The 165,755-nt window shown below is 62.1% G+C and carries 176 protein-coding genes and 1 pseudogene (1 of these 177 only partly in view); 96 read left to right on the forward strand and 81 right to left on the reverse strand.

What is annotated here, in order from left to right:
* Both M1L53_RS19530 and M1L53_RS19535 read left to right on the forward strand, forming a co-directional pair.
* On the forward strand, positions 1-235 hold the final stretch of the coding sequence (locus tag M1L53_RS19530) for an ABC transporter ATP-binding protein (protein WP_054187729.1). 851 nt of this gene lie to the left of the window's left edge; only the last 235 of its 1,086 coding nucleotides appear in the window; its start codon lies off the left edge, out of view; it ends in the stop codon at positions 233-235.
* 16 nt (positions 236-251) lie between these two features.
* Entirely contained in the window at positions 252-578 is a 327-nt protein-coding gene (locus M1L53_RS19535; protein ID WP_003940244.1) for a YnfA family protein, read from the forward strand.
* A gap of 67 nt (positions 579-645) precedes the next feature.
* On the opposite strand, the gene M1L53_RS19540 is transcribed toward M1L53_RS19535, so the two are convergent.
* Positions 646-2,604: a M13 family metallopeptidase gene (locus M1L53_RS19540; protein WP_007731407.1), complete on the reverse strand. Its 1,959-nt coding sequence runs from the start codon at positions 2,602-2,604 to the stop codon at positions 646-648.
* Positions 2,605-2,716: 112 nt separating this feature from the next.
* Between M1L53_RS19540 and M1L53_RS19545 the strand changes: the two genes are divergently transcribed.
* The 3 genes from M1L53_RS19545 to M1L53_RS19555 are packed head-to-tail and all read left to right on the forward strand — an operon-like array spanning position 2,717 to position 5,995.
* On the forward strand, positions 2,717-3,166 hold the full coding sequence (locus M1L53_RS19545; protein WP_030535180.1) for a helix-turn-helix transcriptional regulator: 450 nt from the start codon (positions 2,717-2,719) through the stop codon (positions 3,164-3,166).
* 5 nt (positions 3,167-3,171) lie between these two features.
* Positions 3,172-3,582, forward strand: a complete 411-nt coding sequence (locus M1L53_RS19550) for a VOC family protein (protein WP_003940539.1) — start codon at positions 3,172-3,174, stop codon at positions 3,580-3,582.
* A gap of 52 nt (positions 3,583-3,634) precedes the next feature.
* Positions 3,635-5,995: an excinuclease ABC subunit UvrA gene (locus M1L53_RS19555; protein WP_050654823.1), complete on the forward strand. Its 2,361-nt coding sequence runs from the start codon at positions 3,635-3,637 to the stop codon at positions 5,993-5,995.
* 13 nt (positions 5,996-6,008) lie between these two features.
* Here the strand turns inward: M1L53_RS19555 and M1L53_RS19560 are convergent, their stop codons facing one another.
* The 6 genes from M1L53_RS19560 to M1L53_RS19585 all read right to left on the reverse strand — a co-directional run bounded on the left by M1L53_RS19560 (position 6,009) and on the right by M1L53_RS19585 (position 11,465).
* Positions 6,009-6,962, reverse strand: coding sequence for an intradiol ring-cleavage dioxygenase (locus tag M1L53_RS19560; RefSeq protein ID WP_050654822.1), 954 nt, complete (start codon positions 6,960-6,962; stop codon positions 6,009-6,011).
* Between the two features lie 66 nt (positions 6,963-7,028).
* Positions 7,029-7,955 carry a PaaI family thioesterase gene (locus tag M1L53_RS19565; RefSeq protein WP_050654821.1) on the reverse strand — a complete coding sequence of 309 codons (927 nt, stop codon included), beginning with the start codon at positions 7,953-7,955 and terminating at the stop codon, positions 7,029-7,031.
* A 44-nt stretch (positions 7,956-7,999) separates the two neighbouring features.
* Complete coding sequence (locus tag M1L53_RS19570) at positions 8,000-8,782, reverse strand: pirin-like bicupin family protein (RefSeq protein ID WP_003940511.1); 783 nt, start codon at positions 8,780-8,782, stop codon at positions 8,000-8,002.
* 115 nt (positions 8,783-8,897) lie between these two features.
* Entirely contained in the window at positions 8,898-9,644 is a 747-nt protein-coding gene (locus M1L53_RS19575; RefSeq protein ID WP_003939960.1) for a pirin family protein, read from the reverse strand.
* Between the two features lies 1 nt (position 9,645).
* Positions 9,646-10,611, reverse strand: a complete 966-nt coding sequence (locus tag M1L53_RS19580) for a pirin family protein (RefSeq protein WP_050654820.1) — start codon at positions 10,609-10,611, stop codon at positions 9,646-9,648.
* Between the two features lie 131 nt (positions 10,612-10,742).
* On the reverse strand, positions 10,743-11,465 hold the full coding sequence (locus tag M1L53_RS19585; RefSeq protein ID WP_003939719.1) for an IclR family transcriptional regulator: 723 nt from the start codon (positions 11,463-11,465) through the stop codon (positions 10,743-10,745).
* Positions 11,466-11,603: 138 nt separating this feature from the next.
* On the opposite strand from M1L53_RS19585, the gene M1L53_RS19590 reads away from it, so the two are divergent.
* From M1L53_RS19590 to M1L53_RS19615, 6 genes are all read left to right on the forward strand, one after another.
* The gene (locus M1L53_RS19590) at positions 11,604-12,053 is read left to right on the forward strand and encodes a nuclear transport factor 2 family protein (protein ID WP_003940054.1); all 450 of its coding nucleotides are present in this window, start codon (positions 11,604-11,606) and stop codon (positions 12,051-12,053) included.
* Positions 12,054-12,102: 49 nt separating this feature from the next.
* Positions 12,103-12,939, forward strand: a complete 837-nt coding sequence (locus M1L53_RS19595) for an SDR family NAD(P)-dependent oxidoreductase (protein ID WP_003939904.1) — start codon at positions 12,103-12,105, stop codon at positions 12,937-12,939.
* Positions 12,932-13,714 (forward strand): SDR family NAD(P)-dependent oxidoreductase, encoded by a 783-nt coding sequence (locus M1L53_RS19600; protein ID WP_037128614.1) that lies wholly within the window; start codon positions 12,932-12,934, stop codon positions 13,712-13,714. The genes M1L53_RS19595 and M1L53_RS19600 overlap by 8 nt, the downstream gene beginning before the upstream one ends.
* A complete protein-coding gene (locus M1L53_RS19605; RefSeq protein WP_050654819.1) occupies positions 13,711-15,168 on the forward strand; it encodes an FAD-dependent oxidoreductase in 1,458 nt (485 codons plus the stop codon). Before M1L53_RS19600 ends, M1L53_RS19605 begins: the two co-directional genes overlap by 4 nt.
* A gap of 76 nt (positions 15,169-15,244) precedes the next feature.
* The gene (locus tag M1L53_RS19610; RefSeq protein WP_007731424.1) at positions 15,245-16,558 is read left to right on the forward strand and encodes an MFS transporter; all 1,314 of its coding nucleotides are present in this window, start codon (positions 15,245-15,247) and stop codon (positions 16,556-16,558) included.
* Positions 16,559-16,584: 26 nt separating this feature from the next.
* On the forward strand, positions 16,585-17,073 hold the full coding sequence (locus M1L53_RS19615; RefSeq protein WP_030535188.1) for a nuclear transport factor 2 family protein: 489 nt from the start codon (positions 16,585-16,587) through the stop codon (positions 17,071-17,073).
* A gap of 68 nt (positions 17,074-17,141) precedes the next feature.
* On the opposite strand, the gene M1L53_RS19620 is transcribed toward M1L53_RS19615, so the two are convergent.
* On the reverse strand, positions 17,142-18,782 hold the full coding sequence (locus tag M1L53_RS19620) for an ABC-F family ATP-binding cassette domain-containing protein (RefSeq protein ID WP_050654818.1): 1,641 nt from the start codon (positions 18,780-18,782) through the stop codon (positions 17,142-17,144).
* A 208-nt stretch (positions 18,783-18,990) separates the two neighbouring features.
* The gene (locus tag M1L53_RS19625; protein WP_050654817.1) at positions 18,991-19,548 is read right to left on the reverse strand and encodes a TetR/AcrR family transcriptional regulator; all 558 of its coding nucleotides are present in this window, start codon (positions 19,546-19,548) and stop codon (positions 18,991-18,993) included.
* Between the two features lie 51 nt (positions 19,549-19,599).
* Between M1L53_RS19625 and M1L53_RS19630 the strand changes: the two genes are divergently transcribed.
* The 8 genes from M1L53_RS19630 (at position 19,600) to M1L53_RS19665 (ending at position 27,341) form a co-directional block, all read left to right on the forward strand.
* Positions 19,600-20,559, forward strand: a complete 960-nt coding sequence (locus M1L53_RS19630; RefSeq protein ID WP_030535190.1) for a DMT family transporter — start codon at positions 19,600-19,602, stop codon at positions 20,557-20,559.
* The gene (locus tag M1L53_RS19635; protein WP_050654816.1) at positions 20,556-22,151 is read left to right on the forward strand and encodes an amidohydrolase; all 1,596 of its coding nucleotides are present in this window, start codon (positions 20,556-20,558) and stop codon (positions 22,149-22,151) included. Before M1L53_RS19630 ends, M1L53_RS19635 begins: the two co-directional genes overlap by 4 nt.
* Positions 22,152-22,667: 516 nt before the next feature.
* Entirely contained in the window at positions 22,668-23,204 is a 537-nt protein-coding gene (locus M1L53_RS19640; protein ID WP_050654815.1) for an alternate-type signal peptide domain-containing protein, read from the forward strand.
* A 3-nt stretch (positions 23,205-23,207) separates the two neighbouring features.
* Entirely contained in the window at positions 23,208-23,762 is a 555-nt protein-coding gene (locus M1L53_RS19645; RefSeq protein ID WP_050654814.1) for a hypothetical protein, read from the forward strand.
* Complete coding sequence (locus M1L53_RS19650) at positions 23,759-24,394, forward strand: signal peptidase I (RefSeq protein WP_024488237.1); 636 nt, start codon at positions 23,759-23,761, stop codon at positions 24,392-24,394. Before M1L53_RS19645 ends, M1L53_RS19650 begins: the two co-directional genes overlap by 4 nt.
* On the forward strand, positions 24,387-24,983 hold the full coding sequence (locus M1L53_RS19655; protein WP_030535194.1) for a SipW-dependent-type signal peptide-containing protein: 597 nt from the start codon (positions 24,387-24,389) through the stop codon (positions 24,981-24,983). The genes M1L53_RS19650 and M1L53_RS19655 overlap by 8 nt, the downstream gene beginning before the upstream one ends.
* An 82-nt stretch (positions 24,984-25,065) precedes the next feature.
* Positions 25,066-26,682, forward strand: coding sequence for a signal peptidase I (locus M1L53_RS19660; protein WP_256670297.1), 1,617 nt, complete (start codon positions 25,066-25,068; stop codon positions 26,680-26,682).
* A 41-nt stretch (positions 26,683-26,723) separates the two neighbouring features.
* Complete coding sequence (locus M1L53_RS19665) at positions 26,724-27,341, forward strand: alternate-type signal peptide domain-containing protein (RefSeq protein WP_158170642.1); 618 nt, start codon at positions 26,724-26,726, stop codon at positions 27,339-27,341.
* A gap of 98 nt (positions 27,342-27,439) precedes the next feature.
* On the opposite strand, the gene M1L53_RS19670 is transcribed toward M1L53_RS19665, so the two are convergent.
* Positions 27,440-28,147 (reverse strand): hypothetical protein, encoded by a 708-nt coding sequence (locus tag M1L53_RS19670; protein WP_125051942.1) that lies wholly within the window; start codon positions 28,145-28,147, stop codon positions 27,440-27,442.
* A gap of 354 nt (positions 28,148-28,501) precedes the next feature.
* Here M1L53_RS19670 and M1L53_RS19675 point away from each other — a divergent pair, with 354 nt between their 5' ends.
* Positions 28,502-29,785, forward strand: coding sequence for a hypothetical protein (locus tag M1L53_RS19675; protein ID WP_082238960.1), 1,284 nt, complete (start codon positions 28,502-28,504; stop codon positions 29,783-29,785).
* Entirely contained in the window at positions 29,785-31,170 is a 1,386-nt protein-coding gene (locus M1L53_RS19680) for a lipase family protein (RefSeq protein ID WP_371683547.1), read from the forward strand. Before M1L53_RS19675 ends, M1L53_RS19680 begins: the two co-directional genes overlap by 1 nt.
* 6 nt (positions 31,171-31,176) lie before the next feature.
* Here M1L53_RS19680 and M1L53_RS19685 read toward each other — a convergent pair whose 3' ends face one another.
* Complete coding sequence (locus M1L53_RS19685) at positions 31,177-32,400, reverse strand: cytochrome P450 (RefSeq protein WP_050654810.1); 1,224 nt, start codon at positions 32,398-32,400, stop codon at positions 31,177-31,179.
* Between the two features lie 185 nt (positions 32,401-32,585).
* Between M1L53_RS19685 and M1L53_RS19690 the strand changes: the two genes are divergently transcribed.
* The 4 genes from M1L53_RS19690 to M1L53_RS19705 all read left to right on the forward strand — a co-directional run bounded on the left by M1L53_RS19690 (position 32,586) and on the right by M1L53_RS19705 (position 36,658).
* Positions 32,586-33,140, forward strand: a complete 555-nt coding sequence (locus tag M1L53_RS19690; protein ID WP_021332060.1) for a TetR/AcrR family transcriptional regulator — start codon at positions 32,586-32,588, stop codon at positions 33,138-33,140.
* A gap of 122 nt (positions 33,141-33,262) precedes the next feature.
* Entirely contained in the window at positions 33,263-34,411 is a 1,149-nt protein-coding gene (locus M1L53_RS19695; RefSeq protein ID WP_179090766.1) for a TetR/AcrR family transcriptional regulator, read from the forward strand.
* 58 nt (positions 34,412-34,469) lie between these two features.
* Positions 34,470-35,597: an acyl-CoA dehydrogenase family protein gene (locus M1L53_RS19700; RefSeq protein ID WP_050654809.1), complete on the forward strand. Its 1,128-nt coding sequence runs from the start codon at positions 34,470-34,472 to the stop codon at positions 35,595-35,597.
* Positions 35,594-36,658 carry an acyl-CoA dehydrogenase family protein gene (locus M1L53_RS19705; RefSeq protein WP_050654808.1) on the forward strand — a complete coding sequence of 355 codons (1,065 nt, stop codon included), beginning with the start codon at positions 35,594-35,596 and terminating at the stop codon, positions 36,656-36,658. The genes M1L53_RS19700 and M1L53_RS19705 overlap by 4 nt, the downstream gene beginning before the upstream one ends.
* A gap of 19 nt (positions 36,659-36,677) precedes the next feature.
* Here the strand turns inward: M1L53_RS19705 and M1L53_RS19710 are convergent, their stop codons facing one another.
* A complete protein-coding gene (locus M1L53_RS19710) occupies positions 36,678-38,216 on the reverse strand; it encodes a long-chain fatty acid--CoA ligase (RefSeq protein ID WP_054187728.1) in 1,539 nt (512 codons plus the stop codon).
* Between the two features lie 189 nt (positions 38,217-38,405).
* Here M1L53_RS19710 and M1L53_RS19715 point away from each other — a divergent pair, with 189 nt between their 5' ends.
* Together M1L53_RS19715 and M1L53_RS19720 are read left to right on the forward strand one after the other, a co-directional pair.
* Positions 38,406-39,443: a phosphatidylinositol-specific phospholipase C domain-containing protein gene (locus tag M1L53_RS19715; protein WP_037128603.1), complete on the forward strand. Its 1,038-nt coding sequence runs from the start codon at positions 38,406-38,408 to the stop codon at positions 39,441-39,443.
* A 75-nt stretch (positions 39,444-39,518) separates the two neighbouring features.
* The gene (locus tag M1L53_RS19720) at positions 39,519-40,295 is read left to right on the forward strand and encodes a trans-aconitate 2-methyltransferase (RefSeq protein ID WP_030535206.1); all 777 of its coding nucleotides are present in this window, start codon (positions 39,519-39,521) and stop codon (positions 40,293-40,295) included.
* Positions 40,296-40,322: 27 nt separating this feature from the next.
* Here M1L53_RS19720 and M1L53_RS19725 read toward each other — a convergent pair whose 3' ends face one another.
* From M1L53_RS19725 to M1L53_RS19745, 5 genes are all read right to left on the reverse strand, one after another.
* A complete protein-coding gene (locus tag M1L53_RS19725) occupies positions 40,323-41,318 on the reverse strand; it encodes a glycine betaine ABC transporter substrate-binding protein (RefSeq protein ID WP_054187727.1) in 996 nt (331 codons plus the stop codon).
* On the reverse strand, positions 41,315-42,133 hold the full coding sequence (locus M1L53_RS19730) for an ABC transporter permease (RefSeq protein ID WP_003939758.1): 819 nt from the start codon (positions 42,131-42,133) through the stop codon (positions 41,315-41,317). Before M1L53_RS19730 ends, M1L53_RS19725 begins: the two co-directional genes overlap by 4 nt.
* Before the next feature lie 2 nt (positions 42,134-42,135).
* Complete coding sequence (locus tag M1L53_RS19735) at positions 42,136-43,347, reverse strand: ATP-binding cassette domain-containing protein (RefSeq protein ID WP_007731456.1); 1,212 nt, start codon at positions 43,345-43,347, stop codon at positions 42,136-42,138.
* Complete coding sequence (locus tag M1L53_RS19740; protein WP_054187726.1) at positions 43,344-43,991, reverse strand: ABC transporter permease; 648 nt, start codon at positions 43,989-43,991, stop codon at positions 43,344-43,346. The genes M1L53_RS19735 and M1L53_RS19740 overlap by 4 nt, the downstream gene beginning before the upstream one ends.
* 300 nt (positions 43,992-44,291) lie before the next feature.
* A complete protein-coding gene (locus M1L53_RS19745) occupies positions 44,292-44,912 on the reverse strand; it encodes a malonic semialdehyde reductase (protein WP_007731458.1) in 621 nt (206 codons plus the stop codon).
* 109 nt (positions 44,913-45,021) lie between these two features.
* On the opposite strand from M1L53_RS19745, the gene M1L53_RS19750 reads away from it, so the two are divergent.
* From M1L53_RS19750 to M1L53_RS19760, 3 genes are all read left to right on the forward strand, one after another.
* On the forward strand, positions 45,022-45,375 hold the full coding sequence (locus M1L53_RS19750) for a helix-turn-helix domain-containing protein (protein ID WP_007731459.1): 354 nt from the start codon (positions 45,022-45,024) through the stop codon (positions 45,373-45,375).
* Between the two features lie 294 nt (positions 45,376-45,669).
* A complete protein-coding gene (locus tag M1L53_RS19755) occupies positions 45,670-46,518 on the forward strand; it encodes an alpha/beta fold hydrolase (protein ID WP_054187725.1) in 849 nt (282 codons plus the stop codon).
* Positions 46,519-46,708: 190 nt separating this feature from the next.
* Entirely contained in the window at positions 46,709-46,912 is a 204-nt protein-coding gene (locus M1L53_RS19760; RefSeq protein ID WP_003939828.1) for a PspC domain-containing protein, read from the forward strand.
* Between the two features lie 9 nt (positions 46,913-46,921).
* Here the strand turns inward: M1L53_RS19760 and M1L53_RS19765 are convergent, their stop codons facing one another.
* A complete protein-coding gene (locus M1L53_RS19765) occupies positions 46,922-47,581 on the reverse strand; it encodes a TetR/AcrR family transcriptional regulator (protein ID WP_080712681.1) in 660 nt (219 codons plus the stop codon).
* Positions 47,582-47,680: 99 nt separating this feature from the next.
* Between M1L53_RS19765 and M1L53_RS19770 the strand changes: the two genes are divergently transcribed.
* Positions 47,681-49,177: an MFS transporter gene (locus M1L53_RS19770; protein WP_003940566.1), complete on the forward strand. Its 1,497-nt coding sequence runs from the start codon at positions 47,681-47,683 to the stop codon at positions 49,175-49,177.
* Positions 49,178-49,226: 49 nt separating this feature from the next.
* On the opposite strand, the gene M1L53_RS19775 is transcribed toward M1L53_RS19770, so the two are convergent.
* Positions 49,227-49,934 (reverse strand): TetR/AcrR family transcriptional regulator, encoded by a 708-nt coding sequence (locus M1L53_RS19775; protein WP_007731468.1) that lies wholly within the window; start codon positions 49,932-49,934, stop codon positions 49,227-49,229.
* 141 nt (positions 49,935-50,075) lie between these two features.
* On the opposite strand from M1L53_RS19775, the gene M1L53_RS19780 reads away from it, so the two are divergent.
* A complete protein-coding gene (locus tag M1L53_RS19780) occupies positions 50,076-50,513 on the forward strand; it encodes a GtrA family protein (protein WP_020908979.1) in 438 nt (145 codons plus the stop codon).
* Between the two features lie 50 nt (positions 50,514-50,563).
* Positions 50,564-51,334 carry an ABC transporter permease gene (locus tag M1L53_RS19785; protein ID WP_054187724.1) on the forward strand — a complete coding sequence of 257 codons (771 nt, stop codon included), beginning with the start codon at positions 50,564-50,566 and terminating at the stop codon, positions 51,332-51,334.
* Between the two features lie 523 nt (positions 51,335-51,857).
* On the opposite strand, the gene M1L53_RS19790 is transcribed toward M1L53_RS19785, so the two are convergent.
* Positions 51,858-53,339: an NAD(P)/FAD-dependent oxidoreductase gene (locus tag M1L53_RS19790; protein ID WP_047271111.1), complete on the reverse strand. Its 1,482-nt coding sequence runs from the start codon at positions 53,337-53,339 to the stop codon at positions 51,858-51,860.
* A 76-nt stretch (positions 53,340-53,415) separates the two neighbouring features.
* Positions 53,416-53,874 carry a DUF5990 family protein gene (locus M1L53_RS19795; protein WP_042452701.1) on the reverse strand — a complete coding sequence of 153 codons (459 nt, stop codon included), beginning with the start codon at positions 53,872-53,874 and terminating at the stop codon, positions 53,416-53,418.
* A 38-nt stretch (positions 53,875-53,912) separates the two neighbouring features.
* Between M1L53_RS19795 and M1L53_RS19800 the strand changes: the two genes are divergently transcribed.
* A complete protein-coding gene (locus tag M1L53_RS19800) occupies positions 53,913-55,067 on the forward strand; it encodes a lipase family protein (protein ID WP_054187723.1) in 1,155 nt (384 codons plus the stop codon).
* Between the two features lie 33 nt (positions 55,068-55,100).
* Here the strand turns inward: M1L53_RS19800 and M1L53_RS19805 are convergent, their stop codons facing one another.
* The 4 genes from M1L53_RS19805 to M1L53_RS19820 all read right to left on the reverse strand — a co-directional run bounded on the left by M1L53_RS19805 (position 55,101) and on the right by M1L53_RS19820 (position 57,761).
* Positions 55,101-55,433: a CD225/dispanin family protein gene (locus tag M1L53_RS19805; RefSeq protein WP_007731480.1), complete on the reverse strand. Its 333-nt coding sequence runs from the start codon at positions 55,431-55,433 to the stop codon at positions 55,101-55,103.
* 179 nt (positions 55,434-55,612) lie between these two features.
* Entirely contained in the window at positions 55,613-56,179 is a 567-nt protein-coding gene (msuE, locus tag M1L53_RS19810; protein WP_007731485.1) for an FMN reductase, read from the reverse strand.
* Positions 56,180-56,187: 8 nt separating this feature from the next.
* Complete coding sequence (locus tag M1L53_RS19815) at positions 56,188-57,246, reverse strand: LLM class flavin-dependent oxidoreductase (RefSeq protein ID WP_047271106.1); 1,059 nt, start codon at positions 57,244-57,246, stop codon at positions 56,188-56,190.
* Between the two features lie 11 nt (positions 57,247-57,257).
* Positions 57,258-57,761: a MarR family winged helix-turn-helix transcriptional regulator gene (locus M1L53_RS19820; protein WP_007731489.1), complete on the reverse strand. Its 504-nt coding sequence runs from the start codon at positions 57,759-57,761 to the stop codon at positions 57,258-57,260.
* A gap of 158 nt (positions 57,762-57,919) precedes the next feature.
* Here M1L53_RS19820 and M1L53_RS19825 point away from each other — a divergent pair, with 158 nt between their 5' ends.
* Positions 57,920-59,230, forward strand: a complete 1,311-nt coding sequence (locus M1L53_RS19825; RefSeq protein ID WP_142006245.1) for an HNH endonuclease signature motif containing protein — start codon at positions 57,920-57,922, stop codon at positions 59,228-59,230.
* Between the two features lie 95 nt (positions 59,231-59,325).
* Here M1L53_RS19825 and M1L53_RS19830 read toward each other — a convergent pair whose 3' ends face one another.
* Entirely contained in the window at positions 59,326-60,288 is a 963-nt protein-coding gene (locus M1L53_RS19830; protein ID WP_054187720.1) for a sensor domain-containing diguanylate cyclase, read from the reverse strand.
* Positions 60,289-60,461: 173 nt separating this feature from the next.
* Between M1L53_RS19830 and M1L53_RS19835 the strand changes: the two are divergent.
* Positions 60,462-61,729: pseudogene (locus M1L53_RS19835) on the forward strand (VWA domain-containing protein).
* 1 nt (position 61,730) lies between these two features.
* Here the strand turns inward: M1L53_RS19835 and M1L53_RS19840 are convergent.
* The 4 genes from M1L53_RS19840 to M1L53_RS19855 all read right to left on the reverse strand — a co-directional run bounded on the left by M1L53_RS19840 (position 61,731) and on the right by M1L53_RS19855 (position 65,135).
* A complete protein-coding gene (locus M1L53_RS19840) occupies positions 61,731-62,822 on the reverse strand; it encodes an alpha/beta fold hydrolase (protein WP_054187719.1) in 1,092 nt (363 codons plus the stop codon).
* A gap of 170 nt (positions 62,823-62,992) precedes the next feature.
* Complete coding sequence (locus M1L53_RS19845; protein ID WP_003940303.1) at positions 62,993-63,619, reverse strand: superoxide dismutase; 627 nt, start codon at positions 63,617-63,619, stop codon at positions 62,993-62,995.
* A complete protein-coding gene (locus tag M1L53_RS19850) occupies positions 63,612-64,184 on the reverse strand; it encodes a flavin reductase family protein (RefSeq protein ID WP_042451450.1) in 573 nt (190 codons plus the stop codon). The genes M1L53_RS19845 and M1L53_RS19850 overlap by 8 nt, the downstream gene beginning before the upstream one ends.
* 105 nt (positions 64,185-64,289) lie before the next feature.
* The gene (locus M1L53_RS19855) at positions 64,290-65,135 is read right to left on the reverse strand and encodes an LLM class F420-dependent oxidoreductase (protein ID WP_007733781.1); all 846 of its coding nucleotides are present in this window, start codon (positions 65,133-65,135) and stop codon (positions 64,290-64,292) included.
* Positions 65,136-65,223: 88 nt separating this feature from the next.
* Between M1L53_RS19855 and M1L53_RS19860 the strand changes: the two genes are divergently transcribed.
* From M1L53_RS19860 to M1L53_RS19880, 5 genes are all read left to right on the forward strand, one after another.
* Complete coding sequence (locus tag M1L53_RS19860; RefSeq protein WP_054187718.1) at positions 65,224-66,150, forward strand: bifunctional 2-polyprenyl-6-hydroxyphenol methylase/3-demethylubiquinol 3-O-methyltransferase UbiG; 927 nt, start codon at positions 65,224-65,226, stop codon at positions 66,148-66,150.
* A gap of 244 nt (positions 66,151-66,394) precedes the next feature.
* Positions 66,395-67,252, forward strand: coding sequence for an ABC transporter permease (locus M1L53_RS19865; protein WP_003939782.1), 858 nt, complete (start codon positions 66,395-66,397; stop codon positions 67,250-67,252).
* On the forward strand, positions 67,249-68,349 hold the full coding sequence (locus M1L53_RS19870; RefSeq protein ID WP_054187717.1) for an aliphatic sulfonate ABC transporter substrate-binding protein: 1,101 nt from the start codon (positions 67,249-67,251) through the stop codon (positions 68,347-68,349). Before M1L53_RS19865 ends, M1L53_RS19870 begins: the two co-directional genes overlap by 4 nt.
* On the forward strand, positions 68,333-69,160 hold the full coding sequence (locus M1L53_RS19875) for an ABC transporter ATP-binding protein (protein ID WP_007733784.1): 828 nt from the start codon (positions 68,333-68,335) through the stop codon (positions 69,158-69,160). The genes M1L53_RS19870 and M1L53_RS19875 overlap by 17 nt, the downstream gene beginning before the upstream one ends.
* An 81-nt stretch (positions 69,161-69,241) precedes the next feature.
* Positions 69,242-69,469: a hypothetical protein gene (locus M1L53_RS19880; protein ID WP_007733785.1), complete on the forward strand. Its 228-nt coding sequence runs from the start codon at positions 69,242-69,244 to the stop codon at positions 69,467-69,469.
* A gap of 57 nt (positions 69,470-69,526) precedes the next feature.
* On the opposite strand, the gene M1L53_RS19885 is transcribed toward M1L53_RS19880, so the two are convergent.
* The 6 genes from M1L53_RS19885 to M1L53_RS19910 all read right to left on the reverse strand — a co-directional run bounded on the left by M1L53_RS19885 (position 69,527) and on the right by M1L53_RS19910 (position 74,188).
* Positions 69,527-69,715, reverse strand: coding sequence for a helix-turn-helix transcriptional regulator (locus tag M1L53_RS19885; protein ID WP_003940277.1), 189 nt, complete (start codon positions 69,713-69,715; stop codon positions 69,527-69,529).
* Positions 69,715-70,134: a hypothetical protein gene (locus M1L53_RS19890; RefSeq protein WP_054187716.1), complete on the reverse strand. Its 420-nt coding sequence runs from the start codon at positions 70,132-70,134 to the stop codon at positions 69,715-69,717. Before M1L53_RS19890 ends, M1L53_RS19885 begins: the two co-directional genes overlap by 1 nt.
* Before the next feature lie 90 nt (positions 70,135-70,224).
* The gene (locus M1L53_RS19895) at positions 70,225-70,743 is read right to left on the reverse strand and encodes a GNAT family N-acetyltransferase (protein ID WP_050654796.1); all 519 of its coding nucleotides are present in this window, start codon (positions 70,741-70,743) and stop codon (positions 70,225-70,227) included.
* 19 nt (positions 70,744-70,762) lie between these two features.
* Entirely contained in the window at positions 70,763-71,641 is an 879-nt protein-coding gene (locus tag M1L53_RS19900) for an SDR family oxidoreductase (RefSeq protein WP_007733788.1), read from the reverse strand.
* A complete protein-coding gene (locus tag M1L53_RS19905) occupies positions 71,638-73,170 on the reverse strand; it encodes an NAD(P)/FAD-dependent oxidoreductase (protein ID WP_054187715.1) in 1,533 nt (510 codons plus the stop codon). Before M1L53_RS19905 ends, M1L53_RS19900 begins: the two co-directional genes overlap by 4 nt.
* Before the next feature lie 13 nt (positions 73,171-73,183).
* The gene (locus M1L53_RS19910; protein WP_042451435.1) at positions 73,184-74,188 is read right to left on the reverse strand and encodes a patatin-like phospholipase family protein; all 1,005 of its coding nucleotides are present in this window, start codon (positions 74,186-74,188) and stop codon (positions 73,184-73,186) included.
* 130 nt (positions 74,189-74,318) lie between these two features.
* On the opposite strand from M1L53_RS19910, the gene M1L53_RS19915 reads away from it, so the two are divergent.
* The gene (locus M1L53_RS19915; protein ID WP_030535226.1) at positions 74,319-74,909 is read left to right on the forward strand and encodes a TetR/AcrR family transcriptional regulator; all 591 of its coding nucleotides are present in this window, start codon (positions 74,319-74,321) and stop codon (positions 74,907-74,909) included.
* Here the strand turns inward: M1L53_RS19915 and M1L53_RS19920 are convergent.
* Positions 74,845-75,969, reverse strand: a complete 1,125-nt coding sequence (locus M1L53_RS19920) for an alpha/beta hydrolase (protein ID WP_232319035.1) — start codon at positions 75,967-75,969, stop codon at positions 74,845-74,847. The genes M1L53_RS19915 and M1L53_RS19920 overlap by 65 nt on opposite strands.
* A 19-nt stretch (positions 75,970-75,988) precedes the next feature.
* On the opposite strand from M1L53_RS19920, the gene M1L53_RS19925 reads away from it, so the two are divergent.
* Genes M1L53_RS19925 through M1L53_RS19935 form a run of 3 tightly spaced genes read left to right on the forward strand, consistent with a single transcriptional unit; the run spans position 75,989 to position 78,011 of the window.
* Positions 75,989-76,753, forward strand: a complete 765-nt coding sequence (locus tag M1L53_RS19925) for an MBL fold metallo-hydrolase (RefSeq protein WP_054187713.1) — start codon at positions 75,989-75,991, stop codon at positions 76,751-76,753.
* Positions 76,750-77,409 (forward strand): alpha/beta fold hydrolase, encoded by a 660-nt coding sequence (locus M1L53_RS19930; protein ID WP_054187712.1) that lies wholly within the window; start codon positions 76,750-76,752, stop codon positions 77,407-77,409. The genes M1L53_RS19925 and M1L53_RS19930 overlap by 4 nt, the downstream gene beginning before the upstream one ends.
* 50 nt (positions 77,410-77,459) lie before the next feature.
* A complete protein-coding gene (locus M1L53_RS19935; protein ID WP_003940599.1) occupies positions 77,460-78,011 on the forward strand; it encodes an SRPBCC family protein in 552 nt (183 codons plus the stop codon).
* A 4-nt stretch (positions 78,012-78,015) separates the two neighbouring features.
* On the opposite strand, the gene M1L53_RS19940 is transcribed toward M1L53_RS19935, so the two are convergent.
* Complete coding sequence (locus M1L53_RS19940) at positions 78,016-79,086, reverse strand: LacI family DNA-binding transcriptional regulator (RefSeq protein ID WP_054187711.1); 1,071 nt, start codon at positions 79,084-79,086, stop codon at positions 78,016-78,018.
* A gap of 159 nt (positions 79,087-79,245) precedes the next feature.
* On the opposite strand from M1L53_RS19940, the gene M1L53_RS19945 reads away from it, so the two are divergent.
* Both M1L53_RS19945 and M1L53_RS19950 read left to right on the forward strand, forming a co-directional pair.
* Positions 79,246-80,418 (forward strand): acyl-CoA dehydrogenase family protein, encoded by a 1,173-nt coding sequence (locus tag M1L53_RS19945; protein ID WP_003939770.1) that lies wholly within the window; start codon positions 79,246-79,248, stop codon positions 80,416-80,418.
* Positions 80,415-81,563, forward strand: coding sequence for a CaiB/BaiF CoA-transferase family protein (locus tag M1L53_RS19950; protein ID WP_003939934.1), 1,149 nt, complete (start codon positions 80,415-80,417; stop codon positions 81,561-81,563). The genes M1L53_RS19945 and M1L53_RS19950 overlap by 4 nt, the downstream gene beginning before the upstream one ends.
* A 54-nt stretch (positions 81,564-81,617) precedes the next feature.
* On the opposite strand, the gene M1L53_RS19955 is transcribed toward M1L53_RS19950, so the two are convergent.
* Positions 81,618-82,619: an NADP-dependent oxidoreductase gene (locus tag M1L53_RS19955; protein ID WP_003939765.1), complete on the reverse strand. Its 1,002-nt coding sequence runs from the start codon at positions 82,617-82,619 to the stop codon at positions 81,618-81,620.
* A gap of 111 nt (positions 82,620-82,730) precedes the next feature.
* Here M1L53_RS19955 and M1L53_RS19960 point away from each other — a divergent pair, with 111 nt between their 5' ends.
* Together M1L53_RS19960 and M1L53_RS19965 are read left to right on the forward strand one after the other, a co-directional pair.
* Positions 82,731-83,654 carry an alpha/beta fold hydrolase gene (locus M1L53_RS19960; RefSeq protein WP_054187710.1) on the forward strand — a complete coding sequence of 308 codons (924 nt, stop codon included), beginning with the start codon at positions 82,731-82,733 and terminating at the stop codon, positions 83,652-83,654.
* Positions 83,651-84,082: a nuclear transport factor 2 family protein gene (locus M1L53_RS19965; protein WP_003940510.1), complete on the forward strand. Its 432-nt coding sequence runs from the start codon at positions 83,651-83,653 to the stop codon at positions 84,080-84,082. The genes M1L53_RS19960 and M1L53_RS19965 overlap by 4 nt, the downstream gene beginning before the upstream one ends.
* Positions 84,083-84,100: 18 nt before the next feature.
* Here the strand turns inward: M1L53_RS19965 and M1L53_RS19970 are convergent, their stop codons facing one another.
* Positions 84,101-84,874, reverse strand: a complete 774-nt coding sequence (locus tag M1L53_RS19970; protein ID WP_003940420.1) for an SDR family oxidoreductase — start codon at positions 84,872-84,874, stop codon at positions 84,101-84,103.
* 209 nt (positions 84,875-85,083) lie between these two features.
* Between M1L53_RS19970 and M1L53_RS19975 the strand changes: the two genes are divergently transcribed.
* Positions 85,084-86,010, forward strand: coding sequence for a hypothetical protein (locus M1L53_RS19975; RefSeq protein WP_054187709.1), 927 nt, complete (start codon positions 85,084-85,086; stop codon positions 86,008-86,010).
* Here M1L53_RS19975 and M1L53_RS19980 read toward each other — a convergent pair.
* Positions 85,998-86,609 carry a phosphoribosylanthranilate isomerase gene (locus M1L53_RS19980; RefSeq protein ID WP_042451422.1) on the reverse strand — a complete coding sequence of 204 codons (612 nt, stop codon included), beginning with the start codon at positions 86,607-86,609 and terminating at the stop codon, positions 85,998-86,000. The two genes, M1L53_RS19975 and M1L53_RS19980, sit on opposite strands and share 13 nt — an antisense overlap.
* A gap of 69 nt (positions 86,610-86,678) precedes the next feature.
* On the opposite strand from M1L53_RS19980, the gene M1L53_RS19985 reads away from it, so the two are divergent.
* From M1L53_RS19985 to M1L53_RS19995, 3 genes are all read left to right on the forward strand, one after another.
* On the forward strand, positions 86,679-87,980 hold the full coding sequence (locus tag M1L53_RS19985) for an esterase family protein (RefSeq protein ID WP_054187708.1): 1,302 nt from the start codon (positions 86,679-86,681) through the stop codon (positions 87,978-87,980).
* Positions 87,981-88,071: 91 nt separating this feature from the next.
* Positions 88,072-89,301: an acyl-CoA dehydrogenase family protein gene (locus M1L53_RS19990; protein WP_054187741.1), complete on the forward strand. Its 1,230-nt coding sequence runs from the start codon at positions 88,072-88,074 to the stop codon at positions 89,299-89,301.
* Between the two features lie 156 nt (positions 89,302-89,457).
* Complete coding sequence (locus M1L53_RS19995) at positions 89,458-90,054, forward strand: CatB-related O-acetyltransferase (protein ID WP_037125853.1); 597 nt, start codon at positions 89,458-89,460, stop codon at positions 90,052-90,054.
* A gap of 12 nt (positions 90,055-90,066) precedes the next feature.
* Here the strand turns inward: M1L53_RS19995 and M1L53_RS20000 are convergent, their stop codons facing one another.
* Entirely contained in the window at positions 90,067-90,672 is a 606-nt protein-coding gene (locus M1L53_RS20000; protein WP_054187707.1) for a hypothetical protein, read from the reverse strand.
* Between the two features lie 67 nt (positions 90,673-90,739).
* Here M1L53_RS20000 and M1L53_RS20005 point away from each other — a divergent pair, with 67 nt between their 5' ends.
* The gene (locus tag M1L53_RS20005; RefSeq protein ID WP_020970627.1) at positions 90,740-91,093 is read left to right on the forward strand and encodes a VOC family protein; all 354 of its coding nucleotides are present in this window, start codon (positions 90,740-90,742) and stop codon (positions 91,091-91,093) included.
* A gap of 102 nt (positions 91,094-91,195) precedes the next feature.
* Positions 91,196-92,488, forward strand: a complete 1,293-nt coding sequence (locus tag M1L53_RS20010) for a M18 family aminopeptidase (protein ID WP_054187740.1) — start codon at positions 91,196-91,198, stop codon at positions 92,486-92,488.
* 25 nt (positions 92,489-92,513) lie between these two features.
* On the opposite strand, the gene M1L53_RS20015 is transcribed toward M1L53_RS20010, so the two are convergent.
* Positions 92,514-93,491, reverse strand: coding sequence for a Dyp-type peroxidase (locus M1L53_RS20015; RefSeq protein WP_054187706.1), 978 nt, complete (start codon positions 93,489-93,491; stop codon positions 92,514-92,516).
* A 250-nt stretch (positions 93,492-93,741) separates the two neighbouring features.
* Here M1L53_RS20015 and purL point away from each other — a divergent pair, with 250 nt between their 5' ends.
* The 9 genes from purL (at position 93,742) to purM (ending at position 104,089) form a co-directional block, all read left to right on the forward strand.
* The gene (gene purL, locus M1L53_RS20020) at positions 93,742-96,030 is read left to right on the forward strand and encodes a phosphoribosylformylglycinamidine synthase subunit PurL (RefSeq protein ID WP_003940379.1); all 2,289 of its coding nucleotides are present in this window, start codon (positions 93,742-93,744) and stop codon (positions 96,028-96,030) included.
* A 3-nt stretch (positions 96,031-96,033) separates the two neighbouring features.
* Entirely contained in the window at positions 96,034-97,818 is a 1,785-nt protein-coding gene (locus tag M1L53_RS20025; RefSeq protein WP_054187705.1) for an alpha/beta-hydrolase family protein, read from the forward strand.
* Positions 97,815-98,471 carry a CPBP family intramembrane glutamic endopeptidase gene (locus M1L53_RS20030; protein ID WP_042922288.1) on the forward strand — a complete coding sequence of 219 codons (657 nt, stop codon included), beginning with the start codon at positions 97,815-97,817 and terminating at the stop codon, positions 98,469-98,471. Before M1L53_RS20025 ends, M1L53_RS20030 begins: the two co-directional genes overlap by 4 nt.
* Entirely contained in the window at positions 98,471-98,860 is a 390-nt protein-coding gene (locus M1L53_RS20035) for a sterol carrier family protein (protein WP_007733822.1), read from the forward strand. The genes M1L53_RS20030 and M1L53_RS20035 overlap by 1 nt, the downstream gene beginning before the upstream one ends.
* A gap of 170 nt (positions 98,861-99,030) precedes the next feature.
* Entirely contained in the window at positions 99,031-100,608 is a 1,578-nt protein-coding gene (gene purF, locus M1L53_RS20040; RefSeq protein WP_003940541.1) for an amidophosphoribosyltransferase, read from the forward strand.
* Between the two features lie 144 nt (positions 100,609-100,752).
* Complete coding sequence (locus tag M1L53_RS20045) at positions 100,753-101,361, forward strand: AIM24 family protein (RefSeq protein WP_003940441.1); 609 nt, start codon at positions 100,753-100,755, stop codon at positions 101,359-101,361.
* Between the two features lie 3 nt (positions 101,362-101,364).
* The gene (locus M1L53_RS20050) at positions 101,365-102,042 is read left to right on the forward strand and encodes an AIM24 family protein (RefSeq protein WP_003939918.1); all 678 of its coding nucleotides are present in this window, start codon (positions 101,365-101,367) and stop codon (positions 102,040-102,042) included.
* Between the two features lie 13 nt (positions 102,043-102,055).
* Positions 102,056-102,802 (forward strand): AIM24 family protein, encoded by a 747-nt coding sequence (locus tag M1L53_RS20055; protein WP_003939813.1) that lies wholly within the window; start codon positions 102,056-102,058, stop codon positions 102,800-102,802.
* A 207-nt stretch (positions 102,803-103,009) separates the two neighbouring features.
* Positions 103,010-104,089, forward strand: coding sequence for a phosphoribosylformylglycinamidine cyclo-ligase (purM, locus tag M1L53_RS20060; RefSeq protein ID WP_003940225.1), 1,080 nt, complete (start codon positions 103,010-103,012; stop codon positions 104,087-104,089).
* Between the two features lie 150 nt (positions 104,090-104,239).
* Here purM and M1L53_RS20065 read toward each other — a convergent pair whose 3' ends face one another.
* The 4 genes from M1L53_RS20065 to M1L53_RS20080 all read right to left on the reverse strand — a co-directional run bounded on the left by M1L53_RS20065 (position 104,240) and on the right by M1L53_RS20080 (position 107,382).
* Positions 104,240-104,443 (reverse strand): DUF3073 domain-containing protein, encoded by a 204-nt coding sequence (locus M1L53_RS20065; protein ID WP_003940337.1) that lies wholly within the window; start codon positions 104,441-104,443, stop codon positions 104,240-104,242.
* A gap of 202 nt (positions 104,444-104,645) precedes the next feature.
* The gene (locus M1L53_RS20070) at positions 104,646-105,599 is read right to left on the reverse strand and encodes an asparaginase (protein WP_054187704.1); all 954 of its coding nucleotides are present in this window, start codon (positions 105,597-105,599) and stop codon (positions 104,646-104,648) included.
* Positions 105,596-106,264 (reverse strand): MOSC domain-containing protein, encoded by a 669-nt coding sequence (locus M1L53_RS20075; RefSeq protein ID WP_042451408.1) that lies wholly within the window; start codon positions 106,262-106,264, stop codon positions 105,596-105,598. Before M1L53_RS20075 ends, M1L53_RS20070 begins: the two co-directional genes overlap by 4 nt.
* On the reverse strand, positions 106,261-107,382 hold the full coding sequence (locus tag M1L53_RS20080; protein WP_007733828.1) for a folate-binding protein YgfZ: 1,122 nt from the start codon (positions 107,380-107,382) through the stop codon (positions 106,261-106,263). The genes M1L53_RS20075 and M1L53_RS20080 overlap by 4 nt, the downstream gene beginning before the upstream one ends.
* A 79-nt stretch (positions 107,383-107,461) precedes the next feature.
* Between M1L53_RS20080 and M1L53_RS20085 the strand changes: the two genes are divergently transcribed.
* The 5 genes from M1L53_RS20085 (at position 107,462) to cydC (ending at position 114,457) form a co-directional block, all read left to right on the forward strand.
* Positions 107,462-108,325: an aminodeoxychorismate lyase gene (locus M1L53_RS20085; protein WP_007733829.1), complete on the forward strand. Its 864-nt coding sequence runs from the start codon at positions 107,462-107,464 to the stop codon at positions 108,323-108,325.
* Between the two features lie 154 nt (positions 108,326-108,479).
* Positions 108,480-109,979 carry a cytochrome ubiquinol oxidase subunit I gene (locus M1L53_RS20090; RefSeq protein ID WP_007733830.1) on the forward strand — a complete coding sequence of 500 codons (1,500 nt, stop codon included), beginning with the start codon at positions 108,480-108,482 and terminating at the stop codon, positions 109,977-109,979.
* A gap of 9 nt (positions 109,980-109,988) precedes the next feature.
* Positions 109,989-111,032: a cytochrome d ubiquinol oxidase subunit II gene (gene cydB / locus M1L53_RS20095; RefSeq protein WP_003939727.1), complete on the forward strand. Its 1,044-nt coding sequence runs from the start codon at positions 109,989-109,991 to the stop codon at positions 111,030-111,032.
* A gap of 58 nt (positions 111,033-111,090) precedes the next feature.
* Entirely contained in the window at positions 111,091-112,779 is a 1,689-nt protein-coding gene (gene cydD / locus M1L53_RS20100; RefSeq protein ID WP_054187703.1) for a thiol reductant ABC exporter subunit CydD, read from the forward strand.
* Positions 112,769-114,457, forward strand: coding sequence for a thiol reductant ABC exporter subunit CydC (cydC, locus tag M1L53_RS20105; protein WP_054187702.1), 1,689 nt, complete (start codon positions 112,769-112,771; stop codon positions 114,455-114,457). The genes cydD and cydC overlap by 11 nt, the downstream gene beginning before the upstream one ends.
* Positions 114,458-114,690: 233 nt before the next feature.
* On the opposite strand, the gene M1L53_RS20110 is transcribed toward cydC, so the two are convergent.
* The 8 genes from M1L53_RS20110 to M1L53_RS20140 form a co-directional block, all read right to left on the reverse strand.
* On the reverse strand, positions 114,691-115,731 hold the full coding sequence (locus M1L53_RS20110; RefSeq protein WP_054187701.1) for a type IV toxin-antitoxin system AbiEi family antitoxin domain-containing protein: 1,041 nt from the start codon (positions 115,729-115,731) through the stop codon (positions 114,691-114,693).
* 144 nt (positions 115,732-115,875) lie between these two features.
* Positions 115,876-116,514 carry an FABP family protein gene (locus tag M1L53_RS20115; protein WP_039973378.1) on the reverse strand — a complete coding sequence of 213 codons (639 nt, stop codon included), beginning with the start codon at positions 116,512-116,514 and terminating at the stop codon, positions 115,876-115,878.
* Positions 116,515-116,772: 258 nt separating this feature from the next.
* Positions 116,773-117,078 carry a DUF1416 domain-containing protein gene (locus tag M1L53_RS20120; RefSeq protein WP_003939797.1) on the reverse strand — a complete coding sequence of 102 codons (306 nt, stop codon included), beginning with the start codon at positions 117,076-117,078 and terminating at the stop codon, positions 116,773-116,775.
* A gap of 2 nt (positions 117,079-117,080) precedes the next feature.
* On the reverse strand, positions 117,081-117,914 hold the full coding sequence (locus M1L53_RS20125) for a sulfurtransferase (RefSeq protein WP_003939859.1): 834 nt from the start codon (positions 117,912-117,914) through the stop codon (positions 117,081-117,083).
* Positions 117,915-117,988: 74 nt separating this feature from the next.
* Complete coding sequence (locus tag M1L53_RS20130; protein WP_003940408.1) at positions 117,989-118,459, reverse strand: DUF4395 domain-containing protein; 471 nt, start codon at positions 118,457-118,459, stop codon at positions 117,989-117,991.
* Positions 118,460-118,590: 131 nt separating this feature from the next.
* Positions 118,591-118,677 carry a putative leader peptide gene (locus M1L53_RS34885; protein ID WP_350318872.1) on the reverse strand — a complete coding sequence of 29 codons (87 nt, stop codon included), beginning with the start codon at positions 118,675-118,677 and terminating at the stop codon, positions 118,591-118,593.
* Positions 118,678-118,687: 10 nt separating this feature from the next.
* Positions 118,688-119,164 (reverse strand): co-chaperone YbbN, encoded by a 477-nt coding sequence (locus tag M1L53_RS20135; RefSeq protein ID WP_050654782.1) that lies wholly within the window; start codon positions 119,162-119,164, stop codon positions 118,688-118,690.
* Positions 119,161-119,940 carry an LmeA family phospholipid-binding protein gene (locus M1L53_RS20140; RefSeq protein ID WP_003939847.1) on the reverse strand — a complete coding sequence of 260 codons (780 nt, stop codon included), beginning with the start codon at positions 119,938-119,940 and terminating at the stop codon, positions 119,161-119,163. The genes M1L53_RS20135 and M1L53_RS20140 overlap by 4 nt, the downstream gene beginning before the upstream one ends.
* Before the next feature lie 141 nt (positions 119,941-120,081).
* Between M1L53_RS20140 and M1L53_RS20145 the strand changes: the two genes are divergently transcribed.
* From M1L53_RS20145 to M1L53_RS20205, 13 genes are all read left to right on the forward strand, one after another.
* Positions 120,082-120,834, forward strand: a complete 753-nt coding sequence (locus tag M1L53_RS20145; RefSeq protein WP_054187700.1) for a response regulator transcription factor — start codon at positions 120,082-120,084, stop codon at positions 120,832-120,834.
* A 1-nt stretch (position 120,835) separates the two neighbouring features.
* A complete protein-coding gene (mshD, locus tag M1L53_RS20150) occupies positions 120,836-121,735 on the forward strand; it encodes a mycothiol synthase (protein ID WP_054187699.1) in 900 nt (299 codons plus the stop codon).
* Between the two features lie 193 nt (positions 121,736-121,928).
* Positions 121,929-123,047: a phosphate ABC transporter substrate-binding protein PstS gene (pstS, locus tag M1L53_RS20155; RefSeq protein ID WP_003940482.1), complete on the forward strand. Its 1,119-nt coding sequence runs from the start codon at positions 121,929-121,931 to the stop codon at positions 123,045-123,047.
* 62 nt (positions 123,048-123,109) lie between these two features.
* Positions 123,110-124,201, forward strand: a complete 1,092-nt coding sequence (gene pstC / locus M1L53_RS20160; RefSeq protein ID WP_007733846.1) for a phosphate ABC transporter permease subunit PstC — start codon at positions 123,110-123,112, stop codon at positions 124,199-124,201.
* A gap of 3 nt (positions 124,202-124,204) precedes the next feature.
* The gene (gene pstA / locus M1L53_RS20165; protein WP_003940100.1) at positions 124,205-125,113 is read left to right on the forward strand and encodes a phosphate ABC transporter permease PstA; all 909 of its coding nucleotides are present in this window, start codon (positions 124,205-124,207) and stop codon (positions 125,111-125,113) included.
* Positions 125,114-125,171: 58 nt separating this feature from the next.
* Entirely contained in the window at positions 125,172-125,948 is a 777-nt protein-coding gene (gene pstB, locus M1L53_RS20170; RefSeq protein ID WP_003939968.1) for a phosphate ABC transporter ATP-binding protein PstB, read from the forward strand.
* Positions 125,949-126,228: 280 nt separating this feature from the next.
* Positions 126,229-126,531, forward strand: coding sequence for an urease subunit gamma (ureA, locus tag M1L53_RS20175; RefSeq protein WP_003939800.1), 303 nt, complete (start codon positions 126,229-126,231; stop codon positions 126,529-126,531).
* Entirely contained in the window at positions 126,528-126,998 is a 471-nt protein-coding gene (gene ureB / locus M1L53_RS34810) for an urease subunit beta (RefSeq protein ID WP_007733849.1), read from the forward strand. Before ureA ends, ureB begins: the two co-directional genes overlap by 4 nt.
* A complete protein-coding gene (locus tag M1L53_RS20185) occupies positions 126,995-128,704 on the forward strand; it encodes an urease subunit alpha (protein ID WP_030535249.1) in 1,710 nt (569 codons plus the stop codon). The genes ureB and M1L53_RS20185 overlap by 4 nt, the downstream gene beginning before the upstream one ends.
* Before the next feature lie 4 nt (positions 128,705-128,708).
* A complete protein-coding gene (locus M1L53_RS20190) occupies positions 128,709-129,398 on the forward strand; it encodes an urease accessory protein UreF (RefSeq protein ID WP_007733855.1) in 690 nt (229 codons plus the stop codon).
* The gene (gene ureG, locus M1L53_RS20195; RefSeq protein WP_003939705.1) at positions 129,391-130,134 is read left to right on the forward strand and encodes an urease accessory protein UreG; all 744 of its coding nucleotides are present in this window, start codon (positions 129,391-129,393) and stop codon (positions 130,132-130,134) included. The genes M1L53_RS20190 and ureG overlap by 8 nt, the downstream gene beginning before the upstream one ends.
* Entirely contained in the window at positions 130,134-130,871 is a 738-nt protein-coding gene (locus M1L53_RS20200; RefSeq protein ID WP_047271073.1) for an urease accessory protein UreD, read from the forward strand. Before ureG ends, M1L53_RS20200 begins: the two co-directional genes overlap by 1 nt.
* 90 nt (positions 130,872-130,961) lie before the next feature.
* Positions 130,962-131,708 carry an SDR family oxidoreductase gene (locus M1L53_RS20205; protein ID WP_003940029.1) on the forward strand — a complete coding sequence of 249 codons (747 nt, stop codon included), beginning with the start codon at positions 130,962-130,964 and terminating at the stop codon, positions 131,706-131,708.
* 58 nt (positions 131,709-131,766) lie between these two features.
* Here M1L53_RS20205 and phoU read toward each other — a convergent pair whose 3' ends face one another.
* The 5 genes from phoU to M1L53_RS20230 form a co-directional block, all read right to left on the reverse strand.
* Positions 131,767-132,462 (reverse strand): phosphate signaling complex protein PhoU, encoded by a 696-nt coding sequence (phoU, locus tag M1L53_RS20210; protein ID WP_003940130.1) that lies wholly within the window; start codon positions 132,460-132,462, stop codon positions 131,767-131,769.
* A 72-nt stretch (positions 132,463-132,534) separates the two neighbouring features.
* Positions 132,535-134,565, reverse strand: a complete 2,031-nt coding sequence (locus M1L53_RS20215) for an LCP family protein (protein ID WP_050654779.1) — start codon at positions 134,563-134,565, stop codon at positions 132,535-132,537.
* Positions 134,566-134,715: 150 nt separating this feature from the next.
* On the reverse strand, positions 134,716-135,858 hold the full coding sequence (gene dusB / locus M1L53_RS20220; RefSeq protein WP_003939756.1) for a tRNA dihydrouridine synthase DusB: 1,143 nt from the start codon (positions 135,856-135,858) through the stop codon (positions 134,716-134,718).
* 81 nt (positions 135,859-135,939) lie between these two features.
* A complete protein-coding gene (locus M1L53_RS20225; protein ID WP_054188946.1) occupies positions 135,940-136,899 on the reverse strand; it encodes an acyl-ACP desaturase in 960 nt (319 codons plus the stop codon).
* Between the two features lie 131 nt (positions 136,900-137,030).
* Positions 137,031-137,906 (reverse strand): LysR family transcriptional regulator, encoded by an 876-nt coding sequence (locus M1L53_RS20230; protein WP_082238957.1) that lies wholly within the window; start codon positions 137,904-137,906, stop codon positions 137,031-137,033.
* Between the two features lie 147 nt (positions 137,907-138,053).
* On the opposite strand from M1L53_RS20230, the gene M1L53_RS20235 reads away from it, so the two are divergent.
* The gene (locus M1L53_RS20235) at positions 138,054-139,238 is read left to right on the forward strand and encodes an MFS transporter (protein WP_167349871.1); all 1,185 of its coding nucleotides are present in this window, start codon (positions 138,054-138,056) and stop codon (positions 139,236-139,238) included.
* 57 nt (positions 139,239-139,295) lie between these two features.
* Here M1L53_RS20235 and M1L53_RS20240 read toward each other — a convergent pair whose 3' ends face one another.
* Together M1L53_RS20240 and M1L53_RS20245 are read right to left on the reverse strand one after the other, a co-directional pair.
* Positions 139,296-139,886 (reverse strand): DUF937 domain-containing protein, encoded by a 591-nt coding sequence (locus M1L53_RS20240; protein WP_003940105.1) that lies wholly within the window; start codon positions 139,884-139,886, stop codon positions 139,296-139,298.
* Positions 139,887-139,985: 99 nt separating this feature from the next.
* Complete coding sequence (locus M1L53_RS20245; RefSeq protein ID WP_003939955.1) at positions 139,986-140,432, reverse strand: hypothetical protein; 447 nt, start codon at positions 140,430-140,432, stop codon at positions 139,986-139,988.
* Positions 140,433-140,531: 99 nt separating this feature from the next.
* Between M1L53_RS20245 and M1L53_RS20250 the strand changes: the two genes are divergently transcribed.
* Together M1L53_RS20250 and M1L53_RS20255 are read left to right on the forward strand one after the other, a co-directional pair.
* Positions 140,532-140,909, forward strand: a complete 378-nt coding sequence (locus M1L53_RS20250; RefSeq protein ID WP_007733864.1) for an MmcQ/YjbR family DNA-binding protein — start codon at positions 140,532-140,534, stop codon at positions 140,907-140,909.
* Positions 140,910-140,954: 45 nt separating this feature from the next.
* Entirely contained in the window at positions 140,955-141,539 is a 585-nt protein-coding gene (locus M1L53_RS20255) for a hypothetical protein (protein ID WP_003940111.1), read from the forward strand.
* Position 141,540: 1 nt separating this feature from the next.
* Here M1L53_RS20255 and M1L53_RS20260 read toward each other — a convergent pair whose 3' ends face one another.
* The 3 genes from M1L53_RS20260 to M1L53_RS20270 all read right to left on the reverse strand — a co-directional run bounded on the left by M1L53_RS20260 (position 141,541) and on the right by M1L53_RS20270 (position 144,416).
* Entirely contained in the window at positions 141,541-142,740 is a 1,200-nt protein-coding gene (locus tag M1L53_RS20260) for a low temperature requirement protein A (RefSeq protein WP_007733865.1), read from the reverse strand.
* An 84-nt stretch (positions 142,741-142,824) separates the two neighbouring features.
* Complete coding sequence (locus M1L53_RS20265) at positions 142,825-143,913, reverse strand: NAD(P)-dependent alcohol dehydrogenase (protein WP_054188965.1); 1,089 nt, start codon at positions 143,911-143,913, stop codon at positions 142,825-142,827.
* Positions 143,914-143,942: 29 nt separating this feature from the next.
* A complete protein-coding gene (locus M1L53_RS20270; protein ID WP_054188945.1) occupies positions 143,943-144,416 on the reverse strand; it encodes a DUF4334 domain-containing protein in 474 nt (157 codons plus the stop codon).
* A 121-nt stretch (positions 144,417-144,537) separates the two neighbouring features.
* On the opposite strand from M1L53_RS20270, the gene M1L53_RS20275 reads away from it, so the two are divergent.
* From M1L53_RS20275 to M1L53_RS20290, 4 genes are all read left to right on the forward strand, one after another.
* Complete coding sequence (locus M1L53_RS20275) at positions 144,538-145,080, forward strand: TetR/AcrR family transcriptional regulator (RefSeq protein ID WP_042451377.1); 543 nt, start codon at positions 144,538-144,540, stop codon at positions 145,078-145,080.
* 219 nt (positions 145,081-145,299) lie between these two features.
* Complete coding sequence (locus M1L53_RS20280; protein WP_136470805.1) at positions 145,300-145,608, forward strand: hypothetical protein; 309 nt, start codon at positions 145,300-145,302, stop codon at positions 145,606-145,608.
* Between the two features lie 62 nt (positions 145,609-145,670).
* Positions 145,671-146,522 (forward strand): alpha/beta fold hydrolase, encoded by an 852-nt coding sequence (locus M1L53_RS20285; RefSeq protein ID WP_054188944.1) that lies wholly within the window; start codon positions 145,671-145,673, stop codon positions 146,520-146,522.
* 753 nt (positions 146,523-147,275) lie between these two features.
* The gene (locus M1L53_RS20290; protein ID WP_261949256.1) at positions 147,276-147,410 is read left to right on the forward strand and encodes a hypothetical protein; all 135 of its coding nucleotides are present in this window, start codon (positions 147,276-147,278) and stop codon (positions 147,408-147,410) included.
* Between the two features lie 89 nt (positions 147,411-147,499).
* On the opposite strand, the gene M1L53_RS20295 is transcribed toward M1L53_RS20290, so the two are convergent.
* The 14 genes from M1L53_RS20295 to M1L53_RS20360 all read right to left on the reverse strand — a co-directional run bounded on the left by M1L53_RS20295 (position 147,500) and on the right by M1L53_RS20360 (position 158,341).
* Positions 147,500-147,964, reverse strand: coding sequence for a hypothetical protein (locus M1L53_RS20295; RefSeq protein WP_054188943.1), 465 nt, complete (start codon positions 147,962-147,964; stop codon positions 147,500-147,502).
* Positions 147,965-148,089: 125 nt separating this feature from the next.
* Positions 148,090-148,419: a hypothetical protein gene (locus M1L53_RS20300; RefSeq protein ID WP_054188942.1), complete on the reverse strand. Its 330-nt coding sequence runs from the start codon at positions 148,417-148,419 to the stop codon at positions 148,090-148,092.
* Between the two features lie 49 nt (positions 148,420-148,468).
* Positions 148,469-148,750: a hypothetical protein gene (locus M1L53_RS20305; protein WP_054188941.1), complete on the reverse strand. Its 282-nt coding sequence runs from the start codon at positions 148,748-148,750 to the stop codon at positions 148,469-148,471.
* A gap of 19 nt (positions 148,751-148,769) precedes the next feature.
* Positions 148,770-148,958, reverse strand: a complete 189-nt coding sequence (locus M1L53_RS20310) for a hypothetical protein (protein ID WP_054188940.1) — start codon at positions 148,956-148,958, stop codon at positions 148,770-148,772.
* A 9-nt stretch (positions 148,959-148,967) separates the two neighbouring features.
* Positions 148,968-149,489 carry a hypothetical protein gene (locus M1L53_RS20315; RefSeq protein WP_054188939.1) on the reverse strand — a complete coding sequence of 174 codons (522 nt, stop codon included), beginning with the start codon at positions 149,487-149,489 and terminating at the stop codon, positions 148,968-148,970.
* Positions 149,490-149,616: 127 nt separating this feature from the next.
* Positions 149,617-153,966: a phage tail tape measure protein gene (locus M1L53_RS20320; protein WP_054188938.1), complete on the reverse strand. Its 4,350-nt coding sequence runs from the start codon at positions 153,964-153,966 to the stop codon at positions 149,617-149,619.
* The gene (locus tag M1L53_RS20325; RefSeq protein ID WP_054188937.1) at positions 153,966-154,415 is read right to left on the reverse strand and encodes a hypothetical protein; all 450 of its coding nucleotides are present in this window, start codon (positions 154,413-154,415) and stop codon (positions 153,966-153,968) included. Before M1L53_RS20325 ends, M1L53_RS20320 begins: the two co-directional genes overlap by 1 nt.
* Position 154,416: 1 nt before the next feature.
* Complete coding sequence (locus M1L53_RS20330; RefSeq protein WP_054188936.1) at positions 154,417-154,677, reverse strand: hypothetical protein; 261 nt, start codon at positions 154,675-154,677, stop codon at positions 154,417-154,419.
* 141 nt (positions 154,678-154,818) lie between these two features.
* Positions 154,819-155,244 (reverse strand): WhiB family transcriptional regulator, encoded by a 426-nt coding sequence (locus tag M1L53_RS20335; protein WP_185744474.1) that lies wholly within the window; start codon positions 155,242-155,244, stop codon positions 154,819-154,821.
* A 768-nt stretch (positions 155,245-156,012) separates the two neighbouring features.
* On the reverse strand, positions 156,013-156,219 hold the full coding sequence (locus M1L53_RS20340; protein WP_142006243.1) for a hypothetical protein: 207 nt from the start codon (positions 156,217-156,219) through the stop codon (positions 156,013-156,015).
* Between the two features lie 700 nt (positions 156,220-156,919).
* Positions 156,920-157,333 carry a hypothetical protein gene (locus M1L53_RS20345; protein ID WP_054188933.1) on the reverse strand — a complete coding sequence of 138 codons (414 nt, stop codon included), beginning with the start codon at positions 157,331-157,333 and terminating at the stop codon, positions 156,920-156,922.
* Positions 157,333-157,500 (reverse strand): hypothetical protein, encoded by a 168-nt coding sequence (locus tag M1L53_RS20350; protein ID WP_185744472.1) that lies wholly within the window; start codon positions 157,498-157,500, stop codon positions 157,333-157,335. The genes M1L53_RS20345 and M1L53_RS20350 overlap by 1 nt, the downstream gene beginning before the upstream one ends.
* A gap of 34 nt (positions 157,501-157,534) precedes the next feature.
* Positions 157,535-157,741 (reverse strand): hypothetical protein, encoded by a 207-nt coding sequence (locus M1L53_RS20355; protein ID WP_054188931.1) that lies wholly within the window; start codon positions 157,739-157,741, stop codon positions 157,535-157,537.
* Positions 157,742-158,194: 453 nt separating this feature from the next.
* A complete protein-coding gene (locus M1L53_RS20360; protein WP_261949257.1) occupies positions 158,195-158,341 on the reverse strand; it encodes a hypothetical protein in 147 nt (48 codons plus the stop codon).
* Positions 158,342-158,472: 131 nt separating this feature from the next.
* Between M1L53_RS20360 and M1L53_RS20365 the strand changes: the two genes are divergently transcribed.
* The gene (locus M1L53_RS20365; protein ID WP_054188930.1) at positions 158,473-159,123 is read left to right on the forward strand and encodes a helix-turn-helix domain-containing protein; all 651 of its coding nucleotides are present in this window, start codon (positions 158,473-158,475) and stop codon (positions 159,121-159,123) included.
* Positions 159,120-160,556 (forward strand): site-specific integrase, encoded by a 1,437-nt coding sequence (locus M1L53_RS20370; protein WP_261949258.1) that lies wholly within the window; start codon positions 159,120-159,122, stop codon positions 160,554-160,556. Before M1L53_RS20365 ends, M1L53_RS20370 begins: the two co-directional genes overlap by 4 nt.
* Before the next feature lie 95 nt (positions 160,557-160,651).
* On the opposite strand, the gene M1L53_RS20375 is transcribed toward M1L53_RS20370, so the two are convergent.
* Positions 160,652-161,539: a site-specific integrase gene (locus tag M1L53_RS20375; RefSeq protein ID WP_261949259.1), complete on the reverse strand. Its 888-nt coding sequence runs from the start codon at positions 161,537-161,539 to the stop codon at positions 160,652-160,654.
* A gap of 284 nt (positions 161,540-161,823) precedes the next feature.
* Positions 161,824-162,261: a helix-turn-helix transcriptional regulator gene (locus M1L53_RS20380; RefSeq protein WP_261949260.1), complete on the reverse strand. Its 438-nt coding sequence runs from the start codon at positions 162,259-162,261 to the stop codon at positions 161,824-161,826.
* Positions 162,262-162,455: 194 nt separating this feature from the next.
* Here M1L53_RS20380 and M1L53_RS20385 point away from each other — a divergent pair, with 194 nt between their 5' ends.
* The 5 genes from M1L53_RS20385 (at position 162,456) to M1L53_RS20405 (ending at position 165,504) form a co-directional block, all read left to right on the forward strand.
* Positions 162,456-162,854 (forward strand): hypothetical protein, encoded by a 399-nt coding sequence (locus M1L53_RS20385; protein WP_261949261.1) that lies wholly within the window; start codon positions 162,456-162,458, stop codon positions 162,852-162,854.
* 650 nt (positions 162,855-163,504) lie between these two features.
* Complete coding sequence (locus M1L53_RS20390; RefSeq protein WP_261949262.1) at positions 163,505-163,756, forward strand: hypothetical protein; 252 nt, start codon at positions 163,505-163,507, stop codon at positions 163,754-163,756.
* Entirely contained in the window at positions 163,753-164,508 is a 756-nt protein-coding gene (locus M1L53_RS20395) for a GIY-YIG nuclease family protein (RefSeq protein WP_261949263.1), read from the forward strand. The genes M1L53_RS20390 and M1L53_RS20395 overlap by 4 nt, the downstream gene beginning before the upstream one ends.
* Before the next feature lie 49 nt (positions 164,509-164,557).
* Positions 164,558-165,301, forward strand: a complete 744-nt coding sequence (locus tag M1L53_RS20400) for a phage antirepressor KilAC domain-containing protein (RefSeq protein WP_261949264.1) — start codon at positions 164,558-164,560, stop codon at positions 165,299-165,301.
* Positions 165,298-165,504, forward strand: a complete 207-nt coding sequence (locus M1L53_RS20405; protein ID WP_080909521.1) for a helix-turn-helix domain-containing protein — start codon at positions 165,298-165,300, stop codon at positions 165,502-165,504. The genes M1L53_RS20400 and M1L53_RS20405 overlap by 4 nt, the downstream gene beginning before the upstream one ends.
* Positions 165,505-165,755 lie beyond the last annotated feature (251 nt).

A 165,755-nucleotide genomic window follows, 5' to 3' on the forward strand; every position in this document is an offset into this window, starting at 1 on the left:
GGGAGCGTGGCGAAAGGGCTCGCTGGCCGTGGATGCCGATCTGCTCGAAGAGTTGGGAGCCGAATCGTTCGTCTATGCAAAGGGTGCCCCGGATTCGCAGTGGCAGAGCCGATCCGGTCGAATCGTCATTCGCGTCGACCGGAAGATGTCGGTGGCACCGGGGGAGTCGCTTCATCTGCTGCCCAAGGCCGGCGAGGTGTACTTCTTTTCCGCGGAGACCGGAGTACGTCTGTAGCGATACTGTGTGCGGCATGACCGTCGCACGTTCGCTGTTGCTGTTCGTACTCGCCGCGCTGCTCGAAATCGGGGGCGCGTGGTTGGTGTGGCAGGGAATTCGCGAGCACAAGGGATGGATCTGGGTGGGGCTCGGCGTCATCTCGCTCGGCCTCTACGGTCTGGTGGCCACCATGCAACCCGATGCGAACTTCGGGCGCATCCTCGCCGCGTACGGCGGGATCTTCGTCGCAGGTTCACTGCTGTGGGCGGTGGTGATGGACGGATTCCGCCCGGATCGTTTCGACATCGCCGGTGCGCTGATCTGTCTGGTCGGCGTCGGGGTGATCATGTACGCCCGGTAGGCCTTCGGCCCCGTGCGCGCTCAGGGAGTCCAGGGGGTCCCTAAGCGCGCACAGGGGCTTGCCCCTGCTACCAGATCTTCACACGCTTCTCCGGCTCCAAATACAGTGCGTCACCGGGCTTGACGTCGAACTCCTCGTGGAACGTGTCGAGGTTGCGGACGACGCCGTTGCACCGGAACTCCGGCGGCGAGTGCGGGTCGACGGCCAGACGGCGAAGCGCTTCGGCCTCACGGGCCTTCGTGCGCCATACCTGCGCCCACCCGAAGAACACGCGCTGCAAGCCGGTGAGTCCGTCGATGACCGGAGGTTCGGTACCTTCGGTCGCGATCTTGTACGCCGCGATCGCGATCGACAGCCCGCCGAGGTCGCCGATGTTCTCGCCGATCGTGAACTCGCCGTTGACGTGGTGGCCCGGCAGTTCCTTGGGCTCGAACTCGTTGTACTGCTCGATGAGAGCCTTTGTGCGCTTGCCGAATTCGCTGCGGTCCTCGTCGGTCCACCAGTCGACCATGTTGCCGTCGCCGTCGTACTTGGCGCCCTGATCGTCGAATCCGTGACCGATCTCGTGGCCGATGACGGCGCCGATGCCGCCGTAGTTGGCAGCGTCGTCGGCTGCCGCGTCGAAGAACGGCGGCTGGAGAATGGCTGCGGGGAAGACGATTTCGTTCATGCCCGGGTTGTAGTAGGCGTTGACGGTCTGCGGTGTCATGAACCACTCGTCACGGTCGACGGGGCCGCCCAGCTTGGCCAGGTCACGGTCGTACTCGGCGGCGTATCCGCGACGGTAGTTGCCCACCAGGTCGGTTGCCGAGATCTCGAGTCCGGCGTAGTCGCGCCACTTGTCGGGGTAACCGATCTTCGGGGTGAACTTCTCGAGCTTGGCCAATGCAGCCTCACGAGTCTGCGGGCTCATCCACTCGAGGTCGGAGATGTTGCGGCGGTACGCCTCCTGCAGGTTTGCGACCAGTTCCAGCATGCGGGTCTTCGCCTCTGCGGGGAAGTGTCGATCGACGTAGAGCTTGCCGACTGCCTCGCCGAGCAGATCCTGGACCAGGCTTACCCCGCGCTTCCAGCGCTCACGGTTCTCTTCGGTCCCGGACAGTGTGGTGCCGTAGAAAGCGAAAGTCTCGTCGACCAGGGCCGAATGCAGGTAAGGGGAGCGGGCATGAAGCACCTTCCACGCCGCCCATGCCTTCCAGTCGTCCAGTGACTCCGACGCCCAGAGTGCGGTGAAGGTGTGCAGGAATTCGGGCTGGCGGACCACGATCTCGGCGAACTTCTCCGAATCGGCGCCGAGACCGGACAGCCATGCCGCCCAGTCCAAACCGGGGTTCTGCTCGGTCAGTTCCTCGAAGCCCACCAGGTTGTAACTCAAATCTGCGTCACGACGCTTGACGACGTCCCAATGCCCGGCCGCGATCTTCTTCTCGAGCTCGAACACACGCTGGGCGTCGTAGCCGACGCCGGCGAGGGTGAACATCTTGTCGATGTGCGCGACGTACTTCTCGCGGATCTCCGCGTAGTTGTCCTCGCGGTAGTACGACTCGTCGGGGAGGCTGATTCCCGACTGGCTGAAGTGGATCAGGTACCGCTCGGAGTTCTTGGCATCGGTGTCGACGTAATGCGAGATGGCACCGCCGACGCCGACGCGCTGGTGGCGTCCGATCACGGTGGCCAGCGACGACCGGTCCGGCGCATCGGCGACGGCGTCGAGCTCGTCGTCGATGGGGCCGAGGCCTGCGGCCTCCACGGCGTCGGCGTCCATGAAGCTCGAGTACAGGTCGCCGATGCGCTGTGCATCGGTACCGGCGGCCGAGTTGGACTCCGCGGCTTCAGTGATGATGGTCTGTACGTCTTCTTCGGCCTTGTCGTAGAGCGTCCGGAAGGCCCCGTCGACTGCGCGGTCTGCCGGAATCTCGTATTCGGCGAGCCATTTTCCGTTGACGTGGACGAACAGATCGTCCTGCGCCCGTGTGTCGCCGTCGAGGTGGGTGAGGTCGATGCCTGAGCGATGAGCCGTGGTCATTTCTCCATCCTTACACGATCATGACGAACTGCTCGGTGTGTGCGCGATCGCTCCACGCCGAGTTCATCTCTTGTGCTGGGCAACGTCGGTATGGCATGGCACGATCGAATACGTGACCAGCAGACCTGCCGCAGATCCGCACCTGCAGGACCTCGCGCGACTACGACGTGTGCGAGACCGTATCGACCGGGAGTACGCGCGGCCTCTGGACGTGGAGGCGCTCGCGCGGGGAGTGAACATGTCTGCGGGGCATCTCAGTCGCCAATTCCGTCAGGCATACGGAGAACCGCCGTACGCCTACCTGATGACCAGGCGAATCGAGCGAGCGATGGCGTTACTGCGGCGCGGAGATCTCAGTGTCACGGACGTCTGCTTCGAGGTCGGTTGCAGCTCTCTCGGCACTTTCAGCAGCAAGTTCACCGAATTGGTGGGGGTTCCGCCCAGTGTCTATCGGCGCGAGGCCGAGCAGTCGACGGCAGGAATGCCGTCCTGCGTGTCCAAACAAGTCACCAGACCGATCAGGAATCGAGAAGCGCAGACCGCGCAGCCGCAATTAACGTGATCGCCATGGACATCACCATTCACTCGAGTTTCCTTCCGCAGGACGACCCTGAAGCCGCCCTGAACTTCTATCGCGACACGCTCGGCTTCGAGGTTCGCAACGACGTCGGCTACGACGGGATGCGTTGGATCACGGTGGGGCCGCCCGGCCAGCCCGGCACCTCCATCGTGCTGCATCCGCCGGCCGTCGATCCCGGAATCACCGACGAGGAGCGCCGCACCATCATCGAGATGATGGCCAAGGGCACTTACGGCGGACTTCTCCTGGCCACCAAAGATCTGGACGACACGTTCGAGCGGCTTCAGGCCGGCGACATCGACGTCGTCCAGGAACCGACCGAGCAGCCGTACGGCGTTCGCGATTGCGCCGTCCGGGACCCAGCGGGAAACCTGATCCGTATTCAAGAACTGCGCTGAGCCCGTCAACTGCGCTGAGACCGTCGGCGATCGACTGACAGATGGAGACACGATGACTGCCTTGCACACCGCAGACAGCCACGATTTGATCCGCGTGCAAGGCGCGCGGGTGAACAACCTCGAAGACATCAGTGTCGAGATCCCGAAGCGGAGGCTGACGGTATTCACCGGCGTCTCCGGTTCGGGGAAGAGTTCGCTGGTGTTCAGTACGATCGCCGCGGAATCGCAGCGGATGATCAACGAGACCTACAGCGCTTTCGTTCAAGGATTCATGCCGACGCTCGCGCGGCCGGACGTCGATGTTCTCGACGGCCTGACCACCGCGATCATCGTCGATCAGCAGCGGATGGGAGTCGACCCGCGCTCGACCGTCGGAACCGCCACCGACGCCAACGCGATGCTCCGCATCCTGTTCAGCCGTCTCGGAAAGCCTCACATCGGTTCGCCTCAGGCGTTTTCGTTCAACGTGGCCTCGATCTCCGGAGCAGGCGCGGTCACGATGGAACGCGGCGGACGTCAGACGAAAGAGCGTCGCAGCTTCAAGATCACCGGCGGCATGTGTCCGCGGTGTGAGGGACGAGCGGCGGTCAACGATTTCGATCTGACCGCGTTGTACGACGACACCAAGTCGCTCAACGAGAGTGCGATCACGGTCCCCGGCTACAGCATGGAGGGTTGGTACGGCCGGATCTACCGCGGCTGCGGTTTCTTCGATCCCGACAAGCCGATCAAGAAGTACACCAAGAAGGAACTGAACGATCTGCTCTACAAAGAGCCGACCAAGATCAAGGTCGAAGGCATCAACCTGACGTACACGGGTCTGATTCCGCAGATTCAGAAGTCGTTCCTGGCCAAGGACGTCGACGCGATGCAGCCCCACATCCGGGCTTTCGTCGAGCGGGCGATCACGTTCACCACCTGCCCCGAGTGCGACGGGACGCGACTGAGCGAGGGGGCGCGGTCGTCGAAGATCAAGGGCGTCAACATCGCCGACGCCTGCTCGATGCAGATCAGCGATCTCGCGGAATGGGTCAGCGGACTGAAGGAGCCTTCGGTCGCGCCGTTGCTCACGACGCTCGGTGAAACGCTCGACTCGTTCGTGGAGATCGGACTCGGCTACCTCAGTCTCGATCGGCCGTCGGGAACCCTCTCCGGCGGTGAAGCTCAGCGCACCAAGATGATTCGTCACCTGGGTTCCTCGCTCACCGACATCACGTATGTTTTCGACGAGCCCACTACCGGCCTGCATCCGCACGACATCGCGAGGATGAACGACCTACTGCTGCGCCTGCGCGACAAGGGCAACACCGTGCTCGTGGTCGAGCACAAGCCGGAGACGATCGTGATCGCCGACCACATCGTCGACCTCGGTCCGGGTGCGGGTAGCGCCGGCGGAAACGTCTGCTTCGAGGGCACCGTCGACGGTTTGCGTGCCAGCGACACCGTCACCGGCCGTCACTTCGACGACCGGGCCGCAATCAAGGAGACCGTTCGCGAGTCCACCGGGGCAATCGAGATTCGTGGAGCGAACGCACACAACCTGCAGGACGTCGACGTCGACGTACCGCTCGGCGTCCTGGTCGTGGTCACCGGTGTCGCCGGGTCGGGCAAGAGTTCGCTGATCCACGGCTCGCTCGCGAAACGCGAAGACGTGGTGTCGGTCGATCAGAGTGCGATCCGTGGCTCGCGCCGGAGCAACCCGGCAACGTACACCGGGCTGCTCGACCCGATCCGCAAGGCATTCGCGAAGGCCAACGGCGTGAAGCCGGCGCTGTTCAGTGCCAACTCCGAGGGTGCCTGCCCGACGTGCAACGGCAACGGCGTCATCTACAGCGACCTGGCGATGATGGCCGGCGTTGCCACTCTCTGCGAGGAGTGCGAGGGCAAGCGCTTCCAAGCCGAGGTACTCGAATACAAATTCGGTGGCAAGGACATCAACGAGGTTCTCACGATGTCGGTGGCCGAGGCCGAGGAGTTCTTCGGCGAGGGTGAGGCCAAGACCCTCGCTGCGCACAAGATCCTCGTCCGACTGGTCGACGTGGGGCTCGGATACCTCACGATCGGCCAGCCATTGACGACGCTGTCGGGCGGTGAGCGTCAGCGCATCAAGCTGGCAACCCACCTGGGTGAGAAGGGCGGCGTGTACGTCCTCGACGAGCCGACCACCGGACTGCACCTGGCCGACGTCGAGCAGTTGCTCGGCCTGCTCGATCGACTGGTCGATTCCGGTAAGTCAGTCATCGTGATCGAGCACCACCAAGCGGTGATGGCACACGCAGACTGGATCATCGACCTCGGCCCTGGTGCCGGTCACGACGGCGGTCGGATCGTCTTCGAGGGCACTCCCGAGGAGCTCGTCGCCGACGGCTCCACACTCACCGGAAAGCACCTCGCGGTATACGTCGGCAGCTGACCGGGCTCCTACCTCAGGCGTCGATACCCAGGTTGATGACGGCGAGGTAGGACCCGTCCGACTGCTTTTCGACGGTCATGAGGCCGGTGTCGTCGTAGATGCCGTCACTGGCGTTGTTCGTGTTGTTCTCACGACCGGTGTGCTCGCTGTACGGGGACTGCGAGTACACCTCGTCGAGAAGGGTCTCGTCGAAGAAGGTCTGCGACGTGAGGACCGTCTTCTTGTCGATGTGAACCTTGACGTGGATGTGGGTGGTGCGGCCCATGTACCAGCCGGGGAAGATCGTGGTGAAGTGTGCGATGCCGTTTGCATCGGTGGTCTGCGCCCCGCGCAGATAGGTGCCGTCGTCGGTGGTGGTGGCTTCGGTGTCGCCGACGCTGTACGAACCGTCGGAGGTCTCACCGGACCCTCCCATGCCGCCGCCCATTCCGCCTCCGGGTGCACCTGACGGAGGTTCACCCATCCCGCCGGCCGGGGGAGTTCCGCCGCCACCGCCGCCGCCGTTGGCGCTCAGCGAACCGGATTCGAAGCCGGAGTACACGCCGCCGGCGTCGCAGTGCCAGATCTCGACTACGGCGTTGGAGACCGCGCCGATGCTGCCGTCGACGTTGCACTGGCTGTTGTCCTGCACGCGCATTGCCACCTGCAGTGTGGTGCCCGGACGGTCTTCGCGGATGTCGCCGCGAATGGAGTCGACGTCGAACCAGTAGGGGCCCTGTGTCTCTTCCTTGCTCATGACGCACTGCGGTGCTTTGGCCAGAAGTGCGGTGACGGCATCGCCGGACGTGGCCGCTGCGGAAGCGCCGGAAGTGGTTGTCGTCGATGCAGCCGCGGCCGAAGTCGTCGTGGCGGTGCCACTGTTACCGGAACAGGCTGCGATGAGCCCGCCGAGACTGATGGTTCCGCCGAGAGCGAGGGCCCGTCGACGGCTCACGCGCAGCCTGCTCGCTTCGATGTCTTTGTTCACGCCGCTGTACCTCCATTGTGTGGGCTGTTGTCTCAATGGTGGACGGGCGACCTGGTGCGGAACTGGTTATCCGCTGTGAACTTGCTGGGAGAGCATCTGAATGCTCGAAGTGGCCCGCACATAGACCTGTCCGCCGGCGTCGACGATGCGAGTTTCGATCAGCGCGAGCCTGCGCCCGGCACGAATCACGGAGGCCTCGGCGCGCAAGACCGGCCCGCCGATGTCGGGTGAGCGCAGGAAGTCGATCTTGTGGTCGAGGACGCGATAGTCCTGGTCGACGCTGGTCAGGGTCTGGGCAGACAGGCCAGTGATGGCGTCGACTGCCGAGATGAGGACACCGCCCTGAACGGCGCCCAACGGGTTGGCCATCCAGTCCACGGGTGTGAACTCGCCGACGACGGAACCCGGGGTCACGTCGACGACAGCAAGATCGAGGAGTCCGGCGAGTGGACCGCGTTCGAGTCTGCCGTCGCGGATTCCTTCGACGACGTCGGACCCGGACAACCCGCTCAGGTTGCTTGTCTTCTCCGGCGTCGGGACGGGCAGCGGCTCGCCCTCCACGTAGTCGTCGATTCCCACGACGGGGGGACGCGAGACCACCATGGCGCGACCGGCCATCACTGCCAGAAGGGTGCCGTTCTCGTCGCGAAGTTGCCCGGATGCGAGTCCGACGCCGTCGTCGAGATGCACGAGTGTTCCGGTGGCACCGACGTCCGCGACGTCGGGGATGTCGGCGCCCGCACTGACCGTGACCTGCGCGAGCACGGACTGATGGCCCGAGGTCAGTCCCGAGTACACCGCGCCACCCATGGCACCGTCGATCATGACGCCGATGGAACCGAGCACGGTCTTGCCACGGTGATCGTGGAATCGCTCGCCGACGGCCTGCGCGAAGGCCAGGTCCCCGGGCTCGACCGAAACGGCGCGCACACCCATCAATGTGTTGAGTGGGTCAAGCTTCTTGACGGGCGCGGCGGAGTTGTCGATGCTCATCCGTCGAGTATCTCCAGCGCGCCGAGTCCTGCCGAGACCGGGTCTCAACCACCGATGCGTGAATGCATCTCCCAGACGAGGACTTCGGCCCCGGCGTCGGAGGTCAGCTGCTGGCCACCCGAATCGCTCAACCGGACAGCATCGCCCTCGTACAGTGTGCCGACGCCCTCCATCTCGGCAGTGCCCTGCGCGACGAAGACGTGCAGGAACCGTGCGCCCGGAAGATTCACGGAGGTGCCGGGCAGAATGCGTGCGACATGCATGGCGGCGTTCTTGTTGTTGATGCGAATCGCCGAATGATCCTTGTAGCGCTCCATTCCGGAGGCAACCGGGATCAGACCGCCGCGCAGCAGTTCGTCGTCGATCTCGAGCTGTTCGTAACCGGGGGTCAGTCCACCTTCGTCCGGTACCACCCACATCTGGATGAAATGCACGGGGTCGGAATGCTGTTCGCCGCCGATACGCCACGAATCGTTCTTCTCACTGTGCATGATTCCGGTACCGGCGCTCATGCGCTGGGCGAGTCCCGGATAGATGACGCCGGTGTGGCCGATGGAATCCTGGTGCACGAGCGAACCGCGAAGCACCCAGGTCACGATTTCCATGTCCTTGTGCGGATGGGTGTCGAAACCGGTTCCCGCCAGTACGGTGTCGTCGTTGTTGACGAGCAGCAATCCGTGATGAGTGTTGTCCGGATCGTAGTGCTGTCCGAACGAGAACGAATGTTTCGAATCCAGCCAGGAGACGCGGGATTTCAAGCGATCGCCGGAGCGGTGCACATCGATGTGCGGTGTCGTCCGTGGGGCCTGTGCTCGACCAGATGCCATGGCTCCTCCTTCTGTACCACCGGGATCCACCACAATCGGGATCCGCCACTACCGGCATCCACCCTACGACGAACCTGCTGTGTAGTCCGAACATTGGGCGTACTCGGTGGTGTCGTCAGTTCGTCGACGCGTGCATCTCCCACACGAGTATCTCCGCATCGCCGATTCCCTCGACTCGTTGACCGCCAGTATCCTTGAGTCGCAACGAATCTCCCGGACCGAGCAATCCGACTCCCTCGACGTCGACAGTGCCACCGGCGATGAAGCCGTGCACGTACGGCGCATCCGGGAGAGATACCGACCCACCGGTCTCGAGGCGAGCAACATGCAGTGCCGCATGTTTGTTGTGCAAGCTGATCGCGCTGTGGTCGCGATGCGCGGGCATCCCCGACGCCAGGGTGATCAGGCCACCGCCGTCGAGTTCGGAGTTGATGTCGAGTTCCTGATAGCTCGGAGTCACTCCGGATTCGTCCGGGGGTATCCACATCTGGACGAGGTGAACGGGCTCGGTGACACGTGAGCCGTCGGCCCGGAAGCGATCGTTGCGCTCGGAGTGCAGGATTCCGGTACCGGCGCTCATTCTCTGCGCGAGTCCGCGATGGATGACCCCGGAGTGCCCAGCGGAATCCTGGTGAACCAGAGATCCGCTGAGCACCCACGTCACGATCTCGGTGTCGCGGTGCTGATGAGTGTCGAAACCGTAGTCGGCTTCGATGATGTCGTCGTTGTTCACCAACAGAAGTCCGTGCGCGTACGCGGCGTGATCGAAGTTTCCGGCGAAGGGGAAACTGTGACGCGCCGTGAGCCAGCCGTAGTTGAGATGCGCACGTTCGTCAGCTCGTTGGACGACTACCGACGACATGTCAGTTCAGCGTCTCGTGTGCCGCCGGGATGGATCCCAGGCGTCCGGCCTGGAAGTCCTCGAAGGCCTGCATGACCTCGGACTTGGTGTTCATGACGAACGGCCCGGCCATCGCGATGGGTTCGCGGATCGGCTTGCCGCCGAGGATGAAGACCTCGAGGGATTCGGTCCGTGAATCCTGGCGATCGGAAGCGGCGACGGTGATGGAGTCACCACGTCCGAAGACAGCTGTCTGTCCGGCACGAATGGGCCGACGCTCGGCCCCGACGGTGCCTTCGCCGGCGAGGACGTAGACGATCGCGTTGAACTCGGGATTCCACGGAAGTGTCAGGCTCGCACCCGGGGCCACAGTCGTGTGGGAGAGCGCGATGGGTGTGTACGTCGAACCGGGTCCGGCGTGGCCGGCGATGTCTCCGGCGATGACGCGTACCAAGGCTCCGCCGTCGGGGGAGGAGAGCAGCGCCACCTTGTTACCGGTGATGTCCTGGTACCGCGGCGCTGCCATCTTGTTGTCGCGAGGCAGGTTGACCCACAGCTGGACACCGTGGAACAGGCCGCCACTGACGACGAGGTGTTCCGGCGGAGTTTCGATGTGGAGGATGCCGCCACCCGCCGTCATCCACTGGGTGTCGCCGCCGCCGATAATGCCGCCGCCGCCGTTGGAGTCCTGGTGCTCCATGATGCCGTCGATCATGTAGGTCACGGTTTCGAAGCCGCGGTGGGGGTGCCACGGTGTGCCCTTGGGTTCGCCGGGTGCGTAGTTGACCTCACCCATCTGGTCCATGTGGATGAAGGGGTCGAGGGCGGAGAGGTCGATGCCGGCGAAGGCGCGGTGAACGGGGAAGCCTTCACCTTCGTATCCGACCGGTGCGGTGGTGATGCTCTTGACCGGGCGGTCGACTGCCGACGCTGCCGGCTCGTCGAGGCGGGGCAGGGCCAAGATGTTCTCGACTGTCACAGCAGGCATGTCGTACTCCTCGTGTCCGTGAAGCTGAAGTCAGGTAGTTGATTGTTCAACTATCTCATCAGGAGTCAACAAAGTCGAGCCCCGGGTATTCCCGGGGCCCGACTGGTGTTCGGATCAGCCTGTCGTCTGGATCAGCGCAACATGCTGCCTAGGGTCTTTGCAGCTGCCATGACCTCGGCGCCCAGCGCTGCTTGGTCCTCGGAGTCGAAGACGGAAATTCCGAGGCTGGAGATGGCGTCGCGGCGTCTGCCGGGAATCACTGCCGATATCCCCAGGACGGACGGGATGACTTCGCCGACGGTCACTGCGTAGCCGCGTGCGCGTGCAGCCGTCACTTCCTCTCGTTCCCCACTCGTCGGCGGGAGTGAGGCAAGGATGGAAAGCCCGGCGGAGCCGCGGTCGATCGGATCAACCTGCCCTGGGTGGAACGCGACGTGGACTTTGGCGCTGCGCGGTTCGACCACCATCAGGGCGCGCACTTCGGTGTCGCTCTCGCGGACCACCAGGTGTGCGGTCGCCTCGGTGGCCTCGGCGAGTTCTTGAAGAATCGGGCGAGCGAGGGTGCGCAAATCTTGTTCCACCGGTTCGGCGAGGGTGACCAGCCCGGCGCCGAGAGTGACGCGCTTGAAGGAGTCCTTGCGGCACAGGTGATGAGCCTCGAGTGTGCGGATCAATCGATGTGCGACGGTTCGGTGGACTCCCACGCCGTCGGCGATGTCGGTGACCGACAAGCCGTGCGGATAGGACGTCAGGAGTTCCAGGATCTCGAGTCCGTGGTGCAGCGTTTTCGACATGCTCGAGTCCACTTGAACTGCACTTTTGCGCGGTCGGTGTTCCTCGCTCAGCTCTGACATCAAATCCCTTTCTTGACGTTTGTGAGGTATGCCACCTACGCTTTGAACATATCGCACAGTGTGTGCGATTATCGCACACTTTACGAAGCTGCACAACCTTCGGGTGGATGCAGCGCAGCGTGTTCGGAGAGAACCTTCATGAGCAACTACCGCGTCGTGGCAACGGAGGACGTTGTCGCAATCCATCAGCTGTACGGCTACCAGAGTCATTGCATAGACTCTGGGCGCCAGCAGGATTGGGCGCAGACATTCACCGAAGGCGGTGAGTTTCATTCCCCCAGTTATCCGGAACCCGTGGTCGGTTTCGACGACCTTGCGGCTTTTGCTGCTCGCTTCTACGCTGCGGCGGAAGCTGCCGACGAGGTGCATCGTCACGTTCTGACCAATGTCGTCGTCGAGGCGGTGGACGAGAGTGCTCTGGCAGTGCGCGGGTACCTGCAGATCTTTGCCACCGCTCGCGGCGGCGAGTCGCGACTGGTGCGGATGACGACTGTCGCTGATCGTGTGGTTCGGGTCGGTGAGGAGTGGAAGATCGCCCGCCGCACCGTCTCCCGTGACGACGCGCCCCGAGCGTCCGAACACGCGTGAAGTACCGAAATGTTTCTTGCACAACAATATTCAGTAGGAGAAGTTCATCATGACCGAAAGCTCTGACCAGACGAACCCGGGCCGCACCGTAGTGACGCAGATGTCGGCGGTATACCCGGAGTTGGCAGGCAAGGTCGCAGTGGTGACCGGTGCGGCCCAGGGAATGGGTGCGACGTTCGCCGAAGGACTGGCAACACGTGGCGTACATGTCGTCGGCGCCGACATCAACGAAGAGCAGATGCTCGCCACGGCCACGCGAATCAACACGGACCTGGAGTCGAATGCACTGGCGGACAAGCCGGGTCGCGTCGTCGGAGCTCGGGTCGACGTCACCAAGCCCGACGAGCATGAATTGCTTGCGCAGTTGGCGTTGAAGGAGTTCGGCCGGGTCGATTTCTGGATCAACAATGCGGGTATCTTCCCGTTTGCGCTGGCCGAGGAGATCACCCCGGAGCAGATCGGCGCAACGCTGAGTGTCAATGTCGAAGGAGTGCTCTACGGTGCTCAGGCGGCGGCACGTCACCTCGGTCCCGGCGGCGCCATCGTCAACATGTCTTCGGTGTCTGCGCTGCGTGTGCGGAAGGGGAGAGGCGCATACTGCACGTCGAAAGCTGCCGTTGCGCACCTCACGGAGTCTCTCGCAGTGGAGTTCGGCGACAAGGGTATTCGGGTCAACTCCATTGCACCCGGCTACATCGACACGGCGATGACGAAGTGGGTCCAGGAAGATCCGATCGCGCTCGCGAACGCACTCGACGCGGTACCACTGCATCGTCTGGGCTCGCCCGAAGAGGTCTTCGGCCCGCTGCTGTTCCTGCTCTCGGACAGCGCGCGTTACGTCACCGGGCACAGCATTGCGGTGGACGGTGGTTCGCGGCATGTCTGAGTCCACGACATATCCCGGCGTCGTTCTCGTTACCGGCGGTGCTGCCGGGATGGGAGCGCATCACGCGCGCACTCTCGCCGCGCGCGGTTCGCATGTCTGCATTGCCGATGTTTCGGATTCATCCGGCGTGGTCGACGACATCGTCGCCGCAGGCGGATCGGCATCCGCTCATCTTCTCGACGTCACCGATGCCGATGCCTGGGACCGGGTTGTCGACGAAATTCGCACCACCCGTGGGGAACTCGGCGGACTGGTCAACAATGCCGGTATCTCGCGTCGGCTCGAATTCATGGACACCCCGAACGACATCTGGGAGCTGACCATGAAGATCAACCTCTTCGGCCCGTTCTACGGTATGAAGGCGGTGGCGCCGCTGATGCGCGAGAGTGGTGGCGGATCGATCGTCAACATCTCGTCCATCGCCGGTCAGATCGGATACTTCTCTCCGGCTTACTCGTCGAGCAAGTGGGGTCTGACCGGTCTGTCGAAGTCGGCCGCAGGCAACTTCGCGCAGTGGGGGATTCGCGTCAACTCGGTGCACCCGGGACTGGTCGGTACGGCGCTGCTCGGCGGCGCGAACGACTTCGTCGCCGCGTCACTGAAGTCGGTTCCCTTCGGACGCATGGGAACTCTCGACGAGATCACCGAAGCAGTGCTGTTCCTGCTCTCGAACAGTTCGACCTACACCACCGGTACGGAACTCACTGTCGACGGCGGGTTGGTGTCGAACGGTCTTTACCACCGCATCATCGCGGAGACTGGAGAACTTTCATGACCGAACACTGGGACGTCGTTGTCATCGGTGGCGGCGGAGCAGGTCTCGCCGCTGCGGTGTCGGCAGCTGAAGAAGGCGCATCCGTTCTGCTGTTCGAATCCGAAACCGAACTCGGTGGATCCACCGCGCTGTCGGCCGGCATCTTCACGGCCGCCGGAACGAGCGTGCAGGCCGGCCTCGGAGTCGACGACTCGGCAGAGAAGTTCTTCCAGCACTACATGGACCTCAACCAGTGGATGCTCTCACCCGGATTGATTCGTGCGTTCTGCGAAAACGCCGGTCCGACACTGGAATGGCTCATCGGACTCGGCGTCGAGATTCCCGCGACGATCTCGGGTAACGCTCACCAGCCGGGACTCGCCCAAGCCGGCGTCGAGGACGTCTGGCGCGGCCACGTGCCCAAGGATCAGGGATACGGACTGATTCAGGTGCTGGACAAGGCTCGTCGTAAGCACGGGATCGAGGTCATCTTCGGAACTCGGGTGCAGAAGCTGATCGAGGAAGACGGTCGGGTTGTCGGTGTTGTCGCCGACGACATCGAGGTGCCTGCGGGCGCCGTCGTTGTTGCTTCCGGTGGATTCGCGCAAGATCCGGGTTTGGTGGAACGCCACTTCCCGGACGCGAACAAGGCCGGAGAGGCCTTGTTCGTCGTCGCAGCCGAGGGGAGCCGCGGAGACCATCTTCGTTTTGCCGAAGACCTCGGTGCTTCCCTGGCGGGCGACGGCTGGGGTCTGATGCTGCCCACCGTCTACTTCCAGCGATTCCACCACTGGCAGGCCGGCTTTCCGCCGAAGTCGCGGATCTACGTCAACCAGGACGGCCGTCGTTTCATGGACGAGGACAGCTCGTACGCGGTCTCGACCGGCATCATCGACCATCAGGGTGGATACGGTTGGATGATCTTCGACGAGAACGCTCGCGTGAATCTGGCTCCAGGATATGCGGATTGGAATCCCGAACGCATCGAGGAAGAAGTTGCCGCCGGTGGCACGATTCGTGCGGACACGATCGAAGACCTCGCAGTGGCTACGGGTGTTCCGGTTGCGACGTTGGCGCAAACCCTGCGTCGATGGAACGACCAACTGCCCAGCGGTCACGACGACGACTTCCTCCGCCATCGCACGTTGCGGAACAAGGGTGCCGTCGGCAATCCGGATCCTATTGCGACAGCTCCGTTCTATGCCGCGAAAATCCTTCCGGCAGAGCTCGTCTGTACGCATGCGGGAATGGAGATCAACACCGATGCGGCCGTGCTCGGCAGCACCGGAGTACCTATCGAGGGTCTGTACGCCGCAGGTGAGGCCGGCGCCGGAATCCTCGGACTGAGATACGTGGGCGGCGGCAATGCGGTTGCCAACGCTTTGACCATGGGCCGCGTAGCGGGACGTAATGCGGCGAATTACACCAGGACCAGCGCTGAGAGCGCACCGGTCCATTCCATCGCGCACTCCTGACGTCCGACGTCTGCGCGGCACCGAATCCAGTCAGTATCCAATCCAGGCAGGGAACAACATGTCAGAGAATGAGACCATGGCGAGAGCCGAATCCACCGAGGGCAGCAGCGTGGCAACCGAACGACAGTCGACGACGAAGGTAATTCGCGCGGCCATCGTCGGTACCGTCGTCGAGTACTACGACTTCGGTATCTACGGATACATGGCCACGACGATCGCCGCGCTGTTCTTCGTTTCCCATGACCCGAACGCAGCACTGCTCGGTACCTTTGCAGCATTCGCCGTGGCCTTCTTCCTACGCGTGCCCGGCGGCATCTTCTTCGGCCACATCGGCGACAAGTACGGCCGCAAGAACGCGCTGTCCTGGACCATCCTCCTGATGGTTCTCGCGACAGCCGGAATGGGCCTGCTGCCGACTTACGCCACGTTGGGTGTGTGGGCGACGTCCATCCTGGTTCTGGCTCGTTGCCTGCAGGGCTTCGCGGCCGGCGGTGAACTCGGCGGCGCCAACGCGTTCGTCTCCGAGTCCGCTCCCAAACGGTGGCGTGCGACGCAGACCTCGATGGTCAATACCGGCACCTACCTGGGTTCGCTGGCAGCTTCGCTCATGGCCCTCGGCCTGACGTCGGTGTTCTCGCAAGAGCAGATCCTCGAATGGGCTTGGCGTATCCCGTTCCTGCTCAGCCTACTGATCGGTGGCATCGGTATCTGGATCCGCAGCCAGATGGAAGACACTCCTCAGTTCGAAGAACTGCAGGACAAGGGTGAGACCAAGAAGCTTCCCATCCGTGAGTTGCTCAGCACCTCCGGTGGCAGCGTCGTCAAGATCATCCTGCTGGGCGCACTCATCACCGGCGGTTACTACATCGCCTCGGTGTATGCCGCGACGTACCTGCAGACCACCGGCGGTCATTCGTCGCGCGTTGCTTTCCTTTCCACCTCTCTTGCACTGGTTCTCGGCGTCATCACGTTGCCGATCTCGGGATACATGGCAGACAAGTACGGGCGTCGGCCGGTGCTGTTCGCCGGTAGTGCCGCCGCAGTGGTTCTCGGAATCCCGATGTTCATGATGATGGCCGGTTCTGGCATCTGGCAGGCGGTTGTCGGTCAGTCAGTGCTCTTCATCTGCGTTTCCGTTGTCAACGGTGCTTCGTACGTGACCTATGTCGAAATGCTGAAAGCATCTGTGCGGTACAGCGGTCTGGCATTGGGTAACAACGTCACCAACATGTTCCTCGGTGGCACCGCGCCTTTCATCGCCACCTATCTCATCAGCTTGACCGGTAACTCTCTCGCTCCGGCTGGATACTTCGTCTTCTGTGCGGTGATCACCCTCGTCACGGTCTTCTTCATCAAGGAGACCAAGGGTGTTGAACTGCAGGTTGATTGATCATCGGGTAGAACAGGAGCCTGACCGTGTCCCTCGCTGACAAGCAAGAAATCACCGAAGTTCTGTATCGCTACGCTCGGGCCGTCGATCGGAAAGATTTCGACAGCGTGGCCCTCTGCTACTTCGACGACGCGATAGACAACCACGGCGGTTACATCGGAACCGTCGACGGGCTGATCGAAGACATGAAGCTCAGACACAAGACGATCGACTCGTCGATTCACTGCATTTCCAACATACTGATCGACGTCAACGGCGATGTCGCTCAGTGTGAGTCGTACTGTTTGTGCTTTCTGCGGCAAGAGCGTTCCGGTACGGATACGGTGCAGACGCTTGCGACGATCAAATGCCGTTACGTCGACAGGTTCGAAAGGCGCCATGGTGAATGGCGAATCGCCGATCGGATTGTCGTGTTCGACGAATCCCGTGAAGACGTGATCGAGAACATCCTGTCCACGGACTGGGTGACGCAACGTCGATCCTTCGACGATCCGGTGTACACCAGGACGCCTTGACCAGTAGTGCAGACGAAGGCCTTCACACACATCGTGTGTGAAGGCCTTTCGCCTGTTCACTTCTCGTGTCAGCCCAATGCGCCTGGTGCGGCGACCTCGGTCAAACGGCCGTCCGAGAGCCTGAGCCAGCGTTCGACCTTGACCTCGGCCAGGAATCTCTCGTCGTGGCTGACCACCACGAACGCCCCCTGATATGCATTCAGGGCACTTTCGAGTTGAGCAACGCTCACCAAGTCGAGGTTGTTGGTCGGCTCGTCGAGAAGAAGCAGCTGCGGGGCCGGATCGGCGAAGAGAACGCACGCCAATGTAGCCCGCAGTCGTTCACCGCCCGAGAGTGCAGCGACGGGAAGATGAGCACCCGCACCCCGAAAGAGGAAGCGCGCCAGGATGTTCATGCGTTCCGGTGCCGGTAGGCCTGGAGCAGACAAGGCAAAGTTCTCTGCGACGGTGCGTGCGGGGTCGAGTAGGTCGAGCCTCTGCGACAGGTATGCCACTCGACCGTCGGCTCGCGTGATCTCACCGGAAGTCGGCGCCACATCCCCGTTGACGATGCGTAGCAACGTCGACTTTCCGACGCCGTTCGGCCCGGTCAACGCGATACGCTCCGGTCCTCGAATGGCCAGGTCGATTCCGGAGTCGGCGAAGATCGCATGATCGCCGAACGCGATTTGCATTCGCTCACCGAGGAACACCGTCCGGCCGGCGGGTACATGTGTGCCAGGCAATTCGAGTGAAATCGTCTGGTCGTCTCGAAGAGCGCGGCCCGCTTTGTCGAGTCGGTCCTTCGCCGCGTCGACCCGGGCGAGGTGTGTCTCGTTGGCCTTGCCTGCCGACTCCTGAGCATTGCGCTTCATGGTCCCCGCAAAGATCTTGGGCAAGCCCGCGTTCCCGAGATTGCGGGCAGCGTTACTTGCGCGTCGCGAAGCACGTTCTCGGGCCTGCTGCAGTTCGCGCTTCTCGCGCTTGACCTCTTGCTCGGCGTTGCGGATGTTCTTCTCCGCCACTTCGCGAGCCGAGCGTGCCGCGGCTTCGTAGTCGGTGAAATTGCCACCGTAGAAGCTGATCTCGCCGCTGTGAAGTTCGGCGATGCGGTCCACGCGGTCGAGTAGTCCTCGATCGTGACTGACCACCAACAGACAACCACTCCAGTCGTCGAGAACGTCGTAAAGCCTGCGGCGCGCGTCCAGGTCGAGGTTGTTGGTGGGTTCGTCGAGGAGAAGGACATCGGGGCGTCGCAGGAGTTGCGCCGCCAGTCCGAGCGAGACGACCTGCCCGCCGCTCAGAGTGTCGAGGCGACGATCGAACGTCATGTCGGCCAAACCGAGTCGACCGAGTTGGGCTCGCGTTCGTTCCTCGATATCCCAGTCGGACCCGATTGTCGTGAAGTGTTCTTCTCGTGTGTCCCCGGATTCGACTGCGTCCAACGCAGCGAGCGTCGGGGCGATGCCCAAGACCTCGGCAATGGTCAGATCGCCCGTCAGTGGCAGGTCCTGCGGAAGGTATCCGAGAACGCCGTCGACGGACACACTGCCGGCGCGCGGCCGCAACTGGCCGGCGATCAATCTGAGCAGAGTGCTTTTCCCGACGCCGTTCTGGGCCACCAGCCCGGTTCGGCCGCCGGGCACGGTGAATGACAATTCGTCGAAGACCGGAGTGTCGTCCGGCCAGGCAAAAGACAGATTCGAGCAAACGATGTAGGTATCGGACATGAATAGACCTCAGGTGTCGTGCGGGCGCGGCAACGCTGCTCCGCGAAGAGTCGGGTAAGTGAACGACAACATGGCCACGACGGCAGCGCTCCGAGGCGTCTGCCGGTGGCCGTCATGCCCGGTTTTATCCGGAGATGTCGAGTTCACCAACCATGTCTGATCCTTTTTGGTCTGTGTTGTTTCATCCGACGATAACAGGAGCCGGTATCTACATACGAGCAATACCGGCGCAGAGAAGTTCGACCAGTCGTCGATACACCCGATCCGGGTCGGTGCCGGCCGGTTGTCCCTCTACCGATTCGAGGATGCAGAAGCCGTGCAGCGCACTGCGAAGAGACCACGCCGCCTGCTCCGAATCATCCGGGCTCAGACCGTATCCCGCGATCACCCGGTTGATGACCTCGACCACCTCGCCGACGGCGGAGACCAGATCGGGATGCGGAGCAGTGGGGTAGCGGTCGGTGATGGCGTAGAGCCCGGGGTGTACTCGGACGAACGCACGCCATGCGTCCGCGAGCGCCATGACGGCGTCGTCGCGCGAGAGACCGACCGCGGCGGCACGCAGTTGTTCGGCGAGAAGGTTGCGTGCGAGGAGGCTGAGTTGATGGTGGACGTCGTCGACCCCGTCGACGTGTTTGTACAGCGCTGACTGCCGGACGTCGAGGGTCTCGGCGAGTTGACTCAGTACCAGAGCGTCGGCGCCTTTGCTGTCGACGAGATCGGCTGCGGCAGCGATCACGCGTTCACGGGTAACCGGAGTTCTCATGCACGCATCTTCCCTGTATGACAGGCTTCGCGTCGGTGATACATTATCACCATGAGTGATGAAGTATCGCCACGCGAGCCGTCCGGCGATCAACTACGCCGTCGTGACCTGCGCGTAGTCGTCACCGGTGCATGCATCCTCGGGTTGACCTCGGTGCTCTACGAACTCTCAGGAGTGTCTCCGTCGACGGGTGCATTCTTTCGGTGTCTCTATGCGCTCATCCCTCTCGGCATGCTCGTGCTCGTTCAGCGTCGTCGGTCACCCCGGCCTTCGGTCTCGGCGCCCTGGATCGTGAAGTCTCTACTTGCCGGCGCGTTCCTCGGAATCGATCTGGTGCTCTGGCACGAGTCGATTCATTCGATCGGGGCAGGTCTTTCGACTGTGATCCTGAATTTGCAGGTGCTGTTCGTCGCAATCCTCGGCTACGTTGTCCTGCGCCAACGGATCGGCCGGGAACTGGTCGCCAGCCTTCCGTTGCTCTTTGTCGGAGTTGCTCTGGTAGCCGGGACGAGCACAACGCTCACCGGGTCGAATCCTGCTGTCGGAGTGTCGTTTGCCGTGATCGCCGCAGGCGCGTACGCGGTCTACATCTTCCTCATGGGTCTGGCTACTCGGGCGGCGGGCAGAACGGCGTTGCCGATGTTCGTCTCGACGGGAGCCACTGCCCTCACGGCAGGTGCATACGGCCTCGTGAGTGGAACTTTGGATCTGACCCCTTCGCTCGTAGCTCAAGGCTGGCTTGTGCTGCTCGCGTTGGTATCTCAGGTGATCGGGTGGCTGCTGGTAGCCAGCGCCAGTCAGCGTCTGCCTGCAAGTGCAGTCGCCGCCAGCCTCGTGTTGCAATCGGCGTCAGCACTGTTGTTCGGCGCAGTGCTGCTTGCACAGACCCCAACTCTTGTCCAACTTGCGGGTGCCGGAATGATTTTGGCCGGAGTGGTTGTGGCGACGCGGATACCCGCGAAGAAATCCTCGACGACTGTTGTCGGAAAACGAATGGAGACAAGCGTATGACCACGGCGGCTGACCACATCTACATCAACGGCGACATCAGGGCCATGGACGGTGCGGTCGGCGATAACGCCACCGCTGTGGCAGTCAAGGACGGCAGATTTGTCGCCCTCGGAACTGACGCCGAGATCTCGGCGCTGACCGATTCCGAAACCTCCGTTGTCGATCTCGCCGGAGCGGTGGTTGTGCCGGGGTTCATCGAGACGCACCTTCATCCGATGATGTGGGGTTTGATGCTCAGTGGGGTCGACGCAACGACGAATACGTGCCCGACCATCGAGAAGTTGATCACGGCGTTGGCCGCGCGGGCCGCGATCACACCAGTTGGCGAGCCCATCGAAGCGTGGGGCTTCGACGACAGCCTCGTGGCGGAAGATCGAGGCCTGACCGTAGCTGATCTGGACAAGGCTTCCACCGATCATCCGATTCTGGTGCGGCACTTGTCTGCTCACGGAATCTATGTCAACTCGGTCGCACTGGAGAAGGCCGGGATCGATGCCACCACGGTCGATCCGGAGGGTGGTGTCATCGTTCGGGACAGCGACGGTGTACCCACCGGTGAACTGTGCGAGGTTCCGGCAATGTCTCTGGTGCACGGACTTGTTCCGGATATGAACCCGGATGCGTCCAAGATCGCGATGCTGCGGGCGCAGGAAGTCATGGCGTCGGTGGGCGTGACGAGTTTCCACGACATGTACGTCACGGCCGAGATGTACGAGGCGTACCGGCAACTCGACGCCGATGGTGACTTGAGGCTGCGTGCGCGCCTCTATCTCGGCCACGGGGTTCACGATCAGTTGGGTGAACTCGCCGATCCGACCGAGCGAGTTCGTGTGGGCGGCGTCAAACTCATTTCGGACGGGTCGATTCAGTTGCACACCGCTGCGCTGACCGCGCCGTACCACGATCTGGGCGGATGCCACTGCGGCGGAATGGCAATCCCGGCAGGTGCGCTCGGGGCACTCGTCGAGGAACATCACGCCGCCGGCCGACAGGTTGCGATTCATACCAACGGTGATCAGGCCATCGATTTTGCATTGGACGCAATTGCAGCGGCACGGACGGCGCACCCGGACATCGAAGTTTCGCATCGCCTCGAGCACGTTCAGACGTTGCGGGAAGATCAGATCGCGCGGATGGTCGAACTCGGGGTGGTGGCGTCGATCTTCGTGAACCACGTCTACTACTGGGGTGACCGGCACCGCGATCGTTTTCTCGGACCGGGTCGCGGCGAGCGGATCAGCCCCGTGGCGTCGGTCGTGGCGGCGGGGCTTGCCTACGCGCTGCATTGCGACTGCCCTGTCACTCCAGTGAACCCGCTCTTCACGATGAACACCGCCGTACATCGTGTGACGCGAGAAGGTCATGTTCTGGGTGCGGAGCAACGGGTTTCCGCGTCCGAGGCGCTGGCCGGCTACACAAGCGCAGCCGCCCGTCTCACCGGTGAGTCATCGGACAAAGGTCGGATAGCGGTGGGACTTTTGGCGGATTTTGTTGTGCTCGACGGAGATCCGCTGCGCAGCGATTCGACAGACTTGAATGAACTGTCGGTCCTGCGCACGGTTGTCGGAGGTGAGACCGTCTTCGAGGTGTAGGGCCTCCGCCTTAGTTTGTTGCTCGATTGTCGCTGCTTTCAAAGCGGAGGCAATCGAACGATCCCCAAAACAAACCAAAAGTTTGTAGAACTTGTTTCAGGTGAATTTCCGACTGTATGGACCATCCGGGCGAAGGTTACTTCAGCAAACGGGTTGCAACAAAGTGCTGCGTCTTTTAAATGATCCAGGTGAGAGGCGATTCTGTAGTCAAGTTCAGGTTTCAACAAGCTTCTGGACATTCGACCAGCTTTTCGCCAAAAATTCCTGATACGTGTGGTAAAAATCTAAACGACGCAAGCGGACGTCGACAGCACGAGAGAGGAATGACCCGTTCGCGAGAACGGCTCGCAATCTTTCCGCAACACGCTCTCGCTCTGCACTTACCGCTACGACCCCTCACTGACCACGGATGAACGAAACCCTCTGCCCGTACCAGGGCGCACATGACTGGATCCGACCAGCTTTCTCACCCTGCAAGCTCCCCGCCACGGGGACCAGACGAAAAGAGTGTTCTCCATGAACAAGGCAACCAAGGGCGCAGTCGCGGCCGGTGCAGCAGCACTTCTCCTCGCCGGTGGCGCGGGAACCATGGCGGCGTGGAACGCAAACGCACCGATGACCGGCGGAACGATCAACTCAGGTCATTTGACGCTGACAGCGTCGGGAACTCCCACCTGGTCAGTGAATGGCACGGCCCTCGCGCCTGGCGCAATCGACACCTACAAGGTAGTTCCAGGCGACAAGGTTGTGTACTCGGGCAAGGTCACCATCGGCGCTGTGGGTAACAACCTGAGCGCGACGTTGAAGGCCGACCTGTCCTCAATCGGAGGAACCTCCACCTTGCCGACCGAGATGGCGCCTGTTGTGACCGCCAGCGTCGGTGCCGCCACCCTCCCGACCAACGGAACCGGTGTTGCGATCACGTCCGCTAACAACGGTGATCTCGTCGATGTGAATGTCTCGTTCGACTTCACCAAGGCTGCTGCAACCAATGGTTCGCAGGATGGTTCGATCAGCTTGGCGAACTTCAACGTCACTCTCGATCAGGCATAAGTCTTGCGTAAGCACTACCGTTGGTGGGCAACCGCCGCCGCGCTGGTCATCGGACTGATCTTCGTATCGGTGCAGCAGACCAGCGCGCGGTGGACGGCCGCTGAAACACTGTCCGGTGGCACGATCCAGTCCGGGATCCTCGACCTGACGGTGGGCAGTGCCGGGAGCGGCCAGAGCAGTTACGACTTCACTGCTCTGGGCGCCACCGGTATGTTCCCCAACGCATATGCACAGGCTCCGTTGACAGTTCACAACTCCGGTAGCGTTCCACTCAATTACCGGATCCAGAACGTCACGCAGTCTTCCGCTGATGTTCCGCTCGCGTTGGTAGTGACGCCAGTGGCTACCGAAGCCGGTTGCCCTGCCCAGGGCGCAGCTGCCGGCACCGCGATCTACGACGGTCCTATGGTCGGCGCTCAGGTACCGACAGCTTCGGGATGGCGCACGGTTGCTGCCGGCAGTACCGACATCTTGTGCCTGCGTGGCACTGTCGGTCCTGACGTCGCATCGGGTGTTTCCACGAGCGTGCATTTCTCGTTCGAAGCGGAGTCGGTATGACGCACGCAGTGAAGGGTTCTGATCAGAGAACCGGCGCCTGGTGGTGGATCCGCAATATTGTCTCGTGGGCTCTGCTGCTGGGTGTTCTGGCGATTCTGTTGTCGACGGTCGTTGTTCCACGTTTGACGGGGTCGACGCCCTTCACTGTGTTGACCGGTTCGATGCAGCCCACCTATCCACCCGGCACCCTTATCGTGGTGAAACCGCAGGACGCTGCCCAATTGCAGGCAGGTGATGCGATCACCTACCAGATCGAGTCGGGGAAGCCCGATGTGGTTACGCACCGAATCACGATGGTGCGACTCAACTCCGCCGGTGATCTCACCTTCGTCACACAAGGCGATGCAAATCCGATAGCGGATCAGAATCCCGTTGTACCGGAGCAGATTCGCGGCAAGGTGTGGTACAGCGTGCCGTACATCGGGTACGTATACAACGCCATCACTGGGCAGATGCGCTCGGTGATGCTGACGGTTGTCGTCGGCGCACTGTCGATCTATGCCGTGTTCATGTTCGTCGGATCGGTCCGTGACCGTACCCGGCGACGTTCTGCGTCTGCAGACCCCCAACCTTCCGAACCGAGTGCGCCGGCGCCTCGAGTTGAGCAGCAAGAAAGGCACAGCCATGTCTAAGCACGAGGAGCAGCAGGCGCCCGCCTCGCTCGGTACACGTCTGGTCGGGGGCGCAACCAGCGGCCGCGCACGCGCGATCATGTCGGTGGGAATTGTTCTGGGCCTCGGTGCCGTTGGCACTCTTGCTGCGTGGACTGACAACGCTACAGCGACTTCCGGCGTATTCAGCACCGGTTCGATCGAGATGAAGCTCAACGGTGACCCGGGAGATCCGACTGCTTACGGCTTCACCGCGTTGACCAAGACGGGCATGATGCCCGGCGACAGTGTCACGGCAACTCTGCCTGTACAGAACACTGGCGCGGCACAGTTCAAATACACCATGGCAGCAACCGCAACAGGCGAGGCCGCGCTTGCCCCGTTTATGAAGGTGACTGTTCTCGATCAGAGTTGCACAACCCCGATTGCCGGCCCGGTCGGCTTGTCGACGACTGCCGCGACTCCGATCATCACAACAGGACGTCAGTTGGCTGCGAATACAGGTTCTGAGACGCTGTGCTTCAAGGTTGCGCTCGATACGGGAGTGCTTTCGGCACAACAGAACAAGTCGATCAATGTTTCATTCCAGTTCGCGGCGACGACAGCCTGAGGTGACCATGTCTGATCACACAACTCCCGGCAGTTCGAGATCGGCACGTGCCGGTCGCGAACTCGCGCTGACAATAGGGGCGGTGGCTGGACTCATCTGTGTTCTCGCCGCCGCGGCATCGATGCTGTTCGGCATCAAGCCGCTCGTCTTTCGCTCGGGTTCGATGTCTCCCGAAATCACCACTGGCTCCCTGGCATTGGCCCGAACCGTGCCCGCCACCGACCTCTCAGTGGGCGACATCGTAAGCGTCGTCAACGGACAGGGCACGCGCATCACACACCGCGTGTACGAACTTGACCAGCAGGCTGGTAACTCCGTCACGGTGACTCTCAAGGGTGACGCAAATGCCAAGCCAGACGTGGAGCCCTACTTCGTCACCGAAGCCGACCGCATTTTCTTCAGCGTCGGGGGCCTGGGCTACGCAATTGCTTGGCTCTCCAGCCCACTCGCGATCTTCCTCGGCGGAGCGTTGGTCGGCGGATTGGTGATCATTGCCTTCCGGCCCAACTCTCGCCGCAAGGATTCGGATGACGGTCCGAGTGGAGGAGTTGGCAGTGTGGACACGGAAGCCGCTGCAACGATGGAGTTTCCGATGGTTTCTTCGAACAGCGGGACAGGCGGACATCGCTCGGCGTTCTCGCTCCGAAAGCTTGCGGTTCTCGGTGTTTCGGCATTTGCACTGATCGGTGTTACGCAGGTGAGCGGCACCGCAGCGGCCTTCACAGACACTGCCGTCGCAACGAGTGGTGCCATTACCGTGAGCGGGAAGATCAATCCCGCAACGAGCAGCGTCAGTTGCACGACAAACGGCATAGGTGGCTCTCAATCGTCCACTGTTAAGTGGAGTCACATAGGTCCCCAATATCGCTACGAGGCGCGGTACTACAACGGAAACTCGTTGATGAAAACATGGGGATACGATCCCGGTGTTGGTGCCGCAGTAGGAACCCAGGTCTCATCCACTATCTACTACACAGATGCTGGTTACAGCGTTTTCAACTCATACACGTACACGCTTCGCATCTACACGATCAACCGAATCACGGGCGAATCGTCAACGGACTGGCGAGGGTGGAACCTACGCCAACCTGCGTCTCAGACAAGCATCTATTGCCAAGGTGAGGCAGGCTCGATCGCCGGCGCGGCTGTCGCTGAAACTGAGCAGCTTGCTCGCGGAGTTGCTCCAACAACCGCGACGGCTGCCGAGACCACCACGTCCAGTACACCGACAACGACAGGCACGTCGACGACGACTCCCACTACGGCTGACGTGACAACCACGACCGGTCCCACCACAACAACGGAGACCTCGACCAGCACTACGACTCAGTCGACAACTCCGGCAACGACAACGGATGCAACGACGACAACGGATGCAACCACGACAACCAGCACGACCACGAGGGAAGCGCCGGTGGCATTGGGTGCGGCCGAGACGTCGCTGACTGGCTACGACGCAACGTTGATGCAGGACGGTGCCAGCGTCGCGGTGGTGGTCACCGACAGTTCGGGTGCAGAAGTGTCGAGCATACCGGTGAGCGCCACTGCAACCGTGATGTGGCAGTCCGATGCAGACGAGCTGTGGATCGTGGACGGCGCCAACGTCTATCGCGTCAACGCCGAAACAGGGGTCTCGGAAAAGAACCCCTCCGGCGAAGCTCCCGCAGAGATCGCTGCCTGGATCGACGGGCAGAAGTGATGAATATAGAAGAGACGGAATTCGGGAACGGGAGAGTTCGAATGAATAATCGCATCGTTCCCGCAAGTCGATGGAATACGCGACGTACCAAAATGATCGGCACATCGCTGGTCATGCTCGGAGGGGCGGCATTCCTGACTGGCTGTGCTGATACCGGCTCATTGGGTTCGTCCGGCGGCGGTAAGCCCACCACGACCACGTCCGTTCCGGCCACAACTACGCCTGTGGTGACTACTCCGGTCGAATCCGGTTCGTTGGCGCTGAAAACCGTCACCGCACCTACCTGGACGGATCAGAACGGTCCGATCGATCTGTCGACGATGGTTGTCGTGCCGGGCGACGTTCTGACCTACCACGCCAGTTTCGCGTTGGAGATCAAGGGAACTGGAATGAAGGCAAAGCTGTCGACCAGTGATCTGGGTGTCTCCGGTGGAGCTGCGCTGGTTGCCCAGCTGAAGCCGGTCACCGAAGTCAAGCTCGACGGGGTGCCAGTGCCTGTCGGTGCCGACGGAACTGTGGTCAGTACGGCGAAGGACGGCAAGATAGTCGACGTGGCAATACGTTTCACCTTCGACAAGGATTCCGCGACAGCGTTGTCGATGGATCAGTCGTTGAACTTGGCGCGATTCGACGTGAATCTGGTGCAGATTCCCGCATGATGTCGGTGCGGACAACACGAGCGCTGTAGCTGTTCAGAAGTGAGGCCGGGTAGCAAATCTGCTATCCGGCCTCACTTTGTGAATTGTTGTAGGGGAGGTTATCCGATGAATGTGACCGGCTTGCCGAGCGATCCGACATCAAGCGATCCGGAGCTGGTAGATCCGGTCTTCACTGATCCGGTGTCGAGTGAACCGAAGCTCGCCGACCCCAAATTCAGGGAACCGAAATCGAGTGATCCGGTTCCGCCGGGCGTGACGGGTGTATCGGTGGAATCGAGTGTGAGGTCCACACTCCAGTTCGGCGTAATACTGCCGTTCTGCGAAGAATTCCCTGCCTCGACGGGCATTCCGATCACGAAGGCAACCTTGGCACTTTGGCCCGGTGCGAGGCGGACCGAGTTCAACTGGGTCCCTGGTGTGGCGGCATTGCCGGTGGCGGTGAGCGGATTGCCGGTGACGCCGTTTACGTCGACACGAAGGAAGGCTTCCATGCCGTCGCTGATTTCGTAGTCTCCGACGTAGAAGTGTGCCTCACCTGCGCGGTCCGATGCGTTTCGGACGTAGAATGTGGTTGTGTTGGTCCCACCCGGGATGAGTATGTCTGTGCTCCAGACGATTTTGGAAGTATCTCCCCAGGTCGAGTTGTCTGCGGAGTACTCGATGATTCCACTCTCACCGTCCGCTGCGTGAGCGAGCGACGGCATCAGTGCTCCGCCCACCAGTGCAAGTACGAGGGCCGTGAGTATCCCTATGACTGTGCTCCATAGCGCGCCAGGCTTTCGAGATGAGTAACTGGTAGTTTTCATAACCCGAATTCTAGTCGGACAAACGTCCAAGCGTGAGGAGTTGTGAGAGTTAACTGTCTGTTGTGCAACCGTTTTCGGAAGTTTGATCAATAATCTGCGAGGGAGCTGAAAATGAACTGTAATCGGAGTGGATGCGACACGTAGATTGGGGCGCGGATAGCTGGACGATCGCTTGTCGAGTGGGTTTCGATGCCGACTATTCGGGGTAAAAGATTCTCATCTGCAATGGCTTCAGTCGCTGCAGAGATGTTGATTCGGAATTTGGATTTTCTCCCAGATTCAGTTATCTTACTGCAAAGTAGGTAGGATTCGGCAATCGATCGGGGCGGTGCCGACCTGAGTACAGGGATCGATATGCGGATGAACCTGGGGGCAGGTGTTCGGCGACGTCGTTGGGCGCGCGACGTATTGGCAGCCGCGACGGCATGTGCGCTGGCGATGTCCGCGTTGCTCTCGGTACAGATTTCAGCGTCGGCGTCCGAGCTGGACGAGTACGTGAATTTGCCTTTGGTGAATCGGAATGCCGAACACGGTCCGGGCGGTGTCCATCCCGCGTTGCCGACTGATCTCGGCACCTTGCAAGCCCTTGTGAAAGAAGCCCGCGCCAGTGGTCGCAGTCCGGAATCCTATGCGGCCTTGCTGTTTCAGTATCGATTGGTCGCTGCCACGGAAGCCGCCGGAATCGATCTCTCATCGTGGAATCCGCGCGCCGGAGTGTCGGCTAATCGCACGAACCTGGTGAAGTCGTACCGCTACTACGAGGATCTGCAACTCGGTCACCCGGAATTGCAGTGGGCGGGCATGGGCGGACAGGTTGGTGCGGACTTCGGCGGGGGACTGATCGACTTCGAACTGATGGCGGACATGTACTCGTTTCCGAATCTGCAATATGTTGCCAATTCGATAGTTTCTCAGGTCACGGATCAGGTTGGCGTGCAAGCGCTGAACCAATTGCCGGCAGGGCTGCGCGCACTCGCCGCGGTGGGCAGGAACGTCACAGCGGACGACTTGGATTATGTGCTGGGGATGATCCTGGTGATGCAGAAGAACATCTTCTCGGATCTGATGCCGATGCATCAGGCATACGTGGATGAAGGACTTCCCGCGCTGGAAGAAATGCAGAGTGCCGGAATGTTCGGTCAGGATGTCATGGACGCCTGGCGTGATGTAGCTTCCGGCGATTCGAATCGGATTGCACGTGGGAACGTAGCACTGCTCCAACGTGAGCAAGGGGTGATCATCCGCGACCAGTGGGATACCGTGCGCGCATACAAAGGTGATGTGGGAGAAGCGATCACCTACGCATCGACCGTTGCCGGCTCGCCCTCGGTCGCCGGCGTGGTCCCGCCTCGCTCGTTCCGGCCCCTCGAGTTCACGACGACACTTGCCGACGGACGCACCGCGACAGTGACACTGCCCCTCCCGGATTGGAACTGGTCGGTGTACGAGGAACGGTGGGACTACATCACCTCACAGCTCTTGCCGAAGTACCGAGCGATGGTCGAAGAAGATTGGCCACGGCTCGTAGCCACATTGAGTGTTCCCTACGAAATTCAATTGGAGAGTCACCGCCCGATGGTGACCCTCCCACAAACTCTCGAATCGGCCCTCTCCAGTTTGAAAGTGACGGTTCAGTGATGTCGTCGGCGACATTCCGAAGGTTGGCGCCGCTGGTAGCGCTGACCGTTGCGCTGGTCCTGCCAGCAACGGCTGGAGCTGAGGTGCCGGACAGTGATGCCCCGAAAGACGTGCAAACTCCTGTATCCGAGGAGTTTCGAACCGACACCCCAACTCTGGGAGAGGTGTTCAACGGGTTCACCGTCGGTGCTCTCAGTTCGGGGGAGTTCGCATCCGAAGAGGAGATCTTCACTGCACTCACGCCCGATGATCCGTTTTACGACGAGCCGGTGTTGACCGGCGCCGAGCGTCCCGGTGATCTCCTGAAGTCGAAGAAGGTGGATGTACTGTTCACGGGATACAAACCGGGACAGCTCGACGCCTACAAGATCATGTACGTCACAACCGGAATCGACGGTTCGACGCCGGTGGTGAGCACCGGGATCATGATGATCCCGATCGACGGAACACCGGCATCGGAGAAGAAGATCATCAGCTACCAGGAGGCCAACGACAGCGTTGGCGGCTACTGTCATCCGAGTTCGCACTGGACGGGCGGCGATCCGCTGGACGGCGCCTCCTGGTCGGCGCTGGGTCCGCTGGCACTGATGTTCGGAAAAGGCTATGCCGTAGTGATATCCGACGTCGGGAACAACGGAGACCGCCATCCTCACGGCGTCTTCGCGGGCAAGTTCGCGGGGCATGCGCAGTTGGATGCTGTGCGTGCAGCATTTCAGGTGCAGGATTCCGAGCTGAATCCTGAGGCGGAGATTGCGTTGTTCGGAATCGCTGGTGGTGGAGTCGGTTCTGCATTCGCCGCCGAATCTGGGCAGTCCTACGCACCGGAACTCGACATCGTCTCGACAGTCCTCGAGGGAATGGTGATCAAGCCCCGAACATTCATGGAGACAACAGATTCCTCGGTCGGGGCCGGCTTCGGATTTGCGACGCTCCTTGGCCTCGAACCCTGGTACCCCGAGATGAAGTTGAACGACAAGCTCAATCCCGTGGGCCGAGCGATTGCCGACGTGTACCGGGGTGAGTGCCAGATGCCGGCGTACTTCACGCTGCCGTTCGTGCCGTTGGCAAGCCTTTTCGAGCCGGGAATCGATCCGACCACAGAACCCAGCTTCCAGCGCGCGTACGACGACAACGTATTGGGTCACGGTGCTCCGGCGTCGAAGGTATTGATAACGTCGTGTGCAAAGGACGACTCCCCGATGTCACTTGTACCGGCAGCTGATGCGCGAGAACTGGCGGACACGTACAGGAGTGGAGGGACCGACGTGAGCTACCAGCCCACCGACTGCAGTATGGACCGCGCATTCACGGATCCATACGGTTGGGGAACTGATCTGTTCGGAATGCAGACGATCGACTGGATAGCCCACAATTTCGACAACTGAGTGAAACTATCCGGTGACAGCGAGACGCAAACTCTGATGGCGGCGTACGAACATGCTGGGGACCCAACGGGGTGGGGATTCGGAATCGATTGTGAAGTGCGCACTGTTTTCGAGAAGGACTGCGATCGCGATCTTTGCTTCCAGACGAGCCAGCGCGGCCCCGACACAGAAATGTGCTCCTTTACCGAAGGCGAAATGCGCTCGGGGATTGACCCTGTCGAGGTTCATCACCTGTGGTTCGGTGAATGACTCAGGATCGCGGTTCGCCGAGCCCCACAGCAGTATGAGGTGACTGCCGGCAGGTAGCGCCACGTCGCCGAGTGTTGTGTCCGCGTTGACATGTCGGTGATGTCCGCGAAAGGGTGACTCGAGCCTGAGCGTTTCTTCCAGGAACGCACCCACGAGTAGAGGGTCCTCGCGCAGCTGCGTCTGCATCTCAGGGCGCTCGGCGAGCAACCGTGCAGAGTTGGCGATCAGTCCGGCGGTCGATTCGCCACCCGCACCGACGAGTTGCACCAACATCAGCACGGCCACGTCTTCGCTGAGTTCGCCTGCGTCACAGCAACGGACGAGGTCTCCGAGTAGATCATCCACCGGGTGAGCCCGTGCCTCACGAAACTTGCTGTAGAGGTACCCGGTGAGTTCGGCCGCCGAGGTGACGACGCCTGTCAACCGTTCTGCGGTCACGATGCCGCTGAGAAGTTCGGTGCTGTCGTACGACCACGCCAGCAATTGGGGGACGTCGTGTGCCGGCAGGCCGATCAGCGTGGCAACCATCTGCAGCGGCAGCGTGTCCGCTACCGACGTGACCCATTCGATCCGTCGACCGTCGAAGCCGTTGTCCCACAACTGCTGCGTGTACTCGGTCATCACCGGCTCGAGTGCTCGTATACGTTTGGCGACCAGTGTCGGCAAGACAAGTTTGCGCTGGTGTTGATGGTCGGGCTCGTCGGCAGTCGCGAGAACGTGAACAGCTTGGCCGCCGCCGTTCATGTCGAAGGTCACGGCCGAACCGTCCGGTGTACGAACCAGCACGCCGGTGAGGTTGTTGGAGAAGTCGTCGGTACGGGAAACGGCTTCGGTGACCAATTCCCACGTGGACACCAGATAGAAGTCGGTATCAGGAATGCGGTACACGGGGTGCCGGCGCCGGAGTACGTCGTATAGCGGGTACGGGTCGTCGATGTTCGACGGCAGGAAAGGGTTGATGTCGAGCGTCGATAGTGTCACGAAGGGAAGATTTCACGGCCGTCGAGGAGAAGTCAACAGGTGGAAAATGCCTCTGAACTGGCATTTTGAGAAAATCTCACGCACTTCAACCCCCTCGTACTTCTCCCAGTTCAGAGGCTCGCGGCCTTCCGTAGCCTTGAGATTTCTGATTGAATCTGTCTCAGAGTGAGACGAGGTGACGGAGAGTGACCGGTGCAAACGAGCGCCGCGCCGCCGACTGGTTGGCCGGCGGTAACCGCCGTGAACTCGCAACCGAGCGCATCTTCGCGGCTGCGGCAGAGCTGATTCGAGAACAGGGATTCGATCGGTTCAACGCCGACGACGTCGCTGCCCGCGCAGGCTGTTCGAGGGCAACGCTCTACCGCTACGTAGGTGGCAAGTCCGCGATCCGCGAGGGGTTGTTGTCACGAGGCGCGGCATCCGTGGCGAGCAAGGTCGCGACTGCCGTCGAATCACTGCACGGCGACGAGCGCATCGTGGAGTCGATCCTCGTCGCCGTCGACGCGATCAGATCCGACGCTGCCATGAGCCACGGCCTTGCGGCAGCGCGGGCCAACGGAATCGACGAGTATCTCGTGTCCTCGCCGTTGCTCCCGCGTACTGCACTGGAACTTGCAGGATTGGATCCTGAAGGTCAAGAGTCGCAGTGGGTGGTTCGGATCGTGTTGATGCTGTTGGCGTGGCCTCTTGCAGACAGGGCCGCCGAACGAGGGATGGTCGAGTCGTTCATCTACTCCTGAGCGGGATTCCGTGTTCGTGAACGGTGCATCGGATCGTCGCTGCTGTAGACGGTTCGGTTCATTGCTTCATTCCTCGGCTCGGTACTCTGAGCTTGTCCGCTGCCGCGAAGGAGAGAGTCACGATGGTCGTACGCAGGCCCCGCGACCGTAAGCAGCAGATTCTTGCGGCTGCAGGTGAGCTTTTCCGTGAGCACGGTTATCACAACGTGTCTGTCGCTCAGGTGGCTGCTGCAGTTGGAATCACGGCACCTGCGCTCTATCGGCACTTCAAGAACAAGCCGGATCTCCTCTACGCCGCGGTCAACGCAGGCATCGAATCGCTCTACGATCGGGTCGCAGGTGCCGAGGATCTGAAAACACTGATCACCGAACTTGCGGCATCGGTGTCCAAACGTCGGGGTCTGTCGCTCCTGTGGCAGCGAGAGGCACGCTATCTGCCTGACGAGCAACGTGAGGAAATGCGTTCGACCCTCAAGAGTGCAGCTTCGCGCGATGCATCGCTGATCCGAATTGAGCGTCCCGACCTCGACGAAGAAGACAGCTATCTGCTCGCCTGGGCTGTCATCGCAGTCTTCAACAGTGTGTCTTCGCATCGAGTGTCCTTGCCGAGGCGTCAGATGGAACTGCTGCTTGTCGAGTTGGCAGACCGCGCTGCATACGCGGAACTGGGTCGCTCAGAAGTGAAAGTCGTGGCGGCAACGGGTCACCTGCCCGTTGTGATACCCAGACGTGAACTCTTGTTGACCGAAGCAATTCGGCTGTTCGACGAGCGTGGATATCAAGCAGTCAATACCGAGGACATCGGTGAGGCTGCAGGAACGACAGGCCCGAATGTGTACAACCACTTCGATGCCAAGATCGACCTGCTGATCTCCGCGGTCTCGAGGGGCGGCGAGCGTCGCCGGCTCGGCGTTGCACAGGCTCTCGGCGCCGCAACCGGCCCGGAGGACGCGCTGTCCGGATTGCTTGCCGCACATATCGATTTCGCGATCAACGAGCGTCATTTGATCGGGTTGTTGATCAGCGAACTCGACCAATTACCGGACAAGTTCCGCCGCACGTGTGAACAGAATCAACGTGAGTACGTCGCGCTATGGGTCAAGATGCTCGAAGAAGTCCGTCCGGGCCTCGAGTCCGCCACCGCCAGGATCACCGTCAATGCCACTTTGACAGTTGTGGAGAACGCCGTCCGAATCGGCCGGCTTCGCCGTCGCGACGACCTGTCGGACAGACTCTTCGAGATCGGCTGCGCCCTGCTGCTGGGCGCATGAAAAATTCGGGTAAGCGCCACGGGCGGCGGATCGACTCACGAAACTGATCGGAGACGTCATGCGTTTCGACGCAACAGAACTGACGATCGAGGAGCTTGCTCTTCAGGCTGACGTGCGGGAGTACCTCGACAAGCGACTCACCCCCGGTACCTACTCGCTCGGACTCGGGATGGCCGGGGCGGTGGATCCGGTGTTCTCGCGAGATCTGGGTCGACGTGGGTGGCTCGGCATGTCGCTGCCGAAGGAATACGGCGGGGGCGGACGGTCAGCAGTGGATCGATTGGTCGTCGTCGAAGAACTTCTCGCGCGGGGAGCGCCGGTCGGCTATCACTGGATCGGAGACAGACAGTCGGGTCCGAGCATCGCCGCCAACGGCACGGAAGAACAGAAGCGGTACTTCCTTCCCGGTATCGCGAGCGGTGAGTTCTCGTTCTCGATCGGGATGAGTGAGCCCGACTCGGGTTCGGACCTGGCATCGGTGCGCACTCGCGCCGAACGTGTCGATGGTGGCTGGAAAGTCAACGGCACCAAGATCTGGACCACCGGCGCCTTCCATGCCACACACATACTCGCCCTGCTTCGAACCTCGGCAGACAAGCACAACGGTCTCACTCAGCTGATCGTCGATCGCGACAGCGAGGGTCTGACCGTCTCACCCATTCCGTTCATCGACGGTAGTGAGGACTTCTGCGAGGTGTCGTTCCAGGATGTTTTCGTGCCGGATTCGCGTCGCCTCGGAGACGTCGGAGCGGGCTGGGGACAAAACACCGGTGAACTCGCACTCGAGCGAGGTGGCGTCGACCGTTGGATGTCGCTGATGCCGGTCCTCGAGAACTTCGCGGCCAACCAAGCAGCGCAATGCGGTCCAGCTGCCCTCGCCGATCTGGGCTCGATTACCGCACGCTGCTGGGCTTTTCGCGGGATGTCGCTGTCCATCGCACGGATGGTCGACGCCGGTCGCTCGCCGGTCACGGAGGCCGCGCTGATCAAGGAGATGGCAACACGCTTCGAACAGGACTGTGTTGCGACCGTCGCGCGGCACCTCGGCCGGGCTCCGGACCTTGCATCCGACGATCCGTACGAGTCGCTGCTCGCCCGGGCCGTGCTGGTGGCGCCGTCGTGGTCGATTCGCGGCGGTACCAACGAAATTCTCCGCACCGTGATCATGAAAGGGTTGGACCGATGAATTCGGGGTCACAGATCAACGCGTACACATTCGACGCCGACCTCGAATCGATGGTCGAGCAATTTTTCGCCGAGAAGTCCGGCACCGAGGTGGTAGCGCAGGCGGAGATCGGCGGTCTGCCCGCCGGATTATGGAGCGCGGCAGTCGAACTAGGGTTACCTCTGGTCGGTCTTCCCGAATCGGTTGGTGGTTCCGGTGGCTCGCTCCTCGACGCCGTGACTGTCCAGCGCGCGGCGGCGAGGCACGCTGCGCCGCTGCCGCTCGCCGAGACGTACCTCGCGGGCAGGCTGGCAACAGCGGGCGGGTTACCCGTGCCCTCCGGAATCGCAACGGTCGCCCCGGGTTCGCCGCGCGACGATGTGCGCCGGACCAACGACGGTGTTCTCTCGGGAACCTTTCACGACGTGCCGTGGGGTAGCGCTGCATCAGTGCTGGCAGCAGTTCTCGGTGATCGCGTCGTACTCCTTGACATCTCCGACGCCGAGATCGGTGGCGGGACGGATCTTGCGGGGCAACCGCGTGAGAGCCTGACGTTCTCCGAAGCGCGGACCATTGACGGCGACAACCCGGTCGATGCCCGGATTCTCAGCAAGCTCGGCGCGTTCTTGCGCTCGGTGCAGATGTCGGGAGCGATGGAGTCGGCGTCGACGTTGACCCGGCGCTATGTGTCCGACCGGGTGCAATTCGGTAGGCCCGTCGCGCAGTTTCAAGCAGTCCAGCAGCATATCGTGACGCTTGCTCAGATGGCTTCGATGTCCACGCTGGCCGTCGATCGCACTGCACATGCACTCATCAGAGGCGACGCCGACTTCGAAGTGAGCGCAACCAAATTGGTGGTTTCGCAGAATGCGCTCGTGAGCGTCCGCGCCGCCCACCAGGCACACGGTGCAATCGGCATGACCCGCGAATACCGATTGCAACAACTGACGCGTCGACTGCACGCCTGGCGATCGGAGTTCGGCGACGAAATCGCGAGTGCGACGCAACTAGGAGAGGCCGTAGCGGCGTCGCCGTCACTGCACCGCTTGATCACCGACCCAGAACCGACATTGAAGCTGTAATCCTGACCGTCGTAAAGGATTACGTTGCGTTGCAACGAAGATCGCGCTTCAGCACCTTGCCTGCTGCCGACAGCGGCAATGCATCGACGAATTGGAAAGTGCGCGGAGATTTGTATCCGGCTATCAGCGTTTTCACGTGAGCGCGCAGTTCGTCGGCGTCGGCGTCGAAACCATGCCGAAGGACGACCACGGCATGGACACGCTCGCCCCACTGGGCATCGGGCAGACCGATCACGGAACAGGCCGCGACGGATTCGTGTTGTGCCAGAGCGTTTTCGACCTCGGTGGAGTAGACGTTCTCGCCACCGGTGACGATCATGTCCTTGATGCGATCGACGATGAACAGGTAACCGCGGGCGTCGAGGTACCCCGCGTCGCCGGTATGCATCCACCCGCTGCGGAGCACTTCAGCGGTCTCCTTCGGTTTGTTCCAGTATCCGAGCATGATGTGGCTGCCGAACGTGACGATTTCGCCCACCTCGCCGGGTGGGAGTTCCGAGCCGGCCGGGTCGACGATTTTCAGTTCGCAGTGAGGGAGTGCGCGACCAGCGCTGCGGAGGAGATCACCACCTTCGAGGTGATCGGCTGGACTCAGCATGCTGATGTGCGCGGTTTCAGTCATCCCGTAGCCCTGAGCGAAGGAACTGTTGGGGAACATTTGCATGACCTGCCCGAGAAGCGTCGGAGATATGGGCGAAGCGCCGTATCTCAGGATCCTGACGCTGGACAGATCGTAGGTGGTTGCGTCTTCGCCCGTTTCGTTTTTGTGGGCGACCAACATCTGGAGCATTGTCGGCACCAGACCCACGGTTGTCGGGCGATAGCGGTCCACGGCCTCGAGGAACGTCCGTGGGCTGAAGTTCGGTACGAAGACCTGAGTTCCACCCATCAGCGACTGAGCCAACCATCCGACTATCCCGGCAATGTGAAACAGAGGGTTCACCGCGAGGTTCGTTCCGTTGCTGATTGCCACGCCGCCTGCCGCGAGAGTGCCCAGCGCCGAGGTCATCAGCGCTTGATGGCTGATCATCACGCCCTTCGGCACTCCGGTGGTCCCGCCGGTGTAGAGGAGTAGTGCAAGCGTGTCGCCGCCGACGCGCAGATCGTCGACCGGAATCGCCTCCGCGATCACCTGTTCGTAGTCGAGCATTCCGTCCGGAACTCGGTCGTTGCCGCAGTAGACGACAGTGGTCAGGCCTGGACACGCCTCGCGAAGGGTAGATCCGACGGAAGCAAAATTCTCGTCCACGAGTAATACCGTCGACCCTGAATCTTCCAGGGCGTATGTGATTTCCGCCGTGCTCCAGCGAGAATTGACCGGACTGGCCACTGCTCCGAACCACCAGCAGGCCAGGAGCGCCTCGTGGTAGTAGTCGGAGTTCGATGCCAAGATTGCGACTCTGTCACCGGTGCGCAGGCCTAACGTCTGCAGCCCGCCCGCGAGCCTCTTGATCCGGTCGACCGATTCGCGAGACGTGCGCACTCGGCCATCGGAGATCGTCATCACCGCTTCGGGCGACGCTCGTAGGGATCGGTGAACGAATTGAGTCAGCTGCATGCGATTCCTCCTGCGAGTGTGCGGCGAGTGCTCTGACTCGGATCAGTTCGGCACTGATGCTATTGGCCTGACAATTGCCCTCACTCACCGCCTGAAATCATGCCCCACTCCGGTGCAATCTAGACGATTGTCCAGTTAACTCTGACGATTCCATCCTGCCGTGGGGTGATTTCTGCGAGAGTGTCGAACATGCGAGCAATCCTGGTAGCCGGTATGAGTGCGTTCGTGGCGGTCGTCTCGGCGCCCTCTGCCGGCGCCGAAACGACTACGAACCAAGTGCGCTCGTTTTCCGAGACCACGTCAGTCGGGGTCCACAATTCCTACGAGAAGGCGACGTTTCCGTACTTCGCCGACGCTTTGGATTCCGGGGCGTCGTTGCTCGAGCTGGACCTGTGGACCAACGGGGGCGGTCCGGACTGGCGTGTGTCGCACATGAATCCGGTGGTGAGCGACAGCAACTGCGTCGGCGCTCAGGACGCATCCGGGTTGCGAAGCGGTTTACGAGATCAGGGATTCCGTGGATGCCTGGCAGATATGCGGGCGTGGCACGAGGCCAATCCCGAGCATCCACCGGTGATGATCAAGTTGGAAATCAAGGACGGGTTCACTGCCGGGTACGGACGTGGGCCCGCGGATCTCGACGCCCTGATTCTCGGGACTCTCGGAGACGCGGTTTTCACGCCGGCCGATCTGATGGGGGAGTCCTACTCCACCCCGGATGCCGCCGTCACCGAGCGTGGATGGCCGAGCAATTCCGAAATGACCGGGAAATTTCTGTTCGAGCTGATACCGGGAACGATCGAGGAGGGAAACCCTCTCGATACGGAGTGGACGGACCGGCAGTATGCGACGCACCTGCGAGATCTGTCCTCCGCCGGGCTCGTCGAACTCGGCGCCGCCTTTCCCGCTGTTCACCGTGCATCACCGGGAGACCCACGTCTCGACCGCTATACCGACCCGGGGATCCGTCCGTGGTTCGTGATCTTCGACGGTGACGCTCTCGACTACACCGCCGGAGTCGTGGATCCGAGTTGGTACCACGATCGCGGCTACCTGCTCGTCATGACCGACGCGCACAAGGTCGCTCCGCAGATCGACGGAACCCATGCCACCGAAACCGAGGCGAGCGAGCGTCTCGACCTGTTGGCCGGGCAGCACGCAAGTTACATCACCGCGGACTGGTCGAGGTTGCCGAACGTACTGTCCACCGTGGTGCCGCGTCGGTGATTTTCGAATGGCCGGATCGTGAAGAGCGAGATCTGACGGGCGGCAATTCTCAGGAACAGGGTGCAGGATGGGTTCATGCGCACTGTCACGTGGAATCCCGAAGTCTACGGCCGCTATTCGGGTGAGCGGTCACGCCCGTTCGTGGACCTGGTGTCACGGGTGGCCACCGAAGACCCGACGCGGGTAGCCGACCTCGGCTGCGGATCAGGCACCCTGACCGCGATGCTCGGGGAAAGATGGCCGGACGCCTCGGTATCCGGATTCGACTCGTCTCCCGAAATGGTCGCGCAGGCCCCTACAGACCTACCGGGAAACGTCACCGTCGAGTTGGGGGACATCATGTCCTTCGACGCCACCGGTTACGACGTGGTCGTCAGTAACGCTGCATTGCAGTGGGTTCCGAGCCATCGCGAGCTGATCGACCAGTGGGCGGACACCCTGGAATCCGGATCGTGGCTGGCGTGGCAGGTGCCGGGTAACTTCGATGCTCCGTCCCATGCGCTCATGCGAGATCTCGCGGAATCAGCGGAATGGAGTGAGCGACTGGGTGGCGTCCTACGCGGCCCGGAAGGCGTCGACAGTCCAGTTCAGTACGCGCAGCGTCTCCAAGAACACGGATTCGACGTCGACGCCTGGGAGACGACGTACGTACACGTGCTGGCAGGTGCCGACCCGGTGCTCGGATGGGTACGGGGGACGGGGTTACGACCCGTGCTCGACGTTCTCGGCGAAGCTGACGCTCCGGAGTTCGAGCGTCAGTATTCCGATCTGCTGAGGGAGGCCTACCCCGCAACAGCCGCCGGAACGCTCTTTCCGTTCCGGCGGGTGTTCTGCGTCGGACGCAAGCGGTAACTACTCGGCTGGGTTGCGGTCAGCCGATCACTGCGCCGTGACAAAGCCTTCCGAGACCAGCCAGTCGCGGGCCACGTCCGCCGGCTCCTTGCCGTCGACGTCGACCTGCCGGTTGAGTTCGGTCATCACCTCGTTGGTCAGTCGCTCCGAGATCGGTGCCATGACTTCTGCTACCTGCGGATGTGCTTCCGCGAAGTCCTTTTTCATTACCAGTGCCGGATTGTATTTCGGGAAGAACTGGAGATCGTCGTCGAGCAGAACGAGATCGAGTGCGATGATGCGACCGTCGGTGGTGAACACCTCGCCGAACTTGCACTGATCGCCATCGGCTGTCGCCTGGTAGATGATGCCGGTCTGCAGGATCTGGCGTTGGGCACGAGAGGCGTCGAAACCGTATTTCGCTGCCAGGCCGGGATATCCGTCCTGGCGGACGTTGAACTCGGTCTCGACGCACGTCACCGCAGCTCCGGGATCGGATTCGACCAACTTCGCGTAGTCGGAAACGGTCTTGACACCGGTCTTCTCAGCGGTCTCCTTGCTCATCGCCAATGCATACGTATTGTTCATCGGCGCCGGATCGGTCCACACCATGTCGTTCGCAGCAAGGTCCGCATCGCGGACGGCCTCGAACTGCGCCTGCGAATCGGGAAGCGGTGTCTCGTTGCCGAGGTAGTTGATCCAGCCGGTTCCGGTGTATTCGTACGCAAGATCGATCTGGCCGTTCAACTGTGCGTCACGGGTGCTGTTCGAGCCCTGGATGTTCGTGAGGTCTCGAACATCCGCGCCCGCAGCGGCCATCGCGAATTCGATGACGTACCCGAGCACGATCTGCTCGGTGAAGTCCTTGGAGCCGACGGTAATCTTCACACCCTCGAGCTCCGGAACCGGCTCGATGCTGCCGGGGCCGACGGCCAGGGGCAGTGCGCCACCGGACTCGAGACCACACGAAGCGACAAGTGTGAGGCCGATCGTGGCAACCGCGAGTTTCCAGCCCCACGTTCTGGTGATCGAAGTCTTGGTCATCGCAATCCCTTGGGCCCGAGATAAGTTTCGGCGAGCGCGCCGAGCCAGTCGATCAGCAAGGCCAACGACACCGCCAGTACGGCACCGACCACGAGGGTGACGTTGTCGCGGAGCTTGTATCCGGTGTCGATCAGAATGCCGAGTCCGCCGGCACTGACCAGGAAGCACAGCGTCGCAGTACCGACGGCCAGAACGAGCGAAGTACGCAGTCCTGCAAGGATGTACGGGACGGCCATCGGGAACTCGAGTTGACGTAGGACCGTGAGCGAAGACATTCCCTGCCCGCGCCCCGCATCGATCAAGGTCTTGTCCACTTGCTGGTAGCCGAGGATGGTGTTGCGCAGCACCGGAAGCAACGAATAGAACGCAATGGGAAACACGCCGATCCAGAAGCCGGTCGTTCTTGTCGCGAGATAGAACAGCACGAGCAGGCCGATGGCAGGCGCTGCGGCTCCGATGTTGGCTATTCCCACGAAGAACGGTGCCAGGCGGGTGAATTTCGGCCTGGTCAGCAGGGTTCCGAGTGGAACCGCGATGGCGACGACGATGATGACCACGGCGGCGGTGATCAGTACGTGCTGCCAGGTCAGAGTGACGATGTTGTCGAGGTTGATGCTCGCCTTCTGCGTCGCGTTGAGATCTCGGCTGAATGCCCAGATCAACACGCCCGCAACCAGGATCAGGACGATGACCGGCTGCACATACAGTCGCATCCGTTCCGCACGGCGCGTGGCGGCGTTCTCGGCCGCACCCAGATCGGGGGCGTCCGGTTCCATCTCAGGCGCGGAGACGCGCTCCTCTGTCGTGGCAGTCATGTTCAACCCTCGACGTTCTCGGTGTCTGGCTCTTCGTCGTGGTCGTGCGCGTGCTCCTCGCGCATTTCGGAAAGATGGCTGACCAGTGTGTCGATGGTGATGAGACCGACGTACTCGCCACGCCGTCCGGTGACCACGGTGGACGCATTGCTCTCTGCGAGAAGAGCTTCCAACGCATCCTGCAGGGTGGACTGGATGGACACGGCTTCGCCGATCTCGTTACCGACACCTCGAAGAGTCGACGCATGGGCGAGGTGGCCGGGCGAGACCCAGCGCAGCGGCCGTCCGCGCTGATCGAGAATCAGGGCCCACTTCCACTTACGCGCTGCGAGTGCGGTTCTCAAATCATCGACCGAATCGGTTTCGCGGGCGGTGAGGCACTGCTTGAGTTTGATCTGGCGCACGCGTGTCAGGGTCAGCTGCTTGAGCGAGGCGTCCGCCCCGACAAATCCGGCGACCATGTCGTTTGCGGGATTGGCGAGAATCGCTTCCGGAGTGTCGTACTGCATGATGCTGGACTGATTGCCCAGCACGGCAATACGGTCACCGAGTTTGACTGCCTCGTTGAAATCGTGGGTGACGAAGACGATGGTCTTACCCAACTCCGACTGCAGACGCATCAGTTCGTCCTGGAGCAGGCCGCGGGTGATCGGATCGACGGCACCGAAAGGTTCGTCCATCAACAGCACCGGAGGATCGGCAGCCAGCGCCCGTGCCACGCCCACACGCTGTTGCTGCCCGCCGGACAATTGGCGAGGGTAGCGGTCGCGATAGGTATCGGGATCGAGGCCTACGAGGTCGAGCATCTCGTCGGTGCGCGCTGCGATACGTTTCTTGTCCCAACCGATCAGACCCGGGACAGTCGCGACGTTCTTCGCAATCGTGAAGTGCGGGAACAAGCCTGCCTGCTGGATCGAGTACCCGATGCCACGGCGGAGCTTGTCCGGGTCGATCGACAGCGCGTCCTTGCCGTCGATGGTGATCTTGCCGGAGGTAGGTTCGATCAGGCGGTTGATCATGCGCATCGTCGTCGTCTTGCCGCAACCCGAAGGTCCGACGAAGACCACGATTTCACCGGCCGGAACAGTCAGCGAAACATTGTCCACCGCTGCAGCTTTCTGGCCCGGGTACCGCTTGGTGACGGACTCCAGGACGATCTCGACCCCGGATACCTTCTGATCTGTGGATACGTCAGACGGAATGGTTTCAGTCATTGCAGCCCCTTCGAAGTAGTGAGACGACCGATGACGACGTAGATTCCGTCGAGAATCAGAGCGAGAATGACGATCAGTACGGTGCCGACCAGCGCTTGCGGAACAGCATTCGGGCTACCGACACGCGAGAGTCCGGAGAAGATCAGGTTTCCCAGACCAGGACCTTTGGCGTACGCCGCGATGGCGAGGATGCCCATGAGCATCTGTGTACTGACCCGCATGCCGGTGAGGATCGACGGCCACGCGATCGGTAGCTCGATTCGACTCAGTACGTGCATGCGATTCATTCCGACACCGCGGGCTGCGTCCGTGATCGCCGGGTTGACTGCATCCAGACCGATGATCGTGTTCCGAATGATCGGGAGCAGGGCATACAAGATCAACGCGGTGATCGTGGGAGCGACGCCGAGACCGAGAATCGGAATGAGCAGTCCGAGGAGGGCGAATGAAGGAACCGTCAGGATCGTGCTGGCCAACGCCGTAGCGATGGAGGATCCCGCCGGGCTCCGGTAGACGAGAATGCCGATGATCACGGCGGCGATCGTCGCGATGATCACGGACTGGATAACTGCTGAAACATGAAGGTACGAGTCGGTCAACAACTGTTGTCGTCGTGCAACGACAAAATCCCATAGCGCGCCCATATTTCCGAACCCACTTTCTTCGGACTTCTGCTCGCTCGAACGTCTTCCCTCGACACCGACCGGCGCACAAGGGCTTTCCCCACAGCCTCCGTAGGCCGAGGGGTTTCCCTCGACTGTCGTCCAAAAACTGAGATACTGCAACTAATTCCGATTGCAGCGTGTCGGATGTTGTTCTGGACGTGAGATTTTGCGAGACGCGGGTATGTACCCACTGCGAGCAGAGTTGAAACGCGCTGGAGATGGCAAAGCGGGAGAGTTCCGCAGAACTCTCCCGCATTGCTTGATTTGTCCGAATTGGCCTCAGGCCCAGCTGAGCGCATCCTCATCGGAGAGGCGCGGCAGACGATCGAACCAGGGGTTCTCACCGGGATGGCCGATGTTCACCACGAGGATCGTCTTGAAACGTCCGTCTGCGAAGAATTCGCCGTCGATGCCGTCGGCGTCGAACCCGGCCATCGGGCCGGCGACCAGACCCTGTGCGCGAATCGCGAGGATCACATAGCCGGCCTGAAGTGCGGCATTGAACCGACTCGTCGAACTGGCGGCAGCCTCGTCGGATTCGAAGTAGTCCTTCATCTCCGGGCGAATGGGGAACAGGTTGGGGATGTGCTTGTAGAACTCGGTGTCCACCGCCAGTACGGCAACTGCAGGAGCGGCCTCGGTCTTGGCTTTGTTGCCGTCTGCCATGTGCTCGACGAGGCGTGCTTTGCCTTCCTCGGTACGGACGAACAGCACACGTAGCGGATTGGTGTTGGCCGCGGTCGGTGCCCACTTCGCGAGCTCCCAGATCGCAGTCAGTTCGTCGTCGGTCACAGGTTCGTTCGAGAAGGAGTTGGCGGTGCGAGCCGCAGTGAAGAGGAGCTCGCGGCCGGCTTCGTCGAGTTGCTGGGCGGTGAATGGGGTGGCTGCGTCGAGAGACATCGGGGGTTTCCGTTCCGTGGTAGCTCGACCGAGCGTCACCCGGTAAAGCTAGTTGCTAGTAAAAAAATAGTGCCTACGGATACGTTAGCACTGTGGCTAGGATGGTGGGGTGGCAAGCAAGAGCGAAGCGGGACACGAGCCCCGCGCATGTGACGGGGCTCTGGCCCGCGCGTTCGGCTTCCTGGGCAAACGGTGGAACGGCGTCATTCTCGGCACGCTGCTGAACGGGCCGGCGGGATTCTCCGAACTCAAGCGCGCGGTGGGCGGGATCAGTGATTCGGTGCTCTCGGAACGCCTGACGGAGTTGGCAGGGGCAGGCCTGGTGACGAGGAGCGTCGATGCAGGTCCGCCCATCGCCGTGGAGTACGAACTCACAGCGTCGGGGCAGGCGCTGCTCCCCGCTCTCAGTGAACTGACAACGTGGGCCGCCGAAAATCTGCCACCCGAGAGTTGCTCGAACTGAGCGCTCGCTAGGACGCCGGCGCCGCGACCGCGTGGGTCGCGCTTCTGTGGGACGAAATCTCGTAGGAAGCGACGAAACATCTACGCAACGTAGATGCAACGTAGCCAAAACTAGTGTTCTGGATCACACAGTGTTCGTGTGGTCGAGAGGCCTTTGGTCACGAATCTGTGGGCAGAACGGGTCCTGGTTCGCTACCGGTGGTGGATGAGGACAAGGTTCCGCGGGTTGAGCACACAGCTCGCGGAACCGCCCCACCACACGCCCCGACGAGGGCACCGGCCGACAGGAGTTCAGGTGTCCGTAGTTGCGGAAGTCTCGGCGATCGATTTCGCGGAGACCGAATTCGATTGGGCGCGGCGATCGACGCTGATTCGTGAAGTCGACCCACTCGTTCCGGGGCCACCATCCTTGGCGATGTGTCTGAGCGAGCCGACGCGCGGACTGGTCGACATCGCTTCACTGCTTCTCGCGGCTCCGTGGTTGCTTCGATCGCCGCGTGGGGACGGGCATCCGGTCCTCGTTCTCCCCGGATTGCTGACTTCGGACGTTTCGACTCTCGCCTTGAGGACATACTTGAGCTTTCTCGGCTACCGGGTTCACGGTTGGAATCTGGGTCTGAACACCGGTCCGACGGCGACGGTGGTCGACGGACTGCCTGCCGCATTGGCCGAGGTAGCAGATCGATACGAGCAGAAGGTGTCGGTGATCGGCTGGAGTCTGGGCGGTATCTACGCTCGAAAGCTGGCGAGGGACCTGCCGGATTCGGTGCGTCAAGTAGTGACACTCGGAAGTCCTTTCGGTCTCACCAGTCTGGAGCAGACGAGAGTCGGATCTCTCTACGCTCGTTTGTCCGGCAATCACGCGATACTGCCTCCGGTCGACGGCATCGAATCCGAACAGGGATCGCCTATTTCCGTTCCCGCCACGTCGGTCTACTCCAGGCACGACGGTATCGTTCCATGGCAAGCGTGCTGTGAAACCTCGGCAGGCCTGTCGGAAAGCATTGCGGTGCAAGGCAGTCACATGGGGTTGACCCACAACCCGTCGGCGTTGTGGACCGTTGCCGATCGTCTGGCGCAGGACGTCGACAACTGGCAACCTTTTGCGGCTCCGAAACGGCTTCGACGCATGTTTCCCTGCTGAGGTGCGAGGCTGAGGTCCGAGGCCGGGGTGTGGGGGAGAACCCTGAGTCCGACGCGGGGACGGACTCGTACCTGAGGACACACCGCGTCGGAAAAGATGGGTCCATGGCCTGATGCGCACAGGTGGATCGGCAGCGGATAGTGGAGGTCGACGCGGATGAACCGCGAGTTCCGTTGAGAGGAAACAACACATGACCTCCCCGATGAATACCCGCAAGCTCACCCGCGCCCGCTCGGGAGCAATGTTCGGTGGGGTGTGCGCCGGAATCGCTCGGTACTTCGGTTGGAAGTCGTCGACTGTCCGCTTGCTGTTCGTACTCTCGTGCCTGCTGCCCGGCCCGCAGTTTCTGATCTACATCGTGATGTGGATTTTCATTCCTCGTGAGCAGATCTGACCGAACCGCTCAACGGCGGCGGTCTTTCAGGCATTGCTTGGCCTCGTGCAATTCCTCCGAACTCAGTGGAGGAAGGGGCAGTGCGTCACGGTGCAAGCCCTCCGTGCGTAGGCCGTCGAGCATTACCGAGAGGTATCGACGCCACACGGTCGGGTTGACGGGCTGAGCAAATTCGGTGACTGCGCCCACCATGAAGATGAGGCCGAACAGGTCCGTCGGTACGGCGTCGGTGCGCAGCATCCCGGCCTCCTGGGCCCGGTAGAAGATCCTCTCGACCGACGGTTCGATGATGGATCGTTGGCATGCGACTTGCTCGCATCCCTCGTCGGTTCCGTTCAGGACGTCTTTGAGTCCGCGGTTGACCGACATACGGCTGCAGGCGAATTCGGCAAAGGTGACAAGTCCGTCCCACGGATCCGGATTGGCAAGTGACGCGTCCGCGGCCGCTGCCATGTCGGCGAAGTTCTGCTGGAAGACTCCGTCGATCAATTCTTCTTTGCTGGCGAACCGCCGATAGACCGTTCCGACGCCGACCCCCGCGCGCCGGGCGACGTCGTCGAGTGTGACGTCGATCCCTTCTTCGGCGAACAATTCACGTGCGGCGTCGATGATCAACTGCCGATTACGTGCAGCATCGGCGCGAAGGGGGCGCTCCATTGCGGTACTCATGTCCCCACTCTACCCGCCAAGTGGAGACAGCCTCTCCGTTTTGGTGTAGCGTTTTTGCTAACCGGAGAAGCCATCTCCGCATAGGTTGGGCGAGGGACTATGTCAGACATTGCTGAACGGACTGAATTCGAGCAGTCCTCAGCGCCTTCAGGGGACAACCACGCAAAGCGGTGGCTGGTTCTCGCGGTTCTGGGAATTGCGCAGCTGATGGTGGTCTTGGATGCCACCATCGTCAACATCGCGCTGCCTGCTGCGCAGCGCTCACTGGAGTTCGGTGATTCGGACCGCCAGTGGATCATCACGGCATACGCATTGGCGTTCGGCAGTTTGCTGCTACTCGGCGGTCGATTGAGCGACTTGTTCGGGCGCAGGCGAACTTTCATCGTCGGCCTGATCGGCTTCGCAGTCGCTTCCGCCATCGGTGGCGCAGCCGTAAACTTCGAAATGCTTGTTGCCGCTCGTGCCGGCCAAGGCGTATTCGGTGCGCTCCTTGCCCCGGCAGCCCTGTCGCTGCTGTCCGTGACATTCACGGATCCAGGTGAGCGTGCCAAGGCGTTCGGTATCTTCGGTGCCGTTGCCGGCGGTGGTGGCGCCATCGGACTGCTGCTCGGCGGCGCACTCACCGAGTGGGTCGACTGGCGCTGGTGCCTCTTCGTGAATCTCTTCTTCGCGGCGATCGCTCTGGTCGGAGCAGTCCTGTTGCTCGCGCCGCACACCAGTGACTCGCGACCCAAGCTCGACATCCCCGGAACGATCCTGGTGTCGATCAGCTTGTTCAGCATCGTCTTCGGATTCTCGAAGGCCGAGTCGGACGGGTGGAGTGCAACTCCCACTATCTCGTGGCTCGTTGCCGGCGTCGTGTTCATGGCGGCGTTCATCTACTGGCAGACCAAGTCCGAGCACCCACTTCTTCCGCTGCGGGTGGTCCTCGACCGAATCCGGGCGGGCTCGTACCTGGCGATCTTCCTTTCCGGCGCAGGCATGTTCGCAGTCTTCCTGTTCCTGACGTACTACATGCAGCTGATCCTCGGGTACAGCCCGATCATGACCGGCCTCGCATTCATGCCGATGGTGTTCGGAATCGTGACAGCGGCAACGCTTTCGACAGCGGTTTTGCTGCCGCGCGTCGGTCCGCGAGTGCTGATCGTGAGCGGAATGGTCATCGCGGCGATCGGAATGACTCTGCTGGCCCAGATCTCGGTGGACAGCACCTATGCAGTCCACATTCTGCCGGGGCTCGTCGTCACCGGACTCGGCATGGGCAGCATTTTCGCCCCGTCGATGCAGGGAGCAACTTCAGGCGTGCATCACGAAGATGCCGGCGTCGCATCTGCCACGGTCAACACGATGCAGCAGGTGGGCGGCTCGATCGGAACTGCACTGCTCAGCACGATTGCCGCCTCGGCTTCCACCAACTACCTGGTGGGCCGCGAGATGAATCCGCTGACTCAGGCGCAGGCCGCCGTCGAGAGTTACACCACGACGTTCTATTGGGCCGCAGGCATATTCGCGGTCGGTGCGGTCTTGACCGGACTGGTTCTTCGGAGTGGACTGCTTCCGGATTCGCCGGAAGGTGAACCGGTAATCGCCCACTGACAGCAAATTTCGGGGTCGACGCCGCAATGGCGTCGACCCCGAAATCGACTCAGCAGTTCTTCCCGGGCGTTGCCTGAAACCGATGAAGGACGTGATCGAGTTGCTCGGAGGACAGCGCCGGCACGGGCAGTTCCCGATGGTCGGTGCGCGACGCGCAGAGTCCGTCGATCATGAACCCGAGTGCGCGGCGGTAAGCCTGAGGGGCCTCGTCGCCACCGAACTTCTGGGCCATCTTGACGACCTGCATGAGAAGTGGAATGTCGTTGACTTCGAAGTCGCTGCGCAGGGTGCCCTGTTCCTTGGCGCGATTGACAAGTACCGCAGTGTGTCGAGCGATCCCGGCGCGCGCGCGAGCGAAGGTGTCGGACGTGAAGCGTCCGTCCATCAGGAGATCGCCGAATCCGCGGTTGTCTGCCATGCGCAGAGAGATCACGTCGAGAAAGTAGACAAGACCTTCCCAGGCGTCGGGCATCTCTCGGGCGGTGGCGGCGATCGTTTCGATCTCGGAACACCGCGTGTCGAACAGTGCCTGGATCAGTTCGTCCTTGCTGGCGAAGCGGCGATAGACGGTGCCGACGCCGACGCCGGCGTGCTTCGCGACGTCTGCCAGCGTGGCGTCGAGTCCTTGGGCAGCGAACACCTCGCGAGCGGAGTTGAGGATGCGCTCGAGGTTGGCCTTGGCGTCGGACCGAAGGCGCGGCTGTGAGCAGTCGGCCGAGGTCCCCGCATGAGAAGCGTCGGGGTGTGTTGTCGGCATCCTCACAGTCTACGGCACTAAGCGGAATGATCGATTCCGTTAGTGCTATATTACTAAGCGGAACGTGTGGTTCCGATTGTCCGTATGAGAGAAGCCGATATGAGCACGTCTGACATCTGGGTCGGGAGCAATCCGATCTCGATGGTGGGTACGCGGAGTGCAGGTTTCGCGGCAACGAGGCTTCGCGCTCTTGCCGGCGACGGCGCCTTTGCCCAGCTCGTTCGTTTTGCCCTCGTCGGCGGAGCCAGCAACATCTTGTACTTTGCCGCTTTTCTGGCGCTGCGCGGTGACGGAGCGCTGGTCGCCAACGCAGTTGGTGCAGTCTTGAGCACCATTCTGGCCAACGAACTGCATCGCCGGCTCACCTTCCATGCCGCGGATCGCGTCAACTGGTTCACCGCGCAGTGGGAAGGCGGTGGACTCGCACTGGTCGGGTTGATCGCCAGTTCTGCCGCCATCAGTGCGCTCGGCTTCCTTCTCCCGGGCGCCGACGGGCTTCTTCAAGCCGGGCTTGTGATCGCCGTGAGCGGAATTGTCGGTGGCCTGCGATTCGTCGCCCTTCGCGGTTGGGTGTTCTGAGCGGTTCTCGAATTCGGATCGGACTCGGCTCGTAGGGAACACTGAGACCCATGAGCCTTTCGATAGCCGACTCCGGCATCCGTCTGGCTGTGCTCTGCATCGTCATGGCACTTGTCGCCACGCTCGTCTACCGATTCACCTATCTCGGTAGCGTTCGGGTGGTCCCCGGTGCCCTCGCTCGTGGCGCTCTTCAGCTGGCTGCGATTTCGTTGATCCTTGCCGCCGCCTTGGCCCACATCTGGTCGGCGCTCCTCGTGCTCGCCGGCGTGTTCGTTGCGGCGTCTTTCACCGCGGCACGACGCTCGAACGCGGGGACGTCCGGAGTTTGGCTGACCATCGCGTTGGCGTCGGGAATCGGTGTGGTTCTGCCACTGATGCTGCTGTCCGGAGTGGTTCCGCTGCAAGGCGTCGCTCTGGTGCCGATCGGCGGCATTGTTCTGGGTGGCGCGATGACTGCAACATCGATGGCAGCCAAACGCGGACTCGACGCCGTCGACGACCGGTACGGGGAAGTGGAAGCAGCACTGAGCCTTGGATTTTCCCAACGCGATGCGCGGTGGGAGGTAGCCCGCACCGCTGCCTCCGATGCTCTGCTGCCTGGAGTCGACCAGACACGCACCGTCGGCCTCGTGACATTGCCCGGAGCCTTTGTCGGTGTGTTGCTCGCGACGGGATCGGCCGTTCAGGCCGGTGCTGTGCAAATTCTTGTATTGGCAGGGTTGTTGTTGGCACAAACCTGCTCGGTGGCCGTGGCGTTGGAACTCGTCGCCCGCGGTTTCGTCTTTCGAGGTCAAGCTGTCAGGCCTGCGCGAGTTCGTTGATCTTGTCGCTGCGAAGGACGCGGCCGGGAAGATCGGGGGTGTTTGCCGCGAGGGTGATCATTGCCCTGCCGATGTTTTCACTGGTGGTCACGCTGCTGGGCCACACCCTGCGTAAGAGTGGGTGGAGAGGCACGGAGATTTGATACGACCGTGTCGATTCGTGAATCGTCCATGTATTCGACCAGCACTCGGTTGCCGACCATCACAACGGAACGGACTGGAGATCATCCGGCCGGAATGGCCAACTGAACGCTTGACCTGCAATTATGAGTCCATTTTGATCCGACTCGCGACTAAAGTCCCTACAAACCGGCTGGACGGTTGGCTGAAAATAGTTTTATGGACGAAGGAGTTGATGAAATACACGTTCTCGGATCGGAGTCCGCCGGTCGAATGGTAGAGGCGTCGGCGATCATCGTTCTCGGTGCGCTCTGTGCAGTAGTCGCAGGTTCGGGTGTGTTCTTTGTCGTCGGATCGATTGGTGGCTTCGCCCGATTGCTCTACCTGGTTGTTCGTGGTCCGCTCAACTCTTGCTCGGTACCGGTGTCGAATGTCGAGCTGGCGCCTTCGAGAACGTCATGTGGTCGTTGATGCTCCCGAACGTCGAGTGAAGACGATCAAGGATGTAGTTCTGACGCATGTTCCACGGTGACTTCGATCCCTGCTTCGGGAACTGTTCCACAGCGCGCATGACGTACCCCGACGCCAGGTCCAGGATCGGCCGCTGGTCCATCTCTTCGCTCGCGTGCGGCACGCACTTCGAATAGCCGCGCTTGTCCATCTCCGTCAGCAGTCGGCAGACGTACATCGACGTGAGATCTGCTCGCAGAGTCCACGAGGCGTTGGTGTAGCCGACGCACATCGCGAAGTTCGGTACGTCGCTGATCATCATGCCCTTGTAGACGTAACGATCACCGAGGGTGACGGGTTCGCCGTCCACTTCGATCGACATCCCGCCGCACGCTTCCATCTTCAATCCTGTTGCAGTGACGATGATGTCAGCTTCGAGTTCGCGACCTGACGCGAGACGAATTCCAGTCTCGGTGAAAGTGTCGATGCGATCGGTCTCGATCGAGGCCTTGCCGGATCGGAGGGCTTTGAACAAATCGCCGTCCGGTACGACGCACAAGCGTTGATCCCAGGGATCGTAGGTGGGTGTGAAGTGAGGATCGAGTGGGATCTCTTCCGGGAGTTGGCGACTGATCGCGAGGTTCAGCAACCGCTTTGCACGCGCTGGACTGCGCCGGCACAGTTGATAGAAACTCAGGTTCACTACGATGCTCTTCCATCGAGCGATGCTGTGCGCGAGTTGATTCGGCAATACTGCGCGGATGGTGTCCGATACCTTGTCGCTGGACGGCAGAGCCAGAATGTATGTCGGTGATCGCTGGAGCATGGTGACATGGCTCGCGTCGCGCGACATCGTGGGGACCAAAGTGACTGCGGTGGCGCCGCTTCCGATCACAACGATCTTCTTGTCGGAGTAATCGAGATCCTCGGGCCAGAACTGCGGGTGCACTACGTCGCCGCTGAATGATTCACGTCCAGGGAAGTCGGGGGTGTATCCGCCTTCGTAGCTGTAGTAACCACTGCACAGATAGAGGAAGTTGCAGGTCAGGGTTTCATCTTCGTCACCGGTCGTGACAGTGACCGTCCACGTCGAGTCCGCTGACGACCATGATGCGGCCGTCACCTTCCGGTTGTACCGAATCTTCTTGTCGATCCCGTTCTCTCGCGCGGTGTCGCGCACGTACCGGAGGATCGAATCACCGTCGGCGATTGCTTTGGCATCTGTCCACGGCCGAAACGGGTAGCCGAGCGTGAACATGTCGGAATCCGATCGGATGCCAGGGTATTTGAAGAGGTCCCAGGTTCCGCCACTGTTCGCACGGGCCTCGAGGATTGCGTACGACTTGCCGGGAAGCTCGGTCTGGAGTCGATACGCAGCACCGATGCCGGACAAGCCGGCGCCGACGATCAGGACATCGAGGTGTTCGGTGCTCATCAGTTCGGACTCCGTATCGATCGTGTGGCGCCACCGGGCAGACTAAGTGTTCGATCTCCACACTACTGAACGATGCTCAGTAAGGCGAGGATGACCATGTGATCGTCGGCGGTCGGATAGCCGCACACAGTGGTTTACCTGCGGCGTCGGTGAGGCCGAGGTCTCCGTGGAGCATGCCGGAAGCGTCGGCCTCCTCGGCGATGTGCTCGGGGATCGCGTCGAGCATCAGCTTTGCGCGCCGAAACATCTCGAACGTCTGGTCATCGGATACCGTCACCCAGGACAGGTAGATGAAGCGTCCGCGAGGTGGACCCTGGATGTATGGACCGAGTAAGTCCCAGGCACCGGACTTTCGCTCCAGACTCGCTGTCAGTTCCCATCGCACTGTCTCGGTATCTCCCGGTACGAGGTCGAGGATTTCGTGTGGCTTGCCTCGGCGCTGAACGCCGACGTGGATGTTGCTGCGCTCTTCGAAGGTTGCGGTTTCGGAACACTCACGTCCGGGCAGGCTGTGACCGGTGATGATGATCTGCATATCGACATCATGCTCTGCATAGGTCGGGAGGGGTTGGCGTGGTGAGTCGTTCGGGTAGAACCTTTGTTGCGGCCGTGGTGGCGAGCATTCTGTTGTCGGGTCTCGGGTGGGGGTCAGGTGTTGCAGTGGCGACGGCGGACGAACCGGAAGTCGCGGGCGCGCTGGAGTCCTATGGCGAACTCTCGGCCGCAGTGTTTCCGGTCGGCGCCGGTGAGACGCAGCGGGTCGTCTATCGAACTCTGCGTACCGCTGACAGATGGGGAGAGTCGTCAGGGTCCGTGTTTCTGCCGGAAGGCGCCCCACCGGCGGGCGGTTGGCCCGTCATCTCCTATGCCCACGGAACTTTGGGCAGTGCGGATCAGTGTGCACCCTCGTCGACCGGATTCGGTCCGGGCGAGATCGAACCGATCGAACGCTGGTTGGAGCAGGGGTACGCGGTGGTCGCTACCGACTACTCGGGAGTTGGTACCGACGGGGTGCTGGCCTATCTCGACGGACATGCCGCCGGGGCGAATGCCGTCGACATCGTGCGGGCCGCGCACGAGTTGTACGGCAATGTGCTGAGTCCGCGGTGGATGGTCGCGGGTTTGTCCGAAGGTGGTCATGCGGCGTACTTCGCGGGACACGATGCCGCCACTCGTGCACCGGAATTGGATTTCCGTGGCTCGGTTGTCGTCGCAGGCCCCACACACATGGAAGGGCTGTTTCCGTTGGGCGGCCCGCTGTTTCCCGACATCGGTATCACCGGGCTGGTGGGATATGCGCTGTACGTCCTGGCTGGGATCGACGATCAACGACCCGAAGAGAACATTCGCGAGGTTCTCTCGCCGCAGGGGATCGAGTGGATGGAAAAGGCTCGGACACTGTGCGCTGGAGATCTCGGCCGACACATTCGAGCCGAACGAATCCAGTTGAGCTCGTTGTTTTCTCGGTCGGTATGGACGCCGCGCATGTACGACCTGTTCCGCGAGATGATGCAGGTGCCGGTCGACGGCTACGACCGTCCACTGCGCGTGGTGCAGAGCGTGTCGGACACAACGGTTCCTGTCGCCCTTACCTGGGCGCAACTGGTCGACATGCGTTCGCGGGGAACGCAGTTCGAGTATCAAGAACTCGCCGGAATCAGCCACGGTCAAACGACGGTCGCTTCGATGGACCAGACCATGGAGTTCGTCGATCGATTGATGAGGTGATGTCCTGGTGGTGTGGTTGTCCAGGGTGGCTGTTCAGCGCATACGCCGCGGACCGTAATCGTGGCCACCGTTGGCGAACCACACGATTGCCGCAATCGCGTACAGGATGCAGACCAGGAGTAGTAGGCCGCCTGCGATCCACAGCGAGATCTGACCGAGCCGTTTCACTCGATCGGACGCATACCGCGACCCGGCCACATCGCCGTCAGCCCACAGCGGATACACGTTGAAGGCGTGCGTGAAAGCGGAGAAGGAAAGCGGCCAGAAGAACAGCAGCGAGACCACTGCCCAGCCCGCATTGACGGGTGGTCGAATCGGGTGCTGAGGAACGGATTGCTGGACAGTGGGTTGATCCGGGGTGGTCATGGGGGCTCCTGACATGAGGTGGCCCTTTCGACGCTACTGCGATGGAGCTGAAGAATCACTGAAAAACGGTGTTCGGTGATGCGATGTGGATCAGCGGCGTAAGTGTGCTGGATCAGCCGCATTGCCAGTCGTGACCGCTGGTGGTGGTTCCGGGTCATTGCTGTGCAGACGAGGGGCGTTCACGTCAGCGCAACTCGATGCCGCTCCGCGAGCATCCTCGCTACCGGCAGGACGTCCTTTGCTGCCATCTCGATACGTTCGAATACCTCGGGATTGAGGATGGTCGTTCCGTCGAAATCACCTGAGCTGAGATAGATTCCGACCGGAGCGGTCAGCGCTTGGAAGAAAGCGAACAGTGGCCGCAGGGCATGATCCAACACGAGAGCATGGCGGTCGCTACCACCTGTAGCGGCAAGAATCACCGGAGTGTTGGCAAGCGCGTACTGGTCGACGAGATCGAAAAAATGCTTGAACATTCCCGTGTACGAACCGCGGAACACCGGTGACGCCGCGATGACGATATCGGCGGACTCGACTGCTGCCAGCGCTTCGGCGGTCACTGAGTCGACGTGATCGCGATCCAGAGCAGATGCAAGACCTGGAATCAGATCCACGATCTCGAAAACTCGTGTGTCGATCTGCTCGAAGTCTCCCAAGGTTTCGACGATCAGGTCGACGAGGGCACGAGTCTTGGAGGGTTTTTGGAGATTGCCGACAACGGCAACAATTTTGAGCGGTGTGCTCATCGAAACTCCTATTCTTGGGACGACTTCAGTGATTCGATTTCCTTACGCACAACGGGGGCTACTTCGGTGCCGAGGATCTCGATCGCACGCAGCATGTCCTTCTGTGGCACGTTGCCGAACCCCATCTGGATCATGATGCGGTCATGATGGAACAGTTCGTACTGCGCCATCGTCTTGTCGATGATTTCCTGCGGGCCGCCGAGGAAGAACGCACCCGCGGTGGTTGCCTGCGCTTCATATGCCCTGCGGGGCATGGGAACTCCGTTTCCGCGCTGATGATGATTCTGCATCCACCCGGCCTGGAAGTACGGGTACGACGTGTCGAGTGCTGTTTGCTTCGAGGTATCGACAAATCCTGGCGAAGCAATCGAGACAGCCAGTTTCTTCGGATCGTGTCCGAACTCCGCTGCAGCCCTGCGGTATAGATCGACGAACGGTTCGAACTGTTGGTAACTTCCACCGATGATGGCCAGTGAGAGGGGCAGGCCCAGTTTCGCGGCACGGACGACAGAGGCCGGAGTACCTCCGACTGCGATCCACACCGGAATCTGACGGTCCGGGCGGGGCGTCACGTCACCGTCGATCAGTGGTGGGCGAAGTTGTCCTTCCCAGTTGATCGGGTTTTCGTCGCGCAGTTTCAGTAGTAGATCAAGCTTTTCGGCGAAGAGTTCGTTGTACTGGGACAAGTCGTACCCGAAGAGCGGAAATGACTCCGTGTACGAACCTCGGCCGGCAATGATCTCGGCACGGCCTTCGGAAAGCAGGTCGACTGTCGCGAACTGTTGGAACACACGTACGGGATCGTCGGAACTGAGTACGGTTACGGCGCTGGACAGCTTGATGTTGTCGGTAGCCTGAGCCATTGCCGCGAGCACAACGGCAGGGGCTGAGACTGCGAAGTCGGTGCGATGGTGCTCGCCGACGCCGAAGACATCGAGTCCAACCTGATCGGCAACGGTTGCCTGCTCCACCAAATGACGAAGGTGGACACCGGGATTCATCATCGCGCCGGTGGTGGGATCTGGGGTGAGTTCACCGAAATGGTAGACGCCCAATTCGAAAGCCATGTTGTTTCTCGCTATCTGTTCGTGGGGGTGATGGAAAGCTGTTCTACGTGCGCATCGCATGCGCCGCCTTGATTCGTGTGATGTGTGGCAAGTCGGGAGAAGAAGCGTTCGAGCACCGGAAGCTCCTCGGTTTCAATGAGATCGGAGAAGTATTCGGCGATCCCTCGCGTGTGTATGGCGGACGCTTTTCGAAGCGTCTTCTTGCCCGCAGGCGTCATCGATACCGTCACGACGCGTCGATCGTTGTCCGGTCTAACGCGCTCCACTAATCCGGCCTCGACCAATCGATCGACGACGCGCGTCACGCCACTGGTGGTGACCAGGACCAGTTCGGCCAGATCGCCCATTCGGATCGTGTTTCCCGGAGCTTCGTGCAGTCGGAGCAGAACGTCGTACTGGCCAAGGGTGAGCCCGGTGGTGGTTCGAAGATCCGCCTCCATCTTGCCGAGGATGACGCTGTGGGAGACGACGAGGTCGCGCCACACACGACCACGTACGTGTTCATCCGTTGTCATCGGTGACGCCCTCCATTTATTTGCGACCGCAAGTATTGCTTACTCAAATAATACGCGTGCGACCGTCGAACTATTCCCTGCTCTTATTTGCGCTGGTAGCGAGGTATTGACTCGAACGCATGTTCGAGTATTGTTTGGGGAGGGGATCGGGGGATTCAATGAGTGTCTTGTTGTCGGACGTGGTGTCGGGTTCTGCGGTGGGGTTACGCGGACGCCTGTGGCGGTTGACTGCTGCCGAGTTGCGTGCTGCTGCTGTCGAGGCGAGTGCGGAGATTCTGCGCCTGGAAGCCGTTCGAGTGGCTGTGGTGGACGAGTTGTCGTTGCGCCCGGATGATCAGGTGATTGCGAGCCGCGGGGTGGGTGCGTGGTTGGCGGCGAACACGATGCTGCAGGTTCGGGACGGGAAGAAGATCGCCGCGTTGGGTGCGGCGTTGCGGCCGTTTCCTGCGGTGGCGGCTCGGTTCGATGGCGGGGATTGTTCGTTCGATCATGCCGTGTTGATCGTGGCGTTCTGTGAATCACCACCGAAGGGCATGCCGGAGGAAGCGCTCCCTCGCTGTATCGATTTGTTGTTGGCTGCCGCGTCCGGAGTGGAAGCGACAACCACGAAAGTGCGGAACGTGATCGCGACGTTAGAGCGCATTTTCGAATCGGATGAGATTCCGCCCGCCGAGGATGTGGATCGGAATGAGTTGCGGATCGCGTCGACGTTGAACGGTCGGGTGGTGGTGCGTGGGGATTTCGATGCCCTCACCGGTGAAATGTTGTTGTCGGCGTTGTCGAATCTGACGATGCCGACCCCGGCACCGGATGGGACGCCGGATTCTCGGTCGGCGGCGAAACGGACGGCGGACGGGTTCACGGAACTGATCCGCCGGTATCTCGATTGCGCTAAGACCGGTACCGATGGTGGGCAGCGTCCGCATGTGAACGTTCACATCAATGCTCGGGATCTGGCGGAGCATCGGGATTGTGCCGCACAGTCTTCGGATTCGGGTGATGACGACTCTCTGGACCTGGCCGATCTTGATGTCGGGCACATGCCCTGGCTCGGACCACTGTCCGTATCGCAGACCAGGCTTCTCGGGTGTGATTGTTTCCTGTCGACCGTTCTGCTCGACGATCACGGCGCGCCCTTGGATGCGAAACCAGGAAAGAGGTTGGTCACCGCCGAACAGCGAGTGGCGTTGATCGCCCGGGACAGAGGCTGCGCGTTCCCGGGCTGCACGTGCGTACCCGCGTGGACCGATGCGCACCACATTAAGCACTGGGCGAACGGTGGCCCGACGGTGATGAACAACCTGGTCCTGCTGTGCCGTTCACATCACCGGTTGATGCACCGAAAATCCGGGTTCGTCGGGAAATGGGAAATCCGGATCGGTGTCGACAACAAGCCGTGGTTCATCCCGCCGCCCTCGATCGACCCCGGACAGCAACCCAGGCCGGCGAACACCACCTTCAAAACCTGAGAGGTCAAACCTCTTTGGCGACAACAGAACACGGACCGAGCACCGCATCGAAGGGATCCTCCGATGCGGTGCCAACCGGCCGTGGAGGAGTCGAATCAGTGCTTCGAGCGCTTGTGGCGGTACATCTCCGCATCGGCCGTATCCCAAGTCTCGGAAAGGCTTTGGGTCATGGAAAAGTCGGCTCGACCGATCGAACAACAGACGTCGGCATTCCGGAACGCCTTCTCCAAACACTCGAGCAGGTAGTCGACGGCGTGCGGCTGTGTATCGGGCAGAGCGATTCCGAACTCGTCTCCGCCCAACCGTGAAACCACCGCACCAGGGTGCGCGCACGCTGCCAAGATCTTGCCGGCCCTTTGAACGTATTCGTCGCCCGCGGCGTGGCCGAGTTCGTCGTTGATGGTCTTCATGCCGTCCAGATCGACGATGATGATAGCTCCCGGATCGGCGAATTGGCGGTACCGAGTTTGCTCGGCCTCGAGGATGCGATTCCACCCGCGCCGATTGAGAAGACCTGTCAACGGGTCGGTCTCGGCATCGAGTTGCGCAGTTTCGGCCAGTCGGACTGACTGCGCGCGCTGATAGTCGACATCGAGAATGGTTCCGAGAAGTCGGCACAGGAGATTGAGGAGGGCTAGGTTGTCCTCGAGTGCGGAGTCGCCCGCACTCGGGTCGGCGCCACACAGAGTGCCGAAGAGACTGCCGTCGTTGTGGAGGATTGGGATGCTGACGTATGCGCCAATGCCTTCCCACCTGCCATCACGGGACAGTGCGCGCACGAGCGCGCGATTCGATGAGACTGGCGGCGCATTTCCGAGTACCACCTCGCTGCACATGGTGTTTGGCCAAGCCCGGGTCTCGCCGACTTCGATGTGAAGTGGGTTGGGTGAGACGGTGAGAAAGATTTGATTGGACCCGTCGAACCGCGTGATCGACCACAGTGCCAGCGGAAGATATTCGTCGAGGTAGGACACGACCGAGCGACTTGCGTCGTCGAAATTCGTCAGAGGTGGCAAGAGTGGCAACATCGGGATGGTGCGCGTCTGGCCGTGCGGCATTTTGACCTCCTGATCGACCCTAGGATTCTGTCGATGTTCAGGCTCTTGGTTCCGCGTGCGACAAATCGTCCACGAACAGTCTGCCTCGAGAATCCTCGCGATTGCTGAAAGTGTGCTGTGATTCTTCCGACCGCGGGGCCGTGGATTCTTTGGTGGCCAGCTAATCTTCCGGTATGGAGCTGGCGCGTGGAGCGAACACAGTCGTTGAGGGAACTTCGCTGAAGGTGGCGGTGAACGGTAGCGCCCCGGGCACGGTAGACCTGATGGTGTTCCAGCTCGACGAACGGAACAAAGTACGGGACGACGCAGATTTGTCTTCTTCAATCAGCCGGTCTCACCCGAAGGCGCGGTGCGCTTGGAGTCCGGCGGCGTCATCGAAATCGACATTGCGAGGTTGCCCGCTGACATCCATCAGCTGAGTGTTGCCGTGGCACTTGATGCGGCGGCAAACGGAACCCTGTCTGCTGTCGGGGGCCTTGGGGTCGTGGTGGAGCAGGTTGGTTCCACCGCCATCGTGGCTCAGGCTTTGGGGTTGACGAGTGAGAGGGCAGCGGTTCTCGTCGAGATCTATCGCCGCGGCACGGGCTGGAAGCTGCGAAACGTGTCAGCTGGCTGGGACAGCGGATTGGCGGACCTGGTAACAGCATTCGGCGTTTCGGTCGACGAGGAACCGCCGGCTCGACCCGCCGGCTCTGCTGAATCGACAGGCGGTATCCGGACCGTGCCCGACGAAGCCAAACTCTCCATGGTGAAGCGGGAGAAGCTGGACCTCCGAAAGCGCGAAGTGGCCAAGGTCCTGCTGACCAAGGGTGGCAACGGAATTCGGGCACGGGTGGTCCTGGTGATCGACAAAACCGGAAGTATGGCCAAGCAGTACCGCACCAGAGTGGTGCATCGTGTTGTCGAACGCATGATTCCCGTTGCGATCCAACTCGATGACGACGGCAAGCTGGAGCCGTACTTGTATGCAGTCAGCTTCGTCAAACTTCCCGAGATCTCTGTCCATGACGCGGAAGAGTGGTCGGATACCTACCTGCACTTGCGCGGCTCGCACGGCGGATTCAACTACGACAAGATCGGCGCCGCAAATCGTGAAGTGCCGATCATGACTGAGATTCTTTCCGGACTGACACGTGGTTCCGCGCCGACGCTCGTCCTGTTCTTCACCGACGGAGGCTTCAGCGAGCGCAAGGAAATCACGAAATTGATGCGCGAAGCGTCTGGGCTCCCGGCCTTTTGGCAGTTCGTCGGAATCGGCAAGGCCAACTACGGAGTGCTGGAGAAGCTCGACGACCTCGACGGCAGGGTGGTCGACAATGCCGGATTCTTCGCGCTGGACGACATCGACACCGTCGACGACGCCCAGTTGTACACCCGTTTGCTGAGTGAATTCCCGGATTGGCACAAGGCAGCTGTAGCCGCGGGCATCACAACGCCGTGATTTAGCTGGTCGAAACCAACTGCGGTGCATTCTCTTTCAAGAATTCGTCGATGTGCGCCCAGGTGGAGTCTCTCGCGGTGGGGCCGGCAACGAGCCCGAGGTGACTTCCCGGCGCCTTCTCGAACCGGACCGACGGCGCGCCGGTGAGGACCGACGTGATTGCTTCCACCGAAGCGATGGGTGCAATCACGTCAGTGGTGCCGCCGATCGCGAGAACGGGAACGCTCAGAGCTGACAGTTTGATCTCGCGTCCGGCAAGCGTGACGGCGTCGTTGTAGAGATTGTTGCCGAGCATGAGTTGTTCGCAGATCTGCTGAAAAGCCTTGCCAGGGTATCCAGGCATGGCTGCCATGAACTTGTCTATCGATTCCATGCGAGCCAGTGTCTCGGTGTTGTGGAGGTTGCGCATGATGAACCATGGCTTGAGAACTTCGCGCTGCAACGCCGTCACCTTGTAACTCGCCTGAACGAGTGGAGCAGGTAGTCCGCCGACAAGATTGGTCGCGGACGTGAGTGGGGTGTCGCCCGTGTATTTGCCGATCAGCCTCAAGGGGCTGATAGCGGGAATCTTCGTGTAATCGATTGGCGTTCCGATTGCCGTGATCGATGCGATCGGCAGGTCGGAGTGAGCGGAGCCCGTGAGCAGAGACATGGTCCCGCCGAGGCTCCACCCGATCAGCGAAACCGGTGCGCCGTCATGTAGGTCCGAGATCGTACGGATCGCTTCCGGGATGATGTCGTCGACCCAGGCCTCGAAACCCATCCCGCGGTCGGAGTACCGCATGGTCCCGTAGTCGAGGAGGTAGGGCGTGTTCGCCCCATCCAGTAGGTGCGCGGCGAGGCTTTGGCCCGCACGAAGGTCGTAACAGTCGGCTGAAACCGCGAGGGGCGGTACGAGGAGAACCGGATTACCTCTTGGCCTCCACAATGCGCCGACGCGATACAGATCGCGGTGTGGACCTTCGCTGATCAGTACGGACGGGGTGCGTTCGGTCTTCTCGACACCGTCGCCGAACGAGAGTCCCCATGCATTGCGCGCTGCGGTGTCCAGCGTCGGACGCCATGTCGCGATCAAACCACTGATATCGAGCACTGGTTCCCCTCGGAGTCGAATCGGCGGACGGCCGAGTCAGCCGCGCTCGGTGTATGTTACCTGCCTTCACATACATCGATCTCGGGGGTGTAAAAACCCAGCTCGGCAACGGAGCCACCGTGCCGAGCTGGGGTGATCGGGGTGAAGCGGCAGTGATCAGGTAGGGACGATCAGGCGGGGACGATCAAGCCGGTCGAGGCTGTGGCCGTCGCGTATCGCTGTGCAACGTCTTCCCAGTTGATGACGTTCCAGTAGGCCTTAACGTAGTCGGCCTTGACGTTCTTGTACTGCAGGTAGAAAGCGTGCTCCCACATGTCGAGCATGAGCAACGGAACGATACCGATGCTGATGTTGCCTTGCTGGTCGGTGAGCTGCTCGATGACCAGGCGCTGCCCGACCGTGTCGTAGGCCAGTACCGCCCAGCCGGACCCCTGCAAAGTGGTTGCTACAGCGGAGAAGTGGTTGACGAATGCGTCGAAGGTGCCGAAGTGCTCGTCGATTGCGGCTGCCAACTCGCCCTCTGGCCGCTCACCGCCGTTGGGGGAGAGGTTCTTCCAGAAGATGGAGTGATTGGTGTGGCCGCCGAGGTGGAAGGCGAGGTTCTTGCTGAGCAGCGGCGCCTTCGCGGTGATCGTGCCGTCTTCGCGCGCAGCAGCCAACTGCTCGATTGCGCTGTTGGCGCCCGCCACGTACGTGGCGTGGTGCTTGCTGTGGTGCAGTTCCATGATCTCGCCGGAGATGTGCGGTTCGAGAGCGGCGTAGTCGTAATCCAGTTCGGGGAGAACGTATTCAGTCATGTGACATGCCTTCCTTTGAGGAAATGTTGTGAGTCGAGAGATTTCGATAGGTTCGATTGTGATAGACGAGCGGCGCTGACATGTGCTGCGGATCGATGACGTCGACGACGCGTGCAGTGACGATCACTGCGGCGCCACATGTAGTGGCATTCAAGGGAACCGCACGCAGGGCGTGGCCTGTCCCATGCAGGAACGGTTCACCCGTCGAGAGAAACGACCAGGGCATATCGTCTCCGAAGCGCACAGCGCCGCGGGTTGCGAACGTGGAAGCCAGTCGTTCGTTCGCCGAATTTGCCAGGTGAACAACAAAACTGCGGGCGGAAGCGATGACGCTCGCAGAGCCTCGCAACGACTGCAGTGAAAACGCCAGAACTGCAGGATCGGCGCTGATCGAGATCACCGACGATGACGTGATGCCGGCCGGGCCGTCATCGCCCGTTGCGGTGATGATCGAGACGCCGGCGGGATGGTTCCGGAACGCCTCGACGAAGGAGTTTCGGATGGACGGCTCCGCATCAACAGAGTCGTCCGAAACAGATTGGGTGCCAACCAGTTTTGTGGTCACTCCTCGCCCCTCTTCTGTCTCGGGTTTTGCTGCCGTTGCACTGTCTTGTGCAATACCGACGTTAAAACCTCGAGTGCAGTTGAGGTCAAGATGCTGTGGCGGACCTCACCGTCCGAGCTTGGCTGCCAGGCGTTCCATGTATCCGACAACCTCTTCGGGGCTCTTGTCCGGAGTGCCGAACATTGCTTCGGTGACACCGATGTCTTCCCAGTGGGCGAGCTTCTCCGAATCGGGTTTGCCTGCCAGGACGGTTATTTCAGGCTCGCCGACTCTACCTGCTTCGGCCCAGATCTTTCGGAGCAGTTCCACGTTTCCGTCGATCTCCTGCTCGATGGGTGTGGTGATCCACCCGTCGGCAGACTTTGCGATCCACTTGAAAGTCTTCTCGTTGCCGCCGCCGCCCAAGAGGATGGGAGGACGGGGCTTCTGAACTGGTTTGGGCCACGCCCAGCTGGGTCCGTACTTCACGAATTGGCCGTCGTACGACGCTTCTTCCTTCGACCACAGTTCGCCCATGGCTTCGAGATACTCGCGGAGTGCGGTCCGGCGTTTGTTGGGCGGTACGCCGTGGTCGGCGAGTTCCTCTGCATTCCAGCCGAATCCGACGCCGAAGACCACGCGTCCGCCGGAAAGATGGTCCAGCGATGCGATGGTTTTCGCGAGAGTGATCGGATCGTGTTCGAGGGGGAGGGCCACGGAGGTGCCCAATCGGATGGTGTTCGTGACCGACGCGGCGGTGCCGAGGGCAACCCAGGGGTCGAGTGTGCGCATGTAACGGTCGTCGGGCAATTCGGCCGACTGGGTTCCGGGGTGATCGGAATCCCTCGAGACGGGGATGTGAGTGTGCTCCGGAACGTAAAAGGCGTCGAATCCATTCGCCTCCGCAGCCTTTGCTGCATCGGCAGGGCGGATGCCGCGATCACTGGTGAACAGGCTGAGTCCGTAGCGCACTGGTTCTCCTTCGATGGTCCGTCGAAAAACTGTAACCTGTTGCATCTTCGTTCGGATAGGTTTCCAGCCCAGTAAATCGATTGCCGACGTGACCGGGGACGTGGTGAACTCGGGCGGACTTGTTGTGGGTCGAGAAGTGGATGCAGTAGAGGTGGATGCAGTAGTGATGGATGCAGCGGAGATGAATCGGTTGTCGTGGAATGCGGCGACCGTCGCTCACAACAGTCACAAAGGAGACCAGGCACAGTTCTTTCGCAACGGCGGGTCGACCTTGTATCCGGAAGAACTGGCGCTGCTCGGCGAGATCGACGGCTCCTCGATTCTTCATCTGCAGTGCAATTCCGGTCAGGATTCGTTGAGTTTGGCCGCTCTCGGTGCCGCGGTGACCGGCGTCGACATCGCGGATTCCGCGATCGACTTCGCCCGAACCTTGTCCGCGGAATCCGGAATTGCCGCCGATTTCGAGCGTGCCGATGTATCTGCGTGGCTCCGCGCTGCTGCCGCTGGCCAGAGAAAGTTCGACCGAGTCTTTTCTTCGTACGGAACGGTGATCTGGTTACCCGATCTCGACGAGTGGGCCGAGGGGATTGCCGGTGTTCTGGCGCCGAACGGTCGATTCGTTCTGGTGGAGTTTCATCCGTTTGCCATGTGTTTCGACGAGAGGTGGTCGCTGACATACCCGTACGGAGGCGGGACTCCCGTGACCGAACCCCGTGGCGTGGGCGACTACGTGGCAGATTCGGCCGATCTCGTCTTGCCAGGCGCTGAGGGAAAAGGAGTCGAGAACTTCGAAAATCCTTTCCCCTCATGTGAATTCAACTGGTCCATTTCCGAGGTGCTAGGAACTTTGCGGCGCGCCGGATTGACGCTCGAGTCTTTCGACGAGTACCCGTACGCCAACGGTTGGCAAGGATTCGAGGAGATGGCTGAACTCGGCGGCAAGCGTTGGGGAGTCCCGGCCGGACGACCCGAGATCCCGCTCATGTATTCGCTGTCGGTTCGCTTGGCCGACTGACGCCTATTTCCCCCGCATTTGCGGGTAATTGCAGACACAGGTAGTAATTACCCCCATGCCCTCGACGCCACTGACACGACGCATCGCCGTCGACCTGTGCCGTCTTGGTGCCAATTGCTGTTGCTGTTGATTCCTTCCGACTCTCCTGAGTGAGAATGGCGCCGCTCTGTGCGCCTTCGCCCCTGCATATGCGCCCGTTGCTGCATGTGTGCCGGAATTTTCCGTACGTCGAGGAAGAACAGCGATGTCGACTCCTGTCGAAGCAATAGAACCAACATCAGTCACGGAACCGAACCGTGAGCCGCGTCGGCCGTGGACTTCGAGTGCGACCACTGTCGGACTGCCGGTGCTTTCCGTGATCGCATTCTTGGCCCTGTGGCAGGTCGCTGCCGCGAGCGGCACCTGGAGTGAGACCTTCGTGCCGTTCCCGAGCACGGTCTGGCATGCCTTCGTCAACACGATGACCACGCACGACGGAGTGCGCGGCTACCAGGGCTACCTGCTCTGGGAGCACCTCTACATGACGCTGCGACGGGTGCTGGTCGGTGTGATCATCGGCGTCGGATTGGGCGTGATCCTCGGTTTGGCCATGGGATCGGTGACATGGCTGCGGAGCCTGCTCGAACCGTGGTTGACGTTCCTGCGCGCACTGCCGCCCCTGGCGTATTTCTTCCTGCTGGTGATCTGGCTGGGAATCGACGAGGCGCCGAAGATTACATTGCTGGCGCTCGCTGCTCTTCCGCCGGCAGCGGTGGCCACCACAGCTGCTGTGGTCGCGGCGCCGGTCGGACTGGTCGAAGCGGCCAGGGCCCTGGGAGCCTCACGGGCGCAAGTGATCCGGGACGTCGTCGTCCCGTCGGCCTTACCGGAAACTTTCACGGGCATTCGGCTGTCGGTAGGTATGGCGTACTCGTCGGTGGTCGCGGCCGAACTGTTCAACGGCATCCCCGGAATCGGCGGAATGGTCAAGGATGCAAGCAATTACAACAACACACCGGTCGTGCTGGTGGGGATCTTTGCCATCGGATTCTCCGGCCTGATCATCGACGGACTGCTGCGGGCTGCAGAGCGCCGCGCCGTTCCCTGGAGGGGAAAAGTATGACTGACAATCAGAAACACGCCAGCAGCAATCTGAAGCGCAGCAGTAATTCGACGCCCAATGAAGGAAGGGCTGCCCGGACGGCGTTCACGGTGCTGATCGGCGTCCTTGCCCTTGTTCTCGGTGCGTGCTCGGTGGATCATTCGGGCCAGGATTCGTCCAAGGAAACAATCCGTATCGCTTACCAGTCGTTCCCGAGCGGCGACTTGATAGTCAAGAACAATCGCTGGCTCGAAGACGCACTGCCCGAGTACAACGTGAAGTGGACGAAGTTCGATTCGGGAGCCGACATCAACACCGCCTTCATCGCCGGTGAAATCGATTTCGGCGCAATCGGTTCGAGTCCGGTTGCTCGTGGCCTCTCGGCACCGCTGAACATTCCGTATCAGGTCGCGTTTGTTCTGGACGTGGCCGGCGACAACGAAGCCCTGGTGGCGCGCAACGCAACCGGAATCAAGACCGTCGCAGATCTGCGCGGCAAGAAAGTGGCCACGGCATTCGCCTCGACCGCGCACTACAGTCTGCTGGCAGCGCTGAACCAGGCCGGACTCAGTGCCGACGACGTCCAATTGGTGGATCTCCAGCCGCAAGCATCCCTCGCAGCCTGGCAGCGCGGTGACATCGATGCCGTCTACACCTGGCTGCCCACGCTCGACGAACTCCGTAAGGACGGAACACAGTTGATCGCCAGCCGTGAGCTCGCGACAGCAGGAAAGCCGACACTCGATCTTGGTGTGGTGTCGACTGCGTTTGCCAAGGATCACCCCGAGATCGTCGACACCTGGCGCCAGGTTCAGGCCCGCGCGCTCACGACGATCGCCACTGATCCGAACGCGGCAGCGGAAGCTGTTGCCGCACAATTAGGCGCCTCGAAGGAAGACGCGGCAGCGCAGTTGAAACAGGGTGTGTTCCTCACTCCGGAGCAGATCTCCTCGCCGGAATGGTTGGGCACCGAGGGCGCTCCCGGGAATCTGGCAGTGAACCTGCAGAGTGCAGCGCAATTCCTGGCCGAGCAGAAGCAGATCGACAGTGTGCCTGACCTGACGGTCTTTCAGAGTGCTCTCTATGTGAAGGGGCTTCCCGATGTCCTTGACCAGTAGCGTGACCGCGCAGCAGGCCTCGGGTGGATTCGCCCCCGACCGCCCGGGCGCGATCCGAATCGACACCGTCTCGCACAGGTACGGCCACGGTCGAGAGTCCGTCACGGCACTCGGGCCCGTATCGATCGACGTCACACCTGGTGAGTTTCTGGTTCTCGTCGGAGCGTCGGGTTGCGGCAAGAGCACATTGCTGCGGCTGATCGCGGGTTTCGAAAGTCCTTCCAGTGGAACGGTTCAGGTCTCCGGATCCGACCCGATTCCCGGGTCGAGTGCGGGAGTGGTGTTTCAGCAGCCACGGCTCTTTCCGTGGAAATCGGTGGGCGGCAACATCGATCTGGCACTCAAATACGCCGGCGTTGCGAAGAGCGAACGCGGGCAAAGGCGTGACGAGCTTCTCGACCGCGTCGGTCTGGTCGGCACTGCGGACCGGCGTATCTGGGAAATCTCCGGCGGGCAGCAGCAGCGGGTGGCAATTGCTCGTGCCTTGGCGGCCGAAACGTCGTTGCTCCTGTTGGACGAACCCTTTGCCGCGCTGGACGCCCTCACTCGCGAGCGTCTGCAGGAGGACCTGCGCAGTGTCAGTGCCGAATCGGGGCGAACAAGTGTCTTCGTCACTCACAGTGCCGACGAGGCGGCCTTTCTCGGCTCCCGCGTCGTAGTTCTGACAAGCCGACCGGGCAAGGTCGCGCTCGACCTGAAAATCGATCTGCCACGAACCGGCGTCGATCCCGACGATCTCCGAGGCTCACCCGAATACGCGGCATTCCGAGCCGAAGTCGGCCATGCGGTCAAGGTTGCAGCTGCAGCGTAGGTACCCTGCGCGTCGACTACCAGGTGGCCGCGTCGATAATAGGAAGGAGAACGTGCAGGACACGACGAACAAGGAGTGGTCATGGCAACTGAGGTGGAGTCCGGTGACCTCGTGCAGGCAGCCGGCCATGCGGGTCCGTGGACGGTGGTCGAAGTTCGCCAGGGGATGGCGCTGCTCGAACACAGTGACGGGCACAGGTTGTCGCGTCGAACGACGACGTTGACCGTCGTCCGCAAGGGCTCGGGCAAGAAGGCAACGGCCGTCGAAGACGGGAACGACGAAAACGGATCGCCAACTCTGTTCGACTGAAACCGCAGCTCGACTGAAACCGCAGCTCGACTGATCTTCCGTCAGTTCGAGACGGCGTCAGCTGGAGAAAATGTCGTCTACGCGTTTGTCGAAGTATTCGGCGATTCGGAACGCCAGTGACAGACGCGGGTCGAAGTGTCCCTTCTCGATCGAGATGACGGTCTGGCGTGTGATGCCGAGCGCGTCGGCGCACGCTTGCTGTGACAATCCGGCTGCCGTACGAAGTTCTTGAAGGTTGTTGCGCATCAGATCTCGTCAGATCTCGATTGTGGGGTGCGGTCCCTCGACACTGCCCAGTACCGGATTCCGAAGTCGGCCAGCCCGAGGGCTGTAAACATTACGAGCGGCAGTTCGGGAGCGCCGAAGACATTGTGCGCGATCAGCGCGATCCCCATGGCAGTGATCAAGTCGGTGAACGCGCCGAAGCCGGCCTTGCGACTCCATTCTGTTTCGACGGTGTCCTCGGGGTAGGCGGGGGCCTTGTCGTTCTCCGATGGAAAAAGGGCCCACGCCGACCCGATACAAGCCGGTGCCATGACGATTGCGAAGACGATGAAGGCCAACGTCTTCCGATCATCGGCGGTCGATGCTGCAAAAAAGCTGAAGGCTAGCGTTGCTGCGACGCCGATACCGATGATCAGGCTCCACCGTGCCGTGGTGCTCATGAAGCCTCCCAGGTGTAAGAGTTCTTTGACATGCCTGAGCGTAGGTCTACGTGCGCTGGATGTCAAAGAACTCTTACATCGCGCTGAGGGTCAAGCGACCCCGAAAGGCGCTGCGTATGAAAACTTCCCCGTCTGATCGGGGCGGTGCGTGGTGAGGGTCCTGATCTGAAAGTGCTCGCCCCACTCGGCTTCCGGAGAATCGATCCCGGCGTCCGTGCTGGTGACGAACCCGAACTGCGGGTAGTACTCGGTGCTGCCCAGGAGGGCGAGCAGTGGCACGTCCAGAGCGTCGGACGCACCGATCACCGCGTGCATCAACGCCGAACCGACGCCGCTGCGTTGGTTGTCCGGTGTGACTGCCAACGGGCCGAGGCCAACCGCCTCAACGGGACCGACCCATCCGCGTGTTCCGATCACGAAACCAACGATCTCATCACCGGCGACGGCGACAAGGGACAACTTCGGTAAGTAGTCGTTCGAGGCGAAGAGCTGACGTGTCAGTTCGATCTCGTAGGGAGACTCGCCGGGCGGCGCTTGGTCGGCAAACGCCGCCCCGAGCAGTGAATAGATTGCGTCACGGTCGGAAGAAGTTTCGCGGCGGATGTACATGGCCACGAAACTACCCGCTTCATCTCCGATCGTGCTCCTCGTTTTCGGCCTGACGTGCCACTCGCTTTTCGTAATCCGCACGCCCGTTCGGATCTACCGATGTCAGCGCGCGGCGATCGTCGATCACCCGGCGTCCGATGTTGATCATCCATTCGGGTACTACAGCGTCGATGAGGTCCCAGCCCGCAAGGTAACGCGGAACAGTAGTTTCGGCTCGCCGGTGCGCGACCGTGTCGACGACAGCTTTGGCCACGACCTCGGGTTCAACCGTCGGCATGCCCTTTCCGAGTGGCACACCGGAGGAGAGCCCGGTGCGCACCGCGCTGGGCAGGATGGCGCTGACGCTGACGCCGGAATCTGCGAATTCGACACGAGCAGAGGCGGAAAGGCCCACCGCACCGAACTTGCTTGCGTTGTACACGGCCATTCCTGGCACCGGTAGCTTGCCTGCCATGGATGCGATGTTGACGACGTGGCCGCGTCGCCGATCCACCATGCCGGGCAGCACGGTGCGCATCCCGTGAATCGGGCCCCAGACATTGACGTCGAGGGTTACTCGACTGGTGGCGTCGGACTCGTCGAGGAAGCTGCCGAGCGGCATCACGCCCGCATTGTTGACCAGAATGTCGATGTGACCGAATTCGCCGATCACTGTGGAGACGAACACATCCCAGGATTCGCGTGAGGTGACGTCCAGAGCGTACCCGCGGGCCCGTGCGCCGATGGATGCGGCGGTGTCGACGGCCGTCTCCTCGTCGAGGTCGCCGACGCAGACGAGTGCGCCGCGAGCTGCGAACAACTCCGCTGTGGCCCGGCCGATTCCGCGGCCACCTCCGGAGATGACGACGACTGCTCCGTCGAGATCGATCGGCGGGTAGGTGGTGCCGAAAAGGCTCATGTGGTGTACTCCGGTTCGGGGGTGGTGGTGGGCTCAGCGGGGGTGTCGTCTGACGCAGGGTTGTCGGACAGCGTGTGGTTGTAGGCGTATGGATCGAAGGCCCGTAGCCGTCGACGCATGGCTCCTGACGACCACGGCCAGTTGAAGCTGTTGCGGCCGTTGACGTCGAAGAAATAGCTTTCGCAACCACCGGCGTTGTAGACCGTGGTACCCAATGCCTCCTGAACTTGAGAGTTGAAGGCTGCCTGTACTTCCGGGCGCACGTCGATGGTTTTCCAGCCGTGCCGACGAGCGTGGCCGATCGCCTGTGCCACATAGTTCAGTTGGGCTTCCAGAATCATGAAGGCCGACGTGTGTCCGGTGCCGAGGCTCGGGCCCAGCAGAATGAACGCGTTGGGGAATCCGCTGACGGCGGAACCGAAGTACGCCCGCGGGCTTCCCTGCCAATGATCGTCGAGTGATCGACCTTCTCCGTCGAATACCTTTGATGCAATGGGCATGTCGAGGATGTGGAAGCCCGTTCCGAAGATGATCGCGTCCACTTCCGATTCCACTCCGTCGGCTCCGATCACGGTGTTGCCGTGGATCTCTTCGACTGCGTTGGCATGGACGGTCACGTTGGGTCTGCCGAGGGCCGGGTAGTACGAGTTCGACATGAGTAGTCGCTTGCAACCGAGGGTGTAGTCGGGAGTCAGCGCCTTGCGTAGCTTCGGATCGCGCACCTGCAAGCGCAATTGGGCCGACCCGAGTTTCTGCACGATACGCAGGATCCACGGATTGCGGAACCCCAATCCAAGCGCTTCCATGATTCCGTATTCGATGCTGCGTAGAGCCTTGTGCGCTCCCGGTACGAATCGCATGACGGACCTTTCGATCCGCGGTACGTAGTGATCGGGTTTGGGAAGGACCCATTGAGCGGTGCGTTGGTAAAGGTGAAGGGCGGACACGTCGGAGACGATGCGCGGCACGAATTGGACTGCGGAAGCGCCGGTACCTACGACGGCGACGCGCTTTCCGGTCAAGTCGTAGTCGTGATTCCACTGCGAGGAATGAAACACCTCGCCCTCGAACGTTTCCAGCCCGGGGATCGCCGGCGTCAAGGGTTCGTTCCACGGGCCGGCGGCGGCTATCACGAAACGAGCAGTGAGTTCACCGCTGGAAGTTGTGATCTTCCAGAGTGATTGCGATGCGTCCCACTGTGCGGAGAGCATTTCGACCCCGAAGCGAACGTGCTTGTCGACGCCGTGGCGGACGGCCGTGTCCTCGATGTACTCGCGGATCTCCGGCTGCTCCGCGAACAGTCGGGTCCAATCCGGATTGGCGGCAAAGGAATACGAGTACAGGCCGGACGGGACGTCGCAGGCACAACCGGGATAGGTGTTGGCGCGCCAGGTGCCGCCGAGGGAGTCAGCTTTCTCGAGCAGGACAAAATTGTCGATCCCGAGGCGCTGCAGGTGAATTGCGGCACCGATCCCGGAGATCCCGCCACCGATGATCACGACCTCGAAGTGGTCAGTTCTGTTGTTCACTGAGTCTGCGCTTTCACTGGTGGGACGGGGTGGAGTGGAACGGGCGCGCATCGAGTTCGCGTTTCACGCTCGCACGTGTTGTACGTAGGGATGATTCGAAGGTGGCGAGCCGCCGTCGGCCGTCCATGAAGTTGGCGCCCATGACGGCGAGATCGTCGTCGGTGGCGTCTATGCGCAAGACCCTGGTTCCCGCAGCGCGGACCAGTTCGATTTCCCGGTCGAGGCCCTTGGACATGGAGTTCCGCAGGGCGCCGCGTTCGATACGGGCGGCGCCGCGCGCCGGCTTCAGTGTTCGAGATGCCATGGGCGCCAGTACAACCAGCTCGTCGAGTTCGAGGGGGAGCAGGAGGTCTACCGATGCCGTGGACGCCGCGCCGCCGTCGATGTACCTGACGCCGTCGATGGTGACAGGTGGGAACCAGCCGGGAATCGCCCAAGACGCTCGAAGCGCTTCACCGACTGTCGCTTTCGGAGCCCCCTGTGCCCCGAACGCGACCCGTCGCCCGGTTCTGTAGTCCATGGATACCATGTACGCGCACGGATGTGGGAGCCACGAATCGCCAGGGGCAAGAGATTCGGCGAGCGTGGTGAGCCAGGACGGGTCGCCGCCACCACGCGGTGCGATACCGCTCATCCGGCTCAGAACGGGAAGATCTCGACGCGTCACCAGTCGTGGATTGCCGATCCCCAAACTCGGAAGTGGCGGGATTCTTCCGGGCGCCGATGCTGTGTGGGCGAGGAGTTCGGGACGTGCGGCGGGCTCTCCGAGTTGCATGGCTACCAACTCGTCGACGCCGACTCCGCTGCCGAGCATTGTCACGAACTCGGCTCCGGCGGACGTGCCGATGATGGCGGTGGCTTCGCGGGGATCCCAGTCGAGGGCGTCCCGAACCGAGGCGAGGGCAGCAACGGTCCAGGCGAAGCCGAGGGTGCCGCCGCATCCGATTGCCAATCCCCGTCTAGGCGCGCTGTGTCGTCCGGACCCGGGCGCGGTGGTGCCGGTCACTTCTGAAGTCATATTTCGGAGACTATCAGTATCTGAATAACGTGGGTACCCCAAATTTGGGTTTCGGGAGTGCGCCTGCGGTGCGCTTCCGGTATTCGGCTACCGTTGGAATCTCGATACTCAGAACCGCGAGGAGGTTCCGATGGCGCGATTGACCAGGCAGGAAGCGCAGGCGATGACCCGCGAGACCTTGTTGGCGACGGCCGTCGAACATTTCCTCGATCGCGGGTACGCCGCCGCGTCGCTCGATCAGATCGCTGAGGATGCCGGTTATTCCAAAGGTGCGGTGTACTCGAACTTCAAGAACAAGGACGAGTTGTGCGCCGAGGTGCTCGGCCGAATCAGGTTGACCAAGGTCGGCGAGATCACCTCACAGCTCGGAGCCAATTCGACGCTCGACGACGCGGTGGCCGAGTTCGCGCGATGGGCCGAGCGAACCATCGGGGACAAGAGATGGACGTTGCTCGAAGTCGAGTTCTCGGTGCGATCGCGGCACAGCGAAGAGATCCGCGAAAAGATCGCGACGGGTGCCGATCAGGTGCGCGGATTGATTGCCGGAGTGGTGCAACATCTTGCCGAGTCCAACGGCGTGACGCCGGCACTGGACCCGAACGCCGCGGCACTGCGCATACTCAGCGTCGGAATCGGTTTGGGGCTACAGCGTGCGATCAGCCCTGAGCTGCCGGTTGATCCGCTGGTGGATACGTTGCGGGAGATTTTGCTGGGTGGGTGAGTAGAACGCGGAGCATTCCGCCGATCTCGGCGACGGCGGTGCGCGAACCCACGCTCGGTCCCAGAACGTTGACGAAGCCGTGGATGAACCCGCGATAGCGTCGATCGGTCACGTGAACACCGTTGTCGCGCAATCGAGCTGCGTAGGCTTCGCCTTCGTCCCGGAGTGGATCGAATCCCGCCGTGATCACGATGGCCGGCGGCAGTCTGGTCGCGTCGGGGGCGCGTAGCGGCGACACCATCGGATCGAGTCGATCGGCATTGCTGCCGAGGAAGCTGGACTCGTAGAAGTTCATGTTGGCCTCGGTCAGGAAGAAACCTTCACCGAACGTCGTTCGCGAGGGGGCCTTCTCGTGAAAGTCGGTCGCGGGGTAGATCAACAGCTGCGCCGCCGGTGGGGTCTTGCCGTCGTCGCGGGCACGCAGCGCGACCGTTGCGGAAAGATGCCCGCCCGCGCTGTCGCCCCCGACAGCGATGCGCGTCGGGTCTGCGCAGAACTCGTCGGCGCGGTCGACGATATCGAGGTAGGCGGCGTAGGCATCGTGTACCGGTGTGGGGAAAGCGAATTCGGGTGAGAGCCGGTAGTCGACCGAGATGACCCGTGCGCCGGAGGTTTCGGCCAACAGGCGGCACGGGGCATCGTGGGATTCGATGCTGCCCTGTACCCACCCGCCGCCGTGGAAGTAGACGAGCAGAGCGCCGGTGTCGGCTGTCGGGACGTAGAGCCGGGCGCGAAGCGGGCCGTCGGCACCCGAAACGGAGATCTCCTCGGTGTGGACGGGCGTGGGCCTGCCGCCCATCATGATCGCGGTTCGGGTGAGATTGGCGCGAGCAGCGGCGAGTGACTGGGGATCGGTTGAATGCGAGGGGAGTGGCCGCGTCTTCGCGAGCGTGAGCAGAAGGTGTGCGTCGGCGTCGAGCGTGTTGCCCTCGATGACGACGGGTGGTCCGGTGATTCGACGTTTCACCGCGCTGGGCAGTGCGAATGCGGCTGCCACCAAGGATGCTTCGGCGCGATCTCGAATGCTGCGGCTGCTGGCCTGCTTCACGGATTCCGACACGTGGCGCAGACTACCAAGCATGACTACTGCGGCACTGTCGATCACGCAGATCGAGAACACACATCTGGTTCGGTGCGGTCACGCCAATTGGGTCCTGGTCGAAGAGGGGTCCGATCTGACCTTGATCGACGGCGGATATCCGGCCAACGGCACCGACGTCGAACGCTCGATCGAACAGATCGGTCACCAGCTCGGGGATGTTCGGGCAATTCTCGTCACTCACGCGCACATCGATCACATCGGTGGGATCGCGGACATCGTGACTCGGCTCGAGGTTCCGGTCCTGATGGATCCGTTGGAAGTGCCGCATGCGAAGAGGGAGTATCTGCAACAGTTGTCGCCGGCCGGAGTTCCGTTGCTGTTGTGGCGGCGAGGTGCTCCGAAATGGCTTCGCGACGTGATCGGAGTCGGCGCGTTGAAAGGTGCGGAACTGCTTCGGGCACAGTCCTTTGCGTCCGGTGGTGCGCTGGACGTTCCCGGTCGGATCGTGCCGATTCCCACTCATGGGCATACCGACGGCCACAGCGCTTACCTTGTTCCCGACGCAGGAGTGATCGCGTCGGGTGACGCTCTGGTGACCGGACATGGGACGTCGACCGTCGCCGGACCACAATTTCTGGTGTGCCCCTTCAATCATGACCGTGAAGCGACGGACCAGGCGTTGGACAATATCGCCGCTGTACCTGCCGGCGTGCTGTTTCCCGGACACGGTCCGGTTTACGAGGGCAGCATGACTGCCGCGGTCGAACAGGCCCGAGCGGGCCGGACAAGGATGCGTCCATGACTACTGTCGAAACGGTCGACGAAGGTGCGGTGCACGGTTTCCTTCATCGACCTGCATCTGTGTCCTTCGCGTCGCCCGTCGCCACGCTTGCACTGACTCACGGCGCGGGAAGTAACTGCGACACCGTGCTGTTGCGTGCTGTTGCCGACGGCTTTGCTGCGGCAGGAGTGCAAGTTCTGCGCTTCGATCTCGCGTTTCGGGTGCGTCGAGCTTCGGGGCCTCCGCATCCGTCGCGTGCTGCAGAGGATCGCGCGGGCATTGCCGAGGTGATTGCTGCTGTTCGCAAGGACTACTCGGTGCCCGGACCCGTTCTGCTCGGCGGACATTCGTACGGCGGTCGGCAGGCGTCGATGCTTGCGGTGGAGAACCCGGGACTTGCCGACGGCCTGGTCCTACTCTCCTATCCACTGCATCCACCGAAGAAGCCCGAGAAGCTCAGAACCGAACACCTGCCCGACCTGAACACACCGACCGTTGTCGTCCACGGATCGAAGGACGAGTTCGCGACAACGGAGGAGATGCGGGCAGCACTCGCCTTGATTCCCGCCGCGACGCGTCTGGTGGAGTTCGAAGGAGCTCGACACGACTTGTCCGTGGTGAAATTTCCGGTGGTGGAGGAGACAATCGCGGCCGCATCGGCGGTGTTTGCGTTCTGAACGCCGAGCGGGCGGTTGCCCGTGTCGGTGGTTCCTGGTGAGATCGAACCATGAGTGCCCAGCCGTATCAGCCCAGTGCCCTGTCCGACGTCACGGTGAGCGTCGACGGTGACGACACAGTCGTCAGCTTTCCTCGGGTGCTGCCGTATTCCGTCGAGAAGGTGTGGGAGGCGATCACCGACCCGGAGATGTTGGCGCAATGGACGCCGTACACCGCCGATCGGAATCTGAGCCGTACCGGTGATGCGGTGATCACCATGCTCACCGAGGACGGCGCCCCCGAAATGTCGCTGCCGGTCACCGTTCACGTCGTGGAGACCACTCGGCGGCTCGAACACGAGTGGGGCCCGGACGAATTGGTGTGGGACCTGACCCCGATCGAAGGCGGTACCCGCGTCGTGCTGACGCAGAGGTCGCGCGCCGAGGGGATGGCGTCGGCGCTCGCTGCGGGGTGGCATCTGTGCTTCGACGTACTCGATGCCCTTCTGGCAGGCGAGCCCTTCGGGCCGATCGTGGGTGAACGGGCGCGCGAGTACGGCTGGGACGCACTCAACTCCGGTTACGCGCGACAGTTGGGCATCGACGAATCTCAGGTCTGGTAGCTGCTCAGAGTTTGTGACTGGCAGGCTTTCTGGTGGAGGCTCGCGCGATCAGTTCGACGGGAAGTTTCACGGATTCGACGTTCTTGCCGGAGATCAGTGCGAGTAGGTGCTCGAGCCCGGTCGCACCGATCTTTCGAGCGGGGGACCTGACCGTCGTCAGGGGCACCGGGAGTTGGGAGACAACCGGAATGTCGTTGTAGCCGACCAACGCAAGATCGTCGGGAATGCTCAACCCGAGATCACGGGCCACACCGAGTACGCCGATCGCGATGGTGTCGCTCACCGTGAAAACGGCGTCAGGGCGCGTGTTCCCGCTGAGCAGTGTGGCCGCCGCATCGACACCCCCTTGAACTTCGAACTCGGACGCCACTATTCGGTTCGGCGGCAGTTCCAGACCGGCTTCGGTCAGGGCGTCGCGGAAACCCGCGACGCGTTCCCGCGACGTGCTGGCGTGATCCGGCCCCGCGATCACTCCGAGATCGCGATAGCCGCAGTCCAGTAGATGCCTCCCCGCGAGGTAGCCGCCGAGGCGGTCGTCGCCGCTGACAAAGGGAAGGCTTCGGTTGACGGATGACGTCGCTGAGTCGATGTGCCGGTTCAGCAGCAGGATCGGCAGTGAGCGCAGGGGGAGCGAGTCGACGAAATCGGTACCCGGCAGGTGGATGCTGCTCAGCATGAGACCGTCGACCTGTCGGCTCACCAGGAACTCGACCGCTTTGCGTTGCGCTTCCAGATCGTCGGGCGGGCTGGAGAGCAAGACGGAGTACCCGGCTGCGGTGGCGGCTTCCTCGATGCCTTGGAACATGGTGGCCACTACAACGTCTGTCAGTCTCGGCATCACGACGCCGATAGTGGTGGTCTTGCGGGTACGCAGGCTGGCCGCCCACAGGTTCGGTTGGTAACCGAGTTCCTCGGCAACCTGACGAACTCGGAGTGCGGAGTCGGACCAACCGTCGGCGGGCTCGGGCTGACGGAGGACCCGCGACGCCGTCGAGATGTGGACCCCGGCCTGGTCGGCGATTTCGCGCAGCGTCGGCGGACGGCCGTTGCTGCGGTTCGACGGATCGGGCGTCATCTGCGTCGTGGCTCCTGGTCTGCGTCGGTTCTGAGTTGGTTCGGTGTCGGTCGGCAGTTCGGGGATTGACGGGTGCGCAACCGGGCTCTACTCTAGGCGATGCAAACGATTGCGCAATCGTTCTCGCAAAGGATTGCGCCCGAGAACACTGGAGGCCCCGTGACCACGCCGCAGTCCCTGTCCGAGCTTTTTGCCATCGACACCCTGCTGGACGCCGAGGAGATCGCGATCCGCGACACGGTCCGCAAGATGGTCGACGATCGCATTCGCCCGCACGTAGGTGAATGGTTCGAAGCGGCAGCACTGCCGGCTCGTGAGCTGGCCAAGGAACTGGGCGCGCTCGGCGTACTGGGCATGCACCTCGAGGGCTACGGCTGTGCCGGGATGAGCGCCACGGCGTACGGGTTGGCCTGCCAGGAACTCGAAGCTGTCGATTCGGGCATTCGCAGCCTCGTCTCGGTCCAGGGCTCGCTCGCCATGTTCGCGATCCACCACAACGGAAGTGAAGAGCAGAAGGAAGAATGGCTCCCGCGAATGGCGGCGGGTGAAGCCATCGGCTGCTTCGGTCTCACGGAACCCGATTTCGGATCCAACCCCGGCGGTATGCGAACCAACGCCAAGCGCGACGGCGACGACTGGATCCTCAACGGCACCAAGATGTGGATCACCAACGGCTCCATCGCGGACGTCGCCGTGGTCTGGGCTCGAACCGACGACGGCGTGCGCGGATTTGTCGTTCCCACCGACACTCCGGGATTCTCCGCCCCCGAGATCAAGAACAAGATGTCGCTCCGGGCGTCGGTCACCTCGGAACTGGTGCTCGAGGACGTGCGTCTGCCTGCCTCGGCGATGCTGCCCAAGGCTCGCGGACTGTCCGGCCCGCTCGGCTGCCTCAACGAGGCACGCTTCGGCATCATCTTCGGGGCAATGGGTGCAGCACGTGACTGCCTCGAGACTGCGATCTCATATGCACGTGATCGCAAGGTCTTCGACAAGTCGCTCGCCGCGTATCAGATCACCCAGGCCAAGATCGCCGACATGGCAGTCGAATTGGGCAAGGGGCAGTTGCTCGCCATCCACCTCGGGCGCCTCAAGGACGCCGGGACGGTTCGCCCCGAGCAGGTCAGCACCGGCAAGCTCAACAATGTCCGCGAGGCCATCAAGATCGCCCGTGAATGCCGAACCATTCTGGGCGCCAACGGCATCACGCTCGAGTACCCCGTGATCCGGCACGCCAACAACCTCGAATCCGTTCTCACCTACGAGGGCACGTCCGAGGTTCACCAGCTCGTGATCGGCCGCGCTCTCACCGGTGAAGAAGCTTTCCGGTGACGGCAGACGCTGTCGGAGCGCTCGACGGGTTGGTGATCGCTGATTTCGGCCGCGTCCTCGCCGGTCCGTACGCCACGATGATTCTCGCCGACCTGGGTGCCGAGGTCGTCAAGATCGAGCGGCCGGGTGTCGGTGACGACACTCGCAGCTGGGGCCCACCGTGGGTGGGGGACGAGTCGAGCTACTTTCTGTCGGTGAACCGCAACAAGAAGTCGGTCACTCTGGACCTGCGCGAGCGCGAGGATCTCGAGAGTGCACGCGAGCTGGTTCGCAATGCGGACGTCGTGGTGCAGAACTTCCTGCCGGGAACGATGGACCGTCTGGGGCTGGGCTACGACGCTGTCCGAGAAATGAATCCGCGTGCGGTCTACTGCTCGATCAGCGGCTTCGGTGGCAACAACTCTCTGCCGGGATACGACCTGTTGATTCAGGCGGTCGGCGGATTGATGAGTATCACCGGACCCGATCCCAAGACTCCCACCAAGGTCGGTGTCGCGGTGGTCGACGTCATCACCGGCCTGCATGCCAGCGTGGGAATCCTTGCAGCGCTGCGCCATCGCGATCGCACAGGCGAAGGGCAGCACGTCGAGGTCAATCTGTTGTCCTCGTTGCTGTCCGCACTGGCCAACCAGTCGTCCGGCTACGTGGCCGCGGGCGTGGTGCCGCAGGCAATGGGCAACCGGCATCCGAGCATCGCACCATACGAGGTATTCGACACCGCGGACCGTCCGCTGGTCCTCGCGGTCGGCAATGATCGGCAATTCAGTTCGTTGACAGAGGTTCTCGGAGTTTCCGAACTTGCCGCTGATGCGCGTTTCGCGTCCAACAGCGACAGGGTTGCGCATCGAGAAGAACTGTTCGACGCCGTCACTGCTGCATTGGCCAAGGGCTCTGCGGACTCGTGGTTCGAGGCACTGACCGAGCGAGGTGTTCCGTGTGGGCCTCTCAACGACATCGCCGACGCGATAGCGCTGGCGGAACGGCTGAATCTCGATCCGGTGGTGTCCATCGACGACCCGCGTCGCGATGCACCGACTCGGCAGGTAGCCAATCCGATTCGGATGAGCGGCACGCCGGCAACCTATCGGTCGGCCCCGCCGCGGTTGGGGGAGGACAGCGTTCCCACTCCGTCCGGAGTCAGTTGACCCAAGCGAATCGGCCACCGGAATACCGGTGGCCGATCTGCGTGTGTGGCCGACTCAGCTGACCTTCAAGACCAGCTTTCCGGTGTTCGCTCCGGCGAAGAGAAGATTGAGGCTGTCGCCGAACGCGTCGATACCGCCGTCGACGACGTGCTCGCGAGCAGTCAATTCGCCACTCTTGATCCACTTTCCGATCTGCTCTTGTGCTTCTGCGTAGCGATCGAGGTAGTCGAAGACCACGAAGCCGGCCATCGTGGCGCGGTTGACGAGAAGTGACAGGTAGTGAGCAGGGCCTGGCTGAGGTTCGGTGGCGTTGTAGCCCGCGATGGCGCCGCAGATGACCACCCGAGCGCCGAGGCGCAGACGGGAGAGAGCGGCGTCGAGAATTTCTCCGCCGACGTTGTCGAAGTACACGTCGATACCGTCGGGAGCGTTGGACTTGAGCGCCTTGTATACGGATTCGTTCTTGTAGTCGATGGCGACATCGAAGCCGAGGTCCTCGGTGAGCCACGCGCACTTCTCCGGACCGCCGGCGATGCCGATGACCTTGCATCCGTGAAGCTTTGCGATCTGGCCGACCAGACTGCCGACCGCACCCGCGGCACCGGACACGACGACGGTGTCACCGTCTTTCAGCTTTCCGACGTCGAGTAATCCGAAATACGCAGTGACGCCGGGGAAACCGAGAGCGCCGAGCCAGGTCGGCAGGGGAGCGATCGATTCGTCGACCCGAGTGACGTCTGTACCGTCGGAAACGCCGTACTCGGAAGCGCCGAAGGATCCGGCCACGATGTCCCCGACCTGGTAATCGGGGTGCTGTGATTCGGTGATGCGTCCGACGCCGTGGGCGCGCATGACGGAACCGAGCTTGACCGGCGGAACGTACGACTTGACGTCGTTGAGCCAACCGCGCATCGCGGGGTCGAGGGAGAGGTATTCGACCTTGACGACAAACTCGCCCGGTCCGGCGGACGGGATCTCGGCATCGACGTATTCCCAGGTGGAAGCGTCGGGAAGTCCTGTCGGGCGGGCGGCGAGGCGTACTTGGCGGTTGGTCATCTCTCCCCTTCGGCGAAACGAATTGAACTTGAGGCCGGATTCAATATAGGTGATGGATCACGAACTGGGAAGAGTTGGATGAACCGATTGACGACTATGTATGTTCGATCGATGAGCAATGTGGTCGAAGACGCGCCTGGTTGGTTCACTCGGGCGTTGGCAGCGCCGGTCGAGACGGGGTCGGTGGAGGTCGAGGGTGCCTCGGTGCACTTTCGGGCTTGGGGGCCGGCGGGGCCGGGAATCGTGCTGATTCACGGCGGCGCAGCCCACAGTCGCTGGTGGGATCACATTGCGCCGCAGTTCGCCGAGGGGCGCCGCGTCGTCGCTCTCGACTTGACGGGCCACGGCGACAGTCACACTCGCGACGCCTACGCGATGTCCCAGTGGGCTCGCGAGGTGCTGGCGGCGGCCGAGGCAGGGGGAATCGACGGCAAGCCGATTCTGGTGGGGCACAGTATGGGTGGGATTGTTTCTTTCGTGGCCTCGCATCTGCATGGCGAACTGTTGGACGGGGTTGTCATCATCGATTCTCCGCTCAAGGCGCGTACGCCCGAAGAGGAGGCGGCTCGACGCCAGAATGCGTTCGGCCCCAAGAAGGTTTATCCCACCAGGGAAGACGCGATGGGCCGTTTCCGCTTCGTTCCGCCGCAGGATTCGGGTCTGCCTGCGGTGCGTGACCATGTGGCGGCCACGTCGATGGAGGAAGTCGAGGGCGGTTGGTCGTGGAAGTTCGATCCGAATTTCTTTCTCCGAGTAGGCGCCGAAGATGTTCTCGACAGCGAACCACGTTGCCGCGTAGCCTATTTCCGAGCTGAGAACGGCATCGTGTCCGATCGACTCATGGAGCACATGCGCGGATTGTTCGGACCGGAGGCCATCGTGGCGGAGATTCCCGAAGCCGGACATCACGTCATGATCGATCAGCCGTTGCAACTCGTGACCGGGGTGCGAACTGTGTTGAGTGCGTGGTCCGTCGCAGGTCAAGTGCCGGTAAATCAAGCGGCAGGTAACGTCGAGGGAAGGGTAGAAGCATGAGCACGGAATTGACGCTCGAACCGAAAGTCGAAGCTGCACTGAAGTTGTGGCACACCATGATCGAAACCGGCGATCTGTCGGCGCTACCGACGATCGTCGCGCCCGACGCGCAGTTCCGATCGCCCACGGGATTCAAGCCGTACCAGTCCGCGGATGCCGTTGTGCTCATTCTCAATACGGTGATCCAGGTGTTCGAGAACTTCGAGTACCACCGTCAGTTCGCCGGAGCCAACGGTCGGCAGGTCGTGCTCGAATTCAGTGCGAACATCGGCGACAAGAGTCTCAAGGGAATCGACATGGTCGAATTCGACGAGGACGGCAAGATCGTCGATTTCGAGGTCATGGTGCGTCCGGCCAGCGGGCTCGCGGCTTTGGCTGCCGAAATGGGTAAGAGGCTCGGGCAGACGCTACCGACCTACAAAGCCTGAACTGAGTCCGGCCAAGGCTCAGTTCGTACTGAATCCGCCGTTGGAGTGAAGGAGTTGTCCCGTAATCCAGCCTCCGGCGTCGGACATCAGAAACCGAACGAGGTTTGCAGTGTCGCCGGGAGTACCCAGCCGGCCGGCAGGAGTCTGGAGGGTTGTGGCCTGTCTGATCTCGGGTGTCATCCATCCTGTGTCGATAGGTCCTGGGTTGACGACGTTGGCTCGTATGCCGCGTGATCCAAGTTCGACTGCGGCGGCGATGACGATGCGGTCGAGAGCGCCCTTGCTGGCCCCGTACGGAAGATTGTGGGCCGCATGGTCGCTGGTGAGTGCGATGATCCGCCCGGCCACCTGACTGACGTCGCGCTGTTCCGGAAGCCGTTCAGCGAACGCTTTGATCAGCAGCCAGGAGGCGCGAGCGTTGACGGCGAAATGTCGTTCCCAGCTCTCGACGGTGGTGTCGAGGATCGAGCTGTCGACGCTTTCGCAATGTGAGAGCACCAGCCCACGGAGGTCGTTCCGCGCTGCGGCAGCGTCAACGAGCTGATCGGCCACGTCGGGCGAGGCCAGATCTCCGGGAACCAGGTCGACACGGCTTCCGAGTGCGCGACACTTCTCGGCAATGTCTTGCGGATCGTGCGCTCCGCGCCCGAACCCGACGCGTTCGTCGTAAGGCTCCCAGTAGCCGATAGCCAGATCCCAACCATCCTCGGCAAGGCCCAATGCGAGGCTCGCTCCGATCGACTTGCTCCGACCGACACCGGTGATCAATACGGTCCCGCGCTTGTCAGACACTGCTTGCCTCCAGAGATGTCCTGCAATTCAAATGGGGTGAGGTCACTTCAGATGGAAGCGTCACTGTAGCGGGCGAGCTGTCGCCTGTATCGAGCGAGCTGTCGCCGTGCCTCGACCTGACCTGTGTCTTGACACGGCGCTGGTCACAGCGTTTGACTGAGATGCAAGCTCGAGTTGATTCGCCGGACTGTGTCCCGGGAGGTTGACCTATGCGCGGCAACGGAATTGCAGGCAAGGCTTTCTCAGGCGAGGGCTGTAGACGTGGACAAGAATCTCACCGAGCAAGGTCTCATCGCGGGACCGTCTCGGTTCTGGCTTTGGTTGGGGTGTGCGTACTTTCGTTTGCCACCACTCAGATGGCCGGCGCGCAACCCGTTGCAGACACAGTCGATACCGGGTTCGTGATCCCTTTTGCCGGGGCACCGGTCTACGAGAGCGTCGCGCCCACGCAGATGACTACTCCGGATCAACTCAACCAGCCACTCGGTCAGCAGACTGCGGAAGAGATTGCCGCGCAGATCGGACTCGAACCAGCCGACGCTTTGACCGAGGAGCAGTATCGCGATCTCATCTCCGGCGGAGGGGTCGGCGGAAATCGCGAGGACGCCGCGGTGATCGACGAATGCGCTCGGATTCTCACCAATACGAACGGGCGGCCCCTCTATTCCGGCACGACGCCGTCGGTTCTGGCCAGTTACGGGTTGTACGTGAATCCAGACGGATTGCTGGCGAGTCCGGCCAACGCGGATGCGCCGACGCGACAGGTGAATACGCTGATCGCCCCTGGCGGTTTCGTGGGCACCTGGTTGCGCAACAACGGTGCGACGCACACTCTGATTGCGCTCTATCAGTCGGCATACACGGTGCAGGCAGTCTACGGATTTGCAGCGCAACAGATTTCGGGAGCAGCGCAGCTGGTGACCAACACCAAAGGCAATGTGAGTTCGGAAGTCGGCATGTCGATGGCGCCGCCGCTCTGGATAGTGAACTTCGCACTGCTCTACATCTTGAAGCCGTCACTGGCGGCGGCCATGCCTGCGAACTGGGCTCCCATTCCGCCGGCCGTTGCCGACGCCGTGAAGGCGAGTCCCACCGGTCAAGTCGCTTTCAGTGACTACGCGTCCTATTTCGAGTGATCGGTCTGCCGGACAGCGCTGACGAACTTCTCGATCAACGTGTGGTCCTTGACGCCGCGGGAGGATTCGACGCCGCTGGAGACGTCGACGCCCCAGGCGCCGGTGGCATCGAGTGCGTCGCGAACGTTGTCCGGGGACAGTCCGCCCGCCAGGATCCACTGGCCTTGCGGGCGCGATTGCTGTTGGGCCCAGTTCCACGGCACCCCTGATCCGGCGTCTGCGCCGTCGATCAGGAGTTCGTCCTCGCCGAGGTCGAGATTGTAACCGTCGCGGACGTTGCTGGAGACGACCGCGCGGATGACGGTGAGGCCGGCATCGTGCAGCCGCTGCACTTGCTCGGCGTCGACAAGATCGTGAACCTGTACGGTGCGAAGCCCGGTGATCTTCGCGATCTCGAGGATCTGTCCGATCGGGTTGCCGAGAAAGACTCCGATTGCACGGATGTGATCGGGAACTCGCGCGAGCAGAGCGACTGCGAGTGTGGGGTCGACTTTGCGGACGCTCTCGGCGAAGACGAAACCGATGGCGTCGACGCCCAGGCCCACCGTGAGGTCGACCGTGTCAACGTCGCGTAGGCCACAGACCTTGATGAATGTCACCTGATACAGAGTACTAGCGTCGTCGTCTAGCCTCGTGCGTGCGACATTTCTACGCGCGAGAGGCTTGACGTGGACTGGCTCTACCGAATCAGTTTGATCTCGGGACCGCTGCCGGTGATCCTGACTGTCCTTGGGGTCCTGGGTGGCGTGTGGCTGCTCGGTTCGAACGTGCGCTGGTACTACCGCAGAGCGGTGCCGATCGCGGGGCTGATTGCGCTGGTGATCATGATCGCCGTGTGGATCACCGTCGAAAAGGTGATCGTGCCGTTCCCCGATCCCATCGAGATGTCGATCTACGTGTGGATCGGAATCGGTATCTACGCGTTGCTACTTCTCGGGCCGCGAATCAAGGCGGGCGGAACCGTCGCGAAAGCGCTCCTGTCCGTGATCGCGACGGTTCTGGTCGTCATCACTGCCGCGACGCAGATCAATCTGGTTTTCGCCGCGTATCCGACTGTGGGAATTGCGTTCGGACACGACGATTTCGACCGCATCTCACTCAGTGAAGTTCCCGGTCCGACCGATCCTGTTGTCACCGGCGATCCCACCGACACTGTGTGGAAAGCGCCGGAGGGCATGCCGATTCGCGGACTGGTCACGACTTTGCCTGTCCCCGGGACGATTTCAGGATTCTCCGCGCGCGACGCGCAGGTATATCTGCCGCCGTCGTACTTCACCAATCCGCGTCCGCTTCTTCCCGTGCTCGTGCTCATGGCAGGTCAGCCTGGCAAGCCCGAGGACTGGCTCCAGGGCGGAAAGCTGACCGCGACAATGGATGCCTTTGCACGAGATCACGAGGGGTTGGCTCCAGTCGTCGTGATAGCCGATGGAACAGGGTCGCAGATGGCCAATCCGCTGTGCACCGACTCGTCACAGGGCAAGGTCGGCACGTATCTGGCAAAGGACTTGCCCGCTGCGGTGGCGAATGCGTTCCAGATCGACACGAATCCGCGAGCGTGGGCAATCGGCGGGCTCTCCTACGGTGGCACCTGCTCACTGCAGATGGCGACCAATTACCCCGAGGTGTACCCGACATTCCTCGATCTGTCCGGTCAATTGGAGCCTTCGCTCGGTGACCGACAGCGAACCGTCGACGAGATATTCGGCGGCGACGAAGCGGCGTTCGTGAAGGTGAATCCGATGGACCTGCTGGCGACTCGGAAGTTCCCGAACTCGGGCGGAGTGTTCGTCGTCGGAACAGATGACAATGAGTTCAAGCCCGGTCAGCAAAAGGTGTACGAAGCGGCCAAAGCGGCCGGAATGGACGCCAGGTATCTCGAGCTTCCCGGTGGTCACAGCTTTTCGGTGTGGTCGGCCGGCGTCGAGCAGGAGCTGACGTGGATCTCGCAGCGAATGGGACTGATCAGCTGAATCCTGTTCCGGTTTTGGAACGTGTTCTATATTCGGTGTGTGGCTGTCGTTCGGCAGTCTCTCGATCGTTCACCGACTGGAGTTCAGGCACATGTACGAGTGGTCCGACACCGACCTGATGTTCCGCGACGCCTTGCGGGGCTTTATCGACAAAGAGGTGCGACCTCACGTCGACGAGCTCGAAAGCGGTGCGCTGCCGCCGTTCGACATCATTCGCAAGCTGTACTCGACCTTCGGTCTGGCCGACATGGCACGCGAGGGCCTCGAGAAGTCGCTGGCACGCGAGCGCGGCGATGCGCCCTCCGGTGACGGTGAGAAGTCGAGCGCCTTCAGCGGCGCCGGCAGCATGGGCGTCGTGCTCAACAGCGAATTGGCCGGAGTCAGCCTCGGCCTGGTCGCATCGTTGGGTGTCAGCCTCGGATTGGCCGCCGGAACTATCCGCAGCCGCGGCACACTCGCGCAGAAGGAACGCTGGCTCCCCGGCCTGGTGACATTCGAGACCGTCGGCGCCTGGGCGATCACCGAACCGGACTCCGGCTCGGATGCCTTCGGCGGCATGAAGTCCTACGTACGCCGCGACGGCGACGACTACATTCTCAACGGCAACAAGACCTTCATCACCAACGGTCCGTACGCCGACGTGATGATCGTGTACGCAAAGCTCGACGAGGGCGATGCGTCGGTTGATCGTCGCGATCGCAAGGTGCTCGCCTTCATCCTCGACAAGGGCATGGAGGGTCTCACACAGAGCCCGCCGTTCAAGAAGATGGGCATGAACTCCTCACCCACAGGTGAGCTGTTCTTCGACAACGTCCGCATCACCAAGGACCGTCTGCTCGGCGAGACCGAGGACAGCGGAAAGTCGGACGGCAAATCCAGCGCCAAGGAGAGCTTTGCCGCCGAACGCATCGGTATCGCGTCCCTGTCTCTCGGCATCATCAACGAATGCCACCGTCTGAGTATCGAATACGCGAAGTCCCGCAAACTGTGGGGACGCGAGATCGGGCAGTTCCAGCTCATCCAGCTCAAGCTCGCCGAGATGGAGGTCGCTCGAATCAACGTGCAGAACATGGTCTTCAATGCGATCGAGCGCACCGCAGTCGGAGACAAAGTGAGCCTGGCGGAGGCGTCGGCGATGAAGCTGTACTCCTCGCGCGCAGCGACCGAGGTCGCGATGGAAGCCGTGCAGCTGTTCGGTGGAAACGGCTACATGGCCGAGTACCGAGTCGAGCAGTTGGCGCGTGATGCCAAGTCGCTCATGATCTATGCGGGCAGCAACGAAATTCAGGTCACCCATATCGCCAAGGGTCTCTTGGGCTGACACCGGTACGTTTTCGCTTGTCGGTCGATCGCAGCAGGAACCAGATAGTCTTGCTGCGGTCGGCGACACCGCGCCGACGGATCGGAGTAAGCAGTGAACGCGTTAGATCCCATTGCGTCAGATTTCACTGCGCCGGATCCCACCAATGTTCATCCGATGGCCGGGCAACCGCGAGTGGTGTTGCTGAGGCCGTTGATCGACAACCCGTTGATCGAGGTAGGGGAGTACACCTACTACGACGATCCGGAGTTCGCCGAAGAGTTCGAGACTCGAAACGTGTTGCATCACTACGGTCCCGACAAACTGGTGATCGGAAAGTTCTGCGCCCTGGCCACCGGTGTCACCTTCATCATGAACGGCGCGAACCATCGTATGAACGGTGTCTCCACCTACCCGTTTCCGATCATGGGCGGTGATTGGGCCAGGCACATGGATTTGGTGCAGGATTTGCCGTCGCGCGGTGACACCGTCGTGGGGAACGACGTGTGGTTCGGCGGGAACGTGACAGTCATGCCCGGTGTCCGGATCGGTCACGGGTCGATCGTGTCCACTGGCGCCGTCGTAACGCGCGACGTCCCGGACTACGCAATTGTCGGCGGCAACCCGGCAACGGAGATCAAGCGCCGCTTCAGTGCCGAAGACATCGAGAAGTTGGTGCGAATTGCTTGGTGGGACTGGCCGATCGAGAAGATCACCCGCCACGTCCGGGTGATCTCGGACGGGAGTGTCGCGGAACTCGAAGCGGTCGAGTGATCTACCGATCTGCTAGTTCGATCGAGTGAGCGAGTAGTTCCGGACATAAAGCAGGGCGGCCGCGAGAAGGCCGACGGCAAGACCTGTTGCGGTGAAGGTGATCAGGTTCGGCTCGAGGTCGAAGTGGATGATGGCCGATTCGGGGTAGGGCTTCTGCGGGTCACGAGGTTCGGGAAGGACCACCGAATAGAAGGTGGGCGGCCAGATTTTTCCGACAACGGCGACCGCGAGTCCGTAGGCTGTGCCGAAAGCTGAAAGTGCAAGCGGAAGAGCAAATTTTTTACCGCGTGTGTCACGGGCCAGCCGCCATCCCGTCGCGTTCAGTATCGCCGAGACGGCAACGGCGACAGCGGTTCCGACTGTCAGAAACCACGCAGTTGCGGGGAACCAATGTGGCGCGTCAGAGTAGCTGTAGCCGTCGATCACCCACATGTATCCGGTCTTGCCGTCCTCCGCCGGCGGCGGTGGTGGGGGTTGGATTCCGACATGTTCTGTTCGCGTGGATGGCGTGGCAAATCGCCAGGCGAGCACTCCGAGGACGCTCAGGAGTAATCCGGTCGCGATGAAAACTGCGAAGAGTGGTTCTGCAACACGGTCGCGCAGCGTTGTGAATCGCATTCGAGGATCGTCTCATCTCAGCCCGAGATCAAGACTTTTTGTCGGTGGCTTGCATTAGCTTGTGCGCATGACTCTCACACTCGGCATGATCACTTTCGACAGTCTCGATCCCGGTCCGCTCGCAACGTGGTGGGCGGCGCAGTTGGGCGGAAACATCGTCGAGGAGAACGACGGTTGGTTCTACATCGTCGCGGTCCCTGACAGCGCCACCAACTTCGCATTCCAGAAGGTCCCGGACCCCACCGCCGGTAAGAATCGCATCCATCTCGATTTGGGGAGTCCGGATCTCGACGCCGAGGTGGCGCGGCTCGTCGAGGCCGGGGCAACTGAGCACCACCGCGAGAACATGGACGGTTTCCGCTGGGTGACGCTCCTCGATCCTGATGGGAATCAGTTCTGCGTGTCGGGTCCTCACGCCTGAGCTGACAGGTTCTGAGCTCGCCCGATTCCGCCCACTGATTTCGTGCCCACTGATTTCGTGCCCACTGATTTCGCGGACACCGATTCGGGCATGATGAGGGGCATGACTTCTCAGACTTCTCGGACCGGGGCCGACGCAGACGGCTTGTGCAGCTTCGTCGATTCGTCACCGTCGCCGTTCCATGTGTGCGCGACGGTGGCGACCGAGCTGACGGCCGGCGGGTTCGTCGAAGTCCACGAAACGCAGTCGTGGCCAGCCGAGCCCGGACGGTACTTCCTCGTGCGAGGCGGTTCGCTGATCGCCTGGAGCACCGAGGGCGTGGGAAACGCCGCTCCGTTCCGGATTGTCGGAGGTCATACCGACAGCCCCAACCTGCGGGTCAAACAGCATCCTGACCTCACTTCGGCCGGGTGGCAGATGGTGGGCCTCGAACCGTATGGCGGTGCGTGGCTGAACTCCTGGCTCGACCGCGATCTCGGAATCTCCGGACGATTGAGTGTCCGGGTGGGAAACACTGTGGAGCAGAAGCTGGTTCGCATCGACGACCCGATTCTTCGTGTTCCGCAGCTGGCTATCCACCTGTCCGAAGATCGCAAGGGTGTGACGCTGGATCCGCAGAGGCACGTCAACGGAATCTGGGGCGTGGGTTCGAACCCCAAGTCGTTCATCGGCTTTGTCGCCGAGCGTGCGGGTGTAGCCGCGTCGTCGGTTCTCGGCTGGGAATTGATGACACACGACCTTGCGCCCAGCGCAGTCGTGGGGGTGGACAAGGAATTGGTCAGCGCCCCCAGGCTCGACAATCAGGGCACGTGTTATGCAGGGACACAAGCACTTTTGGCCGCGGCTGAGTCGCCCGGTCAGCAGGTCCCAGTGCTTGCTCTCTTCGATCATGAAGAGGTCGGCAGCATGTCCGATCGCGGAGCTTTCTCGGACCTGCTGAACACCGTGCTCGAGCGGATCGTGTTGGGACGCGGTGGTGGCCGCGAAGAATTCCTGCAGGCGATGGCCGGCTCGGTATGCGCGTCGGGCGACATGGCACACGCGACGCACCCCAATTACCCGGACCGCCACGAGCCCGCTCATCGGATCGAGATCAACGGTGGGCCGGTACTCAAGGTGAACCAGAACCTGCGCTACGCCACCGATGCGGCCGGTGCCGGCGAATTCGCGCTCGCGTGCGATCAGGCGGGAGTGCCGATGCAGCGCTACGTCCACCGCGCCGATTTGCCGTGCGGCTCCACCATCGGACCGATCACGGCATCACGCACCGGACTGTCCACCGTCGACGTCGGCGCGCCTCAGCTCGCGATGCACTCTGCCCGCGAGCTGATGGGCGCGGCAGATGTCCGCATGTATGCCGACGCGCTCGGTGCGTTCCTCACGCCGCGTAGTTAGAGGGTGGGTAGCTGGGAGCGGGCAGTCAAACGGCTGAGAGCCCAGCGGGTGCAGCCGGTAGATCCTCGAAGAAGTCGGCGCTCGGAGTGAAGAACATCGAGCCCGTCACGGCCGTCGAGAAATCGAGCAGACGGTCGTAATTGCCGCGAGGGTTGCCGAGAAACATGTTCTCGAGCATCCGTTCGGTGATCGCCGGCGTGCGGCAGTAGCCGATGAAAAAGGTGCCGATCTCGTCGTCGCCGAGGCTCCCGTACGGCATGTTGGCACGCAGGATCTCGAGAGCCTTGCCGTTCTCGTCCTTGATTGCGTTGAGGGCTACGTGCGAGTTTGCCGGCTTCACTTCGGACGTCATCTCGATGTCCTCGAGCTTGCTGCGTCCGATCACACGTTCCTGCTCGTCGACGGTGATTGCTTCCCAGTCCCGCATCTTGTGGACGTAGCGCTGGATATGGACGTAGCTTCCTCCGGTGAACGCAGGATCTTCGTCTCCGACAGTCACGGCGGCGACGGCGTCGCGGCCCACCGGATTTTCGGTGCCGTCGACGAAGCCGATGAGGTCTCGGTTCTCGAAGTACTGGAAGCCGTGAACCTCGTCGACCACCGTGGCTGCGCCGTGCAGTCGCTTCGTGATCTGCCGAGCCACCTCGAAACACGCATCCATGCTCATCGCGCGGATGTGGAAGAGCAGATCGCCGGGAGTCGACGGCGCCGAGTGAACGTCGCCCTGCAAAGCGGTGAACGGGTGCAGTAGCGCGGGGCGCGGACCGGCGAACAGTCGATCCCAAACCGACGAACCGATGCTTGTCACCACATCCAAACCTGATCCGGGGACGCGCAGCCCCACGGCGCGCTGCAGGCCGGCGACGTCGGCGAGTAGTTCTCGTGTGGTGTTCTCGCCACCCGGATTTACGGTCGCGACCAGGAAAATTGCAGCCGGAGTGAGGGGAGTGGTCACCGACTGGGACTGTGCCGTGAGGTCGGACTGACGAACATCCTGGGGCATGCGAGGCCTTTCGAGGGAGAGAGTGGGCCGGCCCTGACTTTAGGAAAACCGACCGGATCACCCAACCGGGGCGGGTGTGACGGGCGATACTTCGCAGGCCCGGAGGTGTTGCGGGTGCTGCCGTCTGCGGAAGTCGTCGGCCCACACCGATAGACTGTCCCCCGGCACGTTCTTTCGTTGGGCACATTCGTGGTGTCCCGCTCCGCGCCGGCTTGCCTCTTGACTCCCGTAGGGAAGGGACCACTCTCCAGTGTCTGCTCACCAGGTCGATACCGTCACGCACGCATCGGCTGATCCCGATGCCGCTCAGCCGTTCAAGGAGCTCGGTCTCAAGGACGACGAATACGCACGCATCAAGGAGATCCTGGGCCGCCGTCCCACGGACGCCGAACTGGCGATGTACTCGGTGATGTGGAGCGAGCACTGCTCGTACAAGTCCTCGAAGGTCCACCTCGGATACTTCGGCAAGACCACCACCGACGAGATGCGCGCCAACATGCTGGCCGGTATCGGTGAGAACGCCGGCGTCGTCGACATCGGTGACGGCTGGGCAGTCACGTTCAAGGTCGAGAGCCACAACCACCCGTCGTACGTCGAGCCTTACCAGGGTGCGGCGACCGGTGTCGGCGGCATCGTCCGCGACATCATGGCCATGGGTGCTCGTCCGATCGCCGTCATGGATCAGCTTCGGTTCGGTGCTGCTGACGCCCCCGATACCCGTCGCGTCGTCGACGGTGTCGTGCGTGGTGTCGGTGGATACGGAAACTCCCTCGGCCTGCCGAACATCGGCGGCGAGACGGTCTTCGACGAGTCCTATGCAGGTAACCCGCTGGTCAACGCCCTCGCTGCCGGCGTCATGCGCGTCGAGGATCTGCATCTGGCCTTCGCTTCGGGCGCGGGCAACAAGATCATTCTGTTCGGTGCTCGCACCGGTCTCGACGGAATCGGCGGCGTCTCGGTCCTCGCGTCGGCGACGTTCGACGACGAGGGTGGAGACACCGGCGGACGTAAGAAGCTGCCCGCGGTTCAGGTCGGCGACCCGTTCACCGAGAAGGTGCTCATCGAGTGCTGTCTCGACCTCTACAAGGCCGGCCTCGTCGTCGGCATCCAGGACCTCGGCGGCGCCGGGCTGTCCTGCGCCACCTCCGAGCTGGCTGCGGCCGGCGACGGCGGCATGCACATCAACCTCGAGAAGGTTCCGATGCGCGCCACCGGAATGACCCCGGCCGAGGTGCTCTCAAGCGAATCGCAGGAGCGCATGTGCGCCGTGGTCACGCCCGAGAACGTCGATGCGTTCATGGAGGTCTGCAAGAAGTGGGACGTCCTGGCCACCGACATCGGCGAGGTCACCGACGGTGAGCACCTCACCATCTCCTGGCACGGCGAGACCGTCGTCGACGTTCCCCCGCGCACCGTCGCGCACGAGGGTCCGGTTTACCACCGCCCCGTCGAGCGTCCGGCAACGCAGGATGCCTTGATCGCGAATACGACGGCCGGACTGAAGCGTCCCGAAACCGACGCCGAGCTCGAAGCGACCCTGCTGAAGATGATCGCCTCGCCTGCCCTGTGCAGCCGCAAGTGGATCACCGAGCAGTACGACCGCTACGTCCGCGGAAACACCGTCCTGGCCGAGAACGCCGACGGCGGTGTCATCCGCATCGACGAGAAGACCGGACGCGGGATCGCACTGTCCACCGACGCTTCGGGCCGCTACACCGCGCTCGACCCGTACACCGGTGCGCAGCTCGCGTTGGCCGAGGCTTTCCGCAACGTGGCAGTCACGGGCGCAACGCCCAAGGCCGTCTCCAACTGCCTGAACTTCGGTTCTCCCGAGGACCCGGGTGTCATGTGGCAGTTCCAGCAGGCCGTTCGCGGCCTTGCCGACGGCTGCGCCACCCTCGGCATCCCCGTCACCGGCGGCAACGTCAGCTTCTACAACCAGACCGGATCCACGGCAATCCTGCCGACGCCGGTGGTTGCCGTCCTCGGTGTGATCGACGACGTTCACCGCCGCATCCCGACGGGCCTCGGACTCGAGCCCGGCGAGACGCTGATCCTGCTCGGCGACACCCACGACGAGTTCGACGGCTCCATCTGGTCGCAGGTCGAGCACGGTCACCTCGGTGGCGTGCCGCCGAAGGTCGACCTCGCCCGTGAGCAACTGCTCGCCGACATTCTGCTCGCCTCCTCGCGTGACGGTCTCGTCACCGCAGCCCACGACCTCTCCGAGGGTGGACTGGCCCAGGCTGTCGTCGAAGCCGCGCTGGCCGGCGAAACCGGTTGCCGCATCCTGATTCCCGAGGGCGCAGATCCGTTCGTGACCTTGTTCTCGGAATCGTCGGGACGCGTCCTCGTTGCAGTTCCTCGCACCGAGGAGACTCGCTTCACCGGTATGTGCACCGCCCGCGGCTTGCCGTGGACGCGTATCGGGGTCGTCGACGAGGGCAGCGACTCCGTCGAGGTCCAGGGACACTTCTCCGTCACGATGGCCAAGCTCCGTGAGGCCTTCGAGGGAACGCTGCCCGCACTGTTCGGGTGATAGATGGTCGATTCCGGAGAACTGACTTCTTCTGACAGCCAGCCGCAGGAACACCACCTGCGGCTGGCTGTTCCCGCACCCCTCGAGAAGCTCGACAACCGCTTCACCGAGTGGGCGTGGGGGCTCCTCAAACTCGACTTCACCGGCATCGCGTTTGCCGCGTTCTTCTTCTGCTGGTCGTTGACCCCTTCGCTGTTGCCGCGCGATTGGCTTTTCCAAGGTCTGATCGGCGGAATCAACTCGGCCATCGGCTACGGCGTCGGTACTGCGATCGGTTGGGCTGTCGAGCGATACCTGCTCAGCGGTCGACGGTGGTGGCCACTGCCCGAGCCGGTGCCTTCCGCGATCAAGGTCTTCGTTCCGGTCGCGTCCATCGTCGCGGCGATCATCATGCTGGTCTACGCGGCCGGGTGGCAACGTGAAATCGCGGCACTGACCGATGCCGAAGGCACGACCACTTCCGGCTACATCCGAACCCTCGGACTGAGCCTGCTCGTCGGTGGCCTGCTCATCTCGATCTGGCGGGTCCTCCACGATCTGGTGAAACTGATTGCCCGACAGCTGATGCGGCGGTTCCACTGGTCACGGTCGGTGGCAAATGGCGTCGGTGTCCTGGTTGTCACCGTCCTGTTCTTCATGCTGGTCGACGGCGTCCTGGTCCGCGGAATCTACGCCGCGACCAACTCGATCTTCAGTCTGCAGAACTCGACCACCCGCGACGGCGTCGTCGAACCGCAGGATCCGATGAAATCGGGTAGCCCCGAATCAGCCGCTCCCTGGGACACATTGGGGTTCGAGGGACGAAACTTCGTCTCGCGCGGACTCGACGCGCAGGAACTCGAAGCGGCAACCGGTAAGCCTGCGATGGATCCGATTCGCGTATATGCCGGACTTGAAAGCGCCGAAGGTCCCGAAGAGCGTATGGATCTGGTCATCAAGGAGCTGGAGCGAACCGGCGCCTTCCAACGCAAGGTCCTCGTGGTCATTCCGACGACGGGTACGGGGTGGGTCAATCCCACTGCGGCACAGGCAATCGAACTTGTGCATGACGGCGACACTGCTCTTGTCGCCAGCCAGTACTCGTACCTGCCGAGTTGGATCTCGTTCCTCGCCGACCAGGAGAAGGCGCAAGCTGCCGGACGCCTGTTGATCGAGCGGGTACACGAAAGATGGCTCCAGGAACCGGAAGCCACCAGGCCGAAGTTCATGGTCTACGGCGAGAGCCTCGGCGTCATGGCCGGCGCCGGAGCCTTCGACACACTGCAGGCGGCACGCGATACCGCCGACGGAATTCTGTGGGTGGGCCCGCCGAACGCGACACAGTTGTGGCGTTCGATCGAGAAGAGGCGCGATCCAGGCACTCCCGAAGTAGCTCCTGTCTACGCGGACGGCTTGGCCGGTGTGCGGTTCGCGGATCGCTCCGAAGACATTCCGACCGACGGGATGACGTGGCCGCAGCCGCGGGTTCTGTTTGTCCAGCACCCTTCCGATCCAGTGGTGTGGTGGTCACCCGACCTCATGTTCAATCGGCCCGAGTGGCTCAAGGAAGTGCCCGGTTTCGACCGCTCGCCGTCGATGAAATGGTTCCCGGTCGTGACGTTCTGGCAGGTGTCTGCAGACCTCGGTAACGCCGCGGGAGTTCCGGACGGCCATGGTCACAATTACGGAACCTCCGTTCTGGACGCCTGGATCAGCGTCGTCCAGCCCGAGGGATGGACGGCCGCAGAAACCGAGCGAGTGCGGTCGGCATTGGTTGTCGCCGTGAAATCAGAGGGCCCCGAGAAGTGAGGGGAGTCGCCTCGATCGCGCTCTCCGCTACCGCGATCACCTGGAGCAACGTCGTGCTTCCGGCATTCGGTCTTTCGCCCCGAGCCCGCGCCGTGGTCAACACTGCGGCCGGTCTGTCGGCCATCGGAGTCCTACTCGCACGTGGTTACACCCGCGAGGAACTCGGCTTGGCGCACACCGGCATTCGTGGTGGTGCTCAGTTCGGCGGAGCCGCGGCGGGGGCGGTCCTCACCGGCTACAGCGTCGCTTTGGCCGTTCCGTCCTTGCGCGCGACTCTCGCTGCCGACGAGCGAGCAGACGGCCGCGAAGACTTCCTCGAATGGATCATCCTGCACATCCCGTTCGGGACGGTGCTCTCCGAGGAACTGTTGTTCCGCAGCGCGATGTCCGCGGTCTGGAACCGCGAATTGAACAGGCCGACCGCGCAGGCCGTTCACGCACTGACCTTCGGGCTGTGGCACGTCGCCCCCGCCCGCGGCGCCGGCGACAACGTTCCCGCAGCAGTGGCGTTCACCGGCGCTTCGGCATTGCTGTTCGAGTGGCTGCACCGCCGTGGCGGCAGCGTACTTGCCCCCGCCCTGCTGCACCTGGCCACGAATGCCGGTGGCGCACTTGCCGTTCGTATCGCTACTCGCAGACAGGGAGTGAACTGATGCCGCCCCGCCGCGCCGTCGACCCCGCCGAATTTCGTGCCGCCGTCCTGGCCGTCGGCCCGTGGCTTCGAGATCCGGAACTGCCGAAGCCTTCGCGCAGTGAACTCGGTGCGGCAGTGAAGATGAGTGCGCGCACTCTCGAACAGATCGCCCCCGGATCGAGCGTCGAGGTGCGGGTCCCACCGTTTGTTGCGGTGCAATGCATCGAAGGTCCGCGTCACACGCGCGGAACCCCGCCCAACGTCGTCGAGACGGACGCTCGGACGTGGTTGCAGATGGTCACCGGATTGCTCGAGTTCTCCGAGGCCTCAGGTGACGGAAGAGTCGACGCCTCAGGTAGCCGCGCTCCCGAAATTGCGCACTGGCTCCCACTGCTGCGGTTGACCTAGCAACAGAGGGGTTGGCGCAGCAACAGAGTGGTTGACGCAGTAACAGTGAGAGACCATCCGGTTCGCTTCGGCGTGATCTGAGAGCCAAGGCAGCCCTCAGGGGAAGTGAGTCCCAAAATGGCCGTAGACTGTGGATGCCCCCCAACCCCTGCCCACAAAGGGAGCGCCCGGTGACTCGTGCCGATCTGTCGGTCAACAGTCCAAATCTCCTCGCTTCGAACCCGTCCGACGAGGACGAGAACGAGCCCCGCGAAGAATGCGGTGTATTCGGCGTCTGGGCGCCGGGAGAGGATGTGGCGAAGCTCACTTATTACGGCCTGTACGCACTTCAGCACCGTGGTCAAGAAGCTGCCGGCATTGCGGTAGCCGACGGCTCCCAGGTGTTGGTGTTCAAGGATCTCGGCCTGGTCAGCCAGGTATTCGACGAGCAGACCCTCGCAGCGATGCCAGGTCACGTCGCCGTCGGACATTGCCGTTACTCCACCACCGGTTCCACGACGTGGGAGAACGCGCAGCCCATCTTCCGTACCACCACTGCCGGAACCGGCATCGCGCTCGGCCACAACGGCAACCTGGTCAACACCGCTGAACTCGCGAGCCGCACCCGTGCAGCCGGCCTGGTCAACGACAAGCGCCCCAACGCAGCGACTTCCGACTCCGACCTCATCGGTGGTCTCCTGGCACACGCTGCCGGCGACAGCACCATCGAACAGGCCGCAATGGAATTGCTTCCCACGTTGGAGGGCGCGTTCTGCCTCACCTTCATGGACGAGCACACGCTGTACGCAGCGCGCGATCCGCACGGCATCCGCCCGCTCTGCCTCGGTCGACTCGACCGCGGTTGGGTAGTCGCCAGCGAGACGGCAGCCCTCGACATCGTCGGTGCGTCGTTCGTTCGCGACATCGAACCCGGTGAGCTGCTTGCGATCGACGCCGACGGCGTTCGCTCCTCACGTTTCGCGAATCCGACGCCCAAGGGATGTGTCTTCGAGTACGTCTACCTTGCCCGTCCCGACAGCGTCATCGGTGGCCGTTCGGTCCACTCGACCCGCGTCGAGATCGGCCGTCTGCTCGCCAGCGAGCATCCCGCCGAAGGTGACTTGGTCATCCCCGTTCCCGAGTCCGGCACCCCCGCAGCCGTCGGATACGCACAGGGCTCAGGCATCCCCTACGGCCAGGGTCTGATGAAGAACGCCTACGTGGGCCGTACCTTCATCCAGCCGTCGCAGACGATCCGTCAGCTCGGTATCAGGCTCAAGCTCAACCCGCTCAAGGAAGTCATCCGCGGCAAGCGCCTTGTGGTGGTGGACGATTCGATCGTCCGCGGTAACACTCAGCGTGCGCTCATCCGGATGCTCCGCGAAGCCGGCGCCCTTGAAATTCACGTCCGTATCGCCTCGCCGCCGGTCAAGTGGCCCTGCTTCTACGGCATCGACTTCGCCTCACCGGCCGAATTGATTGCCAACGGCGCGGGCGGACAGGATGCGACGTTCGAGGAGATGCTCGACGGTGTGCGTCGTTCCATCGGAGCGGACACCCTCGGATACATCTCCACCGAGGGCATGATCGCCGCCACCGAGCAGCCGGCCAGCCGTCTGTGCGCCGCGTGCTTCGACGGGACCTACCCGATCGCGCTTCCCAAGGAAACGTCGATCGGCAAGAACGTCCTCGAGGGGATGCTCGAGAGCACCGCAGGTTCGACGGCCACTCGCGACAACGACAATGCGAGCGCGCTCAGCCGCCCCTGAACATCAGAATCGTTGAAATTCGACAGCCGAGAATCTGCCGTCCACAGCATGTGGGCGGCAGATTTTCTGTTCACGACTTTCTGTTCCACGACACGGCATACGTCGTGAGCATCTGGCATAGTGCCCTCCGTGGCGCAACTGAGAATGGATGGGCACCGGGTCCTGGTCGCAGACCTGGTGGGGGACACCATCAAAGCGATCAACGGCTCGATGGTGGCGTACGAGGGTGCGATTACCTTCAAGAACGCCGGAATGGGCGGTGGCGGTGGGTTACGTGCCGCGCTGAAACAGAAGGCGGCAGGTGAATCACTGTCCCTGATGGAAGTCAGCGGTCAAGGCACCGTCTACTTCGCGGTCGACGCCCAGGACATCACGATTATCGAGCTCAACAACGACGCTTTGCACGTCGAAGCCTCGCAATTGCTCGCATTGGTCGGCCAACTGCGAACCGACGTGAAATTTGCCGGTCTCCGCGGCGCAGGTTCCGGACAGGGCTTGTTCACGACGGTCGTCAGCGGCACCGGTCTGGTGGCCGTGCTGTCGAAGGGCGGACCGATCATCGCGCTCGAAGTCAGCCCGCAGTATCCGCTGGTTGCCGATCCCGACGCATTCGTCGCTCACCGTGGCCAGCTGAACCAGAGCTTCGTCACCGACGTCACCTGGCGTTCTGCGATCGGCGGTGGCAGCGGTGAAGCGTTCTCGCTGCGATTCGACGGATCCGGAGTCGTCTACATCCAGCCCGAGGAGCGCTGAACCATGCCGTTGGAATTGGTGAACAGCAAGGTCGTCAAGTCGACCCTCGCGCCGGGCCAGAACGTGCTCGCCCGCACCGGGTCGATGCTCTACTACACCGGTGACGTCCGCTTCATCCCGCACAGCATGGGCGGTGGGCCCGGCGCCATGCCGAACATGGGCGGTATCGCCGGGATGGCCGGCCGCATGATGTCCGGCGAGCATGCACGCATGATGGCGGCCGAGGGAAACGGTGAGGTCTTCTACGGGCATGCCGGCTTGTACGTCGAGGTCATCCACCTCGACGGTTCGTCGATGCTCACCGTCGAAGCCGACCGACTCCTCGCACACGACGGTTACCTCCAGAGTTCGATAGTCGCTCTCACGTCGCAGGGCGGCGTGCGCGGAGCAGTACGCGGCGCCATGACCGGTCAAGGACTGTTCACGACGCAGTTGCACGGCCAGGGAAGCGTCGCGGTTCTCTCGCACGGGGGTGCGATTCCGTTGCAGGTCGGTCCGAACAATCCTCAGGTCGTCGTCGACCCGCAGGCATACGTGTGCCACATCGGTCAGATCAACGTCGACATCTCCGCGAACGTCGGTTGGCGCGAGGCCGTCGGCAAGGGCTCGGGGGAGTCCATCCAGCTGAAGATGACCGGCGCCGGCACCGTCTGGGTCCAGGCGTCCGAGCAGAAGTTCTGAGAGGGCACAGAGCATGGGTATCGAAATTCACAATCCGGCAACTCTGCCCGCCAACGACAACGTCCCGGGCAACGACTACGCCTTCTGCGTCGAGATGGCCGGGCAGCCGTGGTTCACGTCCAAGGGCGCGATGATCGCGTACTACGGAAACATCAACTTCGAGCCGCTCGGGCGCACGAGCATGACGGCGATCGTCGCGGCCAGGTTCTCTTCACCGCTCTACGCGGACGACTGGGTGCTCGCTCAGGGACAGGGCAAGTTGATCCTCGGGGACCGCGGATTCAACATCAATTCCTACGACCTCGACGACGGCAACCTCACGATTCGCGCGGCCAATCTCCTCGCCTTCGAGACGAGCCTGGACCTCAAACAGTCCATCGTCCCAGGCTTTTTGACGCTACTGGGGACAGGCAAGTTCCTGGCGTCGTCCAATGGCCCGGTCATGTTCGCGGAGCCGCCGCTGCGCATCGACCCGCAGGCGTTGGTGGGTTGGGCCGACTGCCCGTCGCCGTCCCACCACTTCGACGCCGACTGGATGCAGAGCTTCCTGGGCGCGGTTCGCGGAAGCATGTTCGGCGCGAACACCGGTGAAGAACGCCAGTTCGATTTCACCGGAGCCGGGACGGTACTGATCCAGTCGAGCGAGAAGGTCGTCCACGACGGACACCTCCTCAAACACATCGAATCCGAGACGGTCGCACTCGGGCAGAACAGTCTGCGCGCACTGCACGCCTCGATCGGTGCGCGGCTGCAGAACTGACGTCTCGGGGTACGCGAGGTCTCACCGAGGGGGCCGGTCCGGTAGCGTATGGGCGTAATCGTCGGTATTTGTGTGCGCGCTCTGGGTCTCGAGTCGAACGATCCATCTCGCGTCACGAGGATTGCAAACACTTCACATTGCAAGACCACTTACCTGTGCACGAGCAATACGTGCTCGCGAGAAATACAAGGCTGGAGTAGTAACCCGATGACCGAGGACAGTCACCGCACCGCAGGCGCCTCCTACGCGGCAGCAGGAGTCGATATCGCCGCAGGCGACCGGGCGGTGGAACTCTTCGCCCCTCTGGCCAAGAAGGCCAGCCGCCCCGAGGTCATGGGTGGCCTCGGTGGTTTCGCCGGCTTGTTCTCCCTCAAGGGTGACTACAAGGAGCCGTTGCTCGCCGCATCGACCGACGGCGTCGGAACCAAGCTCGCTGTCGCGCAGGCGATGGACAAGCACGACACGGTCGGACTCGACCTCGTCGCCATGGTTGTCGACGACCTCGTCGTCTGTGGCGCCGAGCCGCTGTTCCTCCAGGACTACATCGCCGTCGGCCGGGTCATCCCCGAGCGCGTCGCGGAATTGGTCAGCGGAATCGCCGAGGGCTGCATCCAGGCCGGCTGCGCTCTCCTCGGCGGCGAGACCGCCGAGCACCCCGGCATCATGGCCGACGGTGACTACGACCTTTCCGCCACCGGTGTCGGCGTCGTGGAGGCAGAGAAGCTGCTCGGACCGGATCGCGTTCGCCCCGGCGACGTCGTCATCGCGATGGGTTCTTCGGGACTGCACTCCAACGGTTACTCACTGGCCCGCAAGGTCCTGCTCGAGATCGACCGCATGAACCTGAGCGCACACGTCGACGAGTTCGGCCGCACGCTCGGTGAGGAGCTGCTCGAGCCCACCAAGATCTACGCCAAGGACTGCCTGGCACTCGCTGCCGAGACCGACGTGCGCACGTTCTGCCACGTCACCGGTGGCGGCCTCGCCAACAACCTCGCGCGCGTCATGCCCAAGGGCTTGGTCGCCGAACTCGATCGCGGAACCTGGAGCCCCGCTCCGGTCTTCGCCATGATCGCGCAGCGCGGACGCGTCGAGCGCGCCGAGATGGAGCAGACGTTCAACATGGGCGTCGGCATGGTCGCCGTCGTCGCACCCGAGGACGTCGACCGCGCACTTGCCGTCCTCACCGCACGCCACATCGACTGCTGGACGCTCGGTAGCGTCAAGAAGGCGTCGGACGCCGCTGCAGAGCGTGCGTTCCTGGCCGGAGACCACCCGCGCTTCTAGACCGCAACGTCAGCTGCCCCATCGGAGAGATCCGGTGGGGCAGTTTTGTGTGTCCGTGCAAGCAGACGCGAGGCGGAAAATGGAACGCAAAAATGAGGAAGAGCGATCAGCTCTTCCTCATTTCACAGTCTGCGCGGTGGCAGTGCGCGGTCAACGCCGCCAGTCGTCGTAGTCGTCCTCTCGCGCATGCCCTTCCCTATCGGAAGTCTGGTCCGATCGGACACTGCTCCGATGCGAGTTGGTCGATCCACCTGCGAGCTCTCTTTGCAGGCTGTCGAAATCCGTGGTCGGTACGCTGTATTTCAATTCGCGTGCAACCTTGGTCTGCTTTGCCTTAGCCCGGCCGCGGCCCATGGCTGACCCCCTCGCGCTTTCGCGGGGCGGCCTGGGGAATTTGGCGGCCCCGTTTGAGTGTGTAAGTTTCCTGACACACACTCTAGCGTGGAAAAGTCGCTTCCGCTTCCACGAAGGCCTCACCGCCGTGTCTGATTGCTCTCACTATGGCCGCGAGCTGCCAGGATGCTGAAAGAACTCGTCAGAACTTTGTGAGAACTGCTCAGAAGTTTCCGGGAATTGCGCGAATCGTCCCCACTCGGGCGTCGCCGCCGAAGACCGGAGCGGATGCGAGAGCCGCCAACTCCTCGGTCCACTCGGTGTTCATCCGCTTGAGCAGAGCTGCCGCCAAGGGCAGGAGCGCCCGCTCGTGACCGTCGTCGATCTTGAGGGCGAAAGCGGAACCGTCGGGAAGCGCTCCGGCGTAGATGCCGTCGTATCCGGTCTTGGAGAACAGACCCGGCACGGCGGACATCAGGCGCTGATCGTTGCGGCCGGTGCCCGAGACGAGGAAGGGGTTCTCGCGGACCGCGTCGGCCACAGCTCGTTCGGGTGAGTCGGGCTCAGCCGAGGGCAGGCGTCCGAATGCCCGCGCCAGGTTCGTGAGCGAGAGCGGCACGATCGGGAGACCACAACCGTCGATGCCGAGTTCCTGCTCTTCCTCGCCGCTGAGATCGAAGATCGTCTCCTGGATCGCGAGTTGGAGGGGATGAGTCGGCTCCATGTACGTCTCGAGCGGCCAGTCGTTCACGACGCACGTGGCGAGCATCGCGGAGTGCTTGCCCGAGCAGGTCATGTAGATCGGGCTGGGAAGCTCGCCCGCTGCGATCAGTTCGGCTCGGGCCAGTTCGTTGCCCGGCAGATCGGAGGGGCACTGCAACTGGTCGACACCGAGTTGGTAGCGAGCGAGAAGCCCTGCGACCAGTTCGATGTGATCGGCCTCGCCCGCATGTGAGGACGACGCGACGGCCAGCTCTTCCGGGCTGGTGGGTGCAAAGCCGTTACGAAGCGCAGCGACGGCTTGCAGCGGCTTGTTCGCCGAGCGCGGGTAGATGGGTGTGTGAATTTCCCCGAGTCCGACAACGACCTCGCCGTCGGCGCCGAGAATGACGGCCGATCCGCGATGCACGCATTCGCGGAATCCGGAGCGGACCACTTCCACCAATTCGATACTCACGAGTGCACCTGCGCTTCTGCTTGTTCGATGAACCTCTGGACGCGCGCGGTGACGTTCGGTGCAAGGTCGGTGTGTTCTGCGAGGAGCCGTCGAAGCCGCTCAGGATCCGTTCCGGCGAAGACCTCTCGAACAGTCACTCCGTGATCCGGTACGTGGACTCGGGTGACCGAATCGCCCGCGGCGATCGTGCCGGTCCGGTTGACGCGAAGGTAGGCGCCGACGTCGGTCCGCTCGGTGAATCTTTTGACCCAGCCCTTTTCCGCGGCCCAGATGCCGAAGGTGCCGCACGGGACGCGGGGCGCGGTCACCTCGAGTTCGAGAACGTCCGACGCCTCGGCTCCGGTGATGTGCCAACGCTCGCCGATCACGGCGTCCGTGACGAGCATCCCGCTGATGTGAAGATTCTCGCCGAACCATCCGGGGCCGAGAGGTCGGCCCAATTCGTCCGACCAACGCTGCGCTTCGTCGCGCTGATACGCGTAGACAGCTTGGAAGGCACCGCCGTGGAACTCGGTGTCGCAGACGTAGTCGCCACCCAGACCGAGTCGTCCTACCGCGACGCGGCCGTCGACGGGACGCTTGTCGATCGCGGTACGGGGGACTCGCCTGACGCCACTGTCACGTTCGGTGTGGACGACGCAGACCGCGTCGACCATGCCCGTCACTTTCCGCGCAATCGGTTGACAGCCTCACGTCCGGCCTGGGGTGCGTCGTCCGCGACGATCGAATCCGGATCGATGGACGCAGCGCTGGGGCCGGCCATCAGTTCGGTGTCGACCGGGATGTTCCGCTTGATCAGAGCGAGTGCGATGGGGCCGAGCTCGTGATGATTGACGACGGTCCCGACGCGTCCGACGGCCCGTCCGCCCGCCGTGATCGGGTCACCCGGTTCCGGGACGGCTTCGGCGCTGCCGTCGAGGTGCAACATGACGAGATGGCGCGGGGGCTTGCCGAGATTGTGAACCCGGGCAACGGTTTCCTGACCGCGGTAGCACCCCTTGTCGAGGTGGACGGCGCCGTGCTCGGCCGGCCCACCGATCCAGTGGACCTCGTGCGGGATGGTCCGTTCGTCGGTGTCCAGTCCGAGGCGAGGCCTCGTCGCTTCGACGCGCAGTGCCTCGAAGGCCCAACTGCCGGCGGGCTTGGCGCCGGCATCGGTCAGCCTGGTCCACCACGCTGCCAGTTGCTCACGTGGGACGAGAAGATCGAAAGAGTTCTCGGTAGGCCACGGCATGCGGCGGACAAATCCGCCGTCGGCCAAGGCGTGAGCGTCGTAGGCCTCGGTGGGTGTCTGAACCTCGAGTGCGGCGAGGACAGTTGACGCTTCGGGTCCGATCAGGCTCAGGACCGCGAGTTCGTTGCCGTCTCGAGGTTCGGCCTTGGACCAGAACACCATCTTCTTCAAGAAGGAGAGAAGGTCGGGTCCGCGGTTCGCCTCGGTGTCGATCCAGGTGACACCTGCCAGGTCCGTCTGCACGAAGTGGTGCTCGACGCGTCCGTTGACGTCCAGGCTCAAGTTCTCGGCACTCTTGCCGTCGGGGAGCGCGGCGATGTGCTGGCTCGAAATCGTGTGCAGCCACGTGAGGCGTTCGTCGCCGGGAATGGCGATCACGAATCTGTGACTGCGGTCGACCACCACTGCTGCGCGCTGCGCGGTTCGCTGTTCGCCGAGGGGATCGCCGTAGTGCCACGCGACACCGATGTCGGCCGAACCGTCCGGTGCGGTGACCGCGCCGGGGGAAGTCAGAAGTGGGCTGTTGGGCACAAGAGCGTTGTCGACCACGAGACCAGTCTAGGAGTGTGGGCGGGATCGCGGTTACAGGGCGGCCCCGGCGGCTTGGCGGATCGTTAGGGTTGATGGCATGCCTGATCGCGTATTGGTGACTCTCGACCATGAGGTGCTCGATGCTGACGCACCGTTTCTGCACGCCGACGACCTGGCGGTGGTGCGCGGCGACGGAGTCTTCGAGACGCTGTTGGTACGCGACGGCCGCGCCCGGGTGGTCGAGGGACACCTGAGTCGACTGGTTCTGAGCGCGCGGGCACTCGGTCTGCCCGCTCCCGTTCTCGATGATTGGCGTCTGGCGATCGAGATGGCTGCCGAGGAGTGGGGGACCGAGAAGGAAGGCGCTCTTCGTCTTGTTCTGACCCGCGGCCGTGAGAGCGGTGACAAGCCGACGGCCTTCGTGATGGTCGGTCCGGTGGCCGATCGGGTCAGACAGGTCCGCGAATCGGGGTTGTCGGTGATGACTCTCGAGCGAGGTTTCTCTGTCGATCTCTCTGCCCGGGCACCCTGGCAGCTACTGGGCGCGAAGACGTTGTCGTACGCAACCAACATGGCAGCGCTTCGATATGCGGCGAATTTGGGTGCTGACGATGTGATCTTCGTCAGTTCCGAGGGCAATGTGTTGGAGGGGCCACGCTCGACGGTGGTGATCGTTCGGGACAGGACTTTGATCACACCGCCTCCCGCACAGGGCATTTTGATGGGCACTACGCAGCGCGCCCTGTTCGACGTTGCCGGCAGTGCTCGCTTCGATTGCCGATACGAAACCCTCCGACCTGCGGATTTGATTGCGGCCGACGGAGTGTGGATGGTTTCGAGCGTCACGCTGGCCGCACGCGTCCATACACTCGACGGGCTCACATTGCCAGAGCCGAAGGTCTCCGGGGAATTCGCGGAATTGGTTGAACGTGCAATTGATTCGGATTCAGCAGGGCGATAGGCGAATAGGAATCGCGACAGGTCTCTACTACATTTGGTAGTAGCAAAGTCCTGCGGTCCAAACCGGACAGCAGTACCGTGTCCGCAGGGGCCGAGCGACTGCCCGCGTCTCGAACCCCGAAGCCTGTCCCAGGGCCCTACTCTCGGAGTAGCCAATGGATACTTTGGACGTCTCCAGGTGGCAGTTCGGTATCACTACCGTCTACCACTTCATCCTTGTTCCGCTGACCATCGGACTTGCGCCGATGATCGCGATCATGCAGACGATGTGGGTGGTCACCAAAAAGGACCACTGGTATCGGCTCACCAAGTTCTTCGGCAAGCTTTTCCTCATCAACTTCGCACTCGGTGTAGCCACCGGCATCGTGCAGGAGTTCCAGTTCGGCATGAACTGGAGCGAGTACTCGCGATTCGTCGGTGACGTCTTCGGAGCTCCGCTCGCATTGGAAGGACTTGTCGCCTTCTTCATGGAGTCCGTCTTCATCGGACTCTGGATCTTCGGTTGGGGCAGGCTGCCCAAACTTGTACACCTGGCGTGCATTTGGCTCGTGGCGATCGGCGTCAACGCGTCGGCATTCTTCATCATCGCGGCCAACTCGTTCATGCAGCATCCGGTCGGTGCGACGTACAACCCTGAAACGGGTCGTGCCGAGCTCACCAGTATCTGGGAGCTGCTGACCAACAACACCGCTCTCGCTGCCTTCCCGCACGCGGTTGCCGGCGCCTTCCTGACAGCGGCGACGTTCGTCGCCGGCATCAGTGGTTGGTGGATGGTGCGGAACATGCGCCGCGCCAAGCAGGCTGAGGCCGCCGAAGCCGAGCGCCTCGAAGCCGATGCACGGACGATGTACCGCCCGGCAACACGATTCGCGTTGCTCGTCATGATCGTGGCCGGAATCGGCATCATCTATACCGGTGACGTCCAAGGCAAGCTCATGTTCCAGCAGCAACCCATGAAGATGGCGTCGGCGGAATCGCTGTGCGACACCGAGATGGATCCGGACTTCTCGATCCTCACTATCGGCACTCACAACAACTGTGACAGCGTGACGCACGTTCTGAAGGTGCCGTTCGTTCTTCCATGGTTGGCCGAGGGCAAGTTCACCGGCGTCGAACTGCAAGGCGTGAACCAACTGCAGGAGCAGGCGGAGCAGGACTTCGGACCGGGTAACTACCGACCGAATCTCTTTGTCACGTACTGGTCTTTCCGCGCCATGATCGGCCTCGCCGCCGGTTCGGCAGCACTGGCTCTCGCGGGACTGTGGGTCACTCGTAAGGGGCGGGTCCCGGACCAGAAGTGGTTCGGAATACTCAGCCTGGTCGCGATCCCCACTCCGTTCATGGCGAACAGCGCCGGTTGGATCTTCACCGAGATGGGCCGTCAGCCCTGGGTGGTGCATCCCAACCCGACCGGCGTCGACATGATCAGACTTACTGTCGACCAAGGTGTTTCGGACCACGCGTCGGCTACCGTCTGGGCTTCGCTGATCACCTTCACCCTGCTGTACGGAGCGCTGGGAGTCGTCTGGTTCAAGCTGATCGTGCGGTACGCGAAGGAAGGCCCGTTGGAGCACGACATGCATCCGCCGGGCGATACAGATCATGATGAGCCGGAAGATCCGGACAAGCCCAAACAACTGTCGTTCGCGTACTAGGAGGCGATCATGGGACTTCAAGAAGTATGGTTCGTGCTCGTCGCAGTACTGTTCATCGGTTACTTCGTCCTCGAAGGGTTCGACTTCGGTGTCGGAATGCTCATGCCGATCGTCGGCAGAGGCAGTGACCTCCCGGCCGATACGCGTCGACGGGTAGCGCTCAACACGATCGGCCCGGTGTGGGACGGCAACGAAGTGTGGCTGATCACCGCCGGTGGCGCGATGTTCGCGGCATTCCCGGAGTGGTACGCGACGTTGTTCTCCGGGTTCTATCTACCGCTGCTGATCATCCTGGTGGCCTTGATCGTTCGTATCTGTGCCATCGAATGGCGAAGCAAGATCGACGACGACAAATGGCGTCAGCGTTGCGACTGGGGCATCATCTTCGGCTCCTGGGTCCCGGCAGTTCTCTGGGGCGTGGCTTTCGCGAACATCGTTCGGGGCGTGGCGATCAACGCAGACAAGCAGGTCGAGTCGGGATTCTTCGATCTGCTCAATCCGTACGCGCTGCTCGGCGGTCTGACCACCGCGCTGGTGTTCGCTCTCCACGGTGCAGTGTTCCTGGCACTCAAGAGTGCCGACGAGGTTCGTGAAGATGCCGTGAAGATTGCTGCACGACTGGCAATTCCGGCTATTCCGGTCGCCGGCGGATTCGTCCTGTGGACGCAACTCGCCTACGGCAAGGGATGGACGTGGATTCTGGTAGCTGCCGCTGCTGCGGCACTGATCGGCGTCGTCTTCCTGACGCGGGCCGAGCGCGAAGGCTGGGCCTTCGTTCTCACCTGTGTGGCCGTCATCGCCACCGTCGTGCTGCTGTTCGCCTCGCTGTTCCCGAACGTCATGCCGTCGACGCTGGATCCGGCGTACAGCCTGACCATCGAGAACGCGTCGTCGAGTCCGTACACGCTCAAGGTGATGACGTGGGCCGCGGCATTCATGACGCCGGTGGTGATCATCTACCAGGGTTGGACGTACTGGGTGTTCCGACAGCGCATCTCCTCCAAGCAGATTCCGGCGTCGATCGGCCTGCGATTCAAGGAGAAGACGTGGTAGTGGCAAAACCGCAATCACACAAGATTCGAATCACGAAAGAACTGACGGTCGAATTCACGTGACTATCGAAGTAGGCGACGCTCCCACCACTCGGGAGCGTCGCCGGGGACCGATCGACCCGCGGCTGTGGCGACATTCCGCTTCTGCGCGCGGCTATCTGATCCTGACTGTTGCTCTGTCGATGGTGAACGTCGTGATGGTCATCGTCGCGGCGCTCATGATCGGCCGGGTGCTGGCCGGAGTGATCACCACTCGAACTGTGGATGTTTCCTCGTGGACAACCGAATTGGTTGTTCTCGCCGCAGCTGTGGCGGTCCGAGTTCTGGGGACTTGGCTGCAGACCAGGTATGCGCACCGGGCGTCGACTCGCGTCGTTGCCGAGATCAAGAACGGCGTGCTGACGTCGGCGACGGCGATGAGTCCTCGCGATCTGGATCCGCGGCGTGACGAGATCGCGACCGTGGTCACCCGAGGTGTCGACGGCCTTGGTCCGTACCTGACGGGATACCTTCCGGCCCTGGTCTTGTCGGTGACGCTGACACCCATCACCCTGATAGTCATTGCGGTGCAGGACATGACGTCTGCGGTCATCATCTTCGTGACGCTGCCGCTGATCCCCATCTTCATGATTCTGATCGGCCTGCTGACAAAGGGTAAGTCGGAGAAGACGCTGGCAGCGATGACCACGTTGTCTTCGCAACTGCTCGATCTCCTTGCCGGTTTGCCGACGCTGCGGGCGCTCGGTCGTCAGCAGGGTCCTGCCCAGCGCGTCCGTGAACTCGGTGACGCTCATCGGCGAACGACGATGTCCGCCCTCCGCGTTGCGTTCCTGTCCTCGATGGTGCTTGAACTGCTCGCAACGCTCTGCGTCGCGTTGGTGGCCGTGAGTATCGGCTTGCGACTGGTGTACGGCGACATGTCACTCGAGCCGGGGATAGTCGCGTTGATCCTCGCCCCCGAGGTGTACCTGCCACTTCGGATGGTGGGAACCCAGTTCCACGCCGCCGAGGACGGAATGGCGGCAGCCGACAAGGCATTCGAGGTTATCGAGGCGGATTCTGCCGCGCCGGAGGGTGGTAGCACGACGGTGGTCGCTCGAGGCGCCGACATCGTCTTCGACGGACTCGGTGTGGCCTCTCGTGGGGGAGTCGCACCGTCTCGACTTTCCGCCGTGGCATCGCCAGGGGCGATCACCGTGCTCACCGGTCCCAACGGCTGCGGCAAGTCGACGGCAGTGCACGCGCTGCTCGGGTTGATCGAACCGAGCAGTGGGCGTGTGACGGTCGCCGGCGTCGATGTCCGAGACCTGGACGAGCACGCGTGGTGGAGTCAGTTGGCCTGGCTTCCCCAGCATCCGGTCCTCCTACCCGGCACCGTTCGTGAAAATCTCGATCTCACCGGGGTCGTCGATGCGCAAGCATTGGCTCGCGCCGCTGCTGCGACGGGATTCGACGCGGTACTGGCCGAGCTGCCTGCGGGCGTCGAGACCGTGATCGGCGTCGGCGGTACAGGTCTGTCTTTGGGGCAGCGGCAACGGCTGGCACTGACACGCGTGCTTGCCTCGGACGGCGCAGTTCTTGTCCTGGACGAACCCACCGCTCACCTCGACTCGGATTCGGAAGGGACAGTGTTGGCTTCTCTGAGAGCACGGGCGGAGCGTGGCGACACCGTTGTCGTGATCGGCCACCGTCCGAGTGTGCTTGCCGCAGCTGACCGGATCGTCGAGGTGCGCGCTCATGAGAAGTGACGCTCACGATCCGCTTCTGCGTGCTCTGCGGCTACTGGAACTTCGGCCACGACGCGTACTGACGGCGGTAGCGGCGGGTGTGGCAACACTCGGTAGCGCACTCGCCTTGGCGGCGCTGTCCGCATGGTTGATCACGCGGGCTTGGGAGATGCCTCCCGTTCTCGATCTCAGTGTTGCGGTGGTTGCCGTACGAGCATTGGGGATCTCGCGTGGTGTCTTCCGCTATCTCGAACGATTGACGACGCACGACGTCGCGTTGCGCGGAACCACCGCGGCGCGATCGAGGATCTACCAGCAGTTGGCCGCAGGAGATCCCGCGGCAGCAGCCGGACTACGACGCGGTGACCTGCTCTCACGTACGGGCGCCGACGTGGATGCACTGGGCGACGTCGTCGTCAAAGCACTGATCCCGATTGCGGTCTCGATTGTCCTCGCGTTTGCTGCGGTGGGAATCCTGTTGTTCATCTCGGTTCCGGCCGCGCTCATTCTGGCCGTTGCGCTGGCGGTGTCCGGGATCGCGGCACCCTGGCTGTCGGCTCGTGCTGCTCGACTCGCCGAGGCCGACAGTTCTGCTGCCGCAGCGCGATTCAGTGAGTCCGCGGTGACCGCCCTCGACCATTCCGCCGAGCTCCGGGTATCGGGTCGCTTGGATCAGGCGGTGAGCGAGGCTGTGTCCGCCGAGAACGAGGTGGTCGATGCAACCGATCGCGCGGCGGTACCGAGTGCCTTTGCCGCCGCGGCGACGCCCCTGGCAATCGGCGTGAGCGTCCTCGGTGCCCTGTTGATCGGAATTACGCTGTACGGAACCACCGACATGTCACCGATGTCCATGGGAATCCTTGTACTGCTTCCGCTGTCGGCTTTCGAGGGAACCGCGATACTGCCCAGCGCGGCAGTTGCGTTGACCAAGGCGCGGCTGGCGTCGGCACGCATCATGGCGGTACTCGATCGAGCCGACGCCGAACACGTTGAAGGAAATCGTGCGTGGCCGGAGGACGGGGTCCTGAGTGTGCACGCGTTGCGGGCGGGTTGGCCCGGGGGAAAGGTGACCGAACCGCTGTCGGTGGATCTTCCTCGCGGTGCTCGTGTTGCCGTCGTCGGCGAGAGCGGATCCGGAAAGACCACCGCGCTGATGACGATGGCGGGACTGCTGCCGCCTATCGCGGGAACAGTGCGCGTTGGCGGAGTGGATGTTTCGGAAGTCGATCCGGCCGAACTGCGCAGGCACGTCGGGTACTTCGCCGAAGACGCACACCTCTTCGAGACGTCGGTCCTCGAGAACCTGCGCGTCGCGCGGGGTGACCTCACCGCCGAGGACGCGGAGAAGGCACTTGCCGCAGTCGGTCTCGGCGACTGGCTGTCGGAACTGCCGGACGGGCTCGACACCTACCTGGTCGGCGGCATGCGAGCGGTTTCGGGCGGTGAGCGTCGTCGGTTGCTGTTGGCGCGCGCGATCGTCTCGCCTGCGGAGGTGCTGCTGCTCGACGAGCCGACCGAGCACATGGACGCGGAGGCCGGCGATCAGTTGCTCCGCGAGTTGCTCAGTCGCGACGCAACGCTGGTCGATTCTTCGCGAACCGTTGTTGTCGTCACCCACCAACTTCCGGACGGCGCAGCAGCTGACCAGGTGATATGCGTCGGAAAAGTTTCTGTGGAAAATACGTTGCCGTCATCGTGAAGTGGGCGTACTTTCTCCTGTACACAAGGAAGGAGGTGGTCTGAAATTGAAGTACAGACGGACGCGTGAGGTGGCTGCCAGCTAGCCGCAATCGCTGATGGAATTCACTTACCGCGTGAGCGGCCGGCGAATCCCAGGCAGCCACCCGACCCCCGAGCCCCCGATCAGTCCGACCGGGATCCGCGCGAAAGCGTGGGTGTGGCTCGGGGGTCGCTTCGTGCTGTGCGCCTTTATCAACCCCCGGCGGTTAATAAAGGCGCACAGCGTGGACAAGGATTAGGCCCCCACCATCCACCGCGCTCGAGGATGGCTCTGACCTCGGCTGCAGTTCGGCACGAGGCCCCCTCCACATCCTCCCAACCGAAGACCAGTGTGGCGTTGCCTGACAGTTCGGATGCGTTTCCTCGCCGACGATCACGCAGTGCAGTCGCCCGAGAAGAGTGGAAGGCAAATCCGTCGAGTCGAACGATCAGTGCGACACCGCAATTGCGGTAGTCGACGTCCTCGTAGAGAGTTCTCCCATCGACGAGGACCGGCGATTGCCGTCGTGCTTCCGGCAAACCGTGTGCTCGCTCGACCTCGATTGCGTAGCGATGCTCGAGTACCGACTGGACACCGCGATCCAACAGGTCCAATGTCGAGGACAGCGCTTTGACATATCGCCTCGGCCGTCGGCATTCCATTCGGGTGCGCAATTCCATCCGTGACACTTTGCACGCCGTGGCCGAGCGAACCAGAGAACGAGCGGCGTCGCGAGCCGACGGCTCTGCAACCGCCAGGTCAATTGCGGTGTCGGCCAGCGAAGTACGAGCAGGCTGAGTGGCAACGCCGATGTGGGCCTGAGCGCGTGAACGATGAACGATCACTCCGGGATGGGCAGTGGACCACCCCAACGGAACGGGGCGCGCCGGGGAGCGTTCGGGTCTGACCGTCGGACTCTGACAGCGGGAGGATCTGCCGTATCGGACCGTGATGTGGACCGGCAGTTCGGACTCGATGTGCGTGAGTCCCCACTCTTCAGCTGCCGTCCGGTGACTCAGGTAGGTCTCTCCGCCGCCGAACAGCAGTGCGGCCTCGAGAATCATTGCTCGGTTGAGTGGGCCGTTGGTGCTGGATTGAACGCCGTGGAGGACGGAAGTCCATTGACCCGATTCGACCAGATGTTGGATGCGCCGCGGTGAATAGCCGAAAGGGCGTAGTTGTTTATTGGTCGCGAGTCCGTGTTGGAAGTCGAAGAGTCTTCGGAGATCAGGATCGATGTAGTCGCAGCTCATGCGAATACCGTGAGATCGCGGTCCGACAGGAATCGGTCGAAACTGCCGCTCCAGAGCCCGCCTGTGGAATTTGTCGGTGCCTGTGGATAAATCTGCTGTGCGCCTTTATTAACCGCCGGGGGTTAATAAAGGCGCACAGCAGAGCTAGCCGATGTAGCGCGTCAGGCGGGCCGAGAGACGCGGTTCCAGGCCACCGTCAGACATGATCCGCTCTTCGACGTACGCGAGGTCGCCGCCTTCGACGATGCCGTACAGACGCTTCGCGCCGCCGTACAGTGCACCGGACTGGCTGCGGATCACCACGTCGGTGGCAAGTTCCCACGACGCCTGGGTGAGTGCGCGCCCGTAGTACATTTCGACGACACCGGAGCTGTGGCTGAGCAGGAGTTCGACCACTTCCTGGTTGACGCTGCCCGGGATGCCGTCGCCGCCCATGCGCCAGTAACCGCTCTCGCGCAGATCGGGGCTCACGTACTTGCCCTCGGCGTCGAGGCGCCAGGACCGGGACTCCCAATTGAGGTACGGGCCGCCGTCGTGCGAGATGACGATCTGCTGACCGAAGGCGTAGTCGCCGTTCTCGTCGTGTCCTTCACCTTCGCCGCGCCAGACACCGACGAGGGGGAGAAGCGCGAGGAGTTCGGGATTGATATCCGGGCCGAGGCGCAGGTTTGCGGTGTCCTCCGGCAACGGAAGGTCCGGCAGGGTCGGAATGTTGAGCGACGCCGTCGACTTGGAGCGCTCGACGGCGATGGCGACAGCTTCGTCCCCGCTGCCGCGCCTCACGGCACCTGCAGCGGCGGAATCGTCAGCGGTCGCGTCGGACCCTGAATCCGGAGCCTGACTCACGACTCGTCGGTGACCAAGCGGTACACGACGTACACGGAGAACCAAGCGATCATGACGGATGCGAGTGCGAGGAGTACCTCGAAGAAAATGACCACGGGTACATCTTAGACCGCGGCGACCGACCGGAAAAATCGGGAGCCGGAATGCAGAAGGCCCCGCACCGGAGGGGTGCGGGGCCGCCTGACAAAGCAGGAATTACTTGCTGACGGTCACGTCCACGTTGTGCACGCCCGAGCCCTCGGGAGCGACGGTGGAGGTGCCGTTGCCCGAGCTGGACAGTGCACGCACGGTCCACTCGCCCGGAGCGGCGAAGAAGCGGAAATCGCCGGTTCCTGATGCCACGACCTCGGCCGTGAACTCTCCGGAGCCGTCGAGCAGACGCACGAATGCGCCGCCGATGGGCTGGCCGTCAGCTGCGAGAACGCGGCCGGTGATGACCGTTTCCTTCTCGACGTCGACGCCGGCAGGCAGGGTCTGGCCCTGGGTAGGTGCTCCACACATGATCAGGCTCCCAATTCGATCGGTGCGCCGACGAGTGAGCCGTATTCGACCCAGCTGCCGTCGTAGTTCTTGACGTTGTTCTTGCCGAGGATCTCCTGCAGGACGAACCAGGTGTGGCTCGAACGCTCGCCGATGCGGCAGTAGGCGATCGTTTCCTTGGTGTCGTCGAAGCCCTTTTCCGCGTACAGCTTGGCGAGGTCGTCGTCCGACTTGAAGGTGCCGTCCTCGTTGGCGGTGGTGCTCCACGGGATGTTGATGGCTCCGGGGACGTGGCCACGCTGCTGCGCCTGCTCCTGCGGAAGGTGGGCGGGAGCGAGGATCTTGCCGGAGAACTCGTCAGGGCTACGAACGTCGACGAGGTTCTTGCTGCCGATGGCGTCGATGACCTCGTCGCGGAATGCGCGGATCGAGAAGTCGGGGGTCTCGGCCTTGTACTGCGTGGCTTCGCGGTTGACTGCGTCCTTGGAGAGCGGGCGTCCGTCGAGTTCCCACTTCTTGCGGCCGCCGTCGATCAGCTTGATGTCCTGGTGGCCGTACAGCTTGAAGTACCAGTAAGCGTAAGCGGCGAACCAGTTGTTGTTGCCACCGTAGAGAACGACGGTGTCGTCGTTCGCAATGCCTTTGGCGGAGAGCAGATCCGAGAACTGCTCCTGGTTCAGGAAGTCGCGTCGGACGCCGTCCTGGAGGTCCTTGCGCCAGTCGAGCTTGACTGCACCCTCGATGTGGCCGCCGTCGTATGCGCTGGTGTCCTCGTCCACCTCGACAAAAACGGTCTTGGGGGTGTTGAGGTTCTGCTCAGCCCAGTCAGCGGAGACTAGGACGTCGGAGCGAGCCATGGTGTTCCTTTCGATATGGTCTTGCATCGGTCGTTATCTAGCAGGGGTTCAGCAGGGTTGTGGGGCAAGCGTTTTCACGCGGTGGTAGCGCGGCCGGTATTTCGCAGCCTTGCGACGAGTGGATAGATCTGGCAGCCGAGGCAGATGCCGAACGCGGCGTTGAGCAGGGCCGCGAACAAGGCGAAGCCGGTGGCAACGGTGCCGACGATCGTCGACCCGGCCAGGAAACCGACCGTGCCGGCGAGTGCGAAGACGAAGCCGACGAACTGCGCGAAGCGCAGCGGCGCCACGGGTTCGCGTTCGCTGACCGGCGAGAGTCGCGGGGCGACGAGCTTGCCGAAGATCTGGCCGTACGGGCTGCGCTTGGGGCCGAGTACCGCTCCGACCGCGAAGACTATGGCCTGCAGTGCGAGAACGACGGTGGCGGCGGGCAGTGAGAAGGTCGAGAGGATGAGCGTGAGTACGAGAACGCCGGTGGTGACCCACGCGGCGAATCGAGGTCCGCGGACGTCGACCTGCTCGAGCTGGGGTGTGGTTGTGGACATCGGGAGTGCTCCTGCGCTGGATTGCATGATGCTGTGCCTGGGCCGAGAAAACGGGACGTCAAAGTCCCACTCGGTGGATTGATCACGTGAGCGAAAGCTCGAAGGTCAGAGAGATCTGACGGATGTGGTGATCAGCAACAGGTACAGCAACAGCCCCCGAGGCGGCACAGGTCTACTGCGCGGCGTCGGGTGAGCATCAGCTCGTGGCGGGTTTGCACGTCGGCGAGTTTACCCCGAATTCTCGGATTTTGGCTCGTGGGGTCCGGATAGTGGTACGAGTGCAGCTTTCAGATCGGCTGCGGATGGCACTCCGGACACCCGGAACTGTTCCTCCAGGCCACCGTCGAGGATGAAGGTGGTGGGCAGCGAGAGGACACTCATCTCGCGTGCCAGAGCCGGTTCCTTGTCGATGTCGAGCTCGATCTCCACCGGCGGACGGGGAGCGTCGGCCATCGAGATCACGACCTGACCGACGACGCGGCGTACTGCCGCGCACGGTCCGCACCAGTCGGCAGAGAAATGCAGTACGACGGGTCCGCCGTTCGGCGAAGAGACTCCAGCAGTGCGGAGCAGTTCGAGGCGACTGTCCGCCGCGCCGGTCGCGGCCGGCGTGGTGACTCGGACCTTTCCGTTGCGCGACTTGAGAAAGAGCCCGACCGCGACGACGGCGACCAGCGCGACCAGCAGAATTGTGATCCCGGTCATCGGTTCTGCAGCTCTGCGAGATCGATCGTCGTGTTTTCGGCGCTGCCTTCGATCACGATTCTTCCGCCTTCCGCGTAGACCAGGCTCGGCTGAATTCCGTAGGGAAGTGCCTGCGGATCGATCGTGTAGCTGAACAAGCCGAGGACGACGGGTTCGAGTGCTGCGGGGATCGAGAAATCGGCTTTGCCCTCCGGACCGAAGTACAGATTGCTGGCGACGATCTTGACCTGCCCACCTTCCAGAACCAGGTTGGCCTGCACACTCACTGCAGTCTCGACCGGGCCGACGGCAACCGTTCCCGTCAGCACGACGGCGCCCGCGGTGCTCGCTCCGGTTCCGCCGCTGCCCCCGGTGCCATCCGACTTGTTGGCCGGCGGCGAAGATACCTGCAGGTCAGGGATATTGAGCAGCTTTCCGAGGTCGGTGGCGTTGATTCCCATCCGGCCGTCGAGTTTGTCGACGGGGAGTTGGGTGACATTGCCGTTCACGATGTCGGAGAAGGGAACGGTGACCCCGCGCAGATCGGCCTCGACGGTCACTTCGCCCACCACGTCGCTCTGGACGCCGGTAGCTCTGACGTAGACGTCCTTGTATTTCCCGCCGAGTGCCTGGGTGAGGAAGGGGAACCCGTTGAAGGTGACCTCCGGATCGGACTCGAGTGATGCGCCGGTTCGGAGCTCGCGGGAAACCCGGTACTCGGCGTACGCGGCCGCGCCGAAATCGGCCACCAGTCCGAGGCCGAGGAGAAAGACGATGCCGATGATCAGTTTGCGCACCGCACCATTGTGACGGACTCCGGTCGGGGTTCGATGCGACGGCCCCGGTACCAGGCACGCTAATGTAGGGACCGACCAAAAGCGTCGAACTACTCGAGCGTTGCCCTCACGGGTTGCGCGGGCTACTAGATAGGAGGCCGTGTGGAACTGCTCCTCCTCACCTCCGACCCCAACCCGGAAGCTGTACTACCGGCGTTGGCGTTGCTGGCGCACTCGGTTCGGCCTGCCCCCACAGAGGTTTCCTCGCTACTCGAGGCAAGTTTCGCGGACGTGGCATTGGTGGATGCGCGCACCGATCTGGCTGCCGCACGCGGGTTGTGTCGATTGCTCGGAAGCACAGGATCCGCAGTACCTGTGGTCGCCGTCCTCACCGAAGGCGGACTCGTTGCCGTCAACGCCGACTGGGGGTTGGACGACATCCTGCTTCCCGGTACCGGTCCGGCTGAGGTGGACGCCCGATTGCGGTTGTTGGTCGCCCGCAGCGGCGGTGTGGCCAGTCCGGAAGCGTCGGGAAAGATCACGCTGGGCGAACTGGTTATCGACGAGGGGACGTACACGGCACGACTGCGTGGACGGCCCCTTGATTTGACTTACAAGGAATTCGAGCTGCTCAAGTACCTCGCGCAGCACGCCGGACGGGTATTCACCCGGGCGCAGCTGCTGCAGGAAGTGTGGGGCTACGACTTCTTCGGCGGCACCAGGACGGTCGACGTCCACGTGCGTCGTCTGCGGGCGAAACTCGGCACCGAATACGAGTCCTTGATCGGTACAGTCCGAAATGTCGGATATAAGGCAGTGCGTCCGACCAGGGCCAAGGGTGGCGCAGCTGCTCCCGTTCAGTTCGAGGACGACGAGGACGTCGACTACGACGCGGCCGACGGATCGGTGGTCTGACGTGGGTTGGACAGATTCACTGCCGGCTGGATTCGCCGAGCAGGTTTCCGCGCTTCTCGATCGCGCAACCGAGTTCGACGGCAAGGCGCCCGTGTCGGAACAGGGGCGCCATGCCGTTGCCGGGCGCGGCGGCGCGCGACACTTCCTCGAACTCGACGGCGATGCAGTCGTCGGTTATGCGCAGCTGCAAGCCGGTTCGGACGAGCATCCCGACATGGCCGAGTTGGTGGTCGACCCGCAGGCGCGGCGTCGCGGCATCGGAACCAGTCTTGCTGCAGCGGTATTCGACGAGGGCCGGCCGGGCACGCGTGTCTGGGCGCACGGAAACGTCGACGCCGCAGTCGAATTCGCCAAGAGCCTCGATCTGGTCAGCGTTCGTGAACTCCTGCAGCTGCGTCGACCACTCGATGCTCCGCAGCTTCCGGAAATCGTTGTGCCCGAAGGTGTGACGATTCGGACGTATCGTGGACCCGAAGACGATTCCGAGATCCTTCGCGTCAACAATGCGGCCTTCTCCTGGCATCCCGAGCAGGGTGGCTGGACCCAGGCGGAGATCGACGAGAGAACGGCCGAAGGTTGGTTCGACCCTGCTGGTCTGTTCATGGCGTTCGCGGACACCGATCCCGATACTCTTCTCGGCTTTCACTGGACCAAGGTGCACGCACCCGAAGGTGACGATCCGGAGCTGGGGGAGGTGTACGTCGTGGGGATCGATCCCGCGGCGCAGGGACGAGGTCTCGGCCGAGTGCTGACTCTCGCGGGCATGCATTACCTGCGTGATCGCGGCCTCGGAACCGTCCTTCTGTACGTCGAAGGCGACAACACGGCCGCCCTCCACACGTACGAACGACTCGGCTTCGATCGCTTCCACGTGGACATGGCTTACGCCCGCGCGCTCTGACGTCACAGTCGGACACGCAGAAATGTCCAGTCTGTTCATTCTCCGTTAACCATGTGTGGTCCAGCCGGACACCGCGCCCGCCTACTTTTCTCTGTGGGCAGCGCCGTGTTGCCTGATGCAGATTTCAATCATTCTGCGTCTCATGTCGCCGCCCGATCGTGGGCGTGGCGGTAGCGATTTCCGGAGGATCTTGGTGAATCTCAAGCGCAGTGGTGCCCTGCTCGGTGTAGTGGCCGTGGGCGCCATGACCTTGGCCGCATGTGGCAGCGACAACAACTCGTCGTCGACGGGTGTGGACGCGTCCGCATCGAACGCAACGTGCGAAGGCAAGAGCAACCTCTCTGCCGCTGGTTCCTCGGCACAGAAGAACGCCATGGACCAGTTCGTCGCCACTTACATCTCCGTGTGCCAGGAAAAGGGCAAGACGGTCAACGTCGCGTACAACCCCAGCGGTTCGGGCGACGGTCGTACACAGTTCATCGCCGGCCAGATCGACTTCGCCGGCTCCGACTCGGCCATCAAGGACGAGCAGGCAGACAAGGCCAAGGAGCGTTGCGTCGGCGGCGAAGCCTGGAACCTTCCCCTCGTCTTCGGCCCGATCGCAGTTGCATACAACCTCGACGGCGTCGACAAGCTCGTTCTCAACGCAGAGGTTCTCGCGAAGATCTTCAACGGCGGCATCACCAAGTGGAACGATCCGGCAATCGCCGCGCTCAACTCCGGTGCATCGCTTCCCGACGAGAAGATCACCACCGTGATCCGCTCCGATTCCTCGGGTACCACTGACAACTTCCAGAAGTACCTCGACGCGGCATCGAACGGTGCTTGGACGTCGGGCGCAGGGTCCGACTTCACCGGTGGCGTCGGTGAGGGCGCCAAGGGTTCGGCGGGCGTTGCACAGGCAGTTGCCACGGCACCGGGTTCGATCACCTACGTCGAGAAGTCGTTCGCCGATCAGAACAAGCTCTCGGTTGCCGAAATCAACACCGGCTCCGAGGCAGTCGCACTGACCAACGACACGGCCGCGAAGTCGATCGCAGGCGCGAAGTTCAAGTCCGACGCAACCGGCGACCTGACGCTCGACCTCGCGTCGATCTTCAAGACCAACGAAGCCGGCGCCTACCCGCTGGTTCTCGCCACGTACTCGATCGTCTGCTCCAAGGGCTACGACGCGGACACCTCCGCAGCAGTGAAGTCGTTCCTGACGAGCGCGGCCAACGAGGGTCAGGCCAACCTGGCCGAGCAGGGTTACGTCCCGCTGCCGTCCAACGTCCAGGATCGCCTCAACGCGTCCATCACGGCAATCAGCTGACCTAGAGACTCGTGCGGACAAGCTCATGGATCTACATTCAGACGTGAAGGAAGTGAGCGCGCATGAGTGACGCGCCCATCACCTCGACATCTCGTTCTCCCGGCCCCGCAACCAGCGGGGCCGGGGTGGGCGGTCCGAACGGCACCACGGAGGACACGATTACTTCCACCAAGGCTCCAGAAACCGAGCATCCTCCGAAGGGTGACGGTCCGGGTAGCGGCAACAGCAAGACGGTGACCCGTCCGGGAGACCGCATCTTCAGCTCGCTCGCATCCGGTTCGGCAATCTTCATCACGGTTGTCATCGCGGCGATCGGCGCGTTCCTGATCTGGCGTGCTGTTCCTGCTTTGAGCCGGAACCAGGTCAACTTCCTGACCAGCCGTGAATGGGTCACGCAGAACATCAACGCGATGGCGTTCGGTGTCCTCGACCTTTTCCAGGTCACGGTGTTGGTCTCGCTGTTCGCACTGGTGCTCGCGATGCCGATCGCACTGGGCATCGCGATCTTCCTGACTTCGTACTCACCCAAGTGGCTCACGCGGCCACTGTCGTACACGATCGACCTTCTGGCAGCTGTGCCGTCCATCGTCTACGGCCTGTGGGGACTTCTCGTCTTCGCTCCGGCGATCACCCCGGTCGCGGTGTGGCTCAACGACACTCTCGGCTGGTTCCCGCTCTTCGCCGACGGCAGCGGATCGATCACCGGTGGCGGCACCATCTTCACCGCAGGCATCGTCCTCGCCGTGATGATCCTTCCGGTCATCACCGCAGTGACCCGCGAGGTGTTCATCCAGACCCCGCGATCACAGATCGAAGCCGCACTCGCCCTCGGCGCCACGCGCTGGGAAGTTGTGCGCACCACGGTCATCCCGTTCGGTAAGTCCGGCTACATCAGCGGCTCGATGCTCGGTCTCGGACGCGCACTCGGTGAGACGATGGCGCTCTACCTGATCCTGCGCACCACCTCTCAGGCCTTCGGCTGGTCGCTGTTCGACGGCGGCTCGACCATCGCCTCCAAGATCGCCCTCGGCTACGCGGAGTTCAACAACGACATCCAGGCAGGCGCGTACATCGCGGCCGGACTGGTGCTGTTCGTACTGACCTTCGTCGTCAACGCGGCTGCCCGCGCAGTGATCGCCGGAAAGAAGGACTGACCCATGACCTCCACTCTGGACCGGCCGGTCAAGGCCCCCACTTTCCAAGGCGTCGGCGCTCGTCGTCGTGCCAAGGACGTCATCGCGACCATCCTGGTGAGCCTGGCAGTCGTCATCGCGCTCATCCCGTTGGTCTGGGTGCTCTTCACGGTCATCGCCAAGGGCCTGCCCGCTCTGACGTCGCCTACCTGGTTCACCAACTCGCTGAGCGGATTGACGGCGTCGGCCGACGGCGGCGGTATCTATCACGCATTGATCGGTACCCTGCTGCAAGGCATCGTGTGCGCGGTCTTCTCCATCCCGCTCGGTATCTTCGTCGCGATCTACCTGGTGGAGTACGCCGACCGGAAGTCGAAGCTGGGCAAGCTGACCACGTTCATGGTCGACATCCTCAGCGGTGTTCCGTCGATCGTGGCCGCGCTGTTCATCTACGCCCTGTGGATCGCGACCTTCGGCTTCCCCAAGTCCGCGTTTGCGGTGTCACTGGCTCTGGTCCTTCTGATGGTCCCGGTCGTCATCCGCTCCACCGAGGAAATGCTGCGCATCGTCCCGATGGATCTGCGAGAGGCGTCGTACGCGCTCGGTGTGCCGAAGTGGAAGACCATCTCGAAAATCGTTCTGCCGACGGCACTTCCCGGCATCATCACCGGCGTCATGCTGGCCCTGGCACGCGTGCTCGGTGAGACCGCACCGCTGCTGATCCTCGTCGGCTACGCACCGTTCATCAACTTCGACCTGTTCAACGGCGAAATGGGCACACTGCCTTCCGTCATGGTCGCCGAGATGAACAACCCCACCGACGCCGGCACCAACCGCATCTGGGGCGCAGCACTGACCCTGATCCTGCTGATCGCGATCCTCAACATCGTCGCGAAGCTGATCGGTCACTTCTCACAGGTCAGAAGTAAGTGATGCGGCCTCGGAACATGTTCGTACTCAACAGCGTCAACAACTCAGTAGGGAGCCGGTAATGGCCAAGCGTCTGGATCTCAAGGACGTCAACATCTACTACGGCAAGTTCCACGCCGTCGCCGATGTGGGCCTGTCCGTCCCGCCCCGGAGCGTCACCGCCTTCATCGGCCCGTCCGGTTGCGGCAAGTCCACCGTTCTCCGTTCACTCAACCGCATGCACGAAGTGATTCCCGGTGCGCGCGTCGAGGGTTCGGTGCTGCTCGACGGCGAGGACATCTACGGCTCGAACGTCGATCCGGTCGGTGTTCGCAAGACCATCGGCATGGTGTTCCAGCGACCCAACCCCTTCCCGACCATGTCCATCAAGGACAACGTCGTCGCGGGCTTGAAGTTGCAGGGCGAGCGCAGCAAGAAGAAGCTCGACGAGGTGGCCGAGCGTTCGCTGCGCGGTGCCAACCTGTGGAACGAGGTCAAGGATCGCCTCGACAAGCCCGGTGGCGGCCTCTCAGGCGGTCAGCAGCAGCGTCTGTGCATCGCGCGTGCCATCGCGGTCTCGCCCGACGTCCTGCTCATGGACGAGCCGTGCTCCGCGCTCGACCCGATCTCGACTCTCGCGATCGAAGACCTGATCACCGAGCTGAAGAAGGACTTCACGATCGTCATCGTCACGCACAACATGCAGCAGGCTGCGCGTGTGAGTGACCAGACGGCATTCTTCAACCTCGAGGCAACCGGCAAGCCCGGTCAGCTCGTCGAGATCGACGACACCGAGAAGATCTTCTCGAACCCGACGCAGAAGGCCACCGAGGACTACATCTCCGGCCGCTTCGGATAGGTCCCGGGATCAACCCTGCACGATCATGTTTCACCCCCGTTTCCAACAGGAGACGGGGGTGAAACTTTTTGGTTGTGGTGATAGTTCCCACTCCGGTGCGCAGAGCTGAGCGTCGTTGGGCGCCCGAATAATTCGATGAGCAGCGCAAGTGCGCCGAGTGGGCGCTGAAGTAGCCGACGACGTGAATCTCGTGGATACTGACGACGCTTCGGACAATGCTAATCTCGGCCCGACAGCACGCTGTCGATCGATGTCGTTTCACAACCGGAAGGGCTTGTCAGTGCACCTCACCCCTTCAGATACCGAAAAGCTGCTCCTGAGCGTCGCGGGCATGGTCGCCCGTGACCGCCGCGAGCGCGGGGTACTGCTGAACTACCCCGAAGCGATGGCACTGATCTCGTGCTGGATTCTCGAGCGCGCGCGTGACGGAATGACGGTTGCGGAACTGATGAACGCCGGTCGGCAAGTGCTCACCCGCGACGACGTGATGGAAGGGGTACCCGAGATGATTGCAAACGTCCAGGTGGAGGCCACTTTCCCGGACGGTCGCAAACTGGTCACCGTGACGGAGCCCATTCGATGATTCCCGGCGAAGTACGTGTGTCCACCGAACCGCTCGAGTTCGGCACGGACGCGGAGAAGATCACGATGGTCGTCGTCAACGACGGCGATCGCCCCATTCAGATCGGTTCACATCTCCACCTTCCCGCGGCCAACCCGGCGTTGACCTTCGATCGCGAAGCGGCAGACGGCTTCCGGCTCGACATCCCCTCGGGAACGTCGGTTCGGTTCGAACCCGGGGTCAGCAGAACGGTGACACTGATCGCGCTCGGCGGACTCAAAAGGGTTCCGGGCCTGCAGATCGTGCCGGACGAAGACCTACCGACACATGCGCGCGAGCCCAAGACCGTCATGCCGTTCGGCACGCCCGGCGTCGAGGTCGAAGAACCTTTGCGAGCGTCCTCGGTGAACGTGCGTGTGAGTGATGTTCCAGTCGAGGCGGATTCACCGGACGACGCCGCGACGACAGTTGAGAGGACAGCCGAATGAGCAGGATCGATCGACGCGGCTACGCCTCCCTGTACGGCCCGACCGCAGGTGACCAGATCCGTTTGGCCGACACCGATCTGTGGATCGAGATCGAGCACGACTACACCGCGACCGGCGACGAGATGGTCTTCGGCGGCGGTAAGAGCATCCGAGAGTCGATGGGCCAGGGCCTGACCACTCGCGACCAGGGTGCTCTCGACGTCGTCATCACCAACACGGTGATTCTCGATCACTGGGGAATCGTCCGGGCAGACGTCGGAATTCGCGACGGACGCATCGTTGCGATCGGCAAGTCCGGTAACCCCGACATCATGGATGGCGTGCACCCCAAGTTGCTCATCGGGCCGAGCACCGACGTGATCGCCGGTGAGGGAAAGATCCTCACCGCGGGTGCGATCGACACTCACGTGCACTTCCTCAGTGAAATCGAGATGATGGAGGCGCTCGCGACCGGTACGACGACGGTGGCGGGCGGCGGAACGGGCCCCACCGAGGGAAGCAAGGCAACCACCGTCACACCCGGCGCCTGGTCCTTGACGATGATGCACCGCGCCCTCGACCACATCCCGCTCAACGTTCTTCTCCTCGGCAAGGGCAGCACCGTCAGTCATGAGGCCATGCGTCAGGAAGCTCTCGCCGGCGCAGGCGGATTCAAGGTCCACGAGGACTGGGGTTCCACTCCGGCTGCGATCGACGCAGCTCTGCGCGCAGCCGACGAGTTCGGCCTCCAGGTAGCGCTGCACGCCGACAGCCTCAACGAAACCGGTTACGTACAGCACACTTTGGATGCGATCGCCGGACGCGGGATCCACGTGTTCCATGCGGAAGGCGCCGGCGGCGGGCACGCACCGGACATCATCGTGACGGCAGGTGAGCCGAACGTTCTTCCGGCATCGACCAATCCGACGTTGCCGCATACCGTCAACACGGTTGCCGAGCACCTCGACATGCTCATCGTGTGTCATGCGCTCAATCCCCGGGTTCCGGAGGATCTTGCCTTTGCCGAGTCCCGGATCCGGCCGACAACGATTGCAGCAGAAGACTTTCTGCACGACATCGGAGCCATCTCGATCACCTCGTCCGACGCCCAGGCGATGGGCCGTATCGGTGAGGTGACCCTGCGGACATGGCAGGTGGCTCACGTCATGAAGGCCCAGTACGGCAAGCTGGGCACCAGCATGCCGGCCGACAACGAGCGTGCGCGGCGTTACGTCGCCAAGTACACGATCTGCCCCGCGGTGGCGCACGGTATCGATCACGAGATCGGCTCGGTCGAGGCAGGGAAGATGGCGGACCTGGTGCTGTGGGATCCCGCGTTCTTCGGAGTCCGTCCTTCTGCCGTGATCAAGGGCGGGGCGATAGTTGCTGCGCCGCTTGGTGATCCGAATGCTGCTATCCCGACCCCGCAGCCGGTGTTCGTTCGCCCGGCCATCGCGGCGACTCCGGGATCGGCCCCGCACCTGTCCACGACGTTCGTCTCTCCGATGGCCATCGAGGACGGTCTGGCCGATCGTCTCGGTCTCACCCGCACCCTTACCGGTGTTCGTCCGACGAGACACCTCACCAAGGCGGACATGCCGAACAACACGGCGCTGCCGTCCATCGACGTCGATCCGGAGACGTTTGCCATCAAGGTCAACGGCGACCTGATCGCGCCCAACCCCGTTGACGTAGTGCCGATGGCTCAGCGCTACATGCTGTTCTGAAACCATGTCGATCGAGACGGCGTCTGCCGAGATAGCATCGATGCTCTTGGCAGACGGGCGTCTGCCTACCGGCGGTCACGCGCACTCGTCGGGGTTGGAACCGGCACTGGCGGGCGGACTCCTGCAGAGTCAGGTCCCTGACTTCATTCGCGGTCGACTCGAAACAGTCGGACTTGTCGAGGCCGCTTCAACGGTGGTCACGCGCCGCTGGGCCGTAAGTGAGGGTAGTGCAGGCGAACTCGAGGACATCTCGAGGGAACTGCTCGCTCGGACTCCCAGCGCACCGCTGCGTGAGGCGTCGATTCAGCTCGGCCGTGGGCTGGCGAGACTGGCGTCGCGATTGTGGCCGCAGCACCCCGCGGTGCAGATGCTCATGGCGCTGCCTGGGCATCCGATGCGTCCGCTCGCGTTGGGCGTCTTCACGGCGGTCTCCGGGATGGACGACCTACAGGCAGCCAGATCTTGTTTGTACGACGACGCCCAAACGGTGGCGTCGGCGGCATTGAAGCTACTGCCGGTGGATCCGGCAGAACCGGTCGAATGGTTGCTCCGAGCAGCCCCGACCATCGAAACCGTCGCCGCGGCTGCCGTAGCCGTCGAGGGCGTCGCAGATATACCCGCAACAACAGGGCCGTTGGTCGAACAATGGTCACTCGAACACCACGCTCGATCCAGGAGGATTTTCCGTGCTTGACAACCTGAACAACACCACCACTGCTGCAAGAGGTTTGAGGCTCGGCGTTGCCGGCCCCGTCGGCACCGGCAAAAGCACCCTCATCGCCACCATCTGCCGCGAACTCGCGGCGGAGTACGAGATCGCGGTGGTCACCAACGACATCTACACCGACGAGGACGCGCGACTGTTGCGCGCGGCCAACGTTCTGCCGATCGAGCGCATCGTCGCAGTCGAGACCGGTGCGTGCCCGCACACGGCTATTCGTGACGACGTCACGCCGAACCTCATTGCGGTCGAAGACCTCGAGCGTCAGTTCCATCCCCTCGACATGGTGATCGTGGAAAGCGGCGGTGACAACCTGACCGCCACGTTCAGTCCGGCACTGGTCGACGCCCAGATCTTCTGCATCGACGTCGCGGGCGGCGGAGACGTCGCCCGCAAGGGCGGTCCCGGAATCGAGCGGGCAGATCTGTTGGTGGTCAACAAGATCGACCTGGCCCCGTACGTCGACGTCGACGCGGTCCAGATGGTTGCCGATGCCACGGCCGCGCGTGACGGACTTCCAGTTCTCGCGCTCAGCCAGAAGGATCACTCAACGATCGACCAGCTCAGTGCGTGGCTCCGCCAGGTCATCGCATCTCATCGCGCGGGTAGTCACACCCCGCAGGATCCGGGGCCGATGGCGCCGCACTTCCATGCCGATGAAGAAGACCACGGTCACGGTCACGGGCACAGCCACTCTCACGCTCACTGATGCGCACTGGAGCTACGCGGGTCGTCGTCGAGAGAGTGGGTGACACCGCTGTTGCGCGAGAGCTGATCTCGGGCGACTTCCTGGCCCCGCGGTTCGTCGACGCTCGCGGGCTCACCGTGCGAATTGCCTTGGTAGGCCACAGTGCAACGCTGCTGGCCGGCGACGACCTGCGTATCGAATTCGTAGTCGCTCCGGGTACGTGCCTCGAGGTGATCGAGCCGTCGGGGACCGTCGCGTACAACGCGCGTGGCGGCCGGGCGTCGTGGTCGGCTTCGGCGAGCGTCGGCGCCGGTGCGGCGCTGATCTGGCGCGCGGCACCGTTTGTCGTCGCGGGCGGCGCGGATGTGACCAGGCGCGTGGATATTTCACTGGAATCCGATGCGGTTGCGCTGCTCGACGAGATGATCGTGTTCGGCCGGACCGGCGAAACCGGCGGTGCCCTTCGCTCGGATCAGCGCATTACCGTCGACGGTGACGCGCTGCTCGTGGAAACTCTCGACCTGCGTAGCGTGCCGGGCCGTTCGCTGCCGGGAATTCTCGGTGGCCATCGCGTGCTCGGTACGACCATGCTGTTGGGGATCAAGACTTCCGACGACGTCGAAGGGCACGTGACGCCGCTGGCGGGAGCAGGGATGCTGGCACGGGCCGTGGCCGATCACGCACACGAGGCGAGCGCAGCGTTGGATCCGATCTGGTCGCGGTGGCGTGGGCGGGTTTCGCAGAAGTACAGCGACTGATTCGCCCGACCGTCACACTTCGGGAGGCTGCGTCGTCCAGTATGTGACCAGGCCGAAGAGAGCCGGGCGCACGGGTTTGACGGAGGCATCATGCGAATTGTTGTTCTGGGCGGAACCGGCCAGATGGGAAAGCTGGTCGTCGAGCAGGCGAAAATCGGGGGCCATGACGTCGTCGCCGCCGCTCGATCGACGGGAGTAGACATCTCCACGGGTGCGGGGTTGGACGAAGCATTTGTCGGTGCCGACGTGGTCGTCGACGTGAGTGATCACGTCACCAACAGTGCCAAGAAGGCAATCGAGTTCTTCGAGACGGCAGCGAAGAACATCGCCGCGGCCGAAGCCAGAGCAGGCGTTAAGCATCACGTGCTGCTCTCGATCGTGAACTGCGACGATCCGCGATTGAAGTCCTTCGGTTACTACCAGGGGAAGGCTGCGCAGGAACGCGCGGTGGAAGCGTCGAGTATTCCTTTCACGATCCTGCGATCCACTCAGTGGTTCGAGTTCGGCGAGAAGACGATCGCGCTGTTCGGACTGGGGCCGATCGCGATGGTTCCTCGGATGCGGTCACAACCGGTGGCAGCGAAGACCGTTGCCGAGGCGCTCGTGACCTGCGCTCAGAACGGTCCGACCGGGAGGGCTCCGGACCTGGCCGGGCCCGAGGTCCTCGAGATCCCGGCCATGACGCGCGAGATCTTGAAATACCGTGGCCGACGTAAGTGGCTGATCCCGATCTCGATGCCGGGAGCGGGTAAGGCGATGAAGGGTGGGGCGTTGCTGCCCGCGCCGGGATCCACAACTGCAGGACCCACGTTGGAAACCTGGTTGCACGAGAACTGAATAGGAAAGGCGGCCGCGCAAGTGCGCGGCCGCCTTTTACTCACGTGGACGGTTGGGTTCAGAGATCCGGGTACGAGGTGAGGTTGTCGACCTTCTCGGTGGTTTCGGGCTCTTCGGGCAGCTTGCCGGTCACCAGGAAGATGACACGTCGGCCGACCTCGACGGCGTGGTCGGCGAATCGCTCGTAGAAGCGGCCGAGCAGCGTGACGTCGACTGCGGCGGCAACGCCGTGCTTCCACTCACGGTCCATGAGGACGGTGAAGAGGTGGCGGTGGAGGTCGTCCATCGCTTCGTCTTCTTCGCGCAGACGGGCAGCGCGCTCGGGGTCGCGGGTCTCGAGGACGACCTTGGCGGCCGCACCGATGGAGACAGCGATGCGTCCCATCTCGGCGAAGTAGCCGTTGACCTCTTCAGGAAGCACGTGGTTGGGATGTCGGCGGCGCGCGATCTTGGCGACGTGCAGGGCGAGTGCGCCCATGCGGTCGATGTCGGCGACGATCTGGATTCCGCTGACCACCGAGCGCAGATCTCCGGCAACGGGAGCCTGCAAGGCGAGCAACGCAAACGCGCGCTCCTCGCAGATGGTGCTGAGTTCGGTGATCTTGTCGTGTTCGCCGATTACTTGTTCTGCCAGGGACAGGTCTGCCTGGAGCAGGGACTGGGTGGCGCGCTCCATAGCGGCACCTGCCAGTCCTGCCATCTCGCCGAGCGTGTCTGCAAGCTCGGTCATCTGTTCGTTGTAAGCCACGCGCATGAGGTCAGAGCCTACGTGCCGTGAAAGACCAAGTCACAAGCACCAGGTGAACGCAAGGTGAATGAACGCGTGTCAGTCGCAGGTGGTGTCGCCGGCGTTGACGCTGGCGATGTCGGCGGGCAGAGCCGTCGAGGTGCTGGTGTCGACCGACGTCGGATTTGCCGCCAGGATGGTTCCCGGGTCCGCGGGGGCGACGACGGTGCCGGCGAAATTGCTTCCGACGACGACCTCGATCATGTCTCCCATGCTCGGAGCGAGAACCAGAACCGCGCCGGGAATCGAGGACGCGACGGTCACCGCTTCAGCCTCGTAACCTGCGGCGTAGCGCACGACGGTGGTCGACGCTTGGGCATTCGCCAGGCCGGTGGCTGCGCTGAAGTTACCGACTGTGGAGATCTGGAAACCGTAGGCCGCGAGGCTGTCGGCGATTGTCGCGGCCTGCCCGGCGATTCCCGAGGCGTTGGAGACGTCGACCGAGATGTTGTAGGCGCTCATTGCCTCGACGGAAGTGGCGGCCGGCGGCGTGCTGGACGTAGGAGCGGTTGTCGTGGAACTGGTCGACGACGGTGTGGTGTCCTCGCGCTCTTCACCCGGAAGCGGATCGTCGTCGATGATCGCCTGGAAGAGGGACTTGATCTCGTCCGTGCGAGGAATCTCGTTGCCCCAGTCGTTGGTGCCGTCCGTGGGGACCGTCAAGAACGTGACCGCGCCTGCGTCGACGTTCTGGAGCGAGCGACCGAGGGTGACCAGTGACTTGGTGTCGATGTTTTCGACGAACGTGTCGCTGGTGAAGGCGTTGATGAATCCGTTGAGCTTGCTCGGATTCAGGAGGACCTGGTTGGACAGGGCCGAGCGGAGCAGCGCCGACAGGAACTTCTGCTGACGGGTGATGCGCCCGTAGTCGCCGTTGCCCTCGGCTTCGACGTGGCGAGCACGCACGTAGTTGAGGGCGGTACGGCCGTCGAGCATCTGCGTGCCGCCGGAGGCGAGGACGGTTCCGAGGATGCCGTCTTCGATCGGTCCGGGGGAGCAGACGTTCACACCGCCGACGGTGTCGACCATGCGCTCGAAACCGGCGAAGTCCATTCCGACGAAGTGCCCGATTTTCAGGCCGGACATCTTCTGGATGACCTTGACCAGGCATTTGGGGCCACCGAGTGCGTACGTCGCATTGAGTTTGTCGCCGCTCGCTGCCGGGAAGGTTTCGCTGGTGTACTTGCCGGCGTCGTTGTCCCATCCCTGACAGATCGGACGTTCGACGTCGAGGTCACGCGGGAAGGAGACGGCGACGACGCGGCTTCGGTCGGCGGGAATGTTCACCAGCATGACCGTGTCGGCTCGGGCGCCTTCGGCGTCTTCGACGGTTCCGGCGCCGATCTCACCGCTCGCACCGGCGCGGGTATCGGTGCCGATGATCAGGTACGTCTCGTCGCCGAGTTGACCACCGGCGTCGATGATGTCGTCGGACTCGGTGTCGAGTGCCGCAATCTGATCGAATCCGCCTTCGACCGAGCGCAGATAGCCCCACACGACGCCGGTCAACGCGAGAGACATGACGGCCAGGAACGCTACTGCCGATCGGCCGATCACTTTTGCGCGATGGCGGCGGCGAATCTTGCTTTGCGCCAGACGAGTGGCGCCGGTGTCACCGACTACCCGCGGCACTGCGGAGGTGACGGGATGTTCTTCGGTGATCCAGTCCGCAGCGGCGGGCGGAACGGTCGGACGGGCGGGAATCGGCCGGGCGGGGGGCGGCGACGACGCTGCTGAAGATTGAGTCTTGGGTGGTACGGATTTGTTCGGCGCCGGCTTGGGCGGCGTAGCCGGGGCTGGTGGCGGCTTCTTGTCGCCTACCCGACGGACCAACTCGGCGACCGAAACAGAGTCGTCGGTCGGAGGCGAGTCCCGTCGCCCGGTACGTCCACTGCTGCGACGCTCCGGGGGACTGGGTGGTTGCGGTGTTGGTCGCGGGGGTGTGGCAGGGCGCTGGGGCGTTGCCGGTTGGTCCGGTCGGGCGTTGCGGAAGCGCTTGTCTGCGAGCGGACGTTCCCAGGGGGCGCGGCTCTCGGGCGGAGGTGGGCCCGAATCGTGATCATCACCCACCGATGCAACCTGTCCCGTCGTCGACTGTCAGTAACTCGTCATTCAGATGCCGGCGTCAACCGGTTGTCGACGAAGCTGGAGCCATATTACTGGTGAATCCTGAGTGCTTCACTCAGAAAGTGATGTGAGTAATCCGACGGCGTGTTTTCGCTAGCCACCAGAGTGCATCATGTCAGCTCCCACCGGCACAAGGTCGTCTTCGGGATCGTCGAGCCAACCTTCCGGGAGTGCTACCTGACCGGGTGAGCCTTGGCGTCCGCGCGGGCCTTCGGCGTCCTTGGGGAACGGGACGTCGTGGTCGAGCTGTCCGAGCAGATCGTCCAGTTCGGACAACGTACTGACCAGAGCCATCGAGACCCGCAGATCCGATCCGACCGGGAACCCACGCATGTACCAGGAGACGTGCTTGCGAAGTTCGCGCAGACCCTTCATTTCACCGTGATGTGCGGCGAGCAGTTGGGCGTGACGGGCGATGATCTTGGTGACTTCGCCGAGCGTCGGCGGCGTGGCGATCTGTTGTCCGTTGAGAGCTGCGCTGAGTTCCGCGAACAGCCATGGCCGTCCGAGGCAGCCGCGTCCGACGACGACGCCGTCGCAGCCGGTCTCGTTCATCATGCGGGCAGCATCCGAGGCGTCGAAGATGTCGCCGTTGCCGAGGATCGGCACGTCGGTGACGTGTTCCTTGAGGCGCGTGATCTCGTTCCAGTCAGCAGTGCCGGAGTAGCGCTGCGACGCGGTACGTGCGTGAAGTGCGACGGCAGCGGCGCCTTCAGCTGCGGCGATCCGGCCGGCGTCGAGGTGCGTGTGATGTTCGGGGTCGATGCCGACGCGCATCTTGACGGTGACCGGAATGTCGGTGCCTTCGGTGGCGCGCACGGCTGCCGCGACGATCTGACCGAACAGTCGACGCTTGTACGGTAGCGCCGATCCACCGCCCTTGCGGGTCACCTTGGGTACCGGGCAGCCGAAGTTCATGTCGATGTGATCGGCCATGTTCTCGTCGACGATCATCTTGGCCGCGGCGTAAGTCGTATCCGGGTCGACGGTGTACAGCTGCAGCGACCTGGGCGTCTCGGTCGGACCGAACGTGGTCATGTGCATCGTGGCGGGTTGGCGTTCGACGAGCGCGCGGGCGGTGACCATCTCGCAGACGTAGAGCCCGGACGTGCTGCCTGCACGTTCGAGTTCGAGTTCACGGCACAGCGTGCGGAAGGCGACGTTGGTGACGCCCGCCATGGGTGCGAGGACCACGGGGCTGTGCAGCTCGAGTGAACCGATACGAAGGGATGACATGTCTACCTCTGAACAAATACTTGTGACAATTGGAAGTGCCCGGTACCGAATCCGGTACCGGGCACAGAATAGCTGGTGAAACTAAGAAGCCTGCTGTTCGCGCTTGGCGGCTTCGCGTGCGAGCATGCGATCGCGCTGTTCCTCGAACTTCGTCGCGTTGGCGGCGAGTGTCTCGAGGAAGGCCGCCAACTCTTCGCGCGTGTTCTCGCCTTCGGCGCTGAAATCGTTGCGCTCGAAGATGTTCCACTTGCGCAGGACAGGCCAGACGACCTCGTCGAGGTGCTGGCGAAGGTCGTAGATGCCGTGCTTGGCCATGAGGGCGCCGTTACGGCAGAAGTTCGGCATGCCGGCACCGGGCATCTGGAAGTTCTGGACGATGTTCGCCACAGCCTTGAGCGCCTGATCGGGAGCAAGATCGAGCGCGGCGGCGCAGATGTTGCGGTAGAAGATCATGTGCAGGTTCTCGTCGGCCGCGATGCGCTGAAGCATCTTGTCGGCAATCGGCTCGTCGCAGGCCTTGCCGGTGTTGCGGTGGCTGACGCGCGTCGCGAGTTCCTGGAAGGTCACGTAGGCGACCGAGTGCAGCAGGCCGGCGTCGCCCTCGTCGATGGGTGCGCTGTAACCGTTTGTCATGTGTTCCATGCGGAAGCGCTCGAGCTCGACGGGGTCGACTGCGCGCGTGACGACGAGGTAGTCACGCATCACGATGCCGTGGCGGTTCTCCTCGGCGGTCCACCGGCCGACCCACGTTCCCCAGGCACCGTCCTGCGAAAAGTTCTCGGCGATCTCACGGTGGTACGACGGCAGGTTGTCCTCGGTGAGCAGGTTGGTGATCATCGCGGCGCGAGCTACCTCGCCGAGTTGTGACTGTTCGAGACTCCAGTCTTCGCCGCCCATGGCTGCGAAATTACGGCCCTCGTCCCACGGAACGTAGTCGTGTGGATGCCATTCCTTGGCCATGGAGATGTGGCGGTTGACGTTCTCCTCGGCAACCGGCTGCAGCTCTTGTAGCAGCTCCAGCTGCGTCAGAATCCTCGTCATTTCTTGCCTCCATGTTGAGTGAATGCGCGACTTCGCCCCAGCCTACGGCACCGTAGGTTTGAAAAGAATGGCATGAAAATTGCTCCCCTCGAGGGATGTTACCGATCCGTAGTTATCCGGGGGCACTTTCACTACCAAGTCGTTCTTTCGACGTAGTCGCGGAACGTCCGGGCGGGATCGGACAGCTCGCGGCTCTTCGACCAGATCAGCCCTATTTTTCGCTGTGCTCCTTCGATCGGTACGTAGACGACTCCTTCGGCCCAGATCGGTGGATCCTGAACCGGCATGACCGAGACACCGAAGGACGCGGAGACCAGTCCGCCGACCGTTGCCAGCTCGCTGCTCTCGAAGACGAAATTCGGAGTGAGTCCTGCGGCCGCGCACAGTTCATCGAGAATTCTTCGCATCCCGAAGTTCGGATGCATACCGATGAACGGTTCGTCGGCCGCGTCCGCAAGCTCGACCGAATGCAACTTCGCAAAGCGATGATCAGCCGGAACAGCCAATGCCAGTGACTGCTGGGCGATCTGCATCCACGCCACCTGCGGATCGCGCGGCTGAGGCGAGACGACGGCCAGGTCGGACGTGCCGGCGGCGATTCTGTCGACCAGGAACTGCGCGCTGTCCTGATGCAGTTCGAATCGCACTCCGGGATGCTCGACGCGGTATCCGCGCAGCATGTGCGGCACCAACCAGGTGCCGAACGAGTGGAGGAAGTCGAGCCGGACCGTGCCGCTCTCGGGGCTCGCCAGCGACTGGATTTCGGTCTGCGCGGCGTCGAGGGCACGCAGTGCGATGCGAGCATGTCGATAGAGGATCTCGCCGTACCGGTTCAGTTCGAGTCGGCGTCCCTGACGGTCGAAGAGTGTCACGCCGATCTGTCGTTCGAGACGTGCGAGTTTGCGCGAAAGGGTCGGCTGCGACAGGTGAGTCAGATCCGCGGTAGCGGTCACCTGTTGGGTTTCGGCGAGCACGACAAACCATTCGAGGTCTTCGGTCAGCATCACGAACCCAATCTATATACCCCCAGAGCATATAGAACACCAAGTTTATGCATTTTCTTTTGCCAAGTCGGGGCGGGAGGATTCTTGCCGGAGGTAAGTGATGCCTGGAGGTACGTGGTGACTGTCGAGAATGTGATCGAATCCGAAGTGATGCCGCTTCGCCGCGGAACATCGGGATATCGAACCGTGACCGTTGCGTTGTTCGCGGCCGGGCTGTCGACGTTCATCTCGATGTACGCGGCACAGGCGTTGCTGCCTGCGTTCGCCGAAGACTTCCACGTCTCGCCTGCGGTGTCTGCGCTGTCCGTCTCGGCGACGACGGGCATGTTGGCGTTGGCAATCATTCCGGCCAGTGCGCTCTCCGAGCGGTTCGGTCGCACGCGGGTGATGATCGCGTCGGCGTCGGCGTCCTGTGTGATCGGTTTACTTCTGCCGCTGAGTCCGACGATCGAGGTTCTGCTGGTCGGACGCGCAGCACAAGGATTGGCTCTGGCCGGTGTCCCGGCGGTGGCGATGGCCTATCTGGCCGAGGAGGTCGATCGGAAGGACCTCGGTGCAGCGATGGGAAGGTACGTCGCCGGCACGACGATCGGTGGGCTGATCGGACGGCTCGTGCCGTCGGCCGTTGTCGATTTCAGTACGTGGCGTTGGGCGCTGTTGACTGCGTCCGCGCTGTCGGCATTGTTCGCGCTCAACATGATCCGGCGGCTTCCCGCGTCGAAGTTCTTTCGCCCGCAACCGATATCGGCGCGCACGATCGCGTCGAATCTACGACGCCACCTTGCGAACCCGTCGCTGCGAACACTCTTCGCTTTGGGATTCATCCTGATGGGCGGCTTCGTGTCGATTTACAACTTCCTCGGGTTTCGGCTCACGGCAGCACCTTTCGGCCTTCCTGAAGCGCTTGTGGGCCTGGTGTTCCTTTTCTACCTTGCCGGAACTTTCACCTCGGCGGTAGCCGGCGGGGCCTCTGACCGACTGGGTAGGCGCAGCGTGCTGCTCGGGTCGGTTGTCGTCATCGGTATCGGCCTGGCACTGACCGTTCCGGACAATCTGGCGTTGACGCTCGTGGGGATGCTGCTCTTCACTGGAGGATTCTTCGCCGCACATTCGGTGGCCAGCGGTTGGGTGGGGCTGATCGCTACCGATCACCGGGCCGAGGCGTCGGCGTTGTATCTGTTTGCCTACTACGCGGGTTCGTCCGTGGCGGGCGCCCTCGCGGGTCTTGCATACGCGGGTGGCGGTTGGGTCGGGGTCAGTACTTTTGTGGGCGCGCTGCTGTTGGTTGCGTTTGCCTTGTCACTGAGGATGTTTCGATCTTCGACGATTGACTGAACAGAGCACTGCGGCGACCCCGAACGGGATCGCCGCAGTGCGAATCTGTCGAGCGTCTTACTTCTTGCCGCCGCCGAGGAGGCCGCCGAGCAGGTCTCCGAGGCCGCCGCCACCGGATCCACCCAGGATGCCGCCGAGTGCGCCGCCGATGCCGCCGCCGGAATTGCCGCCGCCGCCGAGAATTCCGCCGAGGAGATCCCCGAGCCCGCCGCCACCGGAGGCCTGAGTCTGCGCGCCGGCACCGCCACCGGTGAACTGCTTGGCGAGGTAGGCCAGGACGATGGGAGCGAGGATCGGCAGCAACTGCTTCACCAGATCGTTTCCACCGCCGCCACCGACACCGCCCAGTGCGCTGGCGACCTGATCGGTGTTGCCGCCGAAGATGTTCGAGACGATCTTCTGACCGTCAGCGGTGTCGACTTTGCTGATGTCGACGCCGTCGTCGAGAAGGCTGGTGTCGGCGTGAGACTGCAACGCGCTTTCCAGCGAGGCTGCACCGGCGGGATCCTGCGCGTTGGCGCCGAGGCCACCGACGAGGGTCGGAAGTGCAGTCTTGACCGCCGATTCGGCAGTTGCCTGGTCGACGCCGAGTTGCTGCGCGATCTGGTCGATGGGGATCTGGGATAGAAGGTCGTCAAGCGATGCCATTGATGCCCTACCTCTTCTGGGGTACTACTCGTCAGTACCCGGCTGTTGCAGACACTAGTGAATGTCGGCGTCGACGGTAACCCTCCGGTTGCCGAGCGGTCAGGCTCGGGTCTTCTCGCGGGGGACCAGGCACGCTAGGAGAGCGAGAATCAGTCCGCCGGCCGTCAGAATGAATCCTGTCTGATTTGTCAGGATCGTGGAGTAGTTTTCCCTGATGACATTGTCGAACTGATCGTTCACGCGGTAGTAGAACGTGCCAAGAGTCCCCAATCCCACGATAATTCCGATCCATGCTGCGATGCGAGAACCGAACAATGCGGCGATCAGAATCAATACGGCGGCGGCGAGCAGAAGTATCGCCATCGACCGGTAGAAGGTCACGGACTGATCGCCGAGTTGCTCGATTGCCCACCCGGCCGGAAAGCCGTCCCGCAGGTCCTCGAGGCGAACGTTGTCGGGTTTGACCCCGGCCAGTACGTACATGAACGAGCCGACGGCAACGGCGATTCCACAAATGAGCAGAACGAGATGAACTAACGTGCGCATGCCAGTCTCCCTGTGTTCGGAGTTCGGTGACGCGGTCGTCGCCGAGCCTAGCTGTGTCGCGGGTGTCAAGCTCGGTACCGGGCGTGCAGAATCGTCTCCATGCCCGACAACATGCGTCGACTCGAAGAGATCTCGCTGTCGCTGCCGGAAGCGGAGCGCGTCGACATCGAAGCGTGGGACGGCCACCCGACGTTCCGGGTCCGCGGCAAGAACTTCGTGTTCTGCAACGTCGAAGCCACCTCCTTGACCGTCAAGCTGAGCAAGGAGGAAGCCGAAGCGGTGGTGGCCACCGAACCAGGCGCAAGTGCTGCGGGCTATGGACTCGGTCGACACGGGTGGGTTGCACTCGACATCGGCACCGACGTTTCCGAGGAGAAATGGTCGCAACTGGAGGAGTGGATCTACACCTCGTTCACCCTCGTTGCGCCGAAGCGGCTTGCCCGGATCGTTCTCGATGCGGATGAGGAACGCCCGTAACGGATAGATTCGTCAGTACAGACGCCGACTAGACGAGGAATTGTCATGACGACACCGGAAACTTCACCGGCCACCGCAAAACCGGGCATGCCGCCGTGGGCGAAGAAGGCCATCGGGATCGCAGTGATGGCGGTGGTCCTGGTCATCGCTTACTTCATCCTTGCCGCCTTCCTTCCGCGTTGGTGGGCGCAGCGCATTGCGTCGTTGGCGAACGGCAGTTTCAGCGCCGGAATCGCGTGGGGGCTGCTGTTCGGTCTCGTGTGCACCCTGGTCCCGCTCATCTTCTTCCGGGCGGTCTGGCAGGTGCGCAAGCGCAAGCATGCTCGAATCATGCAGATCACGGCTCTCGCGTTGGGTGTGATCTTCGCGCTGCCGAATCTGCTCTCTCTGACAGTTGTTCTCGGCAACAACAACGCTGCGCATGCGGGCGAGCGGATCCTCGACGTCGACGGCCCCGGATTCCGCGGAGCATCCGTTGTCGGTGCCGTCCTGGGCGTTGCGTTGTTCCTTGGACTTGTCGCGCTCGGCTACATGTACAAAAAGCGTGGAAAGGATCTCGACAAGATGCGCGGTGAGCTCAAGCAGCACGAGCCGCAGAGCAAGGGCGAGGCTCCGGCTCCGGAAATCTGAGTCAGCTCTTCGACCGAGTACTCAGGCCGACACCGACTCCGACGGTTCCCGCCGCCACCAGTCCGGCGAGCGGGACAGCCCAGTGTCCGGCAAATGTGCAGGCGAGAACCAGGATTGCACTCACCGGTAGAACGGCCTGCTCGATCCTGTCGCGCTTGAAGTGGCGTGAATGCATGAGCCACACGAAGATCAGGAACATCGCGGCCGGAATCGTGACCGCGGCAGATGCTGCGAACGTCGAAATGTGCGCTTCGCCAACTGCTTCCTCGACGGCTACTTCGATGCCGGCGCCGATGGCCGCAGCGGATCCGAATACGAAGTAGTGCCCGTATCCCCACAACAGGACGGCGCGATTGCCTTGGTCTGCGAGGTACTCGTGGATCGGGACGGCGAAGTAGATCCACAACGCGGAGAACACGATCAGAACTCCGCCGACGGCAATCGGAATCAGTAGATCGGCGGCGTCGAAATCCCGGATGCCGGATTGGACCGCGATGGTCGCGGCAGCGATGGTTTCGCCGAGCATGATGATGGTGAAGAGGCCGTAGCGTTCGGCGATGTGATGCGGGTGCCACGGCGTCTGGTGGTTGCGTTCGGCGATCGCCGGCACCGCGAGTTCGGCGATCATGAGAACGAAGAAGCCCGGAATCCACGCCGACGCCGGCATCAGAAGCAGCACGATCCAGCCGGCCTGGACGATCACGAGCCCGGCGGCATATTGCAGAGCAGTCGTTCGCGCTGCACCGGATTCACCGCTGGCGGCTCGAAGCCATTGGCAGGTGAGCGCAATTCGCATGATGAGGTAGCCGACGATGGCCGTCGTACGGTCGGTTCCGTCGAATGCGTCGGGGATTCCGGCGGCGAAGACGAGCACGCCACAAATCTGTACGAAGGTCGCGACCCGGTAGGGGACGTCGTCCGTGTCGTAGGCAGACGCGAACCAGGTGAAGTTCACCCACGCCCACCACAGCGCGAAGAAGACGAACATATAGCCGGCGATGCCGTCGGCGTAGTGGCCCTCGGCAACAGCATGCACCAGTTGAACTCCGGCCTGTGCGGCTGCAACCACGAAACACAGGTCGAAGAACAGTTCGAGTGGTGTCGATGCGCGATGGTTCTCGTCGCGGCTGCGTGCGCGCATCCGGATGATCGGCATAACGGCCCGGCCGTGGCCCGCGCCCGTACTGGTGTGTTCTGTCATCGTCCCCACCTTGCTCCGACGTCTAGTGCAGGAGCGCAGTCTAGGGCGAATTCCGTCGGGTCGACGAATGAGACATTTCGCCCCTCACCACACGAGAACGGGTTTGATGACGCGCCCCGACGCTTGATCTTCGACGGCTTTGTTGATGTCGGAGAAGGCGTAGCGCGTCACCAAGCGGTCGATCGGAAACCGGCCACCAGTGAAGAGTTCGACGAGTTCGGGGATGAACGTCGAGACTTCCGACTCTCCTTCGATGCATCCTCGAATTGTCTTTCCGCTCAGCATGATGTCGGCCATGTTCATCTCGACCGTGGACGCTCCGAGTCCGACTACCGCCAGTGTTCCCCGTGCTCGAAGTGATGTGACGGCTTGATTGATCACGGAGCCGATTCCGGTGGTGTCGAGGGAATGTGTCGAACCTCCGTCGGTGGCGGCGCGTACTGCTTCGACCGCGTCCTCGGTGGTCGGATCGACAGTGACGGCGCCGAATTCCTCGGCGAGTGCGCGCCGCTGCGCAACGGGGTCCACGGCGACCAGGGTGGAAACGCCGGCAGCCCTCGCTGCCAGTAGCGCTGCGAGTCCGACGCTGCCGGCTCCGAAGACGACAAACGTCGAGTCGGGCTCGGGGCGAAGTAGATTCAGCACGGCACCCGCGCCGGTTTGAAATCCGCAGCCGAGGGGAGCCGCGACGGTCAGGTCCACTGCAGGATCGACGACGACGGTGTTGTCGGCAGTGGCGATGACGTATTCCGCGAAGCTGGACTGGCCGAAGAATGCGGACCGTATCGGAGTTCCGCTTCGCCGGACCGGCGTCGAGCCGTCGGTGCGTGCGCCAGAGCTGTTGAGCCCGTGTGAGCTTTCGCAGTACGCCCGATGGCCGCTGAGACACTGCCTGCACACACCGCAACTGCGGTAGCTCAGCAACACGTGATCACCGGGCGCAATGCTGTCGATCGACGAGCCGACGGCCTCGACCACCCCCGCCCCTTCGTGCCCGAACACGCAGGGGCCGAGCCTTTCCGGTAGCACCGACTTCGTGAACAGATCTGTGTGGCACAGGCCGGTAGCGACGATGCGAACCAGGATCTCGTCTGCGCGGGGTTCGTCGATTTCAACGGTGTCGAGTGTGAAGGGGGAGTGCGGGCCGTGTGAGAGCGCCGCTGTCATCTGCATGGAGGATCTCGAATTCTGTTCGGCGCGAATCACGCTCGCTCGAGCAGGAAGTAGTAGTGCTGCCCACCGTCGAGAACCAGCGCCGACTTTCCGTTCATGATGCCCATCAGTGTCGAGTCGTCGACCTTCTTGAAGTGGTCGAAGATCGGCGCACCGTCGTAGACCATCGTTGCCGTGACTTCGCCACGAAACTCGATGTTCCACAGGCTTGCTTCGCCATTGCCGCCCTTGACGTCGGAATGGAGGTTGCCGTCTTCGTCTCGGCAGATCAACGGCTTGGCGTCCTCGACCGAGTTGAAGGTCTTGCCGTACCAACGGCTCGCGAACAGCTTTTCGTGAAGCCGGTGACCGGTGGCGAAGTCGTTACCCTTCCACTCGCCGAGGATTTCTTCGGCGGCGACGGTTTCCAGCGCGGCCCACACTTCGTCGAGTTCTGCTGGTGATACACCACTTTCCGCAGCACGGAGCCGGGCGAAAGCAGTTCGGGCTTCGTCGAGATTCATGTCTCTCCTCGAGTCGACGGTAAGTGGCACGACTTGTTCGCGAACCAAATTGTTCGTCAACTCTGCACGCTACGCCGAACCGGATGGTTCGGCAACGGTCGATTCGTTCTAGGCTGTCAACATGCGCTCAGCAGGGGAAGCTACGAGGGACCGCATTCTGGCGGCCGCAAAGGACGAATTTGCCACGTACGGGCTGGCCGGCGCGCGGATCAATCGGATCGCCGCGCAAGCGCGTGCCAGCAAAGACCGTCTCTATGCGTACTTCGCAAGCAAGGAAGAGTTGTTCGCTGCCGTGACCGAACAGTGGACGTCCGAAACAACAGCGGAGACAGCACTTCGAGGTGACGACTTGCCGGGCTATGCAGGTCGCCTCTTCGACAACTACGTTGCCCATCCCGAGAACGCCCGATTGCAGCAATGGGCGGATCTCGAAGCGCCGGACGTCATGAGCGAGGACGACATACGAAGCAAGACCTTCCGGCCTAAAGTTGCGGAAATCCGCAAGGGGCAGCTCGAGGGACACATCGACCCCGCGTGGAATCCCACGGAGTTGATCCTGCTGATCACGGATATCGCCCGGATGCTCGCGCTCAAGTCGACTCGTTCCATCCCTCGACGTCGGGAGGCGGCAGTCGAGGCGGTTCGGCGTTTGATTGTGGCGTAGCGAGTCCAAACGCGAACGTCCACGCCCGTCGCTGTGTGGTTGCCCGGATTTACGGATTTCTCAGTAACGGTGCGTACGTTGGGCGTCGGCTCGTTGACGCCCTCGGGATGTTGACGTGCCGCCAAAACTTTTGTCGTCGACTGTTCAGATGCTGGTGAGCAAAAGGATCGCGGCCGGCCACCCTGACTGAATATCGTCGACGCCGAGCGTGTTCCTTCGGTGCGCGCACCTGTTCAGCATCTGGAGTGGACCCGTGTCGAAGTGGCCGTGCATATGAAGATCTCGAAGAAGGTAGCGCTGGTCGTTGTGGCTGCTTGCGCCCTGACGTTGGGATCGGCGCAAGTCGGAACCGCCCGCGCGGATGCGCCGGTCAAGGTCAGCGTGGCCGGTCATGTGGTGAGCGCCGGGCACTTCGAGCAGGTGCGGCGCCCCAACCGGTGTGTGAAGGCCGGGACGGGGAAGTCGAAACCGAGCGAGCAGAAGTCCACGAATCGCAGTGGGCGTCGAGGCAGCGGGGGATGCTTCTGACAGTGATTGCGAAGTTCCGCAATCAGCCGTCGCAAATCTGTAACACGTTCTAATCTTGCGGTATGGACGTGACTTACGAAGGGACCAAACGCGAAGTCGCTACCGACAGGGGGACTTTGCGCTATCACGAGGCGGGCGATGGTCCGCCGTTGATCCTGTTGCACGGCTCCGGGATCGGCGTGAGTGGATGGCGGAATTACCGGGGGAACCTCGAGGTGTTCGCAAAGCACTTCCACTGCTACCTCCTGGAGTTCCCGGGTTTCGGCGTGAGCGATGCCGTCGACGGTCATCCAGTTCTCACGGCAACCTCGGCGGTGGTTCGATTCATGGATGCGCTGGGAATCGAATCCGCTGCGATGATCGGCAATTCGATGGGCGGAGTTGTCGGGGTCAACGTCGCGATGAGGTTCCCTGACCGCGTCCGCAGATTGGTCACCATCGGAGGCGTGGGCCCGAATATCTTCAGTCAGAACCCGAGCGAAGGTACGCGTCTCCTCCAGGAATTCGCCGACGCTCCCAGCCGTGGGAAGTTGGTTCGCTGGCTCGAGTGCATGGTTTACGACAGATCCGTGATCACCGAGGAGCGGATCGAGGAACGATGGCAAACGGCCAACGATCCGGCCTCGCACCAGGCATTGACCGCGATGTACGGATCCAAAGCCTTTGCCGCTCAGCAGCAGATGATGTCCAACCCGGATGTGCCGCCGTACTGGTCGATGATGCACAAGGTGCAATGCCCGACCTTGCTGACATGGGGGCTCGATGATCGGCAGTGTCCACCGGACATGCCGATGATTCCGATGCGACTGATTCCGAACGCCGAACTGCATGTATTTCCGAACTGCGGGCACTGGGTGATGATCGAAGCCAAGGAGGCATTCGAGCGCGTGACCCTCGAGTTCCTGCTTCGATGACCTGCTGTTGCATTCATGTGGCACGAATCGATGTGGCACGAATGCACAAGACCCGGCGCCTCTGAATGAGGCGCCGGGTCTGTGTTTGTGCCCCCAGTAGGACTCGAACCTACGACCTGCGGATTAAAAGTCAGAACCCAGACGTGTCACCTGGTGATACCCAATGACGAATGGACCTCGTTTCGGCTGGTGGACGCCGATCCGAGGTCCGTCTCGTGATGCCTGGTTGTGTGGTCACACGCGTCGTCTGTGACCACACTGAAGCCACGAAGGGTGCGGACCGCCCGGTTCTCTCGAATAGGCTGATTCGGTGGACCTCACTACTCTTCTCGCATTACTCGCGGCCGTCTTCGCTGGCTTCACACTCTTGGTTGCCGGTCGACAACTTCAGGTCGCAAAGGACTCGATTGGTGGTCACGGCATGAGCGTGGCATTTGCGAGGACGGAAGAGCCCAAGAAAGGGCGTGACGGAATCTCACGCAAACCTTGGAAGGCTTCGGTCTACGTTGTCGGGCCAGGGAAGAGATCTGAGGTTGCGGTCCATCTCGACGGCGTGCGGGTAATCGGTTCGCCGCTCGAAGTTCACCCTGAGCTTGCGGCGACATCGCCGCCGATCGTTGTTCGGTTCCAAGCCAGCGATGCGGAAGAAAGCTCAGGATGGATCGTAGTGACTTGGTCGGAGCCTAAGGGGCAGGGCGTCGTTCGTCGGGCGATGCGGTTCTCGCTGTCAGAATCGCCAACTGAGGAATGGCGATGGAATACCTTCATGGCGGTACGTGTCTGGTGGCGTCGGCGGCGAGCCCCACTGACGAACTGGCGTCCTGGTACGCCTACGAAGCCTCTCGGGAAATGGATCAAGATCCGAGATCTTTCAGCACTTCCAGGTGAAGGCCCGACTCCAGTTTCAGACAGAAGGCGTGAGAGAAGGCTGCATCCAGTGCCGGAAGACTGATTACTTGCACGAATGCAAGTAATTCTCAATCGCAGGTTGCGCCGTCTCGGATGATTGTTGCTGCTTGAAACTTGGACTTGAGACCTGTCTGCGCCAGGCCGAGATTGTCGAGCGCAAAGGATGACGTGCCGAGCGTTGCGCCGCTCGTGTCTTCCGCAGACGTTCCACAAACGATGTTGACGTGCCAGCCGCCTTCTTTTCCGGAGTGCAGGGCCACCACGTTTTGCATGACCCGGGTCATTTGCGCGGCCGGATAGCGGGTCGGGACAACCACTGTGACGTAGCGGGGACCATTGACGCGCATCCAATACTCGGGGACCACGTACGGAGTTGTGGTTGCTGCGCTGGTCGTTGCGGGTGCCAGGGTGGTTGTGGATTGCGCAACGGTCTGCGTGGTCGATGCAATCTCGGGTTCCGGTTCGCCCGAGCATCCCGCCAGGGTCGCGATCGAGAGGCCGGCAACCAATAGAGCCGTGGATGTCCGTTTCATGGCCAATAGATACCAGACCGGGCAGACTGCAAACGAGGGAGCGCCCCAACCGTGACGGTTGAGGCGCTCGATTGCCAAGCCCTATCAGTTGTGACCGATAAATAGGCGAAATCTATTTACGCTGTTCATCGGCCTTTGAGTCCTTCTCGGATGGATTCGGCGATGGTTTCGGCTACTACGTCTTTGCGGTCGATGCACGCGTTTTCGAGGTACTTCGCTTCACCGTCCTGATGGTGGTAGCCAAGCTCTTCATGTTGACGCACTGCGTACGGTGTGTCGAAAGCGACGATGGCCTCGTTGCCTTCAGCCTGCGTGTACGAGGTATTGCGGAGTACACCTGTCTCTTTCGGCGCTCGCAGCACTGCCTCTTGGTGGATGATGTCAGCGGCTTGCTGTAGGCCTCGGGTTGCTGCGCGTTCGACTGCCGCGATGATGGCGTTGAAGTCGTTGCTCATGGGTGTCCTTCCGGGCGGCCCAGCCGGTGAAGGCTGGGCCGCAGGGGTGTCAGGCTGCGTCGCCGCCGCGAGGTTCGAAGATCGTCAGCTTGGATTTGCCGACGCGGCTCGCGATAGCGGTGAGGTCGAAATCGTCGTCGTCGCTGTCGTTGCTAGCGGCATCGTCGGCCGGTGCGGTGTACCCGTTCGTGCCGGGTACGCGGGTGTCACCGGAGCCTGCGTAGATCTGCATCTGGCGGGGTTTCCCTGTTATTGCCGAGGCGGTGCCAGGCACGTCGATGAATGTGTCTTCGGGGTCAGTCTGTGTGTAGATCTCGATGTTCTTGCTCATGGTGTTGTCTCCTGGGGTGTCACTCGTCGAAGTAGTCAAGTTCATAGATGTAGTGCTTGATGGGTCGTGCGGGGTTGTTCGTCTCCGCCCCTTCGGCGAGTTGCCGCTCGCGTTTGCCGGCCTCCCACTCAGCGAAATTGCCTACGGGCGAGGGCTGGGTATCGGCTGGATCAGGGTTGGGGATCGCTCGGAAGAACCTGTTTGGCATCGGTTACTCCTAGTCGCGGTGCAGGCGGTGTCGGCCGCTGTTGTCGGTAATGAACCCATGCACGCGTCGGATGCCGGTGCGGCCCTCGTCGAACGCGTATCCGAGGTAGTCCTCGCTGATCCCTGGGAAACGGGGGTCAGGCAGGCCGAGAGCGCTTGCCTGGCTCTCGTAGCTGCGGGCTTGCTTCTGGCGGGCGTTGATGAGGCTCTTGAGTCGTTTGGTCGAGTTAACGATGTCGGCGTAGGCCTCCTGCATTTCGCTTTCAGCGGCGTTTGACCACGCTGCAACTTGAGTGCGGTAGCCCTCGACGGACTTACGGTGGTTCTCCTCGCGCTGTGCTGCTTCGACCTTCTCGGCTGCCTTGCGTCGAAGTCCGAGAAAGCTCAGCTTCTCTCGGGCCTTGCTGATCGCGGTCGAGGTGACAGCGGTGTCGCCGTTGATGACCTTCGTTTCGAGATCCTCGACAGCAGCAGTGGCGTCGGTGATTTCGGCGTCGATGTCAGCGACGGTGGGAATGCTCGTTTCAGTCATGCTGTTTTGTCTCCTGGGTTGAGTGTTGTTGTTGCTGTTGTGGTTTCGACCTGCGGACTGAATGTCCGATGGTGCGTGTATTGATGCAGGTCAGAGGCTGTGTGGTCACGCAGTGGTCACAGCGAAATCAGAGCCCGCCCTTCATGATTGAGATGTTCGCCATGCCGGTTCCGTTGTCTACGTTGACGCTTGCGCGGATCGGCTCACGGTTCTTGATCGCCAACAGAATTGCTTCGAGGATTGGCGCGAGTTCGTCGGTGACTTGCCCGAACCCCTTCTCCAACTGAGCGGAACTGTTGGCGCCTGTGTCGAATTGACCGGTGAAGTTGCCATCTGCGTCGAAGCCACTTGCGAGTGCGAACGCACTGCCGACGCCGAATGCGAGGGCGTTGTATGCCGCTGCTCTGCGCCCGTTGGCGGTGGTGGGCACCTTCAGCCCGGGGGCTTCTCCGACATAGCCACCGAAGCCGCCTAGGCCGCCATGGATCCCGCCGTCCTCGAACGGGACGAGCTCGAATCCGAAGCCGTTGACAATCTTCTTCGTGACCGCAAGGGACTGCCGACGCTTGGCAGGATGCAGTGGGATGTAGCCCTCTCCACCTGTGCCTGGCTCGGCGAACCGAACGAGGTCGGCGCCGTCCGGGTAGATGCCAGCCTGTTCAGGTAGTCCGCGGATCCCGCCATTCTCGAAGACTCGGAACGCTCCCTTCCAGATCAAGTTGTCATCCGGGGTGGCCTCTGCTGCCGGCGCGCTTGTTGTGGTCGGTGCACTCGGGGTGGAGGTCAGCGACGATGTTCCGGGCCAGTTGGTGACAAACACCCGTTGCCCATCAGTCGCCAACGCCACACCAGAATCCGTCGTCGCAACAGTCATCTGACCGTTACCGCGAGCATTCGACGCAGCGATGATCTCGTCCGCCTCAGCAGCCTTCACTGCATAATTCGAACCATCCGCAGTGCCCGACTGCTGCACCTTCTGCGCCGCCTCAGCCTCCGACATGCTGTTGTAGTCGAAGTCGTCGAGCTTGTCGTAAAACATGCCCGCAGCCCTGGTCGGATCCTTCCGGTCCTCCAACGTGCCCCAACCACCGTTATCGCGCTGCTGCATGATGCCGGCGTTATCGCCGTCCATGCCGTGATCGAGGTTCTGCAAATCGGTTTCAGCGAGGGCGGTCATGACCGCGGCCTTGATGCCCTTATCGCTGATGCCGCGGCGCTTACCTTCCGCGATCACCTGATCAGCGATCTTCTCCCGCTCCGTCCGAGTATCCGGAGCAGCAGGAGCCGCTGCTTGGGCGCTACCGGCAGGTTCACCCAACGGCTGCTTCGCCGCGACGTGCACATGGTTGGTGTGATCACCCGCACCCGCATAGAACGAGTCCGGAACAAACTCACCATCCTTGATGCACCTACCGAACCTCGGATCGATGTAGATCAGCTCAGCCAACTGCTTCTGATAGTTGTCGGCCATGTAATTCGCCATCGCCAACTGCTCATCCGTATTCCCAGACCCGTTGGAGAAGTCCGCTGCCTGACCACTGTTGTGATACGACGTGGACCCATCCGAACGGTACGAGGAGAACGCGTGCCCGTTCTGCAACAGTGCCGGGAACTTGCGTGCAGCAATACCTTCGAGGCTTTCAACCACACCACCGTCAGCCATCGGCTTCACATCATCGAACCGGACAACGCCGAATCCCATGCGCCGCGCAGTCTCGGCAAGGATCTGCTCGGATCGGCCGCGCTTGGATGGAGCGCCGGGAATGAAAGCCTCCCAACCTGTTTCGGCTTCTGCCCATTGGTAGATTCCGCGTCCGTAGCCGTTCCGGATTGTCGCCTGTCCAGGCTCGTGGATGTTGCCGTCTGCGTTCTGGCTGAGCGGTACTGGTCCACTGATCCGTGCGGCCTCGGCCGGCGTGTAGCCCTTCGACTCCCAGTAACCGTTGTGGGTTTCCTTCGCGTTGACCCAGATCGTCATACTGCGACCCTGTTGCAGCCACGCTTGCAGGTTTGCCTCTGCCTGCTCGGTCTCGGCGTGCACCTGAACTGTGCCGTCCTTGAGGACTTCGACCTTCACACCTTCGAGCGCTCGAAGTGAGTCGATCGAGTCTTTAGTCAGCGCCGATGTGACGATGGTCTTCGAGTCGGGAACCTTGATGACCTTGTCGCGCAGCACGTCGAAGTCGCTCTTGGCGTCCGGCATGCCCTCGGTGCGCACCTCGGTGGACACGAACTCGGGTGTGAGCCCGAGAGTGTTCAGGTACTTGACCGCGGCTTCGTTGCTACCGAGCGTCGCACTGAGCTGCTGAATCAGCGCGTCGCGGTTGCCGGCGTACTGCTGTGTCAAGTTCTCGACCGTGTTGCCTGCTTCGAGTCCGGTCTTGATCTGGTCTCGGAACTGGCCGGACAGTCCGCGCAGCCGGTTCTCCATCTCCGCTTGCAGTGGGTTGGCCCTGTCGATTGCGCCGTTCCAGTTCTCGATCTTGATGACCGAGCCGTCGACGGCGACACCGATTTCGCCAATGGATTTGGTGACCTTGGCTGTCTGGTCGTTGAACGCTGCCGAGAGCTTGAGTTCGTCGATGAACCCGTTCGTCCGATCCTGGGCTGCACCGAGCGCGGGAATGTAGTCCTCTCGAATCGTGTCTGCTGTGCCGGACAGGAAGCCTTTGATTCCGCCTTCACCGTTTTCTCCGACACCTGCCTCCCGGGTGGTCCTTGCGAGTTCTCGCAGCTTGTCGGCCGCGCCGCCTGTAGCAATGCCGAGGATCTGCCCGAAGCCAGGGATGGACTCACCAACCGAGAGGATGTTGGCGCCCATCTCCAGGAACGATGCGCCGGTCTCGGATGCCGCGCCGGCGAATTCGGCGAGCCCATCGAGCCCCGATGCTACGAACCCGAGTACTGACTTGCCGAGTTCGAACGCCGCGTTACCTGCGGTCTGGAAGAAGTCGATCACTCCCACTCGGTTGTTCGATATGTTGTCGGCCCACTCTTTGATCTGTGGTCCGAATGCTGCTGCGAGGGCGGCCTTGAATCCGTCTGCCACCGTTGAGATGGAGTTCATCGCACCCTTGACCGATGTTGCCGTGTTACCGCCGATTTGATTTGCCAGCTTCCCGGCGGCACCTTCGAACTCGCCGAAGTCAGCAAGAGCCTTCGACGGATCCCACTGAGACAGAGCGCCAATGAAGTCACCGGACGTGTCACCAAGCAACGCCATCGCCGCAGCGTTTCGCTTCACCGGATCCTCGATTGCGCTGATCTTGTCGAAGGCCTGGTCGAAAGCGGCGTCCGCTTCAGGTCCACCCTTCTTGAACACCTCGTACATTTCGGCGCCGTTCAGGCCGATGTCGTTGAGAGCCGTGACGATCGTGTCGCCCTCTTCAGTGATGCGACGGCCAAACTCACGTAGCGAGTCACCGGCCCGGTCCGAGTTGTCCGCGCCGTTGTCCGTCGATTGCTCGATCAGTGCGAGGGCCATCTCGGCTGAAATGCCGGCGTTCTTCCAACCAGCCGAGTACTCACTGATCGTTTCGAGAAGATCGCCCTGCTTGTTGGCGCTGCCGCCGACAGCATTGGCGATCATGTCGGACGCTTCTTGCGCGCTCGCCGCAAGACCTGTGGACATCAGCGACGAGACAGCCAGGACTGATTGCGAGACCTCCCCGTCGAGAGCGGTGGAGATGGTGTCCAAGCTGGCAATGACTTTCTCGGCGTCCTGCTGTGTGGCACCGGGATCGATGACATTCGACTGCAACGCCAGGGTGAGTGTCGAGAGGTTGGCCTCGACTGACTCACCGAATGCGTCCGAATACGCTTCCCCTGCTGCGAGACCGAACTTCCGGGCCTGCGCCTCGGTGGTCTTCGTACGGGCTTGGAATAGGTCGAGGTTGGCTTCTTGCTCCATGCCGTCACTGATGGCGGCGGCGAGAGCAGCACCGACACTAAGACCGATCACACCGACACCAAGCAGGGCGCCAGCGATAGGGCCAGTCGAGGAAGACAGCTTCCCGATCTTGTCGGTGAACCCGGACAGGAAGTTCCCGCCCATGTCGCGGCCGGCGCCACCAGCACCTGATGCAGCGCCGCCGAGGTCATCGCCCAACTGACCGACCTGGCGGCTGGCCTGCGATGCAGACGTACTGATGCGGTCCACATCGGTGGCAGCACCGCGGGCAGCGCTCCCGAGTCGGTTCACATCCTGCGAACTCTGACCAACTCGGGAAGCGTCTCGGGCGGCGTCGCCGGCAGCGGTGCCGAGCCTGCCCATGTCCTGCTGGGCACCCGACGTGGAGGTACTGAGCCGATCAACACCCTGCGCGCTCTGCCTGAAACTCTGGTCAACCCTGCGCGCTGCCTGCTGCACCGTCGATTCAAACCTGTCCGTCTGCTGCCCAGCGGTGCGCATGTCCCGAATGAATTGGTCCATATCCACAGTCAGGTGGGCGACGAGATCTGCGACATTGAGAGGCATTAGCGACCACCTCGCTTACCGGACTTCACCTTGGGCTTCGGCTTCTTCTCAGGCTTCGGAGCGAGGAACTTCTCTGCGATCCACTCCAGATCCACCAGCTTCCCGAGCTGCCCCAAGCTCCAGTGAGCTTCGGCCATATCGGGGGAGAAACCGAAGTGGAGCTGCGCGGTGCGGCCGGCGTGCAAAATCATGGGCCACGTGATGTTGTCAGCGACCATTTCGGCGACAACACCCGCGAGTTCCAGTTTGCTGGTTTCCTCGTCGCGCTCGGCGCCGAGGATCAGCAATGCATCCTCGACCTGCTCGTTTGGCGGTACGCCTTCCTGTGCCACGCGTTCACGCAGCGCGAAGCATTCCTCGGCGCCAGGCGCCGGCACGGTGTACCAGTTGCCCTTGATCGGCAGGTGCAGATCCGGGTCGAAGAAGGTGTCGAGATCCTTGTAAGCCATGTCAGGACTCCTGTCCGTTGGCGCGGACGCCTCGAACGCAACCGATCAATGTCATGACCGTTTGGTAGTTGGACAAGTGCTGTGCGAATGCGAGAGCGTGCTCGCTGTGATCGGCCTGCGCGGCCACAGTCAGCCGAGTGATTTCGTCGTCAGTCATGGCGTCGAGAACCGATCGAACGGCGCCGTTGTTGTAGCCTTCGATGCCGTTGACGATGGCGGCGAGGTCGGCGCGGCCTTGTTGGTCGCTGTTGCGGTTTGTCATGTGTTCTCCGAGGGTTCGGACCTGCGGATTGAGAATCCGATCAGGTGTGTGTTTGTGCAGTTCAGGCCACCTGTGGTCACAAGGTGGTCACGCGCTGCTGTTGCGGTGAGCATCGCGATTTCCTTCCGTTCGAACGAATGATTATGCGGATTTGTGCATAGTCATTCGTTTGTGTTCATCATGCGAGAGGGGTCCGACACGCTCGACTGGTTTGGCTGGATCCGCTGTCCCGGCGTCTTTTGCTTTTCGTCGTGGCGGTCGTTGGTTCGAGACGAGCCGGCCGTTCCAGATGCCGGATGCCTCGTGGTCGAGCGCCGAGCTTTCGCATGCGGAGCGCACTGGGCATGTCAGGCAGATCTTGCGTGCCTGGTGGTGCCTTTCGGCGCGCTCCTTTTCGGGTTCGGCGTCGTGGTCTTCTCGGTCGAGGCGATCGTCGAACAGTGGCGCTTTCCCTTTGCAGGCTGCGCCGTCGAGCCGAGGGTCGACGAGGATGCTCAATGCTGGTGGTGCCATAGCTCGTAGAAGCGCGTCGAGCGCCACCTTGTCCAGATCACCGCGGGCGTTCATCTCGTGGCTCCTCTCGCGTGCGCACATGCGGGCGCGGATCGATCACTTCTCGCAGATGCACGCGCCTGCGCGGACCTGTCAGCGGACGCCGTGAACCTTGGTGGGGTTGGCGAGGTTCGGCCGGCAACGCAGGCATGGGCGCGGGCGGCCTTGTTCGTCTTCTCCGAGCCAGCCGTTATCGCACTCGTGGGGGAGTGGCTCGGTGCTTGTGGTCTCTGTTCGTTCTTCGCCGTAGCGGTCAGGCATTGCAGGGTTCCTCTCTCCCGTGCGCGGTAGCCGTGCCGAACGTTCGCTTCTCCCGTGCGCGGGGTCGCCATCAAACGTGTGATTCCCGTGCGCGGAGAGGCAAGTAAACGTCTACTTCGCGCACGTGGTGAGCCCGGTGAACGTTCATTTCTCGCGCACGCGGTAGCGGTGCCGGACGTCCGATTTGAATCGAGATGGGGGCAGGGCCCTCCCGCGCACGCACGCAGGAGGGCTGCCAAAGGTTTGGCTGGGCTGGTCATGCGATGAGGCCTTGACCGTTGTTTGCCCAGCTTGTGGGGCGTTCTGTGTCGCTTTGTGGGTGTCCGAAGCATGGGTAGGCGCGGTCGGTGAGTATGAGTCCGGCTTGTGCGGGTGTTCGGCACTGTTCGGCTCGTCGGTGGAGATCGAATGCTGAGGGGCTGCTCACCGTTATGTGACAAGCCGAGCAGTGGCAGGTGGACATGCCACCCCAAGTTGCTCCGCACTGGTTGCAAGTAGTCATTGTGCTGTCCTCATTTCCGGCTAAGCCGTAGGAATCTCGGCCCCGTTTAGGGGTTGGCTGGTGTCCTTGACTGGGTGAAGGTGTTTGCGTCGCCCTAGACGCTGATTTCGGTACTTCACGAGTTCGGCGCGAATCGCATACCAGCTGTGGCCCCACTCGATCATGTCCACGGCGTAGGTGTTCTCGTCGTCGGACAGCGCGCCCAAGGTTCTCCGTAGGTGGTCCATCGGAGTTGGCTCGGGTTTCGGTTGTTGCTCGTTGCTGTAACGATCAGCCGAATTCGAATGGGATGGAGGTTCTTTGGTTTGCGCCGCATTTTCGGTCTCGCGCTCATGCGCGCTCGCGCCTGCGTTACTTACGTAAGGGAGAGCCCTCTCTTGTAAAAGGTTTTGTTGGTTAGGTTCTGTTGGGTCGTCATCGGTAACGACCGATAGCGGCTCGTTTGACGACCGGTCTCTGTCGTTTGACGACCGGTCTGCGAGAACGGTCGTCATGGGTGACGAGTGGTTGATGTCCTGATCGGTAGTCACTGATGACGACCGATCAGGAAACGTCAACGCGTACACATCAGCCCACGCACGACTCGGGTGGCTGTTCGATTCATTCGTTCGCTTCAGCCATCCCGAGTCCCTGCAATCACGCAATGCGCGGTCAACCGTCGACAACGAAATCCCAAGATCCTCGGACAGGACGGAGCGGCCAGGATGCGCGCCGCCACCGTCGCCAGAGGCGTAGTCCCACACTCGGACGCCCACCAGCTTCGCTGTCTTGCCGAGATCCGAAGCGAGGAACTCTCGGTGCCATCGGAACTTGAGACCTGAGGTCACTCTGTGTCACTCCTCCCCGGCTCGAAGTGCTTGTAGTCGTGGGCCATCCACGACACGCTCTGAACGACCAGCAAGACGGCAAGGATGAGTTCGGTGGTGCTCACATGTCCTCCCGGTGCCGTGCGGCCTCGGTGATCTGCTCGCTATCGCGCTTCAAGATGCGTTCGGCATCGTTGATCAACGCGAACGCCGCTGTTGCCAGATCAGCCGAGAGTTGGAGTGCTGCAACGGGCGACATCTGAAATGTGCCGCCAGTCGAGTTCCATTTGTTGTCAACGCCTTCGAGCCCGACCACGAACTCGACTGAATCCGAATCGGTCCACCTGTGAACAGTCGCTCGGATGCCCGTCGACTGTGCGGGCTGCTCGAAATCGCCCTGGACGAGTGCGACTGGCTTGCAGTGATCCTCGTAGATATCGCCGTCTGGCTGCCGAGCTGCGGGCAACTGTCGAATGCGACCGAAGCCGGCAGGGTCCGAGTGGAAGCCATCGAGGTCTGAGTAGGTAGGAGACATCACGCCACCTGCTCAGACTGGAACTTCGCCATCGCACGGGCGGCGTCCTGCAAAACATCCATCAGGCCGTAGACCTCGTCGATATCAGCGATGTGCAGGCGAATGTCATTGCCGATCTGGATGTCGACTGTGTTGCGTTCCGGGTCGAATGCGGCCTCGATCTGCATGCAGCGCATCGTGAGCTTTCCGAAGTAAGGCATGTCAGGCCGCCAATCCGCGGTCACGGGCTTCACCAAGGGCGACGATCAGATCGTCAACGGCGTCGCAGCGGATGGCGTAGTCGTTGATCAGGACGAGGCGATCGAACGTGCCGTCACCGTTGTTGTGGAACTGCGCGGCGATCGTCAGAATTTCGCCGTCGTTCGTGATGAAATCGGCCTCTGTCCTGAGGAAACTTGGTGCATCCACAGAGGTGAGATGAACTTGTCGGGGGTTCCGAGTAGTCTTCATTTCGTTCGCCCAATCTGTTGCGGGTTCGGGTGATGGCCTCGGCTAAAAGGTGTTCGAGCACCTGCCGGGGCCTTCTTCATTGAGTCGAGCTGATCGTCGGATTCAAGTCCGAGCGCTTTGAGTAGTCCCTCGACAGGCACCTTGTACTTGCGTCCAAGTCGAAGGACGGGGAATGGCAGTTCGCCGCGTTTGGCGGCGCTGTAGCCGGCTGTTTGACCTAGGCCGACAATCTCAAGTGCTGTAGGCAGGTCAGTGATCACCCCGAGGGCTCTGACCGCCTCGGGCGTCCACTTCACCGCCGATGTCATGCCGCACCGCCAACCTCTTGTGCGGCGAGCCATGCGTCAACATCGCTCCACCTGTAGCGAATACTCCCGTTCTCAAACTTGATGAACTTCGGTCCTACGCCGTTCATGCGCCACACAGCGAGGCCCTGGACCGTCTTGCCGCGAGGTATTCCGCCAGCTCCGGCGGTTTGGCCAACGAAGCGCGGTCGTCGGGGGATTTCACCATCACATCCCCGGCCGCCATGCGCTCTGATGCAGAGTTCGCGGTCACGATTCCTCCGTTCATATTTCTACTCATAAAGCTCTGTTTCGTTCACATGTTGTGACATGCACTATCGTGGCACAGATGTAATTCCCGTGCAAGTAGATTCATGGACGTTCAGTCTGATATCGTCATATTCCATGACATCCAGTACGGGGAAGTGGCCCGAGGAACTGACCAAGGCAGTCGTTGAACAGATCCGCCGCTACCGCCAAAAGCGGGGGCTCAGCTACCAGCAGCTCGCTGATCGTTGCACCGAACTCGGGTACCCCACGGGTCGGACAACACTCGCGAATCTTGAAGCGCACAAACGAAAGTCGCTCACGCTACATGAGTTGATAGTTCTCGCGGCCGCACTGGAGGTGCCTCCAGTGGAGCTCATATTCCCGGGCATACCGGACGGCGAATTTCAGATCCTGCCGAACAAGTCACAGAACGCTTGGGACGCACTCAAATGGTTCACTGGCGAAACGAAGGTGCCCCGTGAGGCAGCTCAGCCCGACGAACCTGAGTATCACCTGACGCTGATGCGCGAACTGGACTCGATTCCCGGTCAGATCTCACAGTGGGAATCAGATGTTCGTGACACGAAGATCCAGTATGAGACTGCGATGGCGGCCGCCGAGGAGGAAGGCTCTTCGGTTGAGGAGTACAAGACAGCCTCGACGCTGAGGCACTGGATTCGGCGTGCGAATGCGGCAATCGCCGATACCCGAAAGGCCGAAATCCTGATCAAACAGAAGCTGAAAGACGCTGGCTTCGATGTTTCTGAGATTGAGGAGGAGTTATGAGGGGGAGTGTTTCGAAGCGGTGCAAATGCCCCGTCGAGCGCGACGCAAAGGGCCGGCGCAAAGCCTGCCGCAAAGCCCACGGCTCGTGGGTGTTCATTGCGGACATGGGAAATGACCCGGCAACAGGGAAGCGTCGCCAGGTTCGTAAGTCCGGATTCAAGTCCAGCGATGACGCTGAGGCAGCGCTGTCTGCGTTCCTGCACGCGGCTGGTACCGGGCAGCTCGCACACGACGACAAGCTGACTGTCGCTGATTACCTGCGAGGTTGGATCGAAGCGAAACGAGATTCGGGGATCCGGCCGACGACGATCCGGTCGTACGAGCAGCACGTGAACTCGTACTTGATCCCGCATCTCGGGCGGCTTCGTCTCGGTGAGCTGCGCGCCACCCACGTCGAGAAGTTCCTACGGGACATCGCGAAGCCGAAGGCCAAGCCTGAGGCGGACGCGCAGATCGCAAAGGGAGCGCGCCGCAATCCGAAGACGCTGAGTCCGGCAACAATCCGGCGCGTCCACGCAACGCTGCGCACCGCGCTCACTTCAGCGAAGCGCAAGCATCTCGTGGCGTTCAATGCTGCCGAGAACCTCGAACTGCCTCGCGCCGCTCGTCCGAAGGTGAAGCCGTGGGAGGCCGAGGAGCTGGGCAAGTTCCTCGACCATGCGACCACCGACCGACTCGGCACGCTGTACGAGACGATGGCTATGACGGGACTGCGCCGCGGTGAGACCTGCGGGCTGCGTTGGGATGACGTGGACCTGGACAAGAACACTGTCATCGTTCGTCAACAGCTCGTGGAGATCGACGGAACCGGCATTAAGTGCGAGTTCTGCAAAGGCGAGCACCGACAGTTCCAGTTCGGTAAGCCGAAGACGGCCAGCGGTGAAGATCGTGTGGTCGGTATCGACGCGCACACCGCGGGCGTTCTGCTGGCTCACCGCTTCGCTCAGGACATGGAACGAGCCGAGTGGGGTGAGGCATACGTCGAACACGGTCTCGTTTTCGCTCGCGAGAACGGACAGCCCTACCCGCCGCAGTACGTCACCGATCAGTTCAACAAGCTGACCAAGGCCGCGGGTGTGCGCTCGATCCGTCTGCACGACCTGCGCCACGGTCAGGCGTCACTGTTGCTCGCGGCCGGCGTCGATCTGACCATCGTCAGTAAGCGGCTCGGGCACTCGTCGATCGCCATCACGGCGGACACGTACAGCCACCTTTTGGCTGGTGTGGACTCCAAGGCTGCCGAGGCTGCGGCCGGTCTCGTACCGCGCTCGAACAGGGAACAAAAAGGCGGGCGTGACCACTTGGTGACCACTCCCGCCGATCCGAACGTGCCTGTCCCACAATCTGAACAGGAAGATCCTGGTCAGGATGGTGCCCCCAGTAGGACTCGAACCTACGACCTGCGGATTAAAAGTCCCAAATCGGCAATGTAGCTAAGTGTGCGAAAGTGAGTTATGGCGTTGTGCGGCAACCGGTTTCATAAACCTTGGAAGTGGTCGGATGTGCCACAATATAGCCCCATATAGCCCTAAGGTGTGGCACGTTTCGTGGCACGAAGGCCGTACCCCTTGGGGGTATCGCCGAGAGCGGCACGAATCGAGTCCCACTGAGTCGTCGCAAGATGGGCGTATCGCTGCGTCGTCACGATTGATTGATGCCCCAAGAGTTCCTTCACGGCCATCAGTGGAACCCCTGCCTGAACCAGCCGTGACGCATAGGTGTGGCGAAGGTCGTGCACCCGCGCCGGCGGGATGGGCATCCGCTTCTGCTTGATCCGCAACGAGTTCGCATCAGCGATCGCAGCTTCCCACCGGTGGCGGAAATTGTCCCCATCCATCGGCCTACCCTCGACGCCCTTGAGGACACGTAAGCCGGGCAGTACGAGACCGGTATGGGCACGAGCTGATCGAACATATTGAACCGGCGCCGGCCTACCCGGTCCACGCGACTCCAGTTCAGACTCCAACATCTTCGACAGCTCCCGCGAGATCGGCACAACTCGATTGCCGTAACTCTTCGTCGACTTGATCTGCTGCCCGATCGGATCCCAGGATCGACTGATGGCGACAGTGTTGTGCGCGAGGTCCACCGACTCCCAGTGCAGCCCCAACCCTTCACCTAGGCGTACTCCAGTCCCGAGGAACAGCTGCACGGCGAAGGTATCCCGAGCGCTCATGTGATAAGTGATGTCTCGGACTTCCTCGTCCGTGACGTACCTCTCCAGTGGGGCCCCGGACTTGGGTAGCACCACTCCGACACATGGGGATTTGTCGATCATCCGAGCTGCGACCGCAGCCTTGAGGGAACTACTCAGTAGGTGGTAGCACTTGATCACTGTCGACGGCGCGAGTCCTCCGTCTTCAAGTTCCCGCAGCCAGACCTGGACGCCATGTGTAGTGATGTCCTTGAGCTTCACATGCGCCCACTTCGGGCGGACATGTTTCTCCAGGCGGCCTCGATCCCGGCCCTTCGTTGACTCGGCAACGCGGCGAGATGATTCCCACCTGGGTTCCCATTCACCCCAGGTGATTTTCTGGGACTCTACATCAGTGGGATTGGCCCGCTCTTTATCCTCGGCAGCTTGAGCTTTCGCCAACGCCTGTTTCTCGCGAGGCCACACTCCAGCGGATCGCCATTTCCCGGAGGCATCGCGGTAACGGCCCTGCCATTTCCCGGATGCAAGTTTCCTGACTGATGCCATCAGTCGGTCCGATTCGCTTGAACCACTTCTGAATCCCCCATCGTCAGGTTGACCTGCGTCGCATCAATTCGTGGAACTCCCGAGTCGATCAACAACTCCGGAATTGGTAGCCCTCGACCGACCCGCGAAAGGATCCGCATGATCACGGCCATTGTTTCGGGGAGCTTATCCCTGGGCACTCGCGCCACTAGTGGGGCGAACACCCCGAGCATGTCGCGAACTTCGTGAGTGATCAAACCGTAGTCGGACGGAGCAACCCCAAGTGCTGAGAAAATCTTGACGAGGTTGTCCTGCTGTCCCGCTGCGCCGTTCTCGATTCCCTTAATGGTTCCCGCGGGTACTTCGGATTCGCTCGCGAGCTGATCCCTTGTCCAGCCGACCGCGTCCCTGATGGCGCGGATCTGGGGCCCATAGGACCGTCGTTCATTTTCGTCCATGACGTCTGCTCCATTTGCGCAGGATGTGCGGCGCCTTCGCCGCAATGTAGGTGCAAGCCGGGGTTACGTTTAAAGGTTGAATCCTCAATTCGCACTCGAGTTTTCAAGGGTGGCAATAGACTTCGTTCAGTGCACTAAGAGAGTGTTCACCAGAAGATTACCGCCCCTGTCGGGCCGATTTGAGGGAATCCAATATGCCGAACCGGGTTGCTTTCTTGTGTCCAATTCTGTCCGTCACCGCCGATGAACTTCAAGTACTCGGCATCGTTCCGTGCGAAGCCTCGGAGGAGATCTTCTACCAGGTGGACCGCGGCGAGATATTGGCCGAAATCGGCGCACTTGTGGCTACTCGGGACAAGGTCTATGTGATCCCTCGGCACGGCTGCACTGACCTGCAGTGGTCCTTACTGCTCGGTGCGGCCGAGTATGCCTTCTATTACACGCCTTCGGTTCACGGCGGGTGGTGTTTCAATCCTGATGTTGAGGAGAGTTGGGAGACGTATGTGTCCGTTCATATTCCCTCCGCTCCTGCTCGTCAAGAGGTACTACTTTCGGACCAGCGCGCCGAGGACTGGGGTTGGGCTGCTGCCTAGAGGCAGCAATCATGGGGGCTCCGCCAAACCCAACTTCTCCATAAGGCGTCGGATTGCTCGTCGCGTCCTGCGTGCTCGTGTCTTCATCGCTTTCCTCCTGCGTCGCGGCGAAGCTGCGGATCAGCTCGTCGAGTGCTCGGCGCTGGCGGTCATTGAGTAAGCGGACTTCGGGTGGTGGGGTCCAGTCTTCGGCCGGAGCCGTTCTGTTCCATGCCGCCACCTGTAGCTGCCCCAGTGGAATCGCCAGTACCTCTGCGAGCCGCTCTAGCGTCCGGGCGGATGGCCGCCCATGCCGGCCGGACCAGTAGGCCGCGATCGTGCCGTAAGGCAGGGTGATGCCGCGCTTGTCGGCGATCTCTGCTGCCTGTCGGGCAGTCACCGGCTGACTGTTCAGCAGGTTGCTTAGCTTGCTCACGGTTTCAGACGCTCCCACGATTGACGGGTGTTCGAATAATCTGCTTGTAACCAGTGTGGTTACAAATTACCCCAATGTCTCTACCTGCACCCCTGGTCGCAGCTGGTTACAGCTATTGCCATTTGTAACTGGGTGTGGTTACATTCTGCTTGTTGCTTGACCAACCAAGAAGCAGGGAGTTACATTGAGATCTCAAGGCGTTCGTACGCATACCGTCGACACAGGGAGGCTCTGGGTGCGACTCATCAGTAAGCAGGCATTCCGCCAGTACATGGGATTCCGCAAGTTCAGTAACGCCGGGCTCGCAAAAGAGGCGAAGTGCTCGATTTCAACGATCGCCTTCCTGCGTAGCGGAGGGAAAAGCAGTCGCGACACAGTCGGAGCTGCAACAGCTGCTCGCATCGAGGAGGCCCTCAACGCCCCTCCCGGATCGCTTTTTTCGGCCACAGTGATTGTCGCTTCCGCAAGCATGAAGCAGGCAGCATGAGTGACGTCTATTTTCTCTTTGCTCACCGCGCTAATGCGATCAAGATTGGCGTCGCCACTAACCCACACAAGCGAATTCGCAGCCTGCAGACGCCTGAGCCCTGCCGCTTGGTTGGACTAATGACTGGAGTTGGAGTCGAAGGTGAAGCGGCGCTTCATGGCGACTTCAGGCATCTCCGTACACATGGCGAATGGTTCACGGCGACCGATGAACTGCGGTCCTATGTCGAGCAGCACGCCGAAGATGTCCCAGACGGCGCATGGTCTCGGGTTGAGACACCCCGCTCCCGGAAGAGATCAGGTGGGCAGGCGAAGCGAAAGCGCAGCAACCGTGCACTGGACGCGACGCCCGGAGATCGAATCTTTTACGTCTATGAGTGCTACAGCGCAGCCGGCGACTTCCTTTACGTAGCCCGCTCAATCAATCCGGGAGCGCACTGGGCGGAGCGTCTCAGGTACGCAAACAGTGAATGGACCCAACTGGTTGCGCGGTTCCAGGTGCGCGGACCATACACGAAATCGATCGCTACAGAGATTTACTCGGAAGCAGTCGAACGCGACCCGATTCATGTCAACTCGGCCCCGACCGCCAAGGCGGCGGAGGCGGCCCGTCGACACTTCGTAAATGTTTCCCTCCGTGGCCGCATGGAGCGTGGCGACTCATGGGAGCAGGCGATAGCGGTCGCCCTCGAAGAGGCCGACGCCATTGATTTCCGGGAATTGTCCCGGGAGCAGAGAAAGACCGCCAACTGATGCAACAGCTAGCGGTCTTGGACCTCACCCTCACTCAGAAAGGAAAGTCATGACTGATCTTACCTCTACCGACTCGATCGAACTGTTCTCGTTCGAGACGACCAATATTCGCACTGTCGATATTGATGGTCAGCGCTGGGCTGTAGCGGCCGACATCTGCCAGGCACTCGACATCGGCAATGCCGCAATGGCTGTAAGCCGACTCGATGAAGCTGATGTCAGCAGTACTGATATCAGGTCCAGCGGGCAGGTTCGGCGAATGAACGTCGTCTCTGAAAATGGTGCGACCGATCTCGTCCTCGATTCACGTAAGCCTGAAGCTCGCCGCTTCCGTCGCTTCCTCACCCATGAGGTCTGGCCATCCATTCGGGACACGGGTTCCTACTCGACAGCCCCTGCGTTGGTGGGCCCTGAATTTTTTGCTCGCGCAGTACTCGAAGCTCAATCGATGCTCGCTAAGAAGGATGCGCAGATTTCCGAGCTCGAACCGAAGGCGGAGTTCTTCGACGAGTTGATGGACTCGGACGGTTGCTACAGCCTCGCGGCTACGGCGCGCATCGTGAAGTGGGGACGGAATGTGATGCTCCGCGAACTCCGCCGCATGGGAGTGCTCCAGAGCAATAACCTTCCGTACCGCCGATATGACCATCACTTCAAAGTCGTGCCGGGTACGTACAAGAACCGGAAGACCGGCGAGACGGTCCCAACCGCGACGACTTTCGTCCGACCATCTGGCATCGACTTCCTCCGCAAGAAGCTCTCGTCCAGTGTCGAACTTGGAGATGCAGCATGAGTGCAATCATCGAATCCCCCTGGATGGACGTGAACGAGGCCGCGGCGTACATGCGCCGGCATCCCGTCACCGTCCGCAAGGATCTTGAGTCCGAGCGCCTTCTCGGGTATCAGCGCAAGGCGCCGAATGGTCACTGGCGAATTCATCGCGACGACTGCGATCGGTTCCTCCGTGGCGAACGACCATTGTCGGTGGCGTCATGACCATCAACGCCCTCCGAGCCACCATCCTCACCGCCACCTTCGGTCTCGCTGCCTGGGTTGTCATGGTGTGGACGATCGTCACTCTCGCCGATGGGAGGTTGTCATGATCCGCACCTTCGACGGTCTCGAGGTTGACACCATCGAGCCCATCCCCGCGCACAACCCGTCAGCCCAGACGACTGACCTCGCCCACGGCGGCTACTGGAATTGCGAACTCACCGGTGGTGGATGTGTCCAGCAGTTCGGCGATG

Origin of the sequence: Rhodococcus sp. T9N (assembly GCF_024436645.1) — a bacterium.
GTDB classification, from domain to species: Bacteria; Actinomycetota; Actinomycetes; order Mycobacteriales; family Mycobacteriaceae; genus Rhodococcus_F; species Rhodococcus_F qingshengii.

Bases quoted from the DNA above. Each gene is read 5' to 3' on its own strand.
- M1L53_RS19535 (WP_003940244.1), top strand. From the start codon at position 252: ATGACCGTCGCACGTTCGCTGTTGCTGTTCGTACTCGCCGCGCTGCTC.
- M1L53_RS19540 (WP_007731407.1), bottom strand. From the start codon at position 2,604: ATGACCACGGCTCATCGCTCAGGCATCGACCTCACCCACCTCGACGGC.
- M1L53_RS19550 (WP_003940539.1), top strand. From the start codon at position 3,172: ATGGACATCACCATTCACTCGAGTTTCCTTCCGCAGGACGACCCTGAA.
- M1L53_RS19555 (WP_050654823.1), top strand. From the start codon at position 3,635: ATGACTGCCTTGCACACCGCAGACAGCCACGATTTGATCCGCGTGCAA.
- M1L53_RS19565 (WP_050654821.1), bottom strand. From the start codon at position 7,955: ATGAGCATCGACAACTCCGCCGCGCCCGTCAAGAAGCTTGACCCACTC.
- M1L53_RS19570 (WP_003940511.1), bottom strand. From the start codon at position 8,782: ATGGCATCTGGTCGAGCACAGGCCCCACGGACGACACCGCACATCGAT.
- M1L53_RS19575 (WP_003939960.1), bottom strand. From the start codon at position 9,644: ATGTCGTCGGTAGTCGTCCAACGAGCTGACGAACGTGCGCATCTCAAC.
- M1L53_RS19580 (WP_050654820.1), bottom strand. From the start codon at position 10,611: ATGCCTGCTGTGACAGTCGAGAACATCTTGGCCCTGCCCCGCCTCGAC.
- M1L53_RS19585 (WP_003939719.1), bottom strand. From the start codon at position 11,465: ATGTCAGAGCTGAGCGAGGAACACCGACCGCGCAAAAGTGCAGTTCAA.
- M1L53_RS19590 (WP_003940054.1), top strand. From the start codon at position 11,604: ATGAGCAACTACCGCGTCGTGGCAACGGAGGACGTTGTCGCAATCCAT.
- M1L53_RS19595 (WP_003939904.1), top strand. From the start codon at position 12,103: ATGACCGAAAGCTCTGACCAGACGAACCCGGGCCGCACCGTAGTGACG.
- M1L53_RS19600 (WP_037128614.1), top strand. From the start codon at position 12,932: ATGTCTGAGTCCACGACATATCCCGGCGTCGTTCTCGTTACCGGCGGT.
- M1L53_RS19605 (WP_050654819.1), top strand. From the start codon at position 13,711: ATGACCGAACACTGGGACGTCGTTGTCATCGGTGGCGGCGGAGCAGGT.
- M1L53_RS19610 (WP_007731424.1), top strand. From the start codon at position 15,245: ATGGCGAGAGCCGAATCCACCGAGGGCAGCAGCGTGGCAACCGAACGA.
- M1L53_RS19620 (WP_050654818.1), bottom strand. From the start codon at position 18,782: ATGTCCGATACCTACATCGTTTGCTCGAATCTGTCTTTTGCCTGGCCG.
- M1L53_RS19625 (WP_050654817.1), bottom strand. From the start codon at position 19,548: ATGAGAACTCCGGTTACCCGTGAACGCGTGATCGCTGCCGCAGCCGAT.
- M1L53_RS19630 (WP_030535190.1), top strand. From the start codon at position 19,600: ATGAGTGATGAAGTATCGCCACGCGAGCCGTCCGGCGATCAACTACGC.
- M1L53_RS19635 (WP_050654816.1), top strand. From the start codon at position 20,556: ATGACCACGGCGGCTGACCACATCTACATCAACGGCGACATCAGGGCC.
- M1L53_RS19640 (WP_050654815.1), top strand. From the start codon at position 22,668: ATGAACAAGGCAACCAAGGGCGCAGTCGCGGCCGGTGCAGCAGCACTT.
- M1L53_RS19650 (WP_024488237.1), top strand. From the start codon at position 23,759: ATGACGCACGCAGTGAAGGGTTCTGATCAGAGAACCGGCGCCTGGTGG.
- M1L53_RS19655 (WP_030535194.1), top strand. From the start codon at position 24,387: ATGTCTAAGCACGAGGAGCAGCAGGCGCCCGCCTCGCTCGGTACACGT.
- M1L53_RS19665 (WP_158170642.1), top strand. From the start codon at position 26,724: ATGAATAATCGCATCGTTCCCGCAAGTCGATGGAATACGCGACGTACC.
- M1L53_RS19670 (WP_125051942.1), bottom strand. From the start codon at position 28,147: ATGAAAACTACCAGTTACTCATCTCGAAAGCCTGGCGCGCTATGGAGC.
- M1L53_RS19675 (WP_082238960.1), top strand. From the start codon at position 28,502: ATGCGGATGAACCTGGGGGCAGGTGTTCGGCGACGTCGTTGGGCGCGC.
- M1L53_RS19680 (WP_371683547.1), top strand. From the start codon at position 29,785: ATGTCGTCGGCGACATTCCGAAGGTTGGCGCCGCTGGTAGCGCTGACC.
- M1L53_RS19695 (WP_179090766.1), top strand. From the start codon at position 33,263: ATGGTCGTACGCAGGCCCCGCGACCGTAAGCAGCAGATTCTTGCGGCT.
- M1L53_RS19700 (WP_050654809.1), top strand. From the start codon at position 34,470: ATGCGTTTCGACGCAACAGAACTGACGATCGAGGAGCTTGCTCTTCAG.
- M1L53_RS19705 (WP_050654808.1), top strand. From the start codon at position 35,594: ATGAATTCGGGGTCACAGATCAACGCGTACACATTCGACGCCGACCTC.
- M1L53_RS19710 (WP_054187728.1), bottom strand. From the start codon at position 38,216: ATGCAGCTGACTCAATTCGTTCACCGATCCCTACGAGCGTCGCCCGAA.
- M1L53_RS19715 (WP_037128603.1), top strand. From the start codon at position 38,406: ATGCGAGCAATCCTGGTAGCCGGTATGAGTGCGTTCGTGGCGGTCGTC.
- M1L53_RS19720 (WP_030535206.1), top strand. From the start codon at position 39,519: ATGCGCACTGTCACGTGGAATCCCGAAGTCTACGGCCGCTATTCGGGT.
- M1L53_RS19725 (WP_054187727.1), bottom strand. From the start codon at position 41,318: ATGACCAAGACTTCGATCACCAGAACGTGGGGCTGGAAACTCGCGGTT.
- M1L53_RS19730 (WP_003939758.1), bottom strand. From the start codon at position 42,133: ATGACTGCCACGACAGAGGAGCGCGTCTCCGCGCCTGAGATGGAACCG.
- M1L53_RS19735 (WP_007731456.1), bottom strand. From the start codon at position 43,347: ATGACTGAAACCATTCCGTCTGACGTATCCACAGATCAGAAGGTATCC.
- M1L53_RS19740 (WP_054187726.1), bottom strand. From the start codon at position 43,991: ATGGGCGCGCTATGGGATTTTGTCGTTGCACGACGACAACAGTTGTTG.
- M1L53_RS19745 (WP_007731458.1), bottom strand. From the start codon at position 44,912: ATGTCTCTCGACGCAGCCACCCCATTCACCGCCCAGCAACTCGACGAA.
- M1L53_RS19760 (WP_003939828.1), top strand. From the start codon at position 46,709: ATGACCTCCCCGATGAATACCCGCAAGCTCACCCGCGCCCGCTCGGGA.
- M1L53_RS19765 (WP_080712681.1), bottom strand. From the start codon at position 47,581: ATGAGTACCGCAATGGAGCGCCCCCTTCGCGCCGATGCTGCACGTAAT.
- M1L53_RS19770 (WP_003940566.1), top strand. From the start codon at position 47,681: ATGTCAGACATTGCTGAACGGACTGAATTCGAGCAGTCCTCAGCGCCT.
- M1L53_RS19775 (WP_007731468.1), bottom strand. From the start codon at position 49,934: ATGCCGACAACACACCCCGACGCTTCTCATGCGGGGACCTCGGCCGAC.
- M1L53_RS19780 (WP_020908979.1), top strand. From the start codon at position 50,076: ATGGTGGGTACGCGGAGTGCAGGTTTCGCGGCAACGAGGCTTCGCGCT.
- M1L53_RS19785 (WP_054187724.1), top strand. From the start codon at position 50,564: ATGAGCCTTTCGATAGCCGACTCCGGCATCCGTCTGGCTGTGCTCTGC.
- M1L53_RS19790 (WP_047271111.1), bottom strand. From the start codon at position 53,339: ATGAGCACCGAACACCTCGATGTCCTGATCGTCGGCGCCGGCTTGTCC.
- M1L53_RS19795 (WP_042452701.1), bottom strand. From the start codon at position 53,874: ATGCAGATCATCATCACCGGTCACAGCCTGCCCGGACGTGAGTGTTCC.
- M1L53_RS19805 (WP_007731480.1), bottom strand. From the start codon at position 55,433: ATGACCACCCCGGATCAACCCACTGTCCAGCAATCCGTTCCTCAGCAC.
- msuE (WP_007731485.1), bottom strand. From the start codon at position 56,179: ATGAGCACACCGCTCAAAATTGTTGCCGTTGTCGGCAATCTCCAAAAA.
- M1L53_RS19815 (WP_047271106.1), bottom strand. From the start codon at position 57,246: ATGGCTTTCGAATTGGGCGTCTACCATTTCGGTGAACTCACCCCAGAT.
- M1L53_RS19820 (WP_007731489.1), bottom strand. From the start codon at position 57,761: ATGACAACGGATGAACACGTACGTGGTCGTGTGTGGCGCGACCTCGTC.
- M1L53_RS19825 (WP_142006245.1), top strand. From the start codon at position 57,920: ATGAGTGTCTTGTTGTCGGACGTGGTGTCGGGTTCTGCGGTGGGGTTA.
- M1L53_RS19830 (WP_054187720.1), bottom strand. From the start codon at position 60,288: ATGCCGCACGGCCAGACGCGCACCATCCCGATGTTGCCACTCTTGCCA.
- M1L53_RS19845 (WP_003940303.1), bottom strand. From the start codon at position 63,619: ATGACTGAATACGTTCTCCCCGAACTGGATTACGACTACGCCGCTCTC.
- M1L53_RS19865 (WP_003939782.1), top strand. From the start codon at position 66,395: ATGTCGACTCCTGTCGAAGCAATAGAACCAACATCAGTCACGGAACCG.
- M1L53_RS19870 (WP_054187717.1), top strand. From the start codon at position 67,249: ATGACTGACAATCAGAAACACGCCAGCAGCAATCTGAAGCGCAGCAGT.
- M1L53_RS19875 (WP_007733784.1), top strand. From the start codon at position 68,333: ATGTCCTTGACCAGTAGCGTGACCGCGCAGCAGGCCTCGGGTGGATTC.
- M1L53_RS19880 (WP_007733785.1), top strand. From the start codon at position 69,242: ATGGCAACTGAGGTGGAGTCCGGTGACCTCGTGCAGGCAGCCGGCCAT.
- M1L53_RS19885 (WP_003940277.1), bottom strand. From the start codon at position 69,715: ATGCGCAACAACCTTCAAGAACTTCGTACGGCAGCCGGATTGTCACAG.
- M1L53_RS19890 (WP_054187716.1), bottom strand. From the start codon at position 70,134: ATGAGCACCACGGCACGGTGGAGCCTGATCATCGGTATCGGCGTCGCA.
- M1L53_RS19895 (WP_050654796.1), bottom strand. From the start codon at position 70,743: ATGTACATCCGCCGCGAAACTTCTTCCGACCGTGACGCAATCTATTCA.
- M1L53_RS19900 (WP_007733788.1), bottom strand. From the start codon at position 71,641: ATGAGCCTTTTCGGCACCACCTACCCGCCGATCGATCTCGACGGAGCA.
- M1L53_RS19910 (WP_042451435.1), bottom strand. From the start codon at position 74,188: ATGACTTCAGAAGTGACCGGCACCACCGCGCCCGGGTCCGGACGACAC.
- M1L53_RS19915 (WP_030535226.1), top strand. From the start codon at position 74,319: ATGGCGCGATTGACCAGGCAGGAAGCGCAGGCGATGACCCGCGAGACC.
- M1L53_RS19925 (WP_054187713.1), top strand. From the start codon at position 75,989: ATGACTACTGCGGCACTGTCGATCACGCAGATCGAGAACACACATCTG.
- M1L53_RS19930 (WP_054187712.1), top strand. From the start codon at position 76,750: ATGACTACTGTCGAAACGGTCGACGAAGGTGCGGTGCACGGTTTCCTT.
- M1L53_RS19935 (WP_003940599.1), top strand. From the start codon at position 77,460: ATGAGTGCCCAGCCGTATCAGCCCAGTGCCCTGTCCGACGTCACGGTG.
- M1L53_RS19940 (WP_054187711.1), bottom strand. From the start codon at position 79,086: ATGACGCCCGATCCGTCGAACCGCAGCAACGGCCGTCCGCCGACGCTG.
- M1L53_RS19955 (WP_003939765.1), bottom strand. From the start codon at position 82,619: ATGACCAACCGCCAAGTACGCCTCGCCGCCCGCCCGACAGGACTTCCC.
- M1L53_RS19960 (WP_054187710.1), top strand. From the start codon at position 82,731: ATGAGCAATGTGGTCGAAGACGCGCCTGGTTGGTTCACTCGGGCGTTG.
- M1L53_RS19965 (WP_003940510.1), top strand. From the start codon at position 83,651: ATGAGCACGGAATTGACGCTCGAACCGAAAGTCGAAGCTGCACTGAAG.
- M1L53_RS19975 (WP_054187709.1), top strand. From the start codon at position 85,084: ATGCGCGGCAACGGAATTGCAGGCAAGGCTTTCTCAGGCGAGGGCTGT.
- M1L53_RS19990 (WP_054187741.1), top strand. From the start codon at position 88,072: ATGTACGAGTGGTCCGACACCGACCTGATGTTCCGCGACGCCTTGCGG.
- M1L53_RS19995 (WP_037125853.1), top strand. From the start codon at position 89,458: ATGGCCGGGCAACCGCGAGTGGTGTTGCTGAGGCCGTTGATCGACAAC.
- M1L53_RS20000 (WP_054187707.1), bottom strand. From the start codon at position 90,672: ATGCGATTCACAACGCTGCGCGACCGTGTTGCAGAACCACTCTTCGCA.
- M1L53_RS20005 (WP_020970627.1), top strand. From the start codon at position 90,740: ATGACTCTCACACTCGGCATGATCACTTTCGACAGTCTCGATCCCGGT.
- M1L53_RS20010 (WP_054187740.1), top strand. From the start codon at position 91,196: ATGACTTCTCAGACTTCTCGGACCGGGGCCGACGCAGACGGCTTGTGC.
- M1L53_RS20015 (WP_054187706.1), bottom strand. From the start codon at position 93,491: ATGCCCCAGGATGTTCGTCAGTCCGACCTCACGGCACAGTCCCAGTCG.
- M1L53_RS20025 (WP_054187705.1), top strand. From the start codon at position 96,034: ATGGTCGATTCCGGAGAACTGACTTCTTCTGACAGCCAGCCGCAGGAA.
- M1L53_RS20035 (WP_007733822.1), top strand. From the start codon at position 98,471: ATGCCGCCCCGCCGCGCCGTCGACCCCGCCGAATTTCGTGCCGCCGTC.
- M1L53_RS20045 (WP_003940441.1), top strand. From the start codon at position 100,753: ATGGATGGGCACCGGGTCCTGGTCGCAGACCTGGTGGGGGACACCATC.
- M1L53_RS20050 (WP_003939918.1), top strand. From the start codon at position 101,365: ATGCCGTTGGAATTGGTGAACAGCAAGGTCGTCAAGTCGACCCTCGCG.
- M1L53_RS20055 (WP_003939813.1), top strand. From the start codon at position 102,056: ATGGGTATCGAAATTCACAATCCGGCAACTCTGCCCGCCAACGACAAC.
- purM (WP_003940225.1), top strand. From the start codon at position 103,010: ATGACCGAGGACAGTCACCGCACCGCAGGCGCCTCCTACGCGGCAGCA.
- M1L53_RS20065 (WP_003940337.1), bottom strand. From the start codon at position 104,443: ATGGGCCGCGGCCGGGCTAAGGCAAAGCAGACCAAGGTTGCACGCGAA.
- M1L53_RS20085 (WP_007733829.1), top strand. From the start codon at position 107,462: ATGCCTGATCGCGTATTGGTGACTCTCGACCATGAGGTGCTCGATGCT.
- M1L53_RS20090 (WP_007733830.1), top strand. From the start codon at position 108,480: ATGGATACTTTGGACGTCTCCAGGTGGCAGTTCGGTATCACTACCGTC.
- cydB (WP_003939727.1), top strand. From the start codon at position 109,989: ATGGGACTTCAAGAAGTATGGTTCGTGCTCGTCGCAGTACTGTTCATC.
- cydC (WP_054187702.1), top strand. From the start codon at position 112,769: ATGAGAAGTGACGCTCACGATCCGCTTCTGCGTGCTCTGCGGCTACTG.
- M1L53_RS20110 (WP_054187701.1), bottom strand. From the start codon at position 115,731: ATGAGCTGCGACTACATCGATCCTGATCTCCGAAGACTCTTCGACTTC.
- M1L53_RS20120 (WP_003939797.1), bottom strand. From the start codon at position 117,078: ATGTGTGGAGCACCTACCCAGGGCCAGACCCTGCCTGCCGGCGTCGAC.
- M1L53_RS20125 (WP_003939859.1), bottom strand. From the start codon at position 117,914: ATGGCTCGCTCCGACGTCCTAGTCTCCGCTGACTGGGCTGAGCAGAAC.
- M1L53_RS20130 (WP_003940408.1), bottom strand. From the start codon at position 118,459: ATGTCCACAACCACACCCCAGCTCGAGCAGGTCGACGTCCGCGGACCT.
- M1L53_RS20135 (WP_050654782.1), bottom strand. From the start codon at position 119,164: ATGACCGGGATCACAATTCTGCTGGTCGCGCTGGTCGCCGTCGTCGCG.
- pstC (WP_007733846.1), top strand. From the start codon at position 123,110: ATGAGTGACGCGCCCATCACCTCGACATCTCGTTCTCCCGGCCCCGCA.
- pstA (WP_003940100.1), top strand. From the start codon at position 124,205: ATGACCTCCACTCTGGACCGGCCGGTCAAGGCCCCCACTTTCCAAGGC.
- pstB (WP_003939968.1), top strand. From the start codon at position 125,172: ATGGCCAAGCGTCTGGATCTCAAGGACGTCAACATCTACTACGGCAAG.
- ureB (WP_007733849.1), top strand. From the start codon at position 126,528: ATGATTCCCGGCGAAGTACGTGTGTCCACCGAACCGCTCGAGTTCGGC.
- M1L53_RS20185 (WP_030535249.1), top strand. From the start codon at position 126,995: ATGAGCAGGATCGATCGACGCGGCTACGCCTCCCTGTACGGCCCGACC.
- M1L53_RS20190 (WP_007733855.1), top strand. From the start codon at position 128,709: ATGTCGATCGAGACGGCGTCTGCCGAGATAGCATCGATGCTCTTGGCA.
- M1L53_RS20200 (WP_047271073.1), top strand. From the start codon at position 130,134: ATGCGCACTGGAGCTACGCGGGTCGTCGTCGAGAGAGTGGGTGACACC.
- M1L53_RS20205 (WP_003940029.1), top strand. From the start codon at position 130,962: ATGCGAATTGTTGTTCTGGGCGGAACCGGCCAGATGGGAAAGCTGGTC.
- phoU (WP_003940130.1), bottom strand. From the start codon at position 132,462: ATGCGCGTGGCTTACAACGAACAGATGACCGAGCTTGCAGACACGCTC.
- dusB (WP_003939756.1), bottom strand. From the start codon at position 135,858: ATGTCATCCCTTCGTATCGGTTCACTCGAGCTGCACAGCCCCGTGGTC.
- M1L53_RS20225 (WP_054188946.1), bottom strand. From the start codon at position 136,899: ATGACGAGGATTCTGACGCAGCTGGAGCTGCTACAAGAGCTGCAGCCG.
- M1L53_RS20235 (WP_167349871.1), top strand. From the start codon at position 138,054: ATGCCGCTTCGCCGCGGAACATCGGGATATCGAACCGTGACCGTTGCG.
- M1L53_RS20240 (WP_003940105.1), bottom strand. From the start codon at position 139,886: ATGGCATCGCTTGACGACCTTCTATCCCAGATCCCCATCGACCAGATC.
- M1L53_RS20245 (WP_003939955.1), bottom strand. From the start codon at position 140,432: ATGCGCACGTTAGTTCATCTCGTTCTGCTCATTTGTGGAATCGCCGTT.
- M1L53_RS20250 (WP_007733864.1), top strand. From the start codon at position 140,532: ATGCCCGACAACATGCGTCGACTCGAAGAGATCTCGCTGTCGCTGCCG.
- M1L53_RS20255 (WP_003940111.1), top strand. From the start codon at position 140,955: ATGACGACACCGGAAACTTCACCGGCCACCGCAAAACCGGGCATGCCG.
- M1L53_RS20260 (WP_007733865.1), bottom strand. From the start codon at position 142,740: ATGACAGAACACACCAGTACGGGCGCGGGCCACGGCCGGGCCGTTATG.
- M1L53_RS20265 (WP_054188965.1), bottom strand. From the start codon at position 143,913: ATGCAGATGACAGCGGCGCTCTCACACGGCCCGCACTCCCCCTTCACA.
- M1L53_RS20270 (WP_054188945.1), bottom strand. From the start codon at position 144,416: ATGAATCTCGACGAAGCCCGAACTGCTTTCGCCCGGCTCCGTGCTGCG.
- M1L53_RS20275 (WP_042451377.1), top strand. From the start codon at position 144,538: ATGCGCTCAGCAGGGGAAGCTACGAGGGACCGCATTCTGGCGGCCGCA.
- M1L53_RS20285 (WP_054188944.1), top strand. From the start codon at position 145,671: ATGGACGTGACTTACGAAGGGACCAAACGCGAAGTCGCTACCGACAGG.
- M1L53_RS20290 (WP_261949256.1), top strand. From the start codon at position 147,276: ATGGAATACCTTCATGGCGGTACGTGTCTGGTGGCGTCGGCGGCGAGC.
- M1L53_RS20295 (WP_054188943.1), bottom strand. From the start codon at position 147,964: ATGAAACGGACATCCACGGCTCTATTGGTTGCCGGCCTCTCGATCGCG.
- M1L53_RS20300 (WP_054188942.1), bottom strand. From the start codon at position 148,419: ATGAGCAACGACTTCAACGCCATCATCGCGGCAGTCGAACGCGCAGCA.
- M1L53_RS20305 (WP_054188941.1), bottom strand. From the start codon at position 148,750: ATGAGCAAGAACATCGAGATCTACACACAGACTGACCCCGAAGACACA.
- M1L53_RS20310 (WP_054188940.1), bottom strand. From the start codon at position 148,958: ATGCCAAACAGGTTCTTCCGAGCGATCCCCAACCCTGATCCAGCCGAT.
- M1L53_RS20315 (WP_054188939.1), bottom strand. From the start codon at position 149,489: ATGACTGAAACGAGCATTCCCACCGTCGCTGACATCGACGCCGAAATC.
- M1L53_RS20320 (WP_054188938.1), bottom strand. From the start codon at position 153,966: ATGCCTCTCAATGTCGCAGATCTCGTCGCCCACCTGACTGTGGATATG.
- M1L53_RS20325 (WP_054188937.1), bottom strand. From the start codon at position 154,415: ATGGCTTACAAGGATCTCGACACCTTCTTCGACCCGGATCTGCACCTG.
- M1L53_RS20330 (WP_054188936.1), bottom strand. From the start codon at position 154,677: ATGACAAACCGCAACAGCGACCAACAAGGCCGCGCCGACCTCGCCGCC.
- M1L53_RS20335 (WP_185744474.1), bottom strand. From the start codon at position 155,244: ATGAACGCCCGCGGTGATCTGGACAAGGTGGCGCTCGACGCGCTTCTA.
- M1L53_RS20340 (WP_142006243.1), bottom strand. From the start codon at position 156,219: ATGGACCACCTACGGAGAACCTTGGGCGCGCTGTCCGACGACGAGAAC.
- M1L53_RS20345 (WP_054188933.1), bottom strand. From the start codon at position 157,333: ATGTCTCCTACCTACTCAGACCTCGATGGCTTCCACTCGGACCCTGCC.
- M1L53_RS20350 (WP_185744472.1), bottom strand. From the start codon at position 157,500: ATGCAGATCGAGGCCGCATTCGACCCGGAACGCAACACAGTCGACATC.
- M1L53_RS20365 (WP_054188930.1), top strand. From the start codon at position 158,473: ATGACATCCAGTACGGGGAAGTGGCCCGAGGAACTGACCAAGGCAGTC.
- M1L53_RS20370 (WP_261949258.1), top strand. From the start codon at position 159,120: ATGAGGGGGAGTGTTTCGAAGCGGTGCAAATGCCCCGTCGAGCGCGAC.
- M1L53_RS20380 (WP_261949260.1), bottom strand. From the start codon at position 162,261: ATGGACGAAAATGAACGACGGTCCTATGGGCCCCAGATCCGCGCCATC.
- M1L53_RS20385 (WP_261949261.1), top strand. From the start codon at position 162,456: ATGCCGAACCGGGTTGCTTTCTTGTGTCCAATTCTGTCCGTCACCGCC.
- M1L53_RS20395 (WP_261949263.1), top strand. From the start codon at position 163,753: ATGAGTGACGTCTATTTTCTCTTTGCTCACCGCGCTAATGCGATCAAG.
- M1L53_RS20400 (WP_261949264.1), top strand. From the start codon at position 164,558: ATGACTGATCTTACCTCTACCGACTCGATCGAACTGTTCTCGTTCGAG.
- M1L53_RS20405 (WP_080909521.1), top strand. From the start codon at position 165,298: ATGAGTGCAATCATCGAATCCCCCTGGATGGACGTGAACGAGGCCGCG.